General features: G+C 41.6%; 225 protein-coding genes and 1 other annotated feature. Of the genes, 15 read left to right on the top strand and 210 right to left on the bottom strand.

Going from position 1 to position 230,686, the window contains the following annotated elements; genetic code table 11:
* Window positions 1-93: 93 nt before the first annotated feature.
* Entirely contained in the window at window positions 94-504 is a 411-nt protein-coding gene (locus FN960_RS11925) for a GNAT family N-acetyltransferase (protein ID WP_306461615.1), read from the top strand.
* A gap of 177 nt (window positions 505-681) precedes the next feature.
* On the opposite strand, the gene FN960_RS11920 is transcribed toward FN960_RS11925, so the two are convergent.
* The 4 genes from FN960_RS11920 to FN960_RS11905 all read right to left on the bottom strand — a co-directional run bounded on the left by FN960_RS11920 (window position 682) and on the right by FN960_RS11905 (window position 5,116).
* Window positions 682-1,575: a carbohydrate ABC transporter permease gene (locus tag FN960_RS11920; protein ID WP_260681990.1), complete on the bottom strand. Its 894-nt coding sequence runs from the start codon at window positions 1,573-1,575 to the stop codon at window positions 682-684.
* On the bottom strand, window positions 1,556-2,437 hold the full coding sequence (locus FN960_RS11915; protein WP_143848945.1) for a carbohydrate ABC transporter permease: 882 nt from the start codon (window positions 2,435-2,437) through the stop codon (window positions 1,556-1,558). The genes FN960_RS11920 and FN960_RS11915 overlap by 20 nt, the downstream gene beginning before the upstream one ends.
* 74 nt (window positions 2,438-2,511) lie before the next feature.
* Window positions 2,512-3,786 carry an ABC transporter substrate-binding protein gene (locus FN960_RS11910; RefSeq protein WP_143848944.1) on the bottom strand — a complete coding sequence of 425 codons (1,275 nt, stop codon included), beginning with the start codon at window positions 3,784-3,786 and terminating at the stop codon, window positions 2,512-2,514.
* A 31-nt stretch (window positions 3,787-3,817) separates the two neighbouring features.
* Window positions 3,818-5,116 (bottom strand): alpha-glucosidase/alpha-galactosidase, encoded by a 1,299-nt coding sequence (locus FN960_RS11905; RefSeq protein WP_143848943.1) that lies wholly within the window; start codon window positions 5,114-5,116, stop codon window positions 3,818-3,820.
* Window positions 5,117-5,285: 169 nt separating this feature from the next.
* On the opposite strand from FN960_RS11905, the gene FN960_RS11900 reads away from it, so the two are divergent.
* Window positions 5,286-6,158 carry a helix-turn-helix domain-containing protein gene (locus FN960_RS11900; protein ID WP_143848942.1) on the top strand — a complete coding sequence of 291 codons (873 nt, stop codon included), beginning with the start codon at window positions 5,286-5,288 and terminating at the stop codon, window positions 6,156-6,158.
* Between the two features lie 67 nt (window positions 6,159-6,225).
* Here FN960_RS11900 and FN960_RS11895 read toward each other — a convergent pair whose 3' ends face one another.
* From FN960_RS11895 to spoVK, 6 genes are all read right to left on the bottom strand, one after another.
* On the bottom strand, window positions 6,226-6,732 hold the full coding sequence (locus FN960_RS11895; RefSeq protein WP_143848941.1) for a GNAT family N-acetyltransferase: 507 nt from the start codon (window positions 6,730-6,732) through the stop codon (window positions 6,226-6,228).
* Between the two features lie 38 nt (window positions 6,733-6,770).
* A complete protein-coding gene (gene ytvA / locus FN960_RS11890; protein ID WP_185971014.1) occupies window positions 6,771-7,544 on the bottom strand; it encodes a YtvA family blue-light photoreceptor in 774 nt (257 codons plus the stop codon).
* A gap of 170 nt (window positions 7,545-7,714) precedes the next feature.
* Window positions 7,715-9,064, bottom strand: a complete 1,350-nt coding sequence (glnA, locus tag FN960_RS11885) for a type I glutamate--ammonia ligase (RefSeq protein WP_143848939.1) — start codon at window positions 9,062-9,064, stop codon at window positions 7,715-7,717.
* A gap of 125 nt (window positions 9,065-9,189) precedes the next feature.
* Window positions 9,190-10,443, bottom strand: coding sequence for a methionine gamma-lyase family protein (locus tag FN960_RS11880; protein WP_143848938.1), 1,254 nt, complete (start codon window positions 10,441-10,443; stop codon window positions 9,190-9,192).
* A 4-nt stretch (window positions 10,444-10,447) separates the two neighbouring features.
* Complete coding sequence (gene hflX / locus FN960_RS11875) at window positions 10,448-11,719, bottom strand: GTPase HflX (RefSeq protein ID WP_438799879.1); 1,272 nt, start codon at window positions 11,717-11,719, stop codon at window positions 10,448-10,450.
* Window positions 11,720-11,798: 79 nt separating this feature from the next.
* Window positions 11,799-12,743 carry a stage V sporulation protein K gene (spoVK, locus tag FN960_RS11870; RefSeq protein ID WP_143848937.1) on the bottom strand — a complete coding sequence of 315 codons (945 nt, stop codon included), beginning with the start codon at window positions 12,741-12,743 and terminating at the stop codon, window positions 11,799-11,801.
* A 144-nt stretch (window positions 12,744-12,887) separates the two neighbouring features.
* On the opposite strand from spoVK, the gene FN960_RS11865 reads away from it, so the two are divergent.
* On the top strand, window positions 12,888-13,892 hold the full coding sequence (locus FN960_RS11865; RefSeq protein ID WP_143848936.1) for a tyrosine-type recombinase/integrase: 1,005 nt from the start codon (window positions 12,888-12,890) through the stop codon (window positions 13,890-13,892).
* Between the two features lie 98 nt (window positions 13,893-13,990).
* On the opposite strand, the gene hfq is transcribed toward FN960_RS11865, so the two are convergent.
* The 117 genes from hfq to smc form a co-directional block, all read right to left on the bottom strand.
* The gene (gene hfq / locus FN960_RS11860) at window positions 13,991-14,224 is read right to left on the bottom strand and encodes an RNA chaperone Hfq (RefSeq protein ID WP_143848935.1); all 234 of its coding nucleotides are present in this window, start codon (window positions 14,222-14,224) and stop codon (window positions 13,991-13,993) included.
* 41 nt (window positions 14,225-14,265) lie between these two features.
* A complete protein-coding gene (gene miaA / locus FN960_RS11855; protein WP_143848934.1) occupies window positions 14,266-15,183 on the bottom strand; it encodes a tRNA (adenosine(37)-N6)-dimethylallyltransferase MiaA in 918 nt (305 codons plus the stop codon).
* A 16-nt stretch (window positions 15,184-15,199) separates the two neighbouring features.
* On the bottom strand, window positions 15,200-15,982 hold the full coding sequence (locus FN960_RS11850; protein WP_143848933.1) for a class I SAM-dependent methyltransferase: 783 nt from the start codon (window positions 15,980-15,982) through the stop codon (window positions 15,200-15,202).
* A gap of 16 nt (window positions 15,983-15,998) precedes the next feature.
* Window positions 15,999-17,849, bottom strand: coding sequence for a DNA mismatch repair endonuclease MutL (gene mutL, locus FN960_RS11845; RefSeq protein WP_143848932.1), 1,851 nt, complete (start codon window positions 17,847-17,849; stop codon window positions 15,999-16,001).
* Window positions 17,850-17,875: 26 nt separating this feature from the next.
* Window positions 17,876-20,476, bottom strand: coding sequence for a DNA mismatch repair protein MutS (mutS, locus tag FN960_RS11840; protein WP_143848931.1), 2,601 nt, complete (start codon window positions 20,474-20,476; stop codon window positions 17,876-17,878).
* Window positions 20,477-20,597: 121 nt separating this feature from the next.
* Window positions 20,598-21,164 carry an outer spore coat protein CotE gene (locus FN960_RS11835; RefSeq protein ID WP_143848930.1) on the bottom strand — a complete coding sequence of 189 codons (567 nt, stop codon included), beginning with the start codon at window positions 21,162-21,164 and terminating at the stop codon, window positions 20,598-20,600.
* A gap of 646 nt (window positions 21,165-21,810) precedes the next feature.
* Window positions 21,811-22,221, bottom strand: a complete 411-nt coding sequence (locus FN960_RS11830) for a YlbF/YmcA family competence regulator (protein WP_143848929.1) — start codon at window positions 22,219-22,221, stop codon at window positions 21,811-21,813.
* A 5-nt stretch (window positions 22,222-22,226) separates the two neighbouring features.
* Complete coding sequence (miaB, locus tag FN960_RS11825) at window positions 22,227-23,837, bottom strand: tRNA (N6-isopentenyl adenosine(37)-C2)-methylthiotransferase MiaB (RefSeq protein WP_143848928.1); 1,611 nt, start codon at window positions 23,835-23,837, stop codon at window positions 22,227-22,229.
* Between the two features lie 146 nt (window positions 23,838-23,983).
* Window positions 23,984-24,244: a stage V sporulation protein S gene (locus tag FN960_RS11820; protein ID WP_143848927.1), complete on the bottom strand. Its 261-nt coding sequence runs from the start codon at window positions 24,242-24,244 to the stop codon at window positions 23,984-23,986.
* Window positions 24,245-24,371: 127 nt separating this feature from the next.
* Window positions 24,372-25,169 carry a TIGR00282 family metallophosphoesterase gene (locus FN960_RS11815; protein WP_143848926.1) on the bottom strand — a complete coding sequence of 266 codons (798 nt, stop codon included), beginning with the start codon at window positions 25,167-25,169 and terminating at the stop codon, window positions 24,372-24,374.
* A gap of 51 nt (window positions 25,170-25,220) precedes the next feature.
* A complete protein-coding gene (gene rny / locus FN960_RS11810; protein WP_143848925.1) occupies window positions 25,221-26,777 on the bottom strand; it encodes a ribonuclease Y in 1,557 nt (518 codons plus the stop codon).
* 155 nt (window positions 26,778-26,932) lie between these two features.
* Entirely contained in the window at window positions 26,933-27,592 is a 660-nt protein-coding gene (locus tag FN960_RS11805; RefSeq protein ID WP_143848924.1) for an AAA family ATPase, read from the bottom strand.
* Window positions 27,582-27,836 (bottom strand): hypothetical protein, encoded by a 255-nt coding sequence (locus FN960_RS11800; protein WP_143848923.1) that lies wholly within the window; start codon window positions 27,834-27,836, stop codon window positions 27,582-27,584. Before FN960_RS11800 ends, FN960_RS11805 begins: the two co-directional genes overlap by 11 nt.
* 17 nt (window positions 27,837-27,853) lie before the next feature.
* Window positions 27,854-29,278: an AAA family ATPase gene (locus FN960_RS11795; RefSeq protein WP_143848922.1), complete on the bottom strand. Its 1,425-nt coding sequence runs from the start codon at window positions 29,276-29,278 to the stop codon at window positions 27,854-27,856.
* Entirely contained in the window at window positions 29,271-30,260 is a 990-nt protein-coding gene (locus FN960_RS11790) for a metallophosphoesterase family protein (RefSeq protein WP_143848921.1), read from the bottom strand. The genes FN960_RS11795 and FN960_RS11790 overlap by 8 nt, the downstream gene beginning before the upstream one ends.
* A gap of 62 nt (window positions 30,261-30,322) precedes the next feature.
* Window positions 30,323-31,372 (bottom strand): recombinase RecA, encoded by a 1,050-nt coding sequence (gene recA / locus FN960_RS11785; RefSeq protein WP_143848920.1) that lies wholly within the window; start codon window positions 31,370-31,372, stop codon window positions 30,323-30,325.
* 250 nt (window positions 31,373-31,622) lie between these two features.
* A complete protein-coding gene (locus FN960_RS11780; protein WP_143848919.1) occupies window positions 31,623-33,230 on the bottom strand; it encodes a DEAD/DEAH box helicase in 1,608 nt (535 codons plus the stop codon).
* Window positions 33,227-34,474, bottom strand: coding sequence for a competence/damage-inducible protein A (locus tag FN960_RS11775; RefSeq protein WP_143848918.1), 1,248 nt, complete (start codon window positions 34,472-34,474; stop codon window positions 33,227-33,229). Before FN960_RS11775 ends, FN960_RS11780 begins: the two co-directional genes overlap by 4 nt.
* 15 nt (window positions 34,475-34,489) lie before the next feature.
* Entirely contained in the window at window positions 34,490-35,068 is a 579-nt protein-coding gene (gene pgsA / locus FN960_RS11770; protein WP_143848917.1) for a CDP-diacylglycerol--glycerol-3-phosphate 3-phosphatidyltransferase, read from the bottom strand.
* A 289-nt stretch (window positions 35,069-35,357) separates the two neighbouring features.
* A complete protein-coding gene (locus FN960_RS11765; RefSeq protein ID WP_143848916.1) occupies window positions 35,358-36,254 on the bottom strand; it encodes a helix-turn-helix domain-containing protein in 897 nt (298 codons plus the stop codon).
* 20 nt (window positions 36,255-36,274) lie between these two features.
* Complete coding sequence (locus FN960_RS11760) at window positions 36,275-37,042, bottom strand: DUF3388 domain-containing protein (RefSeq protein ID WP_143848915.1); 768 nt, start codon at window positions 37,040-37,042, stop codon at window positions 36,275-36,277.
* 215 nt (window positions 37,043-37,257) lie between these two features.
* Window positions 37,258-37,506, bottom strand: a complete 249-nt coding sequence (locus FN960_RS11755; RefSeq protein WP_143848914.1) for a DUF3243 domain-containing protein — start codon at window positions 37,504-37,506, stop codon at window positions 37,258-37,260.
* A gap of 76 nt (window positions 37,507-37,582) precedes the next feature.
* Window positions 37,583-38,299 carry an elongation factor P 5-aminopentanone reductase gene (gene ymfI, locus FN960_RS11750; RefSeq protein WP_143848913.1) on the bottom strand — a complete coding sequence of 239 codons (717 nt, stop codon included), beginning with the start codon at window positions 38,297-38,299 and terminating at the stop codon, window positions 37,583-37,585.
* The gene (yfmH, locus tag FN960_RS11745) at window positions 38,296-39,582 is read right to left on the bottom strand and encodes an EF-P 5-aminopentanol modification-associated protein YfmH (protein WP_143848912.1); all 1,287 of its coding nucleotides are present in this window, start codon (window positions 39,580-39,582) and stop codon (window positions 38,296-38,298) included. Before yfmH ends, ymfI begins: the two co-directional genes overlap by 4 nt.
* Window positions 39,563-40,855 carry an EF-P 5-aminopentanol modification-associated protein YfmF gene (gene yfmF, locus FN960_RS11740; protein WP_143848911.1) on the bottom strand — a complete coding sequence of 431 codons (1,293 nt, stop codon included), beginning with the start codon at window positions 40,853-40,855 and terminating at the stop codon, window positions 39,563-39,565. Before yfmF ends, yfmH begins: the two co-directional genes overlap by 20 nt.
* 225 nt (window positions 40,856-41,080) lie before the next feature.
* Window positions 41,081-41,800 carry a GntR family transcriptional regulator gene (locus FN960_RS11735; protein WP_143848965.1) on the bottom strand — a complete coding sequence of 240 codons (720 nt, stop codon included), beginning with the start codon at window positions 41,798-41,800 and terminating at the stop codon, window positions 41,081-41,083.
* Between the two features lie 30 nt (window positions 41,801-41,830).
* On the bottom strand, window positions 41,831-44,206 hold the full coding sequence (locus tag FN960_RS11730) for a DNA translocase FtsK (protein ID WP_143848910.1): 2,376 nt from the start codon (window positions 44,204-44,206) through the stop codon (window positions 41,831-41,833).
* Window positions 44,207-44,326: 120 nt separating this feature from the next.
* Window positions 44,327-44,548 carry a YlzJ-like family protein gene (locus FN960_RS11725; protein WP_143848909.1) on the bottom strand — a complete coding sequence of 74 codons (222 nt, stop codon included), beginning with the start codon at window positions 44,546-44,548 and terminating at the stop codon, window positions 44,327-44,329.
* Window positions 44,545-45,270 (bottom strand): ClpP family protease, encoded by a 726-nt coding sequence (locus FN960_RS11720; RefSeq protein WP_143848908.1) that lies wholly within the window; start codon window positions 45,268-45,270, stop codon window positions 44,545-44,547. The genes FN960_RS11725 and FN960_RS11720 overlap by 4 nt, the downstream gene beginning before the upstream one ends.
* 624 nt (window positions 45,271-45,894) lie before the next feature.
* A complete protein-coding gene (locus tag FN960_RS11715; RefSeq protein ID WP_143848907.1) occupies window positions 45,895-47,562 on the bottom strand; it encodes a ribonuclease J in 1,668 nt (555 codons plus the stop codon).
* Between the two features lie 234 nt (window positions 47,563-47,796).
* On the bottom strand, window positions 47,797-48,660 hold the full coding sequence (gene dapA / locus FN960_RS11710) for a 4-hydroxy-tetrahydrodipicolinate synthase (protein WP_143848906.1): 864 nt from the start codon (window positions 48,658-48,660) through the stop codon (window positions 47,797-47,799).
* Between the two features lie 27 nt (window positions 48,661-48,687).
* A complete protein-coding gene (gene dapG / locus FN960_RS11705; protein ID WP_143848905.1) occupies window positions 48,688-49,911 on the bottom strand; it encodes an aspartate kinase in 1,224 nt (407 codons plus the stop codon).
* Between the two features lie 14 nt (window positions 49,912-49,925).
* On the bottom strand, window positions 49,926-50,972 hold the full coding sequence (gene asd / locus FN960_RS11700; RefSeq protein ID WP_143848904.1) for an aspartate-semialdehyde dehydrogenase: 1,047 nt from the start codon (window positions 50,970-50,972) through the stop codon (window positions 49,926-49,928).
* Between the two features lie 109 nt (window positions 50,973-51,081).
* Complete coding sequence (dpaB, locus tag FN960_RS11695) at window positions 51,082-51,675, bottom strand: dipicolinate synthase subunit B (protein WP_143848903.1); 594 nt, start codon at window positions 51,673-51,675, stop codon at window positions 51,082-51,084.
* Window positions 51,676-51,687: 12 nt separating this feature from the next.
* Complete coding sequence (gene dpaA / locus FN960_RS11690) at window positions 51,688-52,575, bottom strand: dipicolinic acid synthetase subunit A (RefSeq protein ID WP_143848902.1); 888 nt, start codon at window positions 52,573-52,575, stop codon at window positions 51,688-51,690.
* Window positions 52,576-52,761: 186 nt separating this feature from the next.
* The gene (locus FN960_RS11685) at window positions 52,762-53,004 is read right to left on the bottom strand and encodes a YlmC/YmxH family sporulation protein (RefSeq protein WP_143848964.1); all 243 of its coding nucleotides are present in this window, start codon (window positions 53,002-53,004) and stop codon (window positions 52,762-52,764) included.
* An 897-nt stretch (window positions 53,005-53,901) separates the two neighbouring features.
* Window positions 53,902-55,089 carry a M16 family metallopeptidase gene (locus tag FN960_RS11680; RefSeq protein ID WP_143848963.1) on the bottom strand — a complete coding sequence of 396 codons (1,188 nt, stop codon included), beginning with the start codon at window positions 55,087-55,089 and terminating at the stop codon, window positions 53,902-53,904.
* Window positions 55,090-55,123: 34 nt separating this feature from the next.
* Window positions 55,124-56,134, bottom strand: coding sequence for a polysaccharide deacetylase family protein (locus tag FN960_RS11675; protein WP_143848901.1), 1,011 nt, complete (start codon window positions 56,132-56,134; stop codon window positions 55,124-55,126).
* A 107-nt stretch (window positions 56,135-56,241) separates the two neighbouring features.
* Window positions 56,242-58,356 carry a polyribonucleotide nucleotidyltransferase gene (gene pnp / locus FN960_RS11665; RefSeq protein WP_143848899.1) on the bottom strand — a complete coding sequence of 705 codons (2,115 nt, stop codon included), beginning with the start codon at window positions 58,354-58,356 and terminating at the stop codon, window positions 56,242-56,244.
* A gap of 139 nt (window positions 58,357-58,495) precedes the next feature.
* On the bottom strand, window positions 58,496-58,765 hold the full coding sequence (gene rpsO / locus FN960_RS11660; protein WP_143848898.1) for a 30S ribosomal protein S15: 270 nt from the start codon (window positions 58,763-58,765) through the stop codon (window positions 58,496-58,498).
* Window positions 58,766-58,900: 135 nt separating this feature from the next.
* Window positions 58,901-59,854, bottom strand: coding sequence for a bifunctional riboflavin kinase/FAD synthetase (ribF, locus tag FN960_RS11655; RefSeq protein WP_143848897.1), 954 nt, complete (start codon window positions 59,852-59,854; stop codon window positions 58,901-58,903).
* Window positions 59,851-60,789, bottom strand: coding sequence for a tRNA pseudouridine(55) synthase TruB (gene truB, locus FN960_RS11650; protein ID WP_143848896.1), 939 nt, complete (start codon window positions 60,787-60,789; stop codon window positions 59,851-59,853). The genes ribF and truB overlap by 4 nt, the downstream gene beginning before the upstream one ends.
* A 69-nt stretch (window positions 60,790-60,858) precedes the next feature.
* The gene (rbfA, locus tag FN960_RS11645) at window positions 60,859-61,215 is read right to left on the bottom strand and encodes a 30S ribosome-binding factor RbfA (protein ID WP_143848895.1); all 357 of its coding nucleotides are present in this window, start codon (window positions 61,213-61,215) and stop codon (window positions 60,859-60,861) included.
* A gap of 22 nt (window positions 61,216-61,237) precedes the next feature.
* A complete protein-coding gene (locus FN960_RS11640) occupies window positions 61,238-61,519 on the bottom strand; it encodes a DUF503 domain-containing protein (RefSeq protein WP_143848894.1) in 282 nt (93 codons plus the stop codon).
* The gene (gene infB / locus FN960_RS11635) at window positions 61,516-63,675 is read right to left on the bottom strand and encodes a translation initiation factor IF-2 (RefSeq protein WP_143848893.1); all 2,160 of its coding nucleotides are present in this window, start codon (window positions 63,673-63,675) and stop codon (window positions 61,516-61,518) included. The genes FN960_RS11640 and infB overlap by 4 nt, the downstream gene beginning before the upstream one ends.
* A 16-nt stretch (window positions 63,676-63,691) precedes the next feature.
* Window positions 63,692-64,003: a YlxQ family RNA-binding protein gene (locus FN960_RS11630; RefSeq protein WP_143848892.1), complete on the bottom strand. Its 312-nt coding sequence runs from the start codon at window positions 64,001-64,003 to the stop codon at window positions 63,692-63,694.
* Complete coding sequence (gene rnpM / locus FN960_RS11625) at window positions 64,000-64,278, bottom strand: RNase P modulator RnpM (protein ID WP_143848891.1); 279 nt, start codon at window positions 64,276-64,278, stop codon at window positions 64,000-64,002. Before rnpM ends, FN960_RS11630 begins: the two co-directional genes overlap by 4 nt.
* A 21-nt stretch (window positions 64,279-64,299) precedes the next feature.
* On the bottom strand, window positions 64,300-65,433 hold the full coding sequence (gene nusA / locus FN960_RS11620; RefSeq protein WP_143848890.1) for a transcription termination factor NusA: 1,134 nt from the start codon (window positions 65,431-65,433) through the stop codon (window positions 64,300-64,302).
* Window positions 65,434-65,467: 34 nt separating this feature from the next.
* Window positions 65,468-65,938, bottom strand: a complete 471-nt coding sequence (gene rimP, locus FN960_RS11615) for a ribosome maturation factor RimP (RefSeq protein ID WP_143848889.1) — start codon at window positions 65,936-65,938, stop codon at window positions 65,468-65,470.
* 169 nt (window positions 65,939-66,107) lie between these two features.
* On the bottom strand, window positions 66,108-70,406 hold the full coding sequence (locus tag FN960_RS11610; RefSeq protein ID WP_143848962.1) for a PolC-type DNA polymerase III: 4,299 nt from the start codon (window positions 70,404-70,406) through the stop codon (window positions 66,108-66,110).
* Window positions 70,407-70,479: 73 nt separating this feature from the next.
* Complete coding sequence (locus FN960_RS11605) at window positions 70,480-72,189, bottom strand: proline--tRNA ligase (RefSeq protein WP_143848888.1); 1,710 nt, start codon at window positions 72,187-72,189, stop codon at window positions 70,480-70,482.
* A 31-nt stretch (window positions 72,190-72,220) separates the two neighbouring features.
* Window positions 72,221-73,468 (bottom strand): RIP metalloprotease RseP, encoded by a 1,248-nt coding sequence (rseP, locus tag FN960_RS11600; protein WP_143848887.1) that lies wholly within the window; start codon window positions 73,466-73,468, stop codon window positions 72,221-72,223.
* Between the two features lie 24 nt (window positions 73,469-73,492).
* Window positions 73,493-74,638: a 1-deoxy-D-xylulose-5-phosphate reductoisomerase gene (gene dxr / locus FN960_RS11595; RefSeq protein ID WP_143848886.1), complete on the bottom strand. Its 1,146-nt coding sequence runs from the start codon at window positions 74,636-74,638 to the stop codon at window positions 73,493-73,495.
* Between the two features lie 31 nt (window positions 74,639-74,669).
* Window positions 74,670-75,476: a phosphatidate cytidylyltransferase gene (locus FN960_RS11590; protein ID WP_143848885.1), complete on the bottom strand. Its 807-nt coding sequence runs from the start codon at window positions 75,474-75,476 to the stop codon at window positions 74,670-74,672.
* Window positions 75,477-75,497: 21 nt separating this feature from the next.
* Window positions 75,498-76,265, bottom strand: a complete 768-nt coding sequence (gene uppS, locus FN960_RS11585; RefSeq protein WP_143848961.1) for an undecaprenyl pyrophosphate synthase — start codon at window positions 76,263-76,265, stop codon at window positions 75,498-75,500.
* A gap of 101 nt (window positions 76,266-76,366) precedes the next feature.
* Window positions 76,367-76,921 carry a ribosome recycling factor gene (frr, locus tag FN960_RS11580; protein WP_143848884.1) on the bottom strand — a complete coding sequence of 185 codons (555 nt, stop codon included), beginning with the start codon at window positions 76,919-76,921 and terminating at the stop codon, window positions 76,367-76,369.
* Window positions 76,921-77,640 carry a UMP kinase gene (gene pyrH / locus FN960_RS11575; RefSeq protein ID WP_308419954.1) on the bottom strand — a complete coding sequence of 240 codons (720 nt, stop codon included), beginning with the start codon at window positions 77,638-77,640 and terminating at the stop codon, window positions 76,921-76,923. Before pyrH ends, frr begins: the two co-directional genes overlap by 1 nt.
* Window positions 77,641-77,778: 138 nt before the next feature.
* Window positions 77,779-78,663 carry a translation elongation factor Ts gene (gene tsf / locus FN960_RS11570; protein WP_143848882.1) on the bottom strand — a complete coding sequence of 295 codons (885 nt, stop codon included), beginning with the start codon at window positions 78,661-78,663 and terminating at the stop codon, window positions 77,779-77,781.
* A gap of 106 nt (window positions 78,664-78,769) precedes the next feature.
* Window positions 78,770-79,498 (bottom strand): 30S ribosomal protein S2, encoded by a 729-nt coding sequence (gene rpsB / locus FN960_RS11565; protein WP_143848881.1) that lies wholly within the window; start codon window positions 79,496-79,498, stop codon window positions 78,770-78,772.
* A gap of 151 nt (window positions 79,499-79,649) precedes the next feature.
* The gene (locus tag FN960_RS11560; RefSeq protein WP_143848880.1) at window positions 79,650-80,114 is read right to left on the bottom strand and encodes a DUF6115 domain-containing protein; all 465 of its coding nucleotides are present in this window, start codon (window positions 80,112-80,114) and stop codon (window positions 79,650-79,652) included.
* A 14-nt stretch (window positions 80,115-80,128) separates the two neighbouring features.
* On the bottom strand, window positions 80,129-80,428 hold the full coding sequence (locus FN960_RS11555) for a hypothetical protein (RefSeq protein WP_143848879.1): 300 nt from the start codon (window positions 80,426-80,428) through the stop codon (window positions 80,129-80,131).
* Between the two features lie 720 nt (window positions 80,429-81,148).
* Window positions 81,149-81,919, bottom strand: coding sequence for a FliA/WhiG family RNA polymerase sigma factor (locus FN960_RS11550; RefSeq protein ID WP_143848878.1), 771 nt, complete (start codon window positions 81,917-81,919; stop codon window positions 81,149-81,151).
* 39 nt (window positions 81,920-81,958) lie between these two features.
* On the bottom strand, window positions 81,959-82,444 hold the full coding sequence (locus FN960_RS11545; protein WP_143848877.1) for a chemotaxis protein CheD: 486 nt from the start codon (window positions 82,442-82,444) through the stop codon (window positions 81,959-81,961).
* On the bottom strand, window positions 82,437-83,075 hold the full coding sequence (locus FN960_RS11540) for a chemotaxis protein CheC (protein ID WP_143848876.1): 639 nt from the start codon (window positions 83,073-83,075) through the stop codon (window positions 82,437-82,439). Before FN960_RS11540 ends, FN960_RS11545 begins: the two co-directional genes overlap by 8 nt.
* Window positions 83,076-83,089: 14 nt before the next feature.
* Entirely contained in the window at window positions 83,090-84,136 is a 1,047-nt protein-coding gene (locus FN960_RS11535; RefSeq protein ID WP_143848875.1) for a protein-glutamate methylesterase/protein-glutamine glutaminase, read from the bottom strand.
* Window positions 84,137-84,171: 35 nt separating this feature from the next.
* Window positions 84,172-85,044 (bottom strand): MinD/ParA family protein, encoded by an 873-nt coding sequence (locus FN960_RS11530; protein WP_143848874.1) that lies wholly within the window; start codon window positions 85,042-85,044, stop codon window positions 84,172-84,174.
* Entirely contained in the window at window positions 85,028-86,140 is a 1,113-nt protein-coding gene (locus FN960_RS11525; RefSeq protein ID WP_143848873.1) for a flagellar biosynthesis protein FlhF, read from the bottom strand. Before FN960_RS11525 ends, FN960_RS11530 begins: the two co-directional genes overlap by 17 nt.
* Window positions 86,137-88,182 (bottom strand): flagellar biosynthesis protein FlhA, encoded by a 2,046-nt coding sequence (gene flhA, locus FN960_RS11520; RefSeq protein ID WP_143848872.1) that lies wholly within the window; start codon window positions 88,180-88,182, stop codon window positions 86,137-86,139. The genes FN960_RS11525 and flhA overlap by 4 nt, the downstream gene beginning before the upstream one ends.
* A 21-nt stretch (window positions 88,183-88,203) precedes the next feature.
* Window positions 88,204-89,322 carry a flagellar biosynthesis protein FlhB gene (flhB, locus tag FN960_RS11515; RefSeq protein ID WP_306461614.1) on the bottom strand — a complete coding sequence of 373 codons (1,119 nt, stop codon included), beginning with the start codon at window positions 89,320-89,322 and terminating at the stop codon, window positions 88,204-88,206.
* Window positions 89,315-90,091, bottom strand: coding sequence for a flagellar biosynthetic protein FliR (gene fliR / locus FN960_RS11510; RefSeq protein WP_143848871.1), 777 nt, complete (start codon window positions 90,089-90,091; stop codon window positions 89,315-89,317). Before fliR ends, flhB begins: the two co-directional genes overlap by 8 nt.
* Window positions 90,091-90,360 carry a flagellar biosynthesis protein FliQ gene (fliQ, locus tag FN960_RS11505; protein ID WP_143848870.1) on the bottom strand — a complete coding sequence of 90 codons (270 nt, stop codon included), beginning with the start codon at window positions 90,358-90,360 and terminating at the stop codon, window positions 90,091-90,093. The genes fliR and fliQ overlap by 1 nt, the downstream gene beginning before the upstream one ends.
* A gap of 15 nt (window positions 90,361-90,375) precedes the next feature.
* Window positions 90,376-91,080: a flagellar type III secretion system pore protein FliP gene (gene fliP / locus FN960_RS11500; RefSeq protein ID WP_143848959.1), complete on the bottom strand. Its 705-nt coding sequence runs from the start codon at window positions 91,078-91,080 to the stop codon at window positions 90,376-90,378.
* Entirely contained in the window at window positions 91,080-91,787 is a 708-nt protein-coding gene (gene fliO, locus FN960_RS11495; protein WP_143848869.1) for a flagellar biosynthetic protein FliO, read from the bottom strand. Before fliO ends, fliP begins: the two co-directional genes overlap by 1 nt.
* A complete protein-coding gene (locus FN960_RS11490) occupies window positions 91,762-92,124 on the bottom strand; it encodes a response regulator (protein ID WP_143848868.1) in 363 nt (120 codons plus the stop codon). The genes fliO and FN960_RS11490 overlap by 26 nt, the downstream gene beginning before the upstream one ends.
* A 21-nt stretch (window positions 92,125-92,145) precedes the next feature.
* Window positions 92,146-93,309, bottom strand: coding sequence for a flagellar motor switch phosphatase FliY (gene fliY / locus FN960_RS11485; RefSeq protein WP_143848867.1), 1,164 nt, complete (start codon window positions 93,307-93,309; stop codon window positions 92,146-92,148).
* The gene (gene fliM, locus FN960_RS11480; protein ID WP_143848866.1) at window positions 93,306-94,292 is read right to left on the bottom strand and encodes a flagellar motor switch protein FliM; all 987 of its coding nucleotides are present in this window, start codon (window positions 94,290-94,292) and stop codon (window positions 93,306-93,308) included. Before fliM ends, fliY begins: the two co-directional genes overlap by 4 nt.
* 29 nt (window positions 94,293-94,321) lie before the next feature.
* Window positions 94,322-94,753 carry a flagellar basal body-associated protein FliL gene (fliL, locus tag FN960_RS11475; protein ID WP_143848865.1) on the bottom strand — a complete coding sequence of 144 codons (432 nt, stop codon included), beginning with the start codon at window positions 94,751-94,753 and terminating at the stop codon, window positions 94,322-94,324.
* Window positions 94,754-94,969: a flagellar FlbD family protein gene (locus FN960_RS11470; protein WP_143848864.1), complete on the bottom strand. Its 216-nt coding sequence runs from the start codon at window positions 94,967-94,969 to the stop codon at window positions 94,754-94,756.
* Window positions 94,970-95,028: 59 nt separating this feature from the next.
* A complete protein-coding gene (flgG, locus tag FN960_RS11465; protein WP_143848863.1) occupies window positions 95,029-95,826 on the bottom strand; it encodes a flagellar basal body rod protein FlgG in 798 nt (265 codons plus the stop codon).
* Between the two features lie 80 nt (window positions 95,827-95,906).
* On the bottom strand, window positions 95,907-96,272 hold the full coding sequence (locus FN960_RS11460) for a TIGR02530 family flagellar biosynthesis protein (RefSeq protein WP_143848862.1): 366 nt from the start codon (window positions 96,270-96,272) through the stop codon (window positions 95,907-95,909).
* A complete protein-coding gene (gene flgD, locus FN960_RS11455) occupies window positions 96,265-96,738 on the bottom strand; it encodes a flagellar hook assembly protein FlgD (RefSeq protein ID WP_143848861.1) in 474 nt (157 codons plus the stop codon). The genes FN960_RS11460 and flgD overlap by 8 nt, the downstream gene beginning before the upstream one ends.
* Window positions 96,739-96,746: 8 nt before the next feature.
* Window positions 96,747-98,120, bottom strand: coding sequence for a flagellar hook-length control protein FliK (locus FN960_RS11450; RefSeq protein ID WP_143848860.1), 1,374 nt, complete (start codon window positions 98,118-98,120; stop codon window positions 96,747-96,749).
* A gap of 14 nt (window positions 98,121-98,134) precedes the next feature.
* Window positions 98,135-98,719: a MotE family protein gene (locus FN960_RS11445; protein WP_143848859.1), complete on the bottom strand. Its 585-nt coding sequence runs from the start codon at window positions 98,717-98,719 to the stop codon at window positions 98,135-98,137.
* A gap of 12 nt (window positions 98,720-98,731) precedes the next feature.
* Complete coding sequence (fliJ, locus tag FN960_RS11440; RefSeq protein WP_185971010.1) at window positions 98,732-99,169, bottom strand: flagellar export protein FliJ; 438 nt, start codon at window positions 99,167-99,169, stop codon at window positions 98,732-98,734.
* Between the two features lie 13 nt (window positions 99,170-99,182).
* Entirely contained in the window at window positions 99,183-100,487 is a 1,305-nt protein-coding gene (gene fliI, locus FN960_RS11435) for a flagellar protein export ATPase FliI (protein WP_143848857.1), read from the bottom strand.
* Entirely contained in the window at window positions 100,465-101,247 is a 783-nt protein-coding gene (fliH, locus tag FN960_RS11430; protein WP_185971009.1) for a flagellar assembly protein FliH, read from the bottom strand. The genes fliI and fliH overlap by 23 nt, the downstream gene beginning before the upstream one ends.
* The gene (gene fliG, locus FN960_RS11425; protein ID WP_143848855.1) at window positions 101,240-102,256 is read right to left on the bottom strand and encodes a flagellar motor switch protein FliG; all 1,017 of its coding nucleotides are present in this window, start codon (window positions 102,254-102,256) and stop codon (window positions 101,240-101,242) included. The genes fliH and fliG overlap by 8 nt, the downstream gene beginning before the upstream one ends.
* 12 nt (window positions 102,257-102,268) lie before the next feature.
* Window positions 102,269-103,870 (bottom strand): flagellar basal-body MS-ring/collar protein FliF, encoded by a 1,602-nt coding sequence (gene fliF / locus FN960_RS11420; protein WP_143848854.1) that lies wholly within the window; start codon window positions 103,868-103,870, stop codon window positions 102,269-102,271.
* A gap of 48 nt (window positions 103,871-103,918) precedes the next feature.
* Window positions 103,919-104,227 carry a flagellar hook-basal body complex protein FliE gene (fliE, locus tag FN960_RS11415; protein ID WP_143848853.1) on the bottom strand — a complete coding sequence of 103 codons (309 nt, stop codon included), beginning with the start codon at window positions 104,225-104,227 and terminating at the stop codon, window positions 103,919-103,921.
* An 11-nt stretch (window positions 104,228-104,238) separates the two neighbouring features.
* Complete coding sequence (gene flgC / locus FN960_RS11410) at window positions 104,239-104,670, bottom strand: flagellar basal body rod protein FlgC (protein WP_143848958.1); 432 nt, start codon at window positions 104,668-104,670, stop codon at window positions 104,239-104,241.
* Between the two features lie 8 nt (window positions 104,671-104,678).
* A complete protein-coding gene (flgB, locus tag FN960_RS11405; protein ID WP_143848852.1) occupies window positions 104,679-105,074 on the bottom strand; it encodes a flagellar basal body rod protein FlgB in 396 nt (131 codons plus the stop codon).
* A 363-nt stretch (window positions 105,075-105,437) separates the two neighbouring features.
* The gene (codY, locus tag FN960_RS11400) at window positions 105,438-106,217 is read right to left on the bottom strand and encodes a GTP-sensing pleiotropic transcriptional regulator CodY (RefSeq protein ID WP_143848851.1); all 780 of its coding nucleotides are present in this window, start codon (window positions 106,215-106,217) and stop codon (window positions 105,438-105,440) included.
* 30 nt (window positions 106,218-106,247) lie between these two features.
* A complete protein-coding gene (gene hslU / locus FN960_RS11395) occupies window positions 106,248-107,639 on the bottom strand; it encodes an ATP-dependent protease ATPase subunit HslU (protein WP_143848850.1) in 1,392 nt (463 codons plus the stop codon).
* Window positions 107,640-107,660: 21 nt separating this feature from the next.
* Window positions 107,661-108,206 carry an ATP-dependent protease subunit HslV gene (hslV, locus tag FN960_RS11390; protein ID WP_143848849.1) on the bottom strand — a complete coding sequence of 182 codons (546 nt, stop codon included), beginning with the start codon at window positions 108,204-108,206 and terminating at the stop codon, window positions 107,661-107,663.
* Between the two features lie 21 nt (window positions 108,207-108,227).
* Window positions 108,228-109,136 carry a tyrosine recombinase XerC gene (gene xerC, locus FN960_RS11385; protein WP_143848848.1) on the bottom strand — a complete coding sequence of 303 codons (909 nt, stop codon included), beginning with the start codon at window positions 109,134-109,136 and terminating at the stop codon, window positions 108,228-108,230.
* Window positions 109,137-109,197: 61 nt separating this feature from the next.
* Window positions 109,198-110,508 (bottom strand): FADH(2)-oxidizing methylenetetrahydrofolate--tRNA-(uracil(54)-C(5))-methyltransferase TrmFO, encoded by a 1,311-nt coding sequence (gene trmFO, locus FN960_RS11380; protein ID WP_143848847.1) that lies wholly within the window; start codon window positions 110,506-110,508, stop codon window positions 109,198-109,200.
* 108 nt (window positions 110,509-110,616) lie between these two features.
* Entirely contained in the window at window positions 110,617-112,692 is a 2,076-nt protein-coding gene (gene topA / locus FN960_RS11375; protein WP_143848846.1) for a type I DNA topoisomerase, read from the bottom strand.
* Between the two features lie 128 nt (window positions 112,693-112,820).
* A complete protein-coding gene (gene dprA, locus FN960_RS11370) occupies window positions 112,821-113,636 on the bottom strand; it encodes a DNA-processing protein DprA (RefSeq protein ID WP_306461613.1) in 816 nt (271 codons plus the stop codon).
* Between the two features lie 204 nt (window positions 113,637-113,840).
* Window positions 113,841-114,758: a succinate--CoA ligase subunit alpha gene (gene sucD, locus FN960_RS11365; RefSeq protein ID WP_143848844.1), complete on the bottom strand. Its 918-nt coding sequence runs from the start codon at window positions 114,756-114,758 to the stop codon at window positions 113,841-113,843.
* A 19-nt stretch (window positions 114,759-114,777) separates the two neighbouring features.
* Window positions 114,778-115,938 carry an ADP-forming succinate--CoA ligase subunit beta gene (gene sucC, locus FN960_RS11360; RefSeq protein ID WP_143848843.1) on the bottom strand — a complete coding sequence of 387 codons (1,161 nt, stop codon included), beginning with the start codon at window positions 115,936-115,938 and terminating at the stop codon, window positions 114,778-114,780.
* Window positions 115,939-116,073: 135 nt separating this feature from the next.
* A complete protein-coding gene (locus tag FN960_RS11355; RefSeq protein ID WP_143848842.1) occupies window positions 116,074-116,265 on the bottom strand; it encodes a hypothetical protein in 192 nt (63 codons plus the stop codon).
* 25 nt (window positions 116,266-116,290) lie between these two features.
* Window positions 116,291-116,575, bottom strand: coding sequence for an EscU/YscU/HrcU family type III secretion system export apparatus switch protein (locus tag FN960_RS11350; RefSeq protein WP_143848841.1), 285 nt, complete (start codon window positions 116,573-116,575; stop codon window positions 116,291-116,293).
* Window positions 116,572-118,125 (bottom strand): TP0910 N-terminal domain-containing protein, encoded by a 1,554-nt coding sequence (locus FN960_RS11345; protein WP_143848840.1) that lies wholly within the window; start codon window positions 118,123-118,125, stop codon window positions 116,572-116,574. Before FN960_RS11345 ends, FN960_RS11350 begins: the two co-directional genes overlap by 4 nt.
* A 29-nt stretch (window positions 118,126-118,154) precedes the next feature.
* Window positions 118,155-118,925 carry a ribonuclease HII gene (gene rnhB / locus FN960_RS11340; RefSeq protein ID WP_143848839.1) on the bottom strand — a complete coding sequence of 257 codons (771 nt, stop codon included), beginning with the start codon at window positions 118,923-118,925 and terminating at the stop codon, window positions 118,155-118,157.
* A 73-nt stretch (window positions 118,926-118,998) separates the two neighbouring features.
* Window positions 118,999-119,865 (bottom strand): ribosome biogenesis GTPase YlqF, encoded by an 867-nt coding sequence (gene ylqF / locus FN960_RS11335; RefSeq protein WP_143848838.1) that lies wholly within the window; start codon window positions 119,863-119,865, stop codon window positions 118,999-119,001.
* Between the two features lie 8 nt (window positions 119,866-119,873).
* Window positions 119,874-120,425 (bottom strand): signal peptidase I, encoded by a 552-nt coding sequence (gene lepB / locus FN960_RS11330; RefSeq protein ID WP_143848837.1) that lies wholly within the window; start codon window positions 120,423-120,425, stop codon window positions 119,874-119,876.
* 605 nt (window positions 120,426-121,030) lie between these two features.
* A complete protein-coding gene (locus tag FN960_RS11325; RefSeq protein WP_143848836.1) occupies window positions 121,031-121,303 on the bottom strand; it encodes a hypothetical protein in 273 nt (90 codons plus the stop codon).
* Between the two features lie 307 nt (window positions 121,304-121,610).
* Complete coding sequence (rplS, locus tag FN960_RS11320) at window positions 121,611-121,964, bottom strand: 50S ribosomal protein L19 (RefSeq protein WP_143848835.1); 354 nt, start codon at window positions 121,962-121,964, stop codon at window positions 121,611-121,613.
* 149 nt (window positions 121,965-122,113) lie between these two features.
* On the bottom strand, window positions 122,114-122,845 hold the full coding sequence (gene trmD / locus FN960_RS11315; protein WP_143848834.1) for a tRNA (guanosine(37)-N1)-methyltransferase TrmD: 732 nt from the start codon (window positions 122,843-122,845) through the stop codon (window positions 122,114-122,116).
* Window positions 122,842-123,357 carry a ribosome maturation factor RimM gene (gene rimM, locus FN960_RS11310; RefSeq protein ID WP_143848833.1) on the bottom strand — a complete coding sequence of 172 codons (516 nt, stop codon included), beginning with the start codon at window positions 123,355-123,357 and terminating at the stop codon, window positions 122,842-122,844. Before rimM ends, trmD begins: the two co-directional genes overlap by 4 nt.
* Window positions 123,341-123,760 carry a YlqD family protein gene (locus FN960_RS11305; protein ID WP_143848832.1) on the bottom strand — a complete coding sequence of 140 codons (420 nt, stop codon included), beginning with the start codon at window positions 123,758-123,760 and terminating at the stop codon, window positions 123,341-123,343. Before FN960_RS11305 ends, rimM begins: the two co-directional genes overlap by 17 nt.
* 90 nt (window positions 123,761-123,850) lie before the next feature.
* On the bottom strand, window positions 123,851-124,081 hold the full coding sequence (locus tag FN960_RS11300; protein WP_143848831.1) for a KH domain-containing protein: 231 nt from the start codon (window positions 124,079-124,081) through the stop codon (window positions 123,851-123,853).
* Between the two features lie 20 nt (window positions 124,082-124,101).
* Window positions 124,102-124,374, bottom strand: coding sequence for a 30S ribosomal protein S16 (rpsP, locus tag FN960_RS11295; protein WP_143848830.1), 273 nt, complete (start codon window positions 124,372-124,374; stop codon window positions 124,102-124,104).
* Window positions 124,375-124,472: 98 nt separating this feature from the next.
* Window positions 124,473-125,831, bottom strand: a complete 1,359-nt coding sequence (ffh, locus tag FN960_RS11290; RefSeq protein WP_143848829.1) for a signal recognition particle protein — start codon at window positions 125,829-125,831, stop codon at window positions 124,473-124,475.
* Between the two features lie 11 nt (window positions 125,832-125,842).
* On the bottom strand, window positions 125,843-126,172 hold the full coding sequence (locus tag FN960_RS11285) for a putative DNA-binding protein (RefSeq protein ID WP_143848828.1): 330 nt from the start codon (window positions 126,170-126,172) through the stop codon (window positions 125,843-125,845).
* A 93-nt stretch (window positions 126,173-126,265) separates the two neighbouring features.
* The gene (ftsY, locus tag FN960_RS11280) at window positions 126,266-127,264 is read right to left on the bottom strand and encodes a signal recognition particle-docking protein FtsY (RefSeq protein ID WP_143848827.1); all 999 of its coding nucleotides are present in this window, start codon (window positions 127,262-127,264) and stop codon (window positions 126,266-126,268) included.
* 12 nt (window positions 127,265-127,276) lie between these two features.
* Window positions 127,277-130,843: a chromosome segregation protein SMC gene (gene smc, locus FN960_RS11275; RefSeq protein WP_143848826.1), complete on the bottom strand. Its 3,567-nt coding sequence runs from the start codon at window positions 130,841-130,843 to the stop codon at window positions 127,277-127,279.
* 153 nt (window positions 130,844-130,996) lie between these two features.
* Here smc and FN960_RS11270 point away from each other — a divergent pair, with 153 nt between their 5' ends.
* Window positions 130,997-131,221, top strand: a complete 225-nt coding sequence (locus FN960_RS11270; protein ID WP_143848825.1) for a DUF1128 domain-containing protein — start codon at window positions 130,997-130,999, stop codon at window positions 131,219-131,221.
* 71 nt (window positions 131,222-131,292) lie between these two features.
* Here the strand turns inward: FN960_RS11270 and rnc are convergent, their stop codons facing one another.
* The 12 genes from rnc to FN960_RS11210 all read right to left on the bottom strand — a co-directional run bounded on the left by rnc (window position 131,293) and on the right by FN960_RS11210 (window position 142,583).
* Complete coding sequence (gene rnc / locus FN960_RS11265) at window positions 131,293-132,072, bottom strand: ribonuclease III (RefSeq protein WP_143848824.1); 780 nt, start codon at window positions 132,070-132,072, stop codon at window positions 131,293-131,295.
* A 137-nt stretch (window positions 132,073-132,209) separates the two neighbouring features.
* The gene (gene acpP, locus FN960_RS11260) at window positions 132,210-132,443 is read right to left on the bottom strand and encodes an acyl carrier protein (protein ID WP_143848823.1); all 234 of its coding nucleotides are present in this window, start codon (window positions 132,441-132,443) and stop codon (window positions 132,210-132,212) included.
* A gap of 103 nt (window positions 132,444-132,546) precedes the next feature.
* Window positions 132,547-133,293: a 3-oxoacyl-[acyl-carrier-protein] reductase gene (gene fabG, locus FN960_RS11255; RefSeq protein ID WP_438799878.1), complete on the bottom strand. Its 747-nt coding sequence runs from the start codon at window positions 133,291-133,293 to the stop codon at window positions 132,547-132,549.
* Entirely contained in the window at window positions 133,290-134,237 is a 948-nt protein-coding gene (fabD, locus tag FN960_RS11250; RefSeq protein ID WP_143848822.1) for an ACP S-malonyltransferase, read from the bottom strand. The genes fabG and fabD overlap by 4 nt, the downstream gene beginning before the upstream one ends.
* Window position 134,238: 1 nt before the next feature.
* Entirely contained in the window at window positions 134,239-135,249 is a 1,011-nt protein-coding gene (plsX, locus tag FN960_RS11245; protein ID WP_143848821.1) for a phosphate acyltransferase PlsX, read from the bottom strand.
* Window positions 135,250-135,271: 22 nt separating this feature from the next.
* Complete coding sequence (gene fapR, locus FN960_RS11240) at window positions 135,272-135,832, bottom strand: transcription factor FapR (protein WP_143848820.1); 561 nt, start codon at window positions 135,830-135,832, stop codon at window positions 135,272-135,274.
* 95 nt (window positions 135,833-135,927) lie between these two features.
* Window positions 135,928-137,973: an ATP-dependent DNA helicase RecG gene (recG, locus tag FN960_RS11235; protein WP_143848819.1), complete on the bottom strand. Its 2,046-nt coding sequence runs from the start codon at window positions 137,971-137,973 to the stop codon at window positions 135,928-135,930.
* Between the two features lie 2 nt (window positions 137,974-137,975).
* Complete coding sequence (gene sdaAA / locus FN960_RS11230) at window positions 137,976-138,860, bottom strand: L-serine ammonia-lyase, iron-sulfur-dependent, subunit alpha (RefSeq protein WP_143848818.1); 885 nt, start codon at window positions 138,858-138,860, stop codon at window positions 137,976-137,978.
* A 24-nt stretch (window positions 138,861-138,884) separates the two neighbouring features.
* Window positions 138,885-139,547: an L-serine ammonia-lyase, iron-sulfur-dependent subunit beta gene (gene sdaAB, locus FN960_RS11225; RefSeq protein ID WP_143848817.1), complete on the bottom strand. Its 663-nt coding sequence runs from the start codon at window positions 139,545-139,547 to the stop codon at window positions 138,885-138,887.
* Window positions 139,548-139,610: 63 nt separating this feature from the next.
* Entirely contained in the window at window positions 139,611-140,477 is an 867-nt protein-coding gene (locus FN960_RS11220; protein WP_143848816.1) for a DegV family protein, read from the bottom strand.
* A gap of 29 nt (window positions 140,478-140,506) precedes the next feature.
* Window positions 140,507-142,198, bottom strand: coding sequence for a DAK2 domain-containing protein (locus tag FN960_RS11215; protein ID WP_185971008.1), 1,692 nt, complete (start codon window positions 142,196-142,198; stop codon window positions 140,507-140,509).
* Between the two features lie 22 nt (window positions 142,199-142,220).
* A complete protein-coding gene (locus tag FN960_RS11210) occupies window positions 142,221-142,583 on the bottom strand; it encodes an Asp23/Gls24 family envelope stress response protein (protein ID WP_143848814.1) in 363 nt (120 codons plus the stop codon).
* A 206-nt stretch (window positions 142,584-142,789) separates the two neighbouring features.
* Here FN960_RS11210 and rpmB point away from each other — a divergent pair, with 206 nt between their 5' ends.
* On the top strand, window positions 142,790-142,978 hold the full coding sequence (gene rpmB / locus FN960_RS11205; RefSeq protein WP_143848813.1) for a 50S ribosomal protein L28: 189 nt from the start codon (window positions 142,790-142,792) through the stop codon (window positions 142,976-142,978).
* Between the two features lie 43 nt (window positions 142,979-143,021).
* On the opposite strand, the gene spoVM is transcribed toward rpmB, so the two are convergent.
* From spoVM to FN960_RS11140, 13 genes are all read right to left on the bottom strand, one after another.
* Window positions 143,022-143,102: a stage V sporulation protein SpoVM gene (spoVM, locus tag FN960_RS11200; RefSeq protein WP_143848956.1), complete on the bottom strand. Its 81-nt coding sequence runs from the start codon at window positions 143,100-143,102 to the stop codon at window positions 143,022-143,024.
* A gap of 224 nt (window positions 143,103-143,326) precedes the next feature.
* Window positions 143,327-143,983, bottom strand: coding sequence for a ribulose-phosphate 3-epimerase (gene rpe / locus FN960_RS11195; protein ID WP_143848812.1), 657 nt, complete (start codon window positions 143,981-143,983; stop codon window positions 143,327-143,329).
* A 2-nt stretch (window positions 143,984-143,985) separates the two neighbouring features.
* Window positions 143,986-144,867 (bottom strand): ribosome small subunit-dependent GTPase A, encoded by an 882-nt coding sequence (gene rsgA / locus FN960_RS11190; RefSeq protein WP_143848811.1) that lies wholly within the window; start codon window positions 144,865-144,867, stop codon window positions 143,986-143,988.
* 127 nt (window positions 144,868-144,994) lie between these two features.
* A complete protein-coding gene (gene pknB / locus FN960_RS11185) occupies window positions 144,995-147,016 on the bottom strand; it encodes a Stk1 family PASTA domain-containing Ser/Thr kinase (RefSeq protein ID WP_143848810.1) in 2,022 nt (673 codons plus the stop codon).
* Window positions 147,017-147,021: 5 nt separating this feature from the next.
* Window positions 147,022-147,783, bottom strand: coding sequence for a Stp1/IreP family PP2C-type Ser/Thr phosphatase (locus tag FN960_RS11180; protein ID WP_143848809.1), 762 nt, complete (start codon window positions 147,781-147,783; stop codon window positions 147,022-147,024).
* A gap of 16 nt (window positions 147,784-147,799) precedes the next feature.
* Complete coding sequence (rsmB, locus tag FN960_RS11175) at window positions 147,800-149,137, bottom strand: 16S rRNA (cytosine(967)-C(5))-methyltransferase RsmB (protein ID WP_143848808.1); 1,338 nt, start codon at window positions 149,135-149,137, stop codon at window positions 147,800-147,802.
* Window position 149,138: 1 nt separating this feature from the next.
* Window positions 149,139-150,074: a methionyl-tRNA formyltransferase gene (gene fmt, locus FN960_RS11170; RefSeq protein ID WP_143848807.1), complete on the bottom strand. Its 936-nt coding sequence runs from the start codon at window positions 150,072-150,074 to the stop codon at window positions 149,139-149,141.
* A gap of 19 nt (window positions 150,075-150,093) precedes the next feature.
* Window positions 150,094-152,490 (bottom strand): primosomal protein N', encoded by a 2,397-nt coding sequence (gene priA, locus FN960_RS11165; protein WP_143848806.1) that lies wholly within the window; start codon window positions 152,488-152,490, stop codon window positions 150,094-150,096.
* A 2-nt stretch (window positions 152,491-152,492) separates the two neighbouring features.
* Entirely contained in the window at window positions 152,493-153,701 is a 1,209-nt protein-coding gene (gene coaBC, locus FN960_RS11160; RefSeq protein WP_143848955.1) for a bifunctional phosphopantothenoylcysteine decarboxylase/phosphopantothenate--cysteine ligase CoaBC, read from the bottom strand.
* An 84-nt stretch (window positions 153,702-153,785) separates the two neighbouring features.
* Window positions 153,786-154,007 (bottom strand): DNA-directed RNA polymerase subunit omega, encoded by a 222-nt coding sequence (gene rpoZ / locus FN960_RS11155; RefSeq protein WP_143848954.1) that lies wholly within the window; start codon window positions 154,005-154,007, stop codon window positions 153,786-153,788.
* 4 nt (window positions 154,008-154,011) lie between these two features.
* On the bottom strand, window positions 154,012-154,626 hold the full coding sequence (gene gmk / locus FN960_RS11150; RefSeq protein WP_143848805.1) for a guanylate kinase: 615 nt from the start codon (window positions 154,624-154,626) through the stop codon (window positions 154,012-154,014).
* 31 nt (window positions 154,627-154,657) lie between these two features.
* The gene (remA, locus tag FN960_RS11145; RefSeq protein WP_143848804.1) at window positions 154,658-154,921 is read right to left on the bottom strand and encodes an extracellular matrix/biofilm regulator RemA; all 264 of its coding nucleotides are present in this window, start codon (window positions 154,919-154,921) and stop codon (window positions 154,658-154,660) included.
* A 1,216-nt stretch (window positions 154,922-156,137) separates the two neighbouring features.
* Entirely contained in the window at window positions 156,138-158,843 is a 2,706-nt protein-coding gene (locus FN960_RS11140) for a calcium-translocating P-type ATPase, SERCA-type (RefSeq protein ID WP_143848803.1), read from the bottom strand.
* Window positions 158,844-158,969: 126 nt separating this feature from the next.
* Here FN960_RS11140 and FN960_RS11135 point away from each other — a divergent pair, with 126 nt between their 5' ends.
* Window positions 158,970-160,685, top strand: coding sequence for an Rqc2 family fibronectin-binding protein (locus FN960_RS11135; protein WP_143848802.1), 1,716 nt, complete (start codon window positions 158,970-158,972; stop codon window positions 160,683-160,685).
* A 777-nt stretch (window positions 160,686-161,462) separates the two neighbouring features.
* Here the strand turns inward: FN960_RS11135 and pyrE are convergent.
* The 41 genes from pyrE to FN960_RS10930 all read right to left on the bottom strand — a co-directional run bounded on the left by pyrE (window position 161,463) and on the right by FN960_RS10930 (window position 208,110).
* Window positions 161,463-162,104, bottom strand: coding sequence for an orotate phosphoribosyltransferase (pyrE, locus tag FN960_RS11130; RefSeq protein ID WP_143848801.1), 642 nt, complete (start codon window positions 162,102-162,104; stop codon window positions 161,463-161,465).
* Complete coding sequence (gene pyrF / locus FN960_RS11125; RefSeq protein WP_143848800.1) at window positions 162,101-162,814, bottom strand: orotidine-5'-phosphate decarboxylase; 714 nt, start codon at window positions 162,812-162,814, stop codon at window positions 162,101-162,103. The genes pyrE and pyrF overlap by 4 nt, the downstream gene beginning before the upstream one ends.
* The gene (locus FN960_RS11120) at window positions 162,799-163,728 is read right to left on the bottom strand and encodes a dihydroorotate dehydrogenase (RefSeq protein ID WP_143848799.1); all 930 of its coding nucleotides are present in this window, start codon (window positions 163,726-163,728) and stop codon (window positions 162,799-162,801) included. The genes pyrF and FN960_RS11120 overlap by 16 nt, the downstream gene beginning before the upstream one ends.
* Entirely contained in the window at window positions 163,725-164,504 is a 780-nt protein-coding gene (locus tag FN960_RS11115) for a dihydroorotate dehydrogenase electron transfer subunit (RefSeq protein WP_143848798.1), read from the bottom strand. The genes FN960_RS11120 and FN960_RS11115 overlap by 4 nt, the downstream gene beginning before the upstream one ends.
* A 12-nt stretch (window positions 164,505-164,516) precedes the next feature.
* Complete coding sequence (gene carB, locus FN960_RS11110; RefSeq protein WP_143848797.1) at window positions 164,517-167,714, bottom strand: carbamoyl-phosphate synthase large subunit; 3,198 nt, start codon at window positions 167,712-167,714, stop codon at window positions 164,517-164,519.
* 19 nt (window positions 167,715-167,733) lie between these two features.
* Window positions 167,734-168,822, bottom strand: a complete 1,089-nt coding sequence (gene carA, locus FN960_RS11105; protein ID WP_143848796.1) for a glutamine-hydrolyzing carbamoyl-phosphate synthase small subunit — start codon at window positions 168,820-168,822, stop codon at window positions 167,734-167,736.
* A complete protein-coding gene (pyrC, locus tag FN960_RS11100) occupies window positions 168,819-170,099 on the bottom strand; it encodes a dihydroorotase (protein WP_143848795.1) in 1,281 nt (426 codons plus the stop codon). The genes carA and pyrC overlap by 4 nt, the downstream gene beginning before the upstream one ends.
* Window positions 170,100-170,115: 16 nt before the next feature.
* On the bottom strand, window positions 170,116-171,024 hold the full coding sequence (locus FN960_RS11095; RefSeq protein WP_143848794.1) for an aspartate carbamoyltransferase catalytic subunit: 909 nt from the start codon (window positions 171,022-171,024) through the stop codon (window positions 170,116-170,118).
* Window positions 171,025-171,177: 153 nt separating this feature from the next.
* Window positions 171,178-172,506 (bottom strand): solute carrier family 23 protein, encoded by a 1,329-nt coding sequence (locus FN960_RS11090; RefSeq protein ID WP_143848793.1) that lies wholly within the window; start codon window positions 172,504-172,506, stop codon window positions 171,178-171,180.
* 145 nt (window positions 172,507-172,651) lie between these two features.
* Complete coding sequence (gene pyrR / locus FN960_RS11085; RefSeq protein WP_143848792.1) at window positions 172,652-173,206, bottom strand: bifunctional pyr operon transcriptional regulator/uracil phosphoribosyltransferase PyrR; 555 nt, start codon at window positions 173,204-173,206, stop codon at window positions 172,652-172,654.
* Between the two features lie 182 nt (window positions 173,207-173,388).
* Window positions 173,389-174,303: an RluA family pseudouridine synthase gene (locus tag FN960_RS11080; RefSeq protein ID WP_143848791.1), complete on the bottom strand. Its 915-nt coding sequence runs from the start codon at window positions 174,301-174,303 to the stop codon at window positions 173,389-173,391.
* Window positions 174,303-174,770 (bottom strand): signal peptidase II, encoded by a 468-nt coding sequence (lspA, locus tag FN960_RS11075; protein ID WP_143848790.1) that lies wholly within the window; start codon window positions 174,768-174,770, stop codon window positions 174,303-174,305. Before lspA ends, FN960_RS11080 begins: the two co-directional genes overlap by 1 nt.
* A gap of 91 nt (window positions 174,771-174,861) precedes the next feature.
* Window positions 174,862-175,521 (bottom strand): TraR/DksA C4-type zinc finger protein, encoded by a 660-nt coding sequence (locus tag FN960_RS11070; RefSeq protein ID WP_143848789.1) that lies wholly within the window; start codon window positions 175,519-175,521, stop codon window positions 174,862-174,864.
* Window positions 175,522-175,728: 207 nt separating this feature from the next.
* Window positions 175,729-178,494, bottom strand: coding sequence for an isoleucine--tRNA ligase (ileS, locus tag FN960_RS11065; RefSeq protein ID WP_143848788.1), 2,766 nt, complete (start codon window positions 178,492-178,494; stop codon window positions 175,729-175,731).
* A 49-nt stretch (window positions 178,495-178,543) separates the two neighbouring features.
* Window positions 178,544-178,768, bottom strand: a binding site (T-box leader).
* Between the two features lie 66 nt (window positions 178,769-178,834).
* Window positions 178,835-179,338: a DivIVA domain-containing protein gene (locus FN960_RS11060; protein WP_143848787.1), complete on the bottom strand. Its 504-nt coding sequence runs from the start codon at window positions 179,336-179,338 to the stop codon at window positions 178,835-178,837.
* A gap of 112 nt (window positions 179,339-179,450) precedes the next feature.
* Window positions 179,451-180,224 carry a YlmH family RNA-binding protein gene (locus FN960_RS11055; protein WP_143848786.1) on the bottom strand — a complete coding sequence of 258 codons (774 nt, stop codon included), beginning with the start codon at window positions 180,222-180,224 and terminating at the stop codon, window positions 179,451-179,453.
* On the bottom strand, window positions 180,221-180,487 hold the full coding sequence (locus FN960_RS11050) for a YggT family protein (RefSeq protein ID WP_143848785.1): 267 nt from the start codon (window positions 180,485-180,487) through the stop codon (window positions 180,221-180,223). The genes FN960_RS11055 and FN960_RS11050 overlap by 4 nt, the downstream gene beginning before the upstream one ends.
* A gap of 23 nt (window positions 180,488-180,510) precedes the next feature.
* Window positions 180,511-180,975: a cell division protein SepF gene (locus FN960_RS11045; protein ID WP_143848784.1), complete on the bottom strand. Its 465-nt coding sequence runs from the start codon at window positions 180,973-180,975 to the stop codon at window positions 180,511-180,513.
* A 24-nt stretch (window positions 180,976-180,999) separates the two neighbouring features.
* Window positions 181,000-181,686, bottom strand: coding sequence for a YggS family pyridoxal phosphate-dependent enzyme (locus tag FN960_RS11040; RefSeq protein ID WP_143848783.1), 687 nt, complete (start codon window positions 181,684-181,686; stop codon window positions 181,000-181,002).
* 4 nt (window positions 181,687-181,690) lie between these two features.
* Window positions 181,691-182,524, bottom strand: coding sequence for a peptidoglycan editing factor PgeF (gene pgeF / locus FN960_RS11035; RefSeq protein WP_143848782.1), 834 nt, complete (start codon window positions 182,522-182,524; stop codon window positions 181,691-181,693).
* Window positions 182,525-182,609: 85 nt separating this feature from the next.
* Complete coding sequence (locus tag FN960_RS11030) at window positions 182,610-182,915, bottom strand: YlmC/YmxH family sporulation protein (protein ID WP_143848781.1); 306 nt, start codon at window positions 182,913-182,915, stop codon at window positions 182,610-182,612.
* A 545-nt stretch (window positions 182,916-183,460) separates the two neighbouring features.
* Window positions 183,461-184,246, bottom strand: a complete 786-nt coding sequence (gene sigG / locus FN960_RS11025; RefSeq protein WP_143848780.1) for an RNA polymerase sporulation sigma factor SigG — start codon at window positions 184,244-184,246, stop codon at window positions 183,461-183,463.
* Between the two features lie 150 nt (window positions 184,247-184,396).
* On the bottom strand, window positions 184,397-185,110 hold the full coding sequence (gene sigE / locus FN960_RS11020; protein ID WP_143848779.1) for an RNA polymerase sporulation sigma factor SigE: 714 nt from the start codon (window positions 185,108-185,110) through the stop codon (window positions 184,397-184,399).
* A 29-nt stretch (window positions 185,111-185,139) separates the two neighbouring features.
* Window positions 185,140-186,072, bottom strand: coding sequence for a sigma-E processing peptidase SpoIIGA (gene spoIIGA, locus FN960_RS11015; RefSeq protein ID WP_143848778.1), 933 nt, complete (start codon window positions 186,070-186,072; stop codon window positions 185,140-185,142).
* 778 nt (window positions 186,073-186,850) lie between these two features.
* Complete coding sequence (gene ftsZ, locus FN960_RS11010; protein ID WP_143848777.1) at window positions 186,851-187,993, bottom strand: cell division protein FtsZ; 1,143 nt, start codon at window positions 187,991-187,993, stop codon at window positions 186,851-186,853.
* Between the two features lie 39 nt (window positions 187,994-188,032).
* The gene (gene ftsA / locus FN960_RS11005) at window positions 188,033-189,322 is read right to left on the bottom strand and encodes a cell division protein FtsA (protein WP_143848776.1); all 1,290 of its coding nucleotides are present in this window, start codon (window positions 189,320-189,322) and stop codon (window positions 188,033-188,035) included.
* Window positions 189,323-189,913: 591 nt separating this feature from the next.
* The gene (locus FN960_RS11000) at window positions 189,914-190,705 is read right to left on the bottom strand and encodes a cell division protein FtsQ/DivIB (RefSeq protein WP_143848775.1); all 792 of its coding nucleotides are present in this window, start codon (window positions 190,703-190,705) and stop codon (window positions 189,914-189,916) included.
* Between the two features lie 45 nt (window positions 190,706-190,750).
* Window positions 190,751-191,674: a UDP-N-acetylmuramate dehydrogenase gene (murB, locus tag FN960_RS10995; RefSeq protein WP_143848774.1), complete on the bottom strand. Its 924-nt coding sequence runs from the start codon at window positions 191,672-191,674 to the stop codon at window positions 190,751-190,753.
* 293 nt (window positions 191,675-191,967) lie between these two features.
* Window positions 191,968-193,068: a stage V sporulation protein E gene (spoVE, locus tag FN960_RS10990; protein WP_143848773.1), complete on the bottom strand. Its 1,101-nt coding sequence runs from the start codon at window positions 193,066-193,068 to the stop codon at window positions 191,968-191,970.
* Window positions 193,069-193,578: 510 nt separating this feature from the next.
* Entirely contained in the window at window positions 193,579-194,934 is a 1,356-nt protein-coding gene (gene murD, locus FN960_RS10985) for a UDP-N-acetylmuramoyl-L-alanine--D-glutamate ligase (RefSeq protein WP_143848772.1), read from the bottom strand.
* 1 nt (window position 194,935) lies between these two features.
* Entirely contained in the window at window positions 194,936-195,910 is a 975-nt protein-coding gene (gene mraY, locus FN960_RS10980; RefSeq protein WP_143848771.1) for a phospho-N-acetylmuramoyl-pentapeptide-transferase, read from the bottom strand.
* Window positions 195,907-197,289, bottom strand: a complete 1,383-nt coding sequence (locus FN960_RS10975; protein WP_143848770.1) for a UDP-N-acetylmuramoyl-tripeptide--D-alanyl-D-alanine ligase — start codon at window positions 197,287-197,289, stop codon at window positions 195,907-195,909. Before FN960_RS10975 ends, mraY begins: the two co-directional genes overlap by 4 nt.
* On the bottom strand, window positions 197,286-198,749 hold the full coding sequence (locus FN960_RS10970; RefSeq protein ID WP_143848953.1) for a UDP-N-acetylmuramoyl-L-alanyl-D-glutamate--2,6-diaminopimelate ligase: 1,464 nt from the start codon (window positions 198,747-198,749) through the stop codon (window positions 197,286-197,288). Before FN960_RS10970 ends, FN960_RS10975 begins: the two co-directional genes overlap by 4 nt.
* A gap of 91 nt (window positions 198,750-198,840) precedes the next feature.
* Window positions 198,841-200,775 carry a stage V sporulation protein D gene (locus FN960_RS10965; RefSeq protein ID WP_143848769.1) on the bottom strand — a complete coding sequence of 645 codons (1,935 nt, stop codon included), beginning with the start codon at window positions 200,773-200,775 and terminating at the stop codon, window positions 198,841-198,843.
* Window positions 200,776-200,867: 92 nt separating this feature from the next.
* A complete protein-coding gene (locus FN960_RS10960) occupies window positions 200,868-203,084 on the bottom strand; it encodes a penicillin-binding protein (protein ID WP_438799877.1) in 2,217 nt (738 codons plus the stop codon).
* A 54-nt stretch (window positions 203,085-203,138) separates the two neighbouring features.
* Window positions 203,139-203,492: a cell division protein FtsL gene (ftsL, locus tag FN960_RS10955; RefSeq protein ID WP_143848767.1), complete on the bottom strand. Its 354-nt coding sequence runs from the start codon at window positions 203,490-203,492 to the stop codon at window positions 203,139-203,141.
* 12 nt (window positions 203,493-203,504) lie between these two features.
* Window positions 203,505-204,440: a 16S rRNA (cytosine(1402)-N(4))-methyltransferase RsmH gene (gene rsmH / locus FN960_RS10950; RefSeq protein WP_143848766.1), complete on the bottom strand. Its 936-nt coding sequence runs from the start codon at window positions 204,438-204,440 to the stop codon at window positions 203,505-203,507.
* A gap of 27 nt (window positions 204,441-204,467) precedes the next feature.
* Complete coding sequence (mraZ, locus tag FN960_RS10945; RefSeq protein WP_143848765.1) at window positions 204,468-204,899, bottom strand: division/cell wall cluster transcriptional repressor MraZ; 432 nt, start codon at window positions 204,897-204,899, stop codon at window positions 204,468-204,470.
* Window positions 204,900-205,049: 150 nt separating this feature from the next.
* Window positions 205,050-206,678, bottom strand: coding sequence for a bacillithiol biosynthesis cysteine-adding enzyme BshC (gene bshC / locus FN960_RS10940; RefSeq protein ID WP_143848764.1), 1,629 nt, complete (start codon window positions 206,676-206,678; stop codon window positions 205,050-205,052).
* A 108-nt stretch (window positions 206,679-206,786) separates the two neighbouring features.
* Window positions 206,787-207,176, bottom strand: coding sequence for a DUF3397 domain-containing protein (locus FN960_RS10935; RefSeq protein WP_143848763.1), 390 nt, complete (start codon window positions 207,174-207,176; stop codon window positions 206,787-206,789).
* Window positions 207,177-207,198: 22 nt separating this feature from the next.
* Window positions 207,199-208,110 carry a 2-dehydropantoate 2-reductase gene (locus FN960_RS10930; protein ID WP_185971007.1) on the bottom strand — a complete coding sequence of 304 codons (912 nt, stop codon included), beginning with the start codon at window positions 208,108-208,110 and terminating at the stop codon, window positions 207,199-207,201.
* Between the two features lie 1,139 nt (window positions 208,111-209,249).
* Here FN960_RS10930 and FN960_RS10925 point away from each other — a divergent pair.
* Window positions 209,250-209,759 (top strand): N-acetyltransferase, encoded by a 510-nt coding sequence (locus FN960_RS10925; RefSeq protein WP_143848761.1) that lies wholly within the window; start codon window positions 209,250-209,252, stop codon window positions 209,757-209,759.
* Between the two features lie 67 nt (window positions 209,760-209,826).
* Here FN960_RS10925 and FN960_RS10920 read toward each other — a convergent pair whose 3' ends face one another.
* From FN960_RS10920 to FN960_RS10910, 3 genes are all read right to left on the bottom strand, one after another.
* On the bottom strand, window positions 209,827-210,414 hold the full coding sequence (locus FN960_RS10920; protein WP_143848760.1) for an RsfA family transcriptional regulator: 588 nt from the start codon (window positions 210,412-210,414) through the stop codon (window positions 209,827-209,829).
* A 215-nt stretch (window positions 210,415-210,629) separates the two neighbouring features.
* A complete protein-coding gene (rpmF, locus tag FN960_RS10915) occupies window positions 210,630-210,800 on the bottom strand; it encodes a 50S ribosomal protein L32 (RefSeq protein ID WP_143848759.1) in 171 nt (56 codons plus the stop codon).
* Window positions 210,801-210,844: 44 nt separating this feature from the next.
* Window positions 210,845-211,360, bottom strand: coding sequence for a YceD family protein (locus FN960_RS10910; RefSeq protein WP_143848758.1), 516 nt, complete (start codon window positions 211,358-211,360; stop codon window positions 210,845-210,847).
* A 157-nt stretch (window positions 211,361-211,517) separates the two neighbouring features.
* Between FN960_RS10910 and FN960_RS10905 the strand changes: the two genes are divergently transcribed.
* Entirely contained in the window at window positions 211,518-212,750 is a 1,233-nt protein-coding gene (locus FN960_RS10905) for a nucleotidyltransferase (RefSeq protein WP_143848757.1), read from the top strand.
* Between the two features lie 145 nt (window positions 212,751-212,895).
* Here the strand turns inward: FN960_RS10905 and FN960_RS10900 are convergent, their stop codons facing one another.
* Window positions 212,896-213,951 carry a SepM family pheromone-processing serine protease gene (locus FN960_RS10900; protein ID WP_143848756.1) on the bottom strand — a complete coding sequence of 352 codons (1,056 nt, stop codon included), beginning with the start codon at window positions 213,949-213,951 and terminating at the stop codon, window positions 212,896-212,898.
* A gap of 121 nt (window positions 213,952-214,072) precedes the next feature.
* On the opposite strand from FN960_RS10900, the gene ylbJ reads away from it, so the two are divergent.
* A complete protein-coding gene (gene ylbJ, locus FN960_RS10895) occupies window positions 214,073-215,278 on the top strand; it encodes a dipicolinic acid transporter SpoVV (protein WP_143848755.1) in 1,206 nt (401 codons plus the stop codon).
* Here the strand turns inward: ylbJ and coaD are convergent.
* Together coaD and rsmD are read right to left on the bottom strand one after the other, a co-directional pair.
* Window positions 215,275-215,748, bottom strand: coding sequence for a pantetheine-phosphate adenylyltransferase (coaD, locus tag FN960_RS10890; RefSeq protein WP_306461612.1), 474 nt, complete (start codon window positions 215,746-215,748; stop codon window positions 215,275-215,277). The genes ylbJ and coaD overlap by 4 nt on opposite strands.
* Window positions 215,749-215,762: 14 nt before the next feature.
* Window positions 215,763-216,365, bottom strand: coding sequence for a 16S rRNA (guanine(966)-N(2))-methyltransferase RsmD (gene rsmD, locus FN960_RS10885; RefSeq protein ID WP_260681988.1), 603 nt, complete (start codon window positions 216,363-216,365; stop codon window positions 215,763-215,765).
* 290 nt (window positions 216,366-216,655) lie between these two features.
* Between rsmD and FN960_RS10880 the strand changes: the two genes are divergently transcribed.
* A complete protein-coding gene (locus FN960_RS10880) occupies window positions 216,656-217,048 on the top strand; it encodes a DUF7147 family protein (RefSeq protein WP_143848754.1) in 393 nt (130 codons plus the stop codon).
* A gap of 94 nt (window positions 217,049-217,142) precedes the next feature.
* On the opposite strand, the gene FN960_RS10875 is transcribed toward FN960_RS10880, so the two are convergent.
* Together FN960_RS10875 and FN960_RS10870 are read right to left on the bottom strand one after the other, a co-directional pair.
* A complete protein-coding gene (locus tag FN960_RS10875; protein WP_306461616.1) occupies window positions 217,143-218,387 on the bottom strand; it encodes an MFS transporter in 1,245 nt (414 codons plus the stop codon).
* 159 nt (window positions 218,388-218,546) lie between these two features.
* On the bottom strand, window positions 218,547-218,825 hold the full coding sequence (locus FN960_RS10870) for a YlbG family protein (protein WP_143848752.1): 279 nt from the start codon (window positions 218,823-218,825) through the stop codon (window positions 218,547-218,549).
* 110 nt (window positions 218,826-218,935) lie between these two features.
* Between FN960_RS10870 and FN960_RS10865 the strand changes: the two genes are divergently transcribed.
* Window positions 218,936-219,232 (top strand): hypothetical protein, encoded by a 297-nt coding sequence (locus FN960_RS10865; RefSeq protein WP_143848751.1) that lies wholly within the window; start codon window positions 218,936-218,938, stop codon window positions 219,230-219,232.
* 273 nt (window positions 219,233-219,505) lie between these two features.
* On the opposite strand, the gene FN960_RS10860 is transcribed toward FN960_RS10865, so the two are convergent.
* Window positions 219,506-219,946: a YlbF/YmcA family competence regulator gene (locus FN960_RS10860; protein WP_143848750.1), complete on the bottom strand. Its 441-nt coding sequence runs from the start codon at window positions 219,944-219,946 to the stop codon at window positions 219,506-219,508.
* Between the two features lie 159 nt (window positions 219,947-220,105).
* Here FN960_RS10860 and FN960_RS10855 point away from each other — a divergent pair, with 159 nt between their 5' ends.
* A complete protein-coding gene (locus FN960_RS10855; protein ID WP_143848749.1) occupies window positions 220,106-220,870 on the top strand; it encodes an ATP-grasp domain-containing protein in 765 nt (254 codons plus the stop codon).
* 26 nt (window positions 220,871-220,896) lie between these two features.
* Here the strand turns inward: FN960_RS10855 and FN960_RS10850 are convergent, their stop codons facing one another.
* A complete protein-coding gene (locus FN960_RS10850) occupies window positions 220,897-221,160 on the bottom strand; it encodes a YlbE-like family protein (protein WP_143848748.1) in 264 nt (87 codons plus the stop codon).
* 21 nt (window positions 221,161-221,181) lie between these two features.
* Window positions 221,182-221,616: a YlbD family protein gene (locus tag FN960_RS10845; protein WP_143848747.1), complete on the bottom strand. Its 435-nt coding sequence runs from the start codon at window positions 221,614-221,616 to the stop codon at window positions 221,182-221,184.
* A gap of 133 nt (window positions 221,617-221,749) precedes the next feature.
* Between FN960_RS10845 and FN960_RS10840 the strand changes: the two genes are divergently transcribed.
* Window positions 221,750-222,247: a PaaI family thioesterase gene (locus FN960_RS10840; protein WP_143848746.1), complete on the top strand. Its 498-nt coding sequence runs from the start codon at window positions 221,750-221,752 to the stop codon at window positions 222,245-222,247.
* Between the two features lie 4 nt (window positions 222,248-222,251).
* On the opposite strand, the gene FN960_RS10835 is transcribed toward FN960_RS10840, so the two are convergent.
* On the bottom strand, window positions 222,252-223,316 hold the full coding sequence (locus FN960_RS10835) for a CAP domain-containing protein (RefSeq protein ID WP_143848745.1): 1,065 nt from the start codon (window positions 223,314-223,316) through the stop codon (window positions 222,252-222,254).
* A 225-nt stretch (window positions 223,317-223,541) separates the two neighbouring features.
* Here FN960_RS10835 and FN960_RS10830 point away from each other — a divergent pair, with 225 nt between their 5' ends.
* Window positions 223,542-223,895, top strand: a complete 354-nt coding sequence (locus FN960_RS10830; protein ID WP_143848744.1) for a YugN family protein — start codon at window positions 223,542-223,544, stop codon at window positions 223,893-223,895.
* Between the two features lie 66 nt (window positions 223,896-223,961).
* On the opposite strand, the gene FN960_RS10825 is transcribed toward FN960_RS10830, so the two are convergent.
* The 5 genes from FN960_RS10825 to coxB form a co-directional block, all read right to left on the bottom strand.
* Window positions 223,962-224,510, bottom strand: coding sequence for a DUF420 domain-containing protein (locus FN960_RS10825; protein ID WP_143848743.1), 549 nt, complete (start codon window positions 224,508-224,510; stop codon window positions 223,962-223,964).
* 554 nt (window positions 224,511-225,064) lie between these two features.
* Complete coding sequence (locus FN960_RS10820) at window positions 225,065-225,409, bottom strand: cytochrome C oxidase subunit IV family protein (protein ID WP_143848742.1); 345 nt, start codon at window positions 225,407-225,409, stop codon at window positions 225,065-225,067.
* Between the two features lie 4 nt (window positions 225,410-225,413).
* Window positions 225,414-226,034 carry a cytochrome (ubi)quinol oxidase subunit III gene (locus FN960_RS10815; protein ID WP_143848741.1) on the bottom strand — a complete coding sequence of 207 codons (621 nt, stop codon included), beginning with the start codon at window positions 226,032-226,034 and terminating at the stop codon, window positions 225,414-225,416.
* Between the two features lies 1 nt (window position 226,035).
* Window positions 226,036-227,901 carry a cytochrome c oxidase subunit I gene (gene ctaD / locus FN960_RS10810; protein WP_143848740.1) on the bottom strand — a complete coding sequence of 622 codons (1,866 nt, stop codon included), beginning with the start codon at window positions 227,899-227,901 and terminating at the stop codon, window positions 226,036-226,038.
* 21 nt (window positions 227,902-227,922) lie between these two features.
* Entirely contained in the window at window positions 227,923-228,963 is a 1,041-nt protein-coding gene (gene coxB, locus FN960_RS10805; protein WP_143848739.1) for a cytochrome c oxidase subunit II, read from the bottom strand.
* A 404-nt stretch (window positions 228,964-229,367) separates the two neighbouring features.
* On the opposite strand from coxB, the gene FN960_RS10800 reads away from it, so the two are divergent.
* A complete protein-coding gene (locus FN960_RS10800; RefSeq protein ID WP_143848738.1) occupies window positions 229,368-230,273 on the top strand; it encodes a COX15/CtaA family protein in 906 nt (301 codons plus the stop codon).
* Window positions 230,274-230,686: the final 413 nt, after the last annotated feature.

Raw genomic sequence — 230,686 nt, 5'->3', positions numbered from 1 at the left:
ACGGCATTTTTTTGATATTTTTTAGTGGTTAGGCACAATTAATATTATTTAAATAATACGGTATGTGAAATTAATCATGAGGAGACTGTTTATATGAACATTTATTATACTGACACGATCGAAAATGTAGCAGAACACATGCTTCATGGCTTCTTCACTGAATTCCCAAATCCACCCTCCCCTACTACTCATCTTAAATTACTTCATAATAGTAGTTATATCATTCTTGCAATTGACGCAAGTACCCAACAGGTTGTTGGCTTTATTACAGCTATTTCGGATAATGTCTTATCGGCATATATTCCATTACTTGAGGTTCTTCCAGACTATCAGGGTAAAGGGATTGGCACTGAACTTCTAAAGCAGTTGCTTTCACAGCTCAGTCATTTATATATGATTGATTTACTCTGTGATGCCCCACTTCAAGCATATTATCAACGATTTGGATTACAGCCTGCACCCGCTATGATGATTCGCCATTATGCAAATCAATCGGGGAATTAAATAGCTAGTCTTGTGGGTCAAACAACCACTAAGATTATGGGGTTACCTCTTTTTTACCTTTGAAGCATACCTCTCTCTTTTTAAACATAAGAGGCCCGAACGATTATGTGGATCCACATAATCGTTCGGGCCTTCGTAAGATAAAACCACATATGTCTAAGATTCTTTTCCTTTTCCTTATCCTTTCACTCCAGTCAAAGCGATCCCTTCAATGATTTGTCGCTGAGCAAACACGTAGATTACAAGGACTGGAATAACGGAAATGGTTGCACCTGCCATCATGAGAGGCCAGTTCGTAACGTACAGTCCTTTAAACGTGGCCAGTAATAACGGGACAGTGTAAAGACTTTGATCACTTAGAAATACAAGTGGTTGAATGAAGTTATTCCAAATGCCAATAAAGGAAAAGATACCAAACGCAGCAAGCGCAGGGCGTATTAGCGGTAGAATAATTTTTACATATATAAATAGTGGATTCGCTCCATCCATGACAGCTGCTTCTTCCATTTCTTTTGGTATACCCATAATAAATTGACGCAATAAGAACACACCAAAAGCGTTAAACAACATGTTAGGTACCAGAATCGATAAATGACTATTAACCCAGCCAATATAATCCATAATAAGATAAAGCGGAATCAATGTCACCTGCATTGGTACCATCATTGTCGCAAGAAACCCGATAAATAGAACACGAGATCCAGGAAATTTAATTTTTGCAAAGGCGTAAGCAGCCATGGAGCACGTTAAAATTTGACTGGTTACAACAAGAAAAGAGATATAGAAGCTATTAAAATACGCCCGTCCAAACGGCATCGCACTTAAAGAATCCGTAATATTACTCCATACAAATGGATCAGGAATCCAAACGGGAGGTACTGCAAAGATTTGTTCAAACGATTTCAAACTACTGAGTGCCATCCAAATAAAAGGTCCTGCCATAATAATTGAACCAATGATTAGTGCAATATGCAAGGCAATTCTAGACGGTCTTAATTGAGAGCCCTGTGTTGGTTTTAGTTTCCCTGGCTTTTTTTGATTAAGCGGGATATTACCTTCCTCCATCTTCATAATGCACCCACCTTCTTGAAACTGAGAATTGAATTAAAGTAAAAATTAAGATAATTGTAAATAACACCATCGCTGAAGCTGTACTTGGGCCAAATGCTGAGCGCCCAAAGGCTTGTTCATATATATGGTAGACAAGAGTATAACTAGCTTTCCCTGGTCCCCCTTGTGTCATTACGTAAGCTTGGTCAAATACTTGGAAGGAACCGATAACTGACATAATGGCAACAAAAAATGTCGTTGGTGATAAGAGCGGAAAAGTTATATGACGGAATTTTTGTATAGCTGTCGCCCCATCAATATCAGCTGCTTCGTAATAACTTCTTGAGATTCCTTGCAGTCCTGCGAGGAATATGACCATATTTGTACCGAGACCCCACCATATACTTAGCCCGGCAATGGACGGAAGAACTAAATTGCGATCGGTTAACCAGTTTGGTCCATCAATACCAACCATCGCTAAGAGTTGATTAATTAAACCAATATCACCGTTTAAAAGCCACATCCAAATGACACCAATGGATACTGAGCTTGTAACAACTGGCATGAAGAAAAATACTCGATACACTGTTTTACCTTTCACTTTATTTAAGGCCAGAGCCACAAGTAGAGCGAGTGCTATCCCTACTGGAATAACAAGTATCGAGTAATAAGCCGTATTCACTAACGCGGTTATAAAGTTATCATCACGGAACTGCCCAATATAATTAGCCAATCCAATAAATTCACGTTCTCCAAATCCGTCCCATCTCATAAAGCTCAAACCAAAAGCAAACCCTAAAGGAAGAACTGAAAAGGCAAGCATACCGATTAACTGCGGAGCAATAAAAAAATAACCCCACCATTTTCGTTTTGAATCATTCATTAGAGTCTCTCCCTTCTGCATCAGCCACTTATAAAAAGGGGACATCGTTCATACTCTGCCCCCTAGCTTTCCTTTTAAGATTCTTCTAGCATTTCTCTAGCTATATCAGCTGCCTGATCAATTGCTTCCTCAGGAGTTAAATCACCAAGCAACATGACTTCGTAAATATCTGCTAATTCACTATTAAGTCCAGGAGAAGTAAATTCATATCCAACTACTCGACCGACATCACGTGCATCCAGTAAGTAGGAACCGTGATCCGGCTTATCCTGGTTTGTGACCACTTCATCAATTCCCCCAACAGATGGAACAGCATTCCCTTCTCCATCTAATCTTGTTTCCTGGCCAAGCTGAGATGTATAAAAGGAAACAAACTCCATCGCTTCTTCTACATGATCACCATTTGCGTTTGCACTCATGTATGCGGTTGCAATATTTACACTTGGAATTTGTTCTTCCGTGTTTGTTGGCCATGGAATATAGTCAAATTCAATATTAGTCTCAAGGAACATTGGAGTTAACCAACGGCCGGCCCCTACCATTCCTACTTGATTTGACATGAACATAGCATCCATTCCTTGACCCTCTGGCAGGGTGCCTGAGAAGATAAAGTTATTTTCGCTAACCATCCGCTCAACAAATTCAAAAGCTTCGAGTGTTAAATCGTCTTCATCAGCAACAATTTGGTTATCCTCTTCAAATAATCCGCCATTTGCCCAAACCCAGTTCATAATATTTCCATGTCCACCTTCTTGAACAAAACCATACTTGCCCGCTTCTCTTAACTGAGTCGTTACTTCCTCCATTGCTTCCCAATTCCAATTACCTTCATCAAAATATTCCTGAGGAGATTTGATTCCGAATTCTTCAAACATACCTTGGTTGTAATACATTAAAAATGGGTTGCAATCAACGGGTAATCCGTATATTTCATCGTCTTTTTGCGATGCTCCCCATAGTCCATCAGCAAATTCATCTGCCTTAACAAATGATGCGTCAGACTCTAAGAAGTCATTTAACGGCTCAATCGTTCCGTTAGATATTAGTGTAGAGATATCCTCAGCACCTACATAAAATAAATCAGGGGCCTGCCCACCTTGTAAACGAGTGGTGAGCGTTTGAAAGTAGTTATCATTAGGTATACCGGTTAAGTCAACTTCAACCGTCTCACTTTGCTCATTAAAAGCATCTACTGCACGTTGATAAACTTTTAACTCTGCCGGGTTGCCCCAGGCAGAAAAAGTCAGCTCAATTTTCCCATCACCTGATGAACCAGAGCTACATCCACTGAGTGCCACCATGCCAACGGCTAAACCTCCTAATGCTAATACACCAACCTTTTTTTTCATGATGTACTTCCCCCTAATTTATTTTTTTGTATTATTGATACTTTGGTAAATAATCTCCATGCGCTTCAATCATCTCGTCACACATTGCCGTAATATCATCAATGGAAAGCTCGGCTTTAGTATGTGGGTCAAGTAGAGCCGCTTGATAGATGTACTCTTTTTTCTTAGTTATAGCCGCTTCAATGGTGAGAAGCTGAGAATGAATATTTGTATGATTTAATCCCGCAAGCTGTAACGGCAGCTCCCCTACATATGTTGGGGTGATACCACTACGATCAGCAATACATGGGACCTCGACGGTAGCCTTTTCAGGCAGGTTGCTAATTAAATTTCCGGTGTTTAGAACATTGCCTCCAAACTTAAATGGAACATTGGTTTCCATCGCTTCAATAATTCTAGAGCCATATTCCTTTGAGCGAGTATGTGTCACTCTTTCGGACGTTAACGTTTTCTGTACCTTTTCCCAGTTCTCGATCTGTGCCTCGCAGCGTCTCGGGTACTCATCTAAAGGAATATTTAATTGATCAATTAATTCAGGATAGTTTGATTTGATGAAATATGGATGGTATTCAGCGTTATGTTCAGATGACTCTGTAACGTAATAACCAAAATGCTCCATCAGTTTAAAACGAACCATATCATGATGACGCTCTTTCTGTTTTTCCTTAGCTCGCTTTTTGATTTCTGGATATAAGTCCTTACCATCCTGCTTCACTTCAAGCAGCCATGCCATATGATTAATGCCCGCTATTTTTTCTTCAATGCGAGAGTGGTCTAAATCCAAATGTTTAAATAATTCTTTTGTACACACCTGAACACTATGGCAGAGCCCAACCGATTGAATACCTGAATGCATCTGAATGGCTCCCATTAATGAGGCCATTGGATTTGTATAGTTCATAAATAACGCATCTGGTGCAACCTCTTCCATATCTCTTGTAAAATCAAGCATAACTGGAATCGTTCTCAAAGATCTGAAAATACCACCAATTCCAACGGTGTCAGCAATCGTTTGTCGTAATCCGTACTTCTTCGGTATCTCAAAATCAATGACTGTACTTGGCTTATATCCACCAACCTGAATTGCATTAAAAACATACTTAGCACCCTTTAATGCTTGTTTACGATCCGTGTATGAGCGAATCGTCACGTTTGCATTTAATGTTTCGGCAAGCTGTGTTAATAGCTTTTCTGAGTCATTCATTCGTTTGGCATCGATATCATATAATGCAAATTCAAACCCATCTAGAGCTGGAACAAGCATGCAATCCCCCAACACATTTTTCACAAAGACGGTACTTCCTGCTCCAATAAACGTAATTTTAGACATATAAACTCTCCTTCAATCAATCTTTAATCTAATGCAAAATCTTGATATACTGTATACAAAATCATCATACAATGAAAACGCTTTCTTTTAAACGGTAATTAAATGTGATTGTAGGGTAAATTAGTTGCACACCATCAAAATTATCCACATTTTTATTTGGAGGGGTTCTATGTTACAAAAAAATCAACCTGTAATAAACCAGATGTACGAATTTGACTTTCAGAAGCTACATCACTTGCCAACGATCCGTTTATCCAATGTCGGATGGGAAACTCGATCTGATCCAAGCTATTATTATCATGGATTAACTCGGCCTCACAACGATGGGTATGTCATTTTTCAATATACACTTTCAGGAGAGGGATGCCTTGATTACGAAGGAAAGCACTATTCAATCAAACCAGGAGACGCCTTTTTTGTATCTGTTCCTAGTGATCATCGCTATTATTTTCCTAAGGATGGACAACCGTGGGAGTTTGTGTTTTTGACTTTAGGAGGGCAGGAAGCTGAACACATTTGGAAACGAATTGTGTCAGTGAATGGCCCTGTGTCCTCCATTGGACAAAACGAGCCGATTATTAAACAACTATTTTCTATCATCCAAGAAACGAAGTCAGACAGACTCGATGATCCCTTTCAAGCGTCCTTACACGGTTATCAGTTTCTACTCTCGTGTATGAAACATTTCCTATATGATATTGAAGAAGAAGACGAGACTGAACCACAGAGCTTTAAACAAGCAACTCGTTTCATTGAAGAAAATTATCACACACCTCTGACACTAGAAGAAATTGCTGATAACGTCATGCTCTCACGCTACGCATTAATTAGGATGTTTAAACAACATGCCGGAAAAACACCTATTCAATATGTGAATCATCTTCGAATTCAACAGGCCTGCAAGCTGTTGATTTTAACGAATAAACCAATCAAGGAGATCGCTGAAGAGGTTGGCTATGCGAATGCAAATTACTTTAATAAGGCCTTTCGAAAAGCGATGGATATGTCTGTTGGCACCTTTAGACACCTTAAAAAAGTATAAAGTAAGAGCCACTATTGTATTGACCTAACACAATAGTGGCTCTTCTTGTATGTAAAACACTTATGTCTTAAGCTTTTGGTCCAGGCAAGTCCAATTGATAAAATGCAAGATCTAACCATTTATCAAACTTATAGCCCGCACGCCTAATCGTTCCAGAATGAACAAAACCAAGACGTTCGTGAACCGCAATGCTATTAGTATTTACAGCATCTATACCGGCAACCAGGGTAGCATACTCTTGCTCTTCAGCCAGCTTGATTATAGCTTTTAACAGCTTTGTTCCTAATCCTTTTTTCCGATAATCGCTGTGTACATAAACAGAATGCTCAACTGTATACTGATAGGCAGCATGCGGTCGAAACGAACCGTACGTGGCAAAACCATATACTAATCCATCCTCTTCCCCTTCAAAAACAAGGACAGGAAACCCGGATTCTTGTTTTTGGTTGTACCATTGCTTCATTTGCTCTAACGAATGTGGGTCATAATGATAGAGTGATGTGGTGAATAGAATAGCTTCATTGTAAATGTCTAAAATAGCTGGTATATCCTTTTCCTGTGCCTCTCGAATCATACAGTTTAACTCCTTAAGAGAAATTCATAAAGCTCAAATTAAATTAACTCAGTTAGTAATGTTTTTACCGAATTTGCGGTTCGTATATCACTTGAAAGCATACCATCAAGCTGGATAGCCTTTGAGGCCATTGGTCCGGAAACTCCACTTAAAATTAATTCTGTGCCAAGAAGCTTAAGTACATCCCGAAGTTTCACAAGATCTCTTACAACTAAATCATTAAAGGTTGTTAGACCGGATAGATCAACAATTAATGTTCTAATTTTTTGATTTACGACTTCTTTGGTTGAAATATCAAATACGTTATCAAATCGACTCTCATTCATTTCGCCAATGAGAGGCAGAACGGCAATATCTTTTACTAGTGGAACAATGGGACAAGCAAGAGACTTAATCTCGTTGAGAGACTTTTCATAGCTTGTTTCTACTTCTTTACGATAGGTTATGTCTTTTTGAACACCAATAAAATAATCTTTGCCTTCATCCTCCATATGTAAATAATCTACAGATAGATTGTTCCAGAAAGAAGTTCCATCCTTTTTATAATTTAAAAGCTCAACTGTGACAGACTGTTTATAGGTGATAGCTTCTCTGAGCTTTTGTAATTCCTTTTGATCTGTTTGCTCCCCTTGAAGAAAGCGACAGTTTCGACCAACAATTTCATCAGCTGTATAACCCGTCATTGAAAAGAAACCCTGGTTTGCATAAATAATAGGGTTGTCCTCTTGATTGGGATCAGTAATAATCATGCCGGCTTTTGTATGGTTTAATGCTTCGATTAATAATTTGTGATTTGCAAATATCCGTTCCATAAATAACCCTCCGGAAAAATTCATTCATTGTATAACCTATCATATCAAATAATCAATCGAAAAAGAATGCTGGAGCATTGGTAGGGGCATTTATGGTTCTATTGACATAGATAGATACAATTTTCCGCAAAAAAACCCCCAACACTTTACATGTTGAGGGCCCCATTTTCTTAATATGTTTCTAAATACTGATCTCTTTCCCACGGATGTACTTGCGTGCGGAACATATCCCATTCGATTTCTTTGGCTTCAATGAAATGCTCAATGGCATGCTCACCCATCGCTTGAACGATAACATCATCGGCAACAAGCTTATTAAGGGCTTCTTTTAAAGTGGCTGGCAGATCATTAATGCCTTCCTCCACCCGTTCTTCCTTACTCATCACATAAATGTTACGATCCGTCGCTTGTGGTGGAGTCATTTTGTTTCTCACTCCATCAAGTCCCGCTGCCAGCATTGCGGCCATGGCTAGATACGGATTAGCGGCTGGATCTGGGCTACGTACTTCAATACGAGTACTAACGCCACGTGAAGATGGAATACGAACAAGTGGTGAACGATTGCGCATGGACCATGCCACATATACTGGAGCCTCGTAACCTGGTACAAGTCGCTTATATGAATTAACAATCGGGTTCGTTAATGCTGTAAACGCCTCCGCATGAGCTAGAATTCCTGCAAGAAATTGCATAGCCGTTTTGCTTAACTGGGATTCTGTATTCTCATCATAGAATACATTGCCCTTTTCATTAAATAGTGACATGTTACAGTGCATACCTGAACCATTTACACCAAATAACGGCTTTGGCATAAACGTTGCGTGAAGACCGTGCTTACGTGCGATTGTTTTTACGACAAGCTTAAAGGTCTGAATATTATCGCAGGTAGTGACTGCATCTGCATATTTAAAATCGATTTCGTGCTGGCCGGGTGCCACTTCATGGTGGGAGGCTTCAATTTCAAAACCCATGTCCTCAAGCTCAAGCACGATGTCACGACGGCAGTTTTCACCAAGATCTGTAGGTGCTAAGTCAAAATAACCACCGTGGTCATTCAATTCTAATGTCGGTTTTCCTTTTTCATCATTTTTGAATAGGAAAAACTCTGGTTCAGGTCCAATGTTGAAGTCTGTAAAACCAAGCTCTTCAGCTTGTTTTAAAACTGATTTCAAAATTCCACGAGGATCTCCTTCAAAAGGGATTGGCTCTTCACCGGGTTTAGTCGGCTGATAGATGTCACAAATGAGACGTGCTACTTTCCCTTTCTCCGGTGTCCATGGAAAGACAACCCATGTATCTAAATCTGGGTATAGATACATATCTGATTCTTCAATGCGGACGAATCCTTCAATCGAAGAACCATCAAACATCATTTTGTTGTCAAGTGCTTTGGATAACTGATCAATCGGAATTTCGACGTTTTTAATTGTCCCCTGTAAATCGGTAAATTGAAGACGAATAAATCGAACATTATCTTCTTGAGCAATGCGTGTAATATCTTCTTTTGTATACGATGCCATAGTATGTACCTCTCCTCGCTAGTTTTTATAAAAAGGACAATCACTAAAAGCTATGTCCATCTTATATTTGATACCCATACCATTATCCTACTAAACGTCGAAACGCGCGTCAAATTCTGAATGTTCTAGATATTATCTAATAGAATGGTATCAAGTGCTTGCATGACAGCAATCTTGACATGTTCGTAGGTTAATCCACCCTGAACATAGGCAGTATAAGGAGGACGAATGGGTCCATCTGCAGTGAGCTCAATGCTGGCCCCTTGAATAAACGTCCCTGCGGCCATAATGACGTCATCGCTATAACCAGGCATAAACCCAGGCTGAGGCGTGACATGAGCATTTATAGGGGATGCTGCTTGGATGGCTTGACAGAAGGAAATCATTGATTTTGCGTCATTAAAGTGAACAGACTGGATTAAATCCGTTCGCTTATCCCGGTAAGAAGGAGTGGAACGATGTCCTGCCAATTCAAGTAAAGCAGCGGTAAACACGGCGCCTTTTACTGCTTGTGAAACCACGTGAGGGGCTAGAAAAAATCCTTGATACATCTCAAGTAAGCTATATAAACTAGCTCCTCCTTCTGCGCCGATACCTGGCGCTGCCAGTCGATAGGAGGACAGTTCAATGTATTCTGATTTCCCAACGAGGTAGCCACCGGTTTTGACGATACCACCACCTGGATTCTTAATTAGTGAACCAGCCATAATATCTGCGCCAACATGACAAGGTTCAAGCTCCTCTACAAATTCCCCGTAACAGTTATCAACAAAAATCACGACGTCTTCTTTCAACTTACGAATCTCTTTTATTAGGTCTTCAATGGCCTGAATCGTAAAGGATGGTCTGTCCGCATAACCACAGGATCGTTGGATGCCAATCATTTTTGTATTTGGTCCTATTGCTTTTGCAACAGCCTCAAGGTCAACCTTTCCTTCTGGAAGTAAAGGGATGGCTTGATAACCGATATTAAAATCTTTTAGTGAGCCTTTACCATTTCCTCTGATACCCACAATTTCTTCTAACGTATCATAGGGATTCCCTGTAATATAGAGTAGCTCGTCAGATGGGCGCAAAATACCAAATAAGGCGGTAGCAATTGCATGGGTTCCAGATATAATTTGTGGTCTCACTAAGGCAGCTTCTGCGCCAAACACATCGGCATATATTTTTTCTAACGTCTCTCTTCCGGCATCATCGTAACCGTATCCTGTCGATGGCGTAAAATGAAAATCAGATACCTGGTGCTTTTTAAATGAATTCATGACTCGTGCTTGGTTTTGTAATGCGATCGCTTCGATGTGATTATGCTGTTCCTTCGTTAAATGCTCAGCTTGTTCAGATAAAAATTGTAATTTTTCATGGTTAATAAGGTGCATGTACTTACTCCTGTCCTGATTCTTTGACCCCTAATTCTTTAGTGAGTGGGCTATCTGCCATTACGTAGCCCGATGCTAGGAAGGCTTGCTTCTCTTCCTCCCATGTTAGGGTTTCAACGATGGTACTGGTTTTAATAGATGATAACAGCTTACCTTGTGTGGCCTGTATCGTTACTTCATACGCAACCATCTGCTTACTAAGCTCTTTTTCTATTTGCTTGTTTAATTGATGAATATCTTCTTCCCTATAGGCACTCATTTCTACTGACGGAAAGCGATGATCAGGATAAAAAGCCCCTTTACGTTTTTCTTCTTTATTATAAATAAGCAGCTGCGGAATATGCTCAGCCTGTAGCTCTTGAATTAATCGCTGGACTGTATGCTGATGCTGTTCATATTCAGGATGAGAGCTGTCAACAACATGTAAGATAAGATCTGCATCTGTCAGCTCCTCCAAAGTAGAGCGAAAGGCCGCAATGAGTGAGGTTGGCAAATCCCGTATGAATCCCACAGTATCAGACATAATTACTTGTAAACCTGATGATAACCGCAGCTGTCTTGTGGTTGGATCAAGCGTAGCAAACAGCTTGTCCTCTTCAAGAATATCTGCCTCTGTTAATCGGTTTAATAACGTAGACTTACCTGCGTTGGTATATCCAACAAGCGCCACTTGAATAATGTGGTTTTGCTTGCGACGTTCACGGTAACGTTTTCGATGCTCTGTAACCGTTCGGAGCTGTTTCTCTATTTCAGTCATACGTCTTCGTATATGCCTTCTATCTGTTTCAAGCTGTGTTTCACCTGGGCCCTTGCTTCCAATACCGCCGCCCTGTCTCGATAATGCTAATCCTTGTCCAGCCAATCTCGGCAAAAGATAACTAAGCTGGGCCAATTCGACCTGAAGCTTTCCTTCTCTTGAGTGCGCTCTTCTAGCAAAAATATCTAATATTAGTTGAGTTCGATCAATAACCGTTACACCCGTTTCACGGTGAACATTACGCACTTGCGCAGTCGAAAGCTCATCATTAAAAACAATTAGATCTGCTTCTACCTCTTCAGCTAACACAGAGAGCTCTTCTACCTTTCCTGCCCCAATATACGTAGAGGGCTCTACCTTTTCTCGTTTTTGGGTAAGCGAGGCGACAACGTTTCCGTCTACTGAATAAACAAGACCTGCCAGCTCATCCATCGATAATTCAAAGGTAGACTCACTCTCATTTATATGACAACCAACCAATATGACCTTTTCCTGGTGTTTGTTGTTTCTATCTATCAATAGGCTCTTCCTTTCTTGCACACAGAAGAAGCAGACAATGTATTCTGCTCCTTCATTTACGTTCTATTTTATATGCTACTCAAAGTGTATCATGACTATCGGGAAATTTGAAATCATCGGCCGTTAAAGTGATGAGCGACTGACGATCATATGATTGATATCTCATTAAACGAACCGCTTGCTGTCTAATCGCTTTTTCAATTAAATTTCTCATGTATCTTCCATTACTAAATGTAGATTCATGATCATGTCTGAATTGCTTTATGTGCTCCCGTATATATAATTCTGCCTCACGATGTAGCTGGTACTCTCGTTCCTTGGCCATGTGAGTGATCATATCCATAAGCTCTTGTGTAGAATAATTCGGAAAGTCAATGGTAATAGGAAATCGTGAAGGTAATCCAGGATTTAACGAAAGAAAATGATCCATTTCTTTTGAATATCCAGCAAGAATTAGGATAAAATCATGCAAATGATCTTCCATACCTTTGACTAGGGTGTCAATGGCTTCTTTACCAAAGTCCTTTTCGCCTCCTCTGGCTAGCGAATATGCTTCATCAATAAATAAAACACCTCCACTTGCTCGTTTCATTAAGTCCCTTGTTTTTTGAGCTGTGTGGCCGATGTATTCACCTACTAAATCTGCACGTTCCGCTTCAATAAAATGCCCCTTCGAAAGAACATGCATGTCATGAAAAAAGCGTGCAATGACTCTGGCAACAGTGGTTTTCCCTGTACCGGGATTTCCTTTAAAGATCATATGAAGGACTTGTTTCGATGTTTTTAATCCTTGTAATTCTCTACGTTCATTCATATAGAGCCAGGCATACATTTCCTTAACCAGTCGCTTCACTTCTTCTAAACCGACATATTGTTTAAGCTGCTCTTCAAAACGAATAAAGGAATCATGGGTTTGTCGCTCTGCTTCGCTTTGCAGCCAATCTTCGGTACCGGTTGATTGTGTCTGCTGATTTAAAACAACATTGATCCGTGCATTTTTTTTCAGATTAGTTGGATGATTCATCTCACATCCCCCTTTTATCAATCTCATGTGCTTAAGCTGTATTCTACTATACGCCAAAAGATAGAAAGCGTGACAATCGCCTAATTTTTTCTTGATTCACATGTATGTATTGGTATACTAAAAAGAAAAAGGAGGTACCAGCTAATGACTGATTTGTATACACATCCTGTATTTGTTACAGATTTTCTAATATCCTTAGAAGAAAAGGGGCGTGCCTCCTCTACTATTAAACGATATAGCTATGATTTAGAGGATTTTTTTAAGTGGTTGATGAGTGATCAGGATCAAGACATGCAAACGATTTGGACCACACTTACGCACGATCAATTAGATACGTTCTTTTTGTATCTTATGGAGAAAAGAGGTTACAAAGTACGAACAATTCGTAGAATAATTTCTGTCACTAAACAGTTAGCAAAGTTTACGATTTCAACAGGAATGATTGTACGTCATCCTGCAACCGTGTATGAGCCTCCAAAGCTTACTGTGACTCCACTTGAGCGAAACGAGTGGCTGTCCCAGGATGAAGTGGATCAACTTCTTTCATCTGTACGATCAGAAAAAGGCCTAAGCGAAAATCAATTGCTTGCCAGACCCATGCTGACAAAACGAAACGACTGGATTCTTTCTCTTTTTATCATCTATGGTTTGACCCTACAGGAGGTCGCAAGAATTACTATGTTTGATATTCAATTTGCGAGAAATCAGCTTGTCGTAAGATCAACCTCTGATTCTACCAAAACAAGAGTAATTCAGCTAGAAGAGGAGGACAAACAAAAAGCCTTTGCATATTATCAAATGATCCCCGAGCCTGTACGTCCAAAACAGCATAGTAAGCAGCCCTTTCATGTTGCTTTTGATTTTCAGCGCCGTACCTTTCATTGGTCTTATCAGCAGGATCATCCAAAAGCCTTAACTGAAATCGCCATTCAAAAAATGATTCGCGGGGAAGTTGAACGATCTGGACTACGAAAGGGCATTTCAGCACAGCATTTGCGTCATACATTTATTCTTAAGAAGCTTTGCTCTGGGACATCCGTTGACGAGCTACAGCAATACCTAGGTTTCTCCAGCACCTTATCTCTTGATCGCTGCCTTCTGACACTTGATCACTTAAATGCACAGGAAAGACTGTTATTAACCAGCTGATAAAGATGTTTGCAAATAAAAAAAGCTTGTCGACCCTCTCGATGAACGAGCGTGTGTCGACAAGCTACATGCAGTAAGTAAATCTACATGTTTCCTGCTTATTCCTCTGTTTCAGCCTTTAATTGAACATTACGCTGCGGTGCAAAAGTAGAAATTGCATGCTTATACACAAGCTGCTGTTTCCCTTCTGTTTCAACAATCACTGTAAAGTTATCAAATCCTTTTATTAGACCACGTAATTGAAATCCATTTAACAAAAACACCGTAATGGGAATTGAATCTTTACGTAGTTGATTTAGAAATTGATCTTGAATGTTAATCCCTTGTTTCATCTGTATAGACCTCCTCTGTATTATATGTATACATTCGTCATTTACGAATTGTTTCCTTCAACGAATTTCTTAATTTGACTAAAAAGTACATCTTTTTCTTCAATACCAGCATCAAACCAATGAATATCCATTTTATTACGGAACCATGTCAGCTGGCGTTTAGCATATCTTCTTGAATTTCGCTTTAATAACTCAACAGCCTCATCAAGGGAGCACTCTCCACGAAGATACATCATAATCTCTTTATAGCCAATCGCTTGTGCGGATGGCTGATCCCTTAAGCCTTGATCCATAAGTCCTTTGACTTCTGAGACTAAACCTTGCTCTATCATATGATCTACCCGCTGATTAATTCGATCGTACAATTGCTCACGCTTTAAATCAAGACCTATCCCAATAAAAGGACGGGTAACCTCTTGTATCTGCTGCGCTGAAAATAATTCTCCAGTTACATGCTGAACCTCTAATGCTCTAATTACTCTTCTTACATTATTAGGATGAATTGTCTTTGCCGCTTCAGGATCTACTTCATAAAGCATTTGATGAACATACGTATGCCCCATGTTCTGAGCCAATTGCTCAAGCTTTAAACGGTAGTCCACATCCTCGGGTTTATCTGCAAATTGATAGCTATGAGTAACAGACTGTATGTACAACCCTGTTCCACCTACTATAATAGGTTGTTTCCCCTTGTCATCTATGGTCGTTAAAACAGCCTTACAGCGTTCTTGGAACTCGGCCACAGAAAAAGGTTGCTTCGGATCTTTAAAATCTAATAAATGATGAGGTACATCCTGCATTTCTTCCTTTGATACTTTGGCAGTTCCGATATCCATTCCTTTATACACTTGCATGGAGTCACCGCTGATAATTTCACCATCAAATGCCTTTGCCAGCTTAATGCCAAGCTCAGATTTCCCGACAGCTGTGGGACCTACTATGACAAGTAACTTCTTCATAATTGCCAGCCTCACTTTACCTTTGTTTCTTTTCTATAATGCCGTATTGAAACTTGGCTAGCCTTCTTTTTTCTACGTGAAAACCCCATTCATCAAAGCGAGTGCTCTGCCAATGATCCTTCAACACTACTCGGTATTTGGCAACCCGGGTCGCTTCTTCAATCGCTTCACTGGATAAAGTCTCATAATTGGCATATTGCTTTAATGCCTGAATACCTGTAGATTGATCTAATGCAGCCTCAAACATTGGATCAAAGTATACCACATCATAGGAGTTATCTGCTTGCAATTTTAAATAGTTAAGGTGATGCCCACTGATAACTTCGACTGAGCGCATCGCTGAACGAACCTTTTCCCCTGCATCCTGCCACTCTTGTAAACCCTGATGAACAATATACGCGATGGCAGGGTGCGCTTCAATACCCGTCACCCTTCCAGCCTCTCCAACGGCAAGCTTTGCTATAACGGCATCTGCTGCTAACCCTAGTGTACAGTCTAAAATTTGAGAGCCTGGTTTTAGTCCTGTAGCCTGTACAAAGACATCATAGCCATCTTTTAGAAACGCCTTTGCCCTAAAAGCTGCGGCATTAGGATGATAGAAAAAAGGAGCTTCTTCCCCATCATGATACAAGCTTAATCGGTTGGCGCCAGTAACCAATACCTCTTGCTTCCAACCATTTATTAGCTCTGAAACAGATAAATCATTGCGCTTAACAAACGAACAGTCTAAATCTATTGCTATTTGTTGAGCACGATCCTGTAATTGCTTCGCTTGTTTTCTTGCAGTCGTCACAATCACATGTGCTTCCTACTCTCTACATGACCCGCTTAAACATTTTTTCAAGTTCATAGGTCGTAAATTTAATTATAACTGGACGGCCGTGCGGACACGTAAAGGGGTCTGCACAAGCACTTAATGTATGCAACAAGGCTTCAATCTCATCCTCTCTGAGATGACGATTTGCTTTAATGGCTGCTTTACATGCCATCATGATGGCTGCCTCCTCACGAAGCTTCCCGATATCAATTTGCTTTGATTCAAGCAATTGATCAATCAATTCGCGAATCGTCTGCTCCTCATCCCCTTGTGGGAACCAAACAGGATGAGAACGGATACGATATGTTTGCCTACCGAACGTATCTAGATAAACGCCAACAGCCTCCAATTTGTCTAGATTTGCCTCAATGACCGCTGATTCTTGAGCTGTGCACTCAATTGTCATTGGTGTCAGTAATTCCTGCACATGTGGAGTCTGCTCTTTTACTTTATCGCGAAAATATTCATAATTAATTCGTTCCTGCGCGGCATGCTGATCAATCAAATAAAGACCCAGCTCATTCTGAGCCATGATATAGGTCCCGTGCATCTGCCCAATTGGATACAGGGTAGGGATTCTAGACTGCCTTTGCTCTGTTTCTTCCTCTAGATTAGGCTCTTCTGTTTGAACATGTGCTGTCTCTTTTTGAACAGGTTCCGTATCTTTTCTTTCATCTCTAATTGGCGGTAGATCCATGTCTTCATCTGATACTCTTGGCGTTTCACGAACATAAAAGGATTCCTGTGAGGAATCTTGGGTGTCCTTCTTGGCAACCGAAGTGTTCTCTGTAAAATCAAGTGAGATCTGGGTCGGTTCAATTGATTTTGCAGATTGTTTGGGCTGTTGTTGCTTAGGTATAAGCTGTTGCTCTTGAAAGACTTTTTTTATAGATGATATTAACAAATCTCCAAGTTCCGCTTCCTTACTTAATCGTACTTCGAGCTTTGCAGGATGAACATTCACATCCACAAGCATCGGGTTCATTTCAATTTGAATCACCGCAATGGGATATCGCCCAATTGGCAAGAGGGTATGGAACCCTTTTAAAATAGCTTGTGAGAGCGCATAATTGCGTATATACCGACCATTTATATAAATGGACATATATTGACGTGATGATCGATTCACTTCAGGTAAACAGACATATCCATTAACCGTATAATCAAGTGAGGATTCAGAGAAACTGACAAGCTTTGACGCAATGGTTCGGCCGTATATCTGTGCCATCACCTGGCGAATATCGCCATTGCCTGCCGTCTTTAATACCTGCTTTTGATTATGCACATATTCAAATGAAACATCGGGGTTTGACATCGCTAATCGATTCATTACATCAGAGACATGGCCAGACTCTGTGTGCGTTGTTTTTAGATACTTTAACCGGGCAGGCGTGTTGTAAAAAAGCTGGGAGATCATCAACTCTGTTCCCTTACGCGCATGCGCTGCTTTTCGACTCTCTAAATGTCCACCTTCAAGTGTCAGCTCTACACCTTTTCCTTGGCCCGTACTCGTACGGAGCAGTACATGGGACACGGATGCGATACTTGGTAAAGCTTCTCCTCTAAAACCCAGTGTCTGAATTTGAAAGAGATCTCGATCGGTTTGGATTTTGCTTGTTGCGTGACGCAGGAATGCCGTTTCAACATCCTCTGGAGTAATCCCACTTCCATTATCGACAACCCGTATAGAACCTAGTCCTGCCTCCTCTAGCTCTACTAAAATGGTTGTGCTACCCGCATCTAGCGCGTTTTCAACAAGCTCTTTCACGATTGAGGCCGGACGTTCTACTACTTCCCCGGCTGCAATTTTGTTTGAGAGTGCATCATCCAGCTGCCGGATGGTCGCCATGAATATCCTCTCCTTCACTTCTTTGATTACGATCTCAATTGTTTTTTCCAGTCATTAATCATTTGCATCGCTTCAAAAGGAGTCATATGCATAAGATCTGCCTGACTGATAGCCTCCAATACCTGTTTTTCGTGTTTAGAAGCAGTCGGCTTTGCTTTTGGCTTGTCTTCATAAGCGAATAATGATAGCTGAAGGTCCGACTCTTCATTCACTTTCTGTGGTGGCCTCTCTACTGTAGCGGCTGTTTGTTGGCCTGCACCTTCGAGTTCTTTTAATAATTCCTCTGCTCTTTGTGTTACACTGCCAGGTAAACCCGCAAGCTCTGCCACATATATTCCGTAGCTGCGATCAGCGGCACCATCTATCACTTTATGCAAAAAGACAACATGTCCATCTTGTTCAACAGCGGACACATGAATGTTCTGAAGCTGGCTAAGCGTTTGTTCCATTTGCGTCAGCTCATGGTAATGCGTTGAGAACATTGTCTTAGCTTGGATACGCTCGTGAATATATTCCATGATTGCCTGAGCCAAAGCCATTCCATCGTAAGTAGAGGTACCGCGTCCAATTTCATCAAGAAGCAAAAGACTATCTTGTGTTGCTTTTGTTAATGCGTGCTTGGTTTCTAACATCTCCACCATAAACGTACTCTGACCACTAGCAAGGTCATCAGCGGCACCTATGCGTGTGAAGATTTGATCAAAAATAGGAAGTTCAGCCTCATCCGCTGGTACAAAGCAGCCTATTTGCGCTAATACAGCTGTTAAAGCCAACTGCCTCATATAGGTGCTTTTCCCCCCCATATTTGGACCAGTTAACAACAACATCTGGCGATCATCACCCATGGTTACATCATTTGGCACATACTCCCCACGTGGAATAACTGTCTCTACAACCGGATGGCGATTATTTTCAAGCTGGATGCGTCGCTCTTCCGAGAATATTGGCTTCTGATACCGTCGTTGTTCACTCACCGTAGCAAAGCTTGTATAGACATCTAATTCACTTACTTGATTAGCTAGCTGTTGCAAATCTGGGACGTACTCTTTGATTTGGTCTCTTATTTCACAAAAAAGCTCGTACTCCAGCTTCTCCGTTTGTTCATTTGCTTCAAGAATTAAGGCCTCTTTCTCTTTCAGCTCCGGTGTCACATACCGTTCTGCATTTGTAAGTGTTTGTTTCCGTTCATATCTTCCCTCTGGAACAGCTGCAGCATTTGCCCGGGTCACTTCAAGGTAATATCCAAATACACGGTTATAGCCTATTTTTAACGTGCGTATGCCAGTTACTTCGCGTTCCTTGGCTTCAAGTTCGGCAATCCATTGTTTCCCGTTTGTACTAGCCTCACGGTAACGATCCAGATCCTCATGGTAACCGGTTTGAATGATCCCCCCTTCTTTTAAAGAGATAGGCGCCTCTTCAATTAAACTATTGTCTAAAACCTCTGCAATTCGTGTAAAGTGATCCAGGTTCTCAAACCAATTCCGAGCACTTGAAATATTGAGCTTACCAAGAATACTATGGATAGCGGGCAGACGCTGAAGTGACTTCCGAAGCTGAACCAGCTCTCGTGGCGTTACACTTCCATATGCTACACGAGCAGCTAATCGCTCTAAATCATAGATTGCTTTTAATTCATCACGTAGCTCCTCTCTTTCAAAATAATGCGTTAGAAAGGATTCAACGGCTTCTTGTCTCTCCATAATTTGTTGTTTTGAAACGAGAGGGCGCTCGATCCATTGTCTGAGCATACGCCCCCCCATGGCTGTTACAGTTTGATCAATGATTGCAAGTAATGACCCTTGCTTCTTTTTCTCACGTAGAGTTTCCGTTAGCTCTAAATTTCGTTTTGTATGCTGATCCATTTTTAGATAAGAGGTCGATGCATAATACGTTGCTGGCTGTAAATGCGCAAGAGAGCGTTTCTGTGTTTTAACTAAATATTGGAGTAAACGAGCATAGACGGTTTCTAGCTTAGGTTGCTTTAATTCTTTGTAAACCCAGCTGTACTCCACCTTATTATCAAGTTCGTCTTCAAATGAAATGGTAAGCTGTTTTTCCTTTTCTAGTCGTTCTAATAAACTAGCATCTATCGTGCTTGCCACAATAACTTCTTTTGATTTTGTAGCTAATACCTCTTGAACTGCTTCCTCAAACTCATCTCCAGTTAACGTCACTCTTCCTTCTCCTGTGGAAAGATCAGCAAAGGCCACTCCAAATGTTCCATCTTCATTTTGATGAATAGTAGAAAGATAATTATTTTCTTTCTCTTCTATAAAGCTCTCACTCATCATCGTTCCGGGGGTAAGAAGTTTCACAACCTCTCTTTTCACTACGCCCTTTGCCATTTCTGGATCTTCTACTTGTTCACATATAGCAACCTTAAAGCCCTTTTCGATGAGTCTTGTTATGTATTGTTCAGCCGAGTGATGCGGGACACCACACATTGGGATTCGCTGCTCACCCTGTCCTCTTCCTGTCAACGTAATCTCAAGTTCTCTTGACGCTTTGAGAGCATCTTCATGAAATAACTCATAAAAATCGCCTAAACGAAAAAAGAGAAAGGCATCTTGATAGTCTGCTTTTATCTCTAAGTACTGTTTCATCATTGGGGTTACCTGTGTCATAACTTCCTCCAGCCGTACATGGTTTAATCTTAGATAAGTATATCACGTGCTAGCTCTGCCTGCACTCTGTAGAAAAGTGAACACAACCAAAAAAAAGAACGGTAAGAATACCGTCCCTGTTTTACTTATCTAATTCTTCGTGCATGAAGTGTGGGTCCAAATTCTCCAACTCTTCATCTGTTACTTGATCTACATAATCCGAGATTGGGTAATCCTCAACAATTCCCTGTGGGTTGACCGCTACGGCTACCTTCGTTTCTCCAATACATTCTACAATAAATTCTCTCTCCACCTGAACGTCTACAGTGGTTCCATTTTCAGAGACAATGGCTTCAAGTGTATTGGGTTGCTGCACAGCCCGAGCAACCACTTCTAGGTCTTCTGTTAACACATTCTCATCCTTCATTGATAATGGCACAATATCAGTGTACGTAACCGTTTGGGTGGCTACATCGGTTTTCGTATTATTTGTATACGAAAACCAAACATTGATATCATACGTGCCTTGGACCTCAACCGTATCCCCACGCTTTTTTGCATCATAGCTATGATTAATAATCCAACATCCTAAAATACTGGATGGCCTGTGAGCAGGTGTAATATGATGTGTCGCTTCGGAGAATTTACGCCCCTTGCCACATACAGCCTTTGTAATAATCTCACGGTAACTTACCTCATTTTCAGACATTTGCTGAGCCTCCTATTCTCATATCCTTGCAGGCTGGTTGATGTGTCGGCTAGTGCCTACCATTCCGCCCAATTACCCTCATCCTATGCAGGGAGACTGATGAATGTGTTCAAAATCAAAAAGTAGGTCAAACCGTTTACTATACACCATATGAGAACGCGAATTAGAATAGTACAAAGAAGTTTTATGATAAATAAGAAGGTATGTTTAAGCAGATACGCTTAAAGATTGATTGATCATATTTGATAAAGATGTGGCTACAATTGTCTATTCTTAAACTAAGAGCATTCAGCGTCCGCTCCCGGAAAGTGTGCCCCATTGCAGGAGCGACGCCGAAGCCTCTATCTCAGAATTCATACCTCTTAAAGAAGTTGAACTCTATTCCACTATTCTAATTACTTTTTTAGCAAGAACCTTCGTTGAAAGTGATGCTGATTCACAGCGGATGGAATGGGGCCGACTCCGAGGGGATTGTACGGGCAGAGCTGAAATAAGATTGGCGCCAGCCAAGATTAGTTCAGCGCCCGCCCCCGGAAAGCGTGCCCCATTCCAGGAGCGACGCCGAAGTCTCTATCTAAAATACACTCAAACAACAAAACTCGTACCACTACAGAAGCGGTACGAGTTTTATTTAATGCTATTTTATTTAAAACGGACTCTTCACCGTTCTGCCTTTTATAAGATCGCCGTCTGTGGAAATAATAATTTCATCCGTTACAGTTTTGGAAATCGTATTTGAAATCATTTGCAGTAAATAGTTGACCTCAATCTGGCTGCGTTTGAATTCTTGAACGAGAGGAATATCATCAATTTCCTGATGCAATTCATCAATTTTTTCTTCAACTGCTTTAAGCGCTTCTGTCTTACCATAATGCTTTAAATTAACAGCCTCTTTTTGATTCTTTTTGATCTGCGCGATAAGCTCTTGAATGCGCAGATGATCATTTACTTGTGTCTCAGCACGTTTATAAAAATCAACCTCTTCTGATTCGGCGACCATCTTCGCCAACTCTCGAGCCTTTTGACGAACCTCATCCTTCGAGTATAGCTTTTCCATAACCTTTAGACCTCCACTGTTTCTGTTATTTCTCCATTAAGCGACCAGGTTTTTGCTTCAGTAATTTTCACATAAACAATTTGACCGATCATTGACTTCGGACCACGGAAATTGACTGTTCGATTTGTTCTTGTCCGTCCAGCCAACACCGTATCATCCTTTTTACTAGTACCTTCTACAAGGACCTCTACAATTTGATCCTGATAGGCCAAATTCTTTTTAGCTGAAATTTCATTAACAAGTTCATTTAACCGAGCTAGTCGTTTTTTCTTTACGTCCATTGGTACATTGTCTTGCATCTTAGCAGCTGGTGTTCCCTCGCGCGGAGAGTAAATATATGTGAACGCACTATCAAATTCTACCTCTTTCATGAGTGAAAGGGTTTCTTCAAACTGTTCCTCTGTTTCATTAGGAAATCCAACAATGATATCCGTGGTAAAAGAAGCATTAGGAATAGCCCTCTTGATCTTACCTGCAAGCTCAAGATAAGATTCTCTTGTATACTTTCGTGCCATCAGCTTCAGAATGTCAGAACTACCATGCTGTACCGGCAAATGAATATGTTCTACTAGGTTCCCACCTTGAGCCAGTACCTCAATTAGACGGTCATCAAAGTCTCGTGGATGGCTTGTCGTAAACCGAACACGTGGTATATCAATTTTGTGAATGGCATCCATTAAATCCCCAAGCCCATAACCTGTTTTTAGATCTTTTCCGTAGGCATTTACGTTCTGCCCTAACAAGGTAATTTCCTTATACCCTTGTCTGGCTAGATCCCGTACCTCTTCAATGATATCCTCGGGTAGTCTGCTTCGTTCCTTTCCACGTGTATAAGGCACAATACAATACGTACAGAATTTATCACAGCCATACATAATATTAACCCAGGCCAATGTTTTACCTTCACGCTTCCTAGGCATGTTCTCAACAATGTCGCCCTCTTTCGACCAAACCTCAACGACCATTTCTTTACCAAAAATCGCATCCCGAAGTAGGTGAGGCAGGCGGTGAATGTTATGTGTTCCAAAAACCATATCAATGTGCTGATGCTTTTGGAGAATACGGTTAACAACACTCTCCTCTTGAGACATACAACCGCATACGCCAATAATAAGCTCAGGCTTTTCCAACTTCAGCGGCTTTAAATGCCCAATTTCACCAAACACTTTATTCTCGGCATTCTCTCGGATCGCACAGGTATTTAAAAGAATGACATCTGCTTCCTCCGTTACGTCAGTAGCTTCAAAGCCCATTTCTGTAAGAAGGCCTGCCATGTTCTCTGAATCATGTGTGTTCATTTGACAGCCATACGTGCGAATAAGGAATTTTTTCCCCTTACCTAACTGTAATAATTCTGGTGGAACAACGTGCTCAGGACGAATGACCTGTGTTTCTTGCTTTCCACGGCGTTTCCCCTCTTTGTAATCAGGCTGATCATAGATTGTGATATCGCGACCATTTATACGCATCACTTTTTTGTGATCATCCTCTGATATCATTTTTGCTTTTGAAAAGTCAAAGTATTGACTATAATCCTTTGTTGGTGTTTGTGTTTGCTTTTGTTTGGGATCTATATGTGTATTTCCTAATTGACCTTTTCGTTGTTCTTCATTCATTCAAGTCAAGCTCCTTCCAAAAAAACATCGCTCTCTACTAATCCTATATTATACGTGTCCCTTTCAATAAACACAATGCAAAGAAACCAAGGCTAAAAAAAGAAGTGATCTGCTTAGAAGAGCAAATCACCTCTTTTTTGTACCAATTACCTTGGCTCAATAATTAACTTAATTGCCGTACGCTCTTCTCCATCAATCTCAATATCTGTGAAAGCAGGAATGCAAACAAGATCGATTCCACTCGGAGCTACAAATCCTCTAGCAATGGCTATGGCTTTAATGGACTGATTTAGTGCACCTGCTCCAATAGCCTGAATCTCTGCAGACCCGCGCTCACGAATAACTCCAGCTAAAGCTCCTGCTACAGAATTTGGTGTAGATTTTGCTGAGACTTTTAAGACATCCATTTTCGATCCTCCTCTATTCATGAGTCTGTTTTATTTGCTAATCCTAATGAGGTGAATGTTGTAGGATGGTCCAAGTAGGTTTATGAGCGTACTTCATTGATGCTAAGGATAGTTTCTTCTATTCTCACTACAAATCCATATAAGGATGATCCTCATTGATTTGCAGCCTTTTAATTGAAGCCGCCTGACCAGTTTTAGGATTGACATCTACAACCACGCCACTCAACTGTTCCCCGCCAGAGGCGACTTCAAACCTTGCAGGCAGATTTGTCAGGAATTTATGAAGAACCGGCTCGCGTTCTACACCTAAAATGCCATCGTAGGGACCGGTCATGCCAACATCGGTAATATAAGCAGTACCCTTTGGCAGCACTCGTTCATCCGCTGTTTGAACATGAGTATGCGTCCCAACAACTGCTGTTACTCGTCCATCTAAGTACCAGCCCATCGCTATTTTTTCACTGGTGGCTTCTGCATGGAAATCAACAAAGATATAGGGGGTTCTTTTTTCTGCCTCAGCAATTAACTCATCAGCCTTTCTAAATGGACAGTCATTAGCCGGAAGAAATGTACGCCCCATTAAATTAATGACGGCTACTTCTATTTGGTTGATTTGTACATAAACCATACCTGTGCCAGGAGTTCCCTCAGGATAATTGGCTGGACGTACCAACCATTTTGCTTCATCTATAAACTCAAAAATGTCGCGATTAGCCCATGCATGATTGCCAAGTGTAACCGCCTGCGCACCTGCATCAAGAAAACTTTTATATATTTTTTCAGTTATTCCTTTACCAGCCGCTGCATTTTCTCCATTGATGATTGTTAACGTTGGTTTATATTGTTTTTTTAAGCGCTTGACGTATTCCTGAATCATATGTCGACCCGGAGATCCGACCACATCACCAATAAATAATATCTTCATAGCTACCTCTTTCTAATGTTGTTCAAACAAAATAAAGCGGCATTAGCCGCTTTATTTCGCATACTCAACTGCCCTAGTTTCGCGTATTACGGTCACCCGAATATGCCCTGGATAGTCAAGTTCATCTTCAATTCGTTTTGTAATATCCCTTGCTAGCTTATGAGCCAATATATCATCAACTAAATCAGGGCGAACCATAATCCGAACCTCTCGTCCTGCCTGAATGGCGTAAGTCTTCTCAACCCCTTCAAACGATTCCGAGATCTCTTCTAGCTTCTCTAAACGACGGATGTAAGTTTCAAGGGTTTCTCTTCTAGCTCCTGGGCGGGCTGCTGATAATGCATCCGCTGCAGCAACAAGAGTTGAGATAACCGAAGTAGACTCTGTATCCCCGTGGTGAGAAGCAATTGCATTAATAACAACCGGGTGCTCTTTATACTTTGTTGCAAGCTCAACACCAATTTCAACGTGACTGCCTTCAACCTCATGGTCAATTGCTTTACCAATGTCATGAAGAAGTCCAGCGCGTTTAGCAAGCTTCACATCTTCACCAAGCTCTGATGCCATTAATCCCGCTAAGTGTGCAACCTCAATGGAGTGCTTTAGGACGTTTTGTCCATAACTTGTACGGAATTTCAGACGACCAAGAATTTTGATCAGATCAGGATGTAATCCATGTATGCCCATTTCAAATGAAGTCTGCTCACCGTACTCACGAATGGCCTCATCAACTTCACGTCTGGATTTATCCACCATTTCCTCTATTCTCGCCGGGTGAATTCGTCCATCCTGCACAAGCTTCTCCAGCGCAGTACGAGCAATTTCACGACGAATCGGATCAAATCCAGAAAGTATGACAGCTTCAGGGGTATCATCAATGATTAAATCAATACCTGTTAACGTCTCAAGAGCACGAATGTTTCGACCTTCTCGGCCAATAATTCGCCCTTTCATTTCGTCATTAGGCAATGTCACTACAGAAACGGTGGTTTCTGCTACGTGATCGGCTGAACAACGCTGAACAGCTAAAGATAGGAGTTCTTTGGCTTTTTTATCAGCTTCTTCTTTCGCCTGAGTCAATCGTTCTTTTATGAGAACAGCCGTCTCATGAGCAATCTCCTGTTCAACCTCTGAACGAACAGAGAGTTTTGCTTCCTCACGACTCATACCGGATATACGATCCAGCTCTTGCTGTTGCTTAGCAATGAGCTCATCCACTTTACTGTTCATCTCTTCAACTTGTCGTTGTCTTTTGGTGAGAGATTCCTCCCTTTTTTCCAATGCTTCTTCTTTTTTATCGAAGGTTTCGCTTTTCCGGTCTAGAATCTCTTCTTTTTGTACCAAACGATGCTCTTGTTTTTGAATCTCATTCCTACGTTCACGAACTTCACGTTCTGCTTCAGTACGAAGAGTATGAACTTCATCCTTTGCTTCAAGGATGACCTCTTTCCTATTCGCTTCAGCAGTTCGTTTAGCGTCTTCCACAATTTGATTCGCAGCATGTTCCGCGCTTACGATCTTCGCTTCTGCAATGGATTTTCGAACAAGATATCCAACAACTGCAACAACAAGTAATATGGGGATGAGAATATACAGTGGTATATCCATATTTTCACCTCCTCTTGCTATCTAATTGTTGGTTCAATCACTCTTTTTGCATAGATCCTTTTATTCATATCATCAAGTTCCATACATGAAAGCGGAAGAAATATAAAATAATAAGCCGCTTCACCTTTTAATTGTAAAGTGCGCCACCCTTGATGTCAAGCTGTGGAAACAGGGAGAGCTTCACTGATACCATCACGAATTGATACCTCGTAAGCCTTGTCTGCTGACTCTGTTAAATGATGATTATGTGTAACCATAATGATCTGTCTGCCAAACATTGTACTTAGTGATTTTAGAAATTCGTATAAATAGTATACATACTCATTAGATACATGTTTACCAGGTTCATCTAAAATTAGTGGCCCTGCTACCTTTGGCTGAACCGTTTCCATTAAAGCAACGCGCAAGGCAAGCGTAACAATATCTACGACGCCTCCCCCACGAGAATCCTGTGGCTTAGTCTTTACACGAACCCCTTCATATTCAGTTGTTACGTAGAACTCTGCAACGGTCCGACTTCCATGCTCCTCAAGCTCAATATTAAACGTAAACAACGGACCGAAGACATATTGCAACGCATTCGTTACCAGAGTTTCCATCTGCTGTCTCGCTTGTTCCCTTGCATACTCTGCTGATTGCTGAAGAAGAACTCTAGCCTTCTCATATACATCAATTGTATCCATGTACTCATTTAGTTTCTGTTCAGCCTGATGAAGCTGCTCTATAAGTACCTGTCTGCGAGCATCTAATCCCAGCCACGTTTGATGAGCTTGCTTTAGCTTCTGCTCAAGCTCTGCCAATTGCTCATGATTCATTTGGAATCAACTCTTTTGGTATGAGTGACCATGTTTCTTTCATCATCTGATCAATTTCCGTCTCTAGTTTTTTTATTTCATTCTCAAGCTGATCTGGTTCAACACCAAGCTCTTTTAGCTCTTCTAAAATTCTCTCTTTTTGATTTTCGAGTTCTTCTAGCTTCGCTTCAGCGCGATAACGTACATCACGTGCTTGATCAATTGCCTGCTTCATCTTTGCTAAATCCTGCTCTATTTGATTCATGTTTGTGCTCCTCTCTATTAATGAGAATGATTTTGCTGAATAACTTGACCACAGGTTGGACAAACACCGTCTTTTTTGATGAGTTCGTCATACTCAGCTTGAAGCTTCGTAAGCTCACTCTTTTTTGACTCTACAAATTGCTGACCATCTTTTAATCGTCTATTTACTTCTTTGTATTCTAGTTGCTTTGCTTTTATCCATTGATAGCTTTGTAATTTCGTAGATATCTCATCAACAACCTCGCGAGCTTGCTCGGATTGCATAAACGATTGCTTCTTATTCTCTTGATCTCGTACCTGTCGCTCCATTGCAATCAGACGGTCGTGTAACACAATGAATTGTTGTCGTCTTTGCTCTAAATGCTTCAGACGGTCTTGCCAATCTACATCGATCTCCTGAATAAAATGAGTTTGATTTTTTACTTTTTGTGCTTTTTCTTTGATTTGAATCATTTTTGTATACTGGTGGTGCAAATGACGTAGCTTGCTTGTCTTTTTCTGCATTTCATCACTTTGATTATAGGCTTGATTCATTTGATCTAGTGCTTCTGTCTTTTTAAGATGATGCTGCACCTTTGACCATTGCTGTTGATGTGTTTCAAGTAAAAGCTTTTGCTTCTTTAATGAAGTATATCGTAAACTCGTCAGCTGTAAGGATTGGAATAAAAACTCCATTCTTGGAAGCTGCTCCACACTTTTCAGCTGCCTTTCAGTTGTTTCTTTAGCAGCATGTATCACCTGGAGGGAAGAGCTGGTTTTTAACAGTTGTTCAAGCCTTAATTGCTTTCTTTTTAATTCGTCTACTTGATTAAATGCATGCTGAAGCGTTTCTCCCATTTTTTCTATATCTTTAAATGGCTCTAAATCTACTTTAAGCTGTTCCGTTTGTTCCTCGCTCCATTTTTTGCTTTGATTAAGTGAGGAAAGATCACGAGAGGTTTCTCGAATCGCTGCATCTATGTAATGAGCGCCACTAATTCGTCCGATGGTTTTTGCTCTCATCGAACCCGCTTGTTCAAGCAAAAATGGTCCGTCTAACTGCTGGGCTAAGTGAATCGTTAACTCGTGATCCCTATCTATTTTTAATGGACGCATATGATGCAAGTCCAATACCTCTTCCGGAACCTGATTTCCGAAACTTTCATAGATTTGTCGTTCTTCACCCTGCTTTTCAGTCATATAACGATTCTTTGAGGCTGTCCGCTCCCGTATTAACGTATCACCGTTATCAAATCGAATAGTCACTCGTACAAAGTCACTACCCGCTCGGATAAAGTCGGTTCCGCGAGGCTGATTAAAAAGCGCCCAGCGAATGCCTCGAATGACTGCTGTTTTTCCACTATCTGATTGGCCGATTAACACATTTAATCCGTCCGTAAAGGAAAATTCTGAATCAAGATGCGACTGGAAATTTTCAAGACGTACGCTTGCTATGTTAGCCATCAATATCGCCTCCCCAGCTTTCCTCAACTTGTGTCATCCGACGTAACGCTTCTTGCTTTACCCTCTCCTCTACATTTGAAAGGGAAGCAAGTTCTCGGATAATATCATTCATGTGCAAATGTTTAAATTCACTTTGTTCTTTTACCTGCTGCACAAAGGCATGAAGTTTTTCTTCCTGATCTAACGCTTTTTCTACGTAGGTTCGATCTAAAACCTCTTCTCCTTTTTTGGCTGTTGTTAAAACTCGTTCCTCCAGAGTAATCCCCTGTTTCGTAACATGTCCAATTACAACCTTTGGAAAACGGTTCAGCTCCATCCAATGATTATTGATTCTTGAAATAGCACCTGGATTACAAATAAACTTCCCATCGCGCTCCTTAATGCCAAAGCCTCCATGAAAATGGCCGGTTAGAATGACATCAGCCGGACTACTCCATATGTGATCAACTAATGTATAAGGGATGCCTTCGGGTAATGCTTTTTCAACAAGCATACTGTGCACAAGGTGAATCATATAATCTGCATTATGTTGGTTCATAGGGTAATAGTCTAGCTTCACATCTCGTTGATCTAGGTCATAATGATAAGGCTGACCAGAAATCTGTACCCTTACTCCATTCTTCTCGATTAGCAGTGGTTCATTCGGATGAATGATTGTCATAATACCAAATGAGTCTAATAGTCCAAGCATCGTACGTGAAATGGTTTCTGGGTTATGCCCAAATGTATCATGGTTACCTGATATCGCATAAATGGGAATCTGTGCTGAGCGAAACAACCTAGCAAACTGTCCTACGACATTGGGAGAGAGGTCGGGGCGATCAAACACATCCCCGCCGTGCAGCATGACATCTACTTGTTCTTTTTGAGCGATGTCAATCACTTCAGACAATTTATCCTTAATTGTTTCAGAAAACGTATCGAGTCTATTTTTGGGTGTCGTACCGCGTATATGTGTATCTGTAAAATATAAAAATTTCATTCCGTTTCACCTCAAAAACTGAAAAGAATAAGCACCAGTACGGTGCTTATTCAACTCATTTCTTATTTCAGATCCAATGGTACATCTTCAAATTCCTCTTCAGTAGGAGCTGGAGCATCATTGCTTCCATCTAATCCGTGATGAGCACGAATTAACCCCTCAATCTCTGCCATCATTTCAGGATTCTCACGCAAGAAAATCTTCGAATTCTCACGTCCTTGACCAATACGTTCATCTTTAAATGAGTACCATGCCCCACTCTTTAAAACAATATCCAGATCAGCCGCAATATCAAGAACAGATCCTTGCTTTGAAATGCCTTCTCCATACATGATGTCTACTTCAGCTTGTTTAAATGGAGGTGCCACTTTGTTTTTAACAATTTTAATTCTTGTTTTGTTCCCAACCATGTCATTACCCTGTTTTAATGTTTCAGCACGACGTACTTCTAGTCTCACAGATGAGTAGAATTTAAGTGCACGACCACCAGGCGTCGTTTCCGGGTTCCCAAACATTACACCAATTTTCTCACGAATCTGGTTAATGAATAACGCAATCGTTTTTGATTTACTAATCGCACCTGAAAGCTTACGAAGGGCCTGTGACATTAAACGCGCCTGAAGACCGACATGACTATCTCCCATGTCCCCTTCAATCTCAGCCTTAGGAACAAGTGCCGCCACACTATCTACTACAATAATATCAACTGCACCACTACGTACAAGTGCTTCTGCTATCTCAAGAGCCTGTTCCCCTGTGTCCGGCTGTGAAAGAAGTAATTCTTCAACATTTACACCAAGCTTCTGTGCATAGATTGGATCAAGAGCGTGCTCAGCATCAATAAACGCGGCTGTTCCTCCATTTGCTTGAACCTCAGCAATCGCATGAAGTGACACGGTGGTTTTACCTGAGGATTCCGGACCGTATACTTCAATAATTCGACCTCTTGGATATCCACCTACTCCTAATGCAATATCCAAAGCTAATGAACCACTGGAGATTGTAGATACACGTTGATCCGTTTGATCTCCTAATTTCATAATTGATCCTTTACCAAATTGCTTTTCAATTTGGCGAAGGGCCATATCTAATGCTGCTTTACGATCGCTCATATCAATCTCTCCTCTATTTATCAACTCATACATGGATTCAAGCTATAAACTATTTCTTTAATCTTCTGCTCTATCATAACTCGTTTTTTGAGATTTGCCAATAGAAAACCGAACATTTATTCGCATTTTTTTCAAACAGACAGAGTGGGGCTATTTTAAAGGGGGAAAATTTACGAGCACTTAGAAATATATACCTGTTGGTGAGGTAATAAATGCAGCCAAGCTTAGAACTAAGCTGCATTTATACAATTTAACGGGAGGTTGTGTTATTACGATTTGTTCTTTTCGGGCGAGGTTTAGCTGGCTCCAGATTAATCCTAGCACCATTAATCCGTGAGTAGCGAAGGGCTTCATATACAAATGGAGCAGATTCTTCAGGAACATCTACAAACGTAAAATTCTCAAAGATATCTATTCGACCAATACTCTGCACCGGAATTCCTACTAGTCTGGAAATTTCATCAGAAAGAATTTTTGGCGTTAGCTTGACGTTTCGGCCCACGTTAATGAAGAAACGAATCATGCCAGGCGCTCCACCCGTCTCACCGAATTGATAGCCCGGTTCGTCGGTACTAGATTCTGTTGAGAATTGAAGCTTTAGTAAAGCCCTAACTATGTCTTCCGCTGGATAGCTTGCGAGTAGTTCTTCTACAAGAGGACCAAAAAGCTCCTTATCCTCTTCTTTAGATTGAATCGTATCAATCACAAGCTTCTTCCAAGAGTTTTGCTGCTTCTCAACCACCTCTTCAAGAGTTGGAACAGCATGAGATGGAATCGACATCTTAATTTCTTGCTCAATGGAACGAAGATGCTTCATCTCTCTAGGCGTAACAAGTGTTAATGCAAGTCCTGTTCGTCCGGCACGACCTGTTCGACCAATCCGGTGAACATAGCTCTCAGGATCCTGAGGAATATCGTAATTAATAACATGACTAACATTTTGCACGTCAATGCCTCTTGCTGCCACATCAGTCGCAATTAAAAACTCAATAGAGGAATCACGAAACTTTTTCATGACAACATCTCGTTGAGCTTGAGATAAATCCCCATGCAGTCCATCCGCTAAATAACCACGAGCCTGAAGTGCTTCTGTTAATTCTGCTACCCCTTTTTTTGTGCGGCAGAAAAGAATACCCAGTTCAACATCGTCGCTATCAATAATACGACAGAGTGAATCCACTTTGTTTCTTTCTAACACTTTAAAGTATCTCTGTTCAATAAGAGGCGCTGTTACCTCCCCTTTATTAATTGTTAAAGTTTTGGGATGACTCATGTACTTGCGAGATAGCTTACGAATAGCATGGGGCATCGTCGCTGAGAACAGTAGCGTCTGGCGCTCTGTATTCACTTGGCCGAGGATCGTCTCGATATCTTCAACAAACCCCATATCAAGCATTTCATCTGCTTCATCCAAAACCACCGTATGAACTCGATCTAGCTTCAAAGTCTTGCGTCTTAAATGGTCCAAGATTCGCCCAGGCGTACCAATAATCACATGTACACCTTGTTTCAAAGCACGAATTTGATGACCGATTGACTGCCCTCCATATATGGGAAGAGTGCGAATTCGTTTGTGTACAGAAAGCTTTTGTAGCTCTCCAGAAACTTGAATCGCTAACTCTCGTGTAGGCGTCAGAATTAATGCTTGAATGTAAGGCTCATTGGTTACCTTGTCGACTACTGGGATTCCAAACGCAGCTGTTTTGCCCGTACCTGTCTGTGCCTGACCAATTACATCGCCCCCTTCAAGAATGGCAGGGATAGCCTTTTCTTGAATTGGAGATGGTTCTTCAAAGCCCATGTCTTGAATGGCTTTTTTAATTGGTTCTGAAATCTTGAAATCTGTAAAATACGTCATTGTGTTGCATTCCACCTTTTTAATTCGTTCAACAAGTAGAAGCAGCTATACTTTATTGCACGCTCTCGAATGGCTTGACGGTTTCCACTAAGCGACAGAGGAAAAACAAGCACTTCCTCTTTAAATCCGGCTATACCGATATAGGCAGTACCCGGTTCTTTCCCTTCTTGTGGATCGGGTCCAGCCACCCCCGTAAAAGAAACGCCAATATCAGAAGAAAAAAGTTTTCGAACATTTTCTGCCATTTCCATTGCGCATGCTTCACTTACTACCCCACTCTGTCTTATCGTTTCTTTCGACACCTGTAGCATATTCTCCTTCACCTCTGAAGAATAAGCTGTGAGCCCTCCAGAAAAAATCTCAGAAGCGCCTTTATATGATGTAAGTCCGGCTGTAAACATCCCAGCCGTGAAACTTTCTGCCGCAGAAATTGATTGCCCTGCTCTCTTTAATTGGATGGCTAGCTGTTCCATTAAACCTATTTCTCCATACCCGTAAAAGAATTCTCCTACACGTTTTTGGATCAACTGCTCCGTTTCATCCAGCATCCGCTCCGCTTCATCTGCATCTGTATGCTTCACTGTTAACCGCAGCTTTACTTCCCCATTGCCGGCAAGCGGGGCAATCGTTGGGTTTATTTGGGCATCAATTAAATCCTCTAGATCTGTTTCAAGCTGTGATTCTCCAATGCCAAAATAGCGAAGAACCCGTGAAGTAATTGCCGTTCCAGAGCCATCAAGTAACCGAGGCTTTAATTCCAGCTCAAACATAGGCTGCATTTCTCTTGGCGGCCCGGGCATAAGAACCAACGTACATTTCTCCGTTTCAAGCAGCATTCCTGGTGCCATTCCTGTGTGGTTTGTTAAAACCGTGGAGCCTTCTATAACAAGCGCCTGCTTCTTATTATTAGGAGTCATTGGTCGCTTACGTTTTTCAAAAAAATCTGTAATGGATTGCAGAGCTTTTTCATCGTGCACTAAGGTTCTCCCACAAAAAGCAGCTGCTGTTTCTTTGGTTAGATCATCCTTTGTTGGACCTAAGCCACCGGTTAAAATGACTATGTCAGCGCGCTCGGCAGCAAGCTCCAATGAGTTAGCAAGTCTTTTTTCGTTATCACCAACTACAGTATGTACATACACATCTATCCCTATCTCTGCCAACTGTTTAGACAAATATTGAGCATTTGTATTTGTTATTTGACCAAGTAGTAATTCTGATCCTACAGCAATAATTTCAGCGTTCATTCGATGACCTCCTCATTACTTTGATTTCAAAAGAACATGCTTGCTTTTTAAAAAGTAATCAACTCCGGAGACAATGGTTAGAATGGTTGCAATCCAAATTGAAATTTGATCAAGTGGGATGGACAGTGCTGAGAATGGCACATTATGAAGCAAACAAATTGAAATAGCCACAATCTGTGAGGCTGTTTTCCACTTTGCCAATTGGCTTGCAGCAATCACATCACCATCTGCTGCAGCTACAAGTCGAATACCTGTTACAGCAAATTCGCGACTTAAAATGACAATGACCATCCATGCAGCAACAACCCCTGCCTCAACTAGTCCAATTAGTGCAGCAGTGACCAATAGTTTATCTGCAAGTGGATCTAGAAATTTTCCGAAGTTTGTAATTAGATTTAACTTCCTCGCATAATAACCGTCTAACCAATCTGTTGCTGAGGCAATAATAAAGATCAGTGCAGCAATAAGATTAGACACCGTAAGCTCGGTACCATAAAACTCAATAACTCCAAATGGCCAATCAATTAATAAAAATAGCATAAAAACAGGAATTAAAAAAATACGTGAAACGGTAATCTTATTTGGCAGATTCAAACCTAGCCCCTTCTTTCTATACAAAAATTCGTTTAACGTTTCCAGATTCTTAACCTCATAAGGGGTTATCACCTGACCATTGTATCATATCCTTCCCGCAAACGTTAAAGCATAGTCTTTATAGCAGTATTTCATAGATATCAAAGGATTAAGCAGCCTTAATGATGCTCAAGCATAAACCACGCTTCCAAGGCAGGGTCCAAGCTCCTCACATCGTGTGAAATACGAAAATCCGGACTCATACACAGTGTTCATGTGATGGTCCGGATTTGCTTTTGACTATTTTTAATTAAGGGTTAAAGGTGATATCCAGCTTCTGATGAACAGCATCTAGTGGCATGTCAACTTCTTCCCCATTAATGGTGACGATCGCATTTTGTGAAGCACCTAAGTTAATTAAAACTGATTCTTCTTCACTAAGGTCTTCTATGATTTCGTCATCCGCATTCAACGTGCTTGGTGAAACAATAAAATCCCCATCTGCATTGCGAATATCTACACTACATGCACCTGTAAAATCGATCGTTAATTGAAATTCCGAAGCGTCAAGCTCTAGAAAAGAGGTGTTGCCTGAGCTTTCATTCAGCGTCAACTCGCTCGTTTGTTCCTCATCTTCTTCATTTGAGCCTGTTTCTTCATTATCAGCAGCGTCATCATCAGCTGCTCCATCTTCATCTCCAGTGGCATCATCATCAGTTGTTGTTTCATCATCTGAATCTGGCTGCTCTCCAAAGTCAGCATCGATTGATGGCTCATCATCGTTAATGACCGGATCATTGCTACCTGAAAAGTTGCTTTGGAAGATATACACAGCAACGATAATAACGATTAAGAAAAGGATAGCCGCTACTACGGGCAAGATAGAAAAGGCACGAGGCTGACGTTTCGGCGGATCAGGAATTGGTTTACGCCTCTCTGATCTTGACGGAATATTCTCAGCTTCCTTGCTTGGCTGTGGCAGCTCGTTTTTATATTGTTCAAGAAGCTCAGCAGCATCTAAACCAACTGCCTCTGCATACGTTTTAACAAATGCTCGTGCATAAAATAATCCCGGTAATGAATCAAAACGACCTTCTTCAATCGCAGTTAGATACCGCTTTTGAATTTTAGTCGTTCGTTGCAAATCTTCAAGAGATAATCCCTTATCCTCCCGTGCTTGCTTTAACTGTAAACCTAAATCTGACATTCTAACACCTACCTACACCTTTAGCTAATATCAAAGGAAGAGAATCCAGGTTCTACCACATCATACGTGATTTTCTCGTTCTCATCATTTCTTAATTCTATGATACAATCAAAATCTTCTAATTCATACTCGGTTTCTCTCACAAAAATGTCCGGATGCTCTACGACTTTTACAACCGGCTGCCTCATAACCTCAGCAACCAATGTTCTATGCTTCTCTGTTGATCTCATCGTAGAAACAATACCATCAATAATAAAGATATGGTCTCCACCAAGCTCGTCCTCTGCTAGTTGACTGCGCACAGTTTGCCTCAGTAGAGTTGAGGAGATAAAGGACCAACGTTTATTAGCACACACACTCGCTGCGACAACTGATTCGGTTTTTCCTACACGAGGCATTCCCCGTATTCCTACAAGATAATGACCGTCCCGCTTATAGAGCTCAGCCATAAAGTCAACTAATAAGCCCAATTCTCGACGAATGAAACGAAACGTTTTTCGTTCTGCAGCGTCACGCTCAATATATCGACCATGACGGATCGCAAGCCGGTCTCTCACCCTTGGCTCACGAAACTTTGTTACAGACACACTGCCTATTGTATGTAAGATTGCTTTAAATCTTTCTACTTGATCGTCGCTGTCACTACTAAGCAACATACCGCGGCGACTGTCGTCAATGCCGTTGATCGTCATTATATTAATAGAAAGCATACCCAACAACGAAGAAATATCACCAAGAATCCCTGGTCTGTTCTCCAGTAATTGATATTCAAAATACCATTCCTTCATACTAACCCACACCGCCTTTGTCCTATCAAAGTGGTCTTTCGTACAATCTGACAAATTAAGCTAAAAAATTCATTACTTTTGTTAATGATAATGGATTTTTAACGCAAATGAAAGGATTTTTGTAATAGCTTATTATTTTCTTTATTCTTACACATCGATCCGACAAAAAAAGCGCCGCTACATTTCATAACGGCGCAAGGCTTTAGGTCTACTACTTATTTGTGATCGACAAGTTTAACCATCATATTAGCAATAGCATGCTGTTCTTCTTTATCTGCTACTTTCCAAAGCTCAGCTAGAACTCTCTCTTGATCATTTTTAGGCTCAACTTGACTGGCAAGGTACTCACCAACCTGGTAAGCAACGTCTGAGATAACCTCATCCGATAATCCTTTTTCTTGCGCCTGATCCAAACGACCGTCTAAAAATTCCTTCCAGTGATCCCAATTATCTACAACAGACATGGTTTCATTCCTCCTTAAATTGTACTACAGCCTTAGCTTTCGTCATTTGTACAATTTTATGCAGAAAAATTCACCATTAATTCCAAGCACCATTAACCTCGATGATTTGTCCATTTATATAGTCAGCACGATTACTTGCAAGAAATGAAACAGTCTCAGCAATGTCTGTGGGGCTACCTAATCTACCAGCCGGAATGTCGAGCTTTAATGCTTCAAGCTCCTCAGATGAATAGACGGCAAGCATACTCGTGTCTATGGCACCTGGCGCCACAGCATTAACTTGAACACCACTTAATGCCACTTCTTTGGCCAAGCTTTTTATAAATCCATTTAGTCCAGCCTTAGCCGTTGAATAGAGTACTTCATTAGAAGCACCAATCACTCCCCAAATAGAAGATAGACCGATTACCTTCCCGGACTGCTGATTAATCATAGTCGGTAGCAAAGCTCGAGTAATTTTTATAGGGTTAAACAAATGAACCATCATTACATCCATTAGCTCATCATCTGTCGTTTGGGTAAACAGACCCTGCAAAGAATGCCCAGCAACATGAATGATAATATCTACCGGGGTAAATAGCTGCTCTACAAGCTTAGCAGCCCCCTCTGTCATTGTAAGATCAGCCTGGAGACAGAACGCTTCTGCCCCCGCAGCTTCACACTGCTTTCTGACTTCTTCAGCACGCTCGTTATTCTTGTGATAATGCAAATACATAATATACCCCGGGTTTGCGAGCTTTTCGGCAATAGCCGCGCCAATATCACCAGAAGCTCCTGTAATCAGGACTCTCATGTATGTGCGCGTACCTGACACACAGTAGAACGCTGAAGCTGAAAATGATCCTGTAGAATGAATTGAAGATCTTCCTTGGTCATAGCTTCCAACGTAGGAACAACATCAAATAAATTCATCTCATTAAACTGATACCTGGTGAACTGGGTGGCGATGAATTCTGGTGAATTTAACGACCTTAAAAATGAGCCGATTTTCTTCTTAATTGCGCGTTCCATGTTCGCTTCATTAATTTCTGAAGAAGCAAAATCCTGAACCATTTCTTTAATCTTTTGTGCAAATACATCAGGATCAGGAGAATCTCCACCTATAATGGTAAAACCAAAACCACGTTCAGCTGTATATTCATATGAAAACGTATCATCAATTAATCCAGATTGATACAAGGTTTGATAATTCTCTGAGCTTTGGCCAAACATTAAATCGAGTAATACCTTAATAGCAAGCTCACGTTTAAGTAAATCACTTCCTTGTCGCTCTGCTCCCGTCTCTTTGATACCCACTAAGCATTTAGGCGACTGTACGGGCATCTGAATCACCGTTTTGTCTTTAGCTACTTGGTCTGGTTCCTCATCAAAAAAACGTTTAATGTCTTGAGGAGGTGCAAAGCTTTTTCCTGCTTGATTCTCTTTAATCTGCTTCATAACTTCTTTTGGATCAACAGGACCCACCACAAACAAAAGTAAATTACTTGGATGGTAGAAGGTATGATAACAGGTATACAGCAACTCATCTGTGATATGTGAGATGGATTCGATGGTACCTGCAATATCAATTTTTACAGGGTGGTGTTCAAACATGTTTTCAATTGTGCCAAAATACAACCGCCAATCAGGATTATCATCATACATGGTGATTTCCTGATTAATAATTCCCTTTTCTTTTTCTACACTATCTGGCGTAAAATAAGGGTGTTGGACAAAGTTGACGAGAGTATCAAGGTTTTTAGCTACATTTGCTGTACTAGAGAACAGGTACGCTGTACTTGTAAAGCTTGTAAAAGCATTTGCGGAAGCACCTTGTTTACTAAAATCATGAAAAACGTCTCCATGCTCATCTTCAAACATCTTATGCTCTAGAAAGTGAGCAATGCCATCAGGAACTTGTAGCTCGCTCTCACCATCAATCGGAGTAAAACGGTTATCTATCGATCCGTATTTGGTTGTAATGGTGGCAAATGTTTTATTAAAGCCCTCTTTAGGGAGAACATATACTTGAAGGCCATTATCTAAAGTTTCATGATACAGCGTCTCTTGTAGCTGTTTAAACGGCATCTGGTTCATGCTTGGATCCTCCCTTCAAAAAATAAATCGTATCAAGCTCGCATTTTTTTCCCGCTTGTATGATATCTTCTTTACTAACCTGCTCTATTTGTTTAAGTAAGTCCTCCACCGTATCATCCGCAGCGCTGAGCTGTTGCCGATAATTTAATTCAATTTGACCAGAAGCGGAGTCTGCTGCTTCAAGCAATTGATTTCTAAGCATTGATTTAGTTTGGTCAATCTCAGATTCCGTGAAGTCGCCTTGCTTCATCTTTTCAAACTGCTCGTTAATGATTTCCACAGCACGATCATATTTCTCAAATTCTATACCCGCCATAACCATAAGAATGCCTTTATGGCTTTCTAGTCTGGAAGCTGCATAATAAGCCAAGCTCTCTTTCTCACGTACATTTACAAAGAGTTTAGAGTGAGTAAATCCGCCGTATAACCCGTTAAATACTTGCATCGCTGCATAGTCGCTGTCTCCATATTGAGTATGTGTACGAAAGCCCATATTTAGCTTTCCCTGCTTAATATCCTGATTCTCATGAACAACTTTAACCTCATCAACGGCTACAGGCGCGGGTACACTTACTTGCTTTTGCGGTGCAGGCTGCGAAAGCTGGAATAAGCTGTGCACTTGCTCACTTACTTGCTTTTCATCTACATCTCCAACCACATAAAGATCTATGCCATCTGTTTTTAGGATGCTTTGATAATAATCATAGAGATCCTGAGCTGTTATCGCATCGACAGATTCCTTATCGCCAAATGCCGGAATGGCATACGGCTCACCCTTACACATAACCTCAGTAGCTCTCATATTAGCGTAGCGCATTTTATCATCATAAACAGATTCAATCCGTTGCTTCAGAGTACGTTTCTCCGATTCAACGACATCCTTTGCAAAGCCGTTGTTTTCGGTAAAAGGATGAAGTAACACATCTGAAAGCACATCTAAAGCATTTCCTAAAAGTGAAGTCTTTTCCTTTAGATAGCGTTCATTTGCAACATCCATAAAAAAAGAAATCACGTGCTGTTCCCCGCTTTTACGGACATCTCCACTTAATCTTGCACCATATAAGTCATCTAAATGTACACGGAGCTTCTGTCTAGTTGGCCATTGTTTTGTACCACCTTGAAGCACATGTGGTAGGAGTGCTCTTTTTGATACAGTATCTTTTTCTAATGGCGCTCGAAGCATGACCATAAATGTTGTTGTTTTGTATTTATCTGTTTTCATCACATGGACGCGTATCCCTTGATGAGAAAACTGCTGATCCTTTTGTTCCATAATTGCCCCACATCCCTTTCCACTTATCTTTTATCCATTCATCCATCCTTCTAGTATACCATAATAAGGAATCATTCATGCCTCCTTAGAGCTTAAAAAAACATTCGTAACATGGGTTGGTAGGTCGTTATTTCAAAAATAAAAAGAACAATCCGAACCAACATGGCTCACTCCTCCATGTTACGGTTCAAATTGTTCTTATTTTGCTACATCAAAAGCTTAATCTTAAGACATATTCCGCCTACGCAGAACATGAAATTTAAATTTATCTGCCCGGAAGTAATTTTGCGAATATAGGATGGGTTGATCGTACTGATCATAATGAGTCTGATTTAATAATAGCAAGGACGCTCCAGCGTCAGATTCAAGAAGCTCGGAGACCGTTTCATGATATCCAATTGGCTCGATATAGGTCACTGCATACGTAATGGTTTTACCAATATCACTTAAAAATTGAAAAAGCGAACGTGTTTCATGAACGGAACGGTTAGCCAGCAAATGGTTTGGCACTCTATCTAAACAATAGACGACGGGCATGCCATCCGCTGTGCGTAATCGTTCTACTTGAAATACTTGCTCAAGATCGGATTCTTTAAACTGGACTTGGTCCTCGGCTGTTGCCTCGAGTACTGAATCTGATAAAAAAATGGTCCCAGGCTCCATACCTGCTTGCCGGATCATATCTGTGACACTTGATAATTCTTCAATTCCTGATGTAAGTAATGGTCGGGCGTTCACAAATGTACCTACACCATGCCGCCTGACTAATAAACCTTCATCCTCTAACAACCTTAATGCCTCACGTAAAGTCGCCCGACTAACGCCCATTTGTTTAGCAAGCTCAAATTCAGATGGAAGCTGTCGTCCTTCTTCATACTGCGCTATATCTTTTCGCAGCTTATCTATAACCTGTAAATATAGTGGTCTGTAATCGGTTTTGATCACAGTCTCTCCCCCATTCATATTTATAGCTTCCTAAGAATTTGATGCTTCATCCTCTGTTCTTGCTGTGATTAACACTTCTCTTGGTTTACTACCCTCATACTTTCCAACTACACCGCGTACTTCCATTTCATCAATTAATCGAGCCGCTCGTGTATAACCTATACGGAATCTACGTTGCAGCATCGATACCGAAGCCGTGTTCATTTCTAGAACAAGATCAACGGCTGATGAATATAACTCATCTTGAACCTCTTCACGTGGGGCTTCCGCCTCTTCTGAAGGAGTCATCTCCTCTTGGTACTGCGCTTTTTGCTGGGAAATAACAAAATTAACGACTGATTCAACCTCTTCATCGGACAAGAATGCTCCTTGAATTCGCGTTGGTTTGTTAGAGCCTACAGGCATGTACAACATGTCTCCTCGTCCCAACAGCTTCTCTGCCCCGCCGGAATCCAGAATTGTTCTTGAGTCGGTCTGAGAAGAAACACCAAAGGCAATTCTTGATGGAATATTTGCTTTTATCACACCTGTAATGACATCTACGGAAGGACGCTGAGTTGCAATAATCATATGAATGCCTGACGCTCTTGCCATCTGAGCAAGTCTAGCTATTGAGTCCTCTACATCACCAGATGCAACCATCATTAAGTCTGCAAGCTCATCAACAATAACAACAATGTAAGGTAAAAATGGCTGTTTTTCATCCCCAGCTTGATTTTGTTTTCGAATTAAATCATTGTAGCCCTCGATATTTCTCGTTCCACTATGAGAGAACAAATCATATCGACGTTCCATTTCTGCCACAACTTTTTTTAGGGCTTGAGATGCTTTTTTCGGCTCTGTTACAACCGGAGTTAATAAGTGCGGAATACCGTTATACACGTTTAGTTCAACCATTTTGGGATCAATCATCATGAGTTTAACTTCATGTGGTTTGGCTTTCATTAAAATGCTCGTAATAATTCCATTAATACAAACACTTTTTCCACTTCCAGTTGCCCCTGCCACGAGTAGATGCGGCATTTTGTTTAATGGAGCTAAAACCGGCTCCCCCGAAATGTCCCGTCCAAGACCAACAGCTAACACATGCTCTTCAGCCTTAGAAGGTGCAGAATCGAGTACCTCTCTTAAAGAGACTACCGCAACCTCCTTATTTGGTACCTCAATACCAATGGCTGACTTTCCTGGTATGGGAGCTTCGATTCTAATATCTTTTGCAGCTAATGCTAAAGCTAAATCATCGGCTAGATTCACGATTTTGCTAACCTTCACACCAACGTTTGGATTCACCTCGTATTTGGTTACGGCAGGTCCAAGATGAACCTTTGTCACACGAGCTTTTACACCAAAGCTATCAAGTGTCTGTTCAAGCTTTCTTGCATTTGAAGTGAGCTGCTGTTTTTCCTGGTGCTGACCAACTGCTGTAACAGGTTTTAATAACTCAAAAGAAGGTAGTGTATAGGCCTCATTCGTCTCACCAGCAGTGACAAGTGGACCTGGCGCAAGCTCTTCATCCTGCTCCTCTTTAGTAGGTGGGGTACCTGACTCGGATGGCTTTGCCGGTTTGTTAGGCTTCTGTTCCTCCGTTTGTTCATTATTCATTTCCTGATACGCATGCTGAGTAAAATCTACAATTTCAGGAATTCCCTCTGCCTGCGGCTCCTCAAGCTCTGGCTCGGTCTGATGAGAACGTGTTTTTTTAGGTTTTGCGTGTGTCTGTTGCTTTTTCTTTTCTTCTCGAAGAGCTCGTTCTTCCTTTAGCTTCTCTCGAGATTGTTTGCTCCATTGCAAGCTCTCTTTAAATAAAGAGCTGAAGAAATCCGCGACAGTTAGATAGGAGCTACGAAATCCTTTGCCTAACAGCTCAGATACTGATCTGCCAGTAATCAAAATTACACCAATAATGAGTAAAATGATGCATAGAAAAATCGTGCCTCCACTTGCAAATAAAAAATGACTGACTGCAAATGCAACGGCTCCAATCATACCTCCACCAAGCTCACCACTTGTACTCTGACCACTTGCCTCAAGCCAGAACAAGTCCCATGTATTTCGTATCACAGAGGTGTCATCAAAACCGCCGCTTGCACCAAGTGTCCGAAATAAACTCCAATGTCCTAGCAAGGCAAGTGATAGTACAACGGTATAAAACCCTGCCATCCGCCTTGTCCAAAAGGATGGTTTTGTCCGTTTAAACATAATAAATAATGACACAATCAATAGCCCTAGAGCCATAAGGAAAAACCATTCCCCTAGAAAGAAACGAAACAAGCGTACAAAGGCTTCACCCACACTGCCAAGTCTAGCAAGTGTAACAACCGCAATAACTAGCAATCCCAAGCCTACAATTTCATACGTTAATTGGGATTTCCAATTTGTATTTTTTCTTTTTTTTCGTCTTGCCATTATGCGGTCACCCTTCTGTCCATTCGTCTATCCTGTATATGAATAAGCAGCCAAAGAGGCTGCTTAACATGTACGATTCGATGGCTCTCATTATAGCATATTCTGGGGCGAGATCGGGTATTAAATTAGGTGATTTGTATCAACTATGGCTCCAGGCGAGTATTGTGGATGAAGATACAAGGATGGATTTCCTGAAATGAGCTGTACAACTTTGTATCTCCCTTCATCAAGCCGTTGAACAATTAAACTCCCCCCCTCAATAGGTAGGTGAAGCTGTTGTTTAAATGCTTCTTCATCGGGAGGAAAGATTTCTTCTTGAGGCATCATTGTATACAAAATCATTGTAGGATCTCCCCCTGTTTATACTCTTCTATAAGTTGGTTGAGCTTCTTCATAGCCTGTCCGATGCCTCCTACTTCATTAATAAGACCGTAGCTTACTGCATCAGAACCTATTACATTTGTGCCTATATCCCGTGTTAAATTCCCCTTTGAAAACATGAGTTCTTTAAATTTATCTTCACTGATTTCTGAATGAGCCGTAACAAACTTGATGACCCTCTCTTGCATTTTATCAAGATACTCAAATGTCTGTGGTACACCAATAACGAGCCCTGTTAAGCGAATAGGGTGAATGGTCATCGTGGCTGTTTCCGCAATAAAGGAGTAGTGAGAGGCGGTTGCAATCGGAACTCCTATGGAGTGACCTCCTCCGAGTACAAGGGTTACAGATGGTTTAGACATGGAGGCAATCATTTCTGAAATTGCAAGGCCAGCTTCTACATCTCCTCCGACTGTATTTAAAATGATGAGCAATCCTTCAATCTTACTATTTTGCTCTGCCGCAACCAACTGGGGAATGATATGTTCGTATTTTGTCGTTTTATTCTGAGGTGGTAATTGCATATGGCCTTCAATTTGCCCGATAACGACCAGGCAATGAATATTGGATGCTTCCATTTCTGGCACATTTGTTTGACCTAGCTCTTGAATTTTTTCAACAAGTGACGATTTTTTTTCATCCTGATTCGGCTGTGTCTCCGGCTGTCCTGGTTTCTCACTCATATCCTTCACTCTCCTTCATGTTCTCATAGCCGTAGTATGTTCGATAAGGTGATGCCTCATACTTTATGAAGGACATTAGGTATGAACCATCCATGAAAGGAGACCACAAAAAAAGTCATGTATGAATGAGCTGAATGGCGCCGCTACAGGAGAACCCTTCGCACCCGCAAGAACGGCCTCAGCCCTCGAAGCGGACAACCACCACTTCGATGTCGGTCTGCCGCGTTCTGTTCCGCAGGAGTCTACGAATTCTCCTTCCGCTAACGTTCTAAATTAAATAATTGTAGAACTTCACAGTCTTATAAAGATCGTTTTTCAATGGCCTCGATGAAAAGGTTCATTGAGATAAATTGACGGAGTTGGGTTAGCGGGGGTACTCCCGTGGTAAGCGTGTCCTATTTTTTTTCGGGAGGGATAGCAAAGAAGCAAGACTCTGATAATATCCAAGTCCTTTATGTATTTATGCAAGATAAACTCTCCTGAAATACCTCTGAAAAACGGATTTGTATTTCGGCGGCGCAATCTATCAATAAAAAAATCTGAACAATGAATTGGAGTGACTCCAACATTGTTCAGATTTTCGATTAGTTATATTACTTCTGTCCTAGCCCTATATCTTTATCACTATACTTCCATAATGATTGGTAAGATCATTGGACGTCTTTTTGTTTTTTCGTAGAGGTGACGGCTTAAGCCTTCTCTGACGTTGCTTTTTAGGGAAGACCATTCGCTTACTTTTTCCGTCATACATTTTTTAAGGATGTTGGTCACAAGCTCATTTGCATCTTCCAATAGCTGTTCGGATTCTCGTACATAGACAAACCCACGAGAGATAATGTTTGGACCAGATTCAATAGTGCCCGTTTTTTTGTTGAGTGTAACCACTACAACTAAGATGCCATCCTTTGAAAGTAATCTTCGGTCACGTAGCACAATATTACCAACGTCCCCAACACCAAGTCCGTCAATTAGTACGTTTCCTGAAGGTACCTTACTTGCTCTTCTGGCTTGTTTGTTCGTAAACTCGATCACTTCACCTTTTTCAACAACAAAAATGTTCTCATCCGGGATCCCAACACCTATGCCCAGGTTACGATGCGCATGCTGCATGCGAACCTCACCATGAATAGGAAGGAAATACTTCGGTCTCATTAGATTCAGCATAAGCTTTAATTCTTCCTGGCTTCCATGCCCAGATGCATGAACCTTTGAAGAGCCATATACCACTTCAGCACCAATTCGGTGAAGCTTATCAATTACAGCGGAAACGGATTTCTCGTTTCCTGGAATAGCCGATGCTGCAATGATCACTGTATCGTACGCATTAATAGTAATTTGTCGATGCGCACCCTTTGCCATTCTTGTTAACGCTGACATTGGTTCTCCTTGACTTCCGGTTGTGAGAATAACCAATTGTTCAGGTTTATACTTATTTACTTCATCCAAGTCAATAATTAAATCCTTTGGCGGTTCAAGATATCCTAAGCGAGTCGCAATAGAAATCACTCTCAGCATACTCTTACCCACAATGGCTAGCTTTCGATTAGCTTTCGCCGTTGCTTCAATAATTTGATGAATACGATGAACGTTGGATGCAAACGAGGTAACAATTAACCGGCCTTCCGTTTTACGAAAAACATCGGTAATGCCCACTCCAACCTCTGATTCAGACTTTGTTGTTCCAGGACGTTCAGCGTTGGTGCTATCTGAAAGAAGGCATAGTACGCCTTTATGTCCTATATTCGCCATTTTTCCGATATCGGCTTGTTTTCCATCCACAGGTGTTTGATCGAATTTAAAATCACCCGTATGTACAATTGAACCTTGAGAAGTCTCAATACATATCCCTACGCAATCAGGGATACTATGGCTTGTCCGGAAAAAGGATACCGGGGTGCTGCCAATTTTTATACGTGATTTTGCATCAATCGTTTTTAACTTAACAGATCGTAAAATTCCCGCTTCTTTAAGCTTCTCTTCCACTAATCCTAATGTTAGTTTTGTTCCGTAGACTGGAACGTTTACTTTTTTAAGTACATAGGACAAACCACCTATGTGATCTTCATGTCCATGAGTTAAGACAATCCCTTTTACTCGTTCTATTTGCTCTGTTAGGTAGGATACATCTGGAATAACGATATCCACACCTAGCATGTCATCATCAGGAAACATTAAACCTGCATCAATAATGATGATATCTTCGTCTACTTCTACTCCGTACATATTCTTACCAATTTCGCCTACTCCCCCGAGGGCGAATACGCGAATTTTCTCTGTTATCTGTTTCGACAATGGTCTTTCCTCCTATACAATTTCGCAAATGTCTCATATCAAAATCGGCGTCCTTAACACGTGTAGGTCGCCTGGTCGATTCCGTTCCCCAGTTTAGAACTTATAGACTTACCACTTATCAAAGATAAGCACCCGAACGCATCACTTGAACTTAGTATACCTTATTTTTCTAGTGAAAAACAAGACGCAACCACAATGAAAAACCCGACTGTAATAGTCGGGTTAGAAGAACATTTAAGCAAATATTGATTTGAGTAAGGCCTCTTCCTCAGCTGATATCCCAATGAGAGGTAATCGAGTTGGTCCTACATCCACACCGATTTCCTTTAACATATGCTTCACACACACAGGATTTGGAGCGATGAATAATGCCTTCATTTTTGGAAGCAGAGCTCGATGTATTTGGCTCGCGCGCTCAACCTCTCCCGCAAAGAAGGCTGCAATTAGATCCTGCATTTGATTTCCAATGACATGCGATGCAACGGAGACAACTCCAGCTGCCCCTATGGAAAGAGACGGAAGCGTCATTGAATCGTCTCCACTATAAACAAAAAAGGAATCATCTGTCTGATCAATTACGGCTGCAAAATGTTCTAAATCACCACTTGCTTCTTTTAAAGCTGTTATATTCGATTCTTTTGAAAGTGAGATCACTGTTTCAGGCAGCATATGAGCGCTAGTTCGGTGCGGCACATTATATAGCATGACTGGTAAAGAAATCGCTTGAGCAATTTCTGTAAAATGTGCATGCATTCCCAGTTGGGATGGACGATTATAATAAGGTACAACTGCCATAACCCCATCTGCTCCAAGCTTTTCAGCTAGAATTGAGGTTTCCACCGATGTAGCTGTATCATTAGAACCCGTTCCTAGAACAACAGGCACTCTCTTTTTGGTGTGCTCCAAAACAAATCGAAATAACTCTTCCTTCTCTGACAGAGACAACGTAGGTGATTCTCCAGTGGTTCCAGCGACTACTAATGCCTCTGTACCAGTTGAAATTAAGTGATCAACTAACTCGGCTGTTGCCTCAAGATCCAACTTCCCTTCTGTATTAAAAGGGGTGACCATTGCTGTCCAAACACGACCGAAATCCATCTACTCACTCTCCTAGATGTCAGTTCACTACCCCAAACTCATTCCTGCTTTTTCAAGCTGAAACATTTGATGTAACGCATTGACCGCCTTATTCATATCTTGATTCTTCACCAGCACCCAAATTGTTGTATGGGAATCAGCTGATTGCAAAATTTGAACGTTCTCGGCTGATAAGGCACTCACAATTTTTGCCGTTACACCTGGAACTCCAGTCATACCGGCACCCACTGCTGATACCTTCGCACAATTACGTAATACCTCCGGCTTGAACCCAAGCTTCTCGAGAGTTTCCACTGCGAGGTCAGCTGCTGAATCCATCACCGTGTACACAACACCTCTTGGTGAAATGTTAATGAAATCCACACTGATCTTTTCCATTGCCATTGATTTAAAGACTTTTTCCTGTAGGTCGTATTGCCCTTCTGCTGCTGCCACTTTAATTTGGGTAACATTTGCTAAGTGAGCAATTCCAGTTATTAGTTGTTCTTGAACGTCACTTCCAGCAGTTCCAGAATGCATAGCTGTCACCAGCGTCCCTTGTTTATTTGAGTAAGTAGAACGAATATGAATCGGGGTTTTAGATTGCATCGCAATTTCTACTGCACGTGGATGAATGACCTTTGCCCCCTGATACGCCATATTACAAATTTCGTTATACGTCATCGACTCAAGCGGTCTCGCTTTCTCTACAATCCGCGGATCAGCTGTCATTACACCCTCGACATCTGTAAAAATATCTACCCATTCAGCATTCACTGCTGCTGCTAAGGCTGTTGCGGATGTATCACTCCCACCACGTCCTAATGTTGTGGTTTCTCCTGTTTTCGATTGCCCTTGAAAACCAGCGACCACAAGGACATCGTACTGAGTGAATAGCTTACGTAGATGCTCCGACTTCATATCTATGATTTTAGCATTTGTAAAATCCTCATTCGTTCGAAAGCCAGCTTGCGCACCCGTCATAGCCATGGATTGCAATCCTTTTGATAATAGAAGCTGAGAAAACACAACGGAAGATATAATCTCACCACATGACGCTAATAAATCTTGTTCCCGTTTCGGAAGTTCAGATCCTGGTAAACTGAGTAATGTATCTGTTGCATAAGGATCGCCCGAACGTCCCATGGCCGACACAACCACAATTACTTTTAAGCCATCGTTGACCGCGTTCAGTACATGGTTCGCTGCTAGCTTCCTTGTCTTTTCATCTTTAACAGATGTTCCTCCAAATTTTTGTACAATGATTTTCATAGCTCACACTCTTCTTAAGATAATAGATCTTGCTCTATGAGACTTTCAGCAATTTGTACAGAGTTAAGTGCTGCACCTTTTAGTAGGTTATCTGACACAACCCAGAAATGATAGCCATTTGCTTGATCCAAATCACGACGAATACGACCAACAAATACGTCATCTTCACCAACACAATTAGCTGCCATCGGATAAACCTGCTGAGAAATATCATCCTGCAGCGTTACTCCTGGCGCATCTGAAAGGAGTGATTTTAATTCATCAACAGTTGCACCTTCTTGCTCTGTTTCGATATATACAGATTCAGAATGCCCTGTCTCAATCGGTAAACGTACACACGTTGCAGCTACTTGAAGCTCTGCCATGTGCAAGATCTTTTTGGTTTCATTCATCATTTTCATTTCTTCGAATGTATACCCATTTTCTTGAAACACGTCAATTTGTGGAATGGCATTAAACGCGATCTGATAATGCTTTTTGTCTCCACCCACTGGTAAGATTTCTGGTTTAGCTTCTTTTCCTGCTAATAAATCAGCTGTTTGACTCTTTAATTCATCAACAGCTTCGAGCCCAGCACCAGACACGGCTTGATACGTAGAAACAATGACCTTTTTTAAGCCAAGCTTCTGACGAATGGGTTCAAGTGCTGCCACCATTTGAATGGTTGAACAATTAGGGTTGGCAATGATGCCTTTATTTCCTCTAAGATCTGCTGCATTCACTTCAGGCACCACAAGTGGAACCTCTGGATCCATACGAAAAGCACTCGTATTATCAACTACAATAGCCCCGCGTTTAACAGCTTCCGGAGCTAAAGCTTTAGACACAGATCCACCTGCACTAAATAACGCTATTTGTACTCCTTCAAAGGATTCTGGAGTAGCCTCTTCTACTGTGTAGCTTTCACCTTTAAATGTAATTTCTTTGCCCGCGGAACGCTTTGAAGATAATAGTTTAAGGCTAGCAATCGGAAACCCTCTCTTTTCTAATGTTACAAGCATTTGCTGTCCTACTGCTCCCGTTGCCCCAACGACGGCAACATGATATCCATTTGTAGACATAATCATGATCTCCCTTCCCATCCAACAAGTTCAAGTTCTCTTTCGGCCATTTAGCCGTATACTCTATTAAACTTTACGGGAAAATAGGGTTTTGTGCAACCTTAGCCCACTAATCACGGAATTTTTCTACGATAACTGGTTGAAGTTGCTTACCAGTCAATGCCGCTTCCACCGTCTCTGGCAGTGATTCCATTCTCGCCACGAGTGAGGTTGGTTTTTTATCTGGAGCATCTTGACCAAACGGGATAAAGTAAATATTCTTAGCTGCCATTAACTTCATAATATTCACTCCGTTTAACCCGAGTGCGTCATTTGTAGAGATACCTAGTACCACAGGATTGCCGTTTCTAAGCGTGGCCTTAGCACCCATAAGAACGGGGTTATCCGTTAAGGCATTCGCAAATTTGCTCGCTGAATTCCCTGTTAACGGAGCGATAACCATACAATCGAGCGGAGTTGCTGGGCCAAAAGGCTCTGCTTTCACGATCGAATTTACTAATGGCTCCTTTGTAATTTCGGCAATTTGAGCTAACCACTCTTCACTTTCCCCAAATTTTGTGTCTGTTGTTTCCACTGTATACGTAGCAAAAGGCGTCACTTTTGCACCAAGATCCACAAGCTTTTTCATTTGCGGAAGTACTTCACTGTAGGTACAATGTGAGCCCGTTAATCCAAATCCTATATGCTTGCCTTCAAGTGTCATTTTAGCTCCTCCTTATTCTTCATCTTCATCGCTTTTAAGTAAATCAGCTAGGATGTTTGCAAGTATCTGACCCGCTGTTTTGGGTGCTACAATGCCTGGCATACCAGGTACAAGCATAGCTTTCATGCCACGTTTTTCAGCATATCTAAAGTCTGTACCACCCGCATTAGAGGCTAGATCAATAATGAGGGAATGAAGCGGCATTTCAGCTAGAACTCTTGCGGTAATCATGCGCGCTGGTATGGTATTAATACAAATATCCACATCTCTTAACTCTTGAAGAATATGTTTGGTGTGAAAAGGCTTAAGGCCCATCTCATTTATTCTAGCTAGCAACGACGTTTCTCTTGCTCCCACCTTCACCTTAGCACCTAAAGCTGCAAAGCTGCGGGCAATCGTCATACCAATGCGACCAAGCCCAAGAATGGCTACATTTGCATTATGAATGGTGAAGTCAGTATGCTGAATCGCCATCATCAGAGCACCCTCTGCTGTTGGAATTGAGTTATAAATCGCCACATCATCTCGCTCCATTAATTTTACGAGTGCACGATTTGATTTTTTAACTAATTGATCAAGATAGGTATTACTAATTCCAGAATAAATCGTACAATGAGCTGGTGTTCTTTCTAATTGACCCAGTGAGAGTGTGAGACTTTCATTTGAAAATACCGTATCAATTCGTCCTTCCTCACTCATGCCACTCACCGGAAGAATAATAGCATCCACTGTTTCCCACTCAATCTCATCTAATAAATACTTTGAGGCCCCAATAAAACCATCATCTAATTGCTCAAAGCCTGTTAATGAAATTTTGGCATCAAGCGTAGAAAGCTTACGAATAATTTCTAAGTGCCTCGCATCTCCACCGATTAATAGGATATGTTTCTCCGTTAACACACTAACCCTCCTTCTCTCAGCTGCTCTTGGTTGGCATAAATTAGCCATTTCATCGATCTCTGTGTTTCATCATATGTAGTCCTTTCCAATCAGTGAATGTGACCAATCACCGGAAAACAAAAAAACCGAATCACACGTGAAATCACGCTGTGTTCGGATTGTTCTGTAACGATCGATTTTTTATGTTTAAGGTATAGGATCTACATCAATAATAATCATGTCCTCACCAATTTTTTTGATTTGCTGCCAATACACCGTGACAACTTGATCCTTTTTACCAAATTGATACCAACGGGAAGTAGGAATAATAAAAGCTGTAATTTCTCCAGTTTCCTCGTTAATAAGCAAATCCGTTTGTCCCAAAACGCCAAGACGCTCTCCCTTTTGATAATCTACAATTTCCTTGCTCGCAATCTCACTTAGTCTCATCATTTGCTCCTTCTGTTTGTCATAGTTATACATATGATTTGTACACATAGATTAGACTTCAGTAACTGTACGAGATCTATAAAGAAGATAAATCGTCAGTTGGTGCCCTTCGATGTCGCCTCACGTGACCTTGGGTAACCCGAGGTCATGTGCACCGCTGCAGGAGAAACCTACGCTTTCCATGGGAACGGCCTCAGCCCTTGAAGTGGAAGGGCGCCACTTCAATGTCGGTCTGCCTCGTTCTGTTCCGCAGGAGTCTCCGTTTTCTCCTTCCGCTCATATTCCCGTTCAGACCAACATCCCTATCTAAGGAAATGAGGGCTGATTTTTTGTTTAAAAGATCACTATCATATAAAGCTTCTTTTTCAGTCGCCTCGAATGACACCTAAGCCTCTAACCTAAGATTTTCATCTTCAAAAAAATAGCTCCATTTTTACCAATAATTCCACTTAAAACAGATGCTGATTCACAGCGGACGGAATGGGGCCAACTCCGAGGGGAATTAAGTGCAGGGGTGAAATAAGATTGATGCTAGCCAAGATTAGTTCACCGCACGCTCCCGGAAAGCGTGCCCCATTCCGGGAGCGACGCCGAAGCCTCTATCTCAATGTTCTTATCTTATAAAAAAGCTGAAGCTCGTTTCTCTAATCTAATAACTACACTCATAACAAAATTCTTACTCAAAAAAGATCCTCTTTCTCAGCGGACGGAATGGGGCCGACTCCGAGGGGAGTTAAGTGCAGGGGTGAATTAAGATTGGCGCTAGCCAAGATTAGTTCACCGCACGCCCCCGGAAAGCGTGCCCCATTCCGGGAGCGACGCCGAAGCCTCTTACTTGGGTTCAACTCAAAAAAAGCGCTCTATCACATTAAAAAGTGATAGAGCGTCGATAAATGATTATTTGAGTGATTCCGGCAACTTCCCTGTAGTGCTGACAAGTGATAAAGCGGGTTTGGATGTAAGGATCGTTTCTGCAAGCTTATTTACAGAGTCTTGAGAAACCAAATTAATTTCATCAAGCATTTCATCGAGAGTCCGATGATTTTGGAGCATCAGTTCATTTTTACCATTTCGGCTCATTCGACTGTTTGTACTCTCTAAGCTTAACATTAAGCTCCCCTTAAGCTGCTCTTTTCCATTCCTTAACTCCTTTTCAGTCATCCCATTTCTTGCCATGTCTTCAGTTGTTTCAGCCATAGCCGAAACAAGCTCATCTAATTGCGACAATCCGGTCCCTGCATATAAAGTTAGTAATCCACTATCAGTAAATGAAGAATGATATGAAAAGACAGAATAGCATAAGCCTCTCTTCTCACGAATCTCCTGAAACAACCTACTACTCATACTTCCTCCAAACGAATTATTTAGAAGAACTAAGGAATAAATATCAGGATCATTAATGGCTAACCCGTTGTAGCCAATACATAGATGGGCTTGCTCCGCATCTTTAGTACGGGTTCTTTTATCTTGAATAAATTGAGGTACGGTGAGTTGTTCAGTGTGAACCGTTGGCTTCACCTTAGAAAAAGTAGTCTTTAACTGTTCAATTAATGATTCATGAATATTACCCGCTACAGAAATGACAAGGTAATCCCCCGTATAATAGCGATCCATATACGCTCTTAGATCATCCGCATTAAATGAAGCGAGAGTTTCGTTTGTCCCGAGTATGGGATATGCAAGTGAATGATCCCCGTAACAAGCCTCGCTTAATAATTCATGAACAATGTCATCCGGTGTATCCTCAACCATTCGTATCTCTTCTTCAATGACATTTTTCTCTTTTTGTAATTCCGCCTCGTCAAAGGTAGAATTAAAAAACATATCCTGTAGGACGTCCAATGCAATCAGTGAATGCTCATCAAGTACCTTAGCATAATAACAAGTATATTCCTTTGATGTAAAAGCATTGACCTGTCCGCCAATTTGATCAAACGCCTCAGCAATATCTTGAGGTGATCGTGTTTCTGTTCCCTTAAACAGCATGTGTTCTAGAAGGTGAGATAAACCGTTTTCCTTAGGACTTTCGTTTCTAGATCCTGTTCCTATCCAAATCCCCATTGATACGGAGCGTACACTGGGCATTGGCTCTATCAAGATTCGTACACCGTTCGCTAATTTAATTTTCTGTATCAACCTCTGCCTCCCTACTAGTATCTGATGGTCCAGGGAAACCTGTTCGAGTCTCTGCCATCAAATCTGAAACCGTTCCAATTTGATACCCTTGTTCTTTAATTTCTTTAATAAGTTGCTCTAATCCTCTGGCTGTTGAATCAGTGGGATGCATTAATATCGTTGCTCCTGGATGAAGTTTGCCTACTACCCGTTGGACCATTTCTTGAGGATTAGGTTTACGCCAGTCTACGGTATCTACAGACCATAGAATTGTATACATACCCTGATTAGCTGCTTCCTTCACTACATCATCTGTAAAGCTTCCGCTAGGGGGAGCAAACCACATCGGTGTAACGCCAAGTGTCGCGTTAATAACATCATTTGTTTTCTCTAGTTCACTTTTGATCTCAGCACGTGATATTCTCTGCATATCCGGATGTGTATACGCATGACTACCAATTTCGTGACCTTCTTCATATATCATCTGAGCTATTTTTGAATTATTGTTCACCCAAGAGCCGTCTAGAAAAAAAGTAGCCTCCACCTCATGGCGTTTCATTGTTTTTAGTAGTTCAGGAATATACTCATTGCCCCATGCTACATTCACAAGTAGGCTGACCATTTGTTTTTGTTCATGGCCACGAAAAATGGGGGAAGGAGGAAGATCTTCAAGGTGCACACTCGGTTCTATCTCTTTAAAGACAAGCTTCTTTTCATCGAATTGCCCAAGCTCCTCCATCTTATCATAGGATTTTTCAACGTCAACCTCCACGCCCTTGTAACCAGGTACGGCCTTCCATACTCGATCTACTCGTGCATCAGAAGCTGGGATATGATATTCCTTGGCTTTTTCTGAAATCTGATTCATTAAAGTATGGTCCTTTGAAGATACAGCTTCAGCTTGTGTACTTCGAATAGCATCAATATATGAGAGAGTAAATGGGTTTTGTAAGGCTCCAGCTGTTAATAAGATAACTAGAATAAAAAAACCGATATGCACGATACTTTTTTTCATGTGAAATCCTCCTCTTCACGAATGTATGCAAGAGGAGGACAAGGTAGAACATGGCTAGAAAAATACAAAAAAAGACTGGTACATCCCCAGTCCTTCTTAAGTGCTGCTTATTGTTTTGCTTCTGCTTGTTTTTGTTTTTCTTCTTTAATAATGACTTTACGAGATAGATTTACTCGACCTTGGTTATCAATTTCTGTAACACGAACTAGAATCTCATCTCCAAGTTTCACGACATCCTCTACTTTGCCAACACGTTCTTCGGCCAGCTGAGAAATGTGAACAAGTCCATCTTTTCCTTTAAACAATTCAACAAAAGCTCCGAACTTCTCAATGCGTTTAACCTTACCAAGGTAGGTTTCACCGAGCTGCACTTCTCGAACAATATCTTCAATAATGCCTCGTGCTTTGTCATTCATTGATTTATCAGTAGAAGAAATATACACGGTACCATCCTGTTCGATATCGATTTTCACACCGGTATCTTCAATAATTTGATTAATGATTTTTCCACTCGGTCCAATCACATCACGAATTTTGTCAGGATTAATTTTCATCGTTAGGATTTTTGGCGCATAATCAGAAAGATCACTGCGATGCTCACTAATAGCAGATAACATGTTATCGAGAATCACCATGCGACCGCGCTTTGCTTGAGCCAGTGCTTCCTCTAGGATTGTACGATCAATTCCTAAGATTTTTATGTCCATCTGCAGGGCTGTAATCCCATCTTTTGTACCGGCAACTTTAAAGTCCATATCACCAAGAGCATCTTCCATACCTTGAATATCAGTTAGAACACTTACATGCTCTTCGTGTTTTACAAGACCCATAGCAATCCCAGCTACTGGTGCTTTAATCGGAACACCTGCGTCCATCATAGCGAGTGTACTCGCACAAATACTTGCTTGAGAGGTTGATCCATTAGATTCCAATACCTCTGAAACAAGGCGAATCGTATATGGAAAATCCTGTTCAGAAGGAATAACAGCTTCTAATGCTCTTTCTCCTAATGCACCATGTCCAATTTCACGACGTCCAGGGGCACGAATTGGTCCAGTTTCCCCTACGCTGAACTGAGGGAAGTTATAATGATGCATAAAGCGTTTAGATTCTTCAAGACCTAGACCATCAAGAATCTGGACATCACCTAAAGCTCCAAGCGTACAAATACTAAGCGCTTGTGTTTGTCCTCGTGTGAATAGTCCTGACCCGTGTGTTCTCGTTAGGTATGAAACCTGTGAGGATAACGGACGAATCTCATCGATAGCTCGTCCATCAGGGCGAACTTTTTCTACCGTAATGAGTCGACGAACTTCCTCTTTGACAAACTTCTGAAGAATTTCTTTTACTTCAGAGACATTGATGTCTTCCGCTTCCTCGTAAGAAGCAACGGTTTTTGAAATAACCTCATCAATCGCCTCTTGGCGTGCATGCTTTTCTTGAACTTGTACAGCTTGTTTAAGCTCAGCCTCAGTACTTTGACGGATACTCGCTTCAAGCTCAGCATTTGTTGTTTTTAATACAACATCTTTTTTCTCTTTTCCAACACTTGCCACAATCTCTTCTTGGAAAGCAATGATGCGTTTGATTTCATCATGTCCAAACATAATGGCTTCAAGCATTAATTCTTCAGAAAGCTCTTGAGCCCCTGCTTCAACCATGTTAATAGCATCTTTTGTTCCTGCTACTACTAGGTTTAGATCGCTCTTGGCTAGTTGGTCAGTAGAAGGGTTGATAATTAACTCTTCTTCAATACGTCCAACCGTAACTCCTGCAATCGGTCCTGCAAAGGGAATATCTGAAATAGATAGAGCCAAAGAAGATCCAATCATCGCTGCCATTTCAGAGGATGCGTCTAAATCAGAACTCATCACGATACTGATAACTTGAACCTCATTACGGAATCCATCAGGGAACAATGGTCTAATTGGTCGATCGATTAAGCGACTCGTTAATATTGCACGCTCACTCGGACGACCCTCTCTTTTGATAAAACCACCTGGGATCTTCCCAGCTGCATACAAACGCTCTTCATAATTCACTGTTAATGGGAAAAAAGGCAGGTCCTTTGGTTCCTTTGAAGCTGTTGCAGTTGATAGAACTGCTGTATCTCCGTAACGTACAAGTACTGCGCCGTTAGCTTGTTTTGCTAGCTCGCCAGTTTCAACGGTTAACGTGCGACCAGCCCATTCAATTGAAAATTCTTGTTTTCCTTGTTCCATATGCGCGTACTCCTCTCTTACATAGAATCAATCACGTTCATTGTAGTTTGACCAGTATTTCAAATGTACATAATTGCTAAATTAATAATTGTCGTCTAACCAACAAAAAAGCGGGAACAAGTCCCCGCTTTTGTCGTGTTTATCGGCGTAAGCCAAGCTTGTCAACGAGATCACGGTAGCGCGCTACGTCTTTATTACGAAGATACGTTAATAAATTACGACGCGAACCAACCATTTTCAAAAGACCGCGTCTTGAATGGTGATCCTTTTTATGAGTACGTAAATGCTCATTTAGTGTGTTGATTTGCTCAGTAAGGATAGCCACTTGAACCTCTGGAGAACCAGTGTCCGTGTCATGCGTTTTAAATGTAGCAATTAGCTCATTTTTACGCTCTTGTGATAATGCCATCCTACTCACCTCCTTCAATTTTATCCGATTTCCTAGCGGACGTTGGTGAAGCGTGCTGCCAAGAAACGGTAGTGTACAACAGTACATCAATTACTATACCTTGCTTTTTCTTAGAATGCAAGTGGCAGCCATAACTTATTCAATGGGATTATTACGGGCGTACGTCTCTGTTCTTTGCTTATCAATCTGAAGCTGAGCAATTAATTCGTCGATGCCATTAAATCGCTTCTCATCCCTTAGCCTTTGAAGCCATGTGACGAAAATATTCTTACCATATATCTGCTTATCAAATTCAAGTAGATGCACTTCTATATTGGGGGCATCTGGGCGCTTCTCATGGAAGGTAGGTTTGTAGCCAACATTACACATACCATACAGCTGTTCATCACCAATCCGAACGCTTACAACGTAGACACCGGTTTTAGGTATGACATAACGTTTGTCGAGCATCACATTGGCGGTAGGGAAACCAATACTTCTCCCTCTCTTCTCACCATCTACCACAGTTCCCTCTACTTGATAGGGATGACCCAGTAGATCTGCCACCTTTTCAACTTTTCCCTCATTTAATAAAGCTCGTAAAGCTGTTGAACTCACTTTTATCCCTTCTTTTTCTACTTTTGGAACGGCACTCAGGGTAAAGGATTCACGACTATGTTCGGATAATGTGTCCATTGTCCCTCTACCCCATTTTCCATAGGTGAAATCAAACCCTGCCACAACATGCTTAGCTCCTAAAGTAATTAAGTATTGGTCAACAAACTGCTGGGGTAGGAGATCAGCAAATGACTGATTAAACTCTACCACATATGTTTTATCTACTCCAAGCTCTGCGATTGCCGCGAGTTTATCTGGTAGTGGCGTCAAGAAATGCATCGGCTCCGCCAATTTTTGCAGAACTTCCTTCGGATGAGGGTGAAATGTCATGACAGCACTCTTCATTTCATTCTCTCGGGCATAAGTAACAGCTTGACTGATGACATGCTTATGTCCCTTATGCACACCGTCAAAGTAGCCTAAGGCAAATACTGTAGGCTCAACTAAGAGGGAGGAATGATCAAGCGGATGACTAAGATAAATCGTTTTCATTCACCTTCCCCCCTTATAATCGACTTGTCTTCAGGTGGAAGTAGCATCTTTTCAGGCTTCATTACAGCTGTTTTTGTAGGATGAGGCTTATAGATAGCAAGCAATTCCTTTTGTGAGGAATAGACAACCACGCGTTGATCGGCTCCAAGCACATGATTAGGTAAAACCGCGCCGTGACGAACCTGTGCTTCAACGCTTGCGTCCACAATAATGGCTGGCCACTCAGCAAGTACCTCACTGAACGGTTTAAGTACTTGCAAACGATCATCAACTTCCATCTGACTAAGCTCCTCAAACGTAATACAGTCAGATAATGTATATGGACCGGAAGCCGTGCGTATTAAGTTTGACATATGACTTGGGTAACCTAACGCCTCACCAATCGACACCGCTAGCGTACGGATATACGTTCCTTTACTACACCTCACAGAAAAACGAATAGAATAGGTATCCTCCGTTTTTTTTGAGTGAGAAAGCATGTGAATCTCATGAATCATGATCTTTCTCTCGGGTCTTTTTACAGTCTGGTTGGCTCTGGCATACTCATATAATTTCTTTCCATTTACTTTTACAGCTGAATACATTGGTGGAATTTGCACTTGTTCACCTAAAAATGACTGAAGAACCATACGAATTTCTGAATCTGTCCATTGTTCGTGCACAGCCTTCGATTCAAGTGTTTCCCCATCTGCATCTTCGGTGATCGTTGAGAAGCCAAGTGTCACCTCCGCTTCATACGTTTTCCCGAAGTCTGACATATATTCGGCAACTTTGGTTGCCCGCCCCAAACATATAGGTAGTACACCCGTTACACTTGGGTCTAATGTTCCTGTATGCCCAACCTTTTTAGTTTGGTACAGTCTACGTATCTTATAAACACAATCATGTGATGTCATACCGGCTGGTTTAATAAGTGGCAATATTCCTGTAGGCAATGGCTGCACTCCTCTCCACCATTCATCTAAAAAAAGGATAGGAAGCTAGATGCTCCGCTATCCTTTGTTTTAGTTTGAATCGTTATTTCTATTTAAGTCTGATAGCAAGGTTTCAATTCGATTTCCATAAGCGATGGACTCATCAAATTCAAACTCTAATTCAGGTGTTTTGCGAAGGCGGATCCGTTTGCCTATTTCAGAACGAATAAAACCTTTTGCCTTATTAAGTCCTCGTAAGCTTGCTTCCTTCTCTTCATCACTTCCAAGAACAGTAATAAATGCTTTTGCTTGTTGAAGATCTCCAGTGACATCTACACCTGTTACTGTAACAAACTTAACGCGCGGATCCTTTATTTCGCGAAGCAGAATGTCACTTACTTCTTTTTTTATCTGTTCTGCTAATTTATTTGCGCGAACCTTGCTCATGTATAATCACCTCTTAATTAAACTATAGCCACTCTATCTCAGTTAGAGTACGTTCCGATTCAGGATCTGCGTCAATAAGAGCCAAAGCTCTTTGCAGCTCCTGATCACAACGTTTCTTGGTTGTAGCAACAACTACGATACTGAGCTCTGTGCGCTGCCATAAATCTTGATAGGCCGTTTCTGCAACGGATAAATTATATCGTTGCCCAAGTCTAACAACTAGGCTCTTTACAACCGCCCGTTTGGCTTTTAACGAACCAGCATCATAGATAAACAGTTCACATTTGAGGGCTCCTATAATCATTTACGTACGATTTCTTCCATCACGTACGCTTCAATTTGGTCGCCTTCTTTGATGTCGTTGAAGTTCTCAAGCGTAATACCACATTCGTACCCTGCAGCCACTTCTTTCACATCATCTTTAAAGCGTTTCAATGCGTTGATTGCACCTTCATAAATAACGATGCCATCACGAATGAGACGAACGGTTGAATTCCGTGAGATTTTTCCATCTGTCACGTAAGAACCTGCAATCATTCCGATCTTAGATACTTTGAAGGTTGTACGGATTTCTACCTGACCAATAACTTTCTCTTCGTATTCTGGGTCAAGCATACCCTTCATTGCTGATTCAATCTCGTCAATTGCATTGTAGATTACACGGTGCAGACGAATATCTACTTTTTCGACCTCAGCTGTACGCTTTGCATTCACGTCAGGACGAACGTTAAAACCAATCACGATTGCATTAGAAGCTGAGGCTAGAATAATATCTGACTCTGCGATCGCTCCAACGCCAGTATGAATGATGTTGACTTTAACGCCTTCAACTTCAATCTTCTCTAGTGAACCACGCATCGCTTCTACTGAGCCTTGTACATCACCTTTAATAATGATGTTAATGTCTTTTACTTCCCCTTGTTGGATTTGGTTAAACAAATCATCCAAGGATACACGTGAGGTCTCTGTACGATTTTCATCACGGTGACGTGCATTTCTAGCTTCTCCAATTTGACGCGCTTTTTTCTCATCTTTGAACGCTTGGAATTGATCTCCCGCAAGTGGTACATCATTTAGACCTGTAATCTCTACAGGAGTAGATGGTCCAACTGATTTCACTCTACGTCCAAGGTCGTTCACAAGAGCACGCACACGACCATAGGTGTTTCCAACAACTAGTGGGTCACCTACGTTTAGTGTACCCGCTTGAACAAGTAATGTTGCAACAGGTCCACGACCTTTATCAAGCTGAGCCTCAACTACAGAACCTACAGCAAGCTTATCTGGGTTTGCTTTTAATTCTTCTACCTCAGAAACCAAAAGGATCATCTCAAGAAGCTCATCAATTCCAGTGCCGTTAATCGCAGAAACATTGACAAAGATTGTCTCTCCGCCCCATGCTTCCGGAACTAACTCATATTCTGTTAGCTCTTGCATCACTCGATCAGGATTTGCGGCTTCCTTATCTACTTTATTCACAGCAACTATAATCGGTACTCCAGCAGCTTTTGCATGACTGATGGCTTCTTTTGTTTGAGGCATTACACCATCATCAGCAGCTACAACAAGTATCGTGATATCCGTTACTTGAGCCCCACGTGCACGCATCGTTGTAAAAGCAGCGTGACCTGGTGTATCTAAGAAGGTTACTTTTTTGCCGTTTGTCTCAACTTGGTACGCACCGATATGTTGAGTAATTCCACCAGCTTCTCCTGCCGTTACCTTTGTGTTACGAATTGAATCAAGCAGGGTTGTTTTACCATGGTCAACGTGCCCCATGATTGTGACAACAGGTGGGCGTTCTTGAAGCTCCTCTGAGGTATCTTCTGCGTTGTAGTTATCAATATCCAACTCATCAACTGGAATAATTTCCTCTGCCTCTACTCCATAATCTGTTGCAATCAATTCAATTGTATCTTTATCAAGCTCTTGGTTAATTGTAGCCATCACACCAAGACCCATCAATTTTTTGATAAGCTCAGATGCTTCTCTATGAAGCTCTTTTGCCAGTTCACTTACCGTTAAAGAACCGTGGAACGTAATCTTATCTGGTAATGGCATCGTCTGTTTAACTTGCTGCTGATTACGATTTCGTTGATTATTGTTACGATTGCGATTGCGATTTTGATTGCGGTTTTGTCCTTGGTTCCGGTTCTGAGGACGCTGTCCACCGGCACCCTGCTTTTTAACCGGTCTGGAGCTATTTCCACCTTGATTAGTTTGAGCTTTTGGTCTATTTTGCTGATTTTGTTGAGTCTGTTGATTTTGGCTTTTCACAGGTTCAGCTGGCTTCTTCTCCTGAGCTGGTTGAGATTTCCCAGAAGCCTTGCGTAAAGTCTCTTCATCAACTACGGACATGTGATTGGAAACCTCTACACCCATACCTTTAAGCTGATCAATTAACTGTTTGCTTTGAACATTATTTTCTTTGGCGTATTCATATATTCTCATTTTTTTCATATACTTACCTCCACATTCATTGGTCCATTAGATCACTTATCTTTCCTGCGAACCCCTTGCTTTTAACACCGATCACCACTCGCTCTGCTTTACCAATGGCACTACCAAGTACAAAACGATCCGCCCCTACTTTGTATGGAATGTCATAATGCTGACATTTGTCCTGGATCTTCTTAGCGGTAGCAGCTGATGCATCAGCTGAGATCAGAACTAAATAGACGTTCTTTCGTCTTATATCATTAATGACCAGCTCTTCGCCAGATACTAACTCTCTCGCTCTAGCCGCTAGTCCTAATAAAGATATCCACTTCTCTCTGCCTACTTTCATGAGTTGGCGTTACCTTTTGGTCTTGATGCGAGAAGCTCATCATACTGCAAAGGGGTAAGTGTTACATTTAGATGCCGAGAAAGAACATCTTTCTTTTTAGCAAGTATAAAAACCTGCTCATCATTTGTTAGATACGCACCACGGCCATTCTTTTTCCCGGTAGGGTCAAGCTCTACTACCCCTTCCGGAGAGCGAACAATGCGTATTAGTTCTTTTTTAGGCTTCATTTCATTGGTTACTACACATTTTCTCAAAGGAATTTTACGCTGGCTCACGAATTCATCTCCTTTGTGACACTATTCCCGCTCAAAAGAAGTATAATCCGAAGAATCTTCAAACGTATTCTCATCGGATTCTGGAACGGGCTCAAAATCTTTTTCTTCTAATAAACCTAGTTCTTCAGCCTCTGATTCACTCTTAATGTCAATTTTCCAACCGGTCAATTTAGCTGCCAAACGGGCATTTTGGCCACGTTTACCAATGGCTAATGATAGCTGGTAATCAGGTACAATCACTTGAGTCATTTTATCTGTTTCATTCACATTAACGCGAACAACTTTAGAAGGACTAAGTGCATTTGCTACATATTCCACAGGGTCTTCAGACCATTTTACGATGTCTATCTTTTCCCCTTTTAGCTCATTCACAATCGTTTGAACTCGTTGTCCACGAGGTCCAACACAGGCTCCTACTGGATCAACCTCAGGGTTATCAGAGTGAACGGCGATTTTAGAACGATCTCCAGCTTCACGAGAAACAGATTTAATTTCTACTGTTCCATCGTAAATTTCCGGAACTTCGAGCTCAAATAGTCGCTTTAATAATCCAGGATGAGTGCGGGAAATCAAAATTTGTGGTCCCTTTGTTGTTTTCTCTACTTTCGTTATAAACGCCTTCATTCGATCATTATGCTTATAGCTTTCATTTGGCATTTGTTCATTAAGTGGAAGAAGAGCTTCCACCTTACCTAGATCAACATAAATAAAACGATGATCCTGACGCTGAACAATTCCCGTCATAATGTCTTCCTCGCGGTCGATAAAATCGGAATAAATGATGCCGCGTTCAGCTTCACGCACTCTTTGGGTTACGACCTGCTTTGCGGTTTGCGCAGCAATCCGTCCAAAGTCCTTTGGTGTCACTTCAATTTCAATCACATCATCCAAATCATAGTTAGGATCCATTTGATGTGCTTCATCCAAAGTAATTTCTAGGCGCGAGTCAAATACCTCTTCAACCACTACTTTACGTGCAAAGACACGGATACTACCGTTGTCTCGATTTACATCAACACGCACATTTTGCGCTTGACTAAAATTACGTTTGTATCCGGAAATAAGTGCTGCTTCAATTGCTTCAATAATAATATCTTTTTTAATTCCTTTATCATGTTCTAATGTAGTTAATGCTTCCATAAATTCAGTATTCATCACTCATTGTCCCCCTTTCAGACTTAGGCCAACATTAAAATAAAATGGCTAAACGCGCATTCGCGACTTTTTTATATGGAATCTGATAGACTTTCTTTCTTGTTTTGACTGTGACCTCAAGCTCAACGGTTTGTCCATCGAAGGATACAAGTGTGCCTTCAAAGGATTTTTGGCCATCAACTGGCTCGTAGGTTGATACAGCTATATATTTTCCGATGGCTTTCTCAAGATCTGAGGCCTTTTTCAGCGGTCGTTCTGCTCCAGGCGAAGAAACTTCAAGAAAATACGCTTCCTCAATTGGGTCTGTACGATCAAGCTCCTCACTCAGTCTTTCACTCACTGCTCCACAATCATCTAAGTCAACGCCTGATTCAGAATCTATAAACACACGTAAAAACCAATTTGGCCCCTCTTTCTTGTACTCAATGTCTACGAGTTCAAGATTAAGTTCAGCTAAAATTGGTGTCACAAGACTTTCGGTTATTGATGTGACATTCCTGCTCAAACTTTACCCTCCTAACATTCTATCTCCTAAATCTGACTTACAAATGAGACAGCACAAAAACGAAAGAGTGGGTTGCCCCACTCTCCTCCGAACGTATTCTAAGTATTACCATATTAAGATTAGCATAAACACCGTGTGTTTGCAACCGATCGCGCGTTGCGAATGGTTATCAGAAGAGCGAAAGCTGATTGGAATCTGGTAATCCTTCTAAGCAACCATGCTCGTCTAAATTCTCAACAACGGTTTTGGTTAATTTACTACGCTGCTGCAGATCTTCTTTAGAAAGAAACTCTCTTTCTTTGCGTGCACGTACGATATTGTGTGCTGCGTTAGTCCCTACTCCTGTTAGTGAGTTAAATGGCGGCAATAAACTCATGCCATCCACAATAAACTCCTCAGCTGCTGACCGATAGAGATCCGCCTTCTGGAAAGAAAATCCACGTTCGCACATTTCCAAGGCAAGCTCCAGCACGGTCAGTACGGCCTTCTCCTTAGGTGCTGCATCTAACCCTTTTTTGTTTATTTCATCTATCTTCGCTCGAATGGACGTTGACCCTTTAATCATCGTATCCATGTCAAAATCATCAGCTCGAACAGTGAAATAAGATGCATAATACAAGATTGGGTGATGCACTTTAAAGTATGCAATCCGAACAGCCATCAAAACATACGCAGCGGCGTGCGCTTTCGGGAACATATATTTAATCTTTAAGCAGGATTGAATATACCAATCTGGTACATTATGCTTTTTCATTTCATCAATCCACTCAGGTTGAAGCCCTTTTCCTTTTCGTACAAACTCCATAATTTTAAAAGCGAGTGATGAATCAAGCCCAGCATAGATTAAATACACCATAATATCATCACGACAACCAATTACGTCCTTCAGTTCACATGTGCCGTTGTAGATTAATTCATTGGCATTGTTCAGCCATACATCGGTTCCGTGTGATAGGCCTGAAATTTGCACGAGCTCTGAGAATGTACTTGGTTTGGTTTCCTCGAGCATCTGACGAACAAAACGTGTTCCAAACTCTGGGATACCAAGTGTTCCCGTTTTACACATAATCTGTTCTTCGTCTACACCAAGTACATCCGGACTACTAAAAATCTTCATAACCTCTGGGTCATCCGTTGGAATCGTTTTTGGATCAATGCCACTTAAATCCTGTAGCATTCGAATAACCGTCGGATCATCGTGACCAAGAATATCTAATTTAAGCAGGTTATCATGAATCGAGTGGAAGTCAAAGTGGGTGGTTTTCCATTCTGAATTCTTATCATCTGCTGGAAACTGGATTGGACTGAAATCATGAATGTCCATATAATCAGGGACAACAATAATTCCACCCGGGTGCTGCCCGGTTGTCCGTTTTACTCCGGTGGTACCAGAAACGAGTCTATCGATTTCTGCCCCACGCATAATCAGATCATGATCACCCTGATAGCCTTTCACATATCCATAGGCGGTTTTTTCAGCAACCGTTCCAATGGTTCCTGCTCGATACACATATTCCTCACCAAACAATTCCTTTGTATATTGGTGAGCACGTGGCTGATAGCTTCCAGAGAAGTTTAAATCAATATCGGGTACCTTATCCCCTTTAAACCCAAGGAACGTTTCAAAGGGAATATCTTGACCATCCTTCACATAAGCCGTACCGCACTCAGGACAATCCTTGTCTTTTAGGTCATAGCCTGAAGCCACACTTCCATCATCAAAGAATTCAGAATGTCGGCAGCTTGGACAGACGTAATGTGGCGCAAGAGGATTGACTTCTGTAATCTCCGTCATTGTTGCTACAAGAGACGAACCGACTGAACCACGAGATCCAACAAGGTAGCCATCAATTAAGGACTTTTTAACGAGCTTGTGAGAGATCAGGTAGATAACGGCGAACCCATGGCCAATGATGCTTTTTAGCTCTTTTTCCAATCGTGCTGTTACGACCTCAGGCAATTCTTCTCCATAGATGCTTTTGGCACGATCATAGCTCATCTGTCTAATTTCTTCATCTGCCCCATCAATTTTTGGTGCATATAGATCATCTGGCACTGGTTGAATACCATCCTCGACTCTGTCGGCAATAGCATTTGTCTGAGTAACAACAATATCTTTAGCTGTCTCTTCCCCCAAGAATGAAAAGAGCTGAAGCATCTCCGTTGTTGTACGGAAATGAACCTCAGGGAGCTCCTGACGATTCAAAGGATTGGCCCCACCTTGAGAAGCAATTAAGATCTTTCTATTAATGTAATCTTCCTTCTGTAAGTAATGAACATTTCCGGTTGCTACAACAGGTTTGTTCTGCTTCTCTCCAAGCTTCACAATATTTGAGATGATCTCTTGGAGTGATTTCTCGTCTTTGACTAGTTCCCGTTCAATCAAATGCGCATAATTAGTAGGAGGCTGTACTTCGAAATAATCGTAAAAGGCAGCAATGGATTCAACCTCATCTGCTGACTTCTGCATCATTCCCTCAAATACTTCCCCTTTATCACACGCCGAACCAATGATTAAGCCCTCACGATGCTTACTAAGCTGTGATCGCGGAATTCTTGGGGTACGGAAAAAATAATCAACATGTGAGATACTGACTAGCTTATAGAGATTCTTAAGGCCTTCTTGAGAAGTCACTAAAATGGTGCAATGAGACGGACGCTGACGGTGGAAGTTACCTTGTCCCATATGCTGATTGATCTCATCATGGGAGAGAATTTCCTTTTCTCTAGCATCCTTCACCATTTTCCATAGGAGATAACCTGTGGCCTCTGCATCATAAATCGCCCGGTGGTGACTGACCAGTTCAATATCAAACTTTTTACACAATGTGTTTAATCGGTGGTTTTTTAGTTCTGGATACAGGAAACGCCCAAGCTCCAATGTATCAATAACCGGATTCGTTACTTCTCCTTTATTGATCTTCTTGTACCCTACATTCAAGAAACCAATATCAAAGCTGGCATTATGTGCAACAAGCACACTGCCCTTAGAAAATTCATAGAAATCCTTTAATACATCCTCCACTTCAGGCTGTCCTCGTACCATATCATCCGTTATACCCGTAAGGTTCATGATTGTATGGCTTAACGGTTCATGCGGATCAGCAAAAGACTCAAACCGATCAATAATCTCGCCGTCTTTAATTTTTACTGCGGCTAGTTCAATAATTGTATTGTAGACAGCAGATAAACCAGTTGTCTCTACGTCAAAAACAACGTATTCCGCGGTCTCAAGCTGAATCGGTTGCTCATTATAGGCAATTGGCACTCCATCATCTACAAGGTTTGCTTCAAGTCCAAATAAAAGTTTCACACCATGCTTTTTGCTCGCAGAGTAAGCCTCTGGAAAAGCCTGTACGACTCCATGGTCGGTAACAGCCATTGCTTTATGTCCCCACTGAGCCGCTTGTTGTACATATCTACCGGCATTGGTCATCCCGTCCATCTGACTCATAGAGGTATGAAGGTGAAGCTCGACTCGTTTTTCCTCTGCATCATCTGTAATAACGTCTGCTTCAATTTGATTAATGTCATTCGCAATCATCACGAGATCACGTACAAACGTATCGTTTTGAATACCTCCACGAACTTTAAGCCACATTCCTTTTTTTACTGCCTGTAAAAGTGGAAGGTCTTCTTTATCACGAGAGAATATCTTCACTAAAATGGAGTCGGTATAATCGGTTATTTTAAACGTTAATAATGAACGACCACTGCGAAGCTCACGAATTTCAGAGTCAAACACCAATCCTTGTACCGTAATTCGTCTTTCTTCATCTACAATACCTTCAATTGGTGTAGCCTCATCCTTAATTGGATAACCAATCGTAAGTGATTTACCCTGGACATCTTTGGCTGCTTGCTCCTCCGCCTTTTTCTTCTCCATCATTGCTTCAACCACTTTAGAGTGATCTTCTTCTTCACGATTTTTAACAAACTCCTCAAATGCCTGCGATGACTCCTGGAAGGTTGCTTCAAGCTGAATATTTGGTAGACCAAATGAAGTAAGACAATCATTTAGTGGCTGAGCAAGCTTTCTTTTAAGTGCAGTCGCTTCCGTTTCATTCCGCACCTTAATCGTAACCAATCGCCCATCAAAAGCCGGTGTTTGATTTTTTAAAAGCGTGCGTAGAGCATCTGAGATATCTGTAACCTCAGCGACGATTAGAGGCCAATAGCCATGCCAGATTGAATCAGTAGGTTCACTGCTTTCATAGATGAAGCTATGGTTCACCTCTGCTATATGTTTAAATGTATGAGTAAGTCTTTCTTTAAATAATTGGTAAATGGAAGCTGGTACTAAATGGTTCATTGTGATATAAAAGTGCCAGCTTTTTTTCTGTTTAGAGATAACAAGCTTCTTAATATACCCATCTTTAAAATGCTCTGATATGATTTCATCAGGCATCTGAATCTGATTTAACAGTAGCTGAAGCCGTTCCTGTCTTGTTTCTTTATCTAAGTCGATTGTCTGCACCCCCTAAATCTTTTTATCAAAAGAAAAAGGGCTGATTCAATTACGGATCAGCCCAAACATGCTCTTAGTTTGAGAGCTCCTGCAGCTTTGATTGTAATGTTTCTGCAAGATCATCTACATGTACGTCTATTGATTCACCAGTGGAACGAACCTTTAGCTCTAGGAACCCTTCATCTGCACGCTTACCAACAGATACTCTTAATGGAATTCCAATTAAATCTGCATCCTTAAATTTAACGCCTGCTCGCTCTGGACGATCATCATATAATACGTCCCAGCCGTCTTTCTTGAGCGAAGAATAGACTTGTTCAGAAAGGGTAGCTTGTTCTTCATTTTTTGAATTTAGTGTCAGCAAATGAAGCTGAAATGGAGCGACAGCGATTGGCCAAACAATACCATTGTCATCATGATGCTGCTCGATGATAGCGGCAACCGTACGTGAAACACCTATACCATAGCAGCCCATTTTAAAAGGATTTGCTCGTCCATTTTGATCTAAAAAGGATGCACCCATAGAATCAGAATAGAAGGTACCCAACTTAAATACTTGCCCAATTTCAATCCCTCTAGCAAATTGAATTGTCCCTTCTCCATCAGGAGATGGATCCCCTTCTTGAACCAAGCGTAAGTCAACGTATGATTCAATTGTTAAATCACGGTTGAGATCAACCTGAATGGCACACTCATCCGCTGTACTTGAATTCATTAAAAATCCTGATTGACCCTCTAAGGCATAATCAGCATATATTTTTAACGATGTATTACCTAAGGCAGTAAGTTGACCGGCTTCAACTTTAAACTGTTCTTTAATCTCATGCTCGCCTAGCACAGTTAATGATTTTGCATGTAGCTCATGCAAGGATTTAATTTCATTTAATTCATGGTCAGCACGAAGCAAAAGCAATGCAAGTTCCTCATCGATTTTAACGGCGAGTACTTGAACGGTTCTTGAAAGCGGCCATTCAAGCTGTTGCGCAGCTTCCTGAATTGATGCTGCTGCATTTACTTTGGCTGAACTAAGAGGCTGTGACGTTTCTTCACTTCTAGTTGTTACTCGTACACTTGTTGCCATTTCAAGATTTGCTGCATATGAGGATGAGTCAGAATACGCAATCGTGTCCTCCCCAACCTCAGCTAAAGCCATAAATTCAAATGTATCCTTGCCTCCCATTGCTCCTGAATCGGCAATGACCGCACGGAAGGTTAAGCCAACTCGAGTAAAGATTCGCTCATAGGCTTTATACATAGCTTGATAGGTTTCATCCAAACTCTCTTCTGTATCGTGAAAGGAATAGGCATCCTTCATAATGAATTCACGACCTCGTAATAAACCAAAACGAGGGCGGCGTTCATCACGAAACTTCGTCTGAATTTGAAACACATTTAAAGGTAGCTTCTTATATGAGCCAATGGCATCACGAATAATACTTGTGATCACCTCTTCATGTGTAGGTCCTAACGCAAAATCACGCCCGTGACGATCCTGAAGACGTATTAATTCATCACCCATTTTATCCCAACGACCTGTTTCCTGCCATAATTCAGCTGGGTGTAAGCTAGGCAGCGTTAACTCCTGAGCACCTACAGCTTCTAATTCCTCACGAACAATTGACTCTACTTTAGCAATGACACGCTTAGCAAGCGGGAGGTACGTATATACTCCAGCAGCGGTCTGTCGAATCATCCCCGCCCTTAGCATGAGCTGGTGGCTGATTACATCCGCATCAGAAGGCACATCTCTTAATGTTGGTACTAAAAAGGTCTTCTGTCTCATAACTGTATAGTCCCTTCTATGATTCTTTCTTCTACATAAACAGCTTGCTTATATCATTCCATGTAACAACAATCATCAGAAGCATAAGGAAAGCAAAACCAACAAACTGAATCATTCCTTCTTTCTGAGGATCGATGGGTTTTCCTCTGACTGCTTCATATCCTAAGAATATTAGTCTGCCTCCATCCATCGCTGGAATTGGGAGAAGATTAATAATTCCTAGGTTAATGCTTAGAAGGGCAGCAAATGTAACCAGTGTGATAATTCCCATCGATGCAGCTTCACCAGTTATATTATAAATACCAACAGGTCCTGCAATATAGTCAAGTGAGAATTGGCCAGTAATAATGGTTCCAAGTGTTTTAAAAATAGAAATGGCTAGATCATAAGGTTGAATAAAGCCTTGCATAATCGCACCTGTAAAAGTTCTTTCTGAAGTAGGTCCGACACCTAATTGACCAATTTGCTCTGGTCCCAAATCAACAGAAGCCGTCTCTGCATCAACTTCAACGATACTTCCTTCTCGTTCAATGGTTAAGGATAGGGTTGAGTCTGGATGAGCTTCAATATTTTTTCTGACCGCTCTCCAAGAATTTGTTTCATTACCATTAATACTTTGGATTACATCACCAGCCTGCACGCCTGCCGCATCAGCGCCAGAACCTTCCGCCACAAATGATACCTGATTTGTGTTTACACCCTGTATTCCAGCAACCACAACAAATAAGATAAATCCAAGTACAAAGTTCATGAGTGGGCCTGCAAATATGGCCATGGCACGTTTGCCAACAGACTTAGAGCCAAATTGACGATTTAATGGTGCTATTTGATTAGGAACCTCGTCTTGAATCACATCAGCACGCTCATGGACGTGATAGACTACTCGCTCACCCTCGTCATCAAACGCCTCGATGACCAAATCTTTTTCTAAATCGATATACTCCACTTGAACAACCTGTGCTTCAGGGTGCTTTGACTTATTATTGACATAGATTTTTGTTACTTTTTCTTCATCGTTTAAGACCAGTCCAATTTCATACCCTGGCTTAATTGATACTTGTTCAGGATCCTCTCCTGCCATCCGTACAAAGCCACCAATTGGTAGTAAGCGGACCGTATAAATCGTCTCATCACGCTTAAAGGAAAAGAGCTTTGGCCCCATTCCAATCGCAAATTCACGGCAGAGAATTCCGGCTCTTTGAGCAAAGTATAAATGCCCCCATTCGTGAACAAATACTAGTACACTAAAAATCACCAGAAAAGAAAGTAATGTATTCAATGTTAATCTTCTCCGCCTTTCTTGCTACAATTTAGATTGAACAAACTGTCTCGTTTCCTCATCAGCATGAATGATTTCTTCAAGGCTTGGACTATGTATACGTTCATGCCTGTTCAACGAATGCTCAATGAGGTCTTCAATCTCTAAAAATGAAATTTGTTGATTTAAAAAAGCAGCGACTGCAGCTTCATTTGCCGCATTCAGCACGGTTGGCATAGTTCCAGCACTACGTCCTGCCTCATAGGCAAATTTCATACAACGGTAGCGATCCATGTCCAACTTATTAAAATGCAGTTTCTCCATTTCCCACAAGTTTAACCTCTCACCCTTCTCTCGTGCAAGTCGATTCGGATAAGTTAATGCATATTGGATCGGAACACGCATATCTGCTGTACCAAGTTGAGCCATAACACTCTTATCTACAAATTCTATCATAGAATGTATAATACTCTCTCTGTGCATTAAGACATCAATTTGATCATAAGGGATTCCAAACAGCCAATGAGCTTCAATGACCTCGAGGCCTTTGTTCATCATGGTTGCAGAATCTATTGTAATCTTAGCACCCATGGACCAGTTAGGATGCGCTAATGCTTGCTCAACGGTAACGCCGTGAAGTTCATCTCTAGTCTGGTCTCTAAAGCTGCCACCTGATGCCGTAACAATAAGCCGTTCAATTGTTTTTGGATCTTCCCCATTCAACGCTTGAAAAATGGCTGAGTGCTCACTATCTACAGGAATAAGGGATACTCCATGCTTATTCGCTTCGGTGGTCACAATATGACCAGCAGTTACTAGCGTTTCTTTGTTAGCAATAGCAATATCTCTTCCAGCCTTGATTGCTGCGAGAGTTGGCTTTAATCCTACGCTTCCAATTACAGCATTCACAAGTATATCAGCATCTTGATGGCACGCAACCTCCATCAACCCGTCTTCCCCAGAGATAACCGTGACGGAAGCTGGTACTTCTTTTTTTATTAAATCAACATCTTCTTCTCGTTGCACACTTACTAAAGCGGGCTGAAACTCTTGAATTTGCTGAATCGCAAGTTCTATATTTGTCCCACAGGACAAAGCAGTAAGCCTAAAGAAATCTGGATTGGTTCTAATGACATCAAGAGTCTGCGTCCCAATAGACCCGGTTGACCCTAATAAACTAATGTATTTCAAACATCTCACTCTCCCTACGTACCTAAATGACTTAGATTAATTGAATTAAATGAAGGATAGGCATCACAAAGATAAGACTATCAAACCGATCTAAAATCCCACCATGACCAGGCAACACATTACCTGAATCCTTCACTGCGTAATGCCGCTTCAAAGCAGATTCAACTAAGTCACCAATTTGGCCAAAAACGGACGCAACCAGCATGATGACGAGAGCTGTTGAGAAAGATATGTATGTAGATAGGTCGGGAAGTAGTAGATAAAGCACCGTACCGACTATGATGGCAAACACAACTCCGCCTAATGATCCTTCAATCGTTTTATTTGGACTGATATCTGGCCACAATTTATGTTTACCAATAGCTCGTCCAACAAAATAGGCTGCAGAGTCTGTAGTCCAAATAAGCAGAATCACAAAAAATACAAGCACCATGCCTATTTCTGCAATATCACGCGTAAGCATTAAATAATGGAAACCAAATCCGACATAAACGGACGATAGCACAACAAACCCAACCTCATCAAACGTAAACGTGTTTTTAGTTAAAACTGTTAACATTAGCATGATAAGGATAAAGAAGATAAACAGTTCAACCTTTGTAAATGCGTAAGGGAAAATCGCTTCAAACCAATTTTGTGGAACGAGTAAAATCCACATGGAAAGAAGCGCTGTTATACCAGTTAAGGAAAAAGCCCGCATTTTTTTCATTCTTAATAATTCAATCATTGCTATGGATGCTACTACACTTACAGCTAAGCTGAAAAATGTACCTCCCAAAGCAATCATCGTAATCATAACAACTCCAAACCCTATACCTGTAATAATACGTTGCTTCATACTAAATGAGCCCCCTTAAGCCTAAACCCCGCCAAATCGGCGCTTTCTTTTCTGATAAACTGCAATGGCCTCCATGAAATCCTGTTCTTTAAAATCCGGCCATAAGACGTCAGTAAACCAGAATTCACTATAGGCAAGCTGCCAAAGCATGAAGTTGCTTAAGCGAATCTCTCCACTTGTTCGAATTAATAAATCAGGATCTTTAAGCTGTGAGGTCATTAATTGCTCATGGATATGCTGCTCACTAATCATGTCGGCGCTTAACTCACCACGTTCTACCTGCTTACCGATAAGCTTCACTGCCTCAACTAGCTCAAATCGACTTCCATAGTTTAAGGCAAAGTTAAGAATCATTCCTGTATTATGCTTAGTATCCTCAATGGCTTTCTCTACGGCACTTAGTGTATAGCTTGGCAAGTCTTCCGTCGTACCCATTAACCGTACCTGTACATTATTCTCAATTAGCTGCGGTAACTCTGCATTAAGGAATCGTTCCGGAAGACGAAGCAGGTAATCCACTTCTTTTTTTGGTCGCTTCCAATTTTCAGTTGAGAACGCATATAATGTTAATACTTCAATCCCTATATTACTTGCTATGCGTACCGTACTTGTAACGGTCTTCATTCCTTCTCTATGTCCGGCTATTCGGGGTAATCCTTTTTGCTTGGCCCATCTGCCGTTTCCGTCCATTATTATGGCGACATGCTGTGGAAGCTGCCCTTCCTCTGCTTGATCAGATAGATCTGTTGCAGCTAAGTTTGCTTTCCATTTCGTAAATTTCTCAAGCATCATTGCGCCCTCCATCTATCGTACAATACGTAAATCATAAGAATAAAAAACCCCCTTAAAATAGAGGGTCTTATTCTTGATTCATTTTACATGGAAATCGCTTATACTTCCATAATTTCTTGTTCTTTTTGTTCTGCCTCTTTATCAGTGTTAACAATATACTGATCCGTAAGCTTTTGAATGTCGTCTGTAGCCGAGCGTAAATCATCCTCGGTTAATTCTCCATCCTTTTGCTGCTTTTTCAGATCGTCATTTGCGTCACGTCGAATGTTGCGAATTGCCACTTTTGTTTCTTCAGCGGTTTTTTTGACAACCTTCACTAATTCTTTACGACGCTCTTCTGTTAAAGCTGGAATCGCAATTCGAATAAGCTGTCCATCGTTTGACGGCGTAAGGCCTAAATCCGCTTTTTGAATGGCACGTTCAACATCTGAAATAGATGACTTGTCAAAAGGCTGAATCACTAACAATCTTGCTTCTGGCACGGAAATCGTGGCAAGCTGATTAAGAGGTGTTAGTGCTCCGTAATACTCAACCGTTACACGATCAAGCATTGCCGGGTTAGCCCGTCCTGCACGAAGCTTAGCTAATTCTCTGCGCAATGATTCAATCGCTTTTGTCATTCGTTCCTGAGCTTGCTGGTTTACATCTGACATTAGTTTGCCCCCCTCACAATGGTTCCAATCTCTTCTTTCAGTACAGCTCGTTTAATGTTACCTTCTTCCAAAATTGAGAATACCACTAATGGAATATTATTGTCCATGCATAAGGAGGAAGCTGTGGAATCCATGACAGCAAGGCCTTCCTTAAGTACGTCCATATATGTAATTTCAGTGTATTTGACTGCATTTTCATCTACTGATGGATCTGCACTGTAGACACCATCAACTTTATTCTTAGCCATCAAAATAACTTCTGCTTCAATTTCAGCTGCGCGTAAAGCTGCTGTTGTATCAGTTGAGAAATAAGGGTTCCCAGTACCTGCCGCAAATATCACTACACGTTTCTTTTCAAGGTGACGAATCGCTTTTCTTCTAATATAAGGCTCTGCGACTTGACGCATTTCAATCGATGTCTGGACGCGAGATTGCACCTCGATGTCTTCAAGGCTGTCCTGTAATGCAAGTGAGTTCATAACGGTTGCCAGCATCCCCATGTAGTCTGCTGTTGCACGGTCCATGCCCTTAGCACTGCCTGCCATTCCACGCCAGATGTTTCCACCGCCAACGACGATAGCGACCTCCACATCTAATTCTACAATTTCTTTTACCTGTCTCGCTACTGATTGAATAACAATTGGATCAATTCCATAGCCAAGATCTCCCGCAAGAGCTTCCCCACTTAACTTAAGCACGACTCGATTATATTTGTTCATTGTTACCTCCATCAACTTTACGCGAAGTCTATTTAATTTATTGAGTCAATTATATCATTTCGTCTGAGATACTTAACTCCGTTTGCAAAGATCAACATTCTGAAAAAAGGGACACTAAGGTGTCCCCTTTATCATATATTATTTTTTCACTTGTGACATAACTTCTTCAGCAAAGTTATCTTCGCGCTTCTCGATACCTTCTCCTACTTCGAAACGAACAAATGACTTAGCTGTTGCTCCTTTAGCTTGAAGGAATTTACCAACCTTTTGATCGCCATCTTTAACGAATGGCTGATCAAGTAGACAAACTTGCTCGAAGTATTTGCTTAGGCGACCTTCGACCATTTTCTCTACAATGTTTTCTGGTTTACCTTCGTTAAGTGCTTGTTGTTTAAGAACCTCACGCTCACGATTCACTTCGTCAGCTGCAACTTCATCACGAGATACATAAGTTGGACGAATCGCCGCGACATGCATTGATACATCTCTAGCAAGATCTTCATCAGAAGAGTTACCAAGTACAGTCAAAACACCAATGCGTCCACCTTGGTGAAGATAGCCACCAAATACATCGCCATCTTCTTTTTCCACAACTGCAAAACGACGAAGAGAAAGCTTTTCTCCGATTTTTGCAATAGATGAATTAATGAATTCTTGTACGCTTTGTCCACCATCTTTAAATGGTTGCTCAAGAGCTTCTTCAACAGATGCTGGTGATTTAGCTAGTAGATGCTCAGCAAGCTCTTTAACAAGCGTTTGGAAGCCTTCGTTTTTAGCAACGAAGTCTGTCTCAGAGTTAACTTCAACGATTGCCGCTTTGTTACCATCTGTTACAACTGCTGCAAGACCTTCTGCTGCTACACGATCTGCTTTTTTCGCAGCACTAGCGATGCCTTTTTCACGAAGGAAATCAATGGCTTTTTCCATGTCCCCGCCAGTTTCTGTTAATGCTTTCTTACAATCCATCATTCCCGCGCCTGTTTTTTCACGTAATTCTTTTACCATGCTTGCTGTTACTGCCATGTGTATACGCCTCCTTCATAATTGTCCATCACATTATGTTCACTTCAAACCGTAACAAAAAGAGCCGTAAAGGGCTTCCCCCTTACGACCCTTTTTAATCACGTCATTAAGCTGTTGTTGTTTCTTCTTCAACTTCTACTTCTTCTTGCTCTTCATGAGCTGTTGCTTCAATTACAGCGTCAGCCATTTTACCAGTAAGAAGTTTAACTGCACGGATTGCATCATCGTTACCAGGGATAACATAATCAATCTCGTCTGGATCACAGTTTGTATCAACAATCGCAACGATTGGAATGTTCAGCTTGTGAGCTTCAGCAATCGCAATACGTTCTTTACGAGGGTCGATAACAAATAAGGCATCAGGAACGCCTTTCATATCTTTAATACCGCCTAAGAATTTTTCAAGACGATCTTTTTCTTTGTTTAGAAGGATAACTTCTTTTTTCGGAAGAACATCAAATGTTCCGTCCTGTTCCATTTTTTCAAGGTTCTTAAGACGCTTAATACGCTTTTGAATGGTTTCAAAGTTTGTAAGCGTTCCACCAAGCCAGCGTTGGTTAATGAAGTACATACCGCAACGTTCAGCTTCGTCTCTTACAGAGTCTTGAGCTTGTTTCTTTGTACCAACAAAAAGGATTTTCCCTCCGTCAGCAGCAAGATCGCGAACAAAGTTGTACGCTTGCTCAACCTTTTTGACCGTCTTTTGAAGGTCAATAATGTAAATACCGTTTCTTTCTGTGAAGATGTAGCGATCCATTTTCGGGTTCCAGCGACGAGTTTGGTGACCAAAGTGTACACCCGCCTCAAGTAGCTGTTTCATGGAGATAACTGCCACATCAAACACCTCCTCTTATATTGGTTTTTGTCTTCCTCCGCTCTCATCAACTTTTAGTGACACTGACTAGTCAGCACCCTCACTAAAATCAGAGGCGTGTGTAATAAACACCGTGGATTAATATACCATATCCCGCGTATCATTGCAACCATTACTTCGATGATTGTTGAAATTTGATGAACAGCTCTACTTCGCCTTTTCCCATATTTAATTGTTTGGCAATTTCTACAGAACTGAGCCCTTGATTATGTAACGTGATAATTTTAGCTTGTGGAGATTGTTCGTACGTAACAGTCTCCACTTCATTTTCTGGTAGTGGGGGCGTGTATTCAGTTTCAATCTCATTATGCAATGATTCCTTTTTTCTTTCTTCAACAGAGGGTTGAATATCTTCTGTACGTTGATGCTCTCCGTTTGATACATGTTTTAATACACGTTCATTACTCTCCTTCATTTCATCAGCAAAGGCTAGTAATGATTGTTCTAATTGCTCTCTAGTATGGTCGCTCTCTTGTAAACGTTGTTCAAGCTTATTTACTTGTTGTTCAGCCGCTTGCATCCGCATATAGAGAAAGCCTGCTAAACATAAGCTTAGAAGACTAAAAGCTATGGCCATTTTACGACCTCCTTCTAGGTTGAGTAATCAATAAATGTTCCTTTATCCCGTTCACGAGGCGCATGAGGGAATGGTTGTTTCTTTTTCTCTTGATTACCGGAATGCTGCTGTTCTTTATGCTTGGATTGAAAACGTGTTGGATGGTCTAAATTGGCTTTCTGACTCTTTCTTCTATTCCTAGTATCTGCTAAACGCTGCGCTTCCGCTTGCATCGCCTCGTTCATGTGAACACGATGTTGCAGCTGTGATTGCATTTTACTTCCTTTAATAGAATTAGATAATGAACCAAGTGCTTCAATAGGTCTTAGACTCATCGTTCTCCTCCTAGTGCCACAGGCTTCAATTATAACATTATAGAATGTAAGAGTAAGACTTAATCACATGTATCGCAATTTATCGCATATTACATGTAATGTATGGTACGTCCAAAGAGTTAAAGTCTAAATTATTTTGGATAGAGTCCGTGCCTATGTGTATATGACATCGATTTGGAGAGATAGAGTAAGACTATTGTGTTGCTCCTTCGGCTGACGCTCCCGAAAATGGGGGCATTTATCCGAGGCAAGGTAATGAGCCAACCCGACTCCGTCGATTTATCTCATTGAACCTTCACATCCCGCAGGTGTCAGTCCTCCATTTTCGTCCGCTTGATTAGATGGGTGCTAGCATCAGCGTTTACACAATAATAAGGACTTCATAAATTCCTCTTGGTAACGGGTTTTATTCTTGGCAAACTACTCATTTGTCTAATCATGAACATGAGCGGAAGGAGAAACCGAAGACTCCTACGGAACAGAACGAGTCTGAAGACATTGAAGTGGTGCACTTCCACTTCAAGGGCTGAGGCCGTTCCTGTGGAAAGCGTAGGTTTCTCCTGTAGCGGTGCACATGAGCTAGTTCTAGATGACTTTTTTAGTGGCCTTCATTTCGTCCGCTTGTTTAGATAGGTATTGAAATTCGTATTTATATAATAGTAAGGTATTAAAATAACACCAGCTATAAAGTCAACAAAACTGAAGATACAGTTAATATGATTAATGAAACTGCTTTTCCATTACTTGCTTAAGCTTAAATAAAGCTTTTGAATGTATTTGGGAAATTCTTGAGGTGGAGAGTTCAAGAATATGCCCAATTTCCGTTAAGGTTAACTCTTCATAATAAAAGAGACTGATAACGAGCTGTTCTTTTTCTGTTAAACCAGAAATCACTTCTGCTAGCTCTGCTTTAGTTGCCATTTCTACAAGTGAGGTTTCAGGCGTTTTGGTTTGCTTATCTTCAATAGTTGCAGCGAATGATTCCTGCCTCTCCGCCTCTTGTGCCGGTTCATCTATAGAAAGAACATTGGCTACAAATTGCTCCGCCATAATCTGAGCCACATCTGCCTCATCCATATGTAAGAATTCAGCAACCTCAGCACTGGATACATAACGACCGTTTTGCTGCTCCAATTGTTCGGACGCTGCTTCTACTCTCTTTATTTTCTCCCTCATCGATCTAGACAGCCAATCTTCTTTACGTAAGCCGTCTATAATTGCTCCCCTTACTCTAAACGAAGCATAGGTATCAAATTTAAGATCACGATGAGGATCAAACTTCTCAAGCGCATCTAGTAGTCCATATAACCCGTGGCTCGTAAGTTCATCCTTACGCACGCTGCCGGGCAGCCCTACCGAGATCCGCTGAACATGAAACTGTACCAATGGCAAGTATAGCCGAACCAGTTGATCACACGCCTCTTTATTTCTTTCCGTAAACCAGGCCTGCCAGATCTTTTCTTCTTCTTCTTTTACTTTTACGTTTGGCATGTACTGCACCTCCATATCATACTCACGAATTTTGTTCGGTTAAATAACCGAGGTTCCCAGGTGGACTGTCCGGATGGTTAAAACATGTGTTGTTGGATCAAAGGTGATTGTTCTACCATTTGTTCCCCCTGTATCTTCTGCTACGAGTGGAATGTTTTGTTCTTTAAGAATTTTTTTTACCGCTTCTACATTTCTTTCGCCTACTCGCATCATCTCATTACCAGACGAAGCGAACATTTGTGCGCCCCCTGCGATTTTAGCTTTTAAAAGGGATAAGGAGGCTCCTTTATGAACAAGCTGATCTGTCAATGTCGGAATAGCAACATCTGCAAACTTCCCAATCTTATGATCTTTTTTTGATGAGATAGAAGAATAGGGAAGCATAATATGAGCCATACCAGCAAAGTTACTTCTTTCCTGATAAATGATGACCCCTACGCAAGATCCTAAGCCAGAAGTCCGTAACGGCTTATACAAATTAGAGCAAGCAATTTCCGCCATACCCACTGTAATCGTTTCATTCATCGACCTGAACTCCCAATGAACGAAACAAGGTCTCAAACGCTTCGGGGTCAAACAATAGCAAGATACTTCCAAAGTTACGACTTATTGACCATCCTTCAATTTTCATATGTGTATCAATCACTATGGCGGCATCCCCTTGGCTAACCAGTCTACTTAAGCCATGACTAATAATTGCGCCAGCCATATCGACTGATAAATCTGGTACACCACAGCTAACTTGTAATCCCGTTAAGTCTGCAAAAGAGGTTAAATAGGAACCAATCACAATATTCCCCGCCTCCAAATAGGCTGAATACTCCAGGTCACTCTGCTTGGCCATTCCCATTTGCACACTCTCTTTGCCAGTTAAGCTTTGGATAAACCGTTCGGACTCACATACATTGGCAAAGAAATATACACTGCCAGGCGTATGGCCATCCACTCTTGCATAAATGGCAGCAATCTCATTCTCACTGCCACCCATACGATCAGGAAGCTCTTGGAAAGGAACAATCGCTGCTTCAGGCACACTCATCTCTACTGTTTTTCCGAGTAAAGCAGAAAGTGAGGTCGCCGCATGACCTGCACCAATATTACCAATCTCTTTTAGAACGTCTAAATGTGTGGAATGAATACGTCGATAGCCTTCCATCAGAGGACCTCCTTTTAGTAGCTGGATAGTATACGACTTGCTATATCTTTTAAATGCACTACTTCATTAACGTAATTTGTGCGAATGGCCATTTTCGGCATGCCGAATACTACACATGATTCTTCTGATTGTGCTATTGCTTTAAAGCTTACTTTCTTTTCCTTTAATCGTTCCAATCCCTTTGATCCATCTGAACCCATGCCCGTCATAATAACGGCAAGTAGTGAGACGGAGTGAAGAGTAGCTATGGATTCAAGCAGAACATTGACAGAAGGACGATGACCGTTAACTGGATCTTCCTCGCCTAACTTGCAGACCCATTCACCGTTTTGATCTACAACGTTTAGATGTTTTCCACCAGGCGCAATATATGCCGTTCCTTTTTTTATGACCTCATTATCTTCAGCCTCTTTTACACTAATTGCCGATAATGTATCCAGCCGATCCGCCAATGATTTTGTGAATCCTTTTGGCATGTGCTGTACGATAACAATAGGTGATGGGAAATTAGCAGGAAGCTCCTGAAGAACCTCCTTTAATGCTTTAGGTCCACCTGTAGATACACCAATGGCAACTAACTTGCGAGAGAGTGGCATTTCCACGCTTTTTATAAATGTTGGTAACGAAACCTTCTTAGCTGGTTCAGCCGGAAGCATCACTGTTGCTCCTGCTGCAAGCTTTACCTTTTCCCTTAGCTCTTCAGCTATGGTTTCTAAATCTAGAGAAATAGGGCCATTTGTTTTCGCTACAAAATCAACAGCACCTTGTTCCATTGCTAGCATCGTCGTATGGGCACCAGCCTTTGTTAGACTGCTTACCATCACGACTGGACATGGTCTCTCTTCCATAATGATCTTTAACGCACCTAGACCATCTAAAAGTGGCATTTCCACATCTAGCGTGATTACATCTGGTTGAAGGAGCTGATTTTTCTTTACGGCATCCATTCCATTTCTGGCTATCCCAATCACTTCAATGGATGGATCCTTCTGTAATATGTCTGTCATCACTTTACGCATAAATGCAGAATCATCAACAATTAATACCCGTATCTGTTTCATGTTTCTTAGCATCCTATCTATGCTTTAGTATTCTTTCACTTTGTTCCTGAAGCCGACCCGGACATCCAACGGCCAAGCCGCTGAAAAAAAGGAGCTTTCTCTATCACTTTTGGTTCAACTTGAATCTCTGCAAGGTAAGTCTGTACCAGTTTTTTGGTAGCAAGGCCTGCTTTAGAACGACCTTCGTAAGCTGAATAAGGAATTTGAGCTTTTACAGCTTTGGAAACCATACGATCAAAGGGAATGTGCCCAAGCTTTACTAAATCTATATGAAGAAATTGTTTAGCCACCTTCGAGAGATTCTCAAGAGTCCTTTGTCCCTCTCGCTCTGAATCCGTTTGGTTTGCTATCGCAAACACCTGTAGCTTATCTGGTAATCTAGTTAGCTGCTTTAATAAGCTATATGCATCTGTTAATGCTGTTGGTTCAGGAGTAGTTACTAATAAGAGATCGTCTGCTGCAGCAAGTAACTGTAAACTTTCTTCTGTTACACCGGCACCCATGTCTAGAAAAATAAAATCATATTGGTGAGTGAGTCCTTGTAATTGATCTTGAAAATAAGCTATATCTTGTTCCGTCAATTGAACCATTTCAACTAATCCGGATCCCCCGGCTATATATGACACTCCTAGAGAGGAAGTTTCAATGACATCCCAGACGGTAAGTCGATTTTGAAGCATGTCAATCAAGTGATATGAAGGTTTCACACCCATAATGACATCTACATTTCCCATCCCACTATCCATATCAAGGATGATCGTCCGATAGCCTAATTCCACTAACGATAGAGCTGTGTTGACACAAAGGTTTGACTTTCCAACTCCGCCCTTACCACTTGCAACAGCAATTAACCTTGCTTGATGAGTATGATTCATTCTTCTACGTAAGCTCTCAGCCTGATCCATCATGAGTGATTCCTTCCATTACAGTAGAAAGCACTAGGTCTTCATTGACATGTATGACATCGTCCGGAACATTCTGTCCGTTTGTAAGATAGGCAATGCCCAAGCCATCATCAATCATGACATTCAGCATCGCTCCATACGTCGAAGTCTCATCTTTCTTTGTAAAAATAACTTGGTTAACAGGAAGCTTTTTAAATTGTTGTAATACAGACTTCATGTCTGAATACTTAGAAGTCAATGATAAGACCACATATAACGCTGCCTGATCGGATAGATCTATCGTTTTTTGTAGCTCCTGTAAGTAGAAGTCATGAATAAAGTTTCGTCCTGCCGTATCAATTAAAATGAGATCATAATCCGAGTAGGTTTCTGACGCTTTATGAAAATCTTCTAAGGAATAAATGACTTCAATAGGCATTTGCAAAATGGAAGCATATGTTTTCAGTTGGTCAATCGCTGCAATTCGGTACGTATCAGTCGTAAAAATGGCCACTCGTTTCTTTTGGTGTAAAGCAGCTTCAGCAGCGAGCTTTGCGATGGTGGTGGTTTTGCCAACACCTGTTGGACCTGCAAAGATCATATACTTCTTTTCGAACATGGAATCTCCTATTTTAACCTCTCTGATTTGAGAGGAAAGCCATCTTCTTGCCTCTTGATACAATGCAAGAGTTGAGCGTTTTTCCTTTGGTAAGCTATACCAATAGCCAAATAGCTGCTCTCTTAATTCGGTACGAAGCTGTACGCTAACCTCCTGCTTCTCAAACTCACGATCAAGCTGGCGAACTGCATCTGGAGCATCGTCTGCGCTTATTGGCACATGATCCGCTTTTCGCTTTTCGGATACGTCTTGTTGCGCCGTGTTTTGCAACGGCTCGACAGCTTTTAGTGCAGGTGACTTTGGAGGGGACTTAGTGTATGCGGACTTTGCAGCGGGATCAACAGCTGCCGTCACCTCCAGCTGTTTTTTTGAGAAGAATCCAAACCAACCACCCGTTGCAATTTCCTTTGTATGAAGGATAACCGCCTCGCTTCCAAGCTCCATCCTAATTTGATTCAGAGCTTCTGGCATTGAACTTGCTTGGAATTTTCTTAATTTCATTCAGCATTCACCACCCCAACACTTTGAACTTCAATATCTGCTTCCAATTCGTTGTATGAAAGAACCGGTACGCTTGGTAAGTAACGCTCCAAAAGCTGTCGAACATACATGCGAACAGCCGGAGAGCAAAGTAATACCGGTGACTGACCCATCTGTGACAAACGATTTGTTTCTTCCACTGCAGAATCAAGAATACTTTGCGAATGCGCCGGATCCATTGACATAAATGTGCCATGCTCTGTTTGCTGTACAGCATCCGCTACTCGTTTCTCAGCGGAAGCACTTAATGTCACTACATACAGAGGTTCATTTTTATTTGCTACCTGAGTAGAGATTTGCCTCGACAGCGACTGTCTCACATACTCAGTTAAGAGATCCATATCCTTTGTCATTTGCGCGTAATCCGCTAACGTTTCAAAAATCATCGGCAAGTTACGAATCGAAACATGCTCTTTCAAAAGATTCGTTAGCACCCGCTGAATGTCTCCAATAGATAGGAGAGAAGGCGTAGTCTCTTCTACTAACACTGGATAAGTTTCTTTCAAATGATCAATTAGCTGTCTCGTTTCCTGTCGACCAAGTAGTTCATGAGCATGTCGTTTAATAATTTCTGTTAAGTGAGTGGAAACCACGGATGGCGGATCAACAACCGTATAGCCAGACATCTCAGCTTTCTCCTTCATGTCCTCGCCGATCCAAAGTGCAGCTAAACCAAAGGCTGGTTCTACTGTTTCAATCCCAACTATGCTTTCATCCTCAAATCCCGGGCTCATCGCCATATAATGATCTAATAACACATCACCTTTTGCGACTTCATTCCCTTTAATCTTGATCACATATTCATTTGCTTGAAGTTGAATATTGTCACGGATTCGAATAACCGGCACAATCATGCCAAGCTCTAACGCCATTTGTCTACGAATCATCACAACTCGATCAAGCAAATCTCCTCCTTGATTGGTGTCTGCAAGGGGGATAAGCCCATATCCAAACTCAAACTCAATCGGATCAATTTGTAATAAGTTAACGACATTTTCCGGAGAGCGTATTTCATCGGAGGATGCGGGCTCCTCTCCATCATCCATTGCAAGCTCCACATCCTGGCTCTTCGTTTTTATTTGATTAAGCTGCCAGCCTGCAAAGGCCAACAGACCCGCCATTGAAAAAGTTAGTACTTTGCTTATTGGCGTCGCAACACCTAGTAAGAAGATCGTTCCTGCCGTTACGTATAATAGCTTCGGATACGCAAACATTTGTTTTGTAATGTCGCCGCTTAAGCTTCCTTCAGACGCAGCCTTTGTTACCATGATTCCAGTGGCTGTTGAAATAAGAAGGGCTGGAATTTGCGTAACAAGTCCATCTCCAACCGTTAATAATGTATAGGTTGTGACTGCTGTATTCAGATCCATACCCATCTGCATCATGCCGATGATTAAGCCTACAATCATATTGATAGCAACGATGATAATACTTGCTATCGCATCTCCTTTTACAAACTTACTCGCCCCGTCCATGGATCCGTAAAAGTCTGCTTCTTTCTCAATTTTTTCACGCCGCTGCTTTGCTTCTGCATCAGAGATTAGGCCTGCATTAAGGTCAGCATCGATGCTCATCTGCTTTCCTGGCATGGCATCGAGTGTAAAGCGGGCACCAACCTCGGACACCCTCTCGGCTCCTTTAGTAATAACGATAAATTGTATAATAACTAAGATAATAAAAACCACAAATCCAACAATTGCATTTCCACCAATAACAAAGTTTCCAAAGGTGTCAATGACGTTCCCTGCATCTGCATTCCCTAGTATCGACCGTGTAGTCGAAACACTCAGCCCTAAGCGAAAAAGAGTTACAAGTAACAATAGGGTTGGAAAAATAGAAAATTGCAGAGAGTCTGACGTATTCATGGCTACTAATATAATTAGTAGTGACATCGAAATATTAAAGATTATAAGAACATCGAGAATGGGAGGCGGAAGCGGTATTATTAACATAACAATAATTAAAATGACTCCAAACAACACAATTAAATCTTTAATTTTCATAAGCACCTCATCCCCCCTTCTTTATGTTCTGGACCTTAGTTCGTTTGATTGACTCTCTTTTAATCGGTATACATAGGCGAGCACCTCGGCCACGGCTTTAAATAAGTCAGGCGGCACTTGCTGTCCTATATCCGTTTGGTGAAACAAGGCTCTCGCTAACAGCTTATTTTCAACCATTGGAATGCCGTGCTCCTGTGCTCGTTTTTTGATTCGCTGGGCAGAAAAGTCCATCCCTTTCGCCACCACAAATGGCGCTTCTGCTTTTTGTTCGTCATACTTTAGAACAATCGCAAAGTGAGTTGGATTCGTAATAACCACATCGGCATTCGGAATTTCCTGCATCATTCTCTGCATAGCAAGCTCCATTTGCTTTTGTTTTCGTTTAGACTTAATTCTTGGGTCACCTTCGATATTCTTGTGCTCATCCTTGATATCTTTTTTAGACATCCTAATTTGTTTTTCATGATCATAACGCTGGTAAATATAATCTGGGATCGATAAGACCATAAGTAGAATAGCCACAGCCAAACCCATCATAATGGTCAGCCAGCCGATCATACTCATTGCATCCGTAACAGACTTTTGTGAAAGCAGCATAACTTCTTCCAGGTTGGTCCAAATCATGATGACGACCGTAGTCCCAACAAGTGATATCTTTAAGACTGATTTCGCTAGCTCTACCAAAGCTCTTGCTGAGAAAATTCTCTTAAAGCCCTTAATTGGGTCAAGCTTGTTAAGCTTTGCTTTTAATGGTTCGGTTGAAAACATTGCACCTACTTGAATGAAGCTACCAAAGCTCCCTGCAAATGCCGCTAAAACCATTAAAGGTAATACAGCTAGCACCGCTTGAAAAGAAATGGATTGAAACAAGGAGGCAGCTGATTCAGAGGTGACATCTGCTACTAGATAATGAGTAAAGATCTCTCTTTGCATGTTCGCAAACATCGTAATAATCATTTGACCGCCGTACATCCAAAGAAAGAGAAAAACAACAAGCATCATAAGTGATGTATTAACGTCTGTACTTTTAGGAACCTGACCTTTTTTTCGTGTTTCATTTCTTTTTTTCGGTGTCGCTTTTTCTGTTTTCTCATCTGCAAAATACTGCAAATTCATTTTTATCGTAGCGATGTTACCCACCCCCAAGCAATTGGAGCATCATTCGCATGGCAAGAATTAATTCATCAAATAATTTACGGACAATCATCATAAAGACACCCATATACACCATTAATAACGAAAGACCTACCAGAAGCTTTAAAGGCATACCGACAACAAACACATTCATCTGAGGAACAGTACGTGATACCATACCTAGCGCCAAATCTACTAAAAATAAACATCCGGCAATCGGAAAGGCAATCTGCACAGCGACAACAAACATCAGCGCAAAAATAGATAGTGCCTGATTTAAGATTCTTTCATCACCAAAAGGAAGGGTAAGTTGATCCAAAGGCACGTATTGATAACTATAATAAATTCCATCAAGCATTAAGTGATGGCCATTCACTGTAAGTAAAAACAACAGCGCAAAGGTATATAAAAACCCTCCAGTAAGTGGGCTTTGAGCCCCCGTTTGTGGATCGACGACATTAGCAATCATAAAACCCATAGTGAAATCAATCAGTCCGCCGGCCACTTGAATTGCATAGAGAAGAATCATCGCTACTAGCCCGACAGCCAGTCCCACAGAAATTTCTTTTATGACAAGTAAAATATAGGACCAGTCAAAGACCAATTCGGGTATATCAAATGCCAATACCATAATCCAAGCTAACATTATTGAAAGTCCTAGTTTAAAAACCATCGGAACTGACCGATGAGAATAAAGAGGCAATACAAGCATAAAAGAGCTAACTCGAATAAAGATTAATAGAAATGCTGGTAAAAACGATAATAATTGCGTCATTATCCTATAAACCGATATAAATTAGAATATAATTGATACGTAAAATTAGTTAGCTGCCCAAGCATCCATGGTCCAAAGATAATGAGTGCAAGTAACACGCCGACAATCTTTGGTATAAAAGCAAGTGTCTGTTCCTGTATTTGGGTAGTAGCCTGAAAAATACTGACTAACAACCCTAGTACTAACGCAATAACAAGAAGAGGACCTGCAACAAGTAATACTGTCCAAACGCTGTTTCCAGCTACGCTAATGACAAATTCCTGACTCATGACACGATCCTCCCGTTATTGAAAACTAAGTAATAAAGATTGAACGATTAAATACCAACCATCTACTAAGACGAATAATAAAATTTTAAATGGTAATGCAATCATGACCGGTGGTAACATCATCATTCCCATAGACATGAGCACACTAGCAACAATCATATCAATGACTAAAAAAGGGACAAAGATTAAAAAACCAATTTGAAACGCTGTTTTTAACTCACTGATGGCAAACGCCGGAATTAAAGCCGTTAAAGGAATATCTTCAAGTGTTTCAGGCTGTTCAAGCCCGGCATAGCCCATAAACAAAGCCAAATCCTTCTCACGGGTATGACTAGACATAAACTCTTTTATTGGAACAGCTGCTCTCTCAAATGCTTCCTGTTGAGAGATTTCACCATTGGCAAACGGTTGAAAAGCTTCGTTGTTCATCTCTCCTATTACAGGCGCCATGACAAACAAAGTAATAAATAAGGCAATACCAATCAACACTTGGTTAGGTGGCATAGATTGTGTTGCAAGTCCTTGTCTTACAAAGGACAGAACGATAATAATTCGAGTAAAGCATGTCATCATAATTAATATCGATGGTGCAAGCGTTAAAACCGTTAGCAACAATAGAAGTCGAATGGTTGTAGCGGCACTCTCTGAACTTCCAGTAAGCTCAGTCAAATCGATATCATTTAATATTCCAGCAACAGAGACAATCAGATGATCAAACATCATGGTTTACGCTCCTTTAAGGCTTGTTCAAGCTCTGCCTGTGAGGTAGAAGCATCTTCTAGCTTTTTTGTGAAAAGCTCTTTGAATGACGCTTGATTTTGATCTGGCCCCTGCATGTCTTTTGTTGCAGAAATCTTTTGACCTTTTAGCTTCGAGGTTGCCCACTCCACTGCTTTTTGAGCGGGTGCACCCACCTGATTCGCTTGCTCCTGCTGTAAATCTAGCAATGCCTTGCGTTCATCCTCAGCATCAATCTCGGTTAACAGCTGAATGGAATCACCTACCCCTACCACTAACACTCGATCGCCGACCTTTATTAATTGAACGGAGCGATTGGGTCCGAGTGGTACACCTCCCATATTTTCAAGAAGCTGAGATTGCTGAAATGATTTTGTGCGTTTACTCAAGAAACGTAGTAACCCATATAACAAGGCGATAATAAGTGCTAATGCTCCAATTAATTTTAGAATCGTCATAAAGCCGCTATCTTGAGAGGCAAATACTACTTCGGAATCTTCTTCATTGGAAGAGTCCCCTAACGTTACATCTTCTTGAGTATCCCCATTCTCTTGCTGGCATTCAGGTGTAAGTGCCCGATCCACGTACTGGCAATCAGCTGCCTCCATTTTTAGGATAGGAGACAAACTGATACTGCCAAGCACCACAATGAAAAGTATAAATTTAAGATAGCGTTTTATTAATAGCATCAATCACACGCTCAGCTTGGAAAGGTTTAACAATAAAATCCTTCGCTCCGGCTTGGATAGCATCTATGACCATTGCTTGTTGTCCCATTGCAGAACACATAATGATCTTCGCATTTGGATCAAAAAGTTTGATATCTTTTAGTGCACTAATGCCGTCTTTTTCTGGCATGGTAATATCCATAGTCACCAGATCAGGAGATAATTCCTTGTATTGAGTCACAGCTTCATTTCCATCAGCCGCTTCCCCAACCACTTCAAAACCATTCTTCGTTAAAATATCCTTAATCATCATTCGCATAAATGCAGCATCATCTACGATTAATACCTTATGTCCCATCTTCCATTCAACCCTCTCAGCTTAATTTAAATTTCGAATTCGTTCTGCCTGGCTAACAATGTCTGTAACTCGAACACCAAAGTTCTCATCAATAACAACGACTTCACCTTTGGCAATTAATTTTTCATTGACTAAAATATCTACAGGTTCTCCAGCTAATTTATCTAATTCAATAATTGAACCCTGTGTAAATTCTAAAATATCGCGTATTGATTTTGTGGTTCTTCCAAGCTCGACCTTTACATTTAACGGAATATCAAGCAGCATATCTAAATTACCAGATTGTACGCTTGATAGTTGCGGCTGATCAAAGCTCGAAAAGGCAGCTGGCTGTATATCAGAATTCACTCGACTGTGACCACCCACATGCTGACTTGATTCGCGAACCGGAGCACTATAGGCTTGTGCAGCAGCTACTTGTTGTGGAGCTTGACTGACTTCACTCACCGTTACCTGTGGAGTAGATGCTGTCTGCTCTTCCACTTGCTCTGGTGGGTTGGTTAATTTCTGGACAAACTCTTTGGCAAACGTTACGGTCACAATTTGCATAATCCTTGAATCAATCAAATCACCAACCTGTAGCTGAAAAGAGATTTTAACTAAAACCTCCTCGCTTGGTACATACCCTGTGTTCTCTCCCTTTTTGATGTCCATCACATCAACAGAAGGGGGAGAGATATCAATTTTCATATTAAATAAGGTGGACATCGAAGTGGAAGCCGACCCCATCATTTGATTCATCGCCTCTTGTACAGCACTAATGTGCATGTCTGTTAAGTCTTCCATTGGATCTGTTCCGTCTCCACCAAGCATTAGATCAGCAATGATGGCTGCATCCGTAGTTTTGATCATCAGAAGATTTGTTCCTTCAAAGCCCTCTGTATAATTAACTTGTACGGCTACATGCGGACGCGGAAATTCTTGTTCCAAATATCTTTTTTCAACCACGGTTACTTCCGGCGTTGTAATGTCTACCTTCTGATTCAACAAGGAAGATAGGGCCGTTGCCGAACTACCAAATGATATATTTCCGATTTCCCCCAGAGTATCCTTTTCAATCTCTGTCAGGTAGTCGCTCACTTCTAGCTCTTTCTCTTTGGTTTCATTGCTGCTGTCTTCATCATCTGTGCCAATTCCATTAAGTAACGCGTTTATTTCTTCTTGAGAGAGCATACCGTCGCTCATTCATTTGCCTCCTCTAATACGTCTGTAACCTGGACAGCCATTTTGCTTTTTTGTTTTCCTGGCTGAGCTAAATACTTTGACTCTCCACCCACTGTCAACACCAATGGTTGATGAATCGACTGCTGAAGTTCAATGACATCGCCCGCACCTAATTGCAGAAACTCCTGAATGGTGATCTCAGACCGTCCCAATTCCGCTTGAACTACTAGAGAGGTGTCTCGAACCTGCTTCTCTAATTGTTTTTGTTCGACGGGACTACGTTGTTTTTTGTTCTCCTGCAACCAGTAATGATTGGATAGCTTCGGAAGAATTTCCTCTAACACCATATGCGGTAGACAAATGGTGATCATGCCTGATGTTTCAGCTATATTGGTAGCTAGTGAAATAACAACCACCGTTTCATTAGGAGGGACCATTTGCAGAAATTGTGGATTGACTTCGATGTCATCCAATAGGGGCTCCATTTCTACAACAGAGCTCCAAGCTTCTGTAAAGCTTCCAAGTGTGCGCTGAAAAAGAGCCGACATAATTTTCGTTTCAATTTCAGTTAAGTTATCAATCTTATTAACACTTGTTCCCTTTCCGCCCATTAAACGATCTAGCATCGCATACGCGATGTTAGGGTTCACTTCCATCAATATCCGTCCATTTAATGGGACAGGCTCAAACACATTCAAAATGGTCATTTTAGGAATTGAACTAATGAACTCTTCATAAGGCAGCTGATCCACCGAGGCAACATGTATTTGTACAAACGTACGAAGCTGGGCAGAAAAGAAAGTGGTTAACAACCGCGAGAAGTTTTCATGGATCCGTGTTAAACTGCGAATTTGTTCCTTAGAGAACCGAAGCGCTCGCTTAAAATCATAAGCTCGGACTTTCTTCTGGTGCTCTTCTTTTATTAGCTCCTCTGCATTCATCTCGCCTGTCGATAAAGCGGATAAGAGGGCGTCAATCTCTCCTTGCGATAATACATCTGCCACTGGCTTCACCTCTTAGTTCATAGCCTTGCTTATTGTACAACCCATTCGGTCATATAAACCTTTTGTACAGAGCCTTCTTGCATGAGCGTATTGATTTGCTCCTTCAGCTCTTCTTCAAGCTGGGTTTTGCCTTCGGGTCCAGCTAATTCTTTAGCCTCTTTGCCCGAAAGAGTTGTTAAGACAATATTTGTCACTTGAAAATCTCTTTTTTCAAGTTCATGTAATGCCTCTTTACTATCAAGCTGAATTTTATATTTGGAGCGCACAAAGCCTCCATTTAATAGATTGGTCGTCATTTCTTCTGTATCGTAGGAACGTTCAATGATTTCATCAATGCTCGGTTCAGCTGAACTATCCGTCTCTGCAGTGATGTAATCCCAAGATATAAATAACGCTCCACCCGCTATGGCTAAAGTCATAAACATGACAAGTAGGATAACGGCTACTTTATTTTTAAACACTTACTCCCCTCCTTTTTTGCTAAACACACTCCCATGAATGCCTATAGCTTGAAAGCGGCGATTAATTAAATCAAAGACATCCTCAAGATCATTTTTCACAATGATTTTCTTTCCACCTATTAACGTAATACGTGTGTCAGGAATGGATTCTACTTGTTCAATTAATAAAGCATTTAAGAGAAAATACTGCCCGTTTAACCGCTGTAATCGAATCATATTGTATGTAGCAGACAGACACTGCCTGTCTGCATGCCTCCTATCTATTTAGCTGATGATTAACGTTTAAGATTAAGAAGCTCTTGTAAAATTTCATCTGATGTTGTGATAATTTTGGAATTTGACTGAAATCCTCTTTGAGCTACAATCATTTCAGTAAATTCCTCTGAAAGATCCACATTGGACATTTCAAGAGAAGACGCGTTGATTTGGCCTGTGCCATTAGCTCCTGGAGCTGCAATGGCTGTTGGCAGACCTGAGTTTTCCGTAGGAATGAATGTATTTCCACCTACTTTAGATAGACCACCAGAGTTCGAGAATTTAACGAGCCCGATCGTACCTGCTACTTGTGTTGTTCCTTCTGCTGTAACGAGGTTCACATTTCCATCCTTCCCAATTGAGAAGCTTTGTGTCGTATCTGGAATATTAATAGGTCCCCCATCTATTCCATGTACGATAAAGCCTTCTGCGGTTGTGATATTACCATTAGAATCTAAATAGAAATTTCCTGAGCGTGTATAATAATCTGCCGTTCCATCATTTACTCGGAAAAATCCTTCCCCTTCAATCGCAAGATCTAGTCCTCTTCCAGTAAATTGGCTTGTATACCCATCATGAATCGTATCGATGGAACCAAGTGTTGAACCTGCTCCTACTTGCTTAGAGTTAACGCCCCCACGCCCTTGATCCTGAGCTGCTGTTGCGCCAGAAAGCTGTTGACTCACAAGATCCTGGAAGGTTACCCGACTCTTTTTAAAGCCGTATGTGTTAACGTTTGCGATGTTATTTCCAATGACATCAAGCTTGGTTTGAAAATTTTTCATTCCAGAAATTCCAGAGTACATTGACTTAATCATGTATAATCGCTCCTATTTGTATTTGACTGCCTCAGTCATTCAGCAGCCGATGGCCTCCCTAAATGGGTCCAGCCTCATTATTAGATATCCATAAGTATCGTTCCATTAATATTCGTAAACATATGATTAGCGGCTTCCTGTCGGTTTAAGACAGTTATAACGGTTTGATTATCGGTACTGGCAACGATGGCAGCCTTATTGGTAACAATCAGTGCATCCTTTATCCCTTTTTTCCTTGCTTCCACTAGCTTGTCCTGAATTTGATTCCATTGAGACTGATTAAGGTGGATGTCTCTTGAGCGTAATCGTTCTGTTGCATGCTTGCTTATATTTAACTGACCCCGCTCTTGTTCAAACACTTGGCTAAAACCGGTCTTCAAAGGCGACGCCGGACGTGGTTTAAATGCTGATGGGTTTGCGTGAACAAACGTAGAAGGATTAATCATTCTTCTGATCCGGTTCTTCTACTTGCTTTTCACTAGCTTTAGCCACCCCAACGATTTGACCTTCTGAAATCCACGTTCCATCCTCTAAGCCAATTTGCAGCTGTCGGTTCTTATCATATTTCACAGAAGTGACGGTTGCTGAACTGGTTTCAGTAGATTGATCATTCTCTCGCGCTACTTGATAAGACACTTCTTTACCAATAAGATCACTGTACTTTACCAAGGATTGATTGGCTTGAGACTGAACAAATCCTTCAAGCGTTTTATTCATATTTGTCATTTGCTCTAATGAAGAAAATGTAGCCATCTGAGCGATAAATTCTCTGTCATCTACTGGATTACTTGGATCTTGATTCTGAAGCTGTATAAGCAGTAGCCTCAAGAAGTCGTCCTTGCCTAAAGTGTCACCTTTGCGTGTAGCGTTTTGAGGGTTAGGCATATAATAATCACTATTAATTACTGACATCTTTTCACCTACTCTGCATCATTTGTAAATAATCCTTCTAACAAGGACTTAAATGAGAAGCTTAAGGAGTTGCTTTGGTCCTCGTTCTCATTCTGTTGAGCGTGTTCTTGCTGGGACTCCTGCTTATCTTGCTGTTGCTCCCCTTGCTGCTGAGTATCTTCCACATCAATTTGTTCAATGATAATATTTTGTTGGTTCAGGGCTTGTCTTAATTGAGGTAAGCTCCGCTCCACTATATCCTTTGTCATGGCTGACTCAGCTACAATTTGAGCTGCTAGCTTTTGACCGGTTTGAATAAATTGAATCTGCAGCTTTCCTAGGTGTTCAGGAAAAAGCTTTAACGTAAATTGAACCTGACCATCCTTTAGTTGAGTCAGCGTACCTTGATGGAAAATCCGCTGCAACTGCTTAACAAAACGTTGTTCATCAGATCGTAACGCCGGCTCAGAGCTCTCAGCTGGTTGAGCGGTATTAGTTGACTTAAGTGGGTCAAACAAACGATTAACCACAAATGATGGCTGCGATTCAGTTGGTTTCTGGAGAGGTTGATCTGAATCTAACAGAGCCTCCCTTGTTAGGATTGTCTGACTGCCATTCTTTAGCGTTGTCTGCTGTAACAGTTTTTCAAGACCTTTAACAGAATCAAGTTCTTCCATTGTTTCATTCGGGAAATATTCAATCCCTACTGACTCTCTCTTTAACACTTGAATCAAGGACTTTAAATCTTTAGCACTAGATTCGCCTGTTAGAAACCTATCTACCTTTTGATTGAGCTCATCGATTTCTTTTTGAAGCCCGAGCGATTCTGCTCTTTTGTGTAAATCTATCCCGAATCGATTCGCATCCCTTATCGTTTGAGTCAAGAGGTCATCCGACGAAACAACTTCATTTGAGCTTAAAGCTAATTCGGGTTTACCCTGCGTATTACCTTGCCATGCCATCGTCATCATGGCTGGTCTTTCACGAAAAACGCTTAGTCGTTGAATGGTCTCCTCTCTATCAGGAAACAAAGACTGAGGCTGCTTGGATCCATATTCTTTTAGTTCGGTTACATTCTGAATGAACGGAAGAATAAGTATCGCCAAAATGTCTGTATCAAACTCCTCAGAAAGCATCTCTGGATCACTTTCCATTAATGGGTCCATCATCTCTTTCAGTTCTTTTATATTCACACCCATAAATAAATCAAAAAGTGTCGCCTTCACTTCTTCTTCTGGCTGTAAGGATGCAGACTCGATTTGCTCAAGCCAACTTGCAAAGTCAAGCGTTCCCTCCTGCTCAGTGGAAGCAGGACGTGTATTGGATAGTCCCGCAGGAGAAAACTCAGGCACATTATTCAGTTTTGGTCCTTGATGAATGAATGGATGAATGAAACTATTCACATGTTCACCTCCTCTCAGTTAAGTGTCTCTGACCATCCTCGCACCACGTCTGCCGCTTTTTCTTTATCCATCTTCTCTAAGATGGCTGATTTGGTCTCTGTTTTTACATCTTCTAACTGAATGATGATTTCATCTACAGTCAGCTCATTTAATATGGCTGCTGCGGATTTCGCAGACATCAGTTCATATGTTTTGGCAAGTTCATTGCGACTGTTCGACGTCTGATTAACGACTTGGGCTTCATTTTCTTGTTGTTGAAGTGATTGCTCTGCCTGAAGTGTTTCTAGTTCACTCCTCGCCTCTGATAAGGCTCTAACCGCTTCGTCGAGTTGCGCGCGTGTTTGCTCTAGCTCCACAGCAAGACTATTATTTTCTGCCTTTAAGTCATTAGGAGTCTCCGTTGCCTTCATCTCCGTATCATCATCTACAAGGGAAGATAAAACGGGAACCTCTGAAGCGAAGTTTTTGCTTTTATCAATGACATCAAATCCTAGCATTGGACCTACAAAAACCACAGCTAATATTAAAACCAGTATGATTGGTATCGCTACAGCAAGTAACGTCTGAATACCTTTACCTTTCTGTTTTTCATTCTTCATGTGGTCACCTTTTTATTGTCGAACAAAGCGTTGGATCGAAATTTCATCCATCTGCATTTGATCAAGACGTTTTTCTTCCAGCGTGAATTGCATATATTTTTTTTCGCGAATCTTTTCATGCTTCTTATGTTCAAAGGACGCATCCACTAGCTGCTGTTGTTTCCACTCCATTTGTTCTCTGGCTTGTTGCGTCATCAGCTGCTGCTTTTGAATAGCTTCCTGGAGAAACAGCATACTGGTTTGCATGGATTGAATATCAAGGATGGACACCTGTTCCTCTAACCGCGCTCTTGCATCTGCTTCAAGCGATTCCTTTCGCTTTAACAGGTGATATAACGTAGTTGCAACTTCTTCAAACGTTCGAACAGCCTCAGCGTAGGCACTTTCTGCCGTTTCTTTTTCGCGTTCTTTTATGTCCATTAGCTTTTGTAATGAATAATGAAAACCCAACGATGTTTCCTCCTCAGAATCGGCCGAGCAGCATTTGTTCGGTGTCCTCAAATGTGACTTGTTCATTTGTCGCTTGTTTTATAAACGAAATAATCTCTGGATAAGCAGTAACTGCTTCATCTAGCTTTTGATTTGTTCCTCGCTTATAAGCACCAATTGAAATTAGGTCTTCTGCTTCTGTATAGACTGATAATAGCTCCCTCAAGTTCGATGCAGAGGCAAGATGAGCTTCTGACACAATGTCACTCATAACCCTACTAACACTTTTTAATACATTTACAGCAGGGAATTGACCTTTGTTTGCTAAATGACGATCTAAGACTAAGTGACCATCCAGAATTCCTCTTACAGCATCAGCGATGGGCTCGTTCATATCGTCTCCATCCACAAGCACTGTATAAAATGCAGTGATGCTACCATGAATATTTGTTCCAGATCTCTCTAGTAATCTAGGCAGCAGGGCAAAAACGGACGGTGGATAGCCTTTAGTGGTTGGAGGTTCACCAATAGCCAATCCTATCTCCCGTTGAGCCATTGCAAATCGGGTGACCGAATCCATCATTAAGTTAACGTTTAAGCCTTGATCACGAAAATATTCAGCAACAGCCGTGGCTGTAAGTGCTCCCTTTACTCGCATTAATGCTGGTTGATCCGAGGTCACAACTACAAGAACGGTCTTTTTCATTCCTTCTTCACCAAGATCTCGTTCTACAAAATCCTTAACCTCTCGTCCACGCTCACCAATTAAAGCAATGACGTTAACGTCCGCTGCGGAATATTTCGCTATCATCGCTAGCAATGTGCTTTTTCCGACACCACTTCCAGCAAAAATTCCAATCCGTTGACCTTTCCCTACACTAAAAAGTCCATCAATTACTCGAACACCTAAACTAAGTCTTTCTGTAATGCGGGGCCTTGATAATGGATTAGGCGGGGCCTGTTCAACTGACCGAACATCCCTTTGTTTAGAATTGCCCTTTTCACCAAGTGGTTCGCCAATTCCGTCAATGACTTGTCCGATTAAATGGTGGCCAACTGGAATGGTCAGTGGTTCATCCAAACACTCCACTAAATTACCAGGGGCGATATCCAGCGTATCTGAAAGTGGCATGAGCAAAACATTTGATTCTTTGAATCCAACTACTTCAGCTCTAATTTTTCCAGTCCCTTGTCGACCAGAGTGAATCACACAAATATCACCTACCGCCGCATTTGGCCCTGTAGACTCAATGGTCAGTCCCACCACTCTAGTGACTTTTCCAAACCATTTGTGTGCTTTCATAGTTGAAATGGTTTCAAACAGAGCCGGACGAATCATACGAAAGCTCCTTTTGTTTTGTTAGCAGCTGTTCCTTTAACGAAACAAGCTGTTTATCTAAAGAAGTTTCAAGACGACCCTGTTTACTTTCTAACACGCAGGAGTGAGCCTCAAGTTGGTGATCCGGCATTATAAGCATTTGAGATGATGACAGCAGCATTGATTGTAGCTCATGCTTTTGTTCACTCACATAGGTATACCAGTCTGGAGGGACTAATAGTTTAATATCCTCATGCTCTCTGGCTTCGTAAAGTAACTTCCGCAAAAACTGAATTTTTGCTTCATCTTGTTTAATTGTTTGCCCAAGAATTTTCTCTGCAAGCATACAAGCCATTTCTATCATTTCTGGTTCAGCTTGATCAAACATCTCTTCTCGCTGAACTGCTGCTGCCTGCACCACATCCTGAGCTTCAAGTAGCTTATCGCTATACTCTGCCCAAGCCGCTGCCTCACCCTGCTTATAGCCTTCTTCAAAGCCTTTGGTTTGGTGCTCATCAAACAGCTGTTTGGCTTGGAGAGAAAGCTCCTTTTCTTTTTTCTCAAATAGTTCAGCAAGCTGCTGGGATTGAATCTCGGCTTCGTCCAGCATTTGCTGAGCTCGTTGTTCCATTTGTTCTAGCTGTTGTTCGGCTTGCTGTTGCTTGGTAAGCTCATCCGCCTCTGATGGTAGTAAGTCAATAGTTGTTGATAGTGGTTTTATCGCAATGGTTCTGCCTGCTGTGACGCCTGGTTCGACGCTTGACTTAATAACTTTAGACAAGGACATCATCTCCTCCGCCTCGTGCGACCACAATCTCTCCAGACTCTTCAAGCTTTCTTATGACAGCAACGATACGAGACTGAGCCTCTTCCACATCGCGAAGTCTAACCGGCCCTTTGTATTCCATCTCGTCCCGGAAAGCATCTGCCATTCGCTGAGACATATTACTAAAGACAACTTCCTTAACCTCTTCACTGGCTACTTTTAGTGATAATTGAAGATCTTCATTTTCTACATCACGAATAATTCGTTGAATGGAACGATTATCCAAGGTGACGATATCTTCAAAGACAAACATGCGTTTCTTAATCTCTTCTGCCAATTCTGGATCTTGAATTTCTAACGCATCAAGTATTGTTCGTTCTGTTGAACGGTCAACCCCATTTAAAACCTCTACGACAGATTCAACCCCGCCAGCCTCCGTATAATCCTGAGTGACTGTTTGCGAGAGCTTTTCTTCCAGTATCATTTCTACTTGACTGACAATCTCCGGCGAGGTGCTGTCCATCAATGCAATTCGCCTCGCAACATCCGCTTGTACTTCTTGCGGAAGCTCTGAAAGGATTTGCCCAGCTTGAGCAGAATCCAAATAGGAGAGAATCAAAGCAATGGTCTGTGGATGTTCGTGTTGAATAAAATTTAAAATTTGATTTGGATCAGCTTTACGAGCAAAATCAAAAGGTCTCACTTGAAGCGTTGAGGTTAGGCGATTAATAATTTGCATCGCACTCTCTTCACCAAGCGCTTTCTCTAGAATGCTTTTTGCATAACCAATCCCACCCTGAGAAATATAATCCTGGGCCATGACAATGTGATGAAACTGCTCAAGCACATCCTCTTTCACAGAGCTTTCAACCTTTCGGATATTGGAAATCTCGAGCGAAAGCTGTTCAATTTCCTCTTCAGAAAGGTGTTTATAAATTTGTGCAGAGACATCTGGACCAAGCGATATCAGTAAAACCGCAGCTTTTTGCCTGCCAGTTAGTTCCTTATTTGTAGCTCTTGCCACTCCTCTGCCCCCTTAATCTTCAGACAACCAAGAACGTAAAAGCTTTGAGAATTCTTCTGGTTTCTCTTTAGCCATACTTTCCAGTTGTTTTCGTTTTTCATGAGCTGGTCCACTTCCTTCTGTAGGTAGCTCCGGAACCTTTGTTTCTTCAGAAGCAATACTGTTCACTTCTTGCTCCTCAACCATAGCTTCTAATTGCTCGCGTTTTCTATTTCTGACTAATAGCAATACTAATACAATAATAATTACTGCAAGTAAGACAGCTAGTACATACAACCATGTCGGTATTGCTGCTATCGTAGCTGGTTCTTCTTGGGCAGCCTTACCTGCAAATTGTTGAGAGGTCACAATAATTTTTGAATTAATCTCTTCCTGTGACAAAGCCTGACCATCTACTTCAGGAAGAGTCGTACGGATGATGGTCCCAAGTATTCCTTGTACATCTGCGATTTGTTGAGCAGGAAGGGTATCCATCCCTTCAGGAGGTTCAAGCATCACTTGTAGACCGATATTTCTAATTTGATATGGACTTTCTATAATATCCCGGTTGATCCTATTGACCTCATTGTTAATTCGGTCTTCAGTTCGTTCCCATTCAGAATTCTCATTACCAGCGCCTTCAACATAGTTTGGAATACCTTCCCCAGTTCCAGCCGTACCTCCCTCTGGTACAGTTCCTTCTCCGGTATAAGCCTCAGATATTCGCTCTACACTAACGGCAATGCCTTCCATATTCTCTTCATCAACAGGTTCAACAAGCTGCTCTGTCCGATTTTCTTGAGTAAAATCAATGTCCGTTGTGACCGAAATAACAACTTTATCGGGACCGATCATCGTACCAAGCATCTGCTGCAAATTCCGAGTTAAATCCTGTTCAATTTCTCTTTGAATGCTTCGTTGTTGCTCAAATGCTGCCAGAGTGGAATCACCATTTGATGCGTTCTCGAAGCTATAGCTATTAAAGTTTTGATCTGAAATAACGATATTATCTATAGGTAGATTTGGTACACTTTTAGAAATAAGATGATAGAGTCCTCGCACTCGATCTGTATCAAGCTGTGTGCCATATTTTAAATCCAACACGACAGCAGCTGTTGCCGCTTCTTGTGCAGAATTAAGCCAGACACTTTCACTTGGCATAGTGATCATTACATTTGCATTTTGAACACCATCTATATTTTTGATTAGATTTTCAATCTCCGTTTGAATGGCTGCACGCTCCATGACAGAAAATTCATTATCCGTCATTCCAAAGCCTGAGGACTCTGAAAAAATCGAATAATCAATACTTCCACTTTGAGGAATTCCTTCTGCAGCTAATTCAACCTTTAATGCATCCACACGATTCTCAGGAACCTCAATGGTCATACCATCCTTTGATACGCGTGAAGAAATCCCCTTAGAATCTAGCGTTTCTTTTATCTGACCCGTTTCTTGCAGGGATAGCTGACTGTACAGCGGCACAAAGTGTTGTCTTGTACTGAAATATGTAAGAGCCGCAATAAAAAGAATAATAAGAGCAAGTCCAACGATCAGCCAACGTTTCTGCTTGGGTTCCTTCTCCGTCCAAAAAGCTTGTACCATTTTTTTATAATTTGCCACTGTCTCGTTCATGCGACCTCCTGCCAACCTTGCCTGATTCAATTAATGCCTTCATCCCATTTAAACCTGCATTCTCATTATTTCCTGATAGGCTTCCACAACTTTGTTGCGTACTTCCACCGTAGCTTGTAAAGAAATGGAGGCTTTTTGTCCAGTGATCATAACATCATGAAGCTCAACAGGTTTTCCTAAAGCAAGATCTTCTGTTTTTTTGCTTGATACATTCTGAAGCGAATTCACTTCCGATAACGCATCACTTAACATCGTTTTGAATTGCTTTTGTGCTTCACCCGGCGTAACAGCTACAGCCTGCGGTTTTAAAGGTGTATTAACTGTATTAAACGGACTATCTAATGAGATCGGATTCATGTGCGCCTCCTTTATTTACCTATTTCAAGTGTTTTTAGCAACATGTTCTTTGAGGCATTTAAAGCAGTTACATTCGCCTCGTATGAACGGGTTGAACTCATTAAATCAACCATCTCTCTCAAGGGATCGACATTAGGCATTTCTACATACCCTTGCTCATTCGCATCAGGATGTTCTGGTTGATACACTAACTTAAAGGGAGTCGTGTCTTGTTCAACTGCACGAACCTTTACGCCCTGCAACTCGTTGTTAAGGGCGGTCCTAAATCCATTGTTTGATTGATTTGGCGCGAGCGACACCATTTTTCTGCGATAAGGTTGCCACTCTCCATCAACTAAACGACCTCTTGTCGTTTCGGCATTAGCCATATTGGATGACACAACATCCATTCGCAACCGCTGGGCTGTTAAAGCGGATGCACTTGCTTGAAATCCAGAAAACATCGACACGATTACTTACCTCCCCTTATTACAGATTGTAAGGAAGAGAAACGACCATTTAAGCGTTCGATTAAAGCATTGTATTGAATTTGGTTCTCTGCTAAATTGGCCATCTCTTTATCAATATCTACTCCGTTTCCGTTGTGATGATACTGACCTTTTAACTCATTTAATCTTGAAGAGCTTGATCCGCCACGAAAATCTACATGACTGGTGTTTGTTTTTTTGGCAGACAAATTAGCATTGGTTAGCTCGTTTTCTAGCATATTTAAAAATGAGCGTTCTTTAGCTTTATATCCTGGTGTATCCGCATTCGCAATATTATGCGCTAAGATCTGCTGGTTTTTTTGTGCTTGATTAATTCCTAGTTCAATAGACCGAAATGATGTACCAGAAAAAAGATCCATGACAATACTCCCTTCGTACCGTGGTAATCCGACATAATTAATCCATAATCCTGCATCTTTTTCACTACTTATAAGGAAATTGTACTCAAATTTCGGACCATTGTCTAACTATCTTTGTGAGATACACAGTTTTTAAGATGATATACCTAATCTTTAATACCTAATTATTTATCATATTTTAACAATATACTGACCCTTCGCACTGATAACGCTTACTATTTTGAATTTTATCTTTTTTTTTATCTACATTTTCCTAATAATTCTCTTTTAAAAGGAGTAATTTCCTAGTTACATCTATGCATAGATTAACATAAAAAAAAGACCCTCTAACTTAGAGAGTCTTTCATCTTATATCGCCGTTGCTTATTTTGCTTTCATACGCTCTAGTTCATTTAAAAATTTATTATTTAACACTTTAATATATGTGCCTTTCATTCCAAGTGAACGGGACTCAATTACGCCAGCACTTTCAAGCTTACGTAAGGCATTAACAATAACAGAACGAGTAATCCCCACTCGGTCAGCTACCTTACTCGCTACTAGCAAGCCTTCTCTTCCATCAAGCTCTTCAAAAATATGCTCAACAGCTTCAAGTTCACTGTAGGAAAGTGAACTAATAGCCATTTGTACCACTGCTTTGCTTCTTGCTTCTTCTTCGATTTCCTGTGTTTTCTCATGAAGAATTTCCATGCCTACAACCGTTGCTCCATATTCTGCAAGGATTAAATCATCATCATTAAATGAGTTATTTAAACGTGAGAGAATAAGAGTTCCTAAACGTTGGCCTCCACCCTTAATTGGAACGATGGTTGTTAGACCGGATTTGAACAGATCCTTGTTCTCAACTGGAAAAGCCGTGAATTCACTTTCAATTCCGATGTTTGCAGATGTGTCGTCTACTTTAAACAAACCTTCCGTGTATTCGAGAGGGAATTGCTTCTCTTCAAACATTTTCTTCATTCGATCATTCTCTATCTCTTCTTGAATGGAAAAACCTAAAATACGTCCGCGGCGACTTAATACATAGACATTGGAGCCTATCGTTTCACCCAAAGTTTGTGCCATATCTCTAAAGCTGACGTGCTGTCCGCTTGACTTTTGTAGCATATCGTTAATCTTTCTTGACCTTGTTAATAAATCCATGTTCTTATCTCCTCCATAATCAGTCAATTTTTATAAAATGAATTGACTTAAATCTTTATTTTTAGCGATCGTCGCTAATTTTTCATCGACATATTCAGCTGTAATTGCAATTTCATTCAATGATATTTCAGGTGCTTCAAAGGATAAATCCTCTAGCAAACGTTCCAGAAGTGTGTGCAGCCTTCTAGCTCCAATATTTTCAGTTTCCTGATTTACTTCAGCAGCAATCACTGCTAGCTTACGAACAGCTTCGTCCGTAAAGGTTATTTTTATACCCTCCGTTGATAGCAAGGCTTGATACTGCTTTAATAGTGCATTATCCGGCTCCATAAGGATACGGACAAACTCATCAACTGATAAATTGGACAGCTCGACTCGAATAGGAAACCTACCTTGTAGTTCAGGTATGAGATCAGACGGTTTAGACATATGGAAAGCTCCTGCACCGATAAAAAGAATATGATCCGTTTTCACTGGTCCGTGCTTTGTCACAACAGTAGATCCTTCTACAATTGGAAGGATATCTCGTTGCACACCCTCTCTAGATACATCGGCTGATTGCTGACTTTTTCCAGCTACTTTATCAATTTCATCAATAAATATAATACCAAGCTGCTCTGCTCTCGTGATCGCCTCATGATTAACATCATCCATGTCAATTAGCTTTTGAGCTTCATCCTCAATCAGAACCTTTCTAGCATCTGAAATGGGTAGCTTGCGTTTCTTTTTCTTCTTAGGCATGAGATTTCCAAACATTTCTTGCATGTTCATTCCCATTTGTTCCATGCCTGCGCCTTGGAACATATCCATCATTTGTTGACTTTGTTCTGAAACCTCAATCGTTACAAGACGATCTTCTAGTTCACCAAGCGCTAGCTTATGAGCCATCTTACGTTTCAGTTCTTTTTGTGAAAGCTCTTCCTCTGATTGTTGCTCTTCTTCTTCAGAATCATCATTTGAAAATAACATTTCAAATGGGTTCTTATTTGCAGTCTTCCGTTTACCAGACGGAACAAGAAGATCTACGATGCGCTCATTTGCCAGCTCTTCAGCACGACCTCTAACAGTAGACAATCGTTCATCCTTTACCATCCGTACACTTGTATCTACTAAGTCTCGTACCATCGACTCAACATCTCGGCCAACATATCCAACTTCCGTGAACTTTGTTGCTTCAACCTTCATAAAAGGTGCACCAACAAGCTTTGCTAAGCGGCGAGCAATCTCTGTTTTTCCAACTCCAGTAGGACCAATCATCAGGATATTTTTAGGTGTTATTTCATCCTTTAGTTTATCATCCAACTGGCTACGACGATAACGGTTTCGTAAGGCTACAGCCACTGACTTTTTAGCTGTTTCCTGACCCACAATATATTGATCAAGCTTTTGGACGATTTCTTTTGGCGTTAATGAATTCTTCATATAGAGACCTCTCCCTTCAGCTTAAGCAAGCTCTTCTACAATGAGTTGATCGTTTGTGTATACACAGATCTCTCCAGCTGTCTCAAGTGCTGCTCTGGCAATGTCAACAGCGTCTAAGTTTGAAGCATGCTTTTTAAGTGCTCTACCTGCTGCTAAGGCATAATTCCCACCAGAACCAATTGCCAATATGCCATCATCCGGTTCAATGACTTCACCCGTTCCGGAGATTAACAGCAATCGCTCCGTATCCATGACGATAATCATCGCTTCGAGCTTACGAAGCACACGATCGCTTCTCCATTCCTTGGCTAGTTCTACAGAAGCACGCTGTAAATTACCATTGTATTCCTCAAGCTTGCCTTCGAACTTTTCAAATAATGTAAAGGCATCCGCAACGGAACCCGCGAACCCAGCCAGTACTTTACCACCGTATATGCGCCTTACCTTTTTAGCTGTATGTTTCATCACAACGGCATTGCCAAACGTGACTTGACCATCGCCTGACATAGCGCTTTTGCCATTATGTCGAACGGCAAAAATGGTGGTGGCGTGAAATGTTTGATCCATTGGCTTACCTCCTTATGGTGCTTACGCGCGAGGATGATGATCTAAATAGACATCCCTTAAACGATCCTTTGAAACATGTGTATATACCTGGGTAGTAGATAAATTCACATGCCCAAGTAACTCTTGAACCACTCGTAGGTCTGCCCCATTATTCAATAGATGAGTAGCAAAGGAATGCCTAAGCTTATGAGGACTCATCTCATGATACAAGGCAGCTTGGTTCATTCTTTTCTTTAAAATAGTACGATAGCTTCGCTCTGAGAGGACCGTTCCTCTGTAATTAAGAAACAACTCCTTAGTAGGAATAGTGCTTTTTGCTGCTAAGTGGGGTCTGCCTGATGATATGTAGGCGTTTAATGCTTGAATGGCACAAGAACCAATAGGGACATATCGTTCTTTTTTTCCTTTACCATAAACGAGTAATGTTCCAATAGAAACATCCAAATCAGTTAATTGAAGAGTAGCACATTCACTTACACGAATCCCTGTCGCGTAGAGAAGCTCGAGGATTGCGCGGTCGCGTAAATCAAGTGGTTCATCTCCTTTAATTCCTGCAAAAAGCTGATCCACTTCTTCTTCATATAAAAACTGAGGTAATCGACTCTCAGCTTTAGGAAGTGAAGCCTGTGCAAAGACATTCTCCTCAAGTAACTGTTCACGTTTTAGAAAGTGGGCAAAGCTTCGCATACTTGAAAGTCTTCTAGAAACAGTCTTACGAGCATATTCTTGAGCAAATAACTCACTTAAATACACTCGAAGATCTGCGTAGGTTACGTCACTCAACGAGTCTAACCCTTCTCGTCTCATGAATGTATAAAAGGCCAAAATGTCCCGTGTATAATTCAATAACGTATGAGGTGAGCAACCTTTTTCAATTTGCAGGTAGCGCTTAAACTGCTCAAGCCATTGCTGCTCTAATTGTTGATTCAATTAACTCACCTCTCCTAAGCTTCTAAATTCTAACATGACGACCAAGCAAAAACAACGATATTCACATTTCTTTCATAAAATTCAGAATTGTACCGAGTGCTCGCTCAGCTAGCTTTTCATAGCGATCTTTTTTAACCTTAATGCGTTCATCTAATGGTCTTAATAAACCGAAGTTTGCATTAATCGGTTGGAAATTCTTTTTCGCTTCTGTTGTAATGTACTCTGCCATCGCTCCAAGCAGGGTTTCTTCCGGGAAAATGAGAAGCTCTTTCCCTTGGACTAGTCTTGCTGCATTAATCCCAGCAATCATTCCAGCAGCTGCAGATTCAACATAACCTTCTACACCTGTAATTTGCCCGGCAAAAAATAGGTCATCACGTTCTTTAAATTGATACGTGCGTCTTAAAAGCTTTGGTGAATTTAAAAATGTATTACGGTGCATGACTCCGTATCGGACAAAATCCGCTTGCTCTAATCCTGGAATTAATCGGAATACCTCTTTTTGTGGACCCCATTTTAAATGCGTTTGGAAGCCAACCATATTATATAAAGTACCCGATGAGTTGTCTTGTCTTAGCTGTACAACCGCATAAGGTCTTTTTCCTGTTTTAGGATCGTCTAAACCTACTGGCTTCATCGGCCCAAACAGCATTGTTTTGCGACCACGACCTGCCATCACTTCTATCGGCATACATCCCTCAAAAAAGATTTCTTTTTCAAATTCTTTTAATGGGACTGTTTCTGCGGCAATTAACGCTTCGTAAAAACGATCAAATTCCTCTTCTGTCATCGGACAGTTTAAATAAGCCGCTTCCCCTTTGTCATAGCGACTTTTCAAATAAACCTTATCACGATCGATGGTTTCCGCATCTATAATAGGTGCAGCCGCATCATAAAAATAAAGTGATTCTTCACCCGTAAGTTCACCTAAGCTCTTAGATAAGCCCTCAGACGTTAATGGACCTGTTGCAATAATAGTTGGTCCTTCGGGAATTGAATCTATTTCTTCATTAAATACAGTGATATTAGGGTGATTACGTACACTTTGGGTTACAGCATCAGCAAAATCATGCCGATCGACAGCTAAAGCACCACCAGCGGGAACGGCCGCCTGATCAGCGGAGGCAATAATAACCGAATCAAGTCTTCTCATTTCTTCCTTTAATACACCTACTGCATTTGTTAAAGAATTGCCTCGTAATGAATTACTGCACACAAGCTCTGCAAATTTATCTGTATGATGGGCGGGTGTTTGCTTTACCGGCCTCATTTCGTATAAATGAACCTTAATTCCTTGCTTCGCGATCTGCCAAGCAGCTTCACTACCTGCAAGTCCTGCTCCGATCACCGTAATGATTGGTTGTTCCGTCATTGTCATTTCACCTTTCTTTACTAGCTTGCTTATTGAATGGTACACGTAGCAAACAGGACTGTCCAGTAAAACCGTTTTTAATGGTCTCGACAGCCCTTTTTTTACTATTTAGTTGGTATCTTTTTCTGAGTAATCACATGATACACATTGCACCTGCACACTTTTCTTAAGTTTCTTCTCAACCAAAAGGCCACTACATTTAGGGCACGGTCTGGCAATTGGCTTATCCCATGAAACAAACTCGCACTCAGGATAACGATCACAGCCGTAGAAGATCCGTCTTTTTTTGCTTCGACGTTCAACAATATTTCCTTCTTTACAGGTTGGGCATTTCACCCCAATATCCTTCACTATTGCTTTTGTATTTCGACAATCTGGGAAGTTGGAGCAAGCCATAAACTTTCCATATCTACCCATTTTATAAACCATTTCTGAACCGCACTTCTCACAATCCTCACCGGCAGGTTCATCTTTAATTTCAACTTCCTTCATTTGTTCTTCAGCTACGTGTAATCTCTTCTCAAAATTTTGATAGAAGCTATCAATGACATCAATCCATTGGTCCTTACCTTCTTCAATGGCATCAAGATCATTTTCCATTTTTGCAGTGAACTTCACATCTAAAATTTCCGGGAAGAAATCTACAATTAGCTCTAAAACAATGTCACCTAATTCAGTTGGAATAAATCGCTTCTCATCGAGTGCAACGTATCCTCTTCTTTGGATGGTGTCGAGTGTCGGTGCATAGGTTGACGGTCTACCAATTCCAAGCTCTTCCATCGTCTTAACTAACCTAGCCTCTGTATAGCGCGGAGGCGGCTGCGTGAAGTGCTGATTTGGCTCTAGTTCCTTCTGCTTAACCGTTTGGCCCTCTTCAAGATTAGGAAGCAAGCGATCTTCTTCCTTTTTTCCATCGTCATTACCTTCAATATAAACCTTCATAAAACCTGGAAACTTCACCTTGGAACCAGTGGCTCTAAACATGACGCCATTATTATCTAAATCGACAGTCATTGTATCCATAACGGCTGGTGCCATCTCACTTGAGATCAAACGTTCCCAGATAAGTTTATATAAACGGAGCTGATCTCGAGATAAATAAGCCTTTAATTCTTTCGGATCATAATTAACCGATGTAGGACGAATGGCTTCATGAGCGTCTTGGGTCTTTTGATCTTTGTTAACCGTTCTTGCACCAACACGCGTGTATTCTTTTCCAAATTGATTCTCAATATAGGCTTTTGTTTCTGCTTTCGCAGTGTCAGATATCCGAGTAGAGTCTGTTCTCATATAAGTAATAAGACCGACTGTACCTTGCTTCCCAATATCAATTCCTTCATATAATTGCTGAGCCAGCATCATCGTCTTCTTCGCTCGGAAATTAAGCTTACGTGCTGCCTCCTGTTGAAGTGATGATGTAGTAAAAGGAGCGGCAGGGTTACGTTTACGCTCTTTTTTCTTCACAGATTGTACAGAATAGTCCTTCCCCTTTAAGGCTGACATGACCTCATTAACGTCACTCTGTGAGCTCAACTCTTTTTTCTTTCCATTCATACCGTGAAATTTTGCCTCGAACTCGTCTTTGTTTAACAAAAACTTACCCGTTATACTCCAGTACTCTTCTGGTTTAAATGCTTGAATTTCTTTTTCACGGTCGATGATCATTTTTACGGCTACTGATTGTACTCGACCAGCACTTAATCCTTTTTTCACTTTCTTCCATAATAAAGGGCTAATATTATAGCCAACTAATCGATCAAGAATTCTACGAGCCTGCTGGGAATCAACAAGGTCCATATTAATTGGCCTTGGCGTTTTAAACGCATCTTTGATTGCTTGCTTGGTAATCTCATTGAATACAACACGACATTCAGACTTTTCATCTATATCAAGGCTATGAGCCAAATGCCACGCTATCGCTTCCCCTTCTCTATCAGGGTCAGCCGCTAAATAAATTCGTTTAACTTTTTTTGCTGCTGTTTTTAATTCCTTTAATACTGGGCCTTTTCCGCGGATCGTAATATACCTTGGTTCAAACTGATTGGATACATCCACACCCATCTGACTCTTTGGTAAATCCCTTACATGTCCCATTGATGCTTTAACGATATACTTTTTTCCTAAGTACTTACCAATGGTCTTTGCTTTGGCGGGAGATTCCACGATTACTAAATAATCGGCCATAAAGCCACTCCCTCTCATCTTTAAATGAAATCCTCCTCATTATTAAACACAGATTTACCGTTTGTCAAACATAATTGAATGATTTTAAAGTTATTTTTGCCAAATTTAATGCTTATTTCTTGTTTTTTTCAGCTTAAATGTCTAGTGTGAACCTGTAATTCAGACAGGATATCTTCTGGCTCACGGACTAGCTTTGCGCCTTGTTGTATCAAGTGATTAGTTCCTTGAGACATATCAGAAAAGATCGGTCCAGGAACAGCAAAAACCTCCCTGCCTTGTTCTAACGCTTGATCAGCGCTGATTAAAGAACCACTTTTTTTTGCAGCCTCTACGACAAGAAGTCCTTGTGCTAGTCCACTGATAATTCGATTTCGGTTGGGAAATTGCCATTTGGTTGGAGGAGTTGCAGGTGGATATTCGGAAATGACAAGCTGATGGTGACACATATAGTTAAATAATTGTAGATTTTCTTTGGGATAAGGCACGTTCAGACCTGAGCCTAATACTGCGATGGTGGCTCCCCCATGTTTAATTGCTTCAATATGAGCCAGTCGGTCTATGCCTCTCGCTAATCCGCTAATGATGATAAACTTTTGATTAATTAAAGGAGGTAAAAGAGAAGAGATGCTTTTGGTTCCAAGCTTTGTTGGGTGTCTTGTGCCAACAACGGCTAATGATCGTTCTAGTTGTAATAACTTTGAATTGCCTTTCATATAGAGAACCCAGGGGGGATCATATATTTGTTTGAGCAGGCGAGGATATTCTAAATCAAAATAAGTAAGTACGTCAATGTTGTCGTGTAGAAGCTGTTTAAAGGTTTGGTTTGGAGGAGATCGATGGAGATCGAGGTAAAACTCTTGAGGGTTCTTTAATGAAGGTATTACATAATCATGAAGCTCGGATGGGGATAAGCTATATATCTTTATTAAAGCAGGATCCTTCATTATAAGCTGCTTTAGTCTTTTCCAGCTCATTCCGCGACAGTTATGAAGATGAATAAGACGCTCTTTAAACGTTGACAGTTCATTTCACTCTCCTTCAATGTTTTATATATAACAAATAGACCGGGTATGGGCTGAGAATTTAAGAATACATCTTGAATTCTCAGCTTTTGTTCCGGTCAACCTGCTATGATTTTAGAGCATAGATTATGATTTAGTTGCTTCGTGTGTTGTGCACTTTTCAAGAAGGTTATTTTCTTTTAAAGCAGCAATCAACGTATCACCCATGTCAGATGGTGTAGCAGCAACCTTTACGCCACAACTTTCAAGCGTTTTAATCTTTTCAGCTGCTGTACCCTTACCACCAGAAATGATCGCACCAGCATGGCCCATACGTTTTCCTGGAGGAGCCGTTTTCCCGCCGATAAATCCAACAACGGGTTTTGTCATGTTGGCTTTTACCCATTTAGCTGCTTCTTCCTCAGCGGTACCACCAATTTCTCCAATCATGATGACTGCATAAGTGTCTGGGTCTTCATTAAACAGCTTTAATGTGTCAATGAAGTCTGTTCCATTCACAGGGTCTCCACCAATACCAACCGCTGATGATTGACCAATACCAGCTGTAGAAAGCTGATGAACCGCCTCATACGTTAAGGTACCAGATCTTGAAACAACACCTACGTGTCCTTTCTTATGAATGTATCCTGGCATAATACCAATCTTACATTCGTCAGGTGTGATGACACCCGGACAGTTTGGACCGATTAAACGAGTGTTTTTGCCTTCAAGATAACGCTTCACGTCTACCATATCAAGCACTGGAATGCCTTCCGTTATACAAATCGCTAATTCAATTCCAGCATCTGCTGCTTCCATGATCGCATCTGCAGCGAATGCAGGTGGAACATAGATAACAGAAGCGTTGGCACCAGTTGCTTTAACAGCTTCTTCAACTGTATTAAAGACTGGAATGCCTTCAATTTCTGTTCCGCCTTTACCTGGCGTTACGCCCCCAACAATGTTGGTGCCGTATTCAACGGCTTGCTTTGTATGAAAAAGTCCTGTTGCTCCTGTAATTCCTTGAACAAGTACTTTTGTATCTTTATTAATGAGGATACTCATGTCTCCACGTCCCGCCTTTCTATTTCACTAGAGATACGATTTTTTGTGCACCATCAGCCATGGAATCTGCAGCGGTGATATTTAGACCAGAATCTTTAAGGATTTTTTTGCCGAGTTCAACATTTGTTCCTTCAAGACGCACTACAAGAGGAATTTCAAGTCCAACTTCTTTTGTAGCGGCGATAACACCTTCAGCGATAATGTCACACTTCATAATTCCACCAAAGATATTAACAAAAATTCCTTTTACATTTGAATCAGAAAGAATGATCTTAAACGCTTCTGTTACCTTCTCAGCAGTAGCGCCGCCTCCAACGTCTAGGAAGTTAGCAGGATCACCACTGTAATGCTTGATGATGTCCATAGTAGCCATTGCAAGTCCAGCTCCGTTAACCATACAACCGATGTTTCCATCTAATGAAATATAGCTCAGATCATATTTAGAAGCTTCGATTTCTTTTACATCTTCTTCTTCTAAATCACGGAAAGCAAGAACATCTTTTTGTCTATATAAAGCATTAGAGTCGAAGTTCATCTTCGCATCAAGTGCCATAACTTTACCGTCGCCTGTTGTTACAAGAGGGTTAATTTCGGCAATCGAGCAATCTTTTTCTACAAACACTTTATAAAGACCAAGCATAAACTTCACAGCTTGACCAACTAATTCTTTAGGAATATTAATATTAAAGGCTAATCTACGAGCCTGGAAGCCTTGTAATCCTACTGCAGGATCAATGATTTCTTTGAAGATCTTCTCCGGAGTTGCTTCAGCTACCTCTTCAATCTCCGTCCCGCCTTCTTCAGAAGCCATCATCACAACACTAGAAGTGTCACGGTCTAAAACAAGTCCAATATAGTACTCGTTTTTAATGTCGCAGCCTTCCTCAACTAGTAAGCGCTTTACTTCTTTTCCTTCAGGTCCCGTTTGATGTGTAACAAGTACCTTGCCTAGAATTTCATCAGCGTATGTACGTACTTCATCAAGACTTTTTGCTACTTTCACGCCGCCAGCTTTACCGCGGCCACCTGCATGAATTTGTGCCTTTACTACAGATACACTAGAGCCCAAATCCTTCGCTGCAGAAACAGCTTCTTCTACAGAGAACGCAACCTTGCCGTTCGGAACTGCCACGCCATATTGGCGAAGAAGCTCTTTCCCTTGATACTCATGGATATTCATTCTCTCTCCTGCCTCCTGTCGATTGCATGCGCTTGCATGCCTTTCAAGATTTTCACTTTGCTTGAGTGAAATTCTATTCTATCTTAGCATTAATTCTGCATATTTGGAAAGTAAATCACGATTATTAGACAAAACTCAAGAATCTTTTTCAGGTTTCTTTTGCGAATGGGTAGACTGCTTATTTGATGGTGTCTGTTTTTGTTTTGTTTTCTTACGCTTGAATAGACGATGAATCGCTTCTTTTGTATCTGACTCAGCGGTTGGAGAAAAAATACCCAGCTCATGACTCGTTTCTTCATTTTGATTATGTTCTTTTCTATTTGACACTGGATCACCTCATAACTATTTCCGCTTAGCCTTCCTCATTTGAAGGATCCTGATTCCTGTCAATTCGATAGATAAACGCAAACAATTCTGCAACAACCTCATAAAGTTCAGGTGGGATGGCTTCATGAATGGTTAATTGACTAAGTAATTCTACAAGGGTTTCATCCTCCTGAACAGGGACTTCTAGCTCCTTTGCAAGCTTTAGCATTTCTTCAGCTACTACTCCCTCACCTTTTGCCGTTACTAATGGCGCCTTATTTTGATCCGCCTGATATCTAAGTGCAATTGCTTTTAATGATTCCTTCGTCATATCCGTATATCCAATCCTTGATAGTCCATCTGTGTGGATGGCTGAGGTGATCGTGTCATTTTTTTGTTATCACTCCACATGGTCCATGAGATCGTTGAAAGCTGGTAATCGGCCTTGTGTAAGCTTGCTTTTAACACAGGCTCAAGAAGTGACATAAGCATAACTGGTTTTTCTTGATTTGTGGTGATAGAGACATGAGCAATTCGTTGCTGGATGGTCACCTCAACCATTGTTTCTCTTAGGTGTTCGAGTGTTAAGAAAAATAACAATTTACAATGATTCGGATCCACATTGCCATCCTCCTTTTTTTTCCCTTGGTATTGCAGGGTCATATCTGTTTGATACTCCCCAAGCTTTAAAGGAAACTGAGCCACTAGATGAACAAGAGAATCCGACTGAAGCGACTGAATCTGATAGCCAGTAATTTTATGAAGGGCCGATTCAGCCAAAGCTCTCACTTCAGGAGAGGCAGCTTCAGAGAGCAGCTGACCTAACGCCGCTTTTAACGTTGACGTTGATTGTTTGCCAGCCGTAATATCTGCCTCATGCTGATAGCCTGTTAATTGAATAATCTGTTGAAGCTGTTTCGCAAATGGTATTGGCTTCCCCTCTGATAAGACGGTATCAGATACTGAGTGCTTAATCGCCGCTTGCATCACCTCTCTCTCTTTAGGCAATAGCTGCTGAGTTACAACTGAGGGCCACCTTTCCATCAAGGTTCGTTGATCGTTCGTATGTAATAGTAATTGTTTGAAATCAGGTGTGAGTGAAGGCCCGCTCCTTGCTCTCCATTGCTCCATTAACTCATCTGGTTGCGTGGTATTCGTAATATCAGGCCAGCCTAATCTCGAGAGTATTCTCACTGCTGCTTGCTTTAACTCTTGATCACTTGTTGAATCAATTATAATCCGTAAGACTTCGTTAATTGGTGAACTCACGTCTGGTCCTTGCGCCCTCTGTAAGAGGTTTTGAATAGAGTGTAACGCTTCTCCTTCCCCATTCCTATTCTGGGCCTGAATAAGTGTAGAGAGGGTCTTAGAGAGCCCTTCCGTCCCGTCTATTGAACGAATGGCTTGCAGCACAGATGGAGTGAGAGGAAGCTGCTCTTGAATCATTCTGCCAATGATGGGCAGCTCCTTGCTTCCAAACTGCTTAAGTAAAGACACTCCCTCCTCTAGTTGCTTGCTTGTAAATGGAATGGCCGACTCTCGCATGGAGCGAAGGAGCATTGCAGCCTCATTACTAGAGGTCCACTTCCCCTGAGCAAAATCATCAGTTTTCAAGAGAGCATTATCTGAATCTGGCTGCATGATCTTTAACGTAGGCAACATGTTTCCTTGCTGTACCAAAAACCAATATGAGCTTCCTGCCGCAACCGGTGTTTCCAGCTTCGCCATCACCGTCATACCACGGATACTAATAGAGGCAAGCTGATCCGGGAAATGCTTCAGCACTTTACCAGTAATAAGTTGACCCGTTTGTAGAGACAGAACAGGTTTTTGAGCATTAGCATGTTTGATATTTGTACGTAAAGACTGAATGTCTACCATATGCAAGCCTCCTTTGATCTCACTTTTTCTTATATAAATGCTTTCACGGGTTCAAAAGAACGTCTGTGCTCAGATGTTATCCCATGTTGCTTCATAGCCTCTAAATGTACCGGCGTACCGTAGCCCGAATGATTTGAAAATCCATACTCCGGATACCGCTCACTTAAGCGACACATGTATTGATCTCGCCATACTTTGGCCAAAACGGACGCAGCAGCAATGCTCAGGCTTTTTTGATCCCCTTTAACTAGTGAAGTCTGTTCAACTTCAATTGGTAGATTCATAGCATCAAGCAATAAATAATCCGCTTTAAAGGAAAGATCCTCGACCGCTCGTTGCATTGCCACTTTTGTTGCCTGATAGATATTTATCGAATCAATCATCTGTGCATCAATCGCTTGGATGGAATAGGCAACTGCTTGCCGCTTGATTTCATCATAAAAATACTCGCGTTTCTTTTTGCTCAACTGCTTAGAATCGGTCAACCCGAGTAAACTCGCTTCGTTTGGTAGAATAACAGCAGCCGCCACGACTGGACCAGCCAATGGCCCCCTGCCTGCCTCATCAATTCCGGCAATCGCCTGAAACCCCTGTTCCTTAAGCTCCCTCTCATACTGCTGCATCGTCACATACTGCTGAGCAAGAAGATTTGCTTTTTCTTGTTTTGCCTTCCACTGGGAAACGAGTGCTTGAACACCCTTTCTTGTATCATGTTGTAATGCTTTAAGCTGTTTGTCCCGCTCCAGCTCAGAGCATTGAAGTAGGTCTTCTTTAATGTCACGAATTGATCTGATCGTCATCTCTTATTCCCCTTATGTATATCGTCGTAACCTCTGTATGTATAAAGGAAAAACCGTCTAAAGAGTATTCTCCTTAAACGGTTTGCTCCTCAAGATCTGTAGGTTTCTCAAGTGTTACGGCCCCAATGGTTCCTGATCTTAACTCTCTTAGCACAACCTCGGCTGTTTTATCATAATCAATAAAGCCGCCCCTCTGTAAAAAACCACGGCTCTCCCCAATTAAATCAAACAAGGCCACATCATCCTCGGGTAAATCTTCAATCTTATAGCGTGTTTTAATTAAATCCGCATATTCATGCTTCATATATCTTAGTACAAATAAGGCAATATCCTGAAAGTCTAACAGCTCGTCCTTTATGGCTCCCGTGGCAGCTAGACGATAACCAATTTGTTGATCTTCAAATTTAGGCCAAAGAATTCCTGGAGTATCTAAAAGCTCTAAAGACTTGCCTATTTTAATCCATTGCTGTCTCTTGGTAATTCCAGGTCTGTCCCCTACATTCGCCGTTCTCTTCGCTGCCAGGCGATTAATTAGCGTAGATTTCCCAACGTTCGGAATCCCTAGAATGACCACACGAATCGCTCTAGGTTTCATTCCTTTCGCTTGCCATTTTTCAAATAATGGCTGGGCAAGTTGCTTACACGCTGCATCGATTTTTTCTGTACCTTTTCCGTTCTGCGAGTTAATAGCCAGAACGTGAGCGCCTTCTTTTTTAAAATAATCACTCCATGCCTGAGTTTGCTTGCCATCAGCCAAGTCTGTTTTATTTAATAAAATGAGGCGAGGTTTGCCTTCCGCTAGTTCATTAATGACCGGATTCCTAGATGAGAGCGGTGCACGCGCATCCAGTAGCTCAATCACAACATCAATATATTTCAGTTTCTCTGTTACTTCACGCCGGGCCTTTGCCATATGGCCGGGATACCATTGTATTGCCATTCCTACACCTACTCAGTAAATTTTATATTCTCAATTGGCCAAAATGTGAGACTTGCTCCTCCGATGATATCCTGTTTATGAATCGGACCAATATCGCGACTGTCTTTACTACGTCTGCGATTGTCACCCATCACAAAGTAGGAATCCTCAGGTACCACGCTTTCGGAGGTCAAATCAGCTAACGTAAAATCCCCAGTTAATATTTCTCCAGAATAGCTTACCTTTAACTCATCAAGAAAAGGCTCAGCCACAGGCTCCTGGTTTATATATAAGATATCATCACGGTATTCAACCTCTTCACCCGGGAGACCGATGATTCGTTTTATGTAGTCATTCCCTCCTGGGGCATGAAAAACGACAATATCAAAGCGTTCTGGCTCACTCAGCTGCAAACCGATCTTATTTACAATCATTTTATCATTTGGTTCAAGGGTTGGCTGCATCGATTCTCCATCAACAACGACGGACGCAAACATAAACGTTCGAATCACAAATGCCAAAATGAGCGCAATGACGATTGCTTTTACCCATTCCCAAGACTCTGACTTTTCTTTTTTCATGCTGATACAGAACCTCCAATGGGCAGCAGTTTTTCAAATGCATCAAAGGGCGTTACACTCATGTCTATAGTTTATCATATTCAATATGTTATTAGTAATAACAACGATATATGGAATAAAAATAATCTATGGAATAGTAACATCAAAAGGTCTATGTTAATATTCTTCCCTTCATCCCTTTTAATCTGTTAAAATATAGGAAGTGTATATATTTGATTCGATTTTACTTAGTATTAAAATACTTATATATTCATTAAATTCAAGAATAGGGTTTTAAATACTATAAAAGTTAGGGAGCGAATTTTGATGAGTAAAGGTTTCATAACTATTTATGTAACACATTCGGAGTATGATAAGTACATGAACGGAAATGTTGCAGAGGGGTCTACCAGCAAACAATTAATTGGCGATTCACAAGTCGAATTATCAATACCTCTTGAAAATATAGTCTCTGAATCGAAGACCAAGTCAACTATTACACTGACGTTTATGGGTCAAAAAAGTAATTAATAAGAATAACCTTACAAAGTTATTAACCATTTTTTTGTAGATAAATAAAAAATGTAATCTCCTTTCCTCTTTGCTGGGGGAAAGGAAATTAAAATTTATCGCATTGAAAAAGCAATAATCATTAATATCATTACTATTAATCCAATGAAAGATGCGATAGATGATGTAACTAGACCAGCAATTTCAAATGCTTTGCCTGAACCAGCTTTAACTTGTTTAAATGCATAGATTGCAAAAATTAGCGCCGGGATTCCTAAAAAAGCTCCAAACAAAAAAGTAAATAATGCTGTAGATAGCGACAAAATTCCAAAAACAAGACTTAATATTCCTAACGTGTTTGTTTCTGTGTTATTCTGAATCTCTGTCATTGCATCATCTCCTCAAAATTTTAGCAATCAGATCCACTCCTCCTACCACGTGATTCTCTTAAAAGAAAATTAAGAGACATCGGTAACTAACACTTAGAGAAGTGTGGTTCTATGCCCTTCTGGAATAACAACAAAACATATAATAAGTTTTATATCTATTTTCCTGTTATATAACTTACTTCTAGGGTCGAATCCTTCCAAGATGCACCTTTTTACATTTTATTTTGTTTTAAATCAATCAAAAAAGAACGCCCCCCTGATGGGAAACGTTCTTTTTACGATGTTGTAACCGTTGATATAACGCTTACTACGCTTTTCTACGAAGTTCTTTAATGCGGGCAGCTTTTCCACGTAGGTTACGTAGATAGTAAAGCTTAGCACGACGTACTTTACCGCGACGTTTCACTTCGATCTTTTCGATTTTCGGTGAATGTAATGGGAATGTACGCTCAACACCTACACTATAAGAAATCTTACGAGCTGTGAAAGTTTCGCTGATTCCAAATCCGCGACGTTTGATAACCACGCCTTCAAAAAGCTGGATACGCTCACGAGTTCCCTCAACAACTTTAACGTGAATCGTTAATGTGTCACCAGGACGGAAGTCTGGATGATCCGTGCGAAGCTGTTCATTCGTAATTTCTTGAATAATGTTGCTCATAGTCGTATTCCCCTCCTTCCAAACAGACGTTCATGTCGGATCGCCGCAGCGGAACATCTTAATAACGGGCAAATTGCCACAACACATAGTTTAGCATAGTTAAAATCATGACACAAGCAGATTTTAAAGAAATGACAAGTCTTTTCCCCTTACACTTTATCTTGCCATTCTGCTAGCCATGTTTGCTGCTGTTTTGTTAATGGTATGTCACGAAGTAATTCAGGTCGTCTTTTCCAGGTTCGTTCGAGAGATTGCTTTGCACGCCATTCTTTAATTCGCTGGTGATGCCCAGACAATAATACGTCTGGTACATCCATACCGCGAAAAGAAGAGGGTCTGGTGTACTGTGGGTGTTCTAGCATGCCTGTAGAAAATGAATCCGTTAAGGCAGATTCATCATTTCCGAGCACACTAGGTAGAAGTCTTGTTACACTGTCGGCTATAACCATCGCTCCAAGCTCGCCACCTGTTAATACGTAATCACCAAGAGAAATCTCATCTGTCACTATGCTCTCCCGAATACGTTCGTCAAAGCCTTCGTAGTGACCACATAAGAGGATTAACTGTTCTTCTTTCGCAAGCTCCTCGGCTTTTTTCTGAGTATATGGCTCTCCTTGCGGGCAAAGCATAATTACTCTTGGCTTAACACCAGACTGCTTGACGGCGTCAACAGCATCAAAGATTGGCTGAGGTGCTAAAACCATTCCGGCTCCGCCCCCATACGGGTAATCATCTACCCGGTGATGCTTATTTTCGGCGTAGTCCCTGAAATTAGTTACATGGAATGAAATGAGCCCTCGATCGGCTGCTGACTTAAGTATCGAGCTACCGAACACGCCTTCAAACATCTCCGGAAAGAGGCTTAAGACATCAATCCTCATGCATCTAACCCTTCTAGCAAGTGAATCGTAATCGTTTTATTATTGATATCCACTTCACGTACAACGGATTCAATATATGGGACAAGCAGGTCTTTTTGTCCTTCTCGTTTTACCACCCATACATCGTTGGCACCAGGGCTTAAGATCTCGGTGATTCTGCCAATAATTAGACCTTCCTCACTTACAACCGTACACCCAATAATCTCATGGTAATAATACTCTCCAATTTCAAGTTCCTCTTGTTGATCCGCAGAAATATACAGAGTCAGCCCTTTTAGAGGCTCAACCAGGTTCATTGAGTTATATCCTTCAAAGGTAAGCAAATCAAATTGTTTATGTGTTCTATGTGTCTTTACCGTTAATTGTTTATATTCTCCATTCTCCAGTCGTATGGCAAGTGTACTCCCCGGCGCATAACGTTTCTCTGCAAAATCAGTAGAAGATAAAATACGAACCTCTCCTCTGACTCCATGCGTATTAACGAGTTTTCCTACCTTATACCATTCCGTCATCAGAACGCCTACTTTCTCGAAATTGTTCAATTCGTCCATCACGTATAATCATTTCAAGGCTATGATCTTGGTCTGGCCATATATCGCCTTCATTTAGCTCTATAATGGCTTGAGCCTGTCCATCAGCAATCTCTGTTCCAATGTTCAGCTTCTCCAGTTGCTGATATTTAAACCCAAGACTACTTAATGATTCCTTACGCTTCGTAAATTCGTGCTCGTATCGTGATTTCACTTGAGCTTCATTGCGACTATCCGTCTCTCGTAGAGCTTTATGTAGCTGAAACTGAAGCTGCTCTAGTTCACGCTGTAGCTGCTTCATCTCATCATGAAGCACAGAAATTAGCTCTGCCTTTTTACTCTCTGTTAATACCTGTTTAATAACAACGGTTTTCAGAAACTGCATGCCATCACCCTCCAGCTTGTCAAACGGATGCTTTCATACATCACGATTTATAGACATACAAGAAAAGGGAGAGGTTTCCCCCACCCTTGCTTATTCAACGATATCCAGCTTTACTTTCTTGCCTGTGCGATTGACAGCTGCATACACAACGGAGCGTAAAGCTTTTGCTGTGCGTCCATTTTTGCCAATCACCTTACCCATATCATCCGGATGAACCGTTAATCGCAAATAGACCGTCTGTTCTTCTTGATGCTCTTCAACCTTCACAGCTTGCGGCTCATCAACAAGTGATTTTGCTATGTGTTCAACCAACGCTTTCATCTCAGATCACCTCAAGGCTATTACTTTTGGTTTTTAGCGTTATGAAGCTTCTCCATAAGACCTTGTTTAGAGAAAAGGTTACGGACTGTATCAGAAGGCTTTGCACCTTTTAACATCCAATCAAGTGCCTTGTCTTCTTTAACAGTAAATTGAGCAGGTTGAGCAATTGGGTTATACGTTCCAATTTCCTCAATGAAACGTCCATCACGTGGAGCACGTGAATCTGCTACCACTACACGATAGACAGGAGCTTTCTTTGAACCAATACGTTTAAGTCGAATTTTAACAGCCATTTCGCTGTACACCTCCAAGATTATTTACACAATTTAGTATAATATCATCAATTCCGCTTTCATACAAGACTTCTTTTATGAGGGGAATAGATTACGTTCTAAAATGGTAGCTTAAAGCCACCCATTCCTTTGCCACGCTTTTTACCTTTGCCGCTTTGCATCCCGGTCATTTGCTTCATCATCTTTTTCATATCTTCAAATTGCTTTAGCAAACGATTCACATCCTGAATGGTTGTACCGCTTCCTTTAGCAATTCTCCGTCGACGACTGCCATTTAAAACAGTTGGATCCTGCTTTTCCTTTTTGGTCATAGAGCGAACAATGGCTTCCACACGACCAATCTGTTTTTCATCAACCTGCAAATTCTTCATACCTTTGGCCTTGTTCATACCTGGCATCATACCAAGTAGATCCTCAAGCGGGCCCATACTTCTTACTTGCTCTAGCTGTTCAAGGAAATCATCAAACGTGAAATCAGCTGTACGCATCTTCTTTTCAAGCTCACGAGCTTTGGCTTCATCCACATTCGTCTGAGCTTTCTCAATGAGTGAGAGAACATCCCCCATACCGAGAATTCTTGACGCCATCCGTTCAGGATGGAATGGTTCAAGCTGATCAATTTTTTCACCCATACCCGCAAATTTAATTGGTGTATTGGTTACAGCTTTAACCGAAATAGCGGCCCCACCACGGGTATCACCATCAAGCTTGGATAAAATCGCACCAGTGAGACCAAGCTGATCATTAAATGTCTCTGCAACATTTACAGCATCTTGACCTGTCATAGCATCTACCACAAGCAAAATTTCATCGGGTTGAACTGTTTCTTTAATCTGACTAAGCTCTTCCATGAGCTCCTGATCTACATGGAGTCGTCCGGCGGTATCAATCAAAACATAATCATGATGCTCTGCTTTTGCTTTTTCCACTGCTTGTTTCGCAATGTCTACCGGACTTACTTGATCACCTAAAGAAAATACAGGCATATCTATTTGTTTGCCTAGTGTTTCTAATTGCTTAATCGCAGCAGGTCGATAAATATCTGCAGCAACAAGCAAAGGCGTTCGGTTGTGCTTCTTTCGCAAGTGGTTAGCTAGCTTTGCAGAAGCGGTTGTTTTACCTGCCCCTTGAAGTCCTACCATCATGATGACGGTTGGTGGCTTTTGAGAAACGGCAATTTTGCTTTGCTCTCCTCCCATTAAGGCAGTGAGCTCTTCATTAACAACCTTTATTACCTGTTGGCCAGGCGTTAAGCTTTTCATAACCTCTTGGCCTAAGGCTTTTTCTTTCACGTCTGCAATAAATTGTTTGACAACCTTAAAGTTCACATCGGCTTCAAGCAACGCAAGCCTGACTTCGCGCATCATTTCCTTAATGTCCTGCTCGCTGACCTTTCCTTTACCTCGGATCTTTGTCAGCGTACCCTGCAGCCGCTCAGCTAAGCCTTCAAATGCCATAATACCGCCTCCTAGTCCAGTTTCTCAATCATATCAATAAGATTCTGCATCTCGTCAGGAGTCGCGTTCTGTTGAATAGCTGTTTTCATTTGAGTCAGCAAACGGGTCCGTTCTTCAAACTTCTCTAAAAGTCGAAGCTTATTCTCATATTCCTCAAGCATCGCTTCCGTCCGTTTGATATTATCATATACGGCCTGGCGGCTCACCTCAAATTGTTCGGCAATCTCACCAAGGGAGAAATCATCTAAATAATATTGAGACATATATTCGCGCTGCTTCAGAGTGAGCAGGGAATGATAGAAATCAAACAAATAGTTCATTCTGAGTGTTTTATCCAGCACGAAGTTTCACTCCTTGTTAAGTGATTCCCCTTTACGAGAGTTTATATTACAGCAGTCATGCTTTTGTGTCAAGTTTTTTTCTTAACAAGCAAATTAGCTCTGCTGTAAATCCTCAGGAGAGTCCAGAACATCCTTAAAGAGACCATACACAAACTGATCTGCTGCAAAAGGCTGTAAATCGTCCTTCTGCTCGCCCAGTCCAACAAATTTAACTGGAATATCAAGCTCTCGCTTAATCGCCATGATAATTCCACCTTTGGCTGTTCCGTCAAGCTTCGTTAATACGATGCCCGTGACGTCTGTTGATTTTCCAAATGTCTTTGCCTGGGACATGGCGTTTTGTCCTGTTGTTCCGTCTAGAACCAGCAATACCTCATGAGGAGCCCCAGGGACTTCGCGTTCAATCACTCGTTTTACCTTTTCCAATTCATTCATAAGATTTACCTTGTTCTGCAGCCTGCCTGCTGTATCACAAAGCAGCACGTCCGCTTTTCGCGACTTGGCAGCCTGAATCGCATCATACATGACCGCAGCAGGATCAGAGCCAGCCTGTTGCTTGATTACGTCAACTCCTATACGTTCACCCCAAACCTCTAATTGGTCAATGGCTCCAGCACGGAAGGTATCACCGGCTGCAAGCATAACCTTTTTGCCGTCCTGCTTTAGGTAGTGTGCCATTTTCCCAATGGAGGTTGTCTTTCCAACACCATTTACACCAACAACAAGAATAATGGTCAATCCGTCTGTTTGTAAATTAAGACCCTGACTTTCTTCACCTTCATCTAGCATTCCAGCGAGGATCTCCGAAATAACAGGCTGTACATCCTTTGTATCCTTAAGGTTACGTCTTTTCACCTCATCCTTTAGCTGTTCAATTAAATCCATAACCGTTGATACGCCAACATCCGAGCTAATCAAGAGGTCTTCAAGCTCTTCGAAAAAATCCTCGTCTACCTTACGATACTTGTAAACTAGCTCATTCATTTTCCCGGCAAAGGACTCTCTTGTTTTTTCGAGGCCTGTTTTAAATTTATCCGTTACTTCTGTTGTCTGATTAGAGATCTTGTCCTTTAACTTCTGAAAAAAGCTCATCACTTCATCCTCCTAGCTTTCAATTAATTCCTTCGTTTCTTCTAATCTAACCGAAACGAGTCGGGATACTCCTGATTCTTGCATGGTGACTCCATAAAGAACATCAGCTTCCTCCATCGTTCCACTTCGATGCGTAATGACAATAAATTGTGTAGCACTGGAGAAATCTTTTAAATATTGAGCAAACCGACTTACGTTCGCTTCATCCAGAGCTGCTTCCACTTCATCAAGCACACAGAACGGGACAGGACGAACCTTAAGGATGGAAAACAATAATGCAATGGCGGTTAATGCACGCTCTCCACCAGATAGCAAAGCCAAATGCTGTAGTTTCTTTCCTGGAGGTCGTGCCATAATATCTACACCTGTTCTTAAAATATCTCCAGGTTCCGTTAGCACCAGATCCGCCTCTCCCCCGCCAAATAGCTTCCGGTAAACCTCTTGGAAATGCCCTCTCACTTGACTAAAGGTGTCTTCAAAGCGGTTGCTCATTTCTTCGTCCATCTCAGAGATTACCTGGTGTAGCGTCTCTTTTGCTTCGAGTAAATCCTGCTGTTGTTCAAGTAAAAAGGAGTAACGCTCATGTACTCGCTCAAATTCTTCAATAGAGCCAATATTTACTGGTCCTAGCTCATCAATGGTTAGCTTCAACAGCTTCAAGCGAGTTTTGGCATCTTCAAGCGTCCCAGAGAGTGGATACTGCTCAGTAGCTGCTTCAAAGGATATTTCATACTCAATACGCAGCTTCTCAAGTCGATGCTCTAAATCAACATCAAGACGGTTCATTCTTACATCCTGATGCTTATATTCATCGTGGGCATATGAATAGCGCTGTTGATTTTGTTTGAGTACTTCTTCTAGCTCAGCATACTGCTGATCTAATTGATTACGCTGTTTCTCTAGCTCGTCTAGCTTATGCTTTGCTTGCTCCTTTTCACGCTGATAATAGCTAATTTGTTCTGAAAGCTGCTCCTCCCCATTTGAACCTTCATTCATGGCGGAGATAAGTAATTCATATTCTTCCTTAAGATTAGTTAAGTTGCTTTTTAGCTCTAGTATTTCTTGTTTGTAATGTTCGGCTTGCTCACTAACATGCTTCACACTTTGCTTAGATTCTGCTTCAGAGATTCGAACACCAACAAGCTCTTCTTGAACCGTCTCTCTTGAGCTTTGTTGTTGCTTAAATTGTTCTTCAAGCCTCTCAATTTCAAGCTTCCACTTTTCTTGTTTTTCTGTTGCTTGGGTAAGATTGTGCTGAAGCTCATCAAGGCGATTTAAGACGGTTTCCTGTTCTTTTTCAGCTGCCATCTCTTCTCGGTCCATACGAAGGAATTGTTTCTCCACACTTGCTGATGTTAGTTCTAGCTCTCGAACAGTAGATTGACTTTCCTGCCAGGCTGTACGATGACGTTGAGTCATTTGCTGCAATTGAGCTAGTTCCTCGCGTAATGAAGCTCGTGTTGTCTTTTTCTCGCTGATCCGTTGCTCCAGCTGATAGACACCTTGTTCAATTTTGAGCGTTTGAGCATCTAGCTCTTCTAGCTCGCGTTTTCGTCCAACAAGGGAACTGTTTTTTTGCTTAACACTCCCCCCCGTCATTGACCCTCCTGGATTTACAACGTCTCCATCAAGAGTAACTATTCGGAAGCGGTGGCCAGTTTTTGATGCCAGCTTATTAGCTCCCGGCAAATCCTTTGCGATAACAATAGAGCCGAGTAAATTTGTTATCGCTGGTGAAACCTTTGCTTCGAACGTGATTAAATCTGTTGCCACTCCAATAAATTCAGCTTCATTTGTAAGAAGCTGTAGCTGTGCCGGTTGAATATAGCGTGGTTTAACCGTAGACAACGGCAAAAAGGTCGCTCGTCCCAAACGCTTTTGCTTAAGAAAGCGAATCGCTTCTCGGGCATGCTGTTCTTCTTCAACAACAATATGCTGAGCGGCACCACCTAAAGCTGTCTCAATGGCTAGCTCATGTTGCTTCTCGGTTCGAATCAATTCTGCTACAGCCCCATGAATACCCATCAAACGGCTGTTTCTTTCTTTAAGAATCTCCTTTACCCCCTGGAAGAAACCAGAGAAGTCAGATTCCATTTCTCGCACGGCTTCTGCTCTTGATTTTGTTTTTTGCAGAATACGGTACGCTTCGTATAGCTTTGTTTCATTTTGCTGGTAGCTTTCTTCTAGCTCTGATTGTTTTGTTACAAGTTGGGCTTCTTTTTGCTCAAGATCTTTTAATGCAGACGCTTTTTCCTTCTCATCTGCTTTTGCTTGGTTTAACTTATCAGTAATTTCATTACGTTGTGCTTTAGACTCTTTGTTTTCATTAAGCAGTCTTTCATGCTTGTGTGTTTGCTGTCGCTTCTGTTCTTCTAAATACCTTTGTTCATTACGAATGGATGCCTGTTCATTCAAGACTTCAATATAATCTGCCTTAAGCTGCTCAAGCTTTTCCTGCATTTCTTCCCCAGAACCTGAGAGGATCCCCTCTAATGAACGCAGCTTTTCTCGCCTAGTATGTAGAATCGCTTTTTCATTTTTCAGGAGTTCATTTTGCTTTTCTGCCGCCTCACGTGCGCTAGTTAATTTATGTTCAGTTTGTTCAATGTCTTCTTTTAATTGACTGCTATTTTGAGCGGCATTTTTCTTTCTCTCTTGTAAAACACCACGGCGCCCCTCTTTTTTTTCAAGCTCTTCACTTACAACCAGGCGTTGCTCCTGCGTGGCCTGAAGGGCCTCCGCTACAGATTTAGACTGCGCGCGACAGGTGGCAATTGCTTCCTCTGATTTTTTAATCTGTTCTGCTTGCTGTTCTAAGACCCCTTTATATTGCTCTAGCTTTTCTTTAGCCTCGGTCCAGCGAGTATGTAAATCGCTAATCTCAGCTGCAGTGATTGTGATATCTTCCTTTTTGCGCTTCTCCTCTGCTTCTAAATATTCTTTTGCAATAGAGGATTGTTCACGCAACGGTTCAACTTGTGCCTCTAATTCATGAAGGATATCCTCGACACGATTTAAGTTTTCCTGTGTCTCATTCAGTCGCTTCTCTGCCTGAATCTTTCTTGTTTTGTACTTCAACACACCAGCAGCCTCTTCGAAGATTAAGCGACGATCCTCCGACTTACTACTAAGTATTTCTTCAATTTTACCTTGTCCAATAATGGAATATGCCTCTCGCCCGAGTCCAGAATCAAGAAATAATTCAACGATATCCTTTAATCTGCATGGTTGACGGTTAATCAGATACTCACTTTCCCCAGAACGGTAGACTCTTCTTGTTACACTCACTTCACTAAAGTCAATGTTTAAATGCTGATCCTCATTATCAAGAACAAGACTGACCTCAGCGAGATTCACCGATTTTCGGGAATCACTGCCGGCGAAAATGATATCCTCCATCTTTGATCCTCTAAGAGATTTCGCTGATTGCTCTCCAAGAACCCAGCGTATGCTGTCAGAGATATTACTTTTACCGCTTCCGTTCGGGCCAACAACCGCTGTTACCCCTGGTACAAACTCTACATTTACTTGCTCAGCAAAGGACTTAAACCCTTTAACTTCCAGCCGTTTGAGGAACATGAATTCCCTCCTTACTCATTTATCTTTTATATATATTCGTATATGCTCTGACAGCCATCCCAGAGATCCTTTAGACTGGAAAAGTGTTAGGACAAACCTTCTTCATTGTGATAGGATAGACTTTATGTACTGTTAAAAAGGAGGTCCTATCGTATGGACTTAACTGCCAACACACCCGAAAACATGAACTATATGCTTAAACAAATTGAAGCCAAGTTACAAACAGTCAATGCCGGTGCATTAAACGCCGAAAAATTTGATTCCGAAAAGTACGAAGACATTCGAGATATCTATGAATGGGTACAAAAGCAAGCCTCGGTCTCCGTTCGTGAAATGGAAGCGATTGTTTCAGAGCTAGGTCAACTGAGAAAGTCGTAACCATGTAAAAAAGGCTGTTGTCATTCGACAGCCTTTTTTATGTGCACGTAAACTGTCCGTTCCCTTGTTTACTATTTCTGCTTCAGCTTCAAAAGAGCCTGCTTGGCCGCCAGCTGTTCTGCTTCTTTCTTTGAGCGACCGATTCCCTCTCCAAAGCTAATCTCATTTAAGTGAACCTCAGAGACAAACTCACGGTCATGAGCCGGACCTCTTTCTTGCGTAATAACGTATTTTAATCCGCCAAGTCCATCACGTTGAACATACTCTTGAAGCTGACTTTTAAAATCCATTTTATGCGAAAAAGCACCCTCATTGATTTTTGGATACATGATTTGACTTAAGAATAAGTATACTGCATCAAGACCTTGATCAAGATACAAGGCACCAATAAATCCCTCAAACACGTCTGCAAGTAAAGCTGGACGCACTCGCCCGCCTGTCACTTCTTCACCCTTACCTAAAAGCACCAGCTTGCCAAAATTTAATTCACTTGCAAATCTCGCAAGTGACGGCTCACAAACAATGGAGGCACGAAGCTTTGTCATGTCTCCTTCATTCATGCTAGGGTACTTTTTGTAAAGATATTGTGAAACAGCAAGTTCTAATACAGCGTCTCCAAGGAATTCTAATCTCTCATTATCCGTTGTTGCATATAAGCGATGCTCATTCACATAAGATGAATGTGTAAAAGCCTGAATCAAAAGCTTGCGATTTTCAAACGTCAATCCTGTGCGGACTAGCAGGTCATCAAACTGATGCTTCTGTTCTTCAGACAAAACGAGACGGCGACCACCGGCTTTTTTGTCATAATAATTTTTAGATCTTCTATACGATTTTGATTGATGTGGCATGTTGACCTCCAACACGGAAAGTAAGCTTATAGATTAGATTGTATCAAAGTTTTAGCAAATTGCCATGCTAAACTTTTCAAAAGCCCTGATAAAAAAGAGTAAATCCCACATGGCGAGGCCACATGGGATTCAAGCAATTACTGATGGCTGTCTATGTACGTAATGACGTCTCCAACAGTTGCAATTTTTTCTGCTTCTTCATCAGAAATTTCAATGTCAAATTCGTCTTCAAGTTCCATTACCAATTCAACTACATCAAGTGAATCTGCTCCTAGATCATCTTTAAAAGAAGCTTCAGGTTTAACTTGTGCCTCTTCAATATCAAGACGATCAACAACAATTTTTGTTACACGGGAAAGTGTATCTGCCATGTTCATTCACCTCCTCTCAAAATTGATTGAATCTTAGCTAGATGAATTTTAACGACATTTCCGAGCGCTGTCAAGCTGGATTTCATCGGAATGGACCGTTTCTTTAAGGCATTACCAGACCACCATCTACATGTAATGTTTGTCCAGTCATATAATCTGCATCACTGCTTGCTAGGAATCTGACAACCGAAGCTACCTGCTTTGATTGGCCAAATGCACCTAAAGGAATCTGTGATAAATATTGCTCTTTCACTTCATCTGTTAAGACGTCAGTCATGTCACTTTCGATAAAGCCAGGAGCAATCGCATTCACATGGATGTTACGATTTGCTAGCTCTTTGGCCATTGACTTTGTCAGACCAATCACACCCGCTTTTGCAGCCACATAGTTGGCTTGGCCTGGATTACCCATAACTGCAACCACCGAGGAAACATTGATAATACGGCCATAGCGCTGCTTCATCATTTGTCTGGAAACAGCTTTAGCACAGTTAAATACGCCTTTTAGGTTAGTGTTTACGACAGCATCCCAATCGTCTTCTTTCATACGGATGAGAAGGTTATCACGTGTAATCCCTGCATTATTTATTAGAATATCAATTCGACCATAGGCTTCCACTGTTTGTTTGATTAATGCTTGGACTTCTTCTGTGTTTGCAACATTGGCCTGAATGGCTAATGCCTCACCACCTGCGTCTTCAATATCCTTAACAACCTGTTCTGCTCGTTCTTTACTTCCGGCATAGTTCACCACGATCTTTGCACCTTGCTCGGCTAATTCCATAGCAATGGCCTGACCTAGTCCTCGTGAGGCACCTGTAACGATTGCGACTTGATCCTGTAGTATCATGCTTTCCCCTCTTTCAGCTTGTGTACAAGCGCTTCTATTCCTTCTCGGTCACTCACGGCATACGCTGCGACACTGCGGTCAATCTTTTTCATAAGTCCTGTTAATACATTTCCTGCCCCGATCTCAACAAATGTATCAACACCAAGTTCAATTAATTGTCTAATACTCTCTTCCCAACGTACAGAGGAGTATACTTGTTCTACAAGCTGCTGACGAAGCTGTTCCGCATCTGTTGTTTCCCCGGCTGTAACATTTGCAATGACAGGTATTTTAGCCTCTTGAATCTCTTGCTTAGCTAAGAGTTCAGCAAGCTTTTCAGCAGCTGGCTTCATTAAACTAGAATGAAAGGGACCACTTACTTGTAAAGGCAACACACGTTTCGCTCCTGCTTCCTTTGCCTTTACGCCTGCAAGCTCAATACCTTTTGCAGTACCTGAGATCACGACTTGGCCAGGACAGTTTAAGTTCGCTGGTTCAGCCACTTCGCCTGCTTCTGCAATCTCCTTTTGAATATCTTTAAGAATATCAGCATCCAGACCAAGCACGGCAGCCATTGCCCCTTCACCAAATGGAACAGCTTCCTCCATAAATAATCCGCGATGGTGCACGGAGTGAATCGCCGTCTCATACGAAATGGCTCCCGCAGCAGCTAATGCGCTGTATTCACCTAAGCTGTGACCCGCAACATAGTCAGGCTCTATACCCGCTTCTTTTACGAGCTCAAGTACTGCTAAGCTCATGGTAACAAGTGCCGGTTGAGTGTTCTCTGTGCGTCTTAGTAGTTCCTCAGGACCATCCTTCATGATGGTATGTAATGAGAAGCCAAGTGTTTGATCAGCTAGATCAAAAATTTGCTTACAAGCAGATTCAGTCTCATATAACTCAGCACCCATTCCAACCTTTTGAGACCCTTGACCCGGAAATAAAAATGCAATCTTCCCCATGTTATTCTCCTTTTTCTTCCTCAAATTGAGGCATTTTAGCTAATTCTGTTTTAACTAGGGCTGCAACCTGCTGTTCTACCATCAGCTTTGCTTGACGAATGGCATGAAACACCGCATGAGCATCTGAAGATCCATGCGCTTTGATGACAGGTGCTTTCAAACCGAATAACCCTGCCCCTCCGTACTCTGAATAACTCATCTTAGCTCTAATATCGCGAAAGCTTGGTTTCAGAACACCTGCAGCGAGTTTATTTTTAACTGATTTGGTCAGCTCTGTTTTAATAAGTCCAAACAATGAAGCCGCTGTGCCTTCAATTGTTTTTAACACAATATTACCTGAGAACCCATCACAAACAACCACATCTGCCACACCATCAAGTAGATCTCTAGCTTCGACATTTCCAATGAAATTCAAATCCGCTTCTTCCAATAGGTGGTATGTTGATTTTATGAGTTCATTTCCTTTCCCGCTCTCAGCACCGACATTTAATAACCCAACACGTGGGCGGTTCACCTTTTTTACAAGCTGCATGTATGTGCTGCCTATCATGGCATGCTGGAGCAGATGTTGCGGCTTTGCATCCATATTCGCGCCAACATCAAGCAAAAGGAAGCCTTTTCCATCCATCGTAGGTAGCATAGGCGCTAAAGCAGGACGGTCTACACCTTTAATTCGGCCAACATGCAATAGCCCCGCCGTCATTAAGGCACCTGTGTTACCGGAGGAGATACAAGCATCAGCTCGTCCTTCCTTCACCTCACGAACAGCCAATACCATAGAAGCATCCTTTTTGCGACGCACTGCATGAGTTGGTTTGTCCGTATCTTCTATCATTTCCGTTGTATGTATAATGGAAATGCGCTCATCGTTCGTTAAATGCTCGCGAATGGCGGCTTCATCCCCAATTAAGGTTAATTCTATATCCTGAAACTCTTGAACAGCTCTCATAGCCCCTTGCGTTTGTGCAATTGGAGCATGGTCGCCCCCCATGGCATCTAGAGCAATTTTCACTGGACTTCCTCCTCTTCTCAAGCTATGATTTTACGCTTGAACGATACATAATAAACTCACCGGAAAATACTTTTTCTTTATCTACATAGCTTTCAACGACTACCGTTGTACGTTCCTTCTCAATTCGCTCAACAGTTGCTTTGGCAATCACTCGCTCACCTGTTTTCACCTGACGTTTAAATCGAATGGTTGCTTTAGCCGTTAAAGCTAACTCATCATTAATGACTGCAACTGCCAAAGAATTTGCCTGTGCAAATAAATAATGACCACGCGCAATACCCGACTTGCTGAAAACCTCCTCAGAACTCACCTCAAACATGGAGATGGCCCTTTCATCAAGCTGAAGATCAATGATTTCTCCAAACACCTCATCAGCAGAAATCGAGCGTAATTCATCTAGCTGAAGCTGAGCTACATCTTTGATTCTCTCTCTTAACTCTGGAATGGACAGCTCCATCCGATCGAGACGTATGGTTTGAATGCTTACTTCAAAATAGGCTGCCAGCTCTTCATCTGTCATAAAAGGTTGTTGCTGTAGCCTTTCCTTTAGAAGTGCTTGTCTATCTTTTTTCTTGCGTCTCATGAGAAATGCTGTCCTCCTTCAGTTGCAGTATCCTTCCATTTTTATGACTAGGTCTTAAGACTAGTATAAACATGATTGATTCGCATTTTCAACTCTTAATCTAATTTACTCTGATCAAGCGCCCCTGTACTCATTAAATAATCCCTTAATAATCGATACTCTGGATCCTCCCAAAAATAGTTGGAGTCAACGAGCGTTGCTGCGTCCTGTCTTGCTACTTCGAGGGTTCGGTAATCATGAACAACATCTGCCACCTTAAAATCCGGAAGCCCGCTCTGTTTTGCCCCAAAGAAGTCACCAGGCCCTCTTAGTTCGAGATCACGCTCGGATAAAACAAAGCCGTCATTTGTTTCGGTCATCACTCTCATTCGTTCTCGACCATTCTCTGTTTTTGGATCAGCTAAAAGCACACAATATGACTGAGCGCTTCCTCGTCCAACTCGACCTCGTAGCTGATGGAGCTGGGCTAGTCCAAATCGATCCGCATCATAAATCACCATCATCGTTGCATTCGGTACATTCACACCAACTTCAACAACAGTCGTTGAAACTAGCAGCTGAGTATCATTTGTCGAAAAGGCAGTCATCACTTCATCCTTTTCTTCAGATGGAAGTCTCCCGTGCATTAACCCAACTTTAAATCGATTTTTGAAATAATCGGTTAAAATATTATACACATCAATAGCATTCTGGACCTCAAGCATCTCTGATTCTTCAATTAATGGGCAGATCACATAGGCTTGTCGACCCTGCTTTAATTCTTTTTCCACAAATCCAAGAACCCGCTCTAGCATATCGTGCTTAGCCCAGTAGGTTTCAATTGGCTTTCTTCCTGCGGGCATTTCATCAAGAATCGATACATCCATATCTCCAAATACAGAGATTGCAAGTGTTCTTGGAATCGGAGTAGCCGTCATAAAGAGGACATCTGCATGCTCACCTTTACTTCTAAGCTGTCTTCGTTGATTTACACCAAATCGATGCTGCTCATCCGTAATGACAAATCCTAACTTTTTGAATACGACATCATCTTGGATTAAAGCATGCGTTCCAATCGCTAAATCGATTTCACCGTTTTGAAGAGCTTCAAGCTTTTCCCGTCTTCGTTTCCCCTTTAAAGAGCCACTGAATAGTTCAACACGTTTGCCTAAAGGTTCAAACCAGCCATTTAAGGATTCAAGGTGTTGCTCTGCAAGGATTTCCGTTGGAACCATTAATGCACCCTGATAGCCTGCCTGAATGACTGCGAATAGGCAAGCCGCCGCTACGACGGTTTTACCTGAACCCACATCTCCCTGCAAGAGCCGATTCATTTGATAGGGCGAAATCATGTCTTGAACGACTTCCTCTATCACACGTTCCTGGGCTTTTGTTAAGGCAAATGGGAGAGAGGCCTTAAACTGTTTTATGTCTTCTACATCAATTTCAAGAGACTGACCGTTACTATGCTCACGCTGCGTTTTTCTGAACATCTGCATCTTTAATTGGAAATACAGAAATTCCTCATAAACCATTCTTCTCCTGGCTTGTTTCAGTCCTGACTGACCTGTAGGGTGATGAAGCTCGTGAACGGCCTCCTTTTTAGACACTAACTTATACGTCTGCCTGAGGCTCTGTGGCAATGGCTCTGGAATCTCCTCGCCAAATTGTTTGATCGCCTGAAGAATAGCCGACTTAATCATTTTACTTGGAACATTTGCTGTGGCTGAATAAACCGGCTCTATCGTTTGATCCTGTTCCTTTGCGCCTTTATGTAGCTCTGTACCCGTTATGGTCATTCGATGCCGGTCCCATTTTCCAGTAATAGTAACTTCGGTTCCAAGACTAAGCTGGTTTTTTAAAAAGCCGCGATTAAAAAAAGTGACCGTTACAAGCAAACGGCCAACTAGCATTCGAAAAGTCAGGCGATTTTTCTTTTTACCATAATACCTGACAGAAGGCTCACTATGAACCTCTCCTACAACAGTCACCCGCTCTTCGTGTTCTGCTGTTTGTAAATCCTTTAGCTTATAATCCTCGTAGCGAAATGGGAAATATTCTAATAGATCCGAGACAGTATGCAATTTCAAGCTATCAAATAGCTTGGCTTTTTCCTCACCAATACCAACTAAATCTGTGAGTGGACGTTCATACACAGACATTGTCATTTCTCCAGTGATACGCCAAAAATCTCAGATTCCAATCTTCGCCCAGTTGGTGTGGCAGCAAGGCCTCCTAATGCCGTTTCCTTTAAAGCAACAGGCATCGTTAATCCAATTCTATACATCGCATCAATAACCTCATCGCATGGAATTCGGCTTTTAATTCCTGCTAACGCCATATCTGCAGCTGTAATAGCAATAGATGCCCCCATAGCATTTCGCTTCACACAGGGCACTTCAACAAGACCTGCAACCGGGTCACAGACCAAACCAAGCATGTTTTTTAGGGCTATCGCAAGCGCTTGCCCTGATTGCTCGGGTGTGCCCCCCGCCAATTCTACAAGTGCAGCCGCCGCCATACCTGATGCTGATCCAACCTCCGCTTGACATCCTCCTGCCGCTCCAGAAATTGAAGCATTGTTTGCAATCACAAAACCAAATGCCCCAGATGTAAACAGGAAATGAATCATTTGATCATCTGTAGGTGCCAGCTTTTCTTTCATTCCGAATAATACACCTGGCACAACACCTGACGCTCCAGCAGTTGGAGTGGCACAAATAGTACCCATGGCAGCATTGACTTCATTTGTTGCCATCGCTTTACTAACAGATTGTAATAACGAATCTCCTCCAAGAGACTTCCCTGTGGCAATATATTCTTGAAGTAGCTTTGCGTCACCACCTGTTAACCCTGATACGGATTTAATGTCTTCCGAGGTTCCACGATCTACTGCAGCCTTCATCACATCTAAGTTTTTTCGCATCCGCTCATAAACGTCTTCACGGCTGCGTCCCGTTTCTTCCACCTCTTGACGAATCATGACCTCTGAAATGGAGATGCCTTCAGAGTCTGCTAGCTCTATCAGCTCTGCTGCGTTTTTAAACATGCTTTTTCGTCTCCTTTGTTATGCTTATTCATATATATTTGATACGAGCTTAATGTTAGGAAGTGAACGAAGCTCATCGATTAATGCTTGTTCAACATTTTGGTCAACTTCCATTACCATCAGCGCTTCTTCCCCTTTTTCTCTACGTGAAACTTCCATATGCCCAATGTTCATTTCATGCTTTGCTAACAAATTCGAAACAGCAGCAATCACTCCGTAGCGATCGTGATGAATCACAAAAATAGCAGGATGATTCCCTGATAACCTGAGCTTAAATCCATTCATCTCAATAATTTCAATTTTTCCCCCACCAATCGAAATTCCGACTAGCTCCAGTGATTTATGATCATTATGTAACACAATTTTCATTGTATTTGGATGATCAGTGATGGCCTCTTCTTCATGAAACTCAATTCTTATGTTTTCTGCCTTAGCTAGTTGGAAGGACTCTCGAATACGAGGATCATAGGTATCAAAATCAAGAATTCCACCAACTACAGCTACATCTGTGCCGTGACCTTTATAGGTTTGGGCAAACGAACCATATAAATGTATGGTCGCTTCACTTGGTTTTTCACCAAATAAGGTTCTAGCCACTCTGCCAATCCTTGCTGCACCGGCTGTGTGCGAGCTTGAAGGCCCGATCATCACAGGGCCTATAATATCAAATACCGTGCGATACTTCATTCTTTTCCTCCTTCACGAGTAAAAAAAGACCAGCCTATAAGAAGCGCCGGCCTTGTACACTATTTAACTATGTTCTGCTTTAGTACATGAAATCGAAACCGTTCCGGGTCCAACATGTGTACCAATAACAGCTCCAATAGAGGTTACAACTACTGATTCCACCTGACATTCAGCCTTCACGCGCTCAATTAGCTCGTCAGCAAGCGCTTGATTCAGGGCGTGAGAGGCTCCAATGTGAATAGGTGTATCTCCGTATTCCTTCTTAATGGTATCAATAATGATCGAGATGGCCTTTTTTGGACCTCTTGCTTTATCAAACGGATAAACTTCCCCTTCCTCTGATAGGGAAAGAATAGGCTTCACTTTAAGCAGAGAACCTACCATAGCTTGGGCCTTCCCAATTCTACCGTTTTTTTGTAAAAAACGAAGTGTATCCACAAGGAAATAAACCTTTGTTTCATCTAGTAACTGATCAGCTCTTTTTTCAAGCTCGACAAGTGGCTTATTATCATGAGCCATTTCCGCCAATTCAGCAACCATTATTCCAATCGCATAAGACGCCTGGCGAGAGTCAATGACTCGAATATCCAGTTTCTCGTCCTCTAGGCTGGCCTTAGCAATCGTTGCTGCCTGATACGTACCACTTAGCTTGGAGGAAAGATGAATAGAAAAGATAACATCAGCACCTTCAGACTGTAGAGAGCGGTAAACTTGTTCAAATTGATGGGGTGTAGGCTGGGATGTAGTTGGAATAACATCACTTGTTTCAAGCTTCTCATAAAATGTTTCTGTACTAATTGTCACACCATCTTCATAAGATTCCGCTTCAGAAAACACGACATTTAATGGAATCACTGTGATATTCCACTTGTCCACGATTTCCTTTGGAATATCGGCTGTGCTATCTGTTACAATCCGAATTGTAGACATTCATCTCATCCCTTCTATTCTCAGTGTCCTTATTCCACAGCAAAGATATAAGAGTAAAGTGGTTGTCCTCCTTGATGGACGTCTAGCTCAACATCAGTAAACTGCTCCTCAAGGTATCGCACCAGTTCTTCCGTTTCGTCTTCTGTCACATCTTCTCCTGCAAGAACCGTTACCATTTCACTTTCATCATCAATCATATGTGCAAGCAGTTCTTTTGCTGCCTCTATTAACTTTTGATGTGTGTTCACAATTTTCTTTTCCGAGATCCCAATGAAATCGTCCTTCTGTATGGACAGTCCTTCAATTTGTGTGTCTCTTACCGCGTACGTAATTTGGCCAGATTTCACAAATGTCATTGCCTCTTTCATCTGGGAAGCATTCTCTTTAAGGTCAAGAGTAGGATTAAAGGCAAGGATGGCAGCCAGGCCTTGAGGAACCGTCTTTGATGGCACTACAATCGCTTCTGCATCTACAACCTTTGCAGCCTGCTCAGCAGCCATGACGATATTCCCATTGTTCGGAAGAATGAGGATCTTTTCAGCATGTACCTTTTCAATGGCACTAACAATATCTTCAGTACTAGGATTCATGGTTTGACCACCTTGAATAACCTCTCCTGCACCTAAGCCTTTAAATAGCTCCGATACTCCTTCTCCCATAGAAACGGTTACAATCCCAAACTCACTTTTTTCGGATTTATCAGCTTCAACAGGATCAGCATTCCCATAAACAGCTTGCGTTTCATCAAGTAAATGGGTGTGCTGCTCTCTCATATTCTCAATCTTAATATTGATAAAGTCACCGTATCGCTGCGCTCTAGATAACACTTCTCCTGGGTATTCTGCGTGAATATGTACTTTTAACAGATCTTCATCTGATACAACCAATAGAGAATCACCAAGCTCACTTAGCTCATTGCGAAACTCTTCTTCATGAAAGGCTTGTTCTTTTAATCGACTTTCATCAAATCGAACCATTACTTCTGTACAATACCCGAATTCAATATCTTCGGTTGCCATATGACTCTGGGCATTATGCTGATGATGTTCAATTTTTATAAGGTCGTCCATGTTAGGAGTTGTAGGCTGTTGTTCCTTTAGCTTCTTTCCTGTTAATACAGCTAAAAACCCTTCATATATATAGAGTAGCCCTTGACCACCTGAATCCACAACGCCAACTTCCTTTAGGACTGGCAATAGGTCAGGAGTGCGCTTTAAAGAAGCCTTTGCTTCCTTTACAACATCCGTCATGACTTGAACGACATCATCTGATTTATTGGCTGACTTAACGGCTTGCTTTGCTGCATCCTTAGCCACTGTTAAAATCGTGCCCTCCACTGGCTTAATTACTGCTTTATAAGCCGTTTCAACGCCCTTATCAAGAGCTTGCGCAAGATCTTGTGCACTCAGATAGTGTTTTCCTTCAGAAGCCTTTGAAAACCCTCTAAAAAGCTGTGATAGGATAACGCCTGAATTTCCCCGCGCACCCATTAATAGACCTTTTGCAAAAGACGAGGCAATCTTTCCCGCTTCCTTTGACGTTTGCGCTCTCACTTCTTTGACACCTGAAGTAATTGAAAGATTCATATTGGTTCCTGTATCACCATCTGGAACAGGGAACACATTTAAAGAATCAACAATCTTCACATGTCTTGAAAGGTTATCTGCCCCCTCAATAAACATTTGAGCAAGTTTGTTTGCTTCTAATCTCTTAACCGTCACTTCCATTTCCTCCTTACCGCCCCTAGGTGTTTAACACTCGAACACCTTGCACGAAAATGTTGACAGACTCAACATCTAATCCAAGCATCTGTTCCAGTTGGTATTTTACTTTTGTTTGTACGTTATGAGCTACCTCAGAAATCTTTGTTCCGTAGCTAACAATAATATACATATCAATGTGAATGTCTTCCTCTACTTCACGAATGACAACTCCGCGACGGAAGTTCTCTTTTCCAAGTAGTTCGGACAAACCGTCCTTGATTTGCTTTTGTGAAGCCATACCGACAATACCGTAGCAATCTACTGCTGCTCCCCCAGCTACAGTTGCTACTACGTCTCTTGAAACATCTACCATTCCAAGCTGTGTTTTCATTTCAATAGACATACGAATCCTCCTTTTAAAACTGCACATTAGCTATATTTTACTATACATTCATTGAATATGAAAGAAACAATAGGAACAAAGAAAGCTGTCAAGGAGTAACACTTGATAAAGTTCTAAGTATCTATTGCTTTCTTTTTTTCCCTATGCTAAGATATTCAGGTATGAAATGGTCATCGTAAGGTGGAATGAATAAGGAGGTGCAAGTCATGGCCCGTGTTTGTCATATTACTGGAAAGAAAGCTCGTACTGGTAACAAGCGTTCTCACGCTTTAAACAAAACAAAACGTCGTTGGGGAGTTAACGTACAAAAGGTACGTATTCTTGTTGACGGAAAGCCGAAACGTGTGTATGTTTCTGCTCGTGCTCTAAAATCAGGAAAAGTTCAACGTGTGTAATCTAATAATTAGCAAAAAGCACCGGGATTCCGGTGCTTTTTTGCTAGGCTTTTTTGAATGAACTAAGAATGGCCCGCACAAATCCACCGATAAACTTGGGCAGCTTGATGGTATAGAACTTCATGGCTCCTCCTCCTTAGCGAAAATCGCCGAAAACAAGCTTGTTTCCTAACTGATCATACAAGACTTCTCCAATTACCCTCTACCTTCTACTAATATCGCCTGCAGGTATAAACTATTCCTAATTCATAACGAAAATCAAAGAAAATGTATAATCAAAATAAGAACAGTCAAGCTATTCTTTACCATCATGCTATGCCGTAAATGAATCAAACAGAACCAATTCTATTATTTTCTAAGTGTAGGACGAATGCTCTCGATTGCTTGGGTGCGATCCTTCTCTCCAAATACCGCGGAGCCAGCTACCAATACGGTCGCTCCAGCCTCAACACACTCTACTGCTGTTGATGCATTCACACCACCGTCCACTTCAATCTCATAATTCAAATAATGTGTGCGACGATAATCAGCAAGCTCTTTAATATTACGCAACGTAGATGAAATGAATGTCTGCCCACCAAACCCAGGGTTCACTGACATCTGCAAAACAAGATCCACCTCGTGTAATATAGGTAGCACAGACGATACGGGGGTTGCTGGATTTAAGACAACTCCCGCTTTAACACCTTTTTCTTTAATTAACTGAATCGTTCGATGAAGATGGGGACAAGCTTCCACATGGACAGAGATAATATCCGCTCCTGCTTCAGCAAAATTAGCTATGTATAAATCAGGATTTGAAAGCATCAAGTGGACATCTAACGTTAGCTCTGTTAATGGACGGATGGCTTTAACGATCATTGGACCAATGGTCAAGTTTGGTACAAAGTGACCATCCATTGCATCGATATGCACATAATCTGCTCCGGCCTGGTCGATATCGCGAATCTCATCTGCAAGGTGAGCGAAATCTGCTGATAAAATGGATGGGGCAATTTTGATCATCTTTAATATCTCCTTTTACGTTGATTAATCTCTTCTAAAAATAATAGATAATGCTTATAGCGATAGGCTTTAATTCTTCCTTGCTCAAGCTCAGCCTTAACAGCACAACCAGGCTCAGACGTATGCAAGCAACCTCTAAATTTACAATTCGGAATTTGTTCCTTCATTTCCGGAAAATATAGAGCTAAGTCCTCAGCTTCAATCGCTGTAAATTCTACAGAGCTGAATCCAGGTGTATCTGCAACAAGCCCACTTCCGATGGATAGGAGTTCAACATGCCGGGTGGTATGCTTACCTCGTCCCAAATGCGTTGAAATTTGGTCCGTTTCAATGTCTAAATTAGGCTTTAATGCGTTTAGGAGGGACGACTTCCCCACTCCTGATTGACCTGCTACTACTGAAATTCGATCATTTAAATCAGGCAGCAGCCACTGGATATCACTTCCCTCGGCATTAGAAGTGACCCGAACACGGTACCCTATTTGCTCATAATCTTTTACGTATGTTTCAATAACAGCAAGCTGCTCATTATTTAATAAATCCATCTTACTAATAATGATAACAGGCTCAATATTAGACGCTTCAATGTGTACCAAAAACCGATCTAATAAATGCGGGCTAAAATCTGGCTCCAGTGCAGAAAAAACGAGCAAAGCCTGATCGACATTTGCAATAGGAGGCCGTATTAATTCATTTTTTCTATCCAAAAGCTCCATGATATAGCCATCCGTCTTATTTTCGGCTTCATATTCTACATGATCACCTACTAATGGTTTTCGGTTTTGTTTACGAAATAAACCCCGTCCACGACATTGAATGTATAAATCTCGGTCTTGTACATAATAAAACCCACTTAGCGATTTCACGATTAATCCTTTTGGCATACAAACCTTCTTTCTTTTCTAAAATTAAGGGTTACGTCCTTATCATTTTCTAATGAACCATTTCGATACTTTTTCACAAAAAGTAACGGCTCTATCAAACAAAGAGGGAGGGCTATGCCCAGCCCTCTTACTCATATGTGCGCTCCTCAGAATTCTTAATAAGCTGCCCGTCAATATATAAATCAAATGAACCTGATTGGCTTGGACTCACTCTAAGCGGAACAACATAGGTCTTAGATTCAGTAATTTCTTCCTCAACAAATACCTCATCATCACCATCTGTTGTCACATCTCTATAGACAATGCGAATCTCAAAGACCTCACCTGCTGCTTGTTCTTCCTCTGAAACTTCAACAGGTTGACTAACCTCAATAATTCGACTTGGTTCTTCTGTCTCTGGCGGTTCAGAATCGTCTGGGTCTGGGTCACTTGAGCCCTCTGGACCTCTTGAGACAACAACTTCTACATCACTACCCGGACCAATCATTTCAAATGGTTCTGGACTCTGGCTAATGATTCGACCTTGTTCAACCGTATCATGATACTCATAAGAAAACCGTCCGCGGAGTTCTTCATCATTAAAGTAATCCCGCGCATTATCCTCTGTAGCACCTTCTAAGTTCCTGAGGGTAATTTGCGCTTCAACAGCATAGGTTAAATAGACTGTATCAGTGGATGGTGTAATGACCGTATCTGGTGCAGGCGTTTGGCTGAGCACCGTGCCCTCTGAAACGTCATTATTCTCTCTGGTTACTTCTTCAACCGTAACATTCATCTGTTCAAGCAATCGTTTTGCCTGTTCAATTGGAAAACCAGTGTAATCCTGAAGGGTGATCTCTTCCTCTTGTCCACTTACCTGCAAGCGAACTGTTGAACCTACCTTAACAGTGGACCCAGCTCGAGGATTAGAACTAACAACGTTGCCTGCATCTATAGAGTTATCCTCTATTTCTTGAATATCAACATTTAAATCTAAATCCTCAAGCTCCTGTTGCACCTCTTCAACTGGTCGATCAACTACTTCTGGAATCTGAACCTCTGCTACCCGGAACAGATTTGGAAAAATAGCAAACGCGCTTGCTCCTACCACCAAGGTGAAAATGGCAGTCAGGATCAGTATCACAAGCCACTTCTTACGTTTCTTTGGCTTTTTAGGTTTAGGCAACGGCTTTGATTGCGCCGATTCAGTCACTGGGCTAACTGGCTTGGTAGGCTCAGCCGCGATCGTTTTTTCCAAATCATCTGATTCAGGAAGCTTGCCGACAATCGGTATCGCCTTTGTAACATCATCATCCTCTTGTTGGTATTCATAAGGAGTTTCATCATACCGCTCAGGGTCAAGCAGGGTGTACGTGTCTTCAGCCATCTCTTCTGCCGATTGATAACGAGCGGCGGGATCCTTCATTGTAGCTCGATTAATCATATTCTCTACACTTTGAGGTATCGCACTGTTTACCTGTCGAACAGAAGGCATATCATTTTGCAGATGCTTAATGGCAATGGAGACGGCAGTATCTCCGGAAAATGGCAGGATACCTGTTAGCATTTCATAAAACACGATACCCAGAGAGTAAATATCTGATCGGTACGTGATATGGCCGCCTCTTGCTTGCTCTGGTGACAAATAATGAACAGAGCCCATAACCGAATTGGTATGCGTAATGGTTGCGGAAGACATCGCTCTGGCTATGCCAAAATCAGCTACCTTTGCCTCTCCGTCTTCACTAATAAGTATATTATGTGGTTTAATATCGCGATGGACAATTTGATTGGCATGGGCGTGAGCCATAGCGGATAAAATTTGCTTTAAGAAATCTATCGCCACTTCTACTGATAATGAGCCTTCTTGCTGAATAAGCTCCTTTAACGTCTGCCCTTTCACATATTCCATGACAATATAATACAGTTGATCTTCTTCCCCAACATCAAAAATATTAACAATGTTTGGGTGCGCTAAGCTTGTGGCCGATTGCGCCTCCCTACGAAAACGTTTAATAAACTGTTCATCATCCGAAAATTGAGGCTGAAGCACTTTGACAGCAACATGACGATCTAATATAAGATCTAACGCTAGATAGACATTGGCCATCCCTCCGCCGCCAATACTCTCTATTATTTCGTACCGATCGCTAATTCTTTGTCCTATCATTGACGTCACCCTGTCCTGTCCATAGAAGAATATAATCGAACGAGAGCTATAGAAATATTGTCTTCTCCACCTCGCTCATTCGCAAGCTGGATGAGGGATTGTGATACCGATTCAGCTGTATCCTTAGATAAGAGGATATCATTGATTTCAGGTAGAGAAATTTTATCGGAAAGCCCATCTGAACAAAGCAGTAAGTCACATGCCCCATCTAGAGGGAGTGTAGTAACATCCATCTTAACAGAAGGCTCCGTGCCTAGTGCACGCAGGAGTACATTCTTACGCGGATGATTCTCTGCCTCTTCTTCTGAGATTTGACCGGTTCTTCTAAGCTCTTCTACTAATGAATGATCGGCTGTTTTTAGTGAAAAACCTTCATCGGTACGAAGATAGGCTCTACTGTCTCCAATATGTCCAATAGCCACATATTCGTCTGTGCAAATGGCAGCAACAAGTGTGGTACCCATTCCTTGACATTCTTCATGATTATTAGCATGCTCATGCACAGCCTGATTAATATCCTTAAATTGTTGCCTCAGCCAGCTTTCTGCCTCTGTAGCCGCCAGTGGAGTCTCTAACTCCATCCATGCTTCTTTTAACAAGCGTGATGTCATGGCGCTTGCCACGTCTCCTGCTCGATGTCCACCCATACCATCTGCAACAAAAGCAAGCAGTCCAGCTTCCGTAGCATAGGTTCCTCCAGAATCCTCATTATGTGATCTTACTTGTCCAACGTCTGATTGAAAAACATAGTCTAAATTGGCAGTCATTTATCCACCTCTTTTCTTATTTTTTCAGAAGTGCTGCTATAAAGAATCCATCTGATTGATAGTCTTGCGGCAGCACGGTTAGCATACCGGTTTGATAACGATTTGCCTCAGGCTCAAAGGGCAATCGATTTGACAACTGTTCATCAAGAACAAAGTCAGGATGATTACGCAAGAATTGTTGAACCGTCCCCTCATTCTCAGCTTTATCCACTGTACATGTACTATATACAAGACGTCCGCCTTTTTTCACACATGTACTTGCTGCTGCAAGAATATCTGCTTGAACTTTGGCAATTTGCTTAACATCCTGCTCTGATTTTGCCCATTTAATATCCGGTTTGCGCTTAAGCACACCAAAACCAGTACATGGCGCATCCACCAGGACCCGGTCATACACAGGTTGATGATGAACAAGCTTTCTAGCATCCATAGCTTCAGCCTTAATAATAGAAAGCCCGAGTCTATGTGCCTGATCTTTTATTAGTTTTATCTTTTGAGTATGCAAGTCAAAGGCTTGTACACTGCCTTGATTATTCATGAGTTCAGCAAGATGTGTAGTTTTGCCCCCAGGAGCTGCACATGTATCTAAAATCTCCATACCAGCCTCAGGTGCAAGAGCTTGAGCCACAAGCATCGAGCTTTCATCTTGCGCAGTCATCTTTCCTTGAAGATACGCCTTAGATTCAAATACGGCTCCCTTTTCGATAACTATACCCACTTCCGACAATTCGGCAGCTCGTGCTTCAATTCCTTCTTCTTCAAGCTCTCGTAACAGATCTTCTCTATTCGTTTTTGTTGTATTTATCCGCATACTTAAAGAAGCGGGCAATAGGTTCTCAGCGCACATCTTCTCTACCTCATGCTCACCGTATTGCTCAATCCAACGCTTAAGTAACCATTCTGGATGGCTCGTGGAGATAGATAAGCGCTCAAGAGGATTCTCAATTTGTTCAAATGCAGGTCTTTGAGCACGTTGAAACGCTCGAAGGACCCCATTCACCATGCCACTTATTCCTTTATGACCACGCTTATTAGCTATGGTTACAGCTTCATGCACAATCGCTCTCTCGGGTACACGATCTAAATAAATCATTTGGTACATGGACAGTCTTAGCAGGACTAAAACCCAAGTATCAAGCTTTTTTGAGCCTTTTTTCAGAAAAGGCTTCATGTAATAGTCAAGTGTAAGCTTACGTTGAATGGTACCATATACAATCTCTGTTAAAAGCGCTGAGTCCCTACGATCTAACCCCGCGCTTTTTCTAGTTTCATTTAATAGTAAATGGCTGTATGCTTGATTTTTTTCAATCTTTAATAATACATCCAGTGCCGCTTCTCTAACTGTTATACCCATGTTATTCTCCTAACTTCGTTCCAAGAGCCAGCCTTGATCCTACTCCTCTTATGAAGGACGACGCATCCATCCGCTTTTTTCCTGCTGGCTGCAGTTCAGATACACTTATTAATGGTCCGCTCCCCGTGCTAATTACAATGCCATCGTCATTCATTTGGACAATCTCACCAGGCTGTGTGCGCAGGGATTCATCCTGTATCGTGGTAGCCTTCCAGACCTTCAAATGCTTTCCTTCCAGAATTGTATAGGCAACCGGCCAAGGGCAGAGACCACGAATCTGGTTATGCAAATCATACCCATCCTTCGTCCAATCAAGCCTTTCCATCTCACGCGTAATGTTTCGAGCAAAGCTAACCTTGCTTTCGTCCTGTTTAATAGGTGTCAATTCTCCCTTAACAAGCTTCGAGATGGTATCTATCAGAAGCGGTGCACCCGCTTCACTCAGCTTGTTATGCAAACTTCCTACATTATCTTCTGAGTCTATTGGGACCTTTACCTGGCTAAGAATATCACCAGCATCCAACTTCTCCACCATATACATTATGGTAATGCCTGTTTCAGTTTCTCCATCAATAATCGCCTGATGAATTGGAGCACCTCCACGATATTTCGGAAGCAGAGAGGCGTGAACGTTGATACATTTATACTGTGGTACTTCAAGTAATTCATTAGGTAGTATTTGTCCAAAAGCAGCTGTCACAATTAAATCCGGTTTAAGCTCAGCGATTTGCGGCCATTCTGTGCGTATCTTCTCGGGTTGAAAAACTGGTAAACCTAGACGCTCTGCTTCCACTTTGACTGGAGGAGCAGTTAATAGCTTTTTTCGTCCAACAGGTCGATCTGGTTGTGTTACGACCGCCTTCACTGGATAGGTTTCATGTAGCATTGTTAACACTGGCACAGCAAAATCAGGCGTACCCATAAATACTATATTCATTCTCACACTACCTTTCACCTTACATAAAAAAGTAGGGATGCATATCCAAACTAATTTGTAAGTTACCTTGAGTTGTATCTCGTAAATAGTGCCTTAAGATCTGTTGTAATGCCTCAATCACTCTAGGTTCATTTTTGTATTTTATCATGCATTGATAGCGATATCTATCTTTTATACGGGCGATGGGGGAGACAACAGGACCAAGTACAACGGTCTCTTTGCTCATCGTTCTTTTTAAATAATCAGCAATTTTTTGTGATTTCTCTATGACATTTGGAAGATCTGGATCTGATACTGTGATGAGTGCCATGAATCGGTAGGGGGGATACTCTGCTGTTCTTCTTTGAGCCATTTCATAATCAAAAAACCCTTCATAATTGTGTTCTGTTACAAGCTGAATGCTGTAGTGATCAGGTGTATATGATTGCAAAAGCACCTCACCTGGCTGTTCATGTCTTCCCGCTCGTCCACTTACCTGTTCCAGAAGCTGAAAAGTCCTTTCACCAGAACGAAAATCAGGGATGTGCAGCATGGCATCTGCTGCTAAAACACCTACTAACGTAATATTAGGGAAATCTAATCCTTTGGCAATCATCTGGGTCCCTAGCAAAATATCCGCTTCTCCATGGCCGAATGCGTCTAATAATTTCTGATGGGCTCCCTTAGTACGAGTAGTATCAACGTCCATCCGAATTACTCTGGCTTCAGGTAATACACGTGTTAATTCCTCTTCCACCTTTTGTGTCCCCGTTCCAAAGAAACGGATATGCTCTCCCTCACACTCAGGGCAAACACTTGGCATCGCTTCTTCATGTCCACAGTAATGACACTTTAGTGAATGATTACTGCGATGGTACGTTAACGATATATCACAATGCTCACATTGCGGAACATAGCCGCAGTCTCTACACATCACAAAGGTTGAATATCCTCGACGATTGAGAAACAGGACACTTTGTTCTTTTCGTTCAAGCCTTGTCTTAAGTGCTTCCATCAAGGAAGTCGAGAACATGGACCGATTCCCCGCACGAAGCTCTTCTCGCATATCAACAATTTCAACTGTTGGCATGGGGCGATTATGAACACGATGCTTGAGGGAAAGTAAGGTATATACGCCTTTTTTTGCACGAGCATAGCTTTCTAATGAAGGTGTCGCACTTCCAAGGATAACCGGACACTGATGATAGTTTGCTCGTTTAATCGCCACTTCCTTTGTATGGTACCTCGGCATATCCTCCTGTTTATAGCTCATCTCATGCTCTTCATCCATAATGATAAGTCCAAGCTTTGAAAAAGGAGCAAATACAGCTGAGCGAGCACCTACAACCACCTTCACTTCACTTCTATGAATTCGTCTCCACTCATCGTACTTTTCTCCTGTCGAGAGTCCGGAGTGCATAACCGCTACCTCGTCTCCAAATCTAGCTTTAAAACGCGCAACAATTTGTGGGGTCAGTGAAATCTCCGGAACAAGCATAATCGCTTCTTTTCCCTGATTTAATACCTGTTCGATGGTTTGTAGGTAGATCTCTGTTTTACCGCTTCCAGTCACACCATGTAAGAGAAATGTCTCACTTTGATTGTTTAATACGGATTCTGATATAGGAGTAAATACTTGCTGTTGTTCATCTGTTAACGGAAGTGCTGGTGTTTGCTTATATTCAACACCTTGAAGGGGATCTCGATAGGTTTCCTGTTCCCACTCAACAACCAGATGCTTGTCGATTAAAGCTTTTAGATTAGCTCGCGTCGTTTTTGTTGCAGAGAGCACTTCCTGTGATCTTAGTGCTTTATCCTGTTGTTTAAGATATAAAAGGAGTTCTCGTTGCTTATGAGCATTTTCCTTTACCTTGGTTTCATCTGCTGAATCAGCGAGCTTTATCCATTTTTCCGTTTTCTTTTTCCCTTTTTCCTTCACTACATAATGTACGGCAAGCTGTCCTTGATCCAAGGCATTTCTCACATGCTTTAGATGGCCAGCAAGAGCATCTACAGCGTCCTTCCATAGAATGGTACGCTTCTCTTTAAACAATGGCTGAAGATACGGATGTAGTTCATTTAACTCTGTTAATAGATGTAATTCCTTGGTGACGGCCGTTTTTAATGCAGCTGGAAGCATAGCTTGATACGCACTAATTCGAAAACAAATGGTTTGTTCAGCTAGCCATTCACCAAGTGTTAGGAGTTCATCGGTTAAGACCGGAGTAGGATCTAATACCTCTTCAATAGACTTTAGCTTTTGCACGTCACTCTCTTGGACTACCTCTATCACAAATCCTTGAATAAGCCTCGGTCCAAAAGGAACAACGATTCGCATACCCGGCCTTACAATTTCTTCGAGATGATCCGGGATGATGTAATCAAAGAGACGATCCGTTTGCGCAGCGGGTACATCAACAATTGTCCTCGCAATCATATTTAATGCTGCTCCTCAGTGTAGCTTTTGATAGCTTCTAAAATATGTTCCGCTGTTTGTTTCTTTGAAGCCATCGGGAATGCTTGCTCTTGACCATGTTTATTAAAAATCGTAATGACATTTGTATCATGATTAAATCCGGCACCATCGGCTGAAATGTCATTCGCCACAATCAAATCTAAGTTCTTTCTTTCTAATTTATCCTTGGCAAAATAAGCTACATTTTCAGATTCCGCCGCAAAGCCGACTAATATTTGATCTGTCGTTTTTTGTGTTCCTAGTGTTTTTAAAATATCTTTAGTAGATTCGAGTTCTACATTCCATTGTTCATCGTTCTTTTTTCTTTTTTGATTATAGGTTTCTACGGGACGATAGTCTGCTACAGCTGCAGATTTAATCGTGACATCAGCTTCTGAAAAGCTGGCCGTCACTGAGTCATACATTTCCTCTGCTGTAATTACCTGTTTAATCACTACACCAGGAGGAGGCTCTAAATTAGTTGGCCCAGAAACGAGTTCGACCTTTGCTCCCTTTGCCGCTGCTGCTTCAGCGATGGCATAACCCATTTTTCCAGAAGAATGATTTGAAAAATATCTAACTGGGTCAATAGCCTCTCGAGTAGGTCCGGCTGTGATTAACACTTTCTTTGACTTCCAGAAAGGGTCTGGTTCTTCAAAAGATGCCTGCAAAACATTTAGAATGTCTTTAGGTTCAGCCATTCTTCCTTTACCTACCCATCCACATGCTAAATATCCGGCTTCTGAGTCAAAAAGCTGGTATCCAAACGAATCTAGCTTTTTCATATTTTCCTGTACGGCAGGATTATTGTACATATTGATGTTCATTGCAGGAGCTATATACACCGGCGCTAATGTAGCTAGTACCGTTGTCGAAACCATATCATCAGCCAATCCATTTGCCAGCTTTGCAATCATATTTGCAGTAGCTGGGGCAATGACACAAGCATCTGCCCAATCAGCAATATCAATATGGGCAATTTTCTCTGGGTCTGGCTCTGTAAACGTATCTATGTAAACAGGATTTCTTGATAAAGCCTGAAAGGTAAGAGGCTTTACAAATTCCTGTGCAGATTGTGTCATCATTACTTTTACTTCCGCACCTGCTTGTACAAGCTTACTTGTAAGATCACAAGCTTTATAGGAGGCAATTCCGCCTGTCACACCAAGTAGAATTTTCTTTCCTGCTAGCATAGTCCCCGCCTCTTTCATCATTAAGTCTACTCTTACTATAATAGAAAACAACCTATTTTCGCAAAAATAGGTTGTTCATTAAGGCTATTCTACAGTATTTTCTGGCTGATGACGTTCGAATGTGAGATGATCCTCAACAATTTCTTCAAGTGCCATTCCAACTGATTTATAGGACTGCGGCTCTTGAACCAGCGGGCCTCTGCGCACATCTTCACGAATCTCTCTAGCACGTCGTGCCGATACAGTCACCAATGTATATTTTGAATCTAATTTCTCCATTAGAGAATCAATCGAAGGATATAGCATACGATTATTCAACCTCCACAAGTTCTTTGTATTTTTCAATTAAACGGACTCTCTTACAATGTTCTGCCGTAACAATAGATCGGATACGATTAACAGCTAACTCCACTGCATCATTTTCTACAACATAATCGTACATCTTCATTAAATCGATTTCTTCCTTTGCTACAGTCATTCGGGCATCAATGACTTCTGCTGTCTCTGTTCCACGACCAACAATTCGTTTACGTAGCTCAGCCAAGCTCGGTGGCATCAAAAAGATAAAAACACCTTCTGGGAATGCTTCACGTACTTTCATCGCACCTTGAACTTCAATTTCTAGAATAATATCTTGTCCACGATCCAACGTCTCGCGAACATAATCGACAGGCGTCCCATAAAAGTTGCCCACGTATTCTGCCCATTCAAGCAGCTTATCGTTCGCTATCATCGTTTGAAATTCATCATGGCTCTTAAAAAAATAATTAACTCCATCCACCTCACCAGCTCTTGGCTTTCTTGTGGTGGCAGAGACTGAGTATTGAATGTCAGTGTTCTTACTGCGCAAGGCACTGCAGACAGTTCCTTTTCCTACTCCCGCGGGTCCTGACAATACAATGAGCAGGCCTTTTTCTTTTTTCATCGCTACTGTACCTCCAATGTAAACTCATACCTCATGAATCGTCGTTGTTGTCTTCTTTCACGGTTAATCGTTGAGCCACGGTTTCCGGCTGTACAGCACTTAGTATAACATGATCACTGTCAGCAACAATTACCGCTCGTGTCCGCCGTCCATATGTTGCATCTATCAGCATATTCCGGTCACGCGCATCTTGAATGATACGCTTAATTGGTGCGGATTCAGGGCTCACGATGGAGATAATTCGGTTCGCTGAAACAATGTTGCCAAAACCTATATTTATTAATTGAATACTCATAATGGCATCCCCCTGTCTAATTGATCCCGTCTCTACGCTTGCTCTTATTCTGCTATTATACCAAATAATTCCTATTATATACGAATTACCTAATATCGACCATCATAGATGGTGCTAATGTATCTATGTAATGCGGCGCATCCCTTCTATTTTAACGGACTTTCTGTTTCACAACAAGTCTTCTTCTTGAATTCTAAACAATTGATCTTTTTTAAGGGGGCAAACATAAAAAAACTTGTCGAAAATCCGAGATCATCGACAAGCTTTAATAGCTACTAAAAATGAGTCATCTAGAAATGAGCTCATGCACCGCTACAGGAGAAAACTTCGCTTTCCACGGGAACGGCCTCAGCCCTTGAAGTGGAAGGGCGCCACTTCAATGTCTTCAGACGCGTTCTGTTCCGTAGGAGTCTACGTTTTCTCCTTCCGCTCATTTGCCCGATCAGACAAATGAGCCACATTGCTACCTAAGTTAGGGCTGTTGTTTATTTATAAGCAGTTTGTAGTTGCCTCGACAAAACGGGCATGAGGATACCTCTCAGTATACCCCCATTTCGGGAGTGACGAGCAAAGAATTGACAGTCTCATGTACCCTCATTCCTTTATATGTTTAGAGTTACGTAAACTCTTCATATGTCATCTCTCTCATATCCGTGACATCACCCACTCATCAAGCGGATGAAAAGGAGGTCACTGAAAAAGTCATGAAAGAATGAGCTAAAAGGCGCCGCTACAGGAGAACCCTACGCTTTCCGCGGGAACGGCCTCAGCCCTCGAAGTGGAAAACCACCACTTCGATGTCTTCAGACGCGTTCTGTTCCGCAGGAGTCTACGGGTTCTCCTTCCGCTACTGCTCTAATCAAACAAATGACAAACGTTTCTTACAGAAATGAGTACTATTTTTTGGATAAGAAGATTAACTCATATAAAGCTTCTTTTTCGGTGGCCTCAATAAAAAGGTTCATTGAGCTAAATCGACGTAGTCGAGTTAGCTCATTACCTTATGATTGCGTAAATACTAATTCCAACATCTATCTAAACAAGCGGACGAAAATGGTGGGCCGACACCTGCGGGATGAAAAGGTTCAATGAGATAAATCGACGGAGTCGGGTTAGCTCATTACCTTCCCGCGGTAAGCGTGCCCCCATTTTCGGGAGCGGCAGCCGAAGATACAAAACTAATTTGCTGCACGGACTCTATCTGTACCAACTATCCTCATTTTTTTGGTTTCAGTAGCTGGAATCCACCAAGGACCACCGTTGGAATAGATGCTAATCCTAAAACTAGGAACCATTCGCGCAATGATACTGGTACCGTATGGAAGATCGGTTGTAATGACGGGATGTAAATAACCGCAAGCATAAGTCCTGTTGAAATTAGTACAGCCGCGACTAAATAAATATTTTCAAATGGATTCCGGTGGTAGACAGAGTATTCGCTTCGACAATCAAACACATGAATGAGCTGGGCCATAACCAAGGTTAAAAAAGCAATGGTTTGCGCTCGCGTTAAGTCTCCATCATGTTCTTGGTACACCATCCAAAATGCCGCGAGAGTAACCGCCCCTATCATAAATCCTCTGCTAAGAATTTTCCACGTTAACCCTCTTGCAAACACTCCTTCATTTGGACTTCTAGGCTTACGTTTCATTACGTCACCCTCGGCCTGATCCATACCTAGGGCCATTGCAGGTAAACCATCCGTTACCAGGTTAATCCAGAGTATTTGAATGGCCGCTAAAGGTAAAGGTAATCCAAGAATCATCGCAAACAGCATGACCAGAATCTCTCCAACATTAGAAGCCAACATGTAGCGAATGAATTTACGAATGTTCTCATAGATGTTCCGACCTTCTTTAATCGCTTCTTTAATAGTAGAGAAGTTATCGTCGCTAAGAATTAAGGAAGACGCTTCTTTCGCAACATCTGTGCCGGTTATGCCCATAGCAATCCCGATATTCGCGGCTTTAATGGCCGGAGCATCATTAACTCCATCACCTGTCATCGCAACAATGTGTCCATTTTCCTGCAAAGCCTGGACGATACGCAGCTTATGCTGAGGTGAGACTCTGGCAAAGACATACATATCATCGATAGACGCGGCTAATTCTTGATCAGAGAGCTTAGACAATGATTGTCCATCCATAACTTTTCCACCATCGGGAAGAATATTCAGTTGTTTAGCGATAGCAGCGGCCGTAAGCTTATGGTCTCCAGTTATCATTAACGTGCGAATACCAGCCTCGTGACATTCTGCAATCGACTGTTTTACTTCTGGTCTTGGTGGATCAATCATGCCTTGAATGCCGATAAGTGTTAACCTACTTTCTGCCTCTTCTACGTTTGAAAGGATTTCTCCGGGTGATAGCACACGGAAGGCAATGGCAATGGTCCGCAAAGCCTGACTGGCCATATCTGCAATCGCGTTTTCTAGTTCATTTCTTGTCTTTGAATCTACTTTTCTTGTACGATTTTGGTCGATCATTTGCGAAGACCTTCCTGTAACAACGTCCGGTGCTCCTTTTGTGATTAGAATGCGTTGGCCAGATCGATCCTTTACAATCACACTCATCATCTTTCGTGTTGAATCAAACGGAAACTCCTGTACGATTTGATATTGCTTAGCTAGCCCTTCCTTGCTATAGCCCGCCTTTAATGCTGCAACAACCATCGCGCCTTCCGTTGGATCACCATCAAGCACATACTGTGTCTTTGCTCGGCCAAACCGCGAATCCTTTTGTTGTTCTGTAATGGTAGCGTGACTGCATAAAAGTCCAAAGCTTAATAACTGCGCAAGCTCTCGTGTTTGAATAGGTTGTATAGCCTTACCATTTTCTACAAAGCTTCCTTTAGGCTCAAATCCTGTACCCGTCACATCCCAGAACCTACCACCACTCCAAAGCTTTGTGACCGTCATTTTGTTTTGAGTTAAGGTGCCCGTTTTATCTGAGCAAATGACAGAAGCACAGCCAAGAGTTTCCACCGCCGGAAGCTTCCGAACAATGCCCTTTCGTTTGATCATCCTTTGCACTCCTAAGGCCAGTGCTACAGTCACAATCGCTGGTAATCCTTCAGGGATAGCCGCTACCGCAAGAGATACACCACTCAAAAACATTGTATTAAGCTCGTGTCCCTGCAAAAGTCCTATAACTACAACCAAACCGGTTAATAAAAGGGCCACTGCAATCAGCATTTTGCCTAGTTGTTCAAGTCTGAGCTGTAATGGAGTAACTTGACTTTCTGTAGTTTGAAGAAGATGTGCAATTTTCCCCATTTCCGTTTTCATTCCGGTACCAACTACAACGCCAATTCCATTTCCCTGAGTAATCATTGTTCCCATAAAAAGCATGTTCTCTTGGTCGCCAACTTCCAACTCTTCCTCAATCAAGCTTTGGCTATTCTTTTGAACTGGTACCGATTCACCTGTTAGTGAAGCCTCGTCCACTCTCAGCTCATTCGTTTGAATTAATCTGATATCTGCACTTATCCGGTCCCCACTTTCAACTCTTACCAAATCGCCAGGAACAATATCAATAGAAGGCACTTTAACCCACTGTCCATCACGTTTAGCAGTCATTTGTGGTGCAGAAAGCTCTTTAAGTGCATCGAGCGACTTTTCTGCTCTTCTTTCTTGGACAAAGCCTAATACACCATTTAATAAAACAATACACATAATAGTAATGGCATCAATAACTTCTCCTATTAAACCGGAAATTAAGGTTGCGGCAAGAAGTACCAACACCATAAAGTCCTTAAATTGCCCTATAAATACAAGCAAAGCCGATATTTTTTTGCCTTCATCTAATTTGTTTGGGCCAACTTGTTTCAGCCTTTTTTTTGCTTCTTTTTCTGACAAGCCTTGATCTGAATCTGTTCCAGCCTTTCGGATTACCTCTTTCACCTCATCACGATACCAACTCATCTAGACACCTCGCATCTTGCCTCAGCTTATTTGGCCAAGCCAGTCTCTTATACAAGCCATCTTATTCAGTCACTCCCCAAAACATGCTATACTCGTGGAAGTGAGTTTTTAAAAGAGGTGATGAGCATGTCCTTTGATGGGGTCATGACACGAGCAGTGGTTCATGAAATATCAGATCAATTGGCCAATGGCCGAATTTCTAAAATTTATCAGCCGTATAAAACAGAGCTTGTATTTACAATTAGAGCGAATGGTCAAAATCATTCACTGTTATTGTCTGCGAACGCATCTTTTGCACGCGCACATATAACTGCTGAAAAATACGACAATCCATCGGTACCTCCAATGTTTTGTATGCTTCTACGTAAACATTTAGAGGGAGGCATTATCCGTTCTATTAAGCAAGAACAAATGGATCGAATCATTCATATGGTTATTTCAAATAGAGATGAGCTAGGTGACGAGAAAGAGCGCCGCCTAATTATTGAAATTATGGGGCGTCACAGTAACATCATCTTAGTTGACCCTGAATCAGAGGTCATCATAGATAGTATTAAGCATGTACGTCTAGATCAAAGCAGCTATCGAACAGTTGGGCCCGGGCAAGCTTACAAGCGTCCCCCTGAACAACATAAACTCGATGTCACAAAAGCAGACGCTGATGACGTACTTAAACATATTGACTTTAATTCAGGTAAACTTTCTCAGCAATTAGTTGATCAATTTGCCGGATTGTCACCGTTACTAGCTGAGGAAATCGTTTCTCAATCAGGCTTAGCCAACCGACAAACTCTACCCGATGCTTTCTCTCGTGTCCTTGCACCCGTTGTGAAGCATGAGTATCAACCAGAGATGGTAATGACCGAACGGAAAGAGTACTTTTCGGTGCTTCCGTTAACACACATTGAAGGTAAGAGACTCCAATTCGCAACGGTTAGCCAATTGCTCGATCGCTTTTTTTATGGAAAAGCTGAACGGGACCGTGTTCGTCAGCAGGCGTTTGATTTAGAGCGTTTCCTCCGAAATGAATGGCAAAAAAATAAGCGAAAGCTCAAAAAACTTCGCCAGACACTGAAGTCAGCTGACCAAGCTGCCCTTTATCAAAAGTACGGTGAATTAGTGACGGCTAATCTATATCAGATCAAAAAAGGTGATGCTTCGGTTGAAGTCATTGATTACTATGATGAAGAGGCTGGGATGATTCAGATTGAGCTTGACCCTTTAAAAAGCCCATCAGATAATGCACAAGCTTACTTTAAACGCTATAACAAAGCTAAAAACTCTGTAAAAGCCGTAGAGCATCAGCTAGAGCTAACAGAAAAAGAGATGGACTACCTTGATGGACTACTACAGCAAATGGAAAGTGCCTCCCCACGAGACTTAGAGGAAATACGTGAAGAACTCATGGGAGAAGGCTATATCAAACGAAGACAATCTAAGAAGCCGCACAAAAAGAAAAAAGAAACAAAGCCACAGCTCGAAAAATATCTTTCTTCAGCTGGTATCGAATTTTTGGTGGGGAAAAACAATACGCAAAATGAATATCTGACCAATCGCCTAGCTCGGCAAGACGAGATCTGGCTGCATACAAAGGATATTCCAGGATCGCATGTTGTCGTGCGCTCACTTGAACCCGACGAGGAAACGATTAAGGAAGCCGCCGTGGTTGCTGCGTTTTATAGCAAAGCGAGACTCTCTTCCTCTGTGCCAGTGGATTACACGCGTATCCGGTTTGTTAAGAAACCGAATGGATCTAAGCCAGGGTATGTTACGTATGACAAGCAAACGACTGTGTTTGTGACGCCGGATGAGGATCAGGTTATGCGGCTTCGGGCGAGGTAGGAAAGATCAATTACTATTTGAGGATAGACCTAACTGGGACTATCCTCTTTCGCTACCAAAATGGCGGGCATGCTTACCGCGGGCAGGTATTGAGCTAATCCGATTACGTCGACTTGTCTCAATGAAACCTTTTTATCCCGCAGGTGTCAATCCTCCCATTTTGGCCGCTTGTGGGGTGGGGTGTCTTTATTAAGAGCTTAAGTACTTCTATAAAGAGAGATGGGCGCGCCATTAAGGTGATTGACTCTTTTACCAAGAACCATCCCCTCTTATCAAGAAAGATCGGCGCGGTACCAAGACGATTAGCTCCTTTTCCAAGAACAAACCCCTCTTACCAAGAGCGATGGACGCAGCACTAAGACGATTGGCTCTTTTTCCAAGAACCATCCCCTCTTACCAAGAAAGGTGGGCTTCGTACCAAGATGATTGACTCTATTACCAAGAACAAAGCCCTCTTACCAAGAAAGATCGACTCCGCACTAAGATGATTGGCTCTTTTTCCAAGAACCATCCCCTCTTACCAAGAGAGATGGGCGCGGCACCAAGATGATCGGCTCCTTTTCCAAGAACAACCCCCTCTTACCAAGAAAGATGGACGCAGCACCAAGACGATTGGCTCTTTTTCCAAGAACAAACCCCTCTTACCAAGAAAGATGGACGCAGCACCAAGACGATTCGTTCTTTTACCAAGAACCATCCCCTTTTCCAAGAACCCTCTCTCTATAAAACAAGCCCGCACCACACTCATCCTGTGGCACGGGCTTTATTTTTAAGTTATTATTCTACTTCCATCCACGCCTCAGACTCAGGATCATCTCTCCAAGCTTTCAGCATCGCTTGTTCATTCTCTGAAATGACTTCAAGGTCTTTTGCGGTTTGAATCAACGTTGTATAGTCAGTCAATACGTGTGCTGTAACATTTTCAGCGGCTAGTCGACCGTCTGCTTTTTTTAGTTCGTATGTAAAAATAGCGGCTACTCCTAACACGTCTCCTTCATCTTCACGAATGGCTTCTACAGCTGAGAGTGAACTTCCACCTGTTGAGATTAAGTCTTCAATCACAACTACCTTCTGCCCTACTTCTAGTTTGCCTTCAATCCGTTTTTGCTTGCCGTGCCCTTTTGCACTGCCTCGTACATAGATCATTGGTAGATCAAGTAGCTCACTGACCCAGGCAGCGTGTGGAATACCAGCTGTTGCGGTACCTGCTATCACCTCTACTTCAGGGTAATTCGTTTGAATAAGGTCTGCTAATCCTTGCGCGACTTCTTTTCTGACGGCAGGATACGATAAGGTTAGGCGGTTGTCGCAATAGATTGGTGATTTCATGCCTGAGCTCCATGTGAAGGGCTCGGTTGGTTTTAAACTGACTGCTTGAATAGATAGTAGTTTTTGTGCGATGGATGTTTTGTTTGTCATGACTGACCCTCCCACTCCTGTTTCATTCTTTGATAGGCTGCTTGCGGATCTGATGCTTGTGTGATACTTCGGCCCACCACTATGCCCCAGCTTCCGTAGCTTTTAGCTTGTCCAGGTGTAACCACTCGGTGCTGGTCTCCTATATCATCTGTAGCTAGACGAATACCCGGTGTGACGGTTAAAAAGTCTTTTCCACATGCTTGGTGCACGGTATCAACCTCAAGTGCTGAACACACAACTCCATCGAGTCCTGCATCAGCAGTTAGTTTTGCGTAATGAGTGACGGTTTCTTGCATAGAGTCCCTAATGAGTAGCTCATCTGTTAGCATTTGCTCACTTGTACTTGTTAATTGAGTAACCCCTATTAACCTCGGTCTGGACTTGCCAGCACGTGTTCCTGCTTCTAGTCCATCTCGTGCAGCAGCCATCATTTTTTTGCCTCCAGCTGCATGAACATTCACAAGGTCAATCTCCAGCTCTGCTAACGCTCGCATCGCTCGTCCAACCGTATTTGGGATATCATGAAGCTTTAAATCAAGGAAGATGCGATGCCCCTGTTGCTTTAGTTCTTCAATGAGAGGAATTCCTTCGCGGTAAAATCCCTCCATTCCAACTTTTAGATCGAGTGTTTCCTCGCCAAAGCCTTCTAAGAAGTTCAATCTTTTTTGACGATGATCAAAATCTAGCGCAATGATTAATGGATGCTGCATGCTTCCCTCCAGCTCCCTCCGATAAGTTCTTCAACTGTATCTACACCTAGTTCGTCTAGCATATTTGGTAGCTTTTTGATTAAGGTTGGACAAATGGTTGGATCCACAAAGTTAGCTGTACCAACCGCTACGGCACTTGCGCCTGCTAGTAAAAATTCGATGACATCCTCAACCGTTTGTACACCCCCCATTCCAATAATGGGAATATCAACAGCCTGACTGACTTGATGAATCATTCTGATAGCGACCGGTTTGATGGCCGGTCCAGATAATCCGCCATACTGATTGGCTAAAATCGGTTTTCTGGTACGGATATCAATTCTTGATCCTAGCAATGTGTTAATCATTGATAATCCATCTGCACCCGCTGCCTCTACAGCTTTTGCCATCGAGACAATGTCGGCAATGTTTGGTGAAAGCTTAACATAAACCGGGATGGAGGATACGCGTTTCACTTCTCTTGTTAACTCAGCAGCCACTTCGGGAATGGTACCAAACGCAATGCCGCCCTTTTTAACATTTGGACAGGAAATGTTCAGCTCAAGTGCATGCACATTTTCAACTTTTGAAATCGTCTCGGCGACTTCAATATAGTCATCCATCTCAGATCCTGCAACGTTTGCAAGAATAGGGACATCATAATTTGCAAGTCGAGGCAGTTCGTTTTTAATAACGGCATGTAAGCCTGGATTCTGCAAGCCAATGGCGTTCAGCATGCCAGATTTTGTCTCTGCTACACGAGGTGTAGGGTTTCCGAATCTCGGCTCTGCTGTAGTTGCTTTAATGGCAATCGCACCGAGCTCACTTAAATCATAAAATTCGGCGTATTCTTTACCGAATCCAAAGCAACCAGACGCAGGCATAATTGGGTTTTTCATAGATAAGCCGGGTAATTCTACGTGTAAGCGACTCATAAAACAACCTCCCCAACAGGGAATACGGGTCCGTCCGTACATACCTTGCGATACACTGCGCCATCAGGATCTGATTCCACGTGGCACACACAGGCAAAGCAGGCACCAATACCACAGCCCATTCGTTCCTCTAACGAAAGATACACCCTTCTATTACGATACCTATTTGTTAAAGAAGCTAGCATGGGTGTTGGACCACAGGAATAGAGAACATCAAAAGTTAGCTCGGCTGCATCGATTGCATCGGTAACAAATCCTTTAAATCCATATGAACCGTCAACTGTAGCTATATGAACAGGACCGAGTTCCGCAAATTCTTGCTCATAAAAAACATCTTGCTCTGATTGGAATCCAAGCACTGTCGTAACAGGAACGCCTTTTTTCTTAAGCTCTTTACCAAGATAATACAGGGGGGGCACTCCAATGCCTCCACCAACAAGCAAAATAGATTCACCCGGCTGTGCTTCCTCAAGCGGAAAACCATTACCCAGTGGTCCTAGCACATCTAGTTCTGCCTCCCGATGTTTAGCAGACAGGCGTGTGGTTCCTTGCCCTTCTGCTCGGTAAATCATTTTCATTTGTCCCGTTTCTACATCGACATCACATATGCTAATCGGACGTCGCAAAAGCAGGTCATCATAATTATCAATTTTCACATGGACAAACTGACCAGGCTCACGCATTTCTTGCACTAGCTCTCCAGCACACGTTAATTCAAAAATATTACGAGCGATCTGTTTTTGTTCAACAATCGCAAGTGTTCCCCTTTTTTTCATGTGTGTACCTCCTTAAGCTTGTGTTTGCATGGCCGGCATGCACTCTGAAGAGAACGTAATAGATTCCAATACTCTTAAAAGTGCGTCAGCTGTATCGATAGATGTTAAGCACACAATGCCATTTTCTACGGACTCGCGACGAATACGGAAGCCATCTCGTGCTGTTTGTTTACCTCGCGTGAGTGTATTGATAACAAATTGTGCCTGACCTTGGCGAATGGTATCCAGGAGATGAGGTTTTTCCTCTCCAATTTTGTTGACGACCGTAACAGGGATGCCTGCATCTTTAATCCACTTCGCTGTACCCGCTGTAGCCTGCAAGCTGTATCCAATGCGGTGGAAACGATGAACTAAGGTCATGGCCTCTTCTTTGTCTTTATCAGCAATCGTGAATAATACTGAGCCGTGAGTAGGAATCTTCATTCCAGAAGCAATTAGACCTTTATACAATGCTTTCTCTAGCGTTGTATCGCGTCCCATTACCTCACCCGTAGACTTCATTTCAGGTCCGAGTGTGATGTCAACTCGACGCAGCTTCGCAAAGGAGAATACGGGAACCTTTACGGAAACTTCTTTAGGCTCAGGCTGATAACCTGTTTCATAGCCTAGCTCAGGCAGCTTCTTTCCAAGCATAACCTTCGTGGCTACATTCGCCATCGACACACCCGTAATTTTGCTTAAAAAAGGAACAGTACGACTGGATCTTGGGTTGACTTCAAGTACATAAACATCATCCTTATGCCAAACAAACTGGATGTTGAGCAATCCAATGATCTTGAGTCCTCTTGCTATGGCAATGGTGCGATCAATCAGACGTTGTTTTAACTCCTCTGGCACGGATTGTGAAGGGTACACCGCAATCGAATCGCCTGAGTGTACACCCGCCCGTTCAATATGCTCCATAATGCCTGGAATAAAGACATTTTCTCCATCAGAGATAGCGTCTACTTCAAGCTCTTTACCAGTTAAATATCGGTCAATCAGCACTGGATGCTTTGGATTCACTTTCACAGCGTTTGCCATGTAGTTTAAGAGCTCTGCCTCTTTGTAGACTATTTCCATAGCTCGCCCTCCAAGTACATACGAAGGTCGAACCAACACCGGATAACCAATGTCTGTAGCTATTAAAACAGCTTCCTCTACTGAGGTGGCTGTGCGACCAAGTGGCTGTGGGATGTCTAACTCTAGCAAGGCCTGTTCAAATTTATCGCGGTTTTCGGCGCGATCCATATTCTCAAGAGAGGTTCCGATAATCCGTACACCTCGTGCTTCCAAAGCATCGGCAAGGTTTATTGCTGTTTGTCCACCAAACTGGACAATGACACCTTCAGGCTGCTCCAAATCAATGACATGCATGACATCCTCAACCGTTAAAGGTTCAAAATAGAGCTTATCGGATGTGCTAAAGTCCGTAGAAACTGTTTCTGGATTGTTATTCATAATAATCGACTCATAGCCTGCCTCGCGAATTGCCCATACAGAGTGAACTGTTGCATAATCAAACTCAATTCCTTGTCCAATGCGAATTGGTCCAGAGCCGAGAACAAGGATGCTCTTTTTATTTGAGCGAATGGATTCATTTTCTTCTTCATATGTTCCGTAGAAATAAGGCGTGCTAGATTCAAACTCTGCAGCACACGTATCAACCATTTTATAAACAGGCTGAATGCCTTCTTCCTTACGCAGCTTGTAGAGCTCCGCTTCTTCCATTCCCCAAATCCGTGCGATATACGAGTCTGCAAAGCCCATCCGTTTGGCTTTGTATAATAGCTCAGTATCGCTGCGGTTATCTAAAAGCTGATGCTCAACTTGCACAATACGAGAAAGCTTTTGTAAGAAGAAGTAGTCAATCTTCGTTACGCTATGAATCTGTTCAAGCTCTACACCTCGTCTTAACAGCTCAGCGATCGCAAACATCCGTTGGTCATCTGGGCGGGCAATTTTAGCAAGTAACGCCTCTGTCGCGAGTGCAGGCATGTCCACATCTATTAAATGATCATATCCAGCTTCTAGTGAGCGCACTGCTTTTAGGATCGACTCTTCAAACGAGCGGCCAATCGCCATAACCTCTCCTGTTGCTTTCATTTGAGTTCCTAATCGGCGGTTAGCTGCTTCAAACTTATCGAAAGGCCAGCGCGGGATTTTAGTGACAACATAATCTAGTGCAGGTTCAAAGCTGGCATAGGTGGTGCCTGTTATTGGGTTCTTAAGCTCGTCCAAGCTATAGCCAACCGCAATCTTGGCAGCCATCTTAGCAATCGGATAGCCCGTCGCTTTAGAAGCTAGCGCAGAGGAACGACTGACACGCGGGTTTACTTCAATAATATAATAGTCGTTACTATCGGCATCTAAGGCAAACTGAACGTTACAACCCCCTTCAATACCTAGCGCTCGAATAATAGATAAAGATGAGTTACGTAGCATTTGGTAATCGCGATCGGTTAAGGTTTGGCTAGGCGCAGCAACAATCGAGTCTCCAGTATGAACGCCAACTGGATCAAAGTTTTCCATATTACAGACTACAATTGCTTGGTTCTTTCTGTCGCGCATGACTTCATATTCTACTTCTTTGAAGCCGGCAATACTTTTCTCTACCAAACATTGCGTGACCGGACTGTATTTTAGCCCGCTAGTTACAATTTCAATCAGTTCTTCTTCTGAGTGAACAATGCCTCCGCCTGTTCCTCCGAGAGTGTAGGCCGGGCGAACGATAACTGGATAGCCAATTTTCTGGACAAATTGAAGTGCTTCGTCTAATGTGTGGACAATTTCACTTTCTGGTACGGGCTCGTTTAGCTCATACATTAGGGCTCTAAATTGCTCACGATCTTCAGCCTGTTGAATTGCATCTAGCTTTGTACCAAGTAGCTCAATTCCATAGGTTTCGAGTATGCCCGATTGATCAAGCTCCATCGCCATATTCAGGCCAGTTTGTCCTCCGAGCGTAGCTAAAATACCGTCCGGCTGCTCTTGACGAATGATTCTACTAACAAACTCTAGCGTAATTGGTTCTATATACACCCGATCCGCCATCGCAGTATCCGTCATAATCGTTGCTGGGTTGGAGTTAATTAAAATCACTTCGTATCCTTCTTCTTTTAACGCTTGGCATGCCTGAGTACCTGCATAATCGAACTCCGCTGCCTGACCAATCACGATTGGTCCTGATCCAATTACCAAAATTTTATTTATATCTGTACGTTTGCCCACGCTGCTCATCCCCTTTATCCTACGCTAGTACCTTCTCTGCTTGAGTGGTCTTCATCATGTTCATAAATTGATTAAATAAATGGTTTGCATCCTCTGGTCCTGGGGACGCCTCTGGATGGTATTGCACGCTAAAAGCTGGATAATGAATATGAGCTAAGCCTTCAATCGTTTCATCATTCACAGCGATATGTGTAGCTTTAAGATTGGTTCCTTCAAGCGAATCAGCATCTACGGTATACCCGTGATTTTGTGCTGTAATATCAATCGCACCCGTTGCAAGCTCACGGATAGGGTGGTTAGATCCTCTGTGCCCAAATCTTAGCTTACTTGTTGTTGCTCCAGAGGCTAAGGCAAGAAGCTGGTGTCCAAGGCAGATACCAAATATCGGCACCTCACCGAGCAAATTTTTAACGGTTTCGATCGTTTCAGGCACATCTTCTGGGTTACCTGGTCCGTTACTAACTAAAACTCCATCCGCCCCTAGGCGAATAATCTCATCTGCTGGTGTATGATATGGAACAACAACGACGTCGCAATTTCGTTCGATCAACTCAAGGAGAATGCCATGTTTCATCCCACAATCAATTAATACAACCCGGTCTCCCTTTCCAGGAACATGATAAGGGTCCTTTGTAGACACTGTCTCTACCTGGTTCTTAATAGCTGGCATACCTAGAAGCTCTTGTACAACCTGATTTACATCGACCTCCATGGAGCAAATACGACCCTTTAACGTGCCTATTTCTCTAATCATTCGTGTTAATTTACGCGTGTCGATACCTGAAAGTCCAGGGATGCCCTTAGCTTTGAGTAGTGTATCGAGTGATTCTTCACTTCGCCAGTGGCTTGGCTCAAGCTCTACTTCACGCACAATTAATCCATGGATTGCCGGGCTAATTGATTCAAAATCATCCCGGTTGATACCGTAATTCCCGATTAATGGATAGGTTAACGTGACGATTTGCGCGCAATAGGATGGATCTGAGAGAATTTCCTGATAGCCTGTCATGCCCGTATTAAACACTACCTCACCACTCATTGCCAAATCGGCGCCAAAACCAACACCTTCAAACACTGCACCATTTTCTAAGATTAATTGCTTTTTCATAGCGTTACCGTCCCCTTTTCCCAAACCAAATGTCCATCTACATAAGTGAGTACTGGCCAGCCCTTACATTCCCAGCCTTCAAACGGTGTATTTATGCCTTTAGAGACAAAGGTCTCTTTTTGAATGGGCTCAACCTGCTCTAGGTCAATAACCGTAATATCTGCAGCTACCCCGTCATTTAATGTGCCACCAGTTAGGCCAAACGTTTGCGCTGGTTTCACCGTTAGCCAATCGACTAACTGCTTTAAGCTCATCACTTCTTTTTGCACTAAATGAGTGTATAGAAGCGGGAAAGCTGTCTCCAAGCCAACAATGCCAAACGGAGCCTTTTCAATGGTTGTCGCTTTTTCTGATTCTGTATGAGGAGCATGATCAGTAGCAATAAAGTCAATCGTGCCGTCAAGTAAGCCTTCGATTAAGGCTTCACGATCAGCCCGGCCTCTGAGTGGCGGATTCATTTTATAGTTTGTATCGAGGGATGGAATATCTTCATCACATAGAAGTAAATGATGAGGAGTAACCTCCGCCGTCACACGAATACCCGCTTTTTTTGCATCACGTACGACACGCACAGATTCCTTGGTACTAATATGACAGACATGATAGTGTGCACCTGCTGCCTCGGCAAGCAGTACATCTCTTGCAATATGCACGGATTCACAAACCGATGGAATCCCGTTTAACCCTTGCTCTTTGGAGAAGGTGCCCTCGTGCACAGACCCACCTTGGATTAATGTATTATCCTCACAATGTGCAACAATCGCCATATCAACTGCAGCCGCCTGTTTCATCGCAGCAAGCATGACTCCCGCAGACTGAACTCCAACTCCATCATCGGTAAAAGCAAACGCTCCTGCTTCTTTTAAGCCATGAAAATTTGTTAATTCCTGACCAAGCTGTCTCGTTGTAATGGCTGCATATGGGAGAACTCGTACAGAGCCTGTTTCCTTTACACGATTTACAACCCATTCAAGCTGCTCGGGTGTGTCCGGTACAGGTCTGGTATTTGGCATCGGTGCAATAGTTGTAAACCCACCTTTTGCTGCCGCTTTTGTTCCAGTCTCAATCGTTTCCTTTTGCTCACCACCCGGCTCCCTTAAATGAACGTGGGCATCTATCAGACCTGGCAACAGAAGCTTACCTGCAAGATCAATTGTTTCTGTAATTTGGTTAGAGGCTGCCTCATATCTCACTGCGCCATCAATTAGATACACATCCTTTTGGATCTGCTTTCCTTCAGTGTCCAAAACCATTCCATTTACAAGTGCTGTTCCCATATTCATTTCCCCCTTATTAATGATTCAGTGCTCTCTTTAATACCGCCATCCTAACAAACACACCATTTTTCATTTGTTTAAAAATTCGCGATCGACTACATTCCACTAACTCATCAGCAATTTCCACATCACGATTAACAGGAGCTGGGTGCAAAATGATACTGTGTGGTTGCATCTTCTTTTCGTGTTCGATTGTCAAACCATATTGCTGGTGATACTCTTCCTTTGAGAAGCTAATGTCTCCATCATGTCGTTCATGCTGTATTCTCAGCATCATCATCACATCTGCTATTTTTACAGCTTCGTCCATCGTTACGTAAGGATACATATGTTCAAATCCATTCATCCAAGAGCGAGGCCCACTAATTGAAACCTTAGCGCCAAGCTTTGTTAACACCTCAGCATTTGATCTGGCCACTCGACTATGTCTAAGGTCACCGCAGATAACAATGTGTAATTGATTAAAGTCGGTAAATTCCTGTTGAATGGTTAAGAGATCAAGTAATGATTGTGTCGGGTGCTGTCCACACCCATCGCCTGCATTAATAATCGGAATGTTCACTTTAGGCAGCAGCTCTTTGTAATATTGATCCTCAGGGTGGCGAATCACTACCAGATCGGCTCCTATCGCTTCAAGTGTTTTAACGGTATCGTAAAGGGTTTCTCCTTTTTTTGCACTGGAGGTTTCTCCATCAAACTGTAGCAATTCCATTCCCAATTTCTTTTCAGCTACTTCAAAGCTAAATCGAGTTCTTGTGCTTGGTTCAAAGAATAGGTTTGCTGCAAAAACCGGCTTGCCCGCCGACCACTGCTTTCCGTTACTAAAAGATTGAGCCTCATTCAGTAGCTCTTGAATTTCAAGCATGGATAGATCAGACATGGTCTGTAGCCCTTGATTTCGTTTGATATCAAGATTCATTAACATGTAAACTCCTCCTTGATTCATCCCGATTTTGTAAAAAAAATGCCTGGAAAGTGACACTTTCCAGGCAGGTAGAAATAGACAGACACGTGTCCATTTCAATGTTCATACCTTGAAAGTCTCTCTGTACTTTTCTTAAAGATACGTATTGATTATTTATTTTGAGGAACGACCTGACACGTCTGTAGTCATATCTGTGAACATGTCGGATGCCCCGTAGCTATGTTCTTTATTAGGAAGAATTAGGTGTAGAAAGATTCCAACGATGGCCGCAACCGCCATGCCTGGAATTTGAACTGATTCACTCACTTGAACAAAGGCTCCGCCTATCCCTAATACGAGGATAACAGAGGAGATAATTAAGTTTCTTTTTTCACCAATATTAATGTTGTTGTCAATTAACATACGCAAACCAGATGAAGCGATAATTCCGAATAGTAGGATGGATACCCCACCCATTACAGGTGAAGGGATGGATGAAATGAGTGCAGATATTTTTCCTATAAAGGAGAATGTAATAGCTAAGACTGCAGCACCCCCGATAACAAATACACTAAACACTCGTGTAATCGTCATGACCCCAATGTTCTCACCATATGTTGTGTTTGGAGGTCCACCGAGTCCCGCAGCTATTACTGTTGCCACCCCGTCCCCTAAAATCGAGCGATGCAGTCCTGGCTTTTTAATAAAGTTTCTTCCTGCTACTTTACTAATAACCATCTGCTGACCGATATGCTCAGATAGAGTAACAACTGCTACTGGAACCATGATAAAAGCAATGCTCCAAGAGAAGCTTGGTGTGTAGGTTACAAACGGAACAATCATTTCTGGTACCGTGAACCAGCCTGCAGCTGCAATTCCTGATGTATCCACAAGCCCTTGGAAATAAGCAAATGTGTAACCGCCAATTAGCCCAAACAAGATAGGCACTAGTCCAAAGAATCCTCTAAAGAACATCGTTGCAACAATTGTAATCCCAAGTGTGACAAGCGCCGTCATCAGATAGCTGACACTGTAGTCCTCTGATCCAGGCAGATACATCGCTTGATTCACGGCGCTACCGGCTAAGCTTAAACCAATGACCATAATAACCGGTCCTACAACGATAGGTGGCAGAATCTTCATTAGCCAATTTACACCTACAGCCTTAATGAATAAGGCAACAATGCCGTACACAACCCCTGCTAAAAAGGCTCCAACCATCGCCCCTTCAGTCCCATCAATCATCTGTGCAGATTGTATCGGGATAATAAAAGCGAACGATGATCCAAGATATGCTGGAATTTGTCCCTTCGTAACGAGTAAGTACGCTAGTGTTCCAAGTCCACTTGTTAGTAACGCTGTTGCTGGACTGAGATCAACTAGAAACGGGACTAAAACCGTTGCGCCAAACATGGCAAACAAGTGCTGAAGACTAAATAATAACCACTTATCCGCTCTTGGTATTTCCTGAATGCCTACTTCTTTTCCATGTTCCACTGCCATCTCTCCTACTCTTCTCTTTACGATAAAACCCCTTTGCAACAGGCAAAGGGGTTTTGTAAACAGACTGAAGACATATCGTCCCCAGTTGCTTAAGACCCTCTTGCCAGCCTCTCTGGACTGAGTTTAAAGAGGTATATATAATTGTTTAATGAATGCTGGTTTCAGCTCTTTTTTCAAGAATCACTTCATCTGAGCCATCCGATTCAGTTAATTTCGCTGCAATCAACTCTGTTTTTGAAGTCGGTACATTTTTGCCGACAAAATCAGGTCGTATTGGCAGCTCCCGGTGACCGCGATCGACTAGTACCGCCAGTTGAATTTGCTCCGGACGTCCAAGATCAATTAACGCATCTAGTGCAGCACGCACCGTCCGTCCTGTAAACAGAACATCATCTACAAGGATGACCTTTAATCCTGAAATATCAACTGGTATATCCGTCCCCTGCAGCACAGGCTCATCTTTCTGATTTTGAGGACTCAGGTCATCACGATAAAGAGTAATGTCAACCTCTCCTACCGGAATGTCATCTCCCTCAATTTGCTCAATTCGCTCAGCTAGTCTAGCAGCAAGGTGTATGCCCCGTGTTTTAATTCCTACAAGCACACAATGTTCAACGCCTTTATTGCGTTCAATAATCTCATGAGCAATACGTGTAATGGCCCGCCCAATGGCTGCTTGATCCAAGATAACTTGAGACATGCCTTTCCAACTCCTTTTCCGCTGAATAGAAAAGACCTCTTCCCATGTGCTGGAAAGAGGTCTAAACTACGCAGGCAGACATACTATGCCCTACCTAACGTTCCGTTTCCTTTCCAGCCTCACAGGACTGATCTTAAAGGATCATTTGATTGACTTTATCATCTCAAAAAATTCGACAATAGTCAACGACTATCTTGTAGCTTCTTTAATAACTTTTCCATATCCTCTGGCATAGGGGCTTCAAATAGCATTTCCTCACCCGTTCGTGGGTGTGTAAAACCTAGCACCGAAGCATGAAGGGCCTGACCATTAATGTCGAGTGTCTTTTTGGGACCATACTTCGGGTCTCCTGCTACTGGATGACCGATGTATTTCATATGCACACGTATTTGATGAGTACGTCCAGTCTCCAGCTGACATGTGATATACGAATAGTGTTCAAATCGTTCCAGCACGGTGAAATGAGTGACTGCTTCTCTGCCATTTTCATCTGTAACCGCCATGCTTTGACGATCTCTTCTATCGCGACCAATCGGTGCATCAACGGTACCGTGCTCATGGTGAATAACCCCATGCACGATGGTTTGATAGACTCGTTTTGTTGTTTTTGCTTTTAATTGATCAACTAAGGATTCATGTGCTTGATCATTTTTAGCCACCATTAATAAACCAGATGTATCCTTATCAATACGATGAACAATCCCAGGGCGTATTTCACCATTAATGCCTGGTAGATCCGTGCAATGATAAAGCAGTGCATTAACCAATGTTCCATTAGGATGTCCAGGGGCTGGATGCACGACCATACCACGTGGCTTATTTACGACAATAACATCCTCATCCTCATATACAATATCAAGCGGAATGTCTTCAGCTATCGCTTCAATTTCTACAGCCTCAGGTACTGTAACGTAAATGTGATCGCCAGTCTCTGTTTTGTAATTACTTTTTGTAGCTGAGTCATTTACTAATACATGTCCATCTTTTATCCACAGTTGAATCTGGCTACGTGATACATCCTTCATCAAGTCAGATAAAACTTTATCAATTCGTGTTAAATGTTGCTCTTCTGTTACGGTAAATTCAAATGTACTCATTATGCTTGTTGCTCCTTTTTAGCTTTAACTTCATCACGGATAAATTTCAGCAAAAGAAGACCAACACCTACACATAGAGCCGAATCTGCTACATTAAAGATAGCGAAATCATATCCAAAAATAAACGTATCTGCAAAATCTACAACCTCACCACGAAAAACACGATCAATAAAGTTACCAATCGCCCCACCTAAAATCAATCCAAGTGGAATACCTAGTGAAGGCTGTCCTTTTGCTTCTTTTCTAATGTAATAAATAAGACCAGTTACAACAATCACGGTTATAATGTAAAAAAACCACATTTGCCCCTGGAGAATCCCAAATGCAGCTCCCGCATTTCGATGCGACGTAATATAAGCTACATCAGGAATTAAAGGAATACTTTCCCCGCGTTCCATATTTACAACGACCAGCCATTTGGTCAGTTGATCCAAAGCAATCATAATTATAGCAATAATATAAGGCACCTGTGCTCCTCCACTCCACCGCTTACTAACTTACTACGTTAGCATTGTAGCACAAAAAAAAGGCGATGTCCTCACTCCATCGCCTTTTTGGTCATTCTTCTTCATCTATCTCATCAGTATAATGTTTATAGGCGCGATTATGCTGGGTGCGGATACTCTCTTCCCCTTGATAGCCGTGCATATCGGTACTCAAAAATTCTTCATACTCTTCAACCGAGCCTATCCGCTCCTCATCTTCAGACACTTGATCTTCATACGTCAAATCCTGCTCATTAAATCTAGCTACAGCCTGATACGCATCCTCGCCATCAAATTCAGTTTCGCGCTTATCTTGATCATAATTATATTTTCCAAAGCCACCGAGTACATCCTCTTCAACTGGACGATATTCAGCGTTTGGTGTCTGGGAGCTTGCACTTGCTGTTCTAGCTATTGGATTAGCTTGAAGGCGCTCTAGAGGGATGTCTTCCCCTGTTTTCTCACACACTCCATACGTTCCCTCATTCAGTTTAGTTAACGCACGTTGAACCTCATCATACTCATGTCTTACTTGCGCATATAAAGCCATATCCTTCTCTCGTTCGTAAAGCTCCGAACCGGAATCAGCGGGATGATTATCATACTGCGAAAGCTCGCCAGTTGAAGCAGATACTGCCTGCATCTTTTCCATTTTCTGATGCTTATCTAATCGTTTTTTTAATAAATCACGTTGCTGTAACAATTGATTTTTTATATCTGTAAAATCGCGCATGACATGGCTCCTTTGAACAAAATAGTTACTACTAGCATCACCTAAATTCTGATCATTTATTACTGAAAAAAATGACAATATAGAGGGGTGGCTGGCACTCGATCTCGGTTTCCTCATATCTAAGTTTATTCAGGTCTAACACTTACCTGTTGCAGCCCACAAAAAAAGCCCCACTCATTAATAAGAATGGGGACAGTAGTTGTGCAGTTAGTTTGCGTAATATTTGCGAACGATTTCTGCGTTGTATGGTGTGAGGTCTGGGTATTCTGCGTCTTTTCCGACATCAGGAGAGACCACCCAAGAACGGGCACACACTTCACCTTCTGCTTTTTCAACGAGAACAGATAGGTGTTCAAATGTTGCAGCCTCAGCTGGAACATCTGCATTTTCTTCGGCAATGGTTACCTTGGATACAATAAACAGCTTCTCTAAGGAACCGGCTGATTCAAGCAGCTGTCGTGTTTCGCCACTAGCATAAAGTGTAAGCGCTGATTGCAATGATTTTCCGATCACTTTTGCGTTACGCGCTTCTTCTAATGCCTTTAGGACTTCATCGCGCAGGGTCATAAATGTCGTCCACTTCTCAACAAGCTGCTCGCTTTGAGCAAAGGTCTCGGCTTCTGGCATATCCGTTAGCTGTACACTTTCCTCTGTTACACCTGGGATGTGCTCCCACACTTCATCAGCTGTGTGTGACAGGATTGGAGCGCTCAGCTTCACAAGAGCAACTAATACATCATACATTACCGTTTGATACGCTCGTCGCTCTGGATGATCTGCATGCTCAATGTAAAGTGTATCTTTGGAGATATCCATATAAAAAGAGCTCAGTTCTACTGTACAGAAGTTATGGATCAAGTTATAAACAGTGGAAAATTGATACTGTTCATATGCTTTTTTCACATCATCAATGAGTGTGTTCACTTTGACTAGCATAAAGCGATGAACCTCGCCCATGTCCTCATAAGCCACTCTGTTTTCAGCAGGATCAAAGTCATGCAAATTCCCTAGAAGGAAGCGGAATGTGTTACGGATTTTACGATAGACTTCAGAGACCTGTTTCAAAATTTTGTCTGATACGCGATGATCTGCTTGATAATCAACAGAAGATACCCAGAGGCGCAGGATATCTGCACCAAGTTGATTCATGACTTTAATTGGCGCAATGGTATTTCCAATGGACTTACTCATCTTACGTCCGTCGCCATCCATCGTGAACCCATGACTTAATACACCTTTATAAGGGGCTTTACCCGTTAAAGCTACAGCCGTTGTTAAGGATGAGTTAAACCAACCACGGTACTGGTCAGATCCTTCCATGTAGAGATCTGCTGGACGGTCAAGTTCACTTCTTGCGTCTAATACCGCTTGATGAGAGGAACCTGAATCAAACCAAACATCCATGATATCTGTTTCTTTTGTAAACACTCCGTTAGGGCTATGCTCAGATGTAAATCCTTCAGGAAGCAGGTCCTTTGCATCCCATTCAAACCAGATATTTGAGCCGTGCTTAGCAAATAGGTCAGAAATATGGGCAATCGTTTCATCTGTTAGGATAACCTCACCATTTTCTGCATAGAGAACAGGAATAGGCACCCCCCACACACGTTGTCTAGAAATACACCAGTCGCCACGATCACGGACCATGTTATGCAGGCGATTTTCTCCCCAAGCCGGTGTCCATGTTGTGTCTTTAATCGCTTGAAGCAGATCTTCACGAATACGATCTATGGAAGCAAACCACTGAGAGGTGGCACGGAAAATAACTGGCTTTTTTGTTCTCCAATCATGTGGATAGGAGTGTGTGAAGAAATCAAGCTTTAGAAGAGCGCCTGTGCTTTCAAGCTGTTCAGTGATCGGTTTATTTGCCGCATCATAGAATAGACCTTCAAACCCTGGTGCTTCCTCTGTCATAACCCCTTTGTCATCAACCGGGCAAAGTACATCCAAATTGTATCTTCTCGAGACGATAAAATCATCTTCTCCATGACCAGGTGCTGTGTGAACACAGCCAGTACCTGCATCAACCGTTACATGCTCTCCACACATAACTAGAGACTCACGATCATAAAAAGGGTGCTGTGCTGTAACGTACTCAAGCTCAGAGCCTTTAACTGTTTTGACAACAGAATGGTTATCCCAGCCTAAATCTTGAACTAATGTATCTAATAGGCCACTCGCAACAATAAATTTGTCCGTACCCGTACTAACAACACTATATTCAAGGTTTGGATGAACACTAATGCCAAGGTTAGCTGGTAGAGTCCAAGGAGTTGTTGTCCAGATAACAAACTTCTCATCACCATTTAGTACGTCTTTTCCATCCTTCACTTGAAAAGAAACATAGATGGAGGCTGAGCGCTTATCATGGTATTCGATTTCTGCTTCAGCAAGGGCTGATTCTGAGGTTGGTGACCAATAAACTGGTTTTTTCCCTTTATAAATCAAGCCTTTTTTGGCCATGTCGCCAAATACTTTAATTTGTTCAGCCTCGTATTCCTTATCAAGCGTGACGTAAGGGTTCCACCAATCACCACGTACTCCGAGACGCATAAATTGCTCACGTTGGTTATCAATTTGCTCACGCGCATACTTTTCACAGAGCTCTCGAAATTCAGCTGTAGTCATTTCCTTACGTTTGATTTTCTTATTTTTTGTTAGGGCTGTCTCAATGGGCAGACCGTGTGTATCCCAGCCTGGCACATAAGGAGCTTGGAAACCGGTCATTGACTTATAACGAACAATAAAGTCCTTGATGATTTTATTTAGTGCGTGTCCGATATGGATGTCACCATTTGCATAGGGAGGGCCATCATGCAAGATAAAAAGCGGCTTGCCCTCTGCTCGTTTCTGTACTTTTTCGTAGATGTTCATATCTGCCCAAATTTCCTGTTGCTTCGGCTCTCGATTTGGTAGGTTTCCGCGCATAGGAAATTCCGTTTTTGGCATGAGCAGCGTGTCTTTGTAATCCATTCTATTTCCTCCTTCTTAAGTAAAAAACAATAAAAAACCCCTCATCCCGGAAAGGGACGAGAGGTTTTTCCCGTGGTACCACCCTAATTTAAAGACATAAGTCTTTACTTTAGCATTCATAACGTGAATGAAACGTTGCACTCTACTGCCGAAAATTCGGGTTCGGTACAAGACGAATGGGTGATCTATACAAAAGGTTCATCACGGGCTTCCACCATCCCCGATTCGCTTTAGATGAACGACATCTTGTACCCGTCCCATTCAAAGTCTTAGCATCATTTAATTTAAGTAAGAAATATTATATGCGAAGCATCGACTAAACGCAAGTATGTACGAAGAATTAGGCTTTCTCCTCTTCAAATACAACTTCATCATTAGATTGATCTCCAGCAAATTCGTCCCAATCGTCTGTTGCAAGCATTTCAAGCTGTGCTTCAATTAACATCTTAAAGCGCATTTTGTAAACAGAAGCTTGCTTTTTAAGCTCTTCCATTTCCATCATCACTTTACGAGATTTGGTTAAAGCATCATTGACAATGCGGTTGGCATTCTTCTCCGCTTCTTTTACAATCAGCTGAGATTCCTTTTGGGCGTTACGACGGAGTTCTTCTGCCGCTTCCTGCGCAACCAAAATAGATTTGTTCAACGTTTCTTCAATGTTGTTGAAATGATCCAGCTTCTCTTCAAGGCTCGTTACCTGTTCAAATAATTCCTTTTTTTCTCTTAGAACAGCCTCATAATCTTTAATAACCTGGTCAAGAAACTCGTTTACTTCGTCCTCATCGTACCCGCGAAAGGCACGAGTAAATTCTTTGTTATGAATGTCCAATGGGGTTAAAGGCATTATTGCCACCTCCGTCAATTTGCATTTTGTTTGGCAGATCATGCCTACCATCGTTAATTATATCGAAAATAAAGTATACCTCTTCCATTCTACCTTATGTATGGAGGACCTGTCAGCCTTTTTTCGCCCAACGGATGCGAATTTTTTGTTTTTTTGTCGTGCCTTCAATGGATAGAAGCCTGCTGCGACCCCACCCGCGGGCTGAAAGATGGTCTCCCTCTCTTATCACAAACGAGGATTGCTCAGTTTGACGCCAATTAACTTTAATCAATCCTTTATCGATAGCTTGGGCGGCTTTAGAGCGTGATATGTTATAAATTTGAGCGAGAACCGCATCAAGCCTAAGTGAACTGATCGTTCCCGATCCTTCAATCCAGCTCTCCTCTGCTTGTTTAAACTGAGTGAGTGGCTTCTCTTCAAATTGAATATTTGCACGTCCTACAGATTGTACATTCATCCTCACATAATCAGCGGATTCAGTAGCAATGATCAATTGAATTCGTCCATCTTCAACCGTTATATCGCCAAATTTCTCTCTACGTAGTCCCGAACCAATCAAGGCTCCTAGCATATCTCGATGCGAGAGCTGAAGGAATTTATCCGGGTAGATAGCTTCGAGTAGCGTGAGTGGCCATTCTTCTTGCTCTAACACGAAGTAAGCAGGATGAATGGAGGCTCTTGCTCGCTCTGTTCCATCCGCACCACCCCAAAAACTCACGCGTACTTCGTCGTTCTCTCCAATGAGTGATCGAACAATGTCCTGCTGTCTAGGATCTAAGAAGTCCGTCATTTTGTCCTGATAACGCAGCTCCGCGTTTTCCTTCCAGGATACTACTTGATCAATAAAGGGTCCCTCTTCTGGACGAAAGTGATCGTAAATACTCATAATAAAAAGGTGTAAAAGAGGTGCTCTACACCATTCGCTGCCACTCGCATCACAATAATAGCCACAAGTGGGGATAAATCAATCATACCAATATTTGGAATGAATTGTCTGAACATATCAATATACGGCTCAACAACTCGTCCGATTGCTTGACCAAATGATGATTCTCTTGCATTTGGAAACCATGATAATAAAATATAAACAAAGATAATCATTGAATAAACGCGCATTGCGCTAACAATTAAATCAGCGAGTATTTCCATTTCTACTACGTCCCCCGTTTCGTCTACCTATCGTACTCTCTTGATGCCATTTCCGTAATATTCCCTGAGATTTCTACATTATCAGGTGAACATAAGAAGATATTTGCTCCAAGCTTATTAATCTCACCACCAATCGCATAAACGGTTCCGCTTAAAAAGTGAACCATATGTCTCGCTTGTTCATCAGGCAAGCGTTGCATATTGATAATGACCGCTTTACGATTCTTTAAGTGATCAGCAATTTGCTGTGCCTCATCATCTGTGCGAGGTTCCATTAATACCATTTTGGATCCCTTATGAGCGCTCTGGAGACTAACTACATTTTGTTGCTGCTGTTGAGGTTCCTTTGATTGCGTTGCTCCAGTAGATTGACTTCTTCGGCGCATCGGTTGACTTTCTTCCTGTACAGGATCTTCAACGACTCGTTCTACTTCTTCTACGTGCTCGTCCATCCCAAAGTAGTCTTTAAACCTATTTTTAAAACTCACTTTTATTCCTCCCACCTGATCTCATTAGGTTGTTTCGTTTCCAACTAATGCAGTACCAATTCTGACGTATGTAGCGCCTTCTTCTATAGCCACCACATAATCATTGGACATTCCCATCGATAGCTCTAAGCATGGGGCGTGAGCAAGACCTAATGATGCTACTTGGTCACGAAGCTCTCGTAAACCTCGAAAGACTGGCCTTGTTTCTTCTGGGTTGTCTGTAAAAGGAGCCATAGTCATTAAGCCAACAACACGAATTGCCGGATAAGCTTGTAATTGTTCAATAAATGGAATCACTTCATTAGGAGCTAACCCCGATTTAGATTCCTCACCAGAAACATTTACTTGGACAAAGCATTTCACTTCAACCTCATCAACACTGTGTTTTTGAAGCTCCTTCGCTAATGAGAGACGATCAAGAGAATGAAAGTAATCAAATTCTCCTGCTACCAATTTTACTTTCCTCGATTGAAGTGATCCAATAAAATGCCACAAGCCTTGATTCCCAACCGCTCGTTTTTTTTCTAGACCTGCTTCTACTCGGTTTTCACCGATGTGGCCAACTCCTGCAGCTAATGCTTCTATTGTGCGTTCTGTACTTACATATTTTGTCACGGCAACCACATGAACCTCATCTGGATTGCGCTTCGAACGTGTACAGGCTTCTTTTATCTTTGATTGTATAACTTGATATTGATCCTTTACTGACACAGCACTACACCTCAAATGAACGTTGTCCAAGAATACTCATCATTCTACCTGTTTTTCCACCGTCTCCCCTATGTGAAAACATACGCTTATCTAACAAGGTACAAATGGAAGACGTATATATGTTCTCCTTAGGAACACCAGCTTCTATAAGCAAACTCTTATTTAATTGCTTTAAATCAAGGTTAAATCGACCATTTGCTTTACTCGTATATGGCTTCTCCATGCTATCTGTGATACAGGAGTTAACCGACTCAATGACAACATCATTTACTTCGTACTCATCTCCACTAATTGACGGTCCAATCAAAACAAAGATGTCATTTGATGAAATCTGTTCTTGATTCTGCCACGTTTGAATCATCTTGGGCCCAATCAAACCTACCGTACCTTTCCAGCCTGCATGAGCGAGCCCAATCGTCTGGTGAGAAGGTGCGACAAAAAAGAGTGGAACACAGTCTGCATATAAACTAGTTAACAGAATATCTTTATCTCGTGTGTAGATTCCATCTGTTCCAGCAATAGCTGTATCTAATTGAGTGGTGCCTGAGCCCACATCAACTGCTGACACTTTCTTAATAACAGAGCCGTGAACTTGTTCAGCAACTACCCAGCTAGATAAAGGAAAACCCGTTTCATCTGCTAATTTGCGTCGGTTACGTATGACCGTTTCATCCGCGTCTCCAACATGTAGCCCCATATTCATGGAATGATAAGGTGCTTCACTGAATCCACCGTGACGGGTAGTAAATCCAGCCACTAATCCTAACTGTTTTTCTTTTAGAACGGTAGCTTCAAGAAATGAAGGTGATATAGGGTGCAGGTGTTGATCTGAATTCATGTACGAACACCCTCTCAAAAAATCTAGGTAGTAAATAGCCTATATGCGTATAGTGTACCACATGTACTCTTGTCAATAAACGACTTTATTCCCACTTAGTCGTTCGTACTGGTGGTTTCTCTGCGAATCCTGTAGTATTTGAATTCCCTTGAAAAGGCAAAGCTGATTTAACTAAAATCACATCTGATCCAATTTTAATAATATTACTCCATGGAATGATAAACTCTTCCTCTTTGCCAAATAAACTCATCATTTTACCGCCACTACTTATAATGATGGATTCAATTTGACCGTTGCTTAAATTCAGGTCCAAATCGGTTAAGTGTCCTAATCGTTTTCCCGTTTCTAAATTTACGATATCCTTTGCCTGAAGGTCAGATATTTTCATCATCACAATCACCCCTGCTCAAGTATATGACAGGCTGAGTAAGTTCATGAAAAAAAGAAGTTGAGCATTTTAAAAGGCATTGTAAAATCTCCATTAATTAAAGAAATGTAAATCGGTGGCTATTATGAATAGTAGTACACAGCTTCTATCTGGAATGTAGAAATACGAACTTATGATTGAGGCTTCGACCATCGTTCCCGAAATCAGCTGGCTTTCAGGGTCTCGCTGCGATTCCTTATCACCTTTAATCCATGTCCTTAAGAGGAAGCAAGGTTGAGTCACTACTGTACATATTTAAAGACCGACACCTGCGGGATGAAAAGGTTCAATAAGATAAATCGACGTAGTCGGGGGTAGTTCAATACATACCCGCGGTAAGCATGCACCCATTTTCGGGAGCGACAGCGAAGCCGCTATATGTAGATTCCCTCCAATTCCTCCAGTACTGAAAAATATCTTTTTACATTTTTACACAGTAAAAAAAGCTGAACAATGACTGTTCAGCTTTTCTATTAGTTATAATACTCCAGTCCCAACCACGTTCATTATTAGCTTTGCACGTATTTATTCATTTGGTTTATTGCTGCTTTCTCAAGCCTGGAAACCTGAGCCTGGGAAATGCCTATTTCATCTGCTACTTCCATTTGTGTTTTGCCTTGAAAGAAACGCATATTTAAAATGAGCTTCTCTCGATCATTCAAACGAATCATTGCTTCTTTAAGCGCGATATCCTCTACCCATTTTACATCTTTGTTTCGTTCATCACTTATTTGGTCCATAACAAAAATCGGGTCCCCACCATCGTTATAGATAGGCTCAAATAGAGAAACGGGATCTTGGATGGCATCTAAGGCGAATACGACGTCTTCCTTTGGGACTTCCAGCACTTTGGCGATTTCTTGAACGGTCGGTTCGTTTTCCCGCTTCTTTTCTGCCATAAGGTGGTCACGTACCTGCAATGCCTTATAAGCAATGTCCCGTAACGAACGCGATACCCTGATTGGATTGTTATCTCTTAGATAACGTCTAATTTCTCCAATAATCATTGGAACAGCATAGGTGGAGAACTTTACATTTTGACTTAAATCAAAGTTATCGATGGATTTCATTAGACCAATACAACCAACCTGAAACAAATCATCTACATATTCACCACGATTATTAAATCGTTGAATGACACTAAGCACCAATCTAAGATTCCCATTTACAAGCTCTTCTCGAGCTGGGAGATAACCATCTTGTAATTGCTTAAATAGTTCACGCATTTCAGTGTTTTTTAGTACTGGCAAAGTAGATGTATCTACACCGCATATTTCAACTTTATGTCGTGTCAAATTCTTTTCCTCCTGTGCTTTGGAGATGATGTCAAATAAAGTATCTCCTTGGCAGGAAAAAATATGCACAGGCAAAACGGGTAGAATGTTCTAAAATACTCTGACACCTACTCTCAGTAGAGTACATTTTTTTTGGACTATTTTTATGGGTTAGACCATCTTATTAAACTCTTTTTGTAGTCGTTTTATAATTCGTTTTTCAAGCCTTGAGATGTAGGATTGAGAGATCCCAAGCATGTCAGCTACTTCTTTTTGAGTTTTCTCTTCTATCCCCGCTAAGCCGAATCTAAGCTCCATGATTTGTTTCTCCCGCGCACTTAATGTGTGTAATGCTTTCCCTAGAAGCTTACGATCTACTTTTTCTTCAATACCCTTTGTAATGATATCCTCTTCTGTTCCAAGCACATCTGAAAGAAGCAATTCATTCCCATCCCAATCAATGTTAAGAGGTTCGTCAAATGAGACCTCCGAACGTGTTTTATTATTTCTGCGTAGATACATGAGAATTTCATTTTCAATACAACGTGATGCGTAGGTTGCCAGTTTAATCTTCTTCTCTGGGTTAAACGTATTTACTGCTTTAATTAACCCGATGGTACCGATGCTGATTAGGTCCTCAATGTTTATTCCTGTATTTTCAAACTTACGTGCAATATATACAACCAATCTTAGATTTCTTTCAATTAATACAGAACGTACAGCCTGATCCCCACTTGGCAGCTTCATAAGTAGTTCTGCTTCTTCCTCTTTTGATAGAGGTGGCGGCAAGGCTTCACTCCCGCCTATGTAATAAATTTCATCCGCCTTCATACCCAAGCGATGCAGTACACGATACCAGAATAAAGTTAGCTTTAGTTTAATCATAATATCCTCCCAGTTATAAAATAAGAGCATTATGCCAGTCTTTCATCAGGCATTCCCATCACTTGCTTAGGATGAATGATTGCTTGATACAGTCCTTCTGGTGATAATTCAATGGGCTGTATGCCAATTAACACCTTAGAAGTTTGAAAGCGTTGATTATGGAATTGTATACTGACACGGTCTGGTTTGATGGCTACTAAAAATGGCTGTGATTGTCCTACCGATCGGAACGGAATTACACGAAGTCTATCGGCCAATTTCTGATAATGGGTTGAATTGTCATGACTTGGTTTATTCACCGTGGTCATTTCGAGCAAAGAGTGAATGACGTCTTGTCCAAAAGCGGCTTCTAAAACTCTAGATTCTACAATCATGACGGGTGTTTTAGTGATTGGATCGTGAAGCTGATTCCCACTATCCACCAGCCCTCTCATCTGAAAGCACTGGTCCTCAATCTCTACCTCCAGTTCAGCTAGCTGCTGTAAGTTAAAGGAAGTGGCTTCAATTGCGTCCAGCCGATGCTTAGAGAAATACCAAGCAAGTGGAAAACCAACGATAACGAGCAACCAGCTTATGGGGCTACCAATGGACGTATCCGATCGCAAACCGCTTGTTAGAAAATCAAGCTCTGTTTGCGTATAAAAATGAATCGCAAACAACATACCTCCTGTCATGAAGGTTACAAAATAAAACATGGCTAATCCCTGTGCAAAATACGTCCAACGTTTAAAACCAAAGGCAATCCAGACAATCACTGCCGAATAAAAAAGCTTTGTTACTGGATGATAGAACCAAGAAGCCATTGGGGTAAACATCAAAAAGACAATGAAGGAAGCAAATAAAGCCCCTAATGCTACACGCAGCTTACTATGCTGACGCTTTAATACCAGTGCCGTCAAAAATAGCAATAGATAATCAATGAGAAAATTCAGCAGCCATATGATATCTAAATAAAGGGTCACAAGATCAAACTCCTTCTGAATGACTTCCAGTATATCTTTTGCCTACAAGAAAGTCTGTCAATTCATGACGGTCAATCGCCTGTTATTTTAGGAACTTTTCAAGGATTATGTCAGGAGGGAAATGAAGAGGGAAATATGATCTGAATGAAAGACTACGAGGTATGTATCCAATAGATAGGCTTGCCTTTAGAAGTCCACTATTACATTCACTTGCTACATCCTTCACTAAGAATATAAATATAAACAACTTCTTATGTAGGAAAGTTATATAGACTCTCTGTGTTTCATCTCTCATATCCTTGATACTTGCCACCCACCAAGCGAACGAAAATGGTGGGCCGACACCTGCTTGGATAAAAAGGAGGCCACTGAAAAAATCATGTAAGAATGAGCTGAATGGCGCCGCTACAGGAGAACCCTCCGCTAACGTTCTGACTATATCAATTGAAGAACGTTAGCAGTCTTATAAAGATCGTTTTTCAGTGACCTCGATAAAAAGGTTCAATGAGTTAAGATGGCGGAGCCGGGTTAGCTCATTACCTTCCCGCGATAAGCGTGCCACCATTTTCAGGAGCGAGAGCCGAAGAACCCATACTCAGATAACCTCCATTTCCTCCATGCACTTTTAAAAGCGAAGTGTATTTCCGGAGCAGCAGCCACCCTCTTTCATTTTTATACAATAAAAAAAGACTGAACAATGAATGGAGAGACTCCAACATTATTCAGCCTTTATATTAGTTATACTAATTCTGTGCACACAGCTTCTACGTTTCCGTAATTATTGATTCGAACGATTTCTACGGTTACGCAGGAACGTTGGGATATCTAGTGTATCCGTCTGTTCGGTAGCAGGTGGTTGTTCCTGCTGTTCTCTGCGTTGAAACCTTGGTTCCTTTTGCTGTGGTGCTTCTTCTTTTTGCGTCACGCTTTTGTGTGGACGAGAAGCATTGGATTTAGGAGCATCCTCATTATCTTCAAATCCAGTAGCAATAATCGTAATCACAATTTCATCTTTGAGATTCTCATTGATTACAGAACCAAAAATCATGTTAACTTCTGCATCTGATGCTGCAGAAACGATTTCAGCTGCTTCATGAACCTCGTACAAGCTAAGATTGTTACCGCCTGTAATGTTCATGAGAACACCCTGGGCTCCATCTACAGACGTTTCAAGTAATGGAGATGAAATGGCTTTTTTAGCAGCTTCTGTCGCACGGTTTTCACCAGTAGCAATTCCGATACCCATTAGAGCAGACCCTTTGTCGCTCATAATTGTTTTAACATCAGCAAAGTCTAAGTTAATAAGACCTGGTGTAGCAATTAAATCTGAGATACCTTGTACACCTTGACGAAGCACGTTATCCGCTTCACGGAATGCCTCAAGCATTGGTGTATTTTTGTCTACCATTTCAAGAAGACGATCATTTGGAATGACAATCAATGTATCTACTTTTTCTTTTAATGCAGCAATTCCGTTTGCAGCCTGATTTTGACGTTTGCGGCCTTCAAATGTAAACGGACGAGTTACGACGCCAACTGTAAGGGCGCCAATTTCCTTTGCTACTTCAGCGATAACCGGAGCAGCACCAGTACCAGTACCTCCGCCCATTCCAGCTGTAATAAAGACCATGTCCGCGCCTTGCAAGACCTCTTCAATTTGCTCGCGACTTTCTTCAGCAGCTTTTTTCCCAATCTCTGGGTTTGCGCCGGCTCCTAATCCACGAGTCAGCTTACCACCAAGTTGATACTTGGACTCTGCTTTAGATAAGTGTAGTGCCTGCGCATCTGTATTCACGGCAATAAACTCTACACCCTGTAATCCATTTTCAATCATTCGGTTAACGGCATTACTTCCGCCTCCGCCTACACCAATTACTTTAATCTGTGCAAGCTGTTCCATATCTGTTTCAAATTCCAACATGTTAGATCCCCCTAATCGCCTGTCTGCCTGCTCATTTTATTATTCAAAAAACGATTTAAACAAGTTTTTCATTTTAGATGTTTTGTTTGACCCTTTTTCCACTTGATCTTCAGTCACTGGTTCATTAGACGTTTGAGCTCGGCTCTGCCTTGGCACCTCTTCTTGTTCAGTAACGGATGCCGCAATTTCACGACCCTGCAATTTCACATTTCTGCTTGCAAACTGAATAAGACCAACACTTGTTGTAAAACGAGGCTCCCTTACACCAATGTAATCAGGAATTGCAATTCGAACATTACCTCGAAGCAAGTCTTTTGCTAATTCTAACACACCTGGCAACATCACTGTACCACCAGTTAAAACAAAACCTCCCGGAAAATCACGGAATCCAAGTCGTACAAGTTCTTTAAATAAAAGCTCAAAAATTTCTTCCATTCGAGGCTCAATCATTTGAGCTAATTCAAACTGTGACATTTTTTGTTTTTCATTGGAACCGATGGAAGAAAAGGTGAATTGCTCTTCTTCGCTTGCCTCATCTATAAAGGCTGTTCCGTGCTTTTTCTTAATTTGTTCAGCGTCCTCAGTAGACACTCTTAAACCAACTGCAATGTCATTTGTTATATGGTCGCCTCCGACTGGTAATACAGATACTGCCTGAAGAGCACCCTGTTCAAATACTGAAACAGTTGAAGACCCTCCTCCAATATCGATAATACACACGCCGAGACTCTTCTCGTCTTTTGAGACGGCAATTGAGCCAGAAGCTAATGATTGTAGACAAATATCAGCAATCTCAAGACCAGCCTTCTCTACGCAGCGTAACAGATTATGTAAAACGGTTTTTGAACCTGTAATAATGGTTCCTTCCATTTCTAATCGAACACCGATCATTCCCCTTGGATCATTAATTTCATCGAGACCATCCACGATAAATTGTTTAGGAATTACATCAATTATTTCTCTTTCCGGTGGAATAGATACAACCTGAGCAGCATCTATCACTCTTCCAATATCCTCCGTGCCTATTTCTCTATCCGGGCTGGAAACCGCAACAACACCATGGCATGGTTGAAGCTGAACGTGGTTACCATTTATTCCAACTACAACTTGTTTAATAGATAGACCAACCATTCTCTCTGCCTGATCTACTGCTCGTTGGATGGAATGCACCGTTTCATCGATATCTACGATGGCACCTTTTTTTATTCCTTCAGATTCCGCGGTACCTACACCAAGAACATTAATCGCTTTATTTGTTACTTCTCCAATAATGACTCGAACATTAGATGTACCGATGTCTAAACTGACGTACGTTTCAGTGGTGTTCAATCTGCGGCACCTCCTTATCAATTAATCTCAAGCGGTTTTAATTAGACATGATAAGGCCCTGTCAGTTCATCAACATAAAAGCTCTAAACAGTTATAGCAAACCTTTTTGTGAACATATGTATTACATTCAACGTATTAGCGGTTATTTCCTGTTTAACAGAGTCATTTTTTTGATAACAGAACCAATGCTGTCTATGTAGCTCAAACTTTTATATTTTTAATAAAAATACCAATACGTTTTAAGGTCTTTTGAAGAACCTAGCTACTTAGTTTTATATTTTACAATTTAATTTAAGTCTACACCAAGTTTCCTTGCTAGAAAAGCTAAACCTCATAGCATTTCAAAGAAATCTTAACATTTTTCTCGATTTCCGGCGGATTACACCACTTTAGCAATGAATAGCTAAAGTTGCTATGAAGCCTTTTCCGACATTTAAACCATCAAAAAACAGCGTTTCCTCAAGGCAAAAGTCTCTCATTTAAATTCCTTCAAAATGCCTATACTCTCATGATGCGCGCTTAATAGAGATAAGGAGCTTGTCCCTATATATCAATCGAATCTTTTTTTATTTGTGAAACATTCGTCATAGATTAAGAGTCTGTCTCTGTCTCTGATTCTTCCTCTTCTTCCTCCTGATAATCCAAATCTTCAAAATAAGGACTCATTTTCATATGAAGAATTCCATTCTTTGATGGATCGACCTCTTTTGCTATGGAAGGATAGGGAGTCATCCATTCTGAAAAGTTATTAATTGACGTCTGTACAGTTAACCCATCATTCATATATAAGCGTAAGGCGAGTGGGTCTTCTTCTGTAGGGACAAACAAAATTTCTGATATTCTCTCTTTGATTTGATCTGATGTTTTTCCTAGCTCTTGTGCTAATCGTTCCAGCTTGGTTTGCTCGGCACCTGCTACAATAACCGGGGCATCTGCTGGAACAGACTCATTAGGAAGTACATCAAGAAGCGCACCACTTTCAAGCATGGGGTAGTAGCCATCCTCCTGCTTAACATACCCAACTCGAGGATACTCAGTAATCGTAATCTCAACAGTATTAGGTAATTTTCTATGTATATCAGATGAAGCTACTTCCTTAAGTTCATCCATATGACTTATAGCTGAATCTGTATGCAAATTCCAAATGCTATCCCCTTCATTTAAGCCACTCGCTTCAATAATTTCATTTTCATCAGCGACAACATTACCTGTCACTTCTATGCTAGTAATATTACTTAGTGGAGATTGAAAATAAATCATTAATAGCAGCAGAATAAAAAAGAAGCCTAAAAAGAACAAAAGCCTTCGATTTGCCCGCTGCTTTCGTTGTTCCTTTAACGAAGGGATGCGGTCATTAATCGTTATTACCTTCTTATCACTCATGCCAAATCCCCTCGATTCACTTACATTTTTATATTTTATATTTTTTTATGTGTTTACCTGTTCATTTCGATCACCAAACAGCTCAACCTCGGTTTCCAACCTGATTTGCTTTGTTTCAAAAATAGTATGTTTCACATGCTCAATAAGATCCAACACGTCCTTTGCAGTTGCTGAGCCTATATTCACAATAAAATTCGCATGAAGCTCGGAAATTTGAGCTCCGCCAATTTGATAACCCTTTAACCCTGCTTCCTCAATCAAATGACCTGCGTAGTGAGGTAAAGGGTTGCGGAAGACACTTCCACAGGTTGGGAATGAATAGGGTTGTGATTTTTTTCTGTAATCTTTGTTTTCTTGCATTTTGGAAACAATTTCTGTTCTGTCTCCACTTCGCAAATTAAAAACGGCTTCTATACAGATCGCCGGCTCCTGTTGAAGCTTAGTCGTCCTGTAAGCGAATTCCATATCTCCTGCATACAGCCATTCTAAACGTCCATCCTCAAACAAAACAAGAGCCTTTTCAAAAATGGCAGATATATCAGAGCTATGTGCGCCAGCATTCATAAAAACAGCACCACCAACAGATCCAGGTATACCACCAGCAAATTCTAAACCAGATAGCCCTTGTCTGCTAATGATCGTGGCCAGCTTCACCAATGGGTAACCGGCTCCAACTGTAACTTGCTCCCCTTGCACCTCAAGATCGTCCATACCTTTACCTAGCTTAATCGTTACCCCTTCTAACCCCATATCAGAAATTAAAATATTTGAGCCTCTACCAATCGTTCTCCATGGCACTTTAGCAGCTCGAATGAGTTTTAGTGTTTTTATAAGCCCATCTTTGCTTGACGGTTCAACAAATAACTCTGCAGGTCCACCTATTTTCCATGTTGTATGCTTTGAGAGTTGTTCATTTATTTTAACGATGCCGACATTTTCGGCTTTAAGCTGTTTAAGTAAGTTTTGCATAATCTCCCTCACTTTTTCCTCGTTCACTGATTACATACCTAAGTGCAGCATAGATTATGTGCGAGCGATCATATCCTCTAAAAAATTCAGCTTCTTTTTTATCGGTTATGTAACGTATAATGATTAGGTCATTCAAGCTTTGAATAAAGAACTTCTACGCTTTATTTTAGCATGAAGTCAACCTTCTTGGCACAAGAAACCTGTGTGATTTCTTGTGATATATTGAGCTTTTTTGCAGAATTCACTCACCTTTATTGAAATAAAAAAAAGCAGTCGATCGGACTGCCTTACACTTACCATCTTGAGTGCCTGCTAATATTCAATAAAATACCAATTAACACAAGCATTAATGTGAGTGATGACCCCCCATAGCTTAATAAAGGGAGCGTAATCCCTGTTACCGGCATCAGTCCTGAGACTACGCCAATATTTATCATTACTTGGATGGCAATCATGGATACAATACCTGCTGCTAGTAGGCTTCCAAATAAATCAGGAGCGGCGAGAGCAGCACGCACTCCCCTCCAAAGTAAAAGACCAAATAACGCAAGAACCAGGCACCCTCCCAAAAAACCCAGCTCTTCACTTAATATCGCAAAGATGAAATCAGTCTGTGGCTCAGGTAGATAAAAATATTTCTGCCGGCTTTCTCCAAAGCCCATTCCCATCAAACCACCTGGTCCAATAGCGTATAGTGATTGGATAATTTGAAAGCCACTGCCAAGCGGGTCGCTCCAAGGGTCCAGGAAAGATGTTATTCGTTGAATTCTATACGGAGCTGATGCAATTAATCCTACAAAACCTAAAATACCAACAACACCAAGCCAAATAAAATGGCTAATTTTTGCTCCTGCCGTAAAAATCATTACAACACAGGTACCAACCATAACAGCTCCTGTGCCTAAATCCGGCTGCAGCATGATAATCCCAAACGCAACCATAACTAAAGATAAAGTAGGAAGCAGACCTTTCTTAAAAGTAACAATTTGTTTTTGATGTTCAGAGAGATATTTTGCTAAAAACACAGCCATGCCCATCTTCATAAATTCGGATGGTTGAATGGAGAATGCACCTATACCTAGCCAGCTTCTTGCTCCACCACGGACAAGACCTACACCGGGGATTAGCACTAGAATGAGTAAAGCAAAACAAACAAGAAGAATGAGCTTGGCATACGTACGCCAAGTCCAATACTCTACCCTCATAATAAAAAACATCATGGCTACTCCAACACCTGCAAAGAACAGTTGTCTTTTCAAAAAGAAGGCCGCATCGTTAAATTTATATTCTGCCCAAACCGCACTTGCACTGTAGACCATAATCACACCTATACTTAAGAGAGTTAGTGTGACAATAAGAAGAATATAATCGGGTGCTGATTTTGAATTTTGCATATGGCCACCTCAAATCAAGTCTCTCTTCACCATATGCTTGTTCTTATGAAAACATGTCCACCTCGTTTCACAGGTTCCGCTCTAAAATCAAAGGAACGAATATCGCGAGTTGATGTGAGCGTGCCAGCTTATTCCAACATCGCTCTGATTATTCAAGTAGTTGAAGAAGTAACTCGCGACGTATTTGACGCCACTTCTCGCCGTTTTTGAGTGCCTCCCGCCGATTCGTCTTCTCCTCCCGCCGCTTTCGTAGGCCTTACGCCGATTCTCCTTCTCCTTCCGCCGCTTTCCTAGGCCTCGTGCCGATTCTTACTCTCCTCCCGCCGATTCTTACTCTCCTCTCGCCGCTTTCGTAGGCCTCCCGCCGATTCTTACTCTCCTCTCGCCGCTTTCAACTTCCTTACAATTCCTTCCTCCTCACTAAATATCTATTCTCAACAAAAAAAAAGCTTGTCAACATTCTCGAATTCCGAGTTTTGTTGACAAGCTATGTGCAGATTGGCCGCACTCTTAATTGATGATTTTGCTTACCGCTTGAATAAAGGCGTCTCCTCTTTCTTCAAATGTGCGGAATTGATCCCAGCTTGCACATGCTGGAGAAAGAAGAATGATATCCCCTTCTTCTGATTGTGCATAAGCCGCGTGCACTGCTGCTTCTAGTACATCAACCACTTGAATGGAAGGGACATCCACCGATTGGGCGGTTTCAGCTATTTTATGCTTTGTCTCTCCAAAGGCTACAACCGCTTTGACTCCACTTAATGATGGAATTAACGCATCGAAGGAATTACCACGATCTAAACCACCAGCAAGTAGAATGACGGGCTGTTGAAAGGCATCTAATGCTTTGGATGTTGCCAAAATATTAGTCGCCTTAGAATCGTTATAAAATGCTCTTTCTTTGTGTTTCTTTACAAATTGTAAACGATGTTGAACGCCTCCAAATGTCTTGAGAACATGTTGGATTTGTTCACGTGAAGATCCAGCTAATATTGATGCGCCTACAGCCGCGAGGATATTCTCTAAATTATGTCTGCCAGGTAGCATGACATCCTCTAAGGCTATAATAGGTGTTTGCTTATACCGAAGATGACCCTCTGCAATATCAAGCCCTTCTGGGTGTAATACCCTTGTTGAGAAGCCTATCTTTGTCGCAGAACTTGTCTCAGCAATTGCAACAACCTCTTTATCATCAACATTATAAACAAGATAATCTGATTCCTCTTGGTTTGCTTGAATACGGGCTTTAGCATCAATATAGTGCTGTTTTGAGCCATGATAATCAAGGTGCGCATCAAAGATATTCAATAGAACAGAAATCTTTGGTTGAAAGGTGTCCGTTCCCATTAATTGAAAACTTGATAGCTCCATCACAATGACATCATCGTCTGAGGCTTGCTCAGCTACTTCACATGCTACAACTCCGATATTTCCTGCTACTAAAGGGGTTCTTCCGCTATTTTCTAGCATCTTAGTAATCAAAGTCGTTGTGGTTGTTTTCCCATTTGAACCCGTTATCGCTACAATATCTGCGTCACTAATATGATAGGCTAGTTCTACTTCCGTTATAATCGGAATATTACGTTTTACTGCTTCCTCTAGTATTGGATTAGAATAAGGAATGCCCGGATTTTTAACGATCAAATCAATGGGCTTATCTAATAATGTTAACGGGTGTTCCCCACAAATAACGTCTAAACCTTGTTCTATTAATTCCTGAGCTGCTGGATTTTCTGCTAATGGTTTACCATCGTTAACAGTAACCTCTGCTCCTAGTTGATGTAGCAATCTTGCCGCGGCATACCCACTTTTAGCCAGTCCAAGTACCAGCACATGCTTCCCTTGATACTGATCTGTTGCTTTCATTTTACAACCACACTCCCATGTAAATCGCTGCAATTGCAAATAGCATGCCGACTAACCAAAATGTAACGACCACTCGCCACTCTGACCATCCTGAAAGCTCATAGTGGTGGTGAAGAGGACTCATTTTAAATACTCTCTTACCCCGTGTCTTAAAGGAGATCACTTGGATAATAACAGATAGTGTTTCTATAACAAAAACCCCACCCACCAAAATCAGCATGAGCTCCATTTTACTCAAAATCGCGATACCGGTAATCGCTCCACCTAAAGCTAACGAGCCTGTATCACCCATAAATACTTTAGCCGGATGCGCATTAAAGACAAGAAAGCCAAGAACAGCTCCTACTACGGCTGCACTAAATAAAGATACATCGAAGTAGCCAGCATTCCATGCCAGAACCGCAAATGCACCAAATGCGATTGCACCCGTCCCTGCAAGCAATCCATCTAGTCCATCCGTTAGATTAACTGCATTAGACGCTCCAACAAGCATCACAATAATTAATGGTAAATACAATAAGCCAATATCAATTGAATATGACGTTGCAGGAATCGCAATTTCGGTTGAGAATCCAATTTGAACAAGGCCTAAATAAAATATTACGGCAATAATTAACTGGCCGATAAGCTTTTGCTTTGAGGTCAGTCCTAAATTATGCTTTTTTACAACTTTAAGATAATCATCAATAAATCCAACTAATCCATATCCTAGCGTTACAATCAGCAGAAGGATAATTTCTGGTGTTACATTGTTTGAGCTAATGGTCATACCGAGAACTGTTACCAAAATGGCAAATACAAAAATGATTCCGCCCATGGTTGGTGTGCCGCTTTTTTTCAAATGCGACTCAGGTCCTTCCTCTCGTATACTTTGACCAAACTTTAATCGTTTTAAAAATGGGATGAATAGTGGTGAAAACATCACCGCTACTCCAAATGAAATAATCAGCGTTAGAAGCAGAAGTTGTTCATTCATTTGTTCGTCTCCCCCTTCCCGCTCTCAAGTGAGTCATCTACTATTTGTTCGAGTTTTAATCCTCTAGATGCCTTTAATAACACGACTGAATCCTTTGTAACAATGGATTTTAATGACTGTGCCGCTTCAGCTACAGTGGGTGCCCAGCTAACATGTAATGGGTCCTGCTCCTTTTGAATGGCTTCATATATCCACTTTGCTTTATGACCAACACAAAGGACATGCGTAATAGGTGCTGAGATATGACCAGCTACCTTTGTATGCAATTCTTTCTCATTTCCACCTAGCTCATACATATCACCTAAAACTGCAATATACCTGCTAAACCCACTTAGGCCCTTAAGTGTTTCTAAGGCAGCGATCATGGAAGTAGGACTTGCGTTATATGCATCATTAATAATCAATTCGCCATCTTGGCCAAATGAACGCTCAAGTCTCATTTTGCTAATAGCAACCTGAGAAAGTCCGTTTTGAATGTCTGCTGCACTAAGTCCTAACCCTGACGCAGCACTAGCTGCTAATGCAGCATTTTTAACATTATGCTTGCCTAGAAGAGGTATAGTAAATCGATCTGTATCTGCTAATGTAAAATGTAATCCATTTACATCCGTAGAAACGTCTGAAATAAAGCTATGATTCGCAGGATTAAATCCGATTGTCTTTGTGTGAGTGTGTTGCTTATCTGCAAGCAGTGGTTCATCTCCATCAATATAAAGAGTACCCTGAGCTGATAAGCCAGCTCTAATTTCTGCTTTAGCTTCAGCTATCCCTTCTCTGGACCCGAGCTGTTCCATGTGAGATTCACCAATATTAGTAATCAGCGCAATGTCTGGTTCAGCTAACTCACTTAGAAATTCAATCTCACCAAATTCACTCATACCCATTTCAAGTATCAAATACTTACAGTCCTTTGGCATCCCCAAAATAGTGAGCGGCATCCCAATATGATTATTAAAATTCCCCTGTGTTTTATATGTTGTACCAGTTAAAGATAGAATCGAAAACAACATATCCTTCACCGTTGTTTTACCGTTACTGCCTGTCACTGCTATAACGATAGGATCAATGAGCTTCCGGTACTCTTTTGAAAGCTGTTGTAAAGCTTTTAAGGTATCCTCTACATAATAAAGCTGAAAATTGTCCGGAACAGAGGATGGAACAGCGTAATCCTTTTGCCAAACGGCTGCTTTTGCACCCGCTTGTATCGCTTTTTCAATGAAGATATGTCCATCAAATCGTTCCCCAACGATTGGAACATACAATGCTCCCTTTTGCAAGGTACGCGTGTCTATAGATACACTTGAAAAGCTTTGTTCTTGGTCAGCGTTTATTCTAAAGGAAGCTGCTACTTTTGTAACGAGTTCATGTGATATTGTCATGTTTTCCTGCCTCTTATCGCTTCAGTAGCCACTTCTTTATCATCAAAATGATGTTTAATGCCACCGATATCTTGATACGTTTCATGTCCTTTACCAGCGATTAATACCACATCGCCTTCTTCAGCTTCTTCTATCGCTCGTGTAATAGCAAGCTTCCGATCAAGAATGGTTTCAAAGTTATCTGCCACCAGGCCTGTTGTCATATCTTCCAAAATCCGCTTTGGATCCTCTGATCTAGGATTATCAGACGTGAATATTGCTCGGTCTGCACGTTTAACCGCTATGTCTGCCATAACAGGACGTTTGCTTGCGTCGCGGTCTCCGCCACATCCAACAACAACCGTTACGTCTCCCTTCGTTAATTCAGCTACAGTATCAAGCACATTTTGCAAGCTATCTGGGGTATGAGCGTAATCAACAATGACTGAGAAGTTTTGGCCTGATTGAACCGGCTCAAAACGTCCGGTGACCCCCTCAACCTTCTCAAGACTCTTTTTCAGCTCATCCAATGAAATGCCAGCTGCTAATGCTGCCGCGGCTGCTGCTAACGCATTGTATACACTGAATAAACCAATTAATTTTAATGAAACGGTTATATTCTTTCCAAAAGCGTTAAGAACAAAGCTTGTGCCCTCAGGTGTTAGTTTGACATCTAATGCACGAACATCAGCTGACTTGCGAATTCCATAGGTAATAATATCAGCTGTTGTTAATTGCGCAAGACGAGGGCCTGACAAATCGTCAATATTAATGACAGCTTTTTTTCCTTCATACGTGTTTCCTAGCTGAGAAAATAAAAGACTTTTAGCAAATAAGTATTTTTCCATTGTTTCATGATAATCCAAATGATCTGGAGTCAGGTTTGTAAATACAGCAACATCAAAATCACAGCCGCGAACTCGACCATGGTGAAGTGCGTGGGAAGAAACCTCCATTACTGCTGACTGTACCCCTTCATTGTTCATTTGATTAAATGTACGCTGGAGTATTAAAGATTCCGGTGTGGTATTAGCAGTATCATAGGATTGATCCCCGATTTTTGTATACATGGTTCCAATCATACCCGTTTTTTGACCGGCATCCCGTAAAATTTGATCAAGTATATGTGTGGTTGAAGTCTTGCCGTTTGTACCAGTGACACCAAATAATTGAAATTTCTTAGTTGGCTCATCATAAAAGTGACTGGCGAGTCTCGCCATTGATCGTTTTGCATCATTTACCACGATCACTGGAACCGATACGTCAAGAGGCCGCTCAGCTATAATAGCGGCGGCTCCTTTCTCAATCGCTTTATGAGCATAATCATGTCCGTCAACTGTATATCCTTTAATACAGAAAAAGAGTGAACCTGAAACGACTTCTCTTGAATCCATATCAATTTGATTAATTTCTATTCGTTCCTGCTCCGGTGTAAGTCCATGCTCGTTGCCGAGTGGTTTGAGCAGTTCATTTAGTGTCATCATATCAATATCCTCTCATTCACTGCGATAAGCTGATTTCTGTTTTCCAAGGAAATGGTATACCCTTAAAGAAAAACATACAAACTATATTTTAGTCGTTTGACTGAGATTTGTCACCCATGTATATACGAATGGTGGATCCCACTGCTACTTTACTTCCCGGTGATGGCGATTGAGATAAAATAAAATCTCCTTCTCCTGCTGCATCAAGCTTTAGCTCCATATACCCCTCGTGAATTTCTCGTCTAGTTCGACCGATTAAATCTGGCACTTCTATAATAGGTTCATCTGCCCATGTTAGTTCCTTTTCAATTTGCTCTGTTCGTTTCTCAACACCCATGGCAACTAAACTATCACCAATGATATTCCCAACAATCGGAGCTGCCACAATGCCACCAAACTGTAACGTATCCTTTGGATTATCTATTGCTACGTAAACAACAATTTCTGGGTCGTCTGCTGGGGCAAAGCCAATAAATGAGACAATATGATTATTTTCAAGGTATTTCCCATCCTTTGCTTTTTGCGCTGTTCCCGTTTTACCTCCAACTCGATACCCATCTACAAAAGCCCCTTTTCCAGTACCTTGCGCAACTACAGACTCTAAGGCATCGCGAACCTTCTTAGAGGTTTCTTCTGAGATGACTTGTCGTTTCATATAAGGGGATTGTTGTTTCACGACGTTTCCTGTGTCTGGATCCATCCATTCTTTTGCGATATAAGGCTTATAGAGGTAACCACCATTTACGGCAGCAGATACCGCTGTTACCTGCTGCAACGGGGTTACAGCTACCCCCTGCCCAAAGGCTGTTGTTGCTTGTTCAAGTGGTCCGACCCTGTCTCGATTAAAAAGAATGCCTGTTCCTTCACCTTGAAGGTCTATTCCTGTTTTTGAACCAAAACCGAAGTCTTCAATATAATCAAAGAGTTTATCCTTACCCAGGCGTTCTCCTAGTGTCACAAAACCGGGGTTACAGGAATTTTGCACCACTTCGAGGAAGGTCTGCTGACCGTGCCCACCTTTTTTCCAACACCGTAATCTATGACCTGATACTTCTATATACCCTGGATCATAAAAATAATCATGCTCTAGATCTACCTTGCCTTCTTCTAATGCCGCAGCTAGAGTAATAATTTTAAAGGTAGATCCCGGCTCATACTGCATCCAAACCGGCTTATTTTGATTATATATCTCTGCTGGTACCTCTCTAAAGTTCTCTGGGTTATAATCTGGACGACTACTCATTCCTAATACTTCACCCGTTTTTGGGTTCATGGCAATCGCAATGGCCCCGTCTGGACGATAGGTTGCCTCTGCAATATCCAACTCACGTTCCATAATGGTCTGAACTCGACTATCAATCGTTAAACGCATATCTAAGCCATTCACTGGCTCTTCGTATTCATCCGCTAAATTAGGCATTCGACTATTTTTTGCTGTCGAGAAAAAAGAGACATGTCCCTGTTCGCCTTTTAGCTCTTCATCATAATATAATTCAAGCCCAGTTAACCCTTGATTATCAATTCCCGCAAAACCTAATACATGTGAGAGATAGCTACCATGAGGGTAATGTCTCTTGCTATCCTCAGCAATAAAAACCCCAGGCAATTTTAAATCTCGAATTTCGCTCGCTTTTTCTTTAGTAATCTTTTGACCTTCTGGCCTTAACCAAACTCTAGATTCAGATTTGGTTAGTTGAGCGAGAGCTTCCCCTTTGTCCATATCAAGAATGGCTGCCAGCTTCTCTGCACTATCTTCCGGATTCTCTATTTGTCTTGGCACAACTAATATGGATGGTGCACTTACATTTGTAGCTAACACTTCATCATTACGATCGCGAATCTCCCCGCGTTTCGGTTCAAATGGAATATCACGACTCCATGAGTCCATGGCTAGCTGCGTTAGCTCTTCCCCTTTTACAAATTGCACATAGCCCAGCCGCCCAGCTATGATTATAAATACAGCTAGTCCAACGACTAGGATGGTGATGAGCCTTCTTCTTACTGTTGTTTGTGTTGCCCGCATAATAATCCCCCCACCTATAAAGCTCCTGACAAGCTTATGCTTGTATTAGCTTATGAAGGGAGGGGGGAGAAAAGAACAATCTGCTTTTCGTATTAATTGGAGATGTCCCTTTCCGTTTCTACATCTAAATTTAAATCTTCCTGAGACTCGTTCTCCTCTGGGTCATCTTCCTCTGATTCAGTGTCTTCCCGACTTGAAAACTCTCCATACAACGAGTCGCCTATTTGAACATCCTCACCAGATGCAGGAGATTGATTTCTTAGATATCCATTCCCCTCCTGCTCAAATGTCAGATTCAATACAGCCGCTACCTTAAGCACGTCGCGAGAGGACCACCCAGACATATCTGGTAGGTTATATGGACCTTCATCTGTTCGAAGTACAACCTTCTCACCTTCTAATAATCCTACCCCTTCTAAAGGCTGCTGTGCTTCAACGGTACGACCATCTCCAAGCGTAAGGACTTGCATCCCATTTTCTTCAAGCGTTGATACAGCTTCATCGATGGATATTCCTTCGAAGTTCTCCATCTTGTAACCAGCCTGTGTCTCTTCCATTACTTCTTCAATCGTCGGGGAAATATTTAAATAATCTAAGCTGCGCTGCATAATCGTGTTAAAGATGAGTGAGACAGGCTCACTCCCTACTTCTAATTCATCTAATTGAGGGCGCTCCACCGCTACATATACCATTACCTTAGGATCATCCTCCGGTGCCATACCCATAAATGAAAAGATATTATTTCCATGCCCCGACATATAACCGGGGGCATTTTCATTTAGAATTTGAGCTGTTCCTGTTTTTCCAGCCACGTCAAAGCCTGCAATTTGATATGCATTCCCTGTTCCTTCAGGTTCTGATACCACCTCGCCTAGCAGCTTACGAACTTCAGCTGCCGTTTCTTTTGAGATAGGCTGACCTACTTCTACTGGTCCATTTTGCTGAATGACTTCATTCGAATTGTGCTTTTTAATACTGTCTATAATGTAAGGCTTCATCATGACACCATCATTCGCAATTGCAGTCGCTGCCTGAACAATTTGAATAGGTGTAACCGCAGAGCCTTGGCCAAAGGACGTTGTCGCTGCATCCGAACGACCACTCTGAGCAATTTGACTGTCTGCTTCATTCGGCAGATCAATACCAGTCTTATCAAAAAAGCCAAACCGATCCCAATAGTCATAAAGCTTATCTGAACCTAGTCTCTCCAAGGCTAAAATCATCATTGCTACGTTAGAGGACCGAAGAAAGCCTTCACGAAAGGTAATGGTACCCCAGCCTTCTCTGCGATGATCACTTATTGTTGACTCAGAATCTACTTTGTAGCTACCAGATTCATATGTATCTTCCGCGTTCCAGACACCCTCTTCAATGGCGGAGGCAACGGTAAACATTTTCATCGTTGAGCCTGGTTCAAATCGGTCAGATACAGCATAATTCGTATAATTTTCAACCGATTCATATTCATTTGGATTAAAGCTAGGGCGATTGCTCATCGCCAGTATTTCACCTGTTTTTGGATCAGCAACAATGGCTGTCATTTTTTTTGGTGAGTAGTCATCTGCTACCTGAGACATTACCTGTTCTAAGGCTACTTGAATATTAGAGTCCAGTGTCAAATAAACATCCTCGCCGTCCTCAGCTGGAGTAATAATATCATTTGGGTTAGGCAATGGGATTCCTTTTTGATCACTTTGATATTGAACAGATCCATTCTGTGGACTCAATAGTTCATCTAGACTTCGTTCGAGTCCCATTCTCGCAACAGCCATATTTCGCTCTGTATATCCTATGACGTGGGAGGCATACATCTGCTTAGGATAATAACGTCGAGGTTCCTTATTAAAGTGAATACCTTCTAACTCAAGATCTCTAATTTCCTCCATTTTTTCGTACGATAGGTTTCTTGCTCCTGAACCTAACTCAACCTGAAATCGATCCTGTTCAAGCATACGTCTAAGCTCGGAAGTCTCCATATTAATAAGTGGAGCAAGCTGTTCAGCAGTTTCTTCTGGGTCTTCAACATAGCTTAGTTGATCTGGAGACAATACGGCAAATACACTATAAGATTGAAGCTCTTCGGCAACAGCATCACCACTTCGATCATAAATGGTCCCCCGTTTACCTTCTATTACATGACTTTCTTGCCAACGCCCTTCTGCGATAGCAGTTAAGTCTTGCCCTTTTACTTCTTTCGCCGCCTGAATATACGCAATTCTCCCGCAGAGAATCAAAAATAGCAGAAAAAAACAGACTAGTAGCATCAGGGCCCGTTTGTTCGTGACAGCTCTCTTAATCTCCAAGACCATTCATCTCCTTGTAACACGTGTATAATCGAGAAAAAAACTAGTTCAAGATTTGAACTAGTTTTTGTTAACCACCTCTACGTTTTCCGCGTTCAGTTCAAACCCATTTTCTTTTGCAATACTAAATAATCGGTCTGGATCACTCGCTTCTACTACTTGAAGGTTTAAGCCCTCGTTTATTGAAGCTTGATTCGTTATGACCGCTTGCATTTCATGATTTTCTTTATTTAAGCTATAAATCGAAACGTAGTTATGTACAATCAATCCAGATAACACTAGCATAACGGTTGCGAGAAATAATGCAATCATTTTTTCACCAACTGTAATTCGAGCTCTCGATGTCCGAATGACCTTTTGTGTTTGTGGTGCCGTTCTTGGTTGCTGGTTCGGCTGAACCTGGCGTGCTAGCATAACATTGCCCCCTTATGATTTCTTTTCCGCTACCCGCAGCTTCGCTGATCGAGACCGGTTATTTTCTTCAAGCTCTACTTCATTCGCTATGATTGGTTTTCTTGTTATTAATTCCATTTTCGGTTCAAATCCTTCTGGGATAACAGGAAGGCCTTTGGGTAAATCAGGCATTTTTGACCATTCTTTAAACATTTGCTTACATAGTCGATCCTCTAAAGAATGGAAGGTAATGACACATAGCCTGCCCTCAAGATTTAAAAGCGTGTAAGCATCAACTAAAGCATCCTCAAAAGCCCCTAATTCATCATTCACTGCAATTCGAATAGCTTGGAATGTGCGTTTTGCTGGGTGTCCGCCTTTTCTTCGAGCTGGTGCAGGAATGGCATCTTTTATAACTTCCACCAATTGCCCTGTTGTTTCTAGTGGTTGAACCTCTCTGAACGCTTCTATCTTTCTCGCTATTTGTTTTGCGAACTTCTCTTCACCATAACGAGAGATAATTGAATATAATTTGCCAAACGACCATTCATTTACGACGTGAAACGCAGTTAGCTCAGCTTGCTGATCCATTCTCATGTCTAAGGGAGCATCCTGATGGTAGCTAAATCCCCTTTCTGCTTCATCAAGCTGAGGTGAGGAAACACCTAGGTCAAACAAAATACCATCAACGTGCTCCACTTGGCGCTCTGTAAGTTCACGTTTTATGTATCGGAAGTTCGATTGAATGAGCGTATAACGTCCTTCATAACTGCTTAATCTGTCATGCGCAGCCTCAATAGCACTTCTATCTTGATCAAATGCATATAGATGGCCGCCATCCGTTAATTGCTCGATGATGCGTTCACTATGTCCTGCTCCTCCCAACGTACAATCAACATAAATGCCATTGGGTTTTATATTCAAGCCTTTTACAGATTCTTCTTTTAATACGGTAAAGTGATTAAACACGGGTTCACCTTCTTTTTAACTAACGGCCTAAAGATCAAAATCCATGAGATTCTCAGAAATTTCAGCTAAAGACTCTTCAGATTCACCAACATATTCTTCCCACATTGATTGACTCCATACTTCCACACGATTCGAAACACCAATAACCACGCATTCCTTTTCAATCTGAGCATATTGTCTTAGTGGTGAAGCGAGGTTGACACGACCCTGCTTGTCCAGTTCACATTCTGAGGCACCAGAAAAGAAGAACCGGGTGAAAGCTCTCGCATCTTTTTTTGTAAAAGGTAGAGTTTTTAGCTGTTCTTCAAGCTTTGTCCATTCTTCGTAGGGGTAGACAAACAAACACTTATCCAGTCCACGGGTCACAACAAATGACTGGCCTAAACCCTCGCGAAACTTCGCAGGGATGATCATACGGCCTTTTTCATCTACATTGTGACGATACTCTCCCATGAACATAGTATGGCTTCCTCCCCCACTTACTAACAATAACTTACCACAACCCCCCACTTTTCACCACTATCTTTTTAAAACTTTCTCCACAAATAAAAAAAATCCTGCTTTACGCAGAATTTTTTTGGTGTTTTTTTCAATTTACGTTCAACAAATTTAGAGAAAGAGAAGCTTTGGAACGCCGTTCAGCTGGATCGATTGCTGAAATAATCGAGATAAACCACTTTGTCCCACAATGTTAATGAAAATGATGGGATGAAGAATTCTTTCTTGTGGTGCCCCCATTGGATGTAACCAGAATAAAGCTTCATCAAATCGTTTGATGGATGTTCGATGCGTTTCGTAGATATAACGATTCATACGCTTCTCCATAAAGTGAATTTGATTGGTTAATAACGCTAAATTTTTTTTACTCATAGAGTGGAGGGTCGTGTCCATCGCTTCAGCCAGTTCTCTAAGCGGCTGATGAATTCGATCTAAGTCCGTTTTTAATTGTGATGTCACTTCTTCAATTGGATACTGATGCTGTGCATCTAGCCATTCTTTCTTAAGATCTGTGCCTTTTCCTTCTAATATATCCTGATACGATAGTTGCTCCTCGCTCACCCACTTTTGAACAGTCCTTGGTACAATAGTTAGTTGTAACCTTGGGATAAGTGGCGGCATACACCATCCAAATTGATGAAAAGCTGGCTTAAGCGTAGCCCAATAAGCAAGCTCTCCTGGGCCAGGTATAAAGGCAAGTACCGGGAGTAGCCATTCTTGCATTAACGGTCTAGTCACTACGTTATTGCTGAAACACTCCGGATGAAGGTCGACCAGCTGAAGTAGCTCTTCTTTTGTATAGCTACACTCACCATTTCTTGTAGTAAACTGTCCATCCTCATAATCTAATCGTAAACGTTTGTTATCTACACGTATAAATAGATGTGCATTTTCTTCCTCTGTAATAATGGGCTCTGTGTATCCTAATTCCGTAAAATTGCTTAACCCCTCTTGCTGACTCGTTTGTAATTCTTCTATAGAGTGAATCAGCTGTTTAAAGAACTCAGCTTCAATCTTACGAACATCAGGATGATTTGCATCAACAAAAACCAAACCCTCTTGTAAAAAGAATTCGTTCATTAGTTGTATGAAGAACTCGGTATACGTATCGGAGGTATCAGCAACAGAGAGAATTTGCTCAAATAATGGTTTTGTAAACTCTGTTTCCGGCAAGCTTTCAAACACACCATCTAGCCACCTAGCTAACTCCTCTTTAGGTATGCTTTTTTCTGATGCCGCACATTGAGTATCCACATCTTCAATCGGATGCTTTTTCCATTTTTGCTCCTTTGAGCGATAGACAAAGCGAATCTCTTCAAAGTCATGATCCTCTCCCGCTACCCAAAAAACAGGAACAACCGGCAGACCCAACTCTTTCTCTTGCTGTCTTGCGGCAATTAAAACAGATAAAGCTTTATATATGGTATATAGTGGGCCTGTTAACAATCCAGCTTGCTGCCCTCCCACAATAACTACCGTTTCTTTATGGCTTAGCTTTTTAATATTCTCAATGGATGCTTCCGGCTGATGTAGACCATTATGTAACTGCAACAAATGCTCAACAAGTGCTTCTCTCATCGCACTGTTATATTCTCTCTGCGAAAGCTCCTCCACTCTCTTTTTTAGCCAATTCTCTGATTCATATGTATAATCAAACAATACATTAAGCCCTGGTTGCTGTTTAAGGTAATCACGAAAAATACCAGCAGAAGGATTTAGATGTATCTCGTTAAGCTTCATGTATGACGATTCCCTTCTCTAGTTAGAATCAGTACGTTGTTTTTGAACTTCATAATTAGACTTTCTTATCATAGCAAATGATGAAGTCATACACCAAATAGAACGTACTCATACATAATAAAAGATTCCCCGGATCAACCCATACACACTTAGTAGGATGTATATGGAAACAAACAGAATGAAGTTCAGTCGCCAAATTCCCTTAAACAACTTTGATACGTATAGATCATCCATCAGCTTCCAGTAAATCATCGTAAACAAAAAGGCCACAGCAAAAAATAGAGCAAAGATTAACCAGATAGAAACCGAAGACCAAATCTGATTCATTATGTAATACACCGCTGCCATAAATAATATCGTAGAGCCATCACATGCAAGTTTGATGGAGCTCGGCTTATGTTTTGTTATTTTCACACTTGTTATGTATATCAGATACCAGCCTAAAGCTGGCACGGTAACAACGGTAGCAATCAATCCAGCAAAAGTACCTGTCAGCATATATTAGTCCACCTCTATTCTTTTAACAGGAACGAAACGATTGTTCTCTCTCTGTTATTGCTTTGTAAAGAAATGTGATCATTGGCAATGTGATGTGTTTGGCTTTAGCCATATTACATACATACCCTAGAATGCTTTCTATTTCGGTCTGGCGGTGATGCCTAATATCAACGAGCATGGAGGATTGATTATTTTTTGTTTGCTCACAAATCTGCAGAACCTGTTTCCAATATTCTTCCTTATGGTCAGGCAAAGGATGGAGCTTCATTGCTTCCTCAAAAACCTCCCGCAATATATGGAGAAGTTCTTCGGAATTCAAAAGCTCACCATTTCTAACACCAGTTAACGCCGTAATGGGATTAATGCAGACATTCGCAAGAAGCTTTGACCATAGCAGGATATACCAATCATCTTCCTTATACACCTCAAAACCCGGACGATCTATTTTATTCATGACCTCGTCAAGAATGTCTGGCGCTCCCTTAAATTGCGCCCATCGAAAGGTGCCAGTGCCTGTATGATGGACCATTGTTTCAGACTCACGCATGGCTCCGTGGCTCATAATACCTAAACCTATGGTCTCGACAGCTAGATTCTCTGCCAACTCAATATGAGACATACCATTTTGCATAAACAGGATTGTTTGATGCTTAGTTAATCTCGGTTCAAGGTGTGCAAATAACGTAGTTAGCGAATAGGATTTCACGGTTACGATGATGATATCAGCCTCTTCAATAGGTGCTTCTTGAGTCATTTTTGCCTTCACTGGTAGTTGATAGCTGGAGCTTCCATCTTTAAGCGTCAATCCTTCTCTTGACAGGGCAAGAGCCTGCTCCTTGGTGCGAACGCACAATGTAACATCAAAATCACTCTGGCTGAGCTTGGCAGCCAAAAACAGCCCCATAGCGCCTCCACCAATAATCATCATCTTCATGGAATCCCGTCCTATTCTTATCTTTCTCAAATTGTACCATATCCTTCTATATAAATAGATCATTTTTAGTAGATTTTTATCCTGCACATGGAAAAGGGTCACGTCCTTATGATTGCATGTATATATGAATTCGAATACCTCTCTCCCCGAGCAAACAAAAATGGAGGACCGATCACCTGTGGGATATAAAGGAGGTCACTGAAATAGTCATGTAGAAATGAGCTCATGCACCGCTACAGGAAAAAACTTCGCTTTCCACATATGTTTCCAATCAGACAATTGACCAACATTTCTATTTAAGTGGATGGCTGCGCTCACTGGCTTCCGCGCACACACTCAGCTTTTTCGCCCATCACATGATGCTTTTCGCGCATTTTCGTTTTTATCGCGCATTCTTCATCCGTGAGGCGGAGATGATGGTGGATTGGCTTATGCTTACCGGCTTGCGCATCCATGTTTAAATGTCTTCCGATGTATTTTCTGCACTTTGCGAAGTATTCTACTTACTCCCGATGGATCTACCTCCTATTCCCGATATCCTTGTAACAAGAGGGACCTTATTCATTTTTCACTTCATTAAACTATTTACGTTTAAGGTAGAACGCCTTTTTTCAGTGCCCCCGATATAAAGGTTCAATGAGATAAATCGACGAAGTCGAGTTAGCTCATTACCTTCCCGCGGTAAGCGTGCCCCCATTTTCGGGAGCGACAGCCGAAGCACCCATACCCTGATACACCCCCAAAATTCTCATTGTACAAATGTAAGGAAAATGCACTGCAATACAAGCATCTCTGTATAGGTAAATATCTAGACTCTCTGTATTTAATCTCTCAGGAACTTGATGCCCACATCCCACCTAGCGGACGAAAATGGCGGGCCGACACCTGCGGGATATAAAGGTTCAATGAGATAAATCGACGGAGTCGAGTTAGCTCATTACCTTCCCGCGGTAAGCGTGCCCCCATTTTCGGGAGCGACAGCCGAAGAACCGATACTATGATGCCCTCTATTTTTTTACATCTATGAAATTTACACAACAGCATGGACTCTCTCCAGAAAGGAGAATCTAATGCGAAGAATTATGATCTATGTTAAAATAATGAAAACGCATTCTTTCAATACATAGGAGGATCTTGATATGAGTAAAATAGTTGTTGAGCGCTTACTAGTCAACTATAAAACATTAGACGAGTTTAAGAATTTTCGCGAATTTGGTGCAGCTGAACTTTCAATGAAAGATGATTTAAGTGCAAATATTGTTGAAAACGACAGTGAGTCCCCTTTTTATGGGATTTATTTCGGCAAGAAGCTAGTAGCCAGAATGAGCCTTTACCGAATCGATAAACGTTTTGATCAATACTTTGATCCGCCACAGGATTATTTTGAACTATGGAAGCTTGAAGTATTAGAACCTTATCGTAACAAAGGTTATGGTAAAGCATTGGTTGAATACGCAAAAAGCTTAGGATTGCCTATTAAAACAAATGGACGCCAAGGCTCAAGTCAATTTTGGGAAAAATCAGGGTTCGAATCTGTCACCTACGATCCAAGTCGTGATCGCGGAGAGAGTCCCTTTGTATGGTTTCCTGAAGGAGTTATAGAGCAAGAGAACCCTACTCAACCTGAACCAGCATCTGAAAAAGAATAGATCATTTTTAAAGTGAAACAACTCCCCCGTGTTTATTGAGCCACGGGGGAGTTGTTGGTTTAATATGCTAAATGGTCCGTTCAATTGGGTGGTCACGCGTAAACTTTCGAGCACGATCCATTATAGTTAAGAGCGCTTTATAATCCTGTGTAATTAATTCTTTATCACGCTTTATCTGTTCAATTGTTTGACGAAGCTGCTGATTCTCCTGCTTAAGCTCTTCATATTCCACTGAGTTCTTTGAAGACTCATTTGATTGATACTGTGTTAAAAATGCAATCACATCATTTAACGTAAGATCGCCCTTTTTTAATGCTTTCGGCTTTTCTAAGGAGCCATTTACCGGAGCTGAGATTGCCACCTGCTCTACTCCAACATCTTCAATTGGTTCCACCGCTACAGGTATCGAACGCGAGGTGGTTGATTCTGCTCGTTTGTTTTTTTGCTTTTTAGCTAGAGCCACAGCCGACTCATATCTTTTACGTATACTTGAATTCCAGCGAAATCCACATGCAGCGCTTGACCTAGATAATTTACGCCCTACCTCTTCAAATGCTGCAAGCTGTGTGCTGGATTCTCTAATATGCCTTAAAACCACCTCAGCAAGTAATAAATCCTCATCCTCAGACCAGGCGTCCTGACGGGTAACTGCCATAGTTATTCGCTCCTTTATAAATAGATATTTGCTAAAGTCTATGCATCAATAGGATTAGATAGACTAGGTTCTAGTAATCAGTTATTTCCTATTTTCTACACTCTATTCATCGGTTAACGAACTAGACTTGAAACGGCCATTGACATAGTTAAAAGGATATATGTACACACAAAAAAGCAAGGAGTTTATAGAAACTCCTTGCTTTTTCTCTTACATTATTTTGCTACGTTCTCACCTTTGTAAGAACCGCATTCTTTACATACGCGGTGGCTAAGTTTATACTCTCCACAGTCTGCACATTTCACCATGCCAGGGACAGCTAGCTTCAAATGCGTACGACGTTTTCTTTTAGCGGTTTTAGATGTTCTTCTAAATGGTACTGCCAATATTCCCACCTCCTTAAAAAAATCAAGACACTTACTATCTTCTGTTAAGACTTGTCAAAAAACTTTGCTAAATCAGCTAGTCTCGGATCAATTTGATCCTTCTTTGACTCCTCTGTGACAAGCTCCCAATCCTTACCGGAAGGAGGAGCAAGTGGTTCGGTACCCTCTTCAGCATATACCTGAAATGGAACCTCAAGTAAAATACGCTCTTCAAGAAAAGGTGTTAAGTCAATCAAATCTCCTTCAACTGAATGAACCTCATCCTTATTAGATACATCAGGCATAACCGCTCCCTCAGGAAGGAAGTGCTCTTCAAACTGAAGATCAAGTGGCCATTTAACATCTGCCAATGTTCTTGCACAAGGTAGAATTAGTTCACCTTCTAGTCTCAAAGAAAATGAAATTAGCTTATTGGGATACGTAACCTCTCCCTTAACTTGAACCGTTGAAATGTCACGTATTTCTTTACTTTGTTTAATCAATTCATCAAAACGAACCGATTCATTAATTGTAAAGGGCTTATGTTTAGCTGCCTTTAACTCTTGCAGCGTCCATTTCATAAATAATCACCTCTAAGACACAAGTGTAATTATAGTTCTGACACTATAGAATGTCAACCTTTTTTCTTTACAGAATAATGCGTATACTAAGAACATCCCAGTTAAGAGATACGTCTTATTTTAGCATGCCTAAAGAACAGAGTAAAGGAGACCTACTATGCCTCTAAAAGATACGAATCCTCGAGCGGTTGGATTCGTTGTGGAATATAACCCTTTCCATAATGGACACTTATATCACCTACAACAAGCCAAAAAAGAAACGGGCGCCGAGGTTGTGATCGCCGTAATGAGCGGATCGTTTTTACAACGGGGAGAGCCTGCCGTGGTTTCAAAATGGTCTCGTACAAAGATGGCTCTGGCCAATGGAGTGGATTTATTGCTTGAGCTCCCTTACGCATTTGCTGTTCAGAAAGCGGAACTGTTCGCAAAAGGAGCTGTTTCCATTCTTTCAGCTGCCAAGGCTGATTATCTTCATTTTGGGAGTGAGTCTGGTGCTATTGAAGATTTTCATGTGTTGCATTCTTTTATGAAAGAGCATGAAGACAAGTGGAATGAGCAAGTACAACTAAGAATGAAAGAAGGCTACAGCTACCCCAAAGCGACTTCACTAGCCTTTGCCCACCTAGAAGCAAAAACTCAGCTATCGTTAGATCAGCCTAATAATATTCTTGGCTATCACTATGTGAAAGCTATTGCGGATCTAAGTTCTTCATTAATCCCATATACAACCAAAAGACATGCTGCCGGATTCCATGATGAGTCCATTTCCGATTCATCCATTGCCAGCGCTACTAGTATACGACTTACACTAAATGATAACCCTCTGCCCTATGATTCCATTAAGAAAGTGATGCCGGCGAGCGCCTTAGAAGAATTAAAGCAGTATGAAGAACGGTATAACCTGCTACACACTTGGGAGTCATACTTCCCTTTCTTGCAGCAACGTGTGTTAAGTTCATCAATAACTGAGCTTGCTTCGATCTATGAGTGTGAAGAAGGTCTGGAGTATAGAATTCTAGACACCATCGCAAAGGCCTCAACGTATAGTGAGTGGATGAATATGCTCAAAACAAAAAGGTATACATGGACAAGACTACAACGACTTGCCACTCATCTGCTAACCAATACAACAAAAGAAGAGATGAATCAGCTACATACATCTGAGCTTCCTTATATTCGTCCACTAGGAATGACGACCGCTGGACAAAAGCATTTACGTAGTCTAAAGAAGCAAATAAGTGTACCTATTATAAGTAGGTTTGCCTCAACCAACGATCCCATGGCTACTAGCGAATTAAAAGCTAGCCGAAGCTACGCCGCACCTTTATCTGCCGAATCTAAAGTCGATCGATTAAATGAAGATTACCTTTCCTTCCCTATTCGTCATTAATTTACTGTAGAAGAGAAGCTGGAACAAAAGTGCTTTAGCTGTAAGAAGAGCCGAATGATTGTGTGGTGTAACAATCATTCGGCTCTTCCATTTTATGATTCTCCTCTAAAACGACCCTTGTAAGTACTTTCTTAGCCCCACTTAACTAGTTTGCGTGCTGTTCTTCAAGACCTTCTAAAAAGGTTAATGCATCCTCAAAGGTATCAACAGGGATGACTTGCATATCTGTCCCAATGTCCACGGCAGCTGCTTTAGCTTCCTCATAATTTGAGCCCTCATGCCCTTGAGCGTTAGGAGCTAGAAAATATGCCGCTCCCGCCTTGTCAGCAGCTACTACCTTTTGTGAAGCTCCCCCGATTGGTCCAACCTCACCTTTTTCATTAATCGTTCCCGTACCAGCCACAACATAACCAGCAGTAATGTCTTCAGGCACAAGCTGGTTATAGATTTCTAAAGAGTACATAAGTCCAGCTGAAGGTCCACCAATTTCTGTTTCATCAATTGTAATGCCAGGTGAAAACGTCACATCTCGATCAGTAACGGGTGAAAGAATGCCAAGACCAACTCGCCCTTCTTCTACCTCATATTCAGGGGGGAATGGACTAAAGCTTAATGATAAGCTTTTCTCTTCTTTTCCTCGAGAAACGATTAATTCAACTTGATCATTCTCTGTAAATCCTGATAACCTATCAATCAAATCCTCTGCTGTATGTACAGGTTCTCCATCTACCTCAACAATCAAGTCTCCAATCTCTAGTTGCCCATCTGCTGGCATACCCTCAATAATCGTTGTCACTAACACACCATGATATTCATAAAAAACATCGGCACCAGCTTGTTCGTATGCCGCAATCTTAGCCATCTCCTGCGAATCAGACATTAATAGGGTCTGACGTTTATGGTAATCTTCATCCGTTTCATCCGTCCCTCTGATCTGCTCCTCTGGGATAATATGACGATATGAACTAAACATAGCCCAGACGTAGTACAGAGGGTTTGCTCGTGCCATTTCAACGGTTGTTAGCATAAACGCACCTTCTTCAATGCTATTTGTGCCTTCCACCGAAATGACACCCTCAAGCTCTTGAGCGATTCCCGGCTGAGAGTAATAATAGGGGAGTTTAATAAAGTTTAACGATAAAACAATAAGGATGAGAACTACATACCGCATCCTTATGAACGGTTTTCGTGGCTCAGTCATTTCCTGATGCCTCCTTTTATCCTAATCATAAGATGACCCTCCCTAACTTTATGGTCTATTCTCACCGTCTATACGTATATTTATGATGATATGGATAGACAAGCTAAGGGGGAATCACTAAGTGTCTTTACTAAAAACATGGTTGCTTGCGGCTGCGTCTTCCTTATTAGCCGTTTCACTTATCCTCTTTCCTAAGGAAGCGCTGGAAGCTTCATTAAATGGTATGGCCATGTGGTGGAATGTAGTTTTCCCTGCGCTTTTACCATTTTTTATATTATCCGAACTATTAATAGGATTCGGAGTGGTTGCTTTTATCGGCACCTTTCTTGAACCATTTATGCGTCCGGTCTTTCGTGTGCCTGGTGCTGGAGGGTTTGTGTGGGCGATGGGACTCGCCTCTGGAAACCCAGCAGGAGCAAAGCTAGCAGCACGACTTCGTCAAGAAGGAACTGTCAGTCGGATTGAGGGAGAGCGTCTTGCTGCCTTTACCAACTCATCGAACCCTTTATTTATTTTTGGAGCAATCGCCGTTGGATTCTTTCATAACGAAGCGCTTGGTCTTTTACTTGCCTGCGCTCATTATGGTGGCAATATAGCTGTAGGTCTGATCATGCGATTTTATGGAAGAAAGGAAGAAATGGAAATCAGAGATAAAAGAAATACCCGCATCAGATTTTCGTTCGCTGAAGCCGTTTCCCGTATGCATGATGAACGAATGAGAGATGAACGCCCGATCGGTAAACAGTTGGGTGACGCTGTTCAATCTTCGGTTCGCACCCTCTTAATGGTTGGCGGTTTTATTATCTTGTTTTCTGTTCTCAATGAGATGCTATCATTAATTGGATTTACTGCATTCATTGCCACATTTATTTCGATACTCTTTTCCATTTTTCAGCTTTCATCAGAGTTAAGTATACCGCTTCTGTCCGGATTATTTGAAATTACCTCGGGAGCTAAACTGTCCTCCTCAAGTGATGCCTCGCTGATAGATAAAATCATTGTTACTAGTTTTTTTGTGGCCTTTGGCGGGTTATCAATTCAAGCACAGGTCGCAAGTATTTTATCAGAAACTGATCTTCGGTTTAAGCCTTTTTTTATCGGGCGGCTCGCTCACGGTCTCTTAAGTGCTCTACTTGCGTGGATTCTTTGGGAGCCTTTATATCAAAATCGAACAGCTATTCACACGAGTAATGGAGGGTCCAATTACCCTGCTGAGTGGTTCTCAACCTTTTGGTCCTACTGGCTTGAAATTGCCCCATATGTTACATTAGCCACGCTTTTACTAGTTATTTGGCTTACCTCAAGAGCGCTTCTTCGGTCTTCTTAAAATTTATCCTGAAGCGGCTGAATCACAGATGCAGGCACGAGCTCATGCAGAGCCTGTTTGTATTTGGCTGCTTCTTTGACAATCGTTGAACTAATAAAAGCAAACTCCCCACTGGTAGCTAAAAATAACGTCTCTACATTTGGGTTGAACTTTCGATTAATTGCTGCCACTTGCATCTCATATTCAAAATCCTTTGTTCCTCTTAATCCTCTGATCATGGCCTGCCCCTGGTGATCCGTTACATATTGAATCGTTAAACCTTCATGTGAATCGACCGTGACCTTAGGAAGGTGCGCTACCGCTTCTTTTATTTGCTGCAAGCGCTCTTCTACGGTAAACAATGTTTGTTTACGACTATTATGCACAAGTAATATTCTCACCTCATCAAAAACAGTTGAGGCTCTGCTAAGTATATCTAGGTGTCCTAGTGTAATGGGATCAAATGATCCTGGAAATACGGCAAGTGACATTATGTATTCGCTCCTCAAACTTCATCATCTGATTGATAACCCCAAACAGCAATGGTCGTGTCGCCATAGCTTTCTTCTCTTAAGCTCTTTAGTCCTCCAATATATTCTGGCAGTGTAACAGACGACGCATATTCTAAGACAACAACACCATCAGTAGCTAAGATGCCCTCATTATCAATAAACGCTAATTGACCTTGAAGTGTTTGCTTAGCATACGGCGGATCAAGAAAGATAAATTGAAAAATGAGTCCCCTTTTCACAACAGCCTTTAATGCTCTCTCAGCATCCGTGCGGTATACCTCTGACTTCTCCGTCAAGCGAGCTGCTTTTAAGTTTGCGTTAATCGTATGTATCGCATTTTTATTAGAGTCTACAAATATAACGGACTCTAATCCTCTACTTAAGCCCTCAATACCAAGTCCGCCACTTCCTGCATACAAATCAAGGGCTATCCCACCATCAAAATAGGGCCCAATTATATTAAAAAGTGATTCTTTTACCTTATCCGTCGTTGGTCTTGTTCCTTTTCCAGGGACCGCCTTTAGAGTAATCCCCTTACTTTTTCCAGAAATAACTCGCACATCAATCACCATGCCTTTATAAACCTTATTCGTCATTTTATCTTATCCTATTATATCATGGAAGTGAATTCAGGCACTTCATGTATAGATCGTTCGTTTGAAGACAATACTACGAGATAACAGCATGTTTTTCATGTTGTGACAACCACGGAGAAGGCTTACTTTCCCCATAAGTTCTCTCTCCGGTTTCTCCTCTCCCATAGCCAAACGCATATAAATGTGTATAGGCGCCCGCAGTCTATCTGACTGCGGGATTTTTTGTTTTCTCGACTAGAAGTCATTTCCATGCTATAGTGACTGCAGAAAAAAGACATGAGGTGAACCACGTGATTCAACGATTTATAGAGTTGGGGGAAGGATACGGCGATTTTTATGAGTTACTTGAATTAGCCAAATCCAATCAAAGTAGGCTTTCACAAATGCTGCTCCTTGAAACGAACAAACAGGGGCAACGATGTGCATCCGTTGCAGTGATTCTCCACCCCGCTGCCAAAGGGGGATTTATGCCCATTTATTATTGCCGAGAAGGTATTACAATGCCTACCGAGAAACTAAGTAAACGAATTCAACTGTTCGAGCAGCTTGCTTATGAGCTCAATGTACATATAAAAACGCTTGAAGTCAGACCATCGATTGACTTTCCAGATTTAGACTTATACACACAATACTTAACAGGCATATTAAGAGTAAATCACTGCCTGCCTCCATTAACGTGGTAGGGAATAGAAGATGTGACTACTAATTATTCACAAAATCATATAACCAAATGTAGCGAACCCCCATATCACGGATGATATGGGGGTTCGCTACTGCTTATGTGGTGTTCTCATTTGGTTGGCGATGCTTTTGATTACGGAATGTCTTCTCAGCTGGTTGCATCACTTTAAATTTGACCATCATTACATTACATAATAGAACAACAGATGTTGTTAATAACAACCCTCTCACTCCGTAAATACTGACTAACCACCCACCAAGAACAGGACCAATCATAGAGCCTAAATACATGGCACTATTTGAAAATCCGTATGTGCGACTCTCCATTCCTTTTGGAGCATGCATACGAATCAGCGTGTTGGCTGCTGGTAATAATCCCCCTAAACATAGTCCCACAAAAAAACGCAGTACAATTAGCTGCCAGATATCCGTGACAAATACTTGGGGTATGGTGAACAATGCGACGCCAAGCAATGAAAAGACTAGCGTGTTGTGTGCCCCTCTTTTATCACTTACTTTACCTAGCCACGCGGAGGTTAAAAAGTTTGCAAACCCAGTCACTGATACAACGACTCCAGCATATAACGATACATTCGCAGCTGGTGATAGCTCTTCAACAAAAAGGGAAAGAAGCGGGTTCACACCCATAATGGCGAATTGGATCATTAGGATAACCGCATAAATGGAGAGAACGGGTTTTTTAGATGTGATATGTTTGAATTCTGACCAAGTGCTGGTTTTTTCTTTTTGCGATTCTACCGGAGTAAAACTTTCTTTCACAAAAAAGGTAACAACAAGAGCTGCTAGTAAAATAAACGCACCTGTTATAAAAAAGATCATTCGATAGCCAAAGGCTTGAGACATTAACCCACCAATTAATGGACCACCTATCGCCCCAGCAACCGTGCCTGATTGGAGAATTCCAAGAGCATATCCAGTGTGTTGTTTGGGTGTATTTGTACTAACTAATCCAATGGCAGCCGGAATAAATCCTGAAATAACACCATTTAACAGCCTTAGCAACAGTAGAGATATGGGTCCCACTGCAAGCCCTGTTAAACTAATCACAATAGCCATTCCAAAGCCTGAACGTAAAATCATTAATTTTCGACCATGTCGATCAGCCATCCTGCCCCAAAAAGGAGAAAAAATAAAAGCCGTCAAAAAGTTAGCCCCGAAGATTACCCCGGCCCACAAACTAATTTCTTGAGGGTCTGTCATCCCAAGTTCCCTTAAATACAATGGCAGAAATGGCATAATCATTGACATGGCACTCATTACTAAGAATGTACAGCCTGATAATATCCACACATTTCTTTTCCATGTTGTCAATCCGATCACTTCCTCGTTATCTCTATTATATATTTCGCAGAACGAAATAATCAAGCCGAGCTACTCCGTTTGTAATCGGATTTAGATGATTTAATTACTGCTTCTCTACCTTAAACATCGATTTCCTTAGCTTTTTCCAAAAGAAAAAACCAAGCGAGCTTCGCTTGGTTAAATACCCATTTTGTAATCATATTCTTTTGCTTTATCAGGCTTTGCATTTTGGTAGTCTGTTTTTATAAACGGTCTCATTGACGGTTTCACTTCACGAACAAAATGAAAACTGCGAAGCTTGTCCATTGTTTCTTCAATCGTATCCTGGTTACAATAGAACACAACATATTTCATTTTTTTAGAAACGTAATGAACATTTCCAAACCGACGGAGCTGCCTGGCAAATTTCAACGAAGTCAGCCATACTACAATTGCTTGACGCTGCCCATTTAACATGTTTAGTTCTCCTCTTCCAAGTTCTTCATTTTTATTCTATCAGGCTTCCAAAGCATAGGCAACTATGATTCGAATACTCAGCATGATCTCTTTAGAAGGAGTGTTTCCTAATGATGAATTTATATTACTCCAAGCTCTTACAATGGTTAGATGGACACTACAACGTATCCTTAAAGGAAATATCCGGCTACCATTTTATCTATATCCGCTCTAATGAGCCGCCAACATCCATTGAAAAACAAATTATCCTAGCTGCTAATCAACTGATTAAAAAAAACACGCTATCCTATGAGTGTGTTTTTGTTCGGCAAAAAAACGGTCAGAGTGTTTTTCGCTTTCGTTTTCTTGTCCCAAGCGAAAAAATGTTTTGCTGCGGTAATGGCTGCATTAATTGCACTAGACAATAAAAGACTATATTTCACAGATAAATAGACGGACAATGCAAGATGACAAGGCCAGACTCATTCCGCGGTAAGCATGCCCCATTTTCGGGCGCCACAGCCGAAGCCGATACTCTGATACCCCCAATTCCCCCAATGTACTTATCCAAGCGAAGTGTATTTTTCGAGCATTCTCTATTCTCGTTTGGATAATAAAAAAGCGGAACAATGAATGGAAAGATTCCAACATTCTTCAGCTTTTCTATTCGTTATCATATTTCTGTTCCAACCATATAACACTTATCCACAGCTGCAACCTTTACCTGATCCGCATCCGCCACTACATGACATACTATCAAAAAAAGGATTGCCTGTTGGAACTTTAATTGTATCTGAAACGGAATGAGCGATAATTCCACTTACTTCATTTAACAAACCTTCTAACTCTTTCTCCGCTTTCTTAAAAACCTTAACATATTCGTGCTTATCCATTTTCCGTTTAAGCTCACGAATATCCTTTGACACCTGATCGTAATCAGGGTGATACCGTCCAAAGCGCTGAACCTCTTCATGCTGCTCTTTCTTTCTGTTAAAATCAGCAATTAATCGCTGCGCTTCTTCATTACCAGACAACTGTTTCTTGGCTTCCATATATTCAACAAACGTCTCCGATTGAATGATCACATCAGCTAACAGCTGCGTTTCTTCTAAAAGCTCCATCTCTTGAATGGTAGCGAGCATCCTAGCACCCCCTAAAAAGAAGTATAGCACGTCTAGAAGTACCTTCATACCTATATATGGTTTTTTCTTGAACCTTCTAAGACGGCCATTGACTTTCTGCTCAACCCGCACTATAATTCATTCGATTTAAGTGCATCAGGAGAGGATGTGTATGAGGAAATGAAGCTAGTTACATTTAACCCATTTCGTACAATAGGTATGCCTGGGTTACATTATGTTAAACCGGAAAATATGTTTGCCGAGAAACAACAAATCATGGATGCTGATGTTTGTTTATTTCCTGAAAATTGGCAAGTGAATTCGCTCGTTTACGGGATGAAAAAGAGAATCTTTCCAAGCATTCAGTCCATACAACTAGGTTTTAATAAAATTGAAATGACACGAGCCCTATGGAGCGTAGCCCCAGAGCTTGTCCCAAAAACGGCTATTCTCGGTCGAAACCGTGATACGTTTCAAAAGGTATTAATGGACTTCCCCTTTCCCTTTGTAGCAAAGGAAATCCGAAGCTCTATGGGAAAAGGCGTATTTCTCATTGAAAATGAACAGCAATTCCGAGAATATAGCGACGCAAATCCAACGTATTATATCCAGGAATACTTACCTATTGAGCGTGACTTACGAGTCTGTATTGTAGGAGAAAAAGCCATTGCTAGCTATTGGCGAGAAAATGAGAATACATTCAAAAACAACGTTGCTCAAGGTGGCCGTATTCTTTTTGACGATATTCCAGAGGAAGCTGTACAAACAGCGGTAGATACCGCAAAAGCACTTGGCATCGATCACGCTGGCTTTGACTTAATTGTCGTGGACGAGAAGTTTTATATTCTAGAATTTAACACCCTTTTTGGCAATCAAGGATTTCAGCAATTACAAGTGTCTGTAGAACAAGAAATTGCTGCTTACTTAGGCATTCCACTTACATAGACCCTCGAATGAACATAGGAGACCCTTCAACGAAAGGTCTCCTGTGTTTGGGCTACTGTTTCCTGCCCCATTTTTAGCATTTCCATCATCATCATCGCCAGGCCAATGTTTGATTGCATTTTCTCAACTCTTTGGGGAAAGGTACGACCATAAAAATAATTCGCTTCTTTTTCTAACGATTGTATAGCCGCAGGATCCCGACTCAGCTTTCGGTACCACTCTGGATTCTGGCGAATAAAGGCTCGAAATTCATGATTTTCATTTAAGAGGCGTATAATATCTGGTCGCATGATCGCTCATTCCCTCTCCATTTAATCACGTCGAAACGAAAAAGGCTGGTCTGAATTTGTTGATGGCGGCTGGCCTTCTGGTCGTTGAAACGATTGAATTAACGTCTGAACATTTCCTAATACAGAACTGAATTGTGACAGATGATTTTGCAAATCTTGAACATTCATACTCTTAACCATATTCATTAACTGACCCATAAATTCTGTAGCTTGAACAGAGGTTTTCGTTTCTTGTTTCTTTGTTTCGGATTCCTGTTCGTGTGGCTCTGAATGATCTGCTGATGATGCGGTGAACTGCCGCCACTGCTCATGATCTGGCCCTAGAATCGACCACTCTTCATATACATCTTGAAGCGACTTTGTTCCCTCTCGAACTTCCGACATAATAAATGGATGCTCACGAACAAATGCCTTAAATTCTTGAACACTTGGATGAAGCTCCTGTGAGGATACCATGTCTACCTCACCCTTCCTTTCTGCGTATAGTACTATAGTAGAAAAATGCCTAGTCCAGTGTTCGTCTTTTTTTAGCATTCTTGTTTTTTTCTGATACAATAAAAGGGTTACATATGATACAGGAGGACATTAAATGGAAGACACAAAGAAACAAACAGTTGAGGCACAAATTAATACCTACGTACAATCTGCCTCTAAAGCAGACTTAGAGATTCTTTCCCACATAGTAGAAAATCTCCAACAAAAAAAGGATTCAAAGGAATCCTATCTTTCAGCACTTGTTAATATGAAGCAGACTATGCGTTCAGGAAATGAGTTAGAGATGACGATCCCCATTCATCCGATCATACATAACTCTTTAAATATGGTGCACGGGGGAATCACAGCAACACTTGCTGATTCCGCAATGGGATCTCTTGTTCATCAGCTGCTACCTGATGGTCAGACAGCCGTTACGACCAATTTATCTGTTCAGTATATTCGCCCAGGCATCGGTGAGTCCTTAACCTGTATTGCCTCTGTCACACATCAAGGAAAGCAGCTTTGTGTAACAGAGGCTCGAGTATATAATCATGTAAACAAACTAATTGCCACGGCGCACGCTACATTTGCCGTTATCCTCAAAAAATAATTTGTTAGTCCACGGGGGTCAAAAAGTTTTGAGTATAGCTTTTTTCATAGACCCCCACACCTAACTCTGTAAATCCCTCGTGCAAGAGATTCACTCGATGCCCTTCACTGTTCAACCAACCTTCTACAGCAGCAGCACCATCTACATAATTTAAGGCGATATTCTCCCCTGCTGTTTTAAAGCGTACCTCTCCAGCAATAAACCGAGCATCAAGCTTACCATGAGTAGGAGACACATGATCAAAATAATCGTTAACCCTCATATCCTGACTATGCTTAAACGCAATGTTACGAACGTCTTCGTTCCACGTAAATGGATCTAACCCATGACGTTTACGAATAATATTAGTTAAATCAAAAATTTGTTTTTCTTCTCCAGCCTCGATTGCCTGCCATTCTTCCCTTGTTAGCGGATCAAGCTCAGGCAATGTCCCTCGATACGTCATCCAATACGGCTTCTGCTTTAGTAGCATATCTGTTGAAAGCAATCTTACCGTTGAGAGCTCTTTCGTATGTATATCAAAGTACAGCTGTAGCCAATCATCACCGTATGGAATGAGAGGTCTTGACTCAATATCATCCTCAGTCAATTGAAACTGAAAGGTCCCTTGATCATTTTTCACTTCTACAGTACTCTCAAATTCATTTTCAGCTGATAATCTTTCAAATGTCGGTAGTCCCTCAAATAATGGATCTCTTAATTCATCACCAGTGTAATACATTGTTACAACCTGTCCCTCTTCAACGCCAGCTTGTAAATAAGAATGGCTGTTTAAAGGGTAAATCCACCACTCATATCCATAGGAGGATGGGTCTTTACGCTCAGGCTCCCCAAATGACAAGGATAGCTGTTCTTCTGACATCCCCATCATTTGCTCCAGAACTACACCAGATTGGCCCACACGCCCTGCTAAAGCCTCTCTAGAGGGCAACTGCTTCTCTGAAAGCTGATCCTGTTTAAAAGGTGTCTCCGCAAACCAGTGCCTAACTTGATCCTGCCGAGTCACCTCAACAACCATGATGATAAGTATAATTAACAGGGCCGCTAACAGTCCCAGCCTTTTACCCATCTCTAATCACTCCTTTGTCAAATACCCCTAACAAAAAAGTTCGCAGTTCACTACAACTTCCCTCTCTCTACTTGTGTAAAATGATGTCTATTTAGGTAGAATCGGGATTGACCCACATTCATTCTGTTCGGTTATTTAGAAAAACGATACATTTTATTGCAAGCTGATGCATTTCATACTATCATAATTATAGAAAACATGCAGGACTAAATGGGGGTATTTTGAATGAAATTTGATGAAATCGGTTTCGAAGGTCAAGAAGTTAAGTTTTCACACGTTCGCCACGCTGCTGAAGCAAGCGGTTTTGTATTGGCTGAACAATGGGATTATGAACGAGCTACATTTGATTACAAAATCCTAAATCAAGGTGATACATACTATTTACGCGTTCCCGCCTACTCTATTAAAGGTGATATCCCTACAAATGATGCAATCTGTCGTTTAATGTCACCAGTACTAGGTAAGCATTATTATCCACACGGCGTAGAATATGAAGGTGAAAGCTTCCCTGAATCAGTTATTAATCGAGCACATTCAAAGCTTGACCTACTTAAACATACGCTTGAGCAAGAGGCTTAGTTTCAGGAAATCACAAAAAAGCTTGTCGACTACATGAATCACATGTCGACAAGCTTTTTTACCATTTTAATAATATGGAGCGATCATGAGATAAACAAGAACACCAGTTAAGCTTACATATAGCCATATTGGCATTGTCCATCTGGCAATTTTTTTATGACGCTCATTCTCCATATTCCATGCTCTAGTTACAGTAGTTAACGCTAATGGCACAACCACAGCAGCCAATAAAATATGAGTAATCAAAATAAAGTAATACACACCACGTATAAATCCTTCCCCACCATATGCGGTAGCAGTAGACAAAAAGTGATGAGCCACATAGGTAACTAAGAAGAACGTTGTAGATGTAAACGCTGCATAGATAAACCTTCGATGAATCGTAACGTTCCGTTTTAAGATAGCAATTAACGCACCAACCAAGAATAGAAATGTAAAGCTATTAAATATAGCGTTTAACATCGGTAAAATGGTTACATCAAACGCGTCAAAATTTTCATAGCCTGGCATGCCGGATAGTACAGCAATCAGACCAATAATAACACTCGATACAATAATAATAAGTGGTTTATAATTCCTTTTTTTATTTGGGGTCAGTGCTTGAGACACAATCATCTCTCCTTTATCATTCAGTACCTGTCCACTTTGCATTATACACGTTTAAATAAGGTTCATACATGGTAAGTCGTCACAATCTGATGAACATTGTCTCTCATTTTTGATGAGTATAGCCACAGTCTCCATTGGCAACGCATTTTAAGCTGATGCGCAAAAGCCATCAGGAGCTCCAGCTAAGAAGTGAGGATCTACCTGAATTGATGCAAATGCTCCTCTCTATCGACATGCGGTACCTTCCAGTTACACGCGGCTCCTCTCTATCGACATGCGGTGACCTCCAGTTACATGTGGCTCCTCTTTATCGACATGCGGTGACCTCCAGTTACATGCGGCGGCTCTCTATCGACATGCGGTGACCTCTAATTACATGCGGCTCCTCTCTATCGACATGCGGTGACCTCCAGCTAAATGCGGCTCGATAATACACCGCACATGGCCCGCGAGTGCGTGCCTCCTTCCAGGAGCGATGCCGAAGCAATGAACAACTCATCCAAATAAAAAAGCTTGCCGACATCTCTGGTATGAGAATCGCCGGCAGGCTTTTTTGTAATTTAGAACTTTGTTACACCAATTAATAGCATTAACGCTACGATGGTTGGAAGAGTAATAAAGATCCCTGTAATCATAAACACGTTGACCCATGCATGATCCTTATCCTTCATGTGCATAAAGAACAATAGCTGTAAAGCAAACTGTACAATAGCCAATATTAATATAAACGGTATGGCTAATGAACGTGGGACAAAGTCCGTCGCTACTGCTGCAAAAGCTAGGAAGGTAAGAAAGATCATAAGCCCAAATGCCACAAACTGTTTCTTTAGCTCAGATTTGTGATTTCGCTTTTCTTCATTTGTCATTGCACTCTTTTCAAAGCTTTGACTTAAATGGTCAGCCATATGATCAACCTCCTGCTCCCATTAAATAAACCACTGTAAAGATAAATACCCAAACTACATCAATAAAATGCCAATATAAACTTGCTACATAAAATTTTGGAGCGTTGGTCAGTGTAATACCGGATTTTGCATAGCGGATAATTAACAACGTGATCCAACATAATCCAAAGGTTACGTGAGCCCCGTGCAATCCAACTAGAGAGTAAAAAGCACTGGAAAAGGCACTTGTTGTAAAACCAAATTCGTAATGAGTGACATATTGATAGAACTCATAAATCTCCATACCTAGAAAACCAAGTCCAAGAATAACCGTAATGACCATCCATGTCATCATCGCTTTAAAATTATTCTTTTTCATCGCAGACATCGCTATGACACTTGTTAAACTACTAGTTAATAGTAGCATCGTCATTATAAAAACAAGATCCAGGTGGAAAATATCCGTAGACGTTGGGCCATCTGCTGTTCCATTTCTCAGACCTAAGTAGGTTCCAAAGAAGGTAGCAAACAGGATTGTCTCACCGCCAAGGAAAAACCAAAAGCCTAAAAACTTATTTTTACCTTCAAGAGTGGCTCTCTCGGGATGTGAAGGGAGTCCATTAGACATATCAACTGATCCAGACATTCTACTTTTCCCCCTTTGTTGGTAGTTCATTCTTAATTTGCTCAATTGGAACATGGTATCCATGATCCTCTTTCACTGAGCGAACGGCCATAGCACCAAATGTTATAACAGCTCCCCCAACAATGACAATCCAAGGATTAATAATTGGATTAGCCATTTCTAGCATGATTAAACCAAATCCTAAGAAGTATAAACCAACAGAGATAATAAGCGGAAGGATGGATCCGTTTGGCATATGAATCTCTTGAATCGGCTCAGCTGGCTTCATCGTGCCATCTCCGTGAATCTTTTCGTAGAATAGAGGGTCAAGTGAACGAATTTGTGGTGTTTGCGCAAAGTTATACTCTGGCACTGGAGTAGGTGTTGCCCACTCTAATGTTCTCGCATCCCACGGATCCGCTACTGTCACTCTTTCCCCTTTAAATGCTGAATAAACAATGTTTATGACAAGCAGGATGACACCTGCCGACATGAAAAATGTTCCAATGGTAGATACCATGTTATAAGCATCTAATCCTTGGCCTCCAAGATATGTAAACACACGTCTTGGCATTCCCATTAGTCCTAAAATATGTTGAATGAAGAAAGTTAAATGGAAGCCAATGTAGAAGATAGCAAAAAACCATTTTCCAAGTGTCTCATTAAGCTTATGTCCAAACATTTTAGGATACCAGTAAAATAATCCTGCAAATAACGCAAGTACGATTCCACCTACAATAATGTAATGGAAGTGCGCTACCACAAAGTACGTATCATGGTACAAGTAATCTACAGGTGCCATCGCTAGCATAACCCCTGTTACCCCACCAAGTACAAACGTAGGTACAAAGGAAGAAGCAAATAGCATCGCTGTGTTAAATGTAATTTTTCCGCCCCACATCGTGAAAAGCCAGTTAAAGATTTTTATTCCCGTAGGAACAGCAATCGTCATTGTGGCTACAGCAAATACGGAGTTAGCAACAGGACCCATTCCAACGGTAAACATGTGGTGAGCCCACACCATAAATCCTAAGAATGCAATAATCATGGTTGCAAATACCATCGCTGTGTAACCAAATAGGCGCTTTCTAGAGAAAGCTGGAATAACTTCTGAAATAATACCAAAGGCCGGAAGCACTAAGATATAAACCTCAGGGTGACCAAAGATCCAGAAAATGTGCTGCCAAATCACCACGTTACCACCAGAAGCAGGCGCAAAGAACTGCGCATCAAAAATTCGCTCTAGCATCAAAAGTGCTAGACCTGCTGCAAGTGGTGTAAAAGCAAATAGAATGAGAGTAGAAGAAATAAATGAAGTCCACACAAAAAGTGGTAATCTCATCATACTCATACCAGGTGCTCTCATATTAACAATCGTAACTAGGAAGTTAATCGCCGATATTAATGTACCAATACCAGAAACCTGTAAACCTAACACATAAAAATCAATACCTAGTCGATCTTGAAGGGATAATGGTACATAGGCTGTCCATCCAGCATCCGGACCTCCACCAAAGAACCAACTAGTACTTAATAATAATCCCCCCGAAAGGAAGATCCAGAAACCTAAAGCATTAACAAACGGGAATGCCACATCTCGAGCTCCAATTTGCAATGGAATAAAGTAGTTCATAAATGCAAATAGGAGCGGGGTTGCGGCAAGGAATAACATAATCGTCCCGTGCATCGTAATAAATTCATTAAATGTTTGTCCACTTAAGAAAGTGTTTTCTGGAATCATTAACTGGATTCTCATAAAAACAGCCATTAAGCCTGCTTTCACAAAAAACAACGTTCCAGCAATTAAGTACATGATTCCGAGCTTTTTATGGTCAACGGTTGTTAACCAATCCATAATGACACTTTTTTCTTGTTTTGTTGCTGCCAATGTCTCAAACCTCCTTTTCTGTTACTCTGGGTCGCCTTCTTCACGAACTTCTAGTGAACGTAGATAAGCAATTAATGCATCCATCTCTTCGTCCGGCATATCAGGGAATGGTTGCATATTGTTCCCTTGCTTAAATTCATCAGGATTACGGATCCATGCTTCAAGCTGCTCATCTGTATTCTCTAAATAACCTGCAATCGTTTTCCGATCACCAAAGTTAGTTAAAGTCGGTCCAGATGCAGAACCTGGTCCACTTACGGCGTGACAGCTAATACAGCTCTCTTGGAACACATCATATCCTGCTTGAACTGAAGCATCCTCAGGCTGCTCCACGTCTGCTTTTGCTACCATGTCTTCTACCCACTGATCATAATCCTCACGCTCAAGTGCAATAAGTTTAAAATCCATCAACGCATGAGAAGGACCACAGAGCTCCGCACATTTACCCATATATGTTCCAGGCTCGTCCGCTTCAAGCCAAAGTGTATTATCAATTCCCGGCACCGTATCAATCTTTCCTCCAAGAGCTGGTACCCAGAAAGAGTGGATAACGTCTTGAGCATTTAAATTAAAGTACACTCTCTCACCTGTCGGAATATAGACTTCTTGTCCTGCAGTAAAACCTTCTTCGTAATCAAATTGCCACCAATACTGATGACCCGTTACATCTATGTATACTGCATCTTCCACATCATCCGGCGCTTGACTTTCTGCAAAATCAAACGTTCCAATAATGGTAGGCACAAAAAGTACCAATAGAAGAAGAATCGGAATAACTGTCCAGGTAATCTCTAGTACAGTACTTCCATGTACTTGCTTTGGATACTCATTATCGCCATCTTCACGACGGAATTTTGCCAAAATGTAGAAAAAGATCGCAAATACAACTAATGTGACAAATGCCATGATGTATAAAGATAGCATCATGTTGTCAAAAATCCATTGTGCTTGAGGACCCTTCGGATCAAGCGCTGTCAAATTTTGTTCACCAAAACAGCCTGATAATAACAGAACGACAGCCACAAGCCCAAGATATCCACTCCAAGCTTTTAGGTGTTTCATCAACATTCCCTCACTTTCTTTCTAAACAATGTCCTTTCATCTCTCTGTAGCTAGTCATTAACTGCTTCATTCAAATTAGGTATAAAGTCCAAACTGATACGAGTTTCAAATATCTATAAGGATCTTCGCTTGTAAGTTGGTTACAGCATTATCCAGTCTCACATGCGCTCGTTCACCTCCTGATCCGCTTATAGACCGTCAATCATAACCAGTATACGTTTACATTATAGCTTATTATGGAATCAGTTTCATCATAAACCTTTCTTTCACAAGATTTTCACATTTAAAAACCGTCATAAAATGTTCCCTGGCAATAAATTGACTTTTTAGGCTAGCATACCTATGATCAAAGATGAGCATGATATCGTCCGAATGAATTCAATTTTAAATAGAAGGTGAACAGCATGCATAAACGATTTAAATTTTTTGGAGTGACTACTGCACTATTTGTTCTATTAGTTCTTATCCAGGGTGCCTTAGTTTCAAAAACAGGCTCTGGTGAGGGATGCGGAGACACATGGCCGCTCTGTTTTGGAGAAGTCGTTCCACTTAATCCCACGATTGAAACAATGATTGAATATACTCACCGTATCGTATCAGGTTTAACTGGCTTACTAGTCATTATTCTTGCCATTTGGGCTTGGAAGCAGCTTAAGCATATACGGGAAGCTAGAGTACTAGCTGTGCTTTCTGTGTTAATGATTGTTCTTCAAGGACTCATGGGAGCAGGAGCGGTTGTTTTTGGACAAGAACCTATAACTATGGCTCTTCACTTCGGGTTCTCGGCTTTATCCCTTTCTTCCGTTGTCTTACTAATTATTCTGAGCTTTGAAGACTCAAATAGAAAACCAAGACCAGTCGCACCTAAAAACAGTAAGGGACTTCGCAAATACATTATTGCGGTTACCGCCTATTGTTACGCGGTGATCTATACAGGCGCTTTTGTTAAGCACACAGACTCTACCTTAGCCTGCGCTGGTTTTCCAACCTGTAACGGACAATGGATTCCAGATGCATTTTGGACTGTGGCACCACAATATTTCCATAGGATATTCGGTACCATTATGTTAATTTCATTAATCATTTTAACAGTTTGGGTGATGAGAAAGTTTAGGGGTCACCGTACCTTGGCTTGGTTAAGCATGATTTCTGTCTTACTTGTCATCGGACAGTTTGCAAGTGGGATTACAATTGTGCTTAGTTTGAACCAATTCTTAGAGGTAGGTATGACCCATGCGATTTTAGTGTCTCTATTGTTTACGTGTCTAGCCTATATGACCATGATTATTTTAAGAAAACCAACTCAATAAGAAAGATATTTAAGCTTGTCGACAAGTTCTCAATAATTGAGATAGTCGACAAGCTTTTTTCTACTGAAGGAAAATAGAAAAAGAAAATCTATATACCTCAATTAGAGCTTATGCTTCGCTTCCGGAATAGGAGCACGCTTTCCTAGGGCGGGGCGCTGAACTAACCGGGCTTTGCCCGTTCATTACAGCCCTGCCCGTAATTCGAGTCCACTAAAAAAGTCATCAAGTCATCGAGAAATGAGCTCATGCACCGCTTCAGGAGAATACTTCGCTTTCCACGGGAACGGCCTTCAGCCATTGAAGTGGAAGTGCGCCACTTCAATAACTTCAGACTCGTTCTGTTCCGTAGGAGCATTCCTGTGGGATTTCTTTTTACCCTATTTACAGAAAAAAAGCCCTCCGTTAAGATGCAG

This window comes from Alkalicoccobacillus porphyridii, from assembly GCF_007293315.1.
Lineage (GTDB): Bacteria > Bacillota > Bacilli > Bacillales > Bacillaceae_D > Alkalicoccobacillus > Alkalicoccobacillus porphyridii.
This window is presented reverse-complemented; position numbering and strand designations above follow the sequence as displayed.

Excerpts from the sequence above, each read along its gene's own strand:
- yfmH (WP_143848912.1), bottom strand. The coding sequence starts at position 39,582 with ATGAACCAGATGCCGTTTAAACAGCTACAAGAGACGCTGTATCATGAA.
- flgD (WP_143848861.1), bottom strand. The coding sequence starts at position 96,738 with ATGTCAGTAATTAATAGTGATTATTATATGCCTAACCCTCAAAACGCT.
- flgG (WP_143848863.1), bottom strand. The coding sequence starts at position 95,826 with ATGATTAAGTCAATGTACTCTGGAATTTCTGGAATGAAAAATTTTCAA.
- dpaB (WP_143848903.1), bottom strand. The coding sequence starts at position 51,675 with ATGACACTTGAAGGCAAGCATATAGGATTTGGATTAACGGGCTCACAT.
- pgeF (WP_143848782.1), bottom strand. The coding sequence starts at position 182,524 with ATGAATTCAGATCAACACCTGCACCCTATATCACCTTCATTTCTTGAA.
- FN960_RS10840 (WP_143848746.1), top strand. The coding sequence starts at position 221,750 with ATGGAAGACACAAAGAAACAAACAGTTGAGGCACAAATTAATACCTAC.
- FN960_RS11135 (WP_143848802.1), top strand. The coding sequence starts at position 158,970 with ATGTCCTTTGATGGGGTCATGACACGAGCAGTGGTTCATGAAATATCA.
- FN960_RS11865 (WP_143848936.1), top strand. The coding sequence starts at position 12,888 with ATGACTGATTTGTATACACATCCTGTATTTGTTACAGATTTTCTAATA.
- rpsO (WP_143848898.1), bottom strand. The coding sequence starts at position 58,765 with ATGGCATTATCACAAGAGCGTAAAAATGAGCTAATTGCTACATTTAAA.
- asd (WP_143848904.1), bottom strand. The coding sequence starts at position 50,972 with ATGTCTACAAATGGATATCATGTTGCCGTCGTTGGGGCAACGGGAGCA.
- FN960_RS11120 (WP_143848799.1), bottom strand. The coding sequence starts at position 163,728 with ATGAGTCGCTTACACGTAGAATTACCCGGCTTATCTATGAAAAACCCA.
- FN960_RS11605 (WP_143848888.1), bottom strand. The coding sequence starts at position 72,189 with ATGAGACAGAAGACCTTTTTAGTACCAACATTAAGAGATGTGCCTTCT.
- ftsY (WP_143848827.1), bottom strand. The coding sequence starts at position 127,264 with ATGAGCTTTTTTCAGAAGTTAAAGGACAAGATCTCTAATCAGACAACA.
- FN960_RS11325 (WP_143848836.1), bottom strand. The coding sequence starts at position 121,303 with ATGACAGAGATTCAGAATAACACAGAAACAAACACGTTAGGAATATTA.
- FN960_RS11560 (WP_143848880.1), bottom strand. The coding sequence starts at position 80,114 with ATGGCCATAGCTTTTAGTCTTCTAAGCTTATGTTTAGCAGGCTTTCTC.
- FN960_RS11730 (WP_143848910.1), bottom strand. The coding sequence starts at position 44,206 with ATGGCAAGACGAAAAAAAAGAAAAAATACAAATTGGAAATCCCAATTA.
- FN960_RS11550 (WP_143848878.1), bottom strand. The coding sequence starts at position 81,919 with ATGCCAAACGTAAAAGTAAAAGAAGAAGAAGAAAAGATCTGGCAGGCC.
- flgC (WP_143848958.1), bottom strand. The coding sequence starts at position 104,670 with ATGTTTTCTGGATTTCAAGCAAGTGCATCCGCTTTAACAGCCCAGCGG.
- FN960_RS10835 (WP_143848745.1), bottom strand. The coding sequence starts at position 223,316 with ATGGGTAAAAGGCTGGGACTGTTAGCGGCCCTGTTAATTATACTTATC.
- FN960_RS11540 (WP_143848876.1), bottom strand. The coding sequence starts at position 83,075 with ATGGAAGGCTATCGACGTATTCATTCCACACATTTAGACGTTCTAAAA.
- pknB (WP_143848810.1), bottom strand. The coding sequence starts at position 147,016 with ATGATAGGACAAAGAATTAGCGATCGGTACGAAATAATAGAGAGTATT.
- rnhB (WP_143848839.1), bottom strand. The coding sequence starts at position 118,925 with ATGACGATCAGATCAATTCGTGACATTAAAGAAGACCTACTTCAATGC.
- miaA (WP_143848934.1), bottom strand. The coding sequence starts at position 15,183 with ATGAAGAAGTTACTTGTCATAGTAGGTCCCACAGCTGTCGGGAAATCT.
- murB (WP_143848774.1), bottom strand. The coding sequence starts at position 191,674 with ATGCAAAACTTACTTAAACAGCTTAAAGCCGAAAATGTCGGCATCGTT.
- fliO (WP_143848869.1), bottom strand. The coding sequence starts at position 91,787 with ATGCTATTAATAAAACGCTATCTTAAATTTATACTTTTCATTGTGGTG.
- FN960_RS11000 (WP_143848775.1), bottom strand. The coding sequence starts at position 190,705 with ATGAGTGATAAGAAGGTAATAACGATTAATGACCGCATCCCTTCGTTA.
- FN960_RS11630 (WP_143848892.1), bottom strand. The coding sequence starts at position 64,003 with ATGAAAGTAGGCAGAGAGAAGTGGATATCTTTATTAGGACTAGCGGCT.
- ylqF (WP_143848838.1), bottom strand. The coding sequence starts at position 119,865 with ATGGCAATACAATGGTATCCCGGCCATATGGCAAAGGCCCGGCGTGAA.
- FN960_RS10830 (WP_143848744.1), top strand. The coding sequence starts at position 223,542 with ATGAAATTTGATGAAATCGGTTTCGAAGGTCAAGAAGTTAAGTTTTCA.
- pyrF (WP_143848800.1), bottom strand. The coding sequence starts at position 162,814 with ATGCAGCATCCATTAATCATTGCGCTAGATTTTGATCATCGTCAAAAA.
- FN960_RS11300 (WP_143848831.1), bottom strand. The coding sequence starts at position 124,081 with ATGAAAGCGTTGGTTGAACACATAGCAAAATCACTTGTTGATGAGCCG.
- rpoZ (WP_143848954.1), bottom strand. The coding sequence starts at position 154,007 with ATGCTATATCCTTCGATTGATTCTCTAATGGAGAAATTAGATTCAAAA.
- FN960_RS10845 (WP_143848747.1), bottom strand. The coding sequence starts at position 221,616 with ATGGTATCCTCACAGGAGCTTCATCCAAGTGTTCAAGAATTTAAGGCA.
- FN960_RS10865 (WP_143848751.1), top strand. The coding sequence starts at position 218,936 with ATGATGAATTTATATTACTCCAAGCTCTTACAATGGTTAGATGGACAC.
- FN960_RS11680 (WP_143848963.1), bottom strand. The coding sequence starts at position 55,089 with ATGCCCAGTGTACGCTCCGTATCAATGGGGATTTGGATAGGAACAGGA.
- FN960_RS11445 (WP_143848859.1), bottom strand. The coding sequence starts at position 98,719 with ATGAAGAATGAAAAACAGAAAGGTAAAGGTATTCAGACGTTACTTGCT.
- FN960_RS11910 (WP_143848944.1), bottom strand. The coding sequence starts at position 3,786 with ATGAAAAAAAAGGTTGGTGTATTAGCATTAGGAGGTTTAGCCGTTGGC.
- fmt (WP_143848807.1), bottom strand. The coding sequence starts at position 150,074 with ATGAATATAGTATTTATGGGTACGCCTGATTTTGCTGTGCCAGTGTTA.
- FN960_RS11305 (WP_143848832.1), bottom strand. The coding sequence starts at position 123,760 with ATGCAGTTTCTGAAAACCGTTGTTATTAAACAGGTATTAACAGAGAGT.
- FN960_RS11470 (WP_143848864.1), bottom strand. The coding sequence starts at position 94,969 with ATGATTCGATTACAGCGGTTAAACGGGCAGTATTTTCTCTTAAATGCT.
- FN960_RS10925 (WP_143848761.1), top strand. The coding sequence starts at position 209,250 with ATGAGTAAAATAGTTGTTGAGCGCTTACTAGTCAACTATAAAACATTA.
- murD (WP_143848772.1), bottom strand. The coding sequence starts at position 194,934 with ATGAAAGCAACAGATCAGTATCAAGGGAAGCATGTGCTGGTACTTGGA.
- nusA (WP_143848890.1), bottom strand. The coding sequence starts at position 65,433 with ATGAATACTGAATTTATGGAAGCATTAACTACATTAGAACATGATAAA.
- FN960_RS11060 (WP_143848787.1), bottom strand. The coding sequence starts at position 179,338 with ATGCCTTTAACCCCATTGGACATTCATAACAAAGAATTTACTCGTGCC.
- mraY (WP_143848771.1), bottom strand. The coding sequence starts at position 195,910 with ATGAATGAACAACTTCTGCTTCTAACGCTGATTATTTCATTTGGAGTA.
- rny (WP_143848925.1), bottom strand. The coding sequence starts at position 26,777 with ATGGATATACCACTGTATATTCTCATCCCCATATTACTTGTTGTTGCA.
- mraZ (WP_143848765.1), bottom strand. The coding sequence starts at position 204,899 with ATGTTCATGGGAGAGTATCGTCACAATGTAGATGAAAAAGGCCGTATG.
- FN960_RS10900 (WP_143848756.1), bottom strand. The coding sequence starts at position 213,951 with ATGACTGAGCCACGAAAACCGTTCATAAGGATGCGGTATGTAGTTCTC.
- trmFO (WP_143848847.1), bottom strand. The coding sequence starts at position 110,508 with ATGACGGAACAACCAATCATTACGGTGATCGGAGCAGGACTTGCAGGT.
- FN960_RS11720 (WP_143848908.1), bottom strand. The coding sequence starts at position 45,270 with ATGAGTGAGAAACCAGGACAGCCGGAGACACAGCCGAATCAGGATGAA.
- FN960_RS11220 (WP_143848816.1), bottom strand. The coding sequence starts at position 140,477 with ATGTCTACAATTCGGATTGTAACAGATAGCACAGCCGATATTCCAAAG.
- FN960_RS11925 (WP_306461615.1), top strand. The coding sequence starts at position 94 with ATGAACATTTATTATACTGACACGATCGAAAATGTAGCAGAACACATG.
- FN960_RS11555 (WP_143848879.1), bottom strand. The coding sequence starts at position 80,428 with ATGAGTCTAAGACCTATTGAAGCACTTGGTTCATTATCTAATTCTATT.
- FN960_RS11545 (WP_143848877.1), bottom strand. The coding sequence starts at position 82,444 with ATGAATGAAACGATTACAGTGGGTATGGCGGAAATTGCTTGCTCTAAT.
- fapR (WP_143848820.1), bottom strand. The coding sequence starts at position 135,832 with ATGAGACGCAAGAAAAAAGATAGACAAGCACTTCTAAAGGAAAGGCTA.
- pnp (WP_143848899.1), bottom strand. The coding sequence starts at position 58,356 with ATGGAACAAGGAAAACAAGAATTTTCAATTGAATGGGCTGGTCGCACG.
- FN960_RS11895 (WP_143848941.1), bottom strand. The coding sequence starts at position 6,732 with ATGATTCGAGAGGCACAGGAAAAGGATATACCAGCTATTTTAGACATT.
- FN960_RS10870 (WP_143848752.1), bottom strand. The coding sequence starts at position 218,825 with ATGTTAAATGGGCAGCGTCAAGCAATTGTAGTATGGCTGACTTCGTTG.
- FN960_RS10905 (WP_143848757.1), top strand. The coding sequence starts at position 211,518 with ATGCCTCTAAAAGATACGAATCCTCGAGCGGTTGGATTCGTTGTGGAA.
- coaBC (WP_143848955.1), bottom strand. The coding sequence starts at position 153,701 with ATGCTAGCAGGAAAGAAAATTCTACTTGGTGTGACAGGCGGAATTGCC.
- rplS (WP_143848835.1), bottom strand. The coding sequence starts at position 121,964 with ATGAGCAACATTATTCAAGAAATTACGAATGAACAGCTTCGCACGGAT.
- hfq (WP_143848935.1), bottom strand. The coding sequence starts at position 14,224 with ATGAAACAAGGGATTAACATTCAAGATCAATTTCTAAATCAACTACGT.
- FN960_RS11760 (WP_143848915.1), bottom strand. The coding sequence starts at position 37,042 with ATGAAGGAATGGTATTTTGAATATCAATTACTGGAGAACAGACCAGGG.
- spoVM (WP_143848956.1), bottom strand. The coding sequence starts at position 143,102 with ATGAAGTTCTATACCATCAAGCTGCCCAAGTTTATCGGTGGATTTGTG.
- FN960_RS11590 (WP_143848885.1), bottom strand. The coding sequence starts at position 75,476 with ATGAAGCAACGTATTATTACAGGTATAGGGTTTGGAGTTGTTATGATT.
- FN960_RS10825 (WP_143848743.1), bottom strand. The coding sequence starts at position 224,510 with ATGATTGTGTCTCAAGCACTGACCCCAAATAAAAAAAGGAATTATAAA.
- frr (WP_143848884.1), bottom strand. The coding sequence starts at position 76,921 with ATGTCAGATGTAAACCAGCAAGCTCAGGAACGAATGACAAAAGCGATT.
- FN960_RS11530 (WP_143848874.1), bottom strand. The coding sequence starts at position 85,044 with ATGATGGATCAGGCTGAGAGCTTACGTAGAAGAATGAATCATACTCAT.
- fliE (WP_143848853.1), bottom strand. The coding sequence starts at position 104,227 with ATGAATCCGATCTCATTAGATAGTCCGTTTAATACAGTTAATACACCT.
- ftsL (WP_143848767.1), bottom strand. The coding sequence starts at position 203,492 with ATGCTAGCACGCCAGGTTCAGCCGAACCAGCAACCAAGAACGGCACCA.
- FN960_RS11790 (WP_143848921.1), bottom strand. The coding sequence starts at position 30,260 with ATGAAATTTTTATATTTTACAGATACACATATACGCGGTACGACACCC.
- FN960_RS11050 (WP_143848785.1), bottom strand. The coding sequence starts at position 180,487 with ATGGAAATACTCGCTGATTTAATTGTTAGCGCAATGCGCGTTTATTCA.
- pyrC (WP_143848795.1), bottom strand. The coding sequence starts at position 170,099 with ATGGGAACAGCACTTGTAAATGGAATGGTTTTGGACACTGAAGGAAAG.
- FN960_RS10935 (WP_143848763.1), bottom strand. The coding sequence starts at position 207,176 with ATGCTGACAGGTACTTTTGCTGGATTGATTGCTACCGTTGTTACCGTG.
- rpe (WP_143848812.1), bottom strand. The coding sequence starts at position 143,983 with ATGATCAAAATTGCCCCATCCATTTTATCAGCAGATTTCGCTCACCTT.
- FN960_RS10965 (WP_143848769.1), bottom strand. The coding sequence starts at position 200,775 with ATGCGGGCAACACAAACAACAGTAAGAAGAAGGCTCATCACCATCCTA.
- flhA (WP_143848872.1), bottom strand. The coding sequence starts at position 88,182 with ATGAAAATTAAAGATTTAATTGTGTTGTTTGGAGTCATTTTAATTATT.
- FN960_RS10850 (WP_143848748.1), bottom strand. The coding sequence starts at position 221,160 with ATGCGACCAGATATTATACGCCTCTTAAATGAAAATCATGAATTTCGA.
- FN960_RS11765 (WP_143848916.1), bottom strand. The coding sequence starts at position 36,254 with ATGTCAGATTTAGGTTTACAGTTAAAGCAAGCACGGGAGGATAAGGGA.
- sdaAA (WP_143848818.1), bottom strand. The coding sequence starts at position 138,860 with ATGTTTAAAAACGCAGCAGAGCTGATAGAGCTAGCAGACTCTGAAGGC.
- rsmD (WP_260681988.1), bottom strand. The coding sequence starts at position 216,365 with ATGACGAATAAGGTTTATAAAGGCATGGTGATTGATGTGCGAGTTATT.
- fliF (WP_143848854.1), bottom strand. The coding sequence starts at position 103,870 with ATGAACGAGACAGTGGCAAATTATAAAAAAATGGTACAAGCTTTTTGG.
- mutS (WP_143848931.1), bottom strand. The coding sequence starts at position 20,476 with ATGACACAGGTAACCCCAATGATGAAACAGTACTTAGAGATAAAAGCA.
- FN960_RS10930 (WP_185971007.1), bottom strand. The coding sequence starts at position 208,110 with ATGAAGATGATGATTATTGGTGGAGGCGCTATGGGGCTGTTTTTGGCT.
- glnA (WP_143848939.1), bottom strand. The coding sequence starts at position 9,064 with ATGGCATCGTATACAAAAGAAGATATTACACGCATTGCTCAAGAAGAT.
- rpsP (WP_143848830.1), bottom strand. The coding sequence starts at position 124,374 with ATGGCTGTTAAAATTCGACTTAAACGTATTGGTTCAAAGAAAGCTCCT.
- pyrR (WP_143848792.1), bottom strand. The coding sequence starts at position 173,206 with ATGTCTCAAGTTATCTTGGATCAAGCAGCCATTGGGCGGGCCATTACA.
- ymfI (WP_143848913.1), bottom strand. The coding sequence starts at position 38,299 with ATGAGAGTCCTGATTACAGGAGCTTCTGGTGATATTGGCGCGGCTATT.
- priA (WP_143848806.1), bottom strand. The coding sequence starts at position 152,490 with ATGATTGCGAGGACAATTGTTGATGTACCCGCTGCGCAAACGGATCGT.
- uppS (WP_143848961.1), bottom strand. The coding sequence starts at position 76,265 with ATGCTTGAGAAATTTACGAAATGGAAAGCAAACTTAGCTGCAACAGAT.
- FN960_RS11780 (WP_143848919.1), bottom strand. The coding sequence starts at position 33,230 with ATGACGTATTTTACAGATTTCAAGATTTCAGAACCAATTAAAAAAGCC.
- smc (WP_143848826.1), bottom strand. The coding sequence starts at position 130,843 with ATGTTCCTCAAACGGCTGGAAGTTAAAGGGTTTAAGTCCTTTGCTGAG.
- FN960_RS11640 (WP_143848894.1), bottom strand. The coding sequence starts at position 61,519 with ATGATTATAGGAGCCCTCAAATGTGAACTGTTTATCTATGATGCTGGT.
- ileS (WP_143848788.1), bottom strand. The coding sequence starts at position 178,494 with ATGGATTACAAAGACACGCTGCTCATGCCAAAAACGGAATTTCCTATG.
- FN960_RS11080 (WP_143848791.1), bottom strand. The coding sequence starts at position 174,303 with ATGAGTACATTTGAATTTACCGTAACAGAAGAGCAACATTTAACACGA.
- recA (WP_143848920.1), bottom strand. The coding sequence starts at position 31,372 with ATGAGCGATCGTAAAGCAGCATTAGATATGGCCCTTCGCCAAATTGAA.
- gmk (WP_143848805.1), bottom strand. The coding sequence starts at position 154,626 with ATGAAAAAAGAAAAAGGCCTGCTCATTGTATTGTCAGGACCCGCGGGA.
- fliY (WP_143848867.1), bottom strand. The coding sequence starts at position 93,309 with ATGAGCGACGGTATGCTCTCTCAAGAAGAAATAAACGCGTTACTTAAT.
- dprA (WP_306461613.1), bottom strand. The coding sequence starts at position 113,636 with ATGAAGGATCCTGCTTTAATAAAGATATATAGCTTATCCCCATCCGAG.
- rpmB (WP_143848813.1), top strand. The coding sequence starts at position 142,790 with ATGGCCCGTGTTTGTCATATTACTGGAAAGAAAGCTCGTACTGGTAAC.
- coaD (WP_306461612.1), bottom strand. The coding sequence starts at position 215,748 with ATGTCACTTGCCGTATTTCCAGGATCATTTGATCCCATTACACTAGGA.
- FN960_RS11140 (WP_143848803.1), bottom strand. The coding sequence starts at position 158,843 with ATGAGTTGGTATCGTGATGAGGTGAAAGAGGTAATCCGAAAGGCTGGA.
- FN960_RS11180 (WP_143848809.1), bottom strand. The coding sequence starts at position 147,783 with ATGACTGCCAATTTAGACTATGTTTTTCAATCAGACGTTGGACAAGTA.
- recG (WP_143848819.1), bottom strand. The coding sequence starts at position 137,973 with ATGTCTGTGTATGAACGTCCACTCACAGATTTAGTTGGTATTGGTGAG.
- FN960_RS10855 (WP_143848749.1), top strand. The coding sequence starts at position 220,106 with ATGAAGCTAGTTACATTTAACCCATTTCGTACAATAGGTATGCCTGGG.
- FN960_RS11920 (WP_260681990.1), bottom strand. The coding sequence starts at position 1,575 with ATGAAGATGGAGGAAGGTAATATCCCGCTTAATCAAAAAAAGCCAGGG.
- FN960_RS10820 (WP_143848742.1), bottom strand. The coding sequence starts at position 225,409 with ATGGCTGACCATTTAAGTCAAAGCTTTGAAAAGAGTGCAATGACAAAT.
- FN960_RS10910 (WP_143848758.1), bottom strand. The coding sequence starts at position 211,360 with ATGAAATGGACGCTGCAAGAGTTAAAGGCAGCTAAACATAAGCCCTTT.
- FN960_RS11675 (WP_143848901.1), bottom strand. The coding sequence starts at position 56,134 with ATGAAAAAAAGTATCGTGCATATCGGTTTTTTTATTCTAGTTATCTTA.
- FN960_RS11915 (WP_143848945.1), bottom strand. The coding sequence starts at position 2,437 with ATGAATGATTCAAAACGAAAATGGTGGGGTTATTTTTTTATTGCTCCG.
- miaB (WP_143848928.1), bottom strand. The coding sequence starts at position 23,837 with ATGAATGAAGAACAACGAAAAGGTCAATTAGGAAATACACATATAGAT.
- dapG (WP_143848905.1), bottom strand. The coding sequence starts at position 49,911 with ATGAAAATCATTGTACAAAAATTTGGAGGAACATCTGTTAAAGATGAA.
- bshC (WP_143848764.1), bottom strand. The coding sequence starts at position 206,678 with ATGAAGCTTAACGAGATACATCTAAATCCTTCTGCTGGTATTTTTCGT.
- FN960_RS11755 (WP_143848914.1), bottom strand. The coding sequence starts at position 37,506 with ATGTCTGTTGTAGATAATTGGGATCACTGGAAGGAATTTTTAGACGGT.
- FN960_RS11535 (WP_143848875.1), bottom strand. The coding sequence starts at position 84,136 with ATGAAACAGATACGGGTATTAATTGTTGATGATTCTGCATTTATGCGT.
- mutL (WP_143848932.1), bottom strand. The coding sequence starts at position 17,849 with ATGGCGACCATCCGGCAGCTGGATGATGCACTCTCAAACAAAATTGCA.
- FN960_RS11805 (WP_143848924.1), bottom strand. The coding sequence starts at position 27,592 with ATGAATCATGAGCAATTGGCAGAGCTTGAGCAGAAGCTAAAGCAAGCT.
- rbfA (WP_143848895.1), bottom strand. The coding sequence starts at position 61,215 with ATGAGCAAGGTTCGCGCAAATAAATTAGCAGAACAGATAAAAAAAGAA.
- infB (WP_143848893.1), bottom strand. The coding sequence starts at position 63,675 with ATGAAAAAAATGAGAATATATGAATACGCCAAAGAAAATAATGTTCAA.
- FN960_RS10975 (WP_143848770.1), bottom strand. The coding sequence starts at position 197,289 with ATGACAATATCACATGAACTCGTTACAAAAGTAGCAGCTTCCTTTAGA.
- FN960_RS11880 (WP_143848938.1), bottom strand. The coding sequence starts at position 10,443 with ATGCACCTTATTAACCATGAAAAATTACAATTTTTATCTGAACAAGCT.
- FN960_RS11835 (WP_143848930.1), bottom strand. The coding sequence starts at position 21,164 with ATGTCTGAAAATGAGGTAAGTTACCGTGAGATTATTACAAAGGCTGTA.
- pyrE (WP_143848801.1), bottom strand. The coding sequence starts at position 162,104 with ATGACAAACAAAACATCCATCGCACAAAAACTACTATCTATTCAAGCA.
- flgB (WP_143848852.1), bottom strand. The coding sequence starts at position 105,074 with ATGGATCTTTTTTCTGGTACATCATTTCGGTCTATTGAACTAGGAATT.
- yfmF (WP_143848911.1), bottom strand. The coding sequence starts at position 40,855 with ATGGAACAAAAGGATCAGCAGTTTTCTCATCAAGGGATACGCGTCCAT.
- hslU (WP_143848850.1), bottom strand. The coding sequence starts at position 107,639 with ATGAAGAATTCATTAACGCCAAAAGAAATCGTCCAAAAGCTTGATCAA.
- FN960_RS11725 (WP_143848909.1), bottom strand. The coding sequence starts at position 44,548 with ATGATTTTGTATACAATGATGCCTCAAGAAGAAATCTTTCCTCCCGAT.
- sucD (WP_143848844.1), bottom strand. The coding sequence starts at position 114,758 with ATGAGTATCCTCATTAATAAAGATACAAAAGTACTTGTTCAAGGAATT.
- FN960_RS10815 (WP_143848741.1), bottom strand. The coding sequence starts at position 226,034 with ATGTCTGGATCAGTTGATATGTCTAATGGACTCCCTTCACATCCCGAG.
- FN960_RS11070 (WP_143848789.1), bottom strand. The coding sequence starts at position 175,521 with ATGCGCGATTTTACAGATATAAAAAATCAATTGTTACAGCAACGTGAT.
- trmD (WP_143848834.1), bottom strand. The coding sequence starts at position 122,845 with ATGAGGATTGATGTCTTAAGCCTCTTTCCGGAGATGTTTGAAGGCGTG.
- FN960_RS10860 (WP_143848750.1), bottom strand. The coding sequence starts at position 219,946 with ATGCTCGCTACCATTCAAGAGATGGAGCTTTTAGAAGAAACGCAGCTG.
- ffh (WP_143848829.1), bottom strand. The coding sequence starts at position 125,831 with ATGGCATTTGAAGGCTTAGCTGAGCGGCTGCAGGGTACGCTGACAAAG.
- dapA (WP_143848906.1), bottom strand. The coding sequence starts at position 48,660 with ATGGATTTCGGTCGTGTTTGGACAGCAATGGTCACCCCTTTTAATACA.
- FN960_RS11090 (WP_143848793.1), bottom strand. The coding sequence starts at position 172,506 with ATGGCAGTGGAACATGGAAAAGAAGTAGGCATTCAGGAAATACCAAGA.
- FN960_RS11800 (WP_143848923.1), bottom strand. The coding sequence starts at position 27,836 with ATGAATCAAATAGAGCAGGATTTAGCAAAGATGAAGCAGGCAATTGAT.
- FN960_RS11490 (WP_143848868.1), bottom strand. The coding sequence starts at position 92,124 with ATGGGACATAAGGTATTAATCGTAGATGATGCTGCATTTATGCGAATG.
- codY (WP_143848851.1), bottom strand. The coding sequence starts at position 106,217 with ATGGATTTATTAACAAGGTCAAGAAAGATTAACGATATGCTACAAAAG.
- FN960_RS11830 (WP_143848929.1), bottom strand. The coding sequence starts at position 22,221 with ATGGAAAAGCTATACTCGAAGGATGAGGTTCGTCAAAAGGCTCGAGAG.
- spoVK (WP_143848937.1), bottom strand. The coding sequence starts at position 12,743 with ATGAATCATCCAACTAATCTGAAAAAAAATGCACGGATCAATGTTGTT.
- ftsZ (WP_143848777.1), bottom strand. The coding sequence starts at position 187,993 with ATGTTGGAATTTGAAACAGATATGGAACAGCTTGCACAGATTAAAGTA.
- FN960_RS11525 (WP_143848873.1), bottom strand. The coding sequence starts at position 86,140 with ATGAAATTAAGAAAATTCCAAGCAAGTTCAATGCCAGAAGCTCTGAAT.
- carA (WP_143848796.1), bottom strand. The coding sequence starts at position 168,822 with ATGAAAAAGCAATTAATCTTAGAAAATGGTGCAGTGTTTGAAGGTGTT.
- ytvA (WP_185971014.1), bottom strand. The coding sequence starts at position 7,544 with ATGGAACGGATATTTGCAAATCACAAATTATTAATCGAAGCATTAAAC.
- FN960_RS11055 (WP_143848786.1), bottom strand. The coding sequence starts at position 180,224 with ATGAGTATTTACGATCACTTTCGTCCAGAAGAGGGACCCTTTATTGAT.
- fabD (WP_143848822.1), bottom strand. The coding sequence starts at position 134,237 with ATGGGGAAGATTGCATTTTTATTTCCGGGTCAAGGGTCTCAAAAGGTT.
- FN960_RS10800 (WP_143848738.1), top strand. The coding sequence starts at position 229,368 with ATGCATAAACGATTTAAATTTTTTGGAGTGACTACTGCACTATTTGTT.
- FN960_RS11775 (WP_143848918.1), bottom strand. The coding sequence starts at position 34,474 with ATGAACGCTGAAATTATTGCTGTAGGATCAGAATTACTACTTGGTCAA.
- lepB (WP_143848837.1), bottom strand. The coding sequence starts at position 120,425 with ATGAAAAAAGAAAAGTCAGAGTCTTGGGAATGGGTAAAAGCAATCGTC.
- fliP (WP_143848959.1), bottom strand. The coding sequence starts at position 91,080 with ATGTTTGATCATCTGATTGTCTCTGTTGCTGGAATATTAAATGATATC.
- spoVE (WP_143848773.1), bottom strand. The coding sequence starts at position 193,068 with ATGCAAAATTCAAAATCAGCACCCGATTATATTCTTCTTATTGTCACA.
- sucC (WP_143848843.1), bottom strand. The coding sequence starts at position 115,938 with ATGAATATCCATGAGTATCAAGGGAAAGAGCTTCTTCGCCAATATGGC.
- rsmB (WP_143848808.1), bottom strand. The coding sequence starts at position 149,137 with ATGGGTATAACAGTTAGAGAAGCGGCACTGGATGTATTATTAAAGATT.
- FN960_RS11815 (WP_143848926.1), bottom strand. The coding sequence starts at position 25,169 with ATGAAGATATTATTTATTGGTGATGTGGTCGGATCTCCGGGTCGACAT.
- FN960_RS11460 (WP_143848862.1), bottom strand. The coding sequence starts at position 96,272 with ATGATTAATCCTTCTACGTTTGTTCACGCAAACCCATCAGCATTTAAA.
- tsf (WP_143848882.1), bottom strand. The coding sequence starts at position 78,663 with ATGGCAGTAACAGCAAGCATGGTAAAAGAATTACGTGAAAAAACAGGC.
- FN960_RS10920 (WP_143848760.1), bottom strand. The coding sequence starts at position 210,414 with ATGGCAGTTACCCGTCAGGACGCCTGGTCTGAGGATGAGGATTTATTA.
- FN960_RS11900 (WP_143848942.1), top strand. The coding sequence starts at position 5,286 with ATGTTACAAAAAAATCAACCTGTAATAAACCAGATGTACGAATTTGAC.
- fliR (WP_143848871.1), bottom strand. The coding sequence starts at position 90,091 with ATGACGCAATTATTATCGTTTTTACCAGCATTTCTATTAATCTTTATT.
- ribF (WP_143848897.1), bottom strand. The coding sequence starts at position 59,854 with ATGAAAACGATTTATCTTAGTCATCCGCTTGATCATTCCTCCCTCTTA.
- FN960_RS11820 (WP_143848927.1), bottom strand. The coding sequence starts at position 24,244 with ATGGATGTCTTAAAAGTCTCAGCAAAATCTACACCAAATTCTGTAGCA.
- topA (WP_143848846.1), bottom strand. The coding sequence starts at position 112,692 with ATGGCCGATTATTTAGTAATCGTGGAATCTCCCGCCAAAGCAAAGACC.
- FN960_RS11270 (WP_143848825.1), top strand. The coding sequence starts at position 130,997 with ATGGACTTAACTGCCAACACACCCGAAAACATGAACTATATGCTTAAA.
- sigE (WP_143848779.1), bottom strand. The coding sequence starts at position 185,110 with ATGATTAAACTAAAGCTAACTTTATTCTGGTATCGTGTACTGCATCGC.
- rnc (WP_143848824.1), bottom strand. The coding sequence starts at position 132,072 with ATGCCACATCAATCAAAATCGTATAGAAGATCTAAAAATTATTATGAC.
- FN960_RS11115 (WP_143848798.1), bottom strand. The coding sequence starts at position 164,504 with ATGAAAAAAAGGGGAACACTTGCGATTGTTGAACAAAAACAGATCGCT.
- fliI (WP_143848857.1), bottom strand. The coding sequence starts at position 100,487 with ATGATTCGTCCGGCTCTGTTTGAAACCATTTCAACTATGAAAGCACAC.
- FN960_RS11210 (WP_143848814.1), bottom strand. The coding sequence starts at position 142,583 with ATGTCTATTGAAATGAAAACACAGCTTGGAATGGTAGATGTTTCAAGA.
- acpP (WP_143848823.1), bottom strand. The coding sequence starts at position 132,443 with ATGGCAGATACACTTTCCCGTGTAACAAAAATTGTTGTTGATCGTCTT.
- remA (WP_143848804.1), bottom strand. The coding sequence starts at position 154,921 with ATGAGTATTCAATTAATAAATATAGGTTTTGGCAACATTGTTTCAGCG.
- hslV (WP_143848849.1), bottom strand. The coding sequence starts at position 108,206 with ATGGATCAAACATTTCACGCCACCACCATTTTTGCCGTTCGACATAAT.
- FN960_RS10970 (WP_143848953.1), bottom strand. The coding sequence starts at position 198,749 with ATGACACTAAATGAACTGCTCAAACCACTCGGCAACGAGCATGGACTT.
- FN960_RS10960 (WP_438799877.1), bottom strand. The coding sequence starts at position 203,084 with ATGGTCTTGGAGATTAAGAGAGCTGTCACGAACAAACGGGCCCTGATG.
- rimM (WP_143848833.1), bottom strand. The coding sequence starts at position 123,357 with ATGACGGAATGGTATAAGGTAGGAAAACTCGTTAATACGCATGGAGTC.
- FN960_RS11095 (WP_143848794.1), bottom strand. The coding sequence starts at position 171,024 with ATGTTAATGAATCTTGATATCAAACGAAATCAAGGGCTACAGACCATG.
- rsgA (WP_143848811.1), bottom strand. The coding sequence starts at position 144,867 with ATGCCAAAAGGATTAATCGTGAAATCGCTAAGTGGGTTTTATTATGTA.
- FN960_RS11030 (WP_143848781.1), bottom strand. The coding sequence starts at position 182,915 with ATGATGAAAATATCTGACCTTCAGGCAAAGGATATCGTAAATTTAGAA.
- FN960_RS11905 (WP_143848943.1), bottom strand. The coding sequence starts at position 5,116 with ATGTCTAAAATTACGTTTATTGGAGCAGGAAGTACCGTCTTTGTGAAA.
- FN960_RS11350 (WP_143848841.1), bottom strand. The coding sequence starts at position 116,575 with ATGACGAAGGAATCATTAAAAGCAATTGCACTTAGATATCAGGCGGAT.
- sdaAB (WP_143848817.1), bottom strand. The coding sequence starts at position 139,547 with ATGAAGTATCGCACGGTATTTGATATTATAGGCCCTGTGATGATCGGG.
- fabG (WP_438799878.1), bottom strand. The coding sequence starts at position 133,293 with ATGATACTACAGGATCAAGTCGCAATCGTTACAGGTGCCTCACGAGGA.
- FN960_RS11345 (WP_143848840.1), bottom strand. The coding sequence starts at position 118,125 with ATGGTAGACATTCAGTCTTTACGTACAAATATCAAACATGCTAATGCT.
- fliQ (WP_143848870.1), bottom strand. The coding sequence starts at position 90,360 with ATGAGTCAGGAATTTGTCATTAGCGTAGCTGGAAACAGCGTTTGGACA.
- FN960_RS11685 (WP_143848964.1), bottom strand. The coding sequence starts at position 53,004 with ATGAGACTAAGTGAGATTGCGAGCAAGGAAATTGTAGATTATCAAAAG.
- FN960_RS11795 (WP_143848922.1), bottom strand. The coding sequence starts at position 29,278 with ATGGCTAACATAGCAAGCGTACGTCTTGAAAATTTCCAGTCGCATCTT.
- pyrH (WP_308419954.1), bottom strand. The coding sequence starts at position 77,640 with ATGAACAAATATAATCGAGTCGTGCTTAAGTTAAGTGGGGAAGCTCTT.
- coxB (WP_143848739.1), bottom strand. The coding sequence starts at position 228,963 with ATGAAACACCTAAAAGCTTGGAGTGGATATCTTGGGCTTGTGGCTGTC.